The organism is Corynebacterium sp. LK10 (assembly GCF_008042455.1).
Taxonomy (GTDB): Bacteria; Actinomycetota; Actinomycetes; order Mycobacteriales; family Mycobacteriaceae; genus Corynebacterium; species Corynebacterium jeikeium_D.
On record NZ_NOVT01000017.1, the window covers coordinates 170,981 to 401,666 of the forward strand.

At 59.0% G+C, this 230,686-nt stretch carries 196 protein-coding genes and 3 tRNA genes (2 of these 199 cut by a window edge); 140 read left to right on the forward strand and 59 right to left on the reverse strand.

All coding sequences use genetic code 11. The features are described 5' to 3' along the window. Window positions 1–891: the 3' portion of a type VII secretion protein EccB gene (eccB, locus tag CHU70_RS06260; RefSeq protein WP_016422085.1), read on the forward strand. 552 nt of this gene lie to the left of the window's left edge; 891 of the gene's 1,443 nt are visible here — the last part of the coding sequence; its start codon lies beyond the left edge, outside the window; its stop codon occupies window positions 889–891. On the opposite strand, the gene mycP is transcribed toward eccB, so the two are convergent. Together mycP and eccD are read right to left on the reverse strand one after the other, a co-directional pair. Continuing rightward, entirely contained in the window at window positions 850–2,088 is a 1,239-nt protein-coding gene (gene mycP / locus CHU70_RS06265; RefSeq protein ID WP_222865515.1) for a type VII secretion-associated serine protease mycosin, read from the reverse strand. The two genes, eccB and mycP, sit on opposite strands and share 42 nt — an antisense overlap. Window positions 2,089–2,102: 14 nt before the next feature. Then, window positions 2,103–3,518 carry a type VII secretion integral membrane protein EccD gene (eccD, locus tag CHU70_RS06270; RefSeq protein ID WP_231367175.1) on the reverse strand — a complete coding sequence of 472 codons (1,416 nt, stop codon included), beginning with the start codon at window positions 3,516–3,518 and terminating at the stop codon, window positions 2,103–2,105. 247 nt (window positions 3,519–3,765) lie between these two features. On the opposite strand from eccD, the gene eccCa reads away from it, so the two are divergent. The 18 genes from eccCa to CHU70_RS06360 all read left to right on the forward strand — a co-directional run bounded on the left by eccCa (window position 3,766) and on the right by CHU70_RS06360 (window position 24,798). Continuing rightward, a complete protein-coding gene (gene eccCa / locus CHU70_RS06275) occupies window positions 3,766–7,539 on the forward strand; it encodes a type VII secretion protein EccCa (RefSeq protein WP_147739786.1) in 3,774 nt (1,257 codons plus the stop codon). Continuing rightward, window positions 7,539–8,927 (forward strand): type VII secretion-associated protein, encoded by a 1,389-nt coding sequence (locus tag CHU70_RS06280; RefSeq protein WP_016422089.1) that lies wholly within the window; start codon window positions 7,539–7,541, stop codon window positions 8,925–8,927. The genes eccCa and CHU70_RS06280 overlap by 1 nt, the downstream gene beginning before the upstream one ends. Window positions 8,928–9,129: 202 nt before the next feature. After that, window positions 9,130–9,456 carry a WXG100 family type VII secretion target gene (locus tag CHU70_RS06285; protein WP_005510029.1) on the forward strand — a complete coding sequence of 109 codons (327 nt, stop codon included), beginning with the start codon at window positions 9,130–9,132 and terminating at the stop codon, window positions 9,454–9,456. A 73-nt stretch (window positions 9,457–9,529) separates the two neighbouring features. Then, window positions 9,530–9,817: a WXG100 family type VII secretion target gene (locus CHU70_RS06290; protein ID WP_016422090.1), complete on the forward strand. Its 288-nt coding sequence runs from the start codon at window positions 9,530–9,532 to the stop codon at window positions 9,815–9,817. Between the two features lie 317 nt (window positions 9,818–10,134). Beyond that, window positions 10,135–10,578, forward strand: a complete 444-nt coding sequence (gene rplM, locus CHU70_RS06295; RefSeq protein ID WP_005509852.1) for a 50S ribosomal protein L13 — start codon at window positions 10,135–10,137, stop codon at window positions 10,576–10,578. Next, window positions 10,575–11,135 (forward strand): 30S ribosomal protein S9, encoded by a 561-nt coding sequence (gene rpsI / locus CHU70_RS06300; protein WP_016422091.1) that lies wholly within the window; start codon window positions 10,575–10,577, stop codon window positions 11,133–11,135. Before rplM ends, rpsI begins: the two co-directional genes overlap by 4 nt. A gap of 220 nt (window positions 11,136–11,355) precedes the next feature. Continuing rightward, entirely contained in the window at window positions 11,356–13,278 is a 1,923-nt protein-coding gene (locus tag CHU70_RS06305) for an acyltransferase family protein (RefSeq protein WP_016422092.1), read from the forward strand. A 43-nt stretch (window positions 13,279–13,321) separates the two neighbouring features. Further along, entirely contained in the window at window positions 13,322–15,010 is a 1,689-nt protein-coding gene (locus CHU70_RS06310; protein WP_042389147.1) for a VanW family protein, read from the forward strand. A gap of 102 nt (window positions 15,011–15,112) precedes the next feature. Beyond that, complete coding sequence (glmM, locus tag CHU70_RS06315) at window positions 15,113–16,456, forward strand: phosphoglucosamine mutase (protein ID WP_016422094.1); 1,344 nt, start codon at window positions 15,113–15,115, stop codon at window positions 16,454–16,456. A 16-nt stretch (window positions 16,457–16,472) separates the two neighbouring features. Continuing rightward, window positions 16,473–17,129: an isopentenyl-diphosphate Delta-isomerase gene (idi, locus tag CHU70_RS06320; RefSeq protein ID WP_016422095.1), complete on the forward strand. Its 657-nt coding sequence runs from the start codon at window positions 16,473–16,475 to the stop codon at window positions 17,127–17,129. Window positions 17,130–17,133: 4 nt separating this feature from the next. Continuing rightward, complete coding sequence (gene mvk, locus CHU70_RS06325) at window positions 17,134–18,159, forward strand: mevalonate kinase (protein WP_101687816.1); 1,026 nt, start codon at window positions 17,134–17,136, stop codon at window positions 18,157–18,159. Further along, complete coding sequence (mvaD, locus tag CHU70_RS06330) at window positions 18,156–19,133, forward strand: diphosphomevalonate decarboxylase (RefSeq protein WP_016422097.1); 978 nt, start codon at window positions 18,156–18,158, stop codon at window positions 19,131–19,133. Before mvk ends, mvaD begins: the two co-directional genes overlap by 4 nt. Before the next feature lie 12 nt (window positions 19,134–19,145). Further along, window positions 19,146–20,231, forward strand: coding sequence for a phosphomevalonate kinase (locus CHU70_RS06335; protein ID WP_147719170.1), 1,086 nt, complete (start codon window positions 19,146–19,148; stop codon window positions 20,229–20,231). 93 nt (window positions 20,232–20,324) lie between these two features. Then, window positions 20,325–21,380, forward strand: coding sequence for a hydroxymethylglutaryl-CoA reductase (locus CHU70_RS06340; protein ID WP_070429832.1), 1,056 nt, complete (start codon window positions 20,325–20,327; stop codon window positions 21,378–21,380). A 198-nt stretch (window positions 21,381–21,578) separates the two neighbouring features. Continuing rightward, window positions 21,579–22,769 (forward strand): hydroxymethylglutaryl-CoA synthase, encoded by a 1,191-nt coding sequence (locus tag CHU70_RS06345; protein ID WP_016422100.1) that lies wholly within the window; start codon window positions 21,579–21,581, stop codon window positions 22,767–22,769. Window positions 22,770–22,868: 99 nt separating this feature from the next. Further along, window positions 22,869–23,204, forward strand: coding sequence for a hypothetical protein (locus CHU70_RS06350; protein WP_016422101.1), 336 nt, complete (start codon window positions 22,869–22,871; stop codon window positions 23,202–23,204). Beyond that, entirely contained in the window at window positions 23,204–24,517 is a 1,314-nt protein-coding gene (locus tag CHU70_RS06355) for a hypothetical protein (protein WP_147739787.1), read from the forward strand. Before CHU70_RS06350 ends, CHU70_RS06355 begins: the two co-directional genes overlap by 1 nt. Continuing rightward, window positions 24,517–24,798 carry a hypothetical protein gene (locus tag CHU70_RS06360; RefSeq protein WP_070549712.1) on the forward strand — a complete coding sequence of 94 codons (282 nt, stop codon included), beginning with the start codon at window positions 24,517–24,519 and terminating at the stop codon, window positions 24,796–24,798. The genes CHU70_RS06355 and CHU70_RS06360 overlap by 1 nt, the downstream gene beginning before the upstream one ends. A 15-nt stretch (window positions 24,799–24,813) precedes the next feature. On the opposite strand, the gene CHU70_RS06365 is transcribed toward CHU70_RS06360, so the two are convergent. Then, complete coding sequence (locus tag CHU70_RS06365) at window positions 24,814–25,665, reverse strand: dienelactone hydrolase family protein (protein ID WP_049169967.1); 852 nt, start codon at window positions 25,663–25,665, stop codon at window positions 24,814–24,816. A gap of 111 nt (window positions 25,666–25,776) precedes the next feature. Here CHU70_RS06365 and glmS point away from each other — a divergent pair, with 111 nt between their 5' ends. After that, the gene (gene glmS, locus CHU70_RS06370; RefSeq protein WP_049169965.1) at window positions 25,777–27,651 is read left to right on the forward strand and encodes a glutamine--fructose-6-phosphate transaminase (isomerizing); all 1,875 of its coding nucleotides are present in this window, start codon (window positions 25,777–25,779) and stop codon (window positions 27,649–27,651) included. On the opposite strand, the gene CHU70_RS06375 is transcribed toward glmS, so the two are convergent. Together CHU70_RS06375 and CHU70_RS06380 are read right to left on the reverse strand one after the other, a co-directional pair. Then, complete coding sequence (locus CHU70_RS06375; RefSeq protein ID WP_049169963.1) at window positions 27,634–28,986, reverse strand: HNH endonuclease signature motif containing protein; 1,353 nt, start codon at window positions 28,984–28,986, stop codon at window positions 27,634–27,636. The genes glmS and CHU70_RS06375 overlap by 18 nt on opposite strands. Window positions 28,987–29,204: 218 nt before the next feature. Next, window positions 29,205–30,266, reverse strand: coding sequence for a triacylglycerol lipase (locus CHU70_RS06380; protein WP_070545669.1), 1,062 nt, complete (start codon window positions 30,264–30,266; stop codon window positions 29,205–29,207). A gap of 24 nt (window positions 30,267–30,290) precedes the next feature. Between CHU70_RS06380 and CHU70_RS06385 the strand changes: the two genes are divergently transcribed. The 10 genes from CHU70_RS06385 to groL all read left to right on the forward strand — a co-directional run bounded on the left by CHU70_RS06385 (window position 30,291) and on the right by groL (window position 40,950). Further along, entirely contained in the window at window positions 30,291–31,961 is a 1,671-nt protein-coding gene (locus CHU70_RS06385; RefSeq protein ID WP_147719167.1) for a bifunctional ADP-dependent NAD(P)H-hydrate dehydratase/NAD(P)H-hydrate epimerase, read from the forward strand. Further along, a complete protein-coding gene (locus CHU70_RS06390; RefSeq protein ID WP_016422109.1) occupies window positions 31,958–33,571 on the forward strand; it encodes a bifunctional alanine racemase/tRNA (adenosine(37)-N6)-threonylcarbamoyltransferase complex ATPase subunit type 1 TsaE in 1,614 nt (537 codons plus the stop codon). Before CHU70_RS06385 ends, CHU70_RS06390 begins: the two co-directional genes overlap by 4 nt. 30 nt (window positions 33,572–33,601) lie before the next feature. Next, the gene (gene tsaB / locus CHU70_RS06395) at window positions 33,602–34,252 is read left to right on the forward strand and encodes a tRNA (adenosine(37)-N6)-threonylcarbamoyltransferase complex dimerization subunit type 1 TsaB (RefSeq protein WP_016422110.1); all 651 of its coding nucleotides are present in this window, start codon (window positions 33,602–33,604) and stop codon (window positions 34,250–34,252) included. Next, on the forward strand, window positions 34,249–34,728 hold the full coding sequence (gene rimI, locus CHU70_RS06400; RefSeq protein ID WP_016422111.1) for a ribosomal protein S18-alanine N-acetyltransferase: 480 nt from the start codon (window positions 34,249–34,251) through the stop codon (window positions 34,726–34,728). The genes tsaB and rimI overlap by 4 nt, the downstream gene beginning before the upstream one ends. Window positions 34,729–34,766: 38 nt before the next feature. Next, entirely contained in the window at window positions 34,767–36,503 is a 1,737-nt protein-coding gene (locus CHU70_RS06405) for a pyruvate dehydrogenase (protein ID WP_016422112.1), read from the forward strand. 55 nt (window positions 36,504–36,558) lie between these two features. Beyond that, window positions 36,559–36,987 carry a hypothetical protein gene (locus CHU70_RS06410; RefSeq protein WP_042388422.1) on the forward strand — a complete coding sequence of 143 codons (429 nt, stop codon included), beginning with the start codon at window positions 36,559–36,561 and terminating at the stop codon, window positions 36,985–36,987. A 58-nt stretch (window positions 36,988–37,045) separates the two neighbouring features. Then, on the forward strand, window positions 37,046–38,125 hold the full coding sequence (gene tsaD / locus CHU70_RS06415; protein ID WP_049170057.1) for a tRNA (adenosine(37)-N6)-threonylcarbamoyltransferase complex transferase subunit TsaD: 1,080 nt from the start codon (window positions 37,046–37,048) through the stop codon (window positions 38,123–38,125). Between the two features lie 103 nt (window positions 38,126–38,228). Continuing rightward, complete coding sequence (locus CHU70_RS06420) at window positions 38,229–38,870, forward strand: hypothetical protein (protein WP_049169953.1); 642 nt, start codon at window positions 38,229–38,231, stop codon at window positions 38,868–38,870. 156 nt (window positions 38,871–39,026) lie between these two features. Further along, entirely contained in the window at window positions 39,027–39,326 is a 300-nt protein-coding gene (gene groES / locus CHU70_RS06425; RefSeq protein WP_005510054.1) for a co-chaperone GroES, read from the forward strand. A gap of 19 nt (window positions 39,327–39,345) precedes the next feature. Beyond that, the gene (gene groL / locus CHU70_RS06430) at window positions 39,346–40,950 is read left to right on the forward strand and encodes a chaperonin GroEL (RefSeq protein ID WP_016422116.1); all 1,605 of its coding nucleotides are present in this window, start codon (window positions 39,346–39,348) and stop codon (window positions 40,948–40,950) included. 119 nt (window positions 40,951–41,069) lie between these two features. Here the strand turns inward: groL and CHU70_RS06435 are convergent, their stop codons facing one another. Next, entirely contained in the window at window positions 41,070–41,393 is a 324-nt protein-coding gene (locus CHU70_RS06435; RefSeq protein ID WP_016422117.1) for a WhiB family transcriptional regulator, read from the reverse strand. Between the two features lie 137 nt (window positions 41,394–41,530). Next, the gene (locus tag CHU70_RS06440) at window positions 41,531–41,899 is read right to left on the reverse strand and encodes a DUF5319 domain-containing protein (protein WP_038629374.1); all 369 of its coding nucleotides are present in this window, start codon (window positions 41,897–41,899) and stop codon (window positions 41,531–41,533) included. A gap of 263 nt (window positions 41,900–42,162) precedes the next feature. On the opposite strand from CHU70_RS06440, the gene guaB reads away from it, so the two are divergent. From guaB to guaA, 4 genes are all read left to right on the forward strand, one after another. After that, on the forward strand, window positions 42,163–43,692 hold the full coding sequence (gene guaB, locus CHU70_RS06445) for an IMP dehydrogenase (RefSeq protein ID WP_016422119.1): 1,530 nt from the start codon (window positions 42,163–42,165) through the stop codon (window positions 43,690–43,692). Window positions 43,693–43,742: 50 nt separating this feature from the next. Then, window positions 43,743–44,891 carry a GuaB3 family IMP dehydrogenase-related protein gene (locus CHU70_RS06450; protein ID WP_048731529.1) on the forward strand — a complete coding sequence of 383 codons (1,149 nt, stop codon included), beginning with the start codon at window positions 43,743–43,745 and terminating at the stop codon, window positions 44,889–44,891. Between the two features lie 119 nt (window positions 44,892–45,010). Continuing rightward, window positions 45,011–46,759, forward strand: coding sequence for an FAD-dependent oxidoreductase (locus CHU70_RS06455; RefSeq protein WP_070767598.1), 1,749 nt, complete (start codon window positions 45,011–45,013; stop codon window positions 46,757–46,759). 13 nt (window positions 46,760–46,772) lie between these two features. Beyond that, on the forward strand, window positions 46,773–48,347 hold the full coding sequence (guaA, locus tag CHU70_RS06460; RefSeq protein ID WP_070642892.1) for a glutamine-hydrolyzing GMP synthase: 1,575 nt from the start codon (window positions 46,773–46,775) through the stop codon (window positions 48,345–48,347). A 4-nt stretch (window positions 48,348–48,351) separates the two neighbouring features. Here the strand turns inward: guaA and CHU70_RS06465 are convergent, their stop codons facing one another. Next, the gene (locus tag CHU70_RS06465) at window positions 48,352–49,113 is read right to left on the reverse strand and encodes a hypothetical protein (RefSeq protein WP_016422123.1); all 762 of its coding nucleotides are present in this window, start codon (window positions 49,111–49,113) and stop codon (window positions 48,352–48,354) included. Window positions 49,114–49,178: 65 nt separating this feature from the next. Between CHU70_RS06465 and CHU70_RS06470 the strand changes: the two genes are divergently transcribed. From CHU70_RS06470 to CHU70_RS06480, 3 genes are all read left to right on the forward strand, one after another. After that, on the forward strand, window positions 49,179–49,484 hold the full coding sequence (locus CHU70_RS06470; protein WP_070549744.1) for an antibiotic biosynthesis monooxygenase: 306 nt from the start codon (window positions 49,179–49,181) through the stop codon (window positions 49,482–49,484). A 182-nt stretch (window positions 49,485–49,666) separates the two neighbouring features. Then, on the forward strand, window positions 49,667–50,362 hold the full coding sequence (locus CHU70_RS06475) for a hypothetical protein (RefSeq protein WP_147719214.1): 696 nt from the start codon (window positions 49,667–49,669) through the stop codon (window positions 50,360–50,362). Beyond that, window positions 50,362–52,026: a DNA polymerase Y family protein gene (locus CHU70_RS06480; protein ID WP_147719166.1), complete on the forward strand. Its 1,665-nt coding sequence runs from the start codon at window positions 50,362–50,364 to the stop codon at window positions 52,024–52,026. The genes CHU70_RS06475 and CHU70_RS06480 overlap by 1 nt, the downstream gene beginning before the upstream one ends. A gap of 23 nt (window positions 52,027–52,049) precedes the next feature. On the opposite strand, the gene CHU70_RS06485 is transcribed toward CHU70_RS06480, so the two are convergent. Further along, window positions 52,050–52,730: a hypothetical protein gene (locus tag CHU70_RS06485; protein WP_016422127.1), complete on the reverse strand. Its 681-nt coding sequence runs from the start codon at window positions 52,728–52,730 to the stop codon at window positions 52,050–52,052. A gap of 164 nt (window positions 52,731–52,894) precedes the next feature. Between CHU70_RS06485 and CHU70_RS06490 the strand changes: the two genes are divergently transcribed. Further along, on the forward strand, window positions 52,895–53,806 hold the full coding sequence (locus tag CHU70_RS06490) for a sucrase ferredoxin (protein WP_016422128.1): 912 nt from the start codon (window positions 52,895–52,897) through the stop codon (window positions 53,804–53,806). A gap of 24 nt (window positions 53,807–53,830) precedes the next feature. Here the strand turns inward: CHU70_RS06490 and CHU70_RS06495 are convergent, their stop codons facing one another. The 3 genes from CHU70_RS06495 to CHU70_RS06505 all read right to left on the reverse strand — a co-directional run bounded on the left by CHU70_RS06495 (window position 53,831) and on the right by CHU70_RS06505 (window position 56,509). After that, entirely contained in the window at window positions 53,831–54,463 is a 633-nt protein-coding gene (locus tag CHU70_RS06495) for a methionine ABC transporter permease (RefSeq protein ID WP_224433327.1), read from the reverse strand. 65 nt (window positions 54,464–54,528) lie between these two features. After that, window positions 54,529–55,578: a methionine ABC transporter ATP-binding protein gene (locus CHU70_RS06500; RefSeq protein WP_049169931.1), complete on the reverse strand. Its 1,050-nt coding sequence runs from the start codon at window positions 55,576–55,578 to the stop codon at window positions 54,529–54,531. A gap of 64 nt (window positions 55,579–55,642) precedes the next feature. Continuing rightward, complete coding sequence (locus CHU70_RS06505; protein ID WP_070855853.1) at window positions 55,643–56,509, reverse strand: MetQ/NlpA family ABC transporter substrate-binding protein; 867 nt, start codon at window positions 56,507–56,509, stop codon at window positions 55,643–55,645. A gap of 247 nt (window positions 56,510–56,756) precedes the next feature. Between CHU70_RS06505 and CHU70_RS06510 the strand changes: the two genes are divergently transcribed. From CHU70_RS06510 to CHU70_RS06530, 5 genes are all read left to right on the forward strand, one after another. Next, complete coding sequence (locus CHU70_RS06510; RefSeq protein ID WP_049170054.1) at window positions 56,757–59,996, forward strand: error-prone DNA polymerase; 3,240 nt, start codon at window positions 56,757–56,759, stop codon at window positions 59,994–59,996. An 18-nt stretch (window positions 59,997–60,014) separates the two neighbouring features. Next, window positions 60,015–61,979, forward strand: coding sequence for a S9 family peptidase (locus CHU70_RS06515; RefSeq protein ID WP_147719165.1), 1,965 nt, complete (start codon window positions 60,015–60,017; stop codon window positions 61,977–61,979). A gap of 31 nt (window positions 61,980–62,010) precedes the next feature. Then, window positions 62,011–62,550 carry a tRNA (cytidine(34)-2'-O)-methyltransferase gene (locus CHU70_RS06520; RefSeq protein ID WP_147719164.1) on the forward strand — a complete coding sequence of 180 codons (540 nt, stop codon included), beginning with the start codon at window positions 62,011–62,013 and terminating at the stop codon, window positions 62,548–62,550. Between the two features lie 68 nt (window positions 62,551–62,618). After that, window positions 62,619–63,476, forward strand: a complete 858-nt coding sequence (locus CHU70_RS06525) for a bifunctional methylenetetrahydrofolate dehydrogenase/methenyltetrahydrofolate cyclohydrolase (RefSeq protein ID WP_070549723.1) — start codon at window positions 62,619–62,621, stop codon at window positions 63,474–63,476. Window positions 63,477–63,496: 20 nt separating this feature from the next. Next, window positions 63,497–63,865, forward strand: a complete 369-nt coding sequence (locus tag CHU70_RS06530; RefSeq protein WP_005510063.1) for a DUF3017 domain-containing protein — start codon at window positions 63,497–63,499, stop codon at window positions 63,863–63,865. A 6-nt stretch (window positions 63,866–63,871) separates the two neighbouring features. Here the strand turns inward: CHU70_RS06530 and CHU70_RS06535 are convergent, their stop codons facing one another. The 4 genes from CHU70_RS06535 to CHU70_RS06550 form a co-directional block, all read right to left on the reverse strand. Next, on the reverse strand, window positions 63,872–65,008 hold the full coding sequence (locus tag CHU70_RS06535) for a homoserine O-acetyltransferase (protein WP_070549724.1): 1,137 nt from the start codon (window positions 65,006–65,008) through the stop codon (window positions 63,872–63,874). Window positions 65,009–65,053: 45 nt separating this feature from the next. After that, window positions 65,054–66,376 (reverse strand): O-acetylhomoserine/O-acetylserine sulfhydrylase, encoded by a 1,323-nt coding sequence (locus tag CHU70_RS06540; protein ID WP_049193268.1) that lies wholly within the window; start codon window positions 66,374–66,376, stop codon window positions 65,054–65,056. A 651-nt stretch (window positions 66,377–67,027) separates the two neighbouring features. Beyond that, entirely contained in the window at window positions 67,028–69,250 is a 2,223-nt protein-coding gene (locus tag CHU70_RS06545) for an NADP-dependent isocitrate dehydrogenase (protein ID WP_049190323.1), read from the reverse strand. A 265-nt stretch (window positions 69,251–69,515) separates the two neighbouring features. Continuing rightward, a complete protein-coding gene (locus CHU70_RS06550; protein ID WP_070429822.1) occupies window positions 69,516–70,505 on the reverse strand; it encodes a molecular chaperone DnaJ in 990 nt (329 codons plus the stop codon). 396 nt (window positions 70,506–70,901) lie between these two features. Here CHU70_RS06550 and CHU70_RS06555 point away from each other — a divergent pair, with 396 nt between their 5' ends. Both CHU70_RS06555 and CHU70_RS06560 read left to right on the forward strand, forming a co-directional pair. Beyond that, entirely contained in the window at window positions 70,902–72,212 is a 1,311-nt protein-coding gene (locus CHU70_RS06555; RefSeq protein WP_016422141.1) for an MFS transporter, read from the forward strand. 43 nt (window positions 72,213–72,255) lie between these two features. After that, window positions 72,256–73,212, forward strand: a complete 957-nt coding sequence (locus CHU70_RS06560; RefSeq protein ID WP_016422142.1) for an exodeoxyribonuclease III — start codon at window positions 72,256–72,258, stop codon at window positions 73,210–73,212. Between the two features lie 28 nt (window positions 73,213–73,240). On the opposite strand, the gene CHU70_RS06565 is transcribed toward CHU70_RS06560, so the two are convergent. Beyond that, complete coding sequence (locus CHU70_RS06565; protein ID WP_147719163.1) at window positions 73,241–75,928, reverse strand: DUF6541 family protein; 2,688 nt, start codon at window positions 75,926–75,928, stop codon at window positions 73,241–73,243. Between the two features lie 190 nt (window positions 75,929–76,118). On the opposite strand from CHU70_RS06565, the gene CHU70_RS06570 reads away from it, so the two are divergent. From CHU70_RS06570 to CHU70_RS06580, 3 genes are all read left to right on the forward strand, one after another. Continuing rightward, complete coding sequence (locus CHU70_RS06570) at window positions 76,119–76,550, forward strand: hypothetical protein (protein WP_016422144.1); 432 nt, start codon at window positions 76,119–76,121, stop codon at window positions 76,548–76,550. A 96-nt stretch (window positions 76,551–76,646) separates the two neighbouring features. Next, complete coding sequence (trpS, locus tag CHU70_RS06575; RefSeq protein WP_049171954.1) at window positions 76,647–77,702, forward strand: tryptophan--tRNA ligase; 1,056 nt, start codon at window positions 76,647–76,649, stop codon at window positions 77,700–77,702. A gap of 62 nt (window positions 77,703–77,764) precedes the next feature. Beyond that, window positions 77,765–78,790 (forward strand): YhjD/YihY/BrkB family envelope integrity protein, encoded by a 1,026-nt coding sequence (locus tag CHU70_RS06580; protein ID WP_016422146.1) that lies wholly within the window; start codon window positions 77,765–77,767, stop codon window positions 78,788–78,790. Here the strand turns inward: CHU70_RS06580 and CHU70_RS06585 are convergent, their stop codons facing one another. After that, window positions 78,791–80,041, reverse strand: a complete 1,251-nt coding sequence (locus tag CHU70_RS06585; RefSeq protein ID WP_187269744.1) for a D-alanyl-D-alanine carboxypeptidase family protein — start codon at window positions 80,039–80,041, stop codon at window positions 78,791–78,793. A gap of 156 nt (window positions 80,042–80,197) precedes the next feature. Here CHU70_RS06585 and CHU70_RS06590 point away from each other — a divergent pair, with 156 nt between their 5' ends. Next, window positions 80,198–81,427, forward strand: a complete 1,230-nt coding sequence (locus tag CHU70_RS06590) for an adenosine deaminase (RefSeq protein ID WP_016422148.1) — start codon at window positions 80,198–80,200, stop codon at window positions 81,425–81,427. A 29-nt stretch (window positions 81,428–81,456) separates the two neighbouring features. On the opposite strand, the gene CHU70_RS06595 is transcribed toward CHU70_RS06590, so the two are convergent. From CHU70_RS06595 to CHU70_RS06605, 3 genes are all read right to left on the reverse strand, one after another. Further along, the gene (locus tag CHU70_RS06595) at window positions 81,457–82,698 is read right to left on the reverse strand and encodes a hypothetical protein (protein WP_016422149.1); all 1,242 of its coding nucleotides are present in this window, start codon (window positions 82,696–82,698) and stop codon (window positions 81,457–81,459) included. Between the two features lie 132 nt (window positions 82,699–82,830). Beyond that, window positions 82,831–83,745: a C40 family peptidase gene (locus CHU70_RS06600; RefSeq protein WP_224783752.1), complete on the reverse strand. Its 915-nt coding sequence runs from the start codon at window positions 83,743–83,745 to the stop codon at window positions 82,831–82,833. Between the two features lie 128 nt (window positions 83,746–83,873). Beyond that, window positions 83,874–84,194: a hypothetical protein gene (locus tag CHU70_RS06605; RefSeq protein ID WP_016422151.1), complete on the reverse strand. Its 321-nt coding sequence runs from the start codon at window positions 84,192–84,194 to the stop codon at window positions 83,874–83,876. A gap of 345 nt (window positions 84,195–84,539) precedes the next feature. Here CHU70_RS06605 and upp point away from each other — a divergent pair, with 345 nt between their 5' ends. Beyond that, window positions 84,540–85,175: a uracil phosphoribosyltransferase gene (gene upp, locus CHU70_RS06610; protein ID WP_049171962.1), complete on the forward strand. Its 636-nt coding sequence runs from the start codon at window positions 84,540–84,542 to the stop codon at window positions 85,173–85,175. Window positions 85,176–85,184: 9 nt separating this feature from the next. Here the strand turns inward: upp and CHU70_RS06615 are convergent, their stop codons facing one another. Next, window positions 85,185–85,868: a hypothetical protein gene (locus tag CHU70_RS06615; RefSeq protein WP_141744775.1), complete on the reverse strand. Its 684-nt coding sequence runs from the start codon at window positions 85,866–85,868 to the stop codon at window positions 85,185–85,187. Window positions 85,869–86,064: 196 nt separating this feature from the next. Here CHU70_RS06615 and CHU70_RS06620 point away from each other — a divergent pair, with 196 nt between their 5' ends. Both CHU70_RS06620 and CHU70_RS06625 read left to right on the forward strand, forming a co-directional pair. Further along, the gene (locus CHU70_RS06620) at window positions 86,065–87,291 is read left to right on the forward strand and encodes a M20 family metallopeptidase (protein WP_049171968.1); all 1,227 of its coding nucleotides are present in this window, start codon (window positions 86,065–86,067) and stop codon (window positions 87,289–87,291) included. Window positions 87,292–87,366: 75 nt separating this feature from the next. Then, on the forward strand, window positions 87,367–88,776 hold the full coding sequence (locus CHU70_RS06625; RefSeq protein ID WP_016422155.1) for an NAD(P)H-quinone dehydrogenase: 1,410 nt from the start codon (window positions 87,367–87,369) through the stop codon (window positions 88,774–88,776). Window positions 88,777–88,872: 96 nt separating this feature from the next. Here CHU70_RS06625 and CHU70_RS06630 read toward each other — a convergent pair whose 3' ends face one another. The 5 genes from CHU70_RS06630 to pgi form a co-directional block, all read right to left on the reverse strand. Continuing rightward, complete coding sequence (locus CHU70_RS06630; RefSeq protein WP_147739788.1) at window positions 88,873–89,151, reverse strand: mycoredoxin; 279 nt, start codon at window positions 89,149–89,151, stop codon at window positions 88,873–88,875. 70 nt (window positions 89,152–89,221) lie between these two features. Then, entirely contained in the window at window positions 89,222–89,752 is a 531-nt protein-coding gene (locus tag CHU70_RS06635) for a dihydrofolate reductase (RefSeq protein ID WP_049190304.1), read from the reverse strand. 23 nt (window positions 89,753–89,775) lie between these two features. Beyond that, window positions 89,776–90,612, reverse strand: coding sequence for a thymidylate synthase (locus tag CHU70_RS06640; RefSeq protein ID WP_049190301.1), 837 nt, complete (start codon window positions 90,610–90,612; stop codon window positions 89,776–89,778). A gap of 16 nt (window positions 90,613–90,628) precedes the next feature. Beyond that, window positions 90,629–91,384: a 3'(2'),5'-bisphosphate nucleotidase CysQ gene (locus CHU70_RS06645; RefSeq protein ID WP_049190299.1), complete on the reverse strand. Its 756-nt coding sequence runs from the start codon at window positions 91,382–91,384 to the stop codon at window positions 90,629–90,631. A 168-nt stretch (window positions 91,385–91,552) separates the two neighbouring features. Continuing rightward, a complete protein-coding gene (gene pgi, locus CHU70_RS06650; protein ID WP_147719161.1) occupies window positions 91,553–93,190 on the reverse strand; it encodes a glucose-6-phosphate isomerase in 1,638 nt (545 codons plus the stop codon). A 203-nt stretch (window positions 93,191–93,393) separates the two neighbouring features. Between pgi and CHU70_RS06655 the strand changes: the two genes are divergently transcribed. Continuing rightward, window positions 93,394–94,875 (forward strand): NAD-dependent succinate-semialdehyde dehydrogenase, encoded by a 1,482-nt coding sequence (locus tag CHU70_RS06655; RefSeq protein ID WP_076771674.1) that lies wholly within the window; start codon window positions 93,394–93,396, stop codon window positions 94,873–94,875. A 22-nt stretch (window positions 94,876–94,897) separates the two neighbouring features. Here CHU70_RS06655 and CHU70_RS06660 read toward each other — a convergent pair whose 3' ends face one another. After that, window positions 94,898–95,272, reverse strand: coding sequence for a chorismate mutase (locus CHU70_RS06660; RefSeq protein ID WP_049171980.1), 375 nt, complete (start codon window positions 95,270–95,272; stop codon window positions 94,898–94,900). Between the two features lie 65 nt (window positions 95,273–95,337). On the opposite strand from CHU70_RS06660, the gene CHU70_RS06665 reads away from it, so the two are divergent. Beyond that, window positions 95,338–98,037 carry a UvrD-helicase domain-containing protein gene (locus CHU70_RS06665; RefSeq protein ID WP_147719160.1) on the forward strand — a complete coding sequence of 900 codons (2,700 nt, stop codon included), beginning with the start codon at window positions 95,338–95,340 and terminating at the stop codon, window positions 98,035–98,037. A 67-nt stretch (window positions 98,038–98,104) separates the two neighbouring features. On the opposite strand, the gene CHU70_RS06670 is transcribed toward CHU70_RS06665, so the two are convergent. Both CHU70_RS06670 and CHU70_RS06675 read right to left on the reverse strand, forming a co-directional pair. Next, on the reverse strand, window positions 98,105–98,596 hold the full coding sequence (locus CHU70_RS06670; RefSeq protein ID WP_038627827.1) for a hotdog fold domain-containing protein: 492 nt from the start codon (window positions 98,594–98,596) through the stop codon (window positions 98,105–98,107). A gap of 152 nt (window positions 98,597–98,748) precedes the next feature. Beyond that, window positions 98,749–99,456 carry a M23 family metallopeptidase gene (locus CHU70_RS06675; RefSeq protein WP_016422164.1) on the reverse strand — a complete coding sequence of 236 codons (708 nt, stop codon included), beginning with the start codon at window positions 99,454–99,456 and terminating at the stop codon, window positions 98,749–98,751. A 536-nt stretch (window positions 99,457–99,992) separates the two neighbouring features. Between CHU70_RS06675 and CHU70_RS06680 the strand changes: the two genes are divergently transcribed. The 14 genes from CHU70_RS06680 (at window position 99,993) to CHU70_RS06745 (ending at window position 117,117) form a co-directional block, all read left to right on the forward strand. Continuing rightward, entirely contained in the window at window positions 99,993–101,822 is a 1,830-nt protein-coding gene (locus CHU70_RS06680) for a DUF6350 family protein (RefSeq protein WP_016422165.1), read from the forward strand. 57 nt (window positions 101,823–101,879) lie between these two features. After that, on the forward strand, window positions 101,880–102,533 hold the full coding sequence (purN, locus tag CHU70_RS06685; RefSeq protein WP_016422166.1) for a phosphoribosylglycinamide formyltransferase: 654 nt from the start codon (window positions 101,880–101,882) through the stop codon (window positions 102,531–102,533). Then, complete coding sequence (purH, locus tag CHU70_RS06690) at window positions 102,530–104,077, forward strand: bifunctional phosphoribosylaminoimidazolecarboxamide formyltransferase/IMP cyclohydrolase (RefSeq protein WP_016422167.1); 1,548 nt, start codon at window positions 102,530–102,532, stop codon at window positions 104,075–104,077. Before purN ends, purH begins: the two co-directional genes overlap by 4 nt. Before the next feature lie 199 nt (window positions 104,078–104,276). Next, the gene (locus CHU70_RS06695; protein ID WP_016422168.1) at window positions 104,277–104,870 is read left to right on the forward strand and encodes a TetR/AcrR family transcriptional regulator; all 594 of its coding nucleotides are present in this window, start codon (window positions 104,277–104,279) and stop codon (window positions 104,868–104,870) included. Window positions 104,871–105,177: 307 nt separating this feature from the next. Continuing rightward, window positions 105,178–106,758: a carboxyl transferase domain-containing protein gene (locus CHU70_RS06700; RefSeq protein ID WP_049172754.1), complete on the forward strand. Its 1,581-nt coding sequence runs from the start codon at window positions 105,178–105,180 to the stop codon at window positions 106,756–106,758. Between the two features lie 54 nt (window positions 106,759–106,812). Continuing rightward, the gene (locus CHU70_RS06705; protein ID WP_049172756.1) at window positions 106,813–108,906 is read left to right on the forward strand and encodes an acetyl/propionyl/methylcrotonyl-CoA carboxylase subunit alpha; all 2,094 of its coding nucleotides are present in this window, start codon (window positions 106,813–106,815) and stop codon (window positions 108,904–108,906) included. 62 nt (window positions 108,907–108,968) lie between these two features. Further along, complete coding sequence (locus CHU70_RS06710) at window positions 108,969–110,138, forward strand: acyl-CoA dehydrogenase family protein (protein ID WP_049193284.1); 1,170 nt, start codon at window positions 108,969–108,971, stop codon at window positions 110,136–110,138. A 2-nt stretch (window positions 110,139–110,140) separates the two neighbouring features. Next, entirely contained in the window at window positions 110,141–110,683 is a 543-nt protein-coding gene (locus CHU70_RS06715; protein ID WP_049172760.1) for a MaoC family dehydratase, read from the forward strand. Between the two features lie 7 nt (window positions 110,684–110,690). Then, the gene (locus CHU70_RS06720) at window positions 110,691–111,569 is read left to right on the forward strand and encodes a CoA ester lyase (RefSeq protein ID WP_049172762.1); all 879 of its coding nucleotides are present in this window, start codon (window positions 110,691–110,693) and stop codon (window positions 111,567–111,569) included. 103 nt (window positions 111,570–111,672) lie between these two features. Continuing rightward, window positions 111,673–113,427, forward strand: coding sequence for an AMP-binding protein (locus CHU70_RS06725; RefSeq protein ID WP_048731620.1), 1,755 nt, complete (start codon window positions 111,673–111,675; stop codon window positions 113,425–113,427). 4 nt (window positions 113,428–113,431) lie between these two features. Beyond that, window positions 113,432–114,184, forward strand: a complete 753-nt coding sequence (locus CHU70_RS06730) for a CoA transferase subunit A (RefSeq protein WP_049172764.1) — start codon at window positions 113,432–113,434, stop codon at window positions 114,182–114,184. Continuing rightward, a complete protein-coding gene (locus tag CHU70_RS06735; protein WP_005509864.1) occupies window positions 114,185–114,853 on the forward strand; it encodes a CoA transferase subunit B in 669 nt (222 codons plus the stop codon). Window positions 114,854–114,911: 58 nt separating this feature from the next. Next, window positions 114,912–116,120 (forward strand): acetyl-CoA C-acetyltransferase, encoded by a 1,209-nt coding sequence (locus tag CHU70_RS06740; RefSeq protein WP_038627863.1) that lies wholly within the window; start codon window positions 114,912–114,914, stop codon window positions 116,118–116,120. 133 nt (window positions 116,121–116,253) lie between these two features. Continuing rightward, window positions 116,254–117,117, forward strand: a complete 864-nt coding sequence (locus CHU70_RS06745; RefSeq protein WP_147719159.1) for a CoA ester lyase — start codon at window positions 116,254–116,256, stop codon at window positions 117,115–117,117. Here the strand turns inward: CHU70_RS06745 and hypD are convergent, their stop codons facing one another. Then, the gene (hypD, locus tag CHU70_RS06750) at window positions 117,118–118,269 is read right to left on the reverse strand and encodes a hydrogenase formation protein HypD (RefSeq protein ID WP_049172770.1); all 1,152 of its coding nucleotides are present in this window, start codon (window positions 118,267–118,269) and stop codon (window positions 117,118–117,120) included. A gap of 16 nt (window positions 118,270–118,285) precedes the next feature. Next, the gene (locus CHU70_RS06755; RefSeq protein WP_049172773.1) at window positions 118,286–118,555 is read right to left on the reverse strand and encodes a HypC/HybG/HupF family hydrogenase formation chaperone; all 270 of its coding nucleotides are present in this window, start codon (window positions 118,553–118,555) and stop codon (window positions 118,286–118,288) included. A gap of 123 nt (window positions 118,556–118,678) precedes the next feature. Here CHU70_RS06755 and hypE point away from each other — a divergent pair, with 123 nt between their 5' ends. Further along, entirely contained in the window at window positions 118,679–119,821 is a 1,143-nt protein-coding gene (gene hypE / locus CHU70_RS06760) for a hydrogenase expression/formation protein HypE (RefSeq protein ID WP_049172775.1), read from the forward strand. Here the strand turns inward: hypE and CHU70_RS06765 are convergent. After that, window positions 119,818–122,226 carry a carbamoyltransferase HypF gene (locus CHU70_RS06765; protein WP_147719158.1) on the reverse strand — a complete coding sequence of 803 codons (2,409 nt, stop codon included), beginning with the start codon at window positions 122,224–122,226 and terminating at the stop codon, window positions 119,818–119,820. The two genes, hypE and CHU70_RS06765, sit on opposite strands and share 4 nt — an antisense overlap. A gap of 76 nt (window positions 122,227–122,302) precedes the next feature. Here CHU70_RS06765 and CHU70_RS06770 point away from each other — a divergent pair, with 76 nt between their 5' ends. From CHU70_RS06770 to CHU70_RS06795, 6 genes are all read left to right on the forward strand, one after another. Beyond that, a complete protein-coding gene (locus tag CHU70_RS06770) occupies window positions 122,303–122,620 on the forward strand; it encodes a hydrogenase maturation nickel metallochaperone HypA (RefSeq protein ID WP_081636710.1) in 318 nt (105 codons plus the stop codon). Window positions 122,621–122,636: 16 nt separating this feature from the next. Beyond that, the gene (hypB, locus tag CHU70_RS06775; RefSeq protein ID WP_147719157.1) at window positions 122,637–123,455 is read left to right on the forward strand and encodes a hydrogenase nickel incorporation protein HypB; all 819 of its coding nucleotides are present in this window, start codon (window positions 122,637–122,639) and stop codon (window positions 123,453–123,455) included. Between the two features lie 334 nt (window positions 123,456–123,789). Next, a complete protein-coding gene (locus tag CHU70_RS06780; protein WP_016422185.1) occupies window positions 123,790–125,028 on the forward strand; it encodes a hydrogenase small subunit in 1,239 nt (412 codons plus the stop codon). A gap of 13 nt (window positions 125,029–125,041) precedes the next feature. Then, window positions 125,042–126,790, forward strand: coding sequence for a nickel-dependent hydrogenase large subunit (locus CHU70_RS06785; protein WP_016422186.1), 1,749 nt, complete (start codon window positions 125,042–125,044; stop codon window positions 126,788–126,790). Next, window positions 126,787–128,055 (forward strand): Ni/Fe-hydrogenase, b-type cytochrome subunit, encoded by a 1,269-nt coding sequence (gene cybH, locus CHU70_RS06790; RefSeq protein WP_016422187.1) that lies wholly within the window; start codon window positions 126,787–126,789, stop codon window positions 128,053–128,055. The genes CHU70_RS06785 and cybH overlap by 4 nt, the downstream gene beginning before the upstream one ends. A 61-nt stretch (window positions 128,056–128,116) precedes the next feature. Next, window positions 128,117–128,701 (forward strand): hydrogenase maturation protease, encoded by a 585-nt coding sequence (locus CHU70_RS06795; RefSeq protein WP_049191165.1) that lies wholly within the window; start codon window positions 128,117–128,119, stop codon window positions 128,699–128,701. Here CHU70_RS06795 and CHU70_RS06800 read toward each other — a convergent pair. Beyond that, window positions 128,698–129,057: a hydrogenase maturation nickel metallochaperone HypA gene (locus tag CHU70_RS06800; RefSeq protein WP_172954599.1), complete on the reverse strand. Its 360-nt coding sequence runs from the start codon at window positions 129,055–129,057 to the stop codon at window positions 128,698–128,700. The two genes, CHU70_RS06795 and CHU70_RS06800, sit on opposite strands and share 4 nt — an antisense overlap. A 40-nt stretch (window positions 129,058–129,097) precedes the next feature. Between CHU70_RS06800 and CHU70_RS06805 the strand changes: the two genes are divergently transcribed. Together CHU70_RS06805 and CHU70_RS06810 are read left to right on the forward strand one after the other, a co-directional pair. Beyond that, window positions 129,098–130,435, forward strand: coding sequence for a nickel-dependent hydrogenase large subunit (locus CHU70_RS06805; RefSeq protein WP_147719156.1), 1,338 nt, complete (start codon window positions 129,098–129,100; stop codon window positions 130,433–130,435). Window positions 130,436–130,456: 21 nt separating this feature from the next. Beyond that, entirely contained in the window at window positions 130,457–130,717 is a 261-nt protein-coding gene (locus tag CHU70_RS06810) for a HypC/HybG/HupF family hydrogenase formation chaperone (RefSeq protein WP_016422191.1), read from the forward strand. Here the strand turns inward: CHU70_RS06810 and CHU70_RS06815 are convergent. Next, window positions 130,714–132,348 carry an LCP family protein gene (locus CHU70_RS06815; protein WP_370449627.1) on the reverse strand — a complete coding sequence of 545 codons (1,635 nt, stop codon included), beginning with the start codon at window positions 132,346–132,348 and terminating at the stop codon, window positions 130,714–130,716. The two genes, CHU70_RS06810 and CHU70_RS06815, sit on opposite strands and share 4 nt — an antisense overlap. A 135-nt stretch (window positions 132,349–132,483) precedes the next feature. On the opposite strand from CHU70_RS06815, the gene rfbD reads away from it, so the two are divergent. From rfbD to CHU70_RS06835, 4 genes are all read left to right on the forward strand, one after another. Further along, window positions 132,484–133,458, forward strand: coding sequence for a dTDP-4-dehydrorhamnose reductase (gene rfbD, locus CHU70_RS06820; protein ID WP_070545744.1), 975 nt, complete (start codon window positions 132,484–132,486; stop codon window positions 133,456–133,458). A gap of 11 nt (window positions 133,459–133,469) precedes the next feature. Further along, on the forward strand, window positions 133,470–134,393 hold the full coding sequence (locus CHU70_RS06825; RefSeq protein WP_048731652.1) for a glycosyltransferase family 2 protein: 924 nt from the start codon (window positions 133,470–133,472) through the stop codon (window positions 134,391–134,393). A gap of 41 nt (window positions 134,394–134,434) precedes the next feature. Beyond that, window positions 134,435–135,592, forward strand: a complete 1,158-nt coding sequence (locus tag CHU70_RS06830) for a sugar phosphate nucleotidyltransferase (RefSeq protein ID WP_048731655.1) — start codon at window positions 134,435–134,437, stop codon at window positions 135,590–135,592. Between the two features lie 320 nt (window positions 135,593–135,912). Then, on the forward strand, window positions 135,913–136,281 hold the full coding sequence (locus tag CHU70_RS06835) for a WhiB family transcriptional regulator (protein ID WP_005510060.1): 369 nt from the start codon (window positions 135,913–135,915) through the stop codon (window positions 136,279–136,281). A 370-nt stretch (window positions 136,282–136,651) separates the two neighbouring features. Here the strand turns inward: CHU70_RS06835 and CHU70_RS06840 are convergent, their stop codons facing one another. Continuing rightward, a complete protein-coding gene (locus tag CHU70_RS06840) occupies window positions 136,652–137,134 on the reverse strand; it encodes a metallopeptidase family protein (protein ID WP_147719155.1) in 483 nt (160 codons plus the stop codon). Window positions 137,135–137,306: 172 nt separating this feature from the next. On the opposite strand from CHU70_RS06840, the gene CHU70_RS06845 reads away from it, so the two are divergent. The 4 genes from CHU70_RS06845 (at window position 137,307) to manA (ending at window position 141,554) form a co-directional block, all read left to right on the forward strand. After that, a complete protein-coding gene (locus tag CHU70_RS06845) occupies window positions 137,307–137,714 on the forward strand; it encodes a DUF3499 domain-containing protein (protein ID WP_005509890.1) in 408 nt (135 codons plus the stop codon). 116 nt (window positions 137,715–137,830) lie between these two features. Beyond that, on the forward strand, window positions 137,831–139,210 hold the full coding sequence (locus tag CHU70_RS06850; RefSeq protein ID WP_080985611.1) for a phosphomannomutase/phosphoglucomutase: 1,380 nt from the start codon (window positions 137,831–137,833) through the stop codon (window positions 139,208–139,210). 38 nt (window positions 139,211–139,248) lie between these two features. Beyond that, window positions 139,249–140,265, forward strand: coding sequence for a hypothetical protein (locus CHU70_RS06855; protein WP_049193299.1), 1,017 nt, complete (start codon window positions 139,249–139,251; stop codon window positions 140,263–140,265). A gap of 86 nt (window positions 140,266–140,351) precedes the next feature. Then, window positions 140,352–141,554, forward strand: coding sequence for a mannose-6-phosphate isomerase, class I (manA, locus tag CHU70_RS06860; RefSeq protein WP_048731660.1), 1,203 nt, complete (start codon window positions 140,352–140,354; stop codon window positions 141,552–141,554). On the opposite strand, the gene CHU70_RS06865 is transcribed toward manA, so the two are convergent. Beyond that, window positions 141,551–142,309 carry a hypothetical protein gene (locus CHU70_RS06865; protein ID WP_069359452.1) on the reverse strand — a complete coding sequence of 253 codons (759 nt, stop codon included), beginning with the start codon at window positions 142,307–142,309 and terminating at the stop codon, window positions 141,551–141,553. The two genes, manA and CHU70_RS06865, sit on opposite strands and share 4 nt — an antisense overlap. A 350-nt stretch (window positions 142,310–142,659) precedes the next feature. Between CHU70_RS06865 and CHU70_RS06870 the strand changes: the two genes are divergently transcribed. From CHU70_RS06870 to secA, 9 genes are all read left to right on the forward strand, one after another. Next, the gene (locus tag CHU70_RS06870; protein WP_038627901.1) at window positions 142,660–143,034 is read left to right on the forward strand and encodes a DUF4259 domain-containing protein; all 375 of its coding nucleotides are present in this window, start codon (window positions 142,660–142,662) and stop codon (window positions 143,032–143,034) included. A 67-nt stretch (window positions 143,035–143,101) separates the two neighbouring features. Further along, complete coding sequence (gene ahcY, locus CHU70_RS06875; protein WP_069359453.1) at window positions 143,102–144,556, forward strand: adenosylhomocysteinase; 1,455 nt, start codon at window positions 143,102–143,104, stop codon at window positions 144,554–144,556. 45 nt (window positions 144,557–144,601) lie between these two features. Then, window positions 144,602–145,231, forward strand: a complete 630-nt coding sequence (locus CHU70_RS06880; protein ID WP_069359479.1) for a dTMP kinase — start codon at window positions 144,602–144,604, stop codon at window positions 145,229–145,231. A 54-nt stretch (window positions 145,232–145,285) separates the two neighbouring features. Continuing rightward, window positions 145,286–145,960, forward strand: coding sequence for an MtrAB system response regulator MtrA (gene mtrA, locus CHU70_RS06885; RefSeq protein ID WP_048731669.1), 675 nt, complete (start codon window positions 145,286–145,288; stop codon window positions 145,958–145,960). A 78-nt stretch (window positions 145,961–146,038) separates the two neighbouring features. Then, window positions 146,039–147,712: an MtrAB system histidine kinase MtrB gene (gene mtrB / locus CHU70_RS06890; RefSeq protein WP_070429795.1), complete on the forward strand. Its 1,674-nt coding sequence runs from the start codon at window positions 146,039–146,041 to the stop codon at window positions 147,710–147,712. Beyond that, on the forward strand, window positions 147,713–149,554 hold the full coding sequence (locus CHU70_RS06895) for an LpqB family beta-propeller domain-containing protein (RefSeq protein WP_049193303.1): 1,842 nt from the start codon (window positions 147,713–147,715) through the stop codon (window positions 149,552–149,554). A gap of 493 nt (window positions 149,555–150,047) precedes the next feature. Further along, window positions 150,048–150,305, forward strand: coding sequence for a hypothetical protein (locus CHU70_RS06900; protein WP_141737802.1), 258 nt, complete (start codon window positions 150,048–150,050; stop codon window positions 150,303–150,305). Between the two features lie 161 nt (window positions 150,306–150,466). After that, entirely contained in the window at window positions 150,467–151,126 is a 660-nt protein-coding gene (hpf, locus tag CHU70_RS06905) for a ribosome hibernation-promoting factor, HPF/YfiA family (RefSeq protein ID WP_016422210.1), read from the forward strand. 161 nt (window positions 151,127–151,287) lie between these two features. After that, complete coding sequence (secA, locus tag CHU70_RS06910) at window positions 151,288–153,990, forward strand: preprotein translocase subunit SecA (RefSeq protein ID WP_070545755.1); 2,703 nt, start codon at window positions 151,288–151,290, stop codon at window positions 153,988–153,990. 3 nt (window positions 153,991–153,993) lie between these two features. Here secA and CHU70_RS06915 read toward each other — a convergent pair whose 3' ends face one another. Beyond that, a complete protein-coding gene (locus CHU70_RS06915) occupies window positions 153,994–154,617 on the reverse strand; it encodes a hypothetical protein (protein ID WP_049172812.1) in 624 nt (207 codons plus the stop codon). A 287-nt stretch (window positions 154,618–154,904) separates the two neighbouring features. On the opposite strand from CHU70_RS06915, the gene CHU70_RS06920 reads away from it, so the two are divergent. From CHU70_RS06920 to CHU70_RS06935, 4 genes are all read left to right on the forward strand, one after another. Beyond that, entirely contained in the window at window positions 154,905–155,315 is a 411-nt protein-coding gene (locus CHU70_RS06920; RefSeq protein WP_038627918.1) for an HAD-IA family hydrolase, read from the forward strand. Continuing rightward, on the forward strand, window positions 155,315–155,806 hold the full coding sequence (locus tag CHU70_RS06925; protein WP_049172814.1) for a DUF6912 family protein: 492 nt from the start codon (window positions 155,315–155,317) through the stop codon (window positions 155,804–155,806). Before CHU70_RS06920 ends, CHU70_RS06925 begins: the two co-directional genes overlap by 1 nt. Before the next feature lie 329 nt (window positions 155,807–156,135). Beyond that, window positions 156,136–157,200, forward strand: coding sequence for a flavin reductase family protein (locus CHU70_RS06930; protein ID WP_049172816.1), 1,065 nt, complete (start codon window positions 156,136–156,138; stop codon window positions 157,198–157,200). Between the two features lie 69 nt (window positions 157,201–157,269). Next, window positions 157,270–158,610, forward strand: coding sequence for an acyl-CoA desaturase (locus tag CHU70_RS06935; protein WP_049172818.1), 1,341 nt, complete (start codon window positions 157,270–157,272; stop codon window positions 158,608–158,610). Here CHU70_RS06935 and CHU70_RS06940 read toward each other — a convergent pair. Genes CHU70_RS06940 through aroA form a run of 3 tightly spaced genes read right to left on the reverse strand, consistent with a single transcriptional unit; the run spans window position 158,607 to window position 162,506 of the window. After that, complete coding sequence (locus tag CHU70_RS06940) at window positions 158,607–159,992, reverse strand: chloride channel protein (protein WP_049172820.1); 1,386 nt, start codon at window positions 159,990–159,992, stop codon at window positions 158,607–158,609. The genes CHU70_RS06935 and CHU70_RS06940 overlap by 4 nt on opposite strands. Beyond that, on the reverse strand, window positions 159,979–161,025 hold the full coding sequence (rsgA, locus tag CHU70_RS06945) for a ribosome small subunit-dependent GTPase A (RefSeq protein WP_049172822.1): 1,047 nt from the start codon (window positions 161,023–161,025) through the stop codon (window positions 159,979–159,981). The genes CHU70_RS06940 and rsgA overlap by 14 nt, the downstream gene beginning before the upstream one ends. Before the next feature lie 2 nt (window positions 161,026–161,027). After that, on the reverse strand, window positions 161,028–162,506 hold the full coding sequence (gene aroA / locus CHU70_RS06950) for a 3-phosphoshikimate 1-carboxyvinyltransferase (protein ID WP_080971514.1): 1,479 nt from the start codon (window positions 162,504–162,506) through the stop codon (window positions 161,028–161,030). Between the two features lie 70 nt (window positions 162,507–162,576). Between aroA and CHU70_RS06955 the strand changes: the two genes are divergently transcribed. Further along, the gene (locus CHU70_RS06955; protein WP_049193311.1) at window positions 162,577–163,272 is read left to right on the forward strand and encodes an SOS response-associated peptidase; all 696 of its coding nucleotides are present in this window, start codon (window positions 162,577–162,579) and stop codon (window positions 163,270–163,272) included. Between the two features lie 39 nt (window positions 163,273–163,311). Here CHU70_RS06955 and ybaK read toward each other — a convergent pair whose 3' ends face one another. Beyond that, a complete protein-coding gene (gene ybaK, locus CHU70_RS06960) occupies window positions 163,312–163,824 on the reverse strand; it encodes a Cys-tRNA(Pro) deacylase (RefSeq protein ID WP_070604410.1) in 513 nt (170 codons plus the stop codon). 98 nt (window positions 163,825–163,922) lie between these two features. Here ybaK and CHU70_RS06965 point away from each other — a divergent pair, with 98 nt between their 5' ends. Both CHU70_RS06965 and rsrA read left to right on the forward strand, forming a co-directional pair. Next, window positions 163,923–164,552 (forward strand): sigma-70 family RNA polymerase sigma factor, encoded by a 630-nt coding sequence (locus CHU70_RS06965; RefSeq protein WP_016422221.1) that lies wholly within the window; start codon window positions 163,923–163,925, stop codon window positions 164,550–164,552. A gap of 20 nt (window positions 164,553–164,572) precedes the next feature. Next, entirely contained in the window at window positions 164,573–164,857 is a 285-nt protein-coding gene (gene rsrA / locus CHU70_RS11500) for a mycothiol system anti-sigma-R factor (RefSeq protein WP_038629430.1), read from the forward strand. 152 nt (window positions 164,858–165,009) lie between these two features. Here rsrA and CHU70_RS06975 read toward each other — a convergent pair. From CHU70_RS06975 to CHU70_RS06985, 4 genes are all read right to left on the reverse strand, one after another. Continuing rightward, window positions 165,010–165,082, reverse strand: a tRNA-Ala gene (locus CHU70_RS06975). Between the two features lie 364 nt (window positions 165,083–165,446). Further along, window positions 165,447–165,521 carry a 50S ribosomal protein bL37 gene (locus CHU70_RS11505; RefSeq protein ID WP_014300525.1) on the reverse strand — a complete coding sequence of 25 codons (75 nt, stop codon included), beginning with the start codon at window positions 165,519–165,521 and terminating at the stop codon, window positions 165,447–165,449. A 76-nt stretch (window positions 165,522–165,597) separates the two neighbouring features. Then, window positions 165,598–165,867 (reverse strand): WhiB family transcriptional regulator, encoded by a 270-nt coding sequence (locus tag CHU70_RS06980; protein ID WP_016422223.1) that lies wholly within the window; start codon window positions 165,865–165,867, stop codon window positions 165,598–165,600. 484 nt (window positions 165,868–166,351) lie between these two features. Beyond that, on the reverse strand, window positions 166,352–167,464 hold the full coding sequence (locus CHU70_RS06985; RefSeq protein WP_371416046.1) for a diacylglycerol kinase family protein: 1,113 nt from the start codon (window positions 167,462–167,464) through the stop codon (window positions 166,352–166,354). A 94-nt stretch (window positions 167,465–167,558) separates the two neighbouring features. Here CHU70_RS06985 and CHU70_RS06990 point away from each other — a divergent pair, with 94 nt between their 5' ends. Next, window positions 167,559–168,017, forward strand: a complete 459-nt coding sequence (locus CHU70_RS06990) for a hypothetical protein (protein WP_224783785.1) — start codon at window positions 167,559–167,561, stop codon at window positions 168,015–168,017. On the opposite strand, the gene CHU70_RS06995 is transcribed toward CHU70_RS06990, so the two are convergent. Further along, on the reverse strand, window positions 168,014–169,525 hold the full coding sequence (locus CHU70_RS06995; RefSeq protein WP_242451369.1) for a PQQ-binding-like beta-propeller repeat protein: 1,512 nt from the start codon (window positions 169,523–169,525) through the stop codon (window positions 168,014–168,016). The genes CHU70_RS06990 and CHU70_RS06995 overlap by 4 nt on opposite strands. Continuing rightward, on the reverse strand, window positions 169,416–170,780 hold the full coding sequence (locus CHU70_RS07000; RefSeq protein ID WP_147719151.1) for a DEAD/DEAH box helicase: 1,365 nt from the start codon (window positions 170,778–170,780) through the stop codon (window positions 169,416–169,418). Before CHU70_RS07000 ends, CHU70_RS06995 begins: the two co-directional genes overlap by 110 nt. A 94-nt stretch (window positions 170,781–170,874) precedes the next feature. On the opposite strand from CHU70_RS07000, the gene CHU70_RS07005 reads away from it, so the two are divergent. The 7 genes from CHU70_RS07005 (at window position 170,875) to CHU70_RS07035 (ending at window position 183,191) form a co-directional block, all read left to right on the forward strand. Continuing rightward, window positions 170,875–171,099 carry a DUF3107 domain-containing protein gene (locus CHU70_RS07005; RefSeq protein ID WP_042388469.1) on the forward strand — a complete coding sequence of 75 codons (225 nt, stop codon included), beginning with the start codon at window positions 170,875–170,877 and terminating at the stop codon, window positions 171,097–171,099. Next, on the forward strand, window positions 171,099–172,007 hold the full coding sequence (locus CHU70_RS07010; protein ID WP_070604401.1) for a DUF3152 domain-containing protein: 909 nt from the start codon (window positions 171,099–171,101) through the stop codon (window positions 172,005–172,007). Before CHU70_RS07005 ends, CHU70_RS07010 begins: the two co-directional genes overlap by 1 nt. A 9-nt stretch (window positions 172,008–172,016) precedes the next feature. Next, window positions 172,017–172,868, forward strand: coding sequence for a TIGR02569 family protein (locus CHU70_RS07015; protein ID WP_147719150.1), 852 nt, complete (start codon window positions 172,017–172,019; stop codon window positions 172,866–172,868). Between the two features lie 103 nt (window positions 172,869–172,971). After that, the gene (locus CHU70_RS07020) at window positions 172,972–176,322 is read left to right on the forward strand and encodes an ATP-dependent DNA helicase (RefSeq protein WP_242451364.1); all 3,351 of its coding nucleotides are present in this window, start codon (window positions 172,972–172,974) and stop codon (window positions 176,320–176,322) included. 2 nt (window positions 176,323–176,324) lie between these two features. Next, window positions 176,325–179,819 carry an ATP-dependent DNA helicase gene (locus CHU70_RS07025; protein WP_147719148.1) on the forward strand — a complete coding sequence of 1,165 codons (3,495 nt, stop codon included), beginning with the start codon at window positions 176,325–176,327 and terminating at the stop codon, window positions 179,817–179,819. Window positions 179,820–179,934: 115 nt separating this feature from the next. Beyond that, window positions 179,935–181,002, forward strand: coding sequence for a TrkA family potassium uptake protein (locus tag CHU70_RS07030; RefSeq protein ID WP_070652855.1), 1,068 nt, complete (start codon window positions 179,935–179,937; stop codon window positions 181,000–181,002). A 119-nt stretch (window positions 181,003–181,121) separates the two neighbouring features. Beyond that, a complete protein-coding gene (locus CHU70_RS07035) occupies window positions 181,122–183,191 on the forward strand; it encodes an ATP-dependent DNA helicase UvrD2 (protein ID WP_070652880.1) in 2,070 nt (689 codons plus the stop codon). 26 nt (window positions 183,192–183,217) lie between these two features. Here CHU70_RS07035 and CHU70_RS07040 read toward each other — a convergent pair whose 3' ends face one another. Then, window positions 183,218–184,153 carry a TOMM precursor leader peptide-binding protein gene (locus CHU70_RS07040; protein WP_242451365.1) on the reverse strand — a complete coding sequence of 312 codons (936 nt, stop codon included), beginning with the start codon at window positions 184,151–184,153 and terminating at the stop codon, window positions 183,218–183,220. Window positions 184,154–184,221: 68 nt separating this feature from the next. Here CHU70_RS07040 and CHU70_RS07045 point away from each other — a divergent pair, with 68 nt between their 5' ends. Then, window positions 184,222–184,752 (forward strand): YgjP-like metallopeptidase domain-containing protein, encoded by a 531-nt coding sequence (locus CHU70_RS07045; RefSeq protein WP_016422236.1) that lies wholly within the window; start codon window positions 184,222–184,224, stop codon window positions 184,750–184,752. Between the two features lie 4 nt (window positions 184,753–184,756). Here CHU70_RS07045 and CHU70_RS07050 read toward each other — a convergent pair whose 3' ends face one another. Next, a complete protein-coding gene (locus tag CHU70_RS07050) occupies window positions 184,757–186,259 on the reverse strand; it encodes a zinc-dependent metalloprotease (RefSeq protein ID WP_147719147.1) in 1,503 nt (500 codons plus the stop codon). Window positions 186,260–186,398: 139 nt separating this feature from the next. On the opposite strand from CHU70_RS07050, the gene CHU70_RS07055 reads away from it, so the two are divergent. Next, window positions 186,399–187,472, forward strand: coding sequence for a PDZ domain-containing protein (locus CHU70_RS07055; RefSeq protein ID WP_049172847.1), 1,074 nt, complete (start codon window positions 186,399–186,401; stop codon window positions 187,470–187,472). 38 nt (window positions 187,473–187,510) lie between these two features. Here the strand turns inward: CHU70_RS07055 and CHU70_RS07060 are convergent, their stop codons facing one another. From CHU70_RS07060 to CHU70_RS07070, 3 genes are all read right to left on the reverse strand, one after another. Further along, entirely contained in the window at window positions 187,511–188,938 is a 1,428-nt protein-coding gene (locus CHU70_RS07060; RefSeq protein ID WP_147739790.1) for a sodium:alanine symporter family protein, read from the reverse strand. A 69-nt stretch (window positions 188,939–189,007) separates the two neighbouring features. Continuing rightward, entirely contained in the window at window positions 189,008–189,433 is a 426-nt protein-coding gene (locus CHU70_RS07065) for a CrcB family protein (protein WP_049193353.1), read from the reverse strand. Then, entirely contained in the window at window positions 189,430–189,849 is a 420-nt protein-coding gene (locus CHU70_RS07070) for a CrcB family protein (RefSeq protein ID WP_242451366.1), read from the reverse strand. Before CHU70_RS07070 ends, CHU70_RS07065 begins: the two co-directional genes overlap by 4 nt. 282 nt (window positions 189,850–190,131) lie before the next feature. Between CHU70_RS07070 and pgm the strand changes: the two genes are divergently transcribed. The 6 genes from pgm to CHU70_RS07100 all read left to right on the forward strand — a co-directional run bounded on the left by pgm (window position 190,132) and on the right by CHU70_RS07100 (window position 194,754). Beyond that, window positions 190,132–191,787, forward strand: a complete 1,656-nt coding sequence (pgm, locus tag CHU70_RS07075; RefSeq protein WP_101739134.1) for a phosphoglucomutase (alpha-D-glucose-1,6-bisphosphate-dependent) — start codon at window positions 190,132–190,134, stop codon at window positions 191,785–191,787. A gap of 54 nt (window positions 191,788–191,841) precedes the next feature. Further along, window positions 191,842–192,282, forward strand: coding sequence for a MauE/DoxX family redox-associated membrane protein (locus tag CHU70_RS07080; protein WP_070866421.1), 441 nt, complete (start codon window positions 191,842–191,844; stop codon window positions 192,280–192,282). A 144-nt stretch (window positions 192,283–192,426) separates the two neighbouring features. Then, window positions 192,427–193,158: a thioredoxin domain-containing protein gene (locus CHU70_RS07085; RefSeq protein WP_016422244.1), complete on the forward strand. Its 732-nt coding sequence runs from the start codon at window positions 192,427–192,429 to the stop codon at window positions 193,156–193,158. A 175-nt stretch (window positions 193,159–193,333) separates the two neighbouring features. Beyond that, window positions 193,334–193,409, forward strand: a tRNA-Ala gene (locus CHU70_RS07090). Between the two features lie 135 nt (window positions 193,410–193,544). Then, window positions 193,545–193,979: a pyridoxamine 5'-phosphate oxidase family protein gene (locus CHU70_RS07095; protein ID WP_016422245.1), complete on the forward strand. Its 435-nt coding sequence runs from the start codon at window positions 193,545–193,547 to the stop codon at window positions 193,977–193,979. 247 nt (window positions 193,980–194,226) lie between these two features. Next, window positions 194,227–194,754, forward strand: coding sequence for a TetR/AcrR family transcriptional regulator (locus tag CHU70_RS07100; protein WP_049172854.1), 528 nt, complete (start codon window positions 194,227–194,229; stop codon window positions 194,752–194,754). 51 nt (window positions 194,755–194,805) lie between these two features. Here CHU70_RS07100 and nadE read toward each other — a convergent pair whose 3' ends face one another. Beyond that, window positions 194,806–195,657 carry an ammonia-dependent NAD(+) synthetase gene (gene nadE, locus CHU70_RS07105; protein ID WP_147719146.1) on the reverse strand — a complete coding sequence of 284 codons (852 nt, stop codon included), beginning with the start codon at window positions 195,655–195,657 and terminating at the stop codon, window positions 194,806–194,808. 38 nt (window positions 195,658–195,695) lie between these two features. On the opposite strand from nadE, the gene CHU70_RS07110 reads away from it, so the two are divergent. From CHU70_RS07110 to CHU70_RS07160, 11 genes are all read left to right on the forward strand, one after another. Next, on the forward strand, window positions 195,696–197,177 hold the full coding sequence (locus tag CHU70_RS07110; RefSeq protein WP_016422248.1) for a sugar porter family MFS transporter: 1,482 nt from the start codon (window positions 195,696–195,698) through the stop codon (window positions 197,175–197,177). Between the two features lie 251 nt (window positions 197,178–197,428). Next, window positions 197,429–197,551 carry a type B 50S ribosomal protein L36 gene (ykgO, locus tag CHU70_RS07115; protein WP_005511141.1) on the forward strand — a complete coding sequence of 41 codons (123 nt, stop codon included), beginning with the start codon at window positions 197,429–197,431 and terminating at the stop codon, window positions 197,549–197,551. A gap of 753 nt (window positions 197,552–198,304) precedes the next feature. Beyond that, on the forward strand, window positions 198,305–198,529 hold the full coding sequence (gene nrdH, locus CHU70_RS07120) for a glutaredoxin-like protein NrdH (protein ID WP_005511161.1): 225 nt from the start codon (window positions 198,305–198,307) through the stop codon (window positions 198,527–198,529). Window positions 198,530–198,614: 85 nt separating this feature from the next. Next, on the forward strand, window positions 198,615–199,037 hold the full coding sequence (gene nrdI, locus CHU70_RS07125; protein ID WP_016422249.1) for a class Ib ribonucleoside-diphosphate reductase assembly flavoprotein NrdI: 423 nt from the start codon (window positions 198,615–198,617) through the stop codon (window positions 199,035–199,037). A 173-nt stretch (window positions 199,038–199,210) separates the two neighbouring features. Then, window positions 199,211–201,355, forward strand: a complete 2,145-nt coding sequence (nrdE, locus tag CHU70_RS07130; RefSeq protein WP_172620253.1) for a class 1b ribonucleoside-diphosphate reductase subunit alpha — start codon at window positions 199,211–199,213, stop codon at window positions 201,353–201,355. 235 nt (window positions 201,356–201,590) lie between these two features. After that, window positions 201,591–202,316, forward strand: a complete 726-nt coding sequence (gene deoD, locus CHU70_RS07135; protein ID WP_016422251.1) for a purine-nucleoside phosphorylase — start codon at window positions 201,591–201,593, stop codon at window positions 202,314–202,316. A 50-nt stretch (window positions 202,317–202,366) separates the two neighbouring features. Then, window positions 202,367–203,812 carry an MFS transporter gene (locus tag CHU70_RS07140; protein ID WP_016422252.1) on the forward strand — a complete coding sequence of 482 codons (1,446 nt, stop codon included), beginning with the start codon at window positions 202,367–202,369 and terminating at the stop codon, window positions 203,810–203,812. A 338-nt stretch (window positions 203,813–204,150) separates the two neighbouring features. Next, entirely contained in the window at window positions 204,151–205,167 is a 1,017-nt protein-coding gene (gene nrdF, locus CHU70_RS07145) for a class 1b ribonucleoside-diphosphate reductase subunit beta (protein ID WP_016422253.1), read from the forward strand. A gap of 330 nt (window positions 205,168–205,497) precedes the next feature. Next, a complete protein-coding gene (ctaD, locus tag CHU70_RS07150; RefSeq protein ID WP_005511131.1) occupies window positions 205,498–207,198 on the forward strand; it encodes a cytochrome c oxidase subunit I in 1,701 nt (566 codons plus the stop codon). Between the two features lie 278 nt (window positions 207,199–207,476). Beyond that, the gene (gene serB / locus CHU70_RS07155; RefSeq protein ID WP_048732992.1) at window positions 207,477–208,769 is read left to right on the forward strand and encodes a phosphoserine phosphatase SerB; all 1,293 of its coding nucleotides are present in this window, start codon (window positions 207,477–207,479) and stop codon (window positions 208,767–208,769) included. Then, window positions 208,769–209,572 (forward strand): aminoacyl-tRNA hydrolase, encoded by an 804-nt coding sequence (locus tag CHU70_RS07160; protein ID WP_147719145.1) that lies wholly within the window; start codon window positions 208,769–208,771, stop codon window positions 209,570–209,572. Before serB ends, CHU70_RS07160 begins: the two co-directional genes overlap by 1 nt. On the opposite strand, the gene CHU70_RS07165 is transcribed toward CHU70_RS07160, so the two are convergent. The 3 genes from CHU70_RS07165 to CHU70_RS07175 all read right to left on the reverse strand — a co-directional run bounded on the left by CHU70_RS07165 (window position 209,563) and on the right by CHU70_RS07175 (window position 214,756). Beyond that, the gene (locus CHU70_RS07165) at window positions 209,563–211,146 is read right to left on the reverse strand and encodes an AMP-binding protein (RefSeq protein ID WP_069359083.1); all 1,584 of its coding nucleotides are present in this window, start codon (window positions 211,144–211,146) and stop codon (window positions 209,563–209,565) included. The two genes, CHU70_RS07160 and CHU70_RS07165, sit on opposite strands and share 10 nt — an antisense overlap. Before the next feature lie 182 nt (window positions 211,147–211,328). Further along, window positions 211,329–213,317: an ATP-dependent DNA helicase gene (locus CHU70_RS07170; protein ID WP_172954634.1), complete on the reverse strand. Its 1,989-nt coding sequence runs from the start codon at window positions 213,315–213,317 to the stop codon at window positions 211,329–211,331. A 128-nt stretch (window positions 213,318–213,445) separates the two neighbouring features. Next, window positions 213,446–214,756, reverse strand: a complete 1,311-nt coding sequence (locus tag CHU70_RS07175; protein ID WP_016422259.1) for a nicotinate phosphoribosyltransferase — start codon at window positions 214,754–214,756, stop codon at window positions 213,446–213,448. Window positions 214,757–214,837: 81 nt separating this feature from the next. Here CHU70_RS07175 and clpS point away from each other — a divergent pair, with 81 nt between their 5' ends. The 8 genes from clpS (at window position 214,838) to CHU70_RS07215 (ending at window position 220,952) form a co-directional block, all read left to right on the forward strand. Beyond that, window positions 214,838–215,131 carry an ATP-dependent Clp protease adapter ClpS gene (gene clpS, locus CHU70_RS07180; protein ID WP_005511165.1) on the forward strand — a complete coding sequence of 98 codons (294 nt, stop codon included), beginning with the start codon at window positions 214,838–214,840 and terminating at the stop codon, window positions 215,129–215,131. 30 nt (window positions 215,132–215,161) lie between these two features. Next, entirely contained in the window at window positions 215,162–215,713 is a 552-nt protein-coding gene (locus CHU70_RS07185) for a DUF2017 domain-containing protein (RefSeq protein ID WP_070546264.1), read from the forward strand. 85 nt (window positions 215,714–215,798) lie between these two features. After that, the gene (locus CHU70_RS07190; protein WP_069359085.1) at window positions 215,799–216,902 is read left to right on the forward strand and encodes a P1 family peptidase; all 1,104 of its coding nucleotides are present in this window, start codon (window positions 215,799–215,801) and stop codon (window positions 216,900–216,902) included. Window positions 216,903–216,918: 16 nt separating this feature from the next. Further along, the gene (locus CHU70_RS07195; RefSeq protein WP_016422263.1) at window positions 216,919–217,593 is read left to right on the forward strand and encodes a rhomboid family intramembrane serine protease; all 675 of its coding nucleotides are present in this window, start codon (window positions 216,919–216,921) and stop codon (window positions 217,591–217,593) included. A 108-nt stretch (window positions 217,594–217,701) separates the two neighbouring features. Continuing rightward, window positions 217,702–218,568, forward strand: a complete 867-nt coding sequence (gene murI, locus CHU70_RS07200) for a glutamate racemase (RefSeq protein WP_370547983.1) — start codon at window positions 217,702–217,704, stop codon at window positions 218,566–218,568. A gap of 73 nt (window positions 218,569–218,641) precedes the next feature. Next, window positions 218,642–219,424, forward strand: a complete 783-nt coding sequence (locus CHU70_RS07205; protein ID WP_042388494.1) for an MBL fold metallo-hydrolase — start codon at window positions 218,642–218,644, stop codon at window positions 219,422–219,424. A gap of 68 nt (window positions 219,425–219,492) precedes the next feature. Next, window positions 219,493–220,254 (forward strand): ribonuclease PH, encoded by a 762-nt coding sequence (rph, locus tag CHU70_RS07210; protein WP_049193334.1) that lies wholly within the window; start codon window positions 219,493–219,495, stop codon window positions 220,252–220,254. Then, complete coding sequence (locus CHU70_RS07215; protein ID WP_016422267.1) at window positions 220,251–220,952, forward strand: non-canonical purine NTP pyrophosphatase; 702 nt, start codon at window positions 220,251–220,253, stop codon at window positions 220,950–220,952. Before rph ends, CHU70_RS07215 begins: the two co-directional genes overlap by 4 nt. Before the next feature lie 22 nt (window positions 220,953–220,974). Here CHU70_RS07215 and CHU70_RS07220 read toward each other — a convergent pair whose 3' ends face one another. Together CHU70_RS07220 and CHU70_RS07225 are read right to left on the reverse strand one after the other, a co-directional pair. Then, window positions 220,975–221,328, reverse strand: a complete 354-nt coding sequence (locus tag CHU70_RS07220) for a DUF3817 domain-containing protein (RefSeq protein ID WP_005511118.1) — start codon at window positions 221,326–221,328, stop codon at window positions 220,975–220,977. 33 nt (window positions 221,329–221,361) lie between these two features. Next, on the reverse strand, window positions 221,362–221,757 hold the full coding sequence (locus CHU70_RS07225; protein WP_016422268.1) for a hypothetical protein: 396 nt from the start codon (window positions 221,755–221,757) through the stop codon (window positions 221,362–221,364). A 202-nt stretch (window positions 221,758–221,959) separates the two neighbouring features. On the opposite strand from CHU70_RS07225, the gene CHU70_RS07230 reads away from it, so the two are divergent. From CHU70_RS07230 to CHU70_RS07245, 4 genes are all read left to right on the forward strand, one after another. Then, window positions 221,960–222,041, forward strand: a tRNA-Leu gene (locus CHU70_RS07230). Between the two features lie 156 nt (window positions 222,042–222,197). Next, a complete protein-coding gene (locus CHU70_RS07235; protein ID WP_126107924.1) occupies window positions 222,198–222,617 on the forward strand; it encodes a hypothetical protein in 420 nt (139 codons plus the stop codon). Between the two features lie 182 nt (window positions 222,618–222,799). After that, window positions 222,800–222,997 carry a hypothetical protein gene (locus CHU70_RS07240; RefSeq protein WP_016422270.1) on the forward strand — a complete coding sequence of 66 codons (198 nt, stop codon included), beginning with the start codon at window positions 222,800–222,802 and terminating at the stop codon, window positions 222,995–222,997. Between the two features lie 352 nt (window positions 222,998–223,349). Then, window positions 223,350–230,686, forward strand: the 5' portion of a protein-coding gene (locus CHU70_RS07245; RefSeq protein WP_222865519.1) for a type I polyketide synthase. 1,801 nt of this gene lie beyond the right edge of the window; 7,337 of the gene's 9,138 nt are visible here — the first part of the coding sequence; it begins with the start codon at window positions 223,350–223,352; the stop codon falls past the right edge of the window.

A 230,686-nucleotide genomic window follows, 5' to 3' on the forward strand; every position in this document is an offset into this window, starting at 1 on the left:
CTTGAAGAAGTCCGTGCGGAACCGCAGCAGCTTACCCGAACCCACTCGGACAGTGCCGTCGTTGCCGATGGCCAAAACCTCTGGCTGATTACGCAGGGCTACCGCTCGCGGCTGGATGTCAACCACCCGGAGCACGCCGCTGTTTCTCGAGCGCTGGGGTTGGAACGCGCCGCAGTCCGGCCTGTCAGCCCTGCGTTGCTCAGAACGATTCCGGAGGTTCCGATTCTGGCCGCGCCAGCAATCCCGAACCGCGGCGCACCCACGCACTTCGCCGCTCCATTCGACACAGTCGGCAATGTGGTTGAGGTCGGGCAGCGGCGCGTTATCGTGCTTGACGACGGTGCCGCGATTCTCTCCCCGGTGCTAGGAGAGCTATTAGCTGCGCATAGCCCAGTTCTGCAGGCCAGTGAGGGGCAGCTGGCGGCAGTTCCCGTTGCGAATGCGCCAGCAGTCCCGGGGCTACCTGAAAAGCCGCTGACGTTTGCCGATGCTGATGGCTGGTTGTGTGCCGGCCGGATAGCAGGACGGCCGCAAGCTCTCGTGCAGTGGTCGCAGCATGCTCCGGAGGGGCGGCACGTGGATTACCCGCATGCCGACGGTTCGGGTGCGGCCGTCGACGGTTTCGTGGATGGTCGCAGCCGTGAGCGCAGCTCGATTGCAGTAAGCGTAAATGGGGCCGTACACGTCATTTCTCCAGAGGGGATGCGCTTTGCTGTGCACGATCGCACGACGTTGGCCGCCCTCGGGTTTAATGCATCAACCAATGCCGATAGCGGTGGCACGCGACCAGTGGACTGGGAAGTGCTGGCCGCGCTGCGTGGAGGCCCTGAGCTGAGTAAGCAGGCGGCGCTAGGGCCGCTGTCTGGGACGCGAGAGCAGCCAGGCACCTAGGCCCAGCGCGCATATCAGGAGCAAACCAGTCGCCCGGAGCGGTGCATTGCGCTCCTGCGAAGAAAGCAGATTCGGCGGAGCCGGTGCGGTAGCGGGATTGGCGTCGTGCTGCGCGGCGGTGTCCACAGTGGTCCAAATCAGAGCGTCATACGGTGCAATGATGCCGCGACCAAGGCCGAGGTCGGAACTAATTGGGCTCGCGGAATTAAGGATGATGTCGCGAACCTGTGCTGGGGAAAGCTCTGGGTTTCGTGCCAGCAGCAGGGCAGCCGTTCCCGACACGGCTGGCGTGGCAAAACTGGTGCCGTCGATTTGCTGAGCTCGGGTGTTATCCCCGGACCCGAACACGTGGCGGTCTATGAGGCCGGTAGGGGTGCGCGGATCGGGACCGAGTACGGGACCGCCGGGAGCGGAGACATTGACCCATTGTCCCGTGATTGCATACTCCGCGGGTTGTGCTTGGCCAGCATCGTCGAACTGTACTGCTGATACTGCGATTACCTCCGGCAGGACTGCGGGCCACGCTACGGATCCGGCCTGACAACTATCGCCCTTATTTCCTGCCGCTGCGACCACTACTGCGCCTGAGATTTCCGCACGTGCGACGCTTTCGGCAACATCTGTTGCACCTTGGGGCATTACACCTGCCGGGGCACACGATGTGAGCGAGATATTGATAACCCTCGCGCCCTCCGCGACGGCCCTGTCGATAGCTTGTGCCAGCGACTCCAAATTGCCTTCGCCATCGGCCGTTTGTCTTATCGACAACACGTGCGCGTCGGGCGCCAGTCCCGCGAAACCATCGGCACCGGGCCGGCCTGCAATAATGCCGGCTACTAGAGTTCCGTGACCGTCGCAGTCTACGAACCCACTGTCGCCGTCGACAAAATCGCCACCGTCGAGAACCTCGCCCAGGCGCTCATTGGGTGAGACCCCGGTATCGATCACCGCCACCGTAATCCCCGCACCCGTCGTCAGTTGCCATGCTTGGCGAAACCGAAGAGTTTTTTCGATCACTGTCGGTTCACGCAGTGCGCTTTCCGACGACAGCATCGTGGCCACGCAGTCCTGGCTGTTCTGGGCAGCCGCTATTGGGGCGATGCCCGACGGTGCTACTGCGGTGGCCGCCGTCAACGTGGAGATAAGCACTGTGGAAAGGGCGGTCGTGGCGGTGAGACGGGTTTTTATGGCATTCATGAAAAGTGGGTTTTTCACTGGAAGAACCCACTTACGAACTCAGGGAATTCGGCAATGATGGCCGCAATGGGCAGAAGGACGGCGATGCTGCAGGCCTCGGTTAGCTCAGCTATGCGGCGCGTTGTAGGTGAGATGCGTGACGCTGGAAATGCGGCTAAGGCGGTGGCTGCAAGCATTGGGACGACAAGGCCAGCGGAAACTGGCCAATTGCCTTCGAACCACTGTTGAAAGGCGACAGCCACAATGACGGCAAGACCAGCTAAAGCAGTGCAGGTGGAAGCTACTTTCCGGGCTTGGCCACGGGAGTGAATTGCACAAAAGACTATGACAGCAGCAGCCATGCCCAGAGGCCACCACCTGTTCGCATAGGCTCCGGAGAAAAGAACCACCAGGGTGAAGATGCTGAGACTTCCGGTGCCACTGCAGAGGATGCCGTCGAGAATCCAACCCGCTCGCTTAGGTGCGGTGTGGGATATTTCGGGAGTTTCGCTGTCATCGAAGCTCTCTCCGGCGGCAGGGACTTTGGGTACGCGAATACCGGCAGCCTTGATAGCCAGGGAAGGTGCCAGCAGTATCAGGATGACTGCACTAGCAGCGGTGAGTGCTCCTGATTGAACCGAGTTCTGGAAAAGTGCGACAGCCGCAGCGTAAATACCGAAGGTAACTGCAGCGCTGAGACCCGCGGCGCCCAGGGTAACAGTGATGCGGTTGTCGCCGTCGTCGGTATTGGAAATGAGAAAAACCAAACCGGTGACGGCAAGCGCGACGCTAATCGCAGCAGTCGGCGGCCAGTCGGTGAGTATGCGGTGTAGGTCGAGGCCGACGAAGCAGAGCCCCGAAGCGGTGCCCAGAATGAGCACTTGCAGCTCCAGGGACATGACAATCGCCGGTTTTGCGCTACGCAACAGAGCCAGGCGCAGTCCACCGGCTACTGCCAGCAGCGCGATGAAGCTGATTGCCGCGGCCAGTGTGGAATCGGTACTGCTCAAGCTCAGTGAGGCAGCTGCAATTGAAGCTGTGGCCACGAGGGCGGCGGTACAGCCAACAACCAAATCAGCCGTACCGATACCGTCGGTATAGGTGGTGTCGGTAATAGCATCGGCGGCATCGAAGAGCCGAGGTTTGGGCACGGGCCCTGGGTCGTTGATAACAACCAGGCGTTCGCCTGGCGCAATACCGGCATCGTTCAGGGTGTCGTCGGCAAGCAGTATCGTGCCAGCGGCGGTCCGTAGCTGCCACTGTGCCAGCGGGAAGTCCGCAATGTCGATATCGAAAATTTGCAGGATATCCGGTACGAGTGCGGCGATTGCGACGTTGGTCGGTAACGCAAGGTCTGCGTGTGCTCGGTTGGTGTCTTCGGGCATGTGTGCGGCATCAATGCGCACGCGAATGAGTTCCCCCAGCATGTATTTCCCCCATGAATTCTGCATGCTTTAGTCCCTCTAGAGTGGCGTACAACTCGTTAGAGCGCTACTCGGGGTAGTAACTGCGCGTGCCCCCGCTATCAGTTTCGGCCATGCGCTGCGAGAATCCGGAGTGTGTTTTAAGCTATGTGCACACCGATTGGTCGGGGGATTGGCCGTCGAGTGAACACAAGGGGCGACACATAGCGGGGGGATTTTTGTGACTAGTGCACGGGCGGGGATTTCGGCTACCCGAAAAGCGGGGCCACAGCCTATGACGGGCACAATCGCGCCGGATGCGCCACCGGAAGCGCCGGAGCCACAGCCGGTGCCGCTGATGCGTGCACTCATGCCGTTGATCATGGTCGTGGCGGTGGTTGGCATGGTGGTGTTGATGTTTGTCTCTGGGATGGGACGTAACCCGATGTCGTTTATGTTTCCGCTGATGATGGTGTTTTCCACTGTGGGCATGATGGTGTCGGGCGGGGCGGGAAATAAGGACATGGCACCGGCGCGAAAGGACTATCAGAGGCATTTGTCCAGTATTCGCCGGGCGGTGGCGAAAGCAGCGAGGATGCAGCGTGAATCGGCGCAGTTTATCCACCCTCGGCCTGGAACTCTGTGGCAGCTGGGGGCGATGGGGCGGGCGTGCGAACGCCGAAAGGGGGACCCGGATTTCTTGCAGCTGCGCATCGGGGTGGCAACGCAGCAGCCCGCAACGCCTGTGACACCGCCGGCAATTCCGGCGCCCGAGAAACTGGATCCGGTTTCCGCCGTAGCACTGCGGGAAGTTATTCGATCGGCTCGTCAGGTTGAGGGAGTGCCCTTTGCCATAGATGTGTCGGCCTTTGAGATCATCGCCCTCACTGGAGATACCGCGGCGCAGGGGCTGGCTCGAGCGATGGTCGCCCAAGCCGCTGCCTTGCATCATCCGGAGGATTGCCTGATTGCAGTTGTGGGAGATGGGTGGGAATGGCTGAAATGGACACCACACCACGGACACCCCGCAGTTACTGATGCCTGTGGCTCAGCGCGGTTGCGGGCAGCGACGTGTGCGCAGCTGACGGAGCTGCTCACGGCTATCGACACACTGCCAGCTGCAGTGCTGATTGTGCTGGCGGATTCGAGCGGACAGCTCGATGTCACTGAACTGACACCGATTTTTGACGCGGCGGGGTCGGAGACCTCGGTAGTTCTGCTGACCGTCGTGGAGGCGCAGTCAACGTTGTGGGAGGCCGCGGTTAACCATGGCATCGCGCTGGTCGTTTCCACTACTGCTGTGCATGCGGAAACCGCGTCCGGAAGGGAGGAGATTGGTGTACCTGATCAGCTGAGTCCAGCAGAAGCGGAAGTTCTTGGGCGGAGCTTGGCGCGTTTTGAAGTGCCAACAAGCGCAGATGATTCTGTTAAGACCTCGGAAGATCCGGTTATGGAGGAGCTCGGGTTGTATCCGCCTCCGACAACTCTGCGCTACCGACCGCGCTCTGGCAGTGCTCGTCTGCGTATTCCCGTTGGGGCTGATGACGGCGGCGCGCCGGTCTATCTGGATTTTAAGGAGAGCGCCGAGGGCGGCATGGGCCCACACGGTCTGTGCGTTGGTGCCACAGGATCGGGTAAGTCGGAATTCCTCCGAACGACCGTGGTAGGGCTCGCAGCCACGCACAGTCCGGATCAGTTGAACTTTGTGCTGGTGGACTTCAAAGGAGGGGCGACGTTTCTGGGACTGGATCAATTGCCTCATGTCTCGGCGGTGATTACCAACTTGGAGCAGGAGCTTATCCTGGTCAACCGCATGGAAGACGCACTGCGCGGTGAGATGACGCGGCGCCAAGAGCAGTTACGTGCTGCGGGGAATTTCGCCGGTGTCAGTGACTATGAACAGGCCCGGCGCTCTGGGCAGATAGATGCGCCACCTATGCCCGCGTTGCTGATTGTGGTGGATGAGTTTTCGGAGCTGCTCTCCGCACGCCCGGAGTTTGCCGAGCTCTTCGTTGCGATTGGTCGGTTGGGGCGCAGTCTGCACATGCATTTGCTGCTGGCCAGTCAGCGTCTGGAGGAAGGCCGCTTGCGCGGGCTGGAAAGCCATCTTTCCTATCGCATCGGGCTGAAGACCTTTTCCGTCGCGGAGTCCCGCAGCGTGTTGGGAGTTCCGGACGCCTATCATCTGCCGGCCATCCCGGGCATTGGGTATATCAAATCTGCTGCCGCCGAGCCGGTGCGTTTTCGGTCGGCGTATGTTTCCGGCCCGGTGGTCCGTCCGCAGCCTGTTGACGGTGCGGCGGCTGGGGCAGAGCAGGGGCTGCAGGGCCAGGTCGCCGCTGTCGCTGAATTTACCGCTGAAAATTGGACGCGGGAAGCTCTCGGTGCGTCGTCAAGCGATGGTGGAATGGTGGATCCGCCTGTGCAGACATCGGAGCAGACGGTGCTCGGTGCCGTGGTGGCAGCGGTCTCGCACGTACCGACACGTGCGCATCGCGTGTGGCTGCCACCATTACCGGAGGCCATCGAGCTCCAGCCCGACGAGCAGCTGCCGCGACAGCGGTTGACCGGTGTGATTGGGCTGGTGGACAAGCCGCTGTTTCAGCGCCAAGACCCACTGCGGATTGACCTGCGCACAACCGGCGGGCACGTGGCAATCGTCGGAGCTCCGCGGTCAGGAAAGACCACTGCTGCACGCACAGCGGTCCTCGCGCTTGCCGACGGCATCAGCGCCCGTGACCTGCATTTTTATATCGTTGATTGTGGTGCGGGCGGCTTGAGCGACCTGGCGGAGTTGCCGCATGTCGCGTCGGTTGCACACCGCGGAGACGAGGAGCTTATTCGCCGTACGCTTGGTTTTTTGCGTCGTGAGGTAAGTCGTCGGGAACAGCTCTTTCGCACTAATGGATGGCTCTCGTCGGAAGCAGCACGGGCGGCAGGGCAGCCAGATTCGGTGTTGGTCATTGACGGCTGGGGTGCGTTCAAAACGGAGTTTCCGGCGCTGAGTGACGATGTGCAGGCGCTGGTTGCAGATGGATTGGCGGTGGGAATTCATGTCCTGCTGACAGCCCATCGGTGGACGGACATGAGACCTGCCGTTCGCGACCTGATTGGTACTCGGATTGAGCTGCGTCAGGCGGAGTCGATGGATTCAATGATTGATCGTAAGGCAGCGGAGCTGGTGCCGGAGAGCCCAGGACGTGGGGTCGCGCCGGGCGGCTTTGCGATGTTGGTAGCTCTCACCGGTGCTGCGGACACCAAGCGGATTGTAGAGACGGTGCCACACGGTGAGCAGGCGCCCAAGCTCCAGTTGTTGCCGCGGCGGATTGATATTGCGCGTTTGCCGCGACCAGCGGCCGCGACGAGAGGTGCGATTGCAGTGGGTCTCGAAGAAGCCGGTCTGGGCGCGGTGATATTCCACCCCGAAAAGGATCGCCACCTACTGATATTCGGTTCGGCGGGCAGTGGCAGAACCGCCGCGCTGAGGGGCATCGTTCACCAGCTGCGGTACTCGCAGTTGGACTCGAAATTCGTCGTGATTGACTACCGCCGTGGGCTCATGGAGGCCGTGCCCCAAGAGCGGCTGGCCGGCTATGCAGGCTCGGCTGCGGTGGCGACGCCCATGCTGGCAGAGCCGGCAGAGGTACTGAAGGCTCGTCTCCCGCAACCGGATATCACCCCAGCGCAGTTGAAGGCCCGAAATTGGTGGAGTGGTCCAACCATCAATGTCATCGTGGATGACTATGACCTCGTGGCTGGCTCACGGGGTAACCCCTTGCAGCCGCTGGCAGAAGTCATCGCTCACGCCGCCGACATTGGGCTCAATATCTTTTTCGCCCGTCGAATCAGCGGGGCGTTGCGTTCCCTCCACGACCCGGTCATGGGGGCGGTTAAGGATCAGGGCGCCAGCGTCTTTGTCATGGATGGCACACGCGACGACGGCCCCATCCTCGGCGTAAAGCCCTGCGAACAGCCTCCGGGTCGTGGCTATTGGGTGGCGCACGGCCAGAGTCCGCAGGTTGTGCAGTTGGGTTTGTTGGATACTGCTGGTGACCAGGAGGACAGTTGATGATTCGGGTCGATTCTCCTGACACCACTCAGACCCCGACGCTGCGCCACGGTACCTGGCATCTGTGGGGACTCGCGGCACCTGCAGACACCACAGAACTGGCGGTGCATGGCCCTAGACCGCTTCTCGAGAGCATGCAAACAGTCATTGTGCCCAGCTATTGGGGTGCTGTGCGACAGTGCCGGCTGGCCTCCGCGCTATTGGCTGCCGAACTCAATCCGTACATTCTGACGCTTGCCGACGCCGTTGTGGAACTCGATGAGGCAACTGTGTCTCATAGCGTGTTGGTGGAAGTAGAGGAAACGCGTGTCTGTGTCACTCGTCTGAGCGGTGGGCACATTGCCAGTCGGATGACACATTTGGTCGGAGCGAACGACAGCGCACCGCTGGTGGAAACAGTTATTGCGCTGGCTTATCAGCTGACCATGTATCCGGATGTACCCCAGGGGATACCTGATGATGTGGAAGTTAGCGGTGGGCGCGGTATTACCGAGTATCCGCCCCGCTGGCAGGAGGATATTGAGTTCATCGTCGGCGAAGTTCCACCTGGGCTAGCGAACCCGCGGCGAGCTCTACTAGTCGATCGTCTGCGCGACCGTGGGTTTTTGGTCTTCGACTGTCCAGCCTCGCGGCTCGGGGAGTGCGTAAATCCGGCCTGGTTGAAAAGCATCGGCGACGCTGAAGCCGGTGAAGTGGAGCAATTGGAGGATCTCGCGGGGAGGCGTCCTGCAGCCAGGGTAGAAGCCAGCGCAGTGTCGAATCAAAGCACGGTTGTGTCAGTAGCTGCCGTTGGTTTGTTGACGGTGGTAGTGCTGATTGTTGGGATTGCTGCATGGCTCATTAGTGGCGGCATAGGCAGGGAGAACGAGGGGAGGCAGAAGCAGCGTGAGACATCGCACGCACAGGCTCCTCCTGTAACTACGCCGCCTGTAACTACGCCTCCACCCACATCGAAACCGGTTCCCGATTCTGCTCCAGTAGTCACGCTGGCCAATGCAGGCGTGGAAGCTCGGTTTCCCGGCGGGTGGGAGCTTGATTCGGCAAGTCCGTTCGACCGTCTGATTGCGGTGGATGGCGGAGATATGCGCGTATTGGTGCTCGCTAATCCGCTTTCGCAGGACATGGCGCTTGAACATCTAGCAGCAGCTTTGAGTAGCTCCGTTGCCGGGGATGAGACAAAGTCCGCGCCGGAACGCAGGCAAGTACTGGGCACCGATGTCGTAGTCGTAGAGGAGCGGCTGCCGTCAGGTAATTCGATAGTGCTCTGGCATCACAAAGTGATGGACGGAACTCAAGTCAGTGTGGGGTGCCAGTTCAGAGGAAGGACTATTACGCCGGTACGGCCCGTATGCGACCAGGCAGTAGTAAGCGCTCGGCCGGTGCCGTAATACGCGAGGGGCGTAGAGAAAGTGACTGGGGGATGGGCGGGGGTAGGCAGGGGTAAAGGTTGGAAAACCAAAATGGAACCGAATCGGGGTTTTTCGCGCCAAACAATATGACGGGTTTTTAACGCGGGAAGCTGGCTGGCTCGCGCGGGGAGGTAAAAATGCCGTCGTTAATCAGTCACTCAACACGAATAAGGGGGAAACAGTGGCAAACCTATTTGCAGCCGAATCAGATCAAATGACCACTACCGCGGGGGACGTCGATGGCGTCAACTCGGAAGTACAGGGCGAGCTGGGGCGCATTCGAGGCGTCGTGGACGGTCTGGCGGGGGAATGGAAGGGCCAGGCTAAAGACAGCTTCGATGATCTGATGCTTCGTTGGGATGACGCAGCTATGCGTCTATCCAATGCGCTGACGGATATCGCGGATAACATCCGCGCAAATTCCAGCAGCTTCGATGCGGGCGAGGACGAGGGGGCGTCGTCGTTCAAGCAGGTGGCAGCAGCGGGTGCGTCGTTGCTGAACCTCTAAACGTTTTATCGAATCGCACAACCACAACACTGAATCACACAACACACATCACCTTTTGGGGAAAGGGTTCTTAATGCAACCAATTAGGTACAGTTTTGGCGGCATCGACGGTGCTGCCGATGACATTCGGTCCACTTCTGGCACCATCAACGGGCTGCTCGGAGATTTGAAGAAGCGCATCGCGCCGATGGTCTCTACGTGGGAGGGTGACTCTTCGGATTCTTACCAGGAGGCTCAGCGTGAATGGGACACAGCAGCGGAGGAGCTCAATATGATTCTCACGACTATCGCGGATACGGTCAGCGCAGGTAGCCAGCGAATGGCGGATATTAACCGCCGCGCGGCAGCTAGCTGGGGATAGCTTGGTTCCTGATTGAGGCACTTTTGATTGAGCTATGTAACCGGGGGAGGGGAGGACATTGCTCAATTGAGATCTTCAGTTAGGTATCTGCCTTTGAAGTATTCTTGCTAGCAGCACTCCAGGGGGGAAAGGCCAGTCTCAGCAGTTTGCGGCTGAGACTGGCTTTGGCATTTTTTGCTCTAGTGCCATCTCAAGGTAGAGTAGGCAAACTGTGTGCGCACACGTGAATGTTGCCTCGGGTCTCCACCGGCCGCCGGGGAATAACAACAGTGTGCACAGTGGCTGGCAAATCTACACGGACCCTAAAAGGAGTCATGTTGTCTACTTTCCATCCGAAGGACGGTGACATCGAGCGCAAGTGGTACGTCATCGACGCTACCGACGTTGTTCTCGGCCGTCTGGCTACTCACGCCGCAGACTTGCTGCGCGGTAAGGGCAAGGCTTACTTCGCCCCTAACGTCGACTGCGGTGACCACGTCATCATCATCAACGCCGATAAGGTGCACGTCTCCTCGAACAAGCGGGAACGTGAGATGCGCTACCGCCACTCGGGCTTCCCGGGCGGCCTGAAGTCGATGACCCTGGGTCGTTCCCTCGAGGTTCACCCGGAGCGTGTTATCGCTGAGGCTATTGAGGGCATGATGCCGCACAACAAGCTTTCGCGTGCGTCCATCAAGAAGCTGCACGTCTTCGCCGGTTCCGAGCACCCGTTCGCCGGTCAGAAGCCTGAAAACTACGAGATCAAGGCGGTGGCACAGTGACCAACCCACAGGACGTCAATGAGAACCAGAACGTAGAGGCCACCGAGGCTTCCTACGATGATGTTCAGGCTGCCGCTGCTGCTGCCACTGAAGAGTTCACCTCTTCCATCGGCGACGCAGTTGCTACCGAGACCGAGGCTGAGGCTGCTCCGGCTGCACCGCTGACCCTGGATCGTCCGATTCAGACTGTCGGTCGTCGTAAGCGCGCTGTCGCCCGCGTCGTTCTGACCGCTGGTTCCGGCAAGATTGTCTGCAACGGCCGCGAGCTCGAGGATTACTTCCCGAACAAGCTGCACCAGCAGGAGATCAAGGATCCGCTGGTCCTGGTCGAGCGCGAGAGCCAGTTCGACATCAAGGCCAACATCAACGGTGGTGGCCCGTCCGGTCAGGCCGGTGCTCTGCGCCTGGCTATTGCTCGTGCCCTGAACGAGTTCAACCCGGAGGAGCGCAGCGTTCTCAAGAAGGCTGGCTTCCTCACCCGCGACGCTCGTGCTGTCGAGCGCAAGAAGGCTGGTCTGCACAAGGCCCGTCGCGCACCGCAGTACTCCAAGCGTTAAGCTTTACTGCTTCGAAAAGCACCTCAGTTTGCGTATTACACGCAAGCCGAGGTGCTTTTTTGGGTTAAAGTCCGCCGTGACCAGGCATGGCTGCATTTTTGAGACAAGCCCCGTACGTTAGACTTTTATCCGTTAAAAATTGCCACGAGAATCGTTTATCGCGGTGCGATTGCAGTGCGATGAAAGTGCGATTGCAGTGCGATGGGAAGAAGGAAATCGTATGGCGGTGAGCACCACAGCCACCAAGACCTCCGACGCGAAGAGCTCCTCTAGCTCGTCGTCGGTGGCGAAGCATCCCTTCCGCATTCGACGCGTACCAGGCATTGATGGGCTGCGCGGTCTGGCCGTTGCCACAGTGGTGATCTACCACTACTTCGATAATGTGCTGCCCGGTGGCTACATCGGTGTGGATATCTTCTTCGTGCTCTCCGGATTTCTTATCACCTCGCTTCTGGTGCGCGAACGCGCGGTCACTGGGCGCATCGATCTAAAAGATTTCTGGCTCCGTCGACTGCGCCGCATCGCTCCGGCTGCGATGTTCGTGTTGTTTATTTCCATCGCCGTCGCAGGTCTGGTCGGCGGGGATCCCGCTGTTGGCTTGTCGACGCAGTTTCTCGGCACGGTCTTTTTCGTCAATAACTGGACGCAGATTGCGGGCTCTCAGTCCTATTTCGCGGATTCCGGAGTGCAGCTGTTAGCGCACTACTGGTCACTGTCGGTGGAGGAGCAGTTCTACTTGCTCTGGCCATTGATCTTTGTGGCTCTTCTCGCCTTGAAGCTGGCATCTCGCAAGCTGGCAGCAGTGGCGGGCATTGGGGCGGTTGCTTCTTTCGTGTGGATGGTCTCGCTCTACGATCCGAAGGTCGACCCCACGAGGGTCTACTACGGTACCGATACTCACGCCTTTGGTCTCCTGTTTGGCGCGGCCCTCGCATTGTGGTTGACATCGACGTCGTCACGCGCAGAGGCGGACTCCTGGCCACGCACGGAACCCCTCCTGCGGGACTTCTTTGGCAGTTCCGCCCAGGCTTTCGTAGTGGCCTCGCTGCCGCTGATCTTCCTTTCGTTGGTTCTGCTGATGATGTCGGATACCGCGTCGGCGACTTACCGCGGTGGGTTGGTGTTCGCCTCGTTGCTGTCGGCGGCGATTCTCTATCTTGTCGTTCGCGGTGTCTCACCCGTGCGTCAGATTTTTGAGTTCAAGCCACTGTGCTGGCTGGGAAAGATTTCCTTCTCGCTGTACCTGTGGCACTGGCCGGTCATCGTGCTCATCCGCGAACTGCTGGAGCGCAATGAGGCCATGCAGTATGAGAACCTCGCTGCCTTCGCAGGCATCGCGCTATCGCTGCTTTTGGCGAACTGGTCGTACAAGAATGTGGAATCGCCAATTCGCCGGATGGGTTACCGCCGTTGGATGTTGCAGTTTTCGGGCACGCAGTTTGCCGGTTCCTGGAAGCCGCGCGTTGCAGCAGGGCTGGCGCTGGTCGTCGTGGTTGGTGCAGTTGTGGGAATGGCTACGGCGCCGAAGATGACGCGTTTGGAGGCACAGCTACAGGAGGCAGCTGAGCGCCGTGCACAGGCACAAAAGGCGGAGGAAGCCGAGTTGGCCAAGCGTGTTATGCCGCGTGGTGACCAGATCACTGCTATCGGCGACTCTGTGATGCTCGCCTCGGCGTCGGCGTTGGAAGAGAAGCTGCCCGGTATCTATATCGATGCGGCTGTTTCCCGTGGTTATCCGGCCGCCCCGGAGATCATCGCGAGTATGAAGGCGGCGGGTACGCTCGATCCATTCGTCGTGCTGGGCCTTGGTATCAATCAGTCGGCTGCGGCATCGGACGAACACCTGTTGGATGAGATCCTCGATTCGCTGGGTGAAGACCGCATCATTGTCCTAATCAACCCGTACGGTGATCGTGTGTGGATGCCGCAGTCGGAGAGGGAAGTCCTCGACGCGGCAAAGAAGCGCGACAATGTCTATGTGGCTGACTGGTGCCATGGTGTGCGTGATGATTTGTCCAAGCTGCGCGCGGACCTTATCCACCCGACCCCCGATGGCGCCGAGGTCTATGCCAATGCCGTGGTCGATGCTTTCCAGCAGTATGCGAAGAACAAGAAACGCATTCCGGACACCTGCGGAATCTAATAAAAATCTAGTTAGTAGTGTTTCCACGGTAAAGTAAGTGGCTGTGGCCAAACAAAAGTCTTCCTCCAGTCACCGTGGATTAAAGATTTTCCTCGGCATCGTCCTCGGTATCTTCGCGCTCTTCGGTGTGTTTTACGCTGTCGATTACGTGCTGAACAAGGACCATGTCCCGCGCGGGTCTACCGTTGCGGGGATTGACATCAGCACGCTGAGCGCGAATCACGCTGAGGCGAAGCTCGAAGAGCAGCTCGGTGATCTTTCCACTCACCCAGTGGCGTTGCGTGCCGGCGAACGCACGGCGGAGGTTCTGCCCGAGGAGGCGGGGCTGAGCATCGACTGGGAGAAGACGGTCGCGCAGGCGGGCAAGCAGACGGCAAACCCAGTTACCTGGGTGCGCAGTTTCTTTACTACCCGTGAGCTGGATTTGGTCAGCGATATCGATAACTCTAAGTTCGAGCCGCAGGTCGACCGTCTCGTCGGCGAACTGACTATTGCTCCCGTCGATGGTGAGGTCAAGCTTGTCGACGGCCGCGTGGAAACAACTCCACCGGTCATCGGCCAAGATGTCGACCGCAATGCGGTCAGCGGGGATTTGGCCGCCAAGTGGTTGTCGCCGGAGGGCATCGATGTAGAGACCACCGCGCACGACCCGGCTATCGGTGAGGAGCAGGTCCGTGAGGCAGCTGAGGGAGAGGCCGCCGATGCGGTGTCGGGCCCCATTGTTGCCAAGGGCCGTGATGGCAAAGATGGTGTAATTCCGCCGGAGCGCATGGCTGAAATCATCAGCTTTGTGCCGCGCGACGGCGGATTGGCCGCTGATATCAATGTCGACCGCGCACGCGAGATCCTCGAGGAGGGGCTGGCTGCTTCCGAGGTTGATAAGCGCAATGCGTCGATACGCTTTAGCGGTGGTGCGCGTGAAGTGGTCCCCTCGGTTGATGGCGTGGCCGTGAAGTGGGATGAAACTATGAAGGACTTCGCCGAGCGTGTGACTTCGACGGATAAGCGCGAGTTCGATGCGGTCTACGAGGACAAGCCCGCCACCTACACCACCGAACAAGCGGAAAGTGCCACCTTCGATGATGTCATTGGTGAGTTCACCACCGGTGGCTTCAGCTCGGCATCGGGAACAAACATTGCCCTGGTGTCGCAGATGGTCAACGGCGCATTCGTGGCGCCGGGCGATACATTCAGTCTGAACGGCTACACGGGTCCGCGCGGTACTGCGCAGGGTTTTGTCGAGTCGGGCATCATCCTCAACGGCCATGCGGACAAGGCTGTCGGTGGTGGCATTAGCCAGTTCGCCACCACTTTGTACAATGCTTCGTACTTTGCGGGCATGGAGGATGTCGCGCACACCCCGCACAGTTACTACATTTCGCGTTACCCGGCCGGCCGTGAGGCGACGGTGTACGAGGGTGCAATCGACCTAGCGTTTAAGAACAGTTCCGACACTCCGATTCTTATCGAGGCCGTTACTACTGGTTCCGACGTCACTGTGCGCATCAAGGGTGTGAAGAAGGTCAACGTCGAGTCCATCAATGGTGGCCGTTGGGCATACACGCAACCACAGCGTATGCAGGTCAGTGGCAGCTCTTGCCAGCCGTCGTCGGGTGCGCAGGGCTTCACCACTTCTGATACACGCGTTATTCGGGACCTCTCGGGCGCGGAAATCTCGCGTGAAACTCAGACTACGGTTTATGACCCGCAGCCAATTGTGTCCTGTGGCTAGTCTGGATTCGCCTGCGCGACCGGCTAAAGTAATACAGCATTGACAATGCAATAGTCCGCGATACCAAAACTCATAAAACCCCCAAGGAGTGGTCTAGCAACAATGGCACGTCTTTTCGGAACTGATGGCGTCCGCGGTTTGGCGAATAAGACTCTGACCGCACCGCTGGCCATGCGGCTGGGCGCTGCTGCGGCCACTGTGCTGACTAGCGGCACGAATCCGTCGGGGCGTCGTCCCCTGGCCATTGTTGGCCGCGATCCGCGTGTCTCCGGTGAGATGCTTGCCGCAGCGCTGTCTGCCGGCATGGCCTCCCAGGGCGTCGACGTTTTGCGTGTCGGCGTGCTGCCCACTCCGGCTGTCGCTTTCCTCACCGACGACTACGGTGCCGACATGGGTGTGATGATTTCGGCTTCTCACAACCCCATGCCGGACAACGGCATCAAGTTCTTCGCCGCGGGCGGCACCAAGCTTGACGACGCGGTGGAGAAGGAAATCGAACACGCTCTCCACAACCTGCCGGAGACCGGCCCCACGGGCACCGGAGTGGGTCGTGTCATCGAGGAGGCCCCAGACGGGCTCGACCGCTACCTGTTCCACCTCTCCCGTGCGGTCAGCACCAAGCTCGACGGCATTCGTGTCGTGGTGGATTGTGCAAATGGTGCTGCTTCGCAGGCCGCCCCCATGGCGTACGCGGCCGCCGGTGCCGACGTCGTCGCTATTCATGACAAGCCGAACTCCTACAACATCAACGACAACTGCGGTTCCACCCACATTGAGGTTTTGCGCGCGGCAGTGCTGGAGCACGGTGCGGATCTGGGTCTGGCTCACGATGGCGATGCCGACCGCTGCCTGGCTGTGGACTCGCAGGGCAACATCGTCGATGGTGACCAAATCATGGCCATCCTGGCCGTCGCCATGAAGGAAGAGGGGCTACTGCACCACAACACGCTGGTGGCCACTGTGATGAGTAACCTCGGCCTCAAGCTGGCGATGGAGGAAAACGATATCGCCCTGCGTACCACCAAGGTCGGCGACCGCTACGTGCTGGCAGATTTGAACGCCGGCGGTTACTCGCTCGGCGGTGAGCAGTCGGGGCATGTGGTCATTCCGGATCACGCCACCACTGGTGACGGCACCCTTACCGGTCTGTATCTCATGGCGCGGATGGCGCGCACCGGTAAGTCTCTGGCTGAGCTGGCCTCCGTAATGAAGGTACTGCCGCAGACCCTTATCAACGTGCCGGTGTCCAACAAGGCCGCAATTCTGGAGTCTGATGAGGTCAAGGCCGCCATCGATGCAGCCGAGGAGAAGCTGGGTTCCACCGGTCGCGTGCTGTTGCGCCCGTCCGGCACCGAGGAGCTCTTCCGCGTCATGGTGGAGGCCGCCGATGCGGAATCGGCCCGCAAGATTGCCGGGGAGTTAGCTGCGGTTGTGGCCGCAGTCTAGAGTCAGGAGTGTGGAAATGAATGACGCGCCAGAGGACATTAAAGCCCGCTTTGCCCCGGGTGAAGCCGACATCCAGGTAGAGGTGGTCGATCGTGACGGTCGGGTTCTCGGTACCGTCGGCAAGCTTGAAGCACACGTTCCGCCGGGAATTTTGCACCGTGCTTTTTCTCTTTTCCTCTTCGATGAGCAGGGACGCATGCTGCTGCAGCGCCGTGCGGAGTCGAAGTATCACTCACCACTGTTACTGACGAATGCGACCTGCTCGCACCCACTGCCGGGGGAGCCGGTGGCCGATGCCGTTGAGCGTCGTGCGAAGGAAGAGCTCGGTGCGGATGTCTCCCAGTTGGAGGAAATCGGCATTGTTATCTACCAGGTCATCGATGATCGTTCGGGATTGGCAGAGCACGAGTACAACCACGTGTACGCCGGCATCGTCGATCCGAAGTCGGTGGATATCAACCCCGATGAGGTCGATGAAGTGGTGTACGTGACCCCGCAGGAGCTCGCAGAACGTCGTGCGAACGAACCGATGACGGAGTGGTTTAACCACGTCTGGGGTGTCGGGGCGGAGAAGTTCTCCAAGTACGGTTTCGACATTGCGGGTGTGCCGGGTATCCATGGCCCAGCGGAGGCGCAGGCTGCCGCACAGTCGGTTTCGGAAAAGGATGTGTAGCTTCGTGACCAGCGTAGAAAACGCCAGCGTCGACGACTTCGGCCTCGACAAGTCCGAGGAATTGGAGACCGGGGAGTTCTATGCCCTGGCCAATGAACAGGGTGCCGCATTCGGTGAAGGCCATGCCAAGTCGATTTTGTTGGGCGAGCACTCTGTCGTCTACGGCAAGCCGGCTATCGCACTGCCGGTGACGTCGCTGCGCACGATGGCGTGGATTGACCGCGTGGAGGATTCTCCCGTCCTGTTTTCCATGGACGGCGAGGTCATCGACATCGACGAGCTGCCGGAGCGCTTTGCCTCCATCGCCGCTGCACTCCGCGCTGGCCTGCGCACCTTCGGTATTCCCGAACGCGACCTGCTGGTTCGTCTCCGCTCGGGTATCCCGCCCGCCGCAGGGCTGGGTGGTTCTGCCGCAGTGGCACATGCGCTTATCGACGCAGTGCGTGACCTCGCCGATGGCACTCTGACCGAGCGTCAGCGCTTTGACCTGGTGCAGGAAGCTGAGCGTCTGGCGCACGGTAACCCCTCTGGCCTGGATGCCACGGTTGCCCGTGCATCGCGTCCGGTCTACTTCAAGCAGGGTGAGTTCCATCCGCTGAAGGTGGCCAAGAAGATGTGGCTGGTGCTGGGGGATACCGGTGTGCGTGGTTCGACGTCGCTGGCCGTTGCCCGCGTGCGTGGTTTCGTCGATTCCCACCGAGTCCATGGCCAAGAGTTGCTGGACCACTTGGGGCAGCTGGCCGACGGCGCGGTGCACAACCTGGCCAAGGGTGATTTTGCCCGTCTGGGACATCGCATGGACTCGGCGCAGGAAGCGCTAGAAGAACTAGGTGTTGGGCATGAGTCCATCACCGATCTCGTCACTGCCGCCCGACTGGCAGGTGCCCACGGGGCAAAGCTCACTGGTGCCGGTTGCGGTGGCTGTGTGATGGCGCTGGCAGAGTCCGCCGATCACGCGGAACTGATTAGCCATGCCATGATGGGCGCCAATGCCGTTGCTACTTGGACTGTGGAGGTAAATCCCTCGTGACCACGACCGCTACCGCCGTCGCTCATCCCAACATCGCCCTGATTAAATACTGGGGCAAGCGCGATGAGGCCGTGCAGCTACCGGCCACAGGTTCGCTGTCCCTTACTCTGGGCATCGCTCCGACGACGACCACGGTGTCGCTTATCGACGATCCCAGCGTCACCGCCGACTCGGGCACTCTGAACGGCCAGGAGATGGTGGGCAAGGACCTCTCCCGTGTCCAGAAGTTTTTGGATTTGGTCCGCGAGCGTGCGGGCAGCACTAGCTTCGCAGAGGTGACCAGCACCAACGAGATTCCGACGGGTGCGGGTCTGGCTTCGTCCGCGTCGGGTTTTGGCGCGCTCGCGCTGGCCGCGGCGAAGGCCTACGGCCTGGACTACACCCCGGAACAGCTCTCGGCTCTGGCCCGTCGCGGTTCGGGCTCGGCCTGTCGCTCTATTTTCGGCGGCCTCGTCGAGTGGCTGCCCGGCGATGACGATGCTTCCAGCCACGCAGTGGCTCTGCCAGATTCCGGCCTGGACCTCTCCCTGGTCGTGGCGGTTTTGGCCCCAGGCCGCAAGAAGATTGACAGCCGTGCCGCGATGCGTCGCACGGTTGAGACATCACCGTTCTTCCCGGCCTGGGTGGAGCAGGTGCCCCGCGATATCGAGGATATGAAGGCCGCCATCGCCGCTGCGGACTTCACTGCGGTCGGTGAGCTCGCTGAGGCCAACGCCATGCGCATGCACGCCACCATGCTGGGGGCTCTGCCTCCGGTGCGTTACTGGAATCCGGATTCAGTGGCGGCTCTCGATCTCGTCGCTACGCTGCGTGACGAGGGCACCGAGTGTTACGCCACCATGGATGCCGGGCCGAACGTGAAGGTGCTGTGCCGCAGCGGCGATGCCGAGAACATCGCGGATCGTTTCCGCGCAGAGTTCGAGGATATTGACGTGCTGGTTTCCGGTTCCGGCCCTGGCGCTTACCTGGTGTAGCTGGGGGAGTAGTTGAGCAACGCTAAAGGCGGACCTATCGAAGGCGAGTCCATCGGCCGTGGCTGCGGCAAGCTGTACCTCACTGGTGAGTATGCGGTGATGGATGTCGAGGGGCTGGCTGTCATCGCAGGAGTCAACCGCTATGTGACGGTTCGGTGCCACGGTGCCGAACCATCGCAGCCGGTCTCTCGCGTGTACTCCAGCTATTACGGCCCGCAGGGGCGTGCCATTGATATCGATGCACCAGATGACATCGCGACCCATACGATTTCCCTGGTCTATCGCATTGCTGCGGGCGAGCTGGAAAATATCCCAGAGAGTCCCATCAATATCGTCATTGAATCAGACCTCGATGACGCCGACAGTGGTGCGAAGTATGGCCTGGGATCCTCCGGGGCTGTCGCTGTGGCTGTAACTCGTGCGCTGGGGACGCACCTAGGTCTGGAGCTGGATTCACTGGACGTGTACAAGATTGCGATGGTGGCCACGCTTCTGGCTGGTGCAGCTGGTTCCGGCGGCGATATCGCGTGCTCCGCGCACGGCGGGGTGGTGCTCTATCGCCGGCCGAATCCGACGGCGCTCGCAGAGCTCGTGGCGGCTGATCCTGTCGCTGCCGTGGCGGCACCGTGGCCGAATCTTCGCATTGACGCCCGCACCGACCTCGGTGGGCTACAACTGTTGGTCGGCTGGACGGGCAGTCCGGTGAAGACGGACTCGCAGTTGAAGAAGGCCGGTGGCGCAGACCGTGATTTTGTGCGCGGGGTCTCGTCGATAAGCGAAAGACTCTGGCAGGCGCTTGCCGACGGCGACCACACCGCGGCGTTTGCCTGCCTGCGTGAGAATCGGATGCTGCTGCAGGACTATGAGCGTGAGCGTGCTGTGTGCATCGAGACGGAGAAACTGAAAGCGCTCGCCGACATCGCCGATGGCGCGGGGGCCGCGGGCAAGAGCAGCGGCTCCGGTGGTGGTGACTGCGGAATCGCGCTGGTGGGAGTCTCAAATGGTGTCGATGCCGAGGAGACTGCCGCGGACATCACCGCGCGCTGGCAAGCCGCTGGCATCCAGCCGTTGCCGCTGAAGCTGGCCGCTCAACTTTGACCACAGTTTTTTGACCGTAGAATTTAAGACAGCTGAAATTTACAGAAGCTGGGAACCGAAGCTGCATGCAGCTAGAAAGGGTCGCTTAGGACAATGGCTGAAAAGAGCTCGCACGACCTGGAATATGCACACGTACCACTGAGCTGGATTGGTCCGGTGCGCATTAGTGGCAACGTCATGAATGACGAGGTGAAGATTCCGCTGGCGACTTACGAGACCCCGCTGTGGCCGTCTTGTGGTCGCGGTGCGAAGGTCTCCCGCATGATCGAAGGTGGCATTACCTGCACTTTCGTCGGTGAGAAGATGACCCGATCGGTGATTTTCACTCTCGACTCGGCAGCGGATGCCGTCATTGCGCGCGACAACATTCTGTCTCGTTATGACGAGCTGAAGAAGGTCGTGGAGTCCTCCTCGCGTTTTGCCAAGCTGGTAGATATTCACTTCCAGATCGCATCGCGTCTTCTCTTTGTCCGCTTTGACTTCTTCTCCGGTGATGCCTCGGGCCACAACATGGCCACGCTGGCGTCTGAGCGTTTGATGTCCTACCTGATGGAGCAGATGCCAGAGTTGGGCTATGGCTCCATCTCGGGCAACTACTGCACCGATAAGAAGACCTCCGCCGTCAATGGCATTCTGGGCCGCGGTAAGTACGTGATCGCCGAGGCCGTCATTCCGGAGCCGGTTGTCCGCGAGCGTCTGCGCACTACCGCCAAGCGCCTGGCTGAGCTCAACGAACGCAAGAACCTCGTCGGCTCCATCATGGCGGGCTCACTGCGCAGCGGTAATGCGCACTACGCCAATATGCTGCTGGGCTTTTACCTCGCTACCGGTCAGGACGCTGCGAATATCGTCGAAGGCTCGCAGGGGCTGACGCAGGTAGAGGCGCTTGACGACGGCTCCGTGCGCTTTAGCTGCACCCTGCCACATTTAATCGTCGGTTCCGTGGGCAACGGCAAGGGCTTGGGCTTCGTGGAGAAGAATCTCACAGCGCTGGGCTGCAAGGAGGACCGTGAGCCGGGCGAGAATGCCCGTCGTCTAGCAGCGTGCTGCGCGGCAATCGTCTGGTGTGGTGAGCTTTCCCTGCTCGCGGCACAGACGAATCCGGGTGAGCTGATGGAGGCGCACGTTTCTATCGAGCGTGCGAAGTAGCGGTTTGTGAATAGTCGTTTGCGACAATTCGCAAAACCTAAGACAAATCTCAGGTAAACGCGCTAGATTTCTGTAGTAGGCAATTAAAATTTTGTGGGCAAAATATCCCGTGGTCTGATGACTGCTCTGATGACATGGGGATGTTTCGTTGCCCGTTATTTCTTAAAAATCTGTAGAGGTAGTGAAGGCACGGTTTTGATGACAACAAGCAATGTGACCCCGATCGGTATTGATGACATCGCCTTTGCGACGGGTTCGTACTGCATTGACCTCGCCGATATTGCGCCCCGACTCGGAGCGGAACCGGCAAAGTACCACAAGGGCCTGGGGCAGGAACGCTCCAGCGTGGTTGCCTCTGATGAAGATCCGGTGACGATGGCCGCGACCGCGGTGAAGAAGATCGTCGACCGCCACGGTATCGACGGCGTGCGCACCATCATGTTCGCCACTGAGACCGGTATCGACCAGTCGAAGGCCGCTGCTGTCTATGTGCATGAGTTGGTCGGTCTTGACCCGCACGCGCGATCTGTCGAGCTGAAGCAGGCTTGCTACTCCGGTACCGCGGCGCTGCAGTTCGCGTGCGCTCTGGTGGCCCGCAATCCGGAGGAGAAGGTCATCGTTGTCGCCTCCGACATTGCCCGCTATGACCTGGACTCCGCTGCGGAGCCGACCCAGGGCGCAGGTGCTGTAGCCATGCTGGTGACCGCTAATCCGCGCATCCTGGCTATCGATGCCGCTTCGGGCGTCTTCACCCGCGAAGTTATGGACTTCTGGCGTCCGAACCACCGCAGCCAGGCGTTGGTGGAGGGCAAGCTCTCTATTAGTGCTTACATCGACGCTGTTCAGGGTGCTTACGAGGACTACCGTGCCCGCGGCGGTGTGGACTTCAGCGAGATTGACTACTTCAGCTACCACCAGCCGTTTACCAAGATGGCCTACAAGGCGCACCGGCAGCTTTCGGCCAATAACGGTGTGGAGCTCACCGCAGAGGACGAGGCCCGCCAGCTCGGCCCAACCACTGAGTACAACCGCATCATCGGTAACTCCTACACAGCATCGGCCTACTTCGGCCTGCTCTCGCTGCTGGACACCGAGAAGGACCTGGCTGGTAAGAAGGTCGCTGTTGTCTCCTATGGTTCCGGCTCGGTTGCTGAGTTCCTCACCGGCAATGTGGTCGAGGGCTACGAGTCCCAGCTGCGCGCCGAAGATAATGCTCGTGAACTGGATGAACGCGTAAAGCTCGATGATCCGACCTACTACCGCCACGCTCAGGTGACGCATGAAGATCCGGGTGAGTACTCCAACCTGGGAGACGACGCCCTGATTGGCACCGGCCCATTCAGCTTCACCGGTGTTGAGGGGTGTAAGCGCATCTACCGCGCTCGTTAGCCCCGGGGGCACCCGTGCTAGTACCTCAACGGAACCGAATCCCCTTTTTTCGCGCCTAACAGTAATAAGAACTGTTTTTCGCGGGGAAGGGGATTTTTCGTGTCCGCACGTTTTACTGGAGGCAGTGGCGGAGGCTTGCTGCACTTTTCGGAAGATGCAGTGACAGCGGCTGCCCGAGAGATCGAGCAGCGCGGCCGTGAAGGCCATGAGCGGTGGGGAAGCGCTCCCGATATTTCCGCGGCAGACTGTGGCCAGGGTTTTGCCGCCCAGGGGCGTCGTCTGCAGCAGGCGGCAGCGCGGCTGCGTGAGCACGGGCAATCGATGTACGCGGGACTTGGCAATCATGCTCCGGCAGTGCGGGAACAGTGGCGTGTCTTTGCAGGCTGTGACAGCGACGGGAGCGCCGACCTCGGTGGAATTGAGGTAGTGGACTGATGCCATGGGTTGCTCGAATTCTTCCGATATTGGTGCGTGTTATTGGCCGTGGAAGCCGTATTGGAGCCAAGCGCGGGGTTGGCGGCATCGGCAAGAATCTGCCCAAAGTCTTGGATAAGGTGCGACGCGCTGACGGCTGGAAGGGCAGCGCCCTATCCAAGTTCTCTAACTCCGTGGGGTTGATAGCCTCCGCGATAACTATTGCTATGGCTTTCGATTGGGGCGGTTTGAAAGGCGATGCCGCCGACGCCGCCAAGGAACGCTGTGATAAAGCCGCGCAGGACTGTGCGAATCAGGATGAGCAGTCCGCCAATGGCGCGCAGAGCGTCGGCGAGTGCGGCAAGAAAGTCGACGAGGTCCTGGAGGATTGCGAAAAGCAGGCCGAAGATATGGCTGAGCAAACCGACGGCATCCTCTCTCAGTGCGAAGCGCTTGTCGACGATCCGGAGGTCGGCGCCGAAGCCGCACAAGTGGCCCAGCAGGTGTGTAACAGTCTCGTCGACTCCACTGGTCAGCTCTACGATGCGCGTAATAGTTGCATCGAGCAGTGTCTTGAGCAGGCAGCGTGTGACACTGAGGCCGCGGTGGTCGCCACCCCGCCGCAGCCTCCTACTGTTCCTGCCAGTTCGGGTGCTACCTCGGCGGCCTGTGCAGAGGTGGCTGAGTCTGGGAGTGGCGAAGGAGCTACTGTAACCGGTGGCAACGGTGCTACCGCTGGTGGAATTGGGGTCGTTGCCAACGTTGATATTGGGATAGAGGCAGGCGTTGCTGCTGGAATATCCGTTGGAGGTGCCATTGGCGCTGCCGGGGCGGCCAGTATCGCTGGAATTGCGGGAGCTGTCGGGGTTGCAGGCAGTGTCGCGTCCTCACTGCTCAACTTAGACATGTGCACGGAGACGGAAGAGCCAGTGTGCGAACAGGCACCTGCGCCAGCACCAGCACCAGCACCAGCTCCTGCGCCGGAGGACTGTGTGCCGGAACCCGAACCAGAACCCAAGCCCGAACCTGAACCCAAGCCCGAACCTGAACCCGAGCCCGAACCTGAACCCGAGCCCGAACCTGAAAATGTTCCTGAACCGCCTCCTCCAGCTGAGAAACTAAAGCACTTGGGAATCGAGCTGCCACAGGAGCCGCAAGCAGAACAGCGAGCGGAACCGCAGCCAAAACCACAAGCAGAGCCGCAGCCAGCACCAGCCCAGGATTCGGCAGCATCAGTGCAGGAATCTGCTTCCGCTGTGCCCGAGCCCCCTGAGCAGCCCAACGCCCAGGAGCTTGTGGGCGCGGTCAATTCGCCAACGGCAGGTGAGTGGTAGTGGGGAGTAAGCATGCCGCGAAATATGACCGGATTGGGCAGGACTATTACGACGCTGCTGCAATGACCAGGCAGGAGTTCGATACGGCGATACAGAGGGCACAGAAAGAATTGCAGGGTTTGGAAGAGCGTCGTAAAGCACGCGAAATTAAGGAGAGGGAGGTGGCAGCGGGCGTCGAAAAGCAACAAAAAACCGCCCGACCGAAGGGAACCGTTACGCGGTTGTTCGGGCGGGCGGGGAAAGGGACGCCGACGGTGAAGTCGATTCGGGGCGTGTCCTGAAGCGTGGCCTAGTGACTACTTGCCGGGAATCAGCGAGTGCTCCGGGTTTTCCGGCAGCTCCTTGATGAGCCACTCCATATCGCGGTTAGTTGTGCCCTTGATAGTGGCGGTCGGGTCTGCGAAATCCGAGTACTTCTTGTCGTCACCGACCGTGGCCAGCAGGAAGCCTGTGAGTGCGGCGCGCGCGACCTCCTGGTACTTCACCTTGGAGGAAGAGAAGCCCGCTAGACGACGGAGAAGAGTTGTTTCCGAGAAGCTGCCCTGGTCAGCCTTGTCTACTTCGCGGTAAACGACATCGCCCTTCCACTGAACAGCCAGGCGAGCCGGGTTACCGCGATCGAGCCACTGATCCTCGCCAGGGGCCAGGACGAGGCCCGGGGCCGAGACATTAGTTGCAGCGGCGCTGGAGGAAGGCGCGGTAGTTGCGGGGAAGACGCAGCCAACGCCGGAGATGAGGTCGTGACCAGCAGCGGCGAGGACGGCTACACCCGCGCCCATGCCGTGGCCGGCAACGCCGAGTTTCTTCGGGTGGACGACGACCTTGCCCTCACCGAGGCGGACACCAGCGAGAATCTGGAGCGCTGTCTCCAAATCGTTGGCGAGACCACGGTGATCTGCCACGATGCCATTTTCGGTGTCCGGAGCAGCGACCGCGATGCCCCACGAAGCTAGGTGACGCAGCGTGGCGTGGTACTCCTCAATCGGTGTGCGCCAATCGTGTGCGAAGGCGATACCGGGGATGCCATTGCCCTCGGCAGGCGTGTAGACCTTTCCCGGCAGGCCAGTAAAAGCGAGATCACCGACCATGACGCGGTGCGGTCCACGCTTGGAAAGATTAGATGTCAGAGTCTTCAAGTTGTCAGCCACAGTGAATAGCTTAACTATAAGGTGCATACCTTTGCTGAAAAAGTGCCAGGATGAGCGAGAATGTCTATTTCGTTATGACGATTTTCCGCTTCGCGGGTTATTCTGTAGGGCATGTGTGGAATCGTTGGATATGCGGGCCATCAGCCCGCCCTGGATATTGCTGTCGATGCGCTACGACGCATGGAATACCGTGGCTATGACTCCGCGGGTGTTGCCATTGTCGACGATCAGGGGCATATCACTGTAGAGAAGAAGGCCGGTAAACTCGCCAACCTCGAGGCTGCCCTTGATGCGGATGGGCGCGACAAAATCACTGGAACCACCGGAATTGGGCACACCCGCTGGGCTACCCACGGTCGCCCAATTGATGAGAATGCCCACCCACACCAGTCCTATGACGGCAAGGTGGCTATCGTCCACAACGGCATTATCGAGAACTTTGCTCCGCTACGTCAGGAGCTGGAGGATGCCGGCATTGAGCTGAAGTCCGAAACCGACTCCGAGGTCGCCGCGCACATGCTCGCCCGTGCCCTGGACGGTTCCGACGGCGGATCTACCGCTGGTGATTTCGAGGCCTCTGCGCTGTCCGTGCTCAACCGCCTCGAGGGTGCTTTTACGCTGCTGTTTACTCATGCAGACCACCCGGACCGCATCATCGCTGCTCGTCGCTCCACTCCGCTGATTGTCGGTGTGGGCGAAAACGAAATGTTCCTCGGCTCCGATGTTGCGGCTTTCATCGCACACACCCGCGAGGCCGTGGAGCTGGGTCAGGACAACGTCGTCATCATCACCGCAGATGATTACCGCATCCTGGATTTCGCCGGCAACGAGCAGCAGGGTCGACCATTCACCATCGACTGGGATCTCGCCGCAGCCGAAAAGGGTGGCTATGACTCCTTCATGATGAAGGAAATCCACGAGCAGGCTGCCGCCGTCCGCGATACGTTGGCCGGTCACCTCGTTGACGGCCGCATCGTTCTCGACGAGTCCCGCCTGAGTGACCAAGATCTGCGTGACATCGAGAAGGTCTTCGTCGTCGCCTGTGGTACCGCATACCACTCCGGTTTGTTGGCCAAGTACGCCATTGAGCACTGGGTTCGTATCCCGGTCGAGATTGAGGTCGCGTCCGAGTTCCGCTACCGCGATCCGGTGCTGGACCGCCAGACGCTGGTGGTCGCTATTTCGCAGTCGGGCGAGACTGCTGACACCCTTGAGGCCGTGCGACACGCAAAGAGCCAGGGCGCCCGCGTGCTGGCTGTCTGTAACACCAACGGTGCACAGATTCCACGTGAGTCTGACGCCGTGCTCTATACGCACGCCGGCCCGGAGATTGGTGTTGCTGCAACCAAGTCGTTCCTGGCGCAGGTAGCCGCAAACTACCTGGTCGGTTTGGCTCTTGCCCAGGCACGCGGCACTAAGTACCCGGACGAGGTCACTCGCGAGTTTGAAGAGCTGGAGACCATCCCGGCACTGATTGACAAGGTCGTCGCTAAGGGCGATGAGTTCATCGACACGGCCAAGGAAATCGGTGCTATTCCGACGATGCTCTTCCTCGGCCGTCACGTTGGTTTCCCAGTCGCACTTGAGGGTGCGCTGAAGCTCAAGGAGCTTGCCTACATTCACGCAGAGGGGTTCCCGGCAGGCGAGCTCAAGCATGGCCCAATTGCACTCATCGAGGATGATCTTCCGGTCGTCGTCGTAGTGCCATCGCCGAAGGGGCGCGCCGTGCTGCACTCCAAGATTGTCTCCAACATCCAGGAGATTCGTGCCCGTGGTGCCAAGACCATCGTGATTGCCGAAGAAGGGGATCAGTCGGTGGTTCCTTTTGCGAACTACCTGATTGAAATCCCGGAGACGTCCACGCTGCTCCAGCCGCTGTTGTCTACGATTCCGATGCAGTTCCTGGCAGCTGAGATCGCTCGCCAGTGCGGTAACGAGGACATCGATAAGCCGCGCAACCTGGCTAAGTCAGTCACCGTCGAGTAGTTCGTCCTGCTTTCGTCGGTACTGCTCAATCTCCGCATCGAGTTCTTCATCCGTGAGGGACTCGATGCGTTTTGCTTCTTCCTCGGATAGGTCCCAGACCTCATCGGATACATGGCAAAATGACAACATCCAATCGAGGTTGCGTTTCTGAATCGTCTTCATCTTCCGTGTCACACGCTGATGAAAAGTTTGCTTGCCGACGTTCTTTAGCGGCCCAACCGGAACGCTAGTCGCGGTGTCCCCATTACGGGAAGTCCACACTTCTGTTCCGTCGGGGTATCTGTCGATATCCCAGCCCTCGTGCGTTTTTAGATTGTGGTGTCGGCGGCAGAGACAGTGCAGATTCTCAGTGTCAGTCGGCCCGCCCTGCTTGGGATTGTCGTGGTTGTACGGCTGAATATGGTCCAGGTCGCACTTGGCTGCCGGGACGTCGCAGCCGGGGAAGCGGCAGGTACCGTCACGCCCACGGACGCGAGCCACCTGGCTCTCGGTGGGGCGGTAACCATCCACCTTGCTGTCGGCGGAGATACGGATGTGAGTTGCGCGGGCAAGCCATTCTTCGGTGGCTACCTCGCTCAACCAGCCGACGCCATCAATCCATGCTGGCCCACCGCCGACCTCGCGGTAGACATTGATGACAATCTCGGCATTGGTCGATTTCTGTGCCAGCTGTAGTAGCGCTTCCGCCTGCGTGCACTGTTCACCACGATTGATTGCTGTGTTGCGAATCCCCTGAATCCTGGCCATGAGCTCGGTCGCGCGGTCGTTTTCAAGGATTGCTGTGACCTTTTTGTGCTTGCCATCGCCCGTGTCGGAGAGTGCGACCGCTTCGCCTTCTGGAACCCGTTGGGTGCCGTCGTTGCGGGCGCAGTCGTTGTACTCAGAAACCAAGTCGCCGATTAGACGAGACAGCGTGTAGACACCAACCATTGCTTGTCGAGGTCGCGTCGGAGTGAGCATTTCCAAAAGATGGGGCTCTACCGTGTCGAACTGATCTGGTGACAGCCCGGCAACGCCATTGGCGATGGCGCGGAGATGGGCTAACGAGAAACAGAAGGTGGATTCGATGAGAGCCCGGACTTTTGGTAGGCGTTCGAACATCAGCGCAATTTCGCACAGCGTAGAACACTTGCCGCGGCTAAGGCCGGTTCGAATGCTTATGCGGGCAAGATGGTGATTGACATCGACCTCCTCACCGGGAGCGCAGATATCGATCAGTTGAAGGTCTGCGGCGTTGATGGCACGGGCCGCGCTGCTAATCGGGTCGTCGGATTGCTGGTTGGCCCATGAGGGCTTTTGACCTGGTGCTGGAAGTTCTGTGGGCGGCGATGACATTGGTTATCCCCCTGATTACTACGTGTCCGCCGGAGAATTGAAGATTGAGTTCTGTGGTGGAGAGAAGCATGGAGAGGCTGTGTCAACCAGTCCCGCCAACCCCTGTGCACCGGACAAAGAACTTTCGCTTACAAATTTTCCCTACAACCCAAATCGTACACCTGTTTGAAAAACTGTCAATAGAATTCTGGAAATATGTTCTAAAATTCTGTGCTGAATTAGATCCGGCCCCTCCGTCCGAGCCTCCTCCGTCCGAGGCCCCTCGGCAGGGCGCCGTACAAAGGCAGGACTCGCTGTCGCGGATGATGCGGAACATCACCAGCTTCAGCGCCATCCAGTTCCTCCAAGAACTCGTGAATGCGTTCGAGCGTATTGGGGGAGTAGAGCAGTGCGAGGTGATCAGACCAGTCGCCACCGCCAGTGGCATTGTTGACGTTCGTAATGTGGTGACCCTCTTGTTCGGGCAAAAAGGCGCCGGTCCACGGGCGAACCACGGTGTCAAAAGGGGTGCCGATATTCAGGTAGTGCGGACCACGTCGGGTAATGCCACGCGCTGCGCGGTTCAGAGTCGCAATGTAGTCAGAGTCCAGCAGCTGTTGAATGCAGGCACGGCCGACAAGGCGGTCGACGAGTTTGTGCATCGGTAGGCCGCATCGCTCAAGGGCACTGAGCCTTCGGCGCATGCCCCACGCAGTAGTGCCTCGGTGGTTTCCCGCAAGAGAGATGACTGCCCGCACGGGGCTGTTGTCGGAGGCGTACTGCTCGGCTGCTTCTTCGTTGAGGCCACGGTTCAGAGCTTCGTCGTAAAGCGAATCGATGCTCGCGTTGGCGTAGCTGCGGCAGTGTAGACCGCCCTGGGAATGACCGATGAGGTCGATGCGGGGTAGGGAGAGGTGGGCACGGAAGCGGTCGAGAAGGTCGGTGACTTCAGCGAGCGCATCGCTCAAATCGGTGGTGGCTTTGACGCTACGGAGACGGCTGACCAGCGCGGCGGGGTCGGAGCCGTAATCGAGTGAGAATACGGGGCGATTCCGGGCGAGGAACGGCCCCAACATGGCGAAGGAGTTGAACGAGTTCATCCAGGTGCCGTGAACCAGGACAATTGGTGTGCGACCGTTGTATCTGTCCAGGTCAGGAGTGACTTTGCCGTCGAGGATTTCGCGAACGTCCTGCACGCCGTGGGGGATCCATTCGGGATGACGCAACGAGCGCAGGTATGCCTGCGGAAAGGCGCGCAGTAGAGGGCCGAAAACTCGCGTGCTCGGGGAGTAGTCATCCATAGGGGCTAATCGTAGGCTGGGTTTATGACGTACTGCTACACAGCTGCCGAAATTCGCGCCGCGGAACAGCCCTATCTGGACGCACAAACGCGTGACGACGAACTCATGCGCCACGCAGCCGCCGCTGTGTCGGAGGTGGCGGAGCGGATGCTCTCAGAGGCATCTCCGGAGCCTGGTCGCGGTCGCGTGCTGCTGTTGGTCGGATCGGGAGGCAATGGTGGCGATGCACTCTATGCTGGCCGAAACTTGTCCTCGGATGGGCATGGCGTGGATGCGGTTTTGCTGGGCTCGAAGCCGCATGAACAGGCGCTGAAAGCTTTTGAACTCGCAGGTGGGCGGGTGCTGCCGTTGGGGTGTGACCGGGAGACGGATTTATCGAAGATTCTGTGGTCGATTAGTGAAGACTACGCATTGATCATCGACGGCATCGTGGGGCTCGGAGGTCACGGCGCGCTGCGTGAAGAGGCCGCGTGGTTGGTGCGCGAAGCGCGGTTGGGCAAAGTTCCCATTCTCGCGGTTGATGTGCCGAGCGGCGTAGAAGCCGATACTGGGCGTACTTTTGACCCGCCTGCCCAGACCATCAATCCAGACCCTGATTTGGAGGAGGGACAGAACCCGTACTTGCCATCTCACGTCGAGGCCACGACAACGGTGACTTTCGGCGGTCTGCGCTACGCGCACTCGCTGTCCGAATCCTGTGGCACCGTCGAATTACACGAAATTGCGCTCGATGCCTTCTCCCTCGAACTTCCAGGACTGGGGCAGACGCTCTATGAAAACGGTACCTACAATGCCGTCCACCACCAGACTCCGACCGTGGAGTTCTACGAAGCCCTAGGCGGGAGCTTTCCGGCACCACTTGGCGCGATGACCCCGCTCGAACCCGGTGCTGCAGACCACAAGTACTCCACTGGAGTTACAGGAATCGCCGCCGGTAGCGAGGCGTATCCCGGCGCAGGTCAGCTGTGCGTCACCGCTGCCGTGCATGCGACCAGTCCCGCGGTCATCTATGTCGGCGACGCGGCCGCACGTAACCGCATCACCGCAGCCTTGCCGACGGTCATTACGCAGCAGGACTCGGTGGATCGCAAAGAGGTACGCGTCGATGCCTGGGTCGTCGGTCCCGGTCGGGGCACTGATGAGAAAGCCGCCGAGGAACTGCGAGACATTCTGGCCACTGACAAACCAGTGGTCATCGACGCTGACGCACTGACACTGCTGTCGAAGCATGAGGACATCCGACAGCTCGTTCGTGAGCGCGGCCAGGAGCGCAACCTGCGCACTGTTCTCACGCCGCACGCCGGTGAATTCGAGCGCCTGACCGGGCACGAGGTCACTAACCCCATCGCAGATGCGCGTGAACTTGCCGAGCAGTTCTCCTCCGAAGTGTTGCTCAAGGGACGCCGCACTGTGATGGTCAATCCGACAACGCAGCGCACAGTCGTGATTGACGCGGGTAGCTCCTGGGCAGCCACGCCGGGCTCTGGCGATGTACTGTCCGGGCTCCTCGGCGCCTGGGTAGCGCGTGGCGAAGCCCTCTATCTACCAGCAATTATTCATGCGCGCGCCGCATTTTTGGCCGCGCAGACAGAGTTCGGACCAGCACCCTGCAGCGCCCAGGACATCGCCGAATCCATCCGAGATGCCACCGCATGGTTCACCAACGAAGGCAGCAGTGGCAAAATACGGCTATGACTTCCTCGGCACCAGCCATCCTGACCCATACCGTTAATCTCGACGCGATCACCCACAATGTGAAGACCGTCAAGGCCATCGCAGGGGTGTCGGAATTCATGGCCGTCGTCAAGGCGGACGGCTACTCGCAGGGTGCGCTGCAGACCGCGCGTGCCGCGCTGGCCGGCGGGGCAACGCAGCTCGGTGTCGCAACAATCGACGAGGCGCTCTCCCTCCGCGAGGAACTCCGCGCCACGCTTGACGACGGCCACGCCATCCCCATCCTTGCCTGGATCTGGGACGCAGCGGCCACCTCGTTGGTGCAGCGAGCTGTGGCTGCAGATATTGACCTCGGTCTGCCGTCGATGGTTCATGCGCTGGCCGTGGCCAATGCCGGGCGGGCGCTGTCGGTGACACCACGTGTGACGGTGATGGTCGATACGGGCTTGGGGCGCTCGGGATTCTCTATGGCCAATGGGGACTTTGAGCATGCGGTCGCTCAGCTGGTTGAGCTGCACAAGACCGGTGCTCTGAACGTCACCGGTGCTTTCACGCACTTTGCGTGCGCGGATGAGCCGGGCCACGAGAGCGTCGATAAGCAGGCACAGAATTTCTGTGCTGCGATTGCGGCACTGCGTGAGGCGGGGCTGGACGAGCTGATTAACCATGCGGCGAATTCGCCGGCATCGTTGTCACGTCCTGACCTGGCCTTCGATATGGTGCGTCCAGGGCTGGCGATTTATGGTGGCGAGCCAATTGTGGGGATCACCCATGGATTGCGTCCGGCGATGAGGTGGGAAGCGTCGGTCATATTGGTCAAGAAGCTGCCGGCGGGGCAGTCGGTGTCCTACGGACAGACGTGGACAGCTGACCGCGATACCACCATCGGCATCGTGCCCTGTGGCTACGCCGACGGTATGATGCGCTCGGCCTCCGGGCATTTCGAGGTCAGCATCAATGGCACGCGCTATCCGCAGGTAGGGCGCGTGTGTATGGATCAATTCGTCGTCGACCTGGGGCCCGACACCGAAGTCGAGGCCGGCGACACTGCGGTTATCGTCGGTGATCCCACACTGGGGGAGCCCGGTCTCGATGACCTCGCGGAGGCATCCGGCACCATTAACTACGAAATCCTCACCGCACCGAAGGGGCGTAGCGAGCGAAAGTGGGTGCGCAGCCGGCTCGCGCCAACCGCAGAGGACATGCGTGACCTCGGCGAGGAGATTGGCCGGGAGTTGGCAGCTGGGGATCTGGTGATTCTCGATGGCCCACTCGGCGCGGGCAAAACGACCCTCACGCAGGGCATCGCCCGTGGCATGAACGTGCGCGGTCGCGTGACGTCGCCGACGTTCACAATCGCCCGCGAGCACCGTCCGCTTGCAACCGACGGCGTCACCCTCATCCACGTCGACGCCTATCGACTCTTTGGCGAAGAGGGCCCCGGCTCCGATGGCGAGGCCTTCGATGCGCTGGACTCGCTCGATTTGGATACCGACCTCGAGGACAGCGTCGTGGTCGCCGAGTGGGGAATGGGGCTCGCCGAGGTGCTCTCCGAGCGCTATCTACAGGTGAGTATCGATCGTTCGCGTGACGACGATGCCCGCGTCGTCACCTGGAAGTGGAGCAAGTAGCTCCAAGTCGGTTCAAGTAGGTTACTGAGTATGAACATTTTGGCCGTTGACACATCGACTCCACAGGTCACCGCGGGAATTGTCCGCGATGGTGAAACCGTGGCCGAAAAGCTGCACCTGGATGCCCGTGCGCACAACGAGGTGCTGGTGCCGCTGATTCAGCAGTGCCTCACTGACAGTGGGGTGGCGGCAACCGAGCTAGATGCCGTGGTTGTCGGCTGTGGGCCGGGGCCGTTTACGGGCTTGCGCGTTGGTATGGCCACCGCAGCCTCCTTCGCCGACGCTCTGGGAATTCCCTGCTACGGCATCTGCAGCCTGGATGCGCTCGCGGGTGGCGTTGGCGATGAACTGGTCGTCACCGATGCCCGCCGCCGCGAGGTGTACTTCGCCGCCTACCGCGATGGCCAGCGAGTTTTCGGCCCGGGAGTGGCCAAGCCAGCCGACGTCATGGAGCTGCTCAAGGAAGAACTTGCAGCAGAAGCCGCCGACTTCGCGCCGAGCCAGGCCCGCGGCAGCCTCAGCCACATCGAGCAAATTACCGGGCTTGAGGTTGCTGCCGAACAAGTCTTTCCCACTCCGACAGCCATGGTTGAAGCGGTCGACTTTGACTCCGCGCCGGGCCCACTGGTGCCGCTGTACTTGCGCCGTCCGGATGCCGTTGTCCCGAAGGCTATGAGATGAGCGTCGTCAAGCTAGTGCGTCTCGGGCCTCCTGCGGCCAAGGCGTGTGCGGCGATTGAGGCGGAGCTATTTGCCGGCGACGATCCCTGGTCGGAATCGGCCTTTATGGCCGAGCTGGCCGCGCCGAACAATTTCTACGTCGGGCTGATTGCAGATGTAGACGAGGACGAAGAACTGTGCGGCTATGCGGGGATTACCAAGCTGGGGCCTGCGGGTGCCGCCGAGTACGAGATTCACACCATCGGGGTGGGGAAGAAGTGGCAGCGCCGGGGCTTTGGGACGCAGCTGATGGACGCGCTGATGGCAGCTGTGGCGGAGGATTCGGGCCCGGTGTTTTTGGAAGTTCGCACAGATAACGAACCCGCAATCGCCATGTATCGGCGCTATGGCTTCGAAAATATGGGGCTGCGAAAGAACTATTATCCGGGCTCTGGGGCGGATGCGTACACGATGTGTCGGCCTGAGTTGGCCAGCTAGATGTTGACGTATTGACTAATCTGCGTTAAACCAGGCACATGGCTAAAACCTTTGCAAAACAGCTCGTAGAAACCCTAGAGAAGCAGGGTGTCAAGCGAATCTTCGGACTCGTTGGAGATAGTTTGAACCCCATTGTCGACGCTGTGCGCGAGTCCTCCATTGAGTGGGTGCACGTTCGCAACGAAGAGGCTGCCGCCTTCGCCGCCGGCGCGGAGTCCCTGGTCACCGGCGAATTAGCAGTGTGTGCGGCCTCCTGTGGCCCGGGTAATACCCACCTCATTCAGGGCCTGTATGACTCCCACCGCAACGGCGCAAAGGTGCTGGCGCTGGCATCGCACATTCCTTCCCGCCAGATTGGCTCGAACTTCTTCCAGGAGACCCATCCGGAGTTCATCTTCAACGAGTGCTCCGGTTACTGCGAGATGGTCAACTCCGCTGAGCAGGGTGGCGTCGTTTTGCATCACGCTATCCAGTCGACCATGACTGGCCACGGTGTTTCCGTGCTGGTTCTGCCGGGCGACATTACAACGCATGAAGTGGAAAATGATGAGTTCGTCACCTCCACTATCAGCAGCGGTCGCCCAGTCGTATTCCCTGACGCCGGCCAGGCCGCCGCGCTTGCCGACGCAATCAACGAGGCTAAAACCGTCACGCTTTTCTGTGGCGCAGGTGTGAAGGACGCCCGCGAACAGGTGCTCAAGCTTGCGGAGAAGATTAAGTCGCCGGTGGGACATGCGCTGGGTGGCAAGATGTACATCCAGTACGACAACCCCTATGACGTCGGCATGTCCGGCCTGCTGGGCTACGGCGCCTGCCACGATGCCTCCAACGATGCTGATCTGTTGATTCTGCTCGGTACTGACTTCCCGTACAACGACTTCCTGCCGACCAAGAACGTCGCCCAGGTCGATATCGATGGTCGTGCCATCGGTCGTCGTACCACGGTGAAGTACCCAGTCGTCGGCGATGTGGCTGCCACGATTGAAACCATCCTGCCGCACCTGGATGAAAAGACTGACCGTTCCTTCCTGGACAAGCAGCTGCGGAACCACGAGCGCCTGCTCAGCCACGTCATCGAGGCATACACCCACGACGTTGAGAACATGCGACCGATTCACCCGGAGTATGTGGCCGACCTGATTGATAAGTACGCCGATGACGATGCCGTCTTCACCGTGGATACCGGCATGGGCAATGTCTGGGCTGCACGCTACGTCACGCCGAATGGCAAGCGAGAGCAGATTGGTTCTTTCCGTCACGGCACTATGGCCAATGCACTGTCGCAGGCCATTGGTGTGCAGGCTGCTGACCGGGACCGTCAGGTCATTACCTTCAACGGTGACGGTGGCCTGTCAATGCTGCTCGGTGAGCTCATCACCGTGAAGCAGGAGCAGCTGCCCATCAAGATGTTTGTGTTCAACAACTCCTCGCTCGGCATGGTCAAGCTGGAAATGCTGGTTCAGGGGCTGCCGGAGCACGAGACCGACCACGACGCAGTGGACTACGCCGGAGTCGCAGAGTCGTTGGGTATCAAGGCCATCCGAATTGAAGATCCGGCCGATGCGCCTCGCCTGATTCAAGAGGCGCTGGCATACGACGGTCCGGTGCTGGTGGATATGATCACCGACCCGAATGCCCTGTCCATCCCGGCAAACATCACCTGGGACATGCTGATGGGATTCTCCAAGGCCGCTACTCGCACCGTCTTCGGCGGCGGCGTTGGTCAGATGATCAACATGGCACGGTCGAACCTCCGCAACATCCCGCGGCCATAGTGGGGGTAGCGCTCTCGAGATGCGGGAGCGGGTGCGGTGCGGTACCTCTGTTTCCATGATTAAAGGTTTTCTGGTGAACCCTGACCTGACGCATCGCATCGTCGAATTTGAGTTGGAGGCCGCTGCTACATTCCTCGGCGGAGTTTCCTCCGACCGTGTTTCGGTGGCGTTTCAGGAAGACGGCGCCGATTACGCCGCTCTCTACAACCCGACGGCCAAGGCTGAGGGCGCTGAACCGAATCCGGTCGCGTCCCTCGGCCGCAATGAGGCTGCTACGGGCAACTCGGCTTTCTTTACCGACCCCACCACCGCAATTTGCGGAACGGTCGTATTTGTCGACGCCGAGGGCAAGGATATCGGCGACGAGGAAATCGAGCGTATTAAGCACGGTATGCGCGCCGTGCGTCACTACCGCGATGACTACCCAGAGGAATACGCTCTCTGGCGTGCCGCTGTGCGGAACCTCGGTCGCCTCGAAATTTAAACTCGGTCGCTGGTAAGTGACCCGGTGGTGCGCTAGTACCATGACTGCTATGACCGAGTTGACCCTGCTGGCAATCGAGAGTTCCTGCGATGAGACTGGCGCTGCAGTGATGCGTGTGCGCTACGACGACACCGACACCAGCGCCCCCGCCATTCCCGAGGTGGAAGTGCTTGCCGACGTCGTCGCATCCTCCATGGAACAGCACGCCCGCTTCGGTGGTGTGGTCCCGGAGATTGCTTCCCGCGCTCATTTGGAAGCCCTGCAGCCAGTAGTCTCCGAGGCGCGCGCGCAAGCAGCTGCCAAGCTCGGTATCGATACTTTTATCCCAGATGCCGTCGCCGCTACCGTGGGACCCGGTCTCGCCGGTGCGCTGCTGGTCGGTTCGGCAGGCGCGAAGGCTTATGCCGCCGCCTGGGGTGTGCCTTTCTACGGCATTAATCACCTTGGTGGCCACGTTGCTGTCGGAGCTCTCGACGGCGCGGATCTATCCAACGCAGTGGCGCTCTTGGTTTCCGGCGGGCACACGCAGCTGCTGCGCGTGCAGGGGGTTGGTCGTCCGATGGAGGAGCTCGGATCGACGCTTGACGACGCAGCCGGAGAGGCATACGACAAGGTTTCGAGGTTGCTTGGGTTGGGTTACCCGGGCGGCCCGATTATCGATAAGTTGGCTAAGCAGGGAAATCGCAAGGCCATCGCGTTTCCTCGCGCCATGATGCGCCAGCAGGATGCGCGCCATGACTTCTCCTTCTCCGGCTTGAAAACCGCCGTGGCCCGCTATGTCGAAGCGGCAGAGAAGGAAGGTCGTGAATACTCCGTAGAGGACGTCTGTGCTTCCTTCCAGGAGGCGGTCTGCGATGTATTGACCAAGAAGGCCGTTCGCGCAGCTCAGGATGTGGGGGCCACTACGCTGCTGCTCGGTGGTGGTGTGGCTGCGAACTCGAGGTTGCGTGAACTCGCAGCGGCGCGAGCTACCTCGGCAGGAATTACGCTGCACGTGCCACCGATTAAGCTGTGCACCGACAACGGTGTCATGATTGGCGCAGCTGCCGCCTACCTCATTGCCGCGGGGGTCAAGCCCTCTGGCTACGCCTGCCCGACCGACCCCTCCATGCCTGTGGAAGATCCTGTAATGCAATAAGCAGTGATTGCCCCTCGGATCCATGTTAAATTTCGTTAACTGACTTTGACTTGTTTCTCTGCCATGGATCGCAGGACAATTACAGGAAAGCGCTTGCCCAAAAATGAGTAAAGACTACAGCGAGTGGGAACTTCAGCCATCCGATAATTCGCATAATCAGACTGAGCTGTTTGCGCCGCAGGGTGAACTGCAAACAACGCAAGCACCGCAAGTTGAACATCAGCGCGGTCGTGCTCGGGGAGTGCTATGGGCAGTCATCGCGCTGCTGCTTGTGGTGATTGTCGCTGTAGCGGCGGTGCTTTACCTAGTTGTGAGTGGTCGAGGTGAGCAATGGTTTGGTGCAGGTGCCAAGGATGAAGTAACGCCGAAGCTCACTGTTACTGCGACTGCGACGGAGACCGTGAAGGTGAAGTCGCCGGAGAAAGCCAAGAAGGAAACTACGAGTACGGCTACGCCCGATTATCCGATTAGTGGGGATTGCGAGGCATCGGCGTTCCCGACTACGGAGGAAAACTTTACGATTGTCGCCTGTGACGGATGGTGGGCGCTGGGTGGGCGCGCAAACAGTGGTGGACTGGCGGTCTACCAATGGGACGAAGGTGCCTGGCAAAGGAGGGAGCCAGACAGTCGTTACACAACCGGTTCTGGTGGCCCGTGCTTTAGCGATGAGTACATCAAGGAACACGGAATGACGGTTACTGTGTTCGGTCGTATGGCGTGTAACCCCGACAAGCTGACCAATTAGCATTAGCGCTCACTATTGTTGAGTGTTAGCACTTGCAGGGGTAGAGTGCTAACGAAGGTTGTTTGACACACAGTTGTTCACCCGCGACGACGGCTGTGCACGGCAGACCAACCGGCACAAGAACATCACATCACCGCATGTATGGAGGAATTCATCGTGGCGAACGTCAACATCAAGCCGCTGGAGGACCGCGTCCTCGTCCAGATCAACGAAGCAGAGACCACCACGGCTTCTGGCCTGGTTATCCCGGACTCCGCTAAGGAGAAGCCGCAGGAAGCTACCGTTATCGCAGTTGGTCCGGGTCGTTGGGCCGATGACGATGACCGCATTCCTATGGACGTCAAGGAGGGTGACATCGTCATCTTCTCCAAGTACGGCGGCACTGAGCTGAAGTACCAGGGCGAAGAGTACCTGCTGCTGTCGCAGCGCGACATCCTGGCTGTTATCGAGAACTAAAGGGAGGACGTACCCACACATGGCGAAGCTTATTGCTTTTAACGAAGAGGCTCGCGAAGGCCTCAAGCGCGGTGTGGACACGCTTGCCGACGCAGTCAAGGTCACGCTTGGCCCGAAGGGTCGCAACGTTGTCCTGGACAAGGCCTTCGGCGGTCCGCTGGTCACCAATGATGGTGTGACCATCGCCCGCGACATCGACGTTGAGGATCCGTTTGAGAACCTCGGCGCGCAGTTGGTTAAGTCCGTTGCGGTCAAGACCAATGACGTTGCCGGTGACGGTACTACTACCGCAACGCTGCTGGCACAGGCGCTGGTCCACGAGGGTCTGCGCAACGTTGCAGCCGGCGCAAACCCGATTTCGCTGAACCGTGGTATTCACGCTGCATCCGACAAGGCGGTTGAGCTGCTGAAGCAGCGCGCCACCTCGGTCAGCAGCTCTGCTGCCATCGCACAGGTGGCAACCGTTTCCTCGCGCGACACTGAAATTGGTGACCTGGTTGCAGGTGCCATGGACAAGGTTGGCAAGGACGGCGTCGTCTCTGTGGAGGAGTCGCAGTCGATTGCCACCGAGCTGTCCGTGACCGAGGGCGTGTCTTTCAACAAGGGCTTCCTCTCGCCGTACTTCATTACCGACGTCGAGGCTCAGCAGGCAATTCTTGACGGTGCACAGGTGCTGCTGGTCCGTGAGAAGATTTCCTCCCTGCCGGAGTTCCTGCCGATTCTGGAGAAGATTGCCGAGTCCGGCAAGCCGACTCTGATTATGGCTGAGGATATCGAGGGCGAGGCGCTGTCCGCACTGGTCATCAACGCTATGCGCAAGACCTTGAAGGTTGCCGCAGTGAAGGCACCGTACTTCGGTGACCGTCGTAAGGCGTTCATGGATGATCTGGCAGTTGTCACCGGTGCAACCGTCGTTACGGCTGACACTGGCATGCAGCTGAAGGACGTAGGACTTGAGGTGCTGGGTAACGCACGCCGTATCACCATTACCAAGGACGAGACCGTTCTGGTTGACGGTGCCGGCACCGCTGAGGCTGTGGAAGAGCGTCGTAACCAGATCCGTGCCGAGATTGAGCGCACTGACTCTGACTGGGATCGCGAGAAGCTGGAAGAGCGTCTGGCGAAGCTCTCTGGCGGCGTGGCTGTCATTAAGGTCGGCGCTGCTACCGAGACCGAGGTCAACGAGCGCAAGCTGCGTGTCGAGGATGCCATTAACGCTGCTCGTGCGGCAGCTCAGGAAGGCGTCATCGCCGGCGGCGGTTCCGTACTGGTGCAGATCTCCCGTGAACTCGAGGCATTCGCTGACGAGTTCGAGGGCGACGAGGCAGTCGGTGTCCGTGCAGTTGCCAAGGCTCTGACCCGTCCGGCTTTCTGGATTGCTGAGAATGCTGGTAAGGACGGTGCTGTCGTTGTCTACCACATTGGTGAGCTGGAGAACGGCAACGGCTACAACGCTGCTACTGACACTTACGAGAACCTGATTGAGTCCGGCGTCATCGACCCGGTCAAGGTCACTCACTCCGCAGTCGTCAACGCAACCTCCGTGGCGCGTATGCTGCTGACCACCGAGGCTTCCGTTGTGGATAAGCCGGAGGAAGAGCCGCAGCACGATCACGCTCACTAATTGTCAGTGAGCTAGTGCCCGGGCCTTTGGCACGTAAAATGCTCCCCACCTTTCAATCTGAGGGTGGGGAGCATTTTGGTTTTTATGTGAACCGGCTGGAGTCCGAGAGAGGGGAGGGACTACATGGCAGTAACTAGAACGCGTTCAAGTTCGCGTTCACGTGCGGCCGGCTTAGCTCGAAGGATTTCATTTCGTTCAGATTCGCTGAGACCGCCCCAGACACCGTATGGCTCACCAACCTTGAGTGCGTGACTACGGCACTGCATAAGAACAGGGCAAGAACGGCAGATAGCCTTCGCACGGGCTTCACGCAGGCTGCGTGCGCGTCCGCGCTCGCCTTCCGGGTGGAAGAAGGTCGCGGAGTCCTGCCCGCGGCAAGAGCCGTGCAGCTGCCAATCCCACAAATCCGCATTGGGCCCGGGCAAGTGGTCGATGTACGTCATCGGAATTGATGTCTCCTTCATTGAGCTTTCTTGAAGCAGTGAGCTCAAGTGTGGAGGCCAACAATGAACGGTTGGTAAACCTAAGGAGGCCAGCCGGGATACTACGCAAACAATTCCGTCAAACTCTTACCAAATTTTTAGAAACGGCCAGGTCGTCGAGAACGCAAACCGTCGACAAAGCCTGCGCAGTAGTCCCATGGGGCGTAACGGGAGGGGTCTGGATCGAATTGTGGCTCGTGAACCGGGGATGCCTGGCCAGACAGGAGCATCAGGTAGTGGTTTTCCAAAACCTCCCAGTTATAAAAGTGCTCGTCACCGCAGTCCTCACACAACATGCAGACGCCCAGTAATCCCTCTGGGCTCAAAGCGGTGCGGAATAGGCGAACTGCGGCCAGATCTTCAAGAACCTCTCGACGTTCCTGGTCTGTCAGTGGAGCAAACGGCTCATCCGGCTCGAGAAAGCTTGCCGGGTCATTGGGATCTCCTTCGAACGGATCCCGCGGCATGGATGAGAAAAAGTTGTGGTTCACAACCACTACCGTAACAGCTCTGTACGGCAATCCTGTCGATTGGCGATGCACTTAGTTGGGGTTTAGTTCACCTTGGAATAACCCTCAGCTAGCTTTCGGCTAACCCTTGTCGGGCACCTGTCGCTCCGCCTAATTGTCGCGTTTCATCACTGAAGGACTACCCTGTATATAACGTTTGGCAACCACGAAGCGATAGCGCCCCTGGCCGGATGTCGGCAAGGGTGGAGCAGGAGGAGTCCATGACCAACCCCACGGGAATTAGCCTCGGCGGAGACAATCCCAACAAGATTCCACTAGTCGGCCTTACATTCGATGACGTCCTGCTGCTGCCGGATGCTTCGGACGTTATCCCCTCCGGCGTTGATACTTCGACGCAGCTCACTCGTGAGCTGCGTCTGAACATTCCGGTTGTGTCCGCTGCTATGGACACCGTCACCGAGGCCCGCATGGCTGTTGCCATGGCCCGCCAGGGCGGTATGGGTATCCTGCACCGCAACCTGTCTATCGAGGAGCAGGCTCAGCAGGTCGAGATTGTGAAGCGCTCTGAGGCTGGCATGGTGTCCGACCCGGTGACCTGTTCCCCGGATGACACCATCGCCGAAGTAGATGCCAAGTGCGCTCGTTACCGCATCTCGGGCCTGCCGGTCGTCGACAAGGACGGCAAGCTGGTCGGTATCTGCACCAACCGCGACATGCGTTTTGAGGCAGACCTGAACCGCAAGGTTTCCGAAATCATGACCCCGATGCCGCTGGTCGTGGCTGAGCAGGGTGTGTCTGGCGATGCGGCGCTGAACCTGCTGCGCGCTCACAAGGTGGAGAAGCTGCCGATCGTCGATGGCGAAGGCCGCCTGACTGGTCTGATTACCGTCAAGGACTTCGTCAAGAAGGATCAGTACCCGAATGCTTCCAAGGATGGTTCCGGCCGTCTGCTGGTCGGTGCTGGCATCGGTACCGGCGAGGACTCCTGGAAGCGCGCGCACGCATTGGCTGACGCAGGCGTAGACGTGCTCGTTGTTGATACCGCTCACGCCCACAACTCAGGTGTACTTGAGATGGTCTCCCGCGTTAAGAAGGAATTCGGCGAGAACATCCAGATTATCGGCGGCAACCTGGCTACCCGTGGCGCTGCACAGGCCATGATTGACGCGGGTGCAGATGCCATCAAGGTCGGTATCGGCCCAGGCTCGATTTGCACCACTCGCGTTGTCGCAGGTGTGGGCGCCCCGCAGATCACCGCCATCATGGAAGCCTCTGTCGCAGCTAAGAAGGCTGGCGTTCCGATTATCGCCGATGGCGGTATGCAGTTCTCCGGCGACATCGCCAAGGCTCTGGCAGCCGGTGCATCCTCCGTCATGCTCGGTTCGATGCTGGCCGGTACCGCTGAGGCTCCGGGTGAGGTCACCTTCGTCAACGGCAAGCAGTACAAGATGTACCGTGGCATGGGCTCGCTGGGTGCTATGCAGGGCCGCGGCCTGACCGGTGAGAAGCGCTCCTACTCCAAGGACCGCTACTTCCAGGCTGATGTCAAGAGCGAAGAGAAGCTGGTTCCGGAAGGCATTGAGGGTCGTGTTCCGTTCCGCGGCAGTATCGACTCCATCGTTCACCAGCTGGTCGGTGGTCTGCGTGCAGCTATGGGCTACACCGGTTCCGCTACCGTCGAGCAGCTGCACGACGCACAGTTCGTCCAGATCACCGCTGCAGGCCTGCGCGAGTCGCACCCGCACGATATCCAGATGACTGTCGAAGCGCCGAACTACTACCAGCGCTAAACTGGCTTAGTCGAGTTAAATTCCACGGAAAGGGCATGTGAGGAAAGCTCATGCGCGACATCGTTGAAATCGGTATTGGCCGCGAGGCACGCCGGACCTACGAGTTGGACGATATTGCACTCGTTCCCACTCGGCGTACCCGGTCGTCCAAGGACGTCGATACCTCCTGGCGAATTGACGCCTACGATTTCGAACTCCCGATGATGATGCATCCGACAGATGCCATCGCCAGCCCGGAATCCGTCGCTGAGTTTGCTCGCCTGGGCGGTTTGGCGGTTCTCAACGCCGAGGGTATCTGGGCCCGTCACGCCGATGCGCAGGACAAGATCGCCGAGCTGGTGGAGTTGGCAAAGAATGCCGCCACCAAGCGTGAATCCGAGGCAGCGAACCGCAAGCTGCAGGAACTGCACTCTGCTCCAATTGATACTGACCTGTTGGTTGAGCGCATCAAGGAGATTCGCGCAACCGGCGCGATTACTGCAGTTCGTGTCTCCCCGCAGCATGCCCGTGAGCTGGCTCCGCTGGCTATCAAGGCCGGCATCGACTTGTTGGTTATCCAGGGCACGCTGATTTCCGCAGAGCATGTCACGGCTCAGGGTGAACCGCTAAACCTCAAGGACTTCATCGGCAGCCTGGACGTTCCAGTTATCGCCGGTGGCGTTGTCGACTACCAGACTGCGCTGCATCTGATGCGTTCAGGCGCAGCTGGTGTGATTGTCGGTACGGGCTTTACGACGTCCCCGGATGCGCTCGGTATCGATGTGCCAATGGCTACCGCTATTGCGGATGCTGCAGCTGCCCGTAAGGACTACCTCGATGAGACCGAGGGGCGCTACGTCCACATCATTGCCGATGGCGGCATTGATACCGTCGGTGACATTGCCAAGGCAATCGCCTGCGGTGCGGATGCTGTGGCACTGTCCAGTGTGCTGGCAACCGTCCACGAAGCTCCGGGGCAGGGCTACGCCTGGCCGTCTGTTGCGGCACACCCGAAGTACCCGCGCGGTGCGGTGTGGCCGGTCGTCGACGATGAGAAGGAATTGGTCAGCCTGGAAGAGGCTCTGTTTGGCCCGTCCGCTTCGCCGTTCGGTGACCGCAATCTCGCCGGTGGCCTGCGTCGCGCGATGGCCAAGTGCGGCTTTACCAACCTGAAGTCCTTCCACCGCGTTGAGCTGTCGGTACGTCCAAAGGGTTTTTAATCAAAGTAATCGGATAGTTTTTTCGCAAAACTACCTTACTGAAAAGCCACCTCCGCTTAGGGTTAGGAACATGAGTTCCGCGCATTAGCGTTACGCCCTTAGAGAAGGTGGCTTTTCCCATGAGTAAACAACGCGATTTCGATGTTGTAATCGTCGGTTCCGGTTTCGGTGGTTCTGTTTCTGCTTTGCGGTTGACTGAAAAGGGCTACCGAGTGGCAGTTCTCGAAGCTGGTCGACGGTTCGAAGATAAAGACTTTGCCAAGACCAGCTGGCGGCTTCACAAGTACCTGTGGGCTCCTAAGCTGGGGCTCTTTGGTGTCCAGCGTGTGCACATGTTGAAAGATGTCATGATTCTCGCTGGTGCTGGAGTCGGCGGTGGTTCTCTTAACTACGCAAACACTCTGTATAAGCCGGGCACCGAGTACTTCCAGCACCGTCAGTGGGGGCACATTACCGACTGGGAGTCAGAACTCACTCCGCACTATGACAATGCATCTCGCATGCTCGGGGTGGTCACCAACCCATCCGACACGCCTGCCGACGTCGTCATGCGTGAGGTAGCCGAAGATATGGGTGTGGGCCATACTTTCCGCTCGACTCCGGTGGGTGTGTTCTTTGGCGCCAAGACAGGTGGACAGGGTGCGCCAGGGCAAACAGTTTCCGATCCTTACTTCGGGGGGATTGGCCCGGACCGTACTGCTTGTACGGAATGTGGTGAGTGCATGACTGGTTGCCGTCACGATGCCAAGAACACCCTGGTTAAAAACTACCTCTACTTGGCGGAGAAGTTCGGTGCGCAGGTCTTTGACCGCACTACCGTTACCGGCCTGCATCCTCAGGCTGATGGCTCCTGGGTTATTGACACTGAGCGCACTGGCCGTTGGGTAGCTAAGGGCAAGCAGCAGTTTAGCGCTAAGCGCGTCATTCTCGCCGCCGGTGCCTGGGGCACCCAGAATTTGCTGCATCGCCAGCAGGCCGATGGGCACTTGCCGCTGCTACCGAAATCTTTGGGCAAGCTGACCCGCACCAACTCCGAGGCTATTTTGGGCGCGATGGGTACGAAGGTGGACCCGGAAAATGACTTCTCTAACGGTGTAGCCATCACTTCATCATTCTTCCCAGACGAGGACACCCATATCGAGCCAGTGCGCTACGGTAAGGGCTCTAATGCCATCGCAATGCTGCAGATGATTATGACCGAAGGAGGTCGTCGGACTCCGCGATGGTTGCAGGCTGTGGGGACCGTCGTAAAGCATCCTAACTACCTGACGCAGCTCGTGAATCTGCGTAAGTGGTCGCAGCGCACCGTGATTTCTCTGGTGATGCAGAATCGCGACAACTCGATTACGACGTACCTGCAAAAGATCGGGCCGGTGCGTTTCCTGATGAGTAAGCAGGGCGAGGGGGAGCCGAATCCGACGTGGATTCCGTCGGGTAACGAAGCTACGCAACGTGCGGCGGACAAGCTCAGTGCACGTGGTCGGAATGGTCGTGTGCTGGCTGGGGGCACTATCGGTGAGTTGGCAAACATTCCTTTGACAGCTCACTTCATTGGCGGCGCAACGATTTCGGATTCACCCGAAAACGGCGTTGTTGATCCGTACTTGCGTGTGTGGGGTTACCCGACGCTCTCGATTCACGACGGTTCGGCGATGGCAGCCAACCCGGGAGTGAACCCGTCACTGTCGATTTCCGCGAATGCGGAGCGTGCAACGTCGCTGTGGCCGAATAAGGGTGAGGAAGATCAGCGTCCGGCGCAGGGTGAGTCCTACGTGCGCCTGGATCCGATTGCTCCGGTGAACCCGGCTGTGCCGGAAGATGCTCCGGCTGCACTGAACCTGGGTATGCCTGCAGTCCGTAAGTCTTGATAAGCTTTAGGGCGTGTCTGAACAGGTGACTAAGCCCGTCCTCGTCGTGGACTTCGGTGCGCAGTATGCGCAGCTCATCGCGCGACGTGTGCGCGAGGCAAAAATTTATTCCGAAGTGGTCTCGCATGATGCGACGACCGAAGAAATTAAGGCCAAGAACCCGGCTGCGCTGGTGCTGTCCGGCGGCCCGTCCAGTGCCTACGCCGAAGGTGCCCCGAAGCTCAACCCAGAGTGGCTTGAGCTGGGCATTCCGGTGTTTGGTATTTGCTACGGCTTCCAGGCGATGACTGAGGTGCTCGGCGGCACGATTGCTGCTACCGGTGACCGTGAGTACGGCCGCACGCAGCTGAACGTCGTCGACGGTGGCGGTGTCGCTCACACTGGTGTGCCGGAGACACACGAGGTGTGGATGAGCCACGGTGACGCGGTGTCTAAGGCGCCGGAGGGCTTCACCGTTACGGCGTCCACCAAGGGTGCTCCGGTAGCGGCTTTCGAGTGCTTGGAAAAGCGCATGGCCGGTGTGCAGTACCACCCGGAGGTCAACCACTCGCCGTATGGTCAGCAGGTTCTGGAGAAGTTCCTGTATGAGATTGCTGGCCTGGAGCCGGACTGGACTGCCGCTAACATCGCGGAAGAGCTGATTGAGCAGGTCCGTAATCAGGTCGGTGAGACCGGTCGCGCAATTTGCGGTCTGTCTGGCGGCGTTGACTCCGCAGTTGCCGCCGCACTTGTGCAACGCGCTATTGGTGACCGTCTGACCTGTGTCTTCGTCGACCATGGGCTGCTGCGCCAGGGTGAGCGCGAGCAGGTTGAGAAGGATTTCGTTGCCGCAACTGGTGCGAAGCTGATTACCGTCGACGATTCCAAGGTCTTCCTGGATGCTCTGGCTGGTATCACCGATCCGGAGACCAAGCGTAAGACCATCGGCCGTGAGTTCATCCGCTCCTTCGAGCGCGCTGTCGCACAGGCGCTGGAGGGCGCTCCGGAGGGCGAGACCGTGGACTTCCTGGTCCAGGGCACCCTGTACCCGGATGTGGTTGAGTCCGGTGGCGGTTCTGGTACCGCCAACATTAAGAGCCACCACAACGTCGGCGGTCTGCCGGATGACGTTGAGTTCACCCTCGTTGAGCCACTGCGCCTGCTGTTTAAGGACGAGGTCCGTGCGGTCGGTCGCGAACTGGGGCTGCCGGAAGAAATCGTCGCTCGCCAGCCGTTCCCGGGTCCGGGTCTTGGTATCCGCATCATCGGCGCTGTCGATAAGGAGCGTCTGGATACCCTCCGCCGCGCCGACGCCATTGCACGCGAGGAAATGACGGCCGCAGGTATGGACGAGGTTGTCTGGCAGTGCCCGGTCGTCCTGCTTGCCGACGTCCGCTCGGTTGGTGTCCAGGGTGATGGTCGTACTTATGGCCACCCAATCGTGCTGCGCCCGGTTTCCTCTGAGGATGCGATGACCGCTGACTGGACTCGTGTTCCCTACGATACGCTGGAGAAAATCTCGACTCGTATCACCAACGAGGTGCCTGAGGTCAACCGCGTGGTCCTGGATGTGACTTCCAAGCCACCGGGAACCATTGAGTGGGAGTAAGCCACTAGTTGGCAAGGGCCGTGTCTGTGAGTTGTGCAAACTCGCGGGCACGGCCCTTTTCCGTCAGGGCCGAATTGTTCTTGGCGATGGTGATGCGCTTATCGGCGGCTAGGGTGTGGAGAGCTGCGCTCACGGTATCGTCGTCAAGCATGGCGAAATAGGGGAGCTGGTCGGTGAAGAAGACGTAGCCGTCGCGTAGACGTGCGATGAAGAGGACTGTGAGGATGCGGGCCTCTGGTGAGTCGGCGGGGTAGGGGCAGCGCTGGGCGAAATTGTCAGGAAGATGCGCGGCGAGAGGGAGGAATCCGAATTGCCGCGGCAGGATTGCGCAGGTAGCGGTGATGGCGGACAGAACTAGGGTCATTATGCAGGCGACCGGTGTAGAGGAAATTCGTTCGGCGACGGCGGCAATGATCCATGCTCCGGGGAAGATGAGCAGCACGCTTATACTGCTATTCCACGAGATGTCGTTTGGTGACTCACGCATCGGCTCTGCGAAGTAGGAGGGCCGAGTTTCTTTGGTGGGTGTTTTTGCCTGGCGCACGAAAAGTGTGGTGCCGATGAGTACCAGTAAAAGCGCTATCATGATCCACCAGCCAATGGAGCCGATGATGTGGGCTTTAAGCAATGCGAGCAGTGCGATCACTGCGGTGGTGACGCCAATTGCCGTCCCCAGGCGCACGGGACTATTGATAAATTTTGTCGTGCGTTCGGCCCCGTCTTGGTAAGAGCCTGAAGAGTGTTGGTGCCGGCTGGAATCTGTCATACTTCTTAATTTTAGTAGCGATGGAACTATAGATTGTTGAGAGTTGTGTGGCTAGTGTTATGACCATGAGCATTGTAAAAATTAACGCTATTACCGTTCCTGAGGGTTCGGGAGAAGAGCTCGAACGTCGCTTTTCCGCAAACTCTTCAAAGATGAGCGATGTGCCGGGCTTCATTGGTTTCCAGCTGCTGCGTCCAACTGCAGGAGAGAGCCGCTACTTTGTCTTTACCGAGTGGGAGAGCGAGGAGGCCTACCAGGGGTGGCGTGAGGGCCGTGCCTTCAAGGCTTCGCATGAGGGCGAAAAGCGCAAGCCGGTGTCGTCGTCGGCTGATTTGCTCGAATTCGATGTAGTTCTCGATGTGAAGGCCTAAGTAGTACGAAATGTAGTACTCGGCTGAGGTTAGAGCGTCGCGCGGTGGTGTGCGGCGCTTTTCTTCGCACATTAATATCGAACGTACGTGCTATTTAGGGTAGTGTTTAATCCGCTTGTTGGGAAAGAATATTCGAGCAGTGTTCGTGGTGGGCAGGGCAGTGAGATGAGGTGGAACAAGAAGTGACAACGGCGGTCAATATTGCTGCGGGGCAGTCTAGGGAACAGACTATTGCGGCATTGCGGCAGGCGATGGCAGCCCAGTCTGGTGGGACTGCAACTGGTGCAACCTTTGGGCTCGGTGAGGCTCTGCCGGTGCCGGAGGCGTTGGAAAATACGTTGGCGGGAGCAGTGCGAAAAGGGGCTGTCAGTGTCATTGAACAGCCCGGTGCGGTATTGGCAGGCCTAATCGCGGAAGTTACGAAGACAGGTCATGTTGCGCTAGTTGGACTCGCTGAACAGGGGTTGCTCTCCGTAGTGGAGTTGGGCGGGAAGCTATCGAACATTGTCTGTGTACCAGATCCTGGAATGCAGCCACTTGAAGTAATTGGGCTGTTGGCGGACGGTGTTGACTTGGTGGTGGCTTCGTTGGCGCGCACTCCGCCGCCGTCGAAGGCACGTCCGCTGCAGGCACGACTGCGCACGAGTGGTTGTGCTCTGGTTTTTGTCGGGCAGCAGTGGCCGGGCGCTGAGTCGGAAATTTCCAGCTCTGTTGCTGGTGTTTCCGGGCTTGGTACTGGTTATGGCCGGATTCGAGCAGTGGATTACCAAGTCAGTGTGTCGGGGACGCGGTTTCCGCGGAGGCAGTGCCGTTGGCGGGTGGGGGAACAGGTGGAACAGAACAATGTGGTCGCCTTTCCCGCACAGAGGAGGTTCTAGTGGTAGCGGCGCAATCGAACCGTGTGGTGGCGCTCTGGCTTCCTGATTGGCCAGTGCAGGCAGCGCATCTAGCATCTGTGACGTCACAGGCTAATCCGCTCAGTCCAGTTGCGATCGTGGGTGATAGCGGAGTAGCTGTTTGTTCTCCGAGTGCGCGCCGTGCAGGGGTACGGCGCGGGCAAAGTCGTCGGCATGCGGAAGCGTTGTGCCCGGAGCTGGAGGTTGTCGAGGAAAGTGCGGTGCGCGACGCTGCGGAATTCGAATCCGTGCTGCAACGGTTGGAGGCGGTGGCAGCTGGGGTTGAAGCTCTACGGCCAGGCTTGGCGGTTGTGGCAGCGCGAGGGGTAATGCGTTATTACGGCGGACAGGATGTGGCCTTGGAAAAGCTGCTTGATGCCGCTGCGGTACCGGGCGTGGACTGCAACTTGGGGCTCGCGGACGATATTGTGACAGCTATTTTGGCAGCGCGCAGGGGAGTGCTGGTAGCTCCCGGGGAGGATGAAGGCAAAAGATTTCGGCAGGGAATCTCTCTGGTGGAGCTTAGGGCGGAAAGTGCACTGGAGATGCCGGCAGAGCTTGCGAAGTCGTGGCAGGAACTCGGTCTGCGCACATTGGGAGATGTCGCTGCGTTGCCGAAGCGGGATATAGCCAACAGGTTTGGGGCGCAGGGGGCTAGATGGCATGATTTGGCCTGTCGTGGGGAAGTGCGGTTGGTAGCGCCGCGATCTTTGCCACCAGGATTGGCTGCGAGCTACCAGTCTTGGGAGAGTCCACTCCGGAGAGTGGACGAGGCCTCATTCGTGGCGCGTTTTCTAGCTGGGCAACTGCATGAACAGCTTTTTAACCATGGGTATTCGTGTTACCGCTTAGCGGTGGTGGCGCAGTTTAGTGACGGCTCAGAGGTGCGCAGAGTATGGCGCTGCACTGAGCCACTGGCAGAACAGACTACGGCTGACAGAGTTCGGTGGCAGCTCGATGGCTGGCTGAATAACAGGAATCGGCAGCAGCCACGAGGGAACAGCGACACTGGTGCTGGAGTTGTTGGCTGCGCTGAGGAAAATGACGGAGATGATAGCCGCGGAATCGTAGAGCTGCAGTTAGAGCCACTGGATGTGGTCGCCGCCGGGACTGTAAAGCAGGATTTGTGGCACGGTAGTGATGATGCGCGAGCTAAAGCGCGCCGGGCTGCCGAGCGTGTGCAGGGGTTACTGGGGCCAGAGGCAGTACAGCAACCAGTCATGCAAGGCGGGCGTGGCCCAGGCGAAAGAGTGGGATTTGTCGCTTTCGGAGAAAACCCCAAAAACACAAAAACCGCGGAAATTAATCAGCCATGGCCGGGAGCTGTTCTTGCCCCCAATCCGGCAATTATTCCTGCGACTGCGAATGCAGAGGTGGAAGTGCTCGACGCCGATGGGCACACCGTGGGCGTAACTGGGCGAGCGACCATGACGGCGGAACCGTCCCTGGTGCGACATGGAGTAACAACATATCGCGTGTCATCGTGGGCTGGGCCCTGGCCGATTGATGAGCGCTGGTGGGTACCCGATGAGGCTCGCCGAGCGGCAAGAATACAAATCCGTGCGATGGCGAATGACGGTACCATCGCCGCCTGGTTGCTCATAGGGCATGCCGGCGCATGGAGAATCGAGGGGGCTTACGCGTAGAGGCGTAGCTCGGGGCAACCCGATTACTTCGATTGGAAGTCAATAACCAGGCGGTTCGGATTGCTCAACGAGAAAACCTTGAATGGGGTCTTATCGCCCTTGAGCCCGACGACATACTGAGTCTGTCCCTCGAAGGTTCCGCCGCCAACGACTTCCTTAATGACGGACGTCGATGTCGGCTTGACCGGGTCAGAGGGGAAGTCCTCCATCTGGAAATCAAAGGGGTAACCCATGCCCCGCAAGTCGATTACCAGCTTGGCTGTGCCGTCGACCGAAATCGGTTTGCCGGAGCCCTGTTGGGTCGGCACATCCTCGTAACGGACGAAATATCCCGGAGTGCCCTCGCCCATGAGTTCAAAGACAATGCGGTCGTAACCGTCGTGGGAACCGACACGGACATCTTCAATACCCAAGTAAGCGCCATCGGAAGGGGCAGCTTCTGAGGAGGAACTATTGAAATCGCCCTCCGGAGCAGCATCGTCATCCATGGTGGTTTGCGCCGCCGCAGATGAGCTAGTGGAGCTGCTAGAGCTGCTTGACAAATCGGAGGTGCCAGCGGTTGAGTCAGTCTTCATAGACACTGCAGCAGCCGAGTCTGAGGATGAGTCAGAGGAGCAAGCGCCGAGAGCCAGGCCCAATGCGAGGCACAGGGATGCCGCGATACGGGTACGGGTGCGCGAAACATCCAGCGATTTCGTATTCATACGTCTGACGGTATGTGCGCAGTTACGGAATTTCAACAAGCTGAACTACAAAAGTCGAGGTCAGAAGTATTTGTTGTCAAAGTGTTGCACAATAGTAATAAAACAGGGGTGAACGCTGCGACCTAAGACCCAATCGCAGGGGGCACTCAATTACGCTTAGGCGTATGAGCCAGGCCAAATTTGATACCACCTGTTCCGCTCGGATGACTGAGCCGCTTCCCGGTACTGCGAAGACCGGAAAGCTCTTTATTGCGTTGGAGCACCAACTCGGTTGGTCGCACGATATTTTTGACGGCGGGGTATGGGGAGCAGAGATCACCGGTCAGGTAGAGGCCTGGTTGTCTGAACGCGGCGGCGCGTTGCAGCTGATTCGAAAGCCAGGCCGAATCGGCCAGCAGCCGTGTGATGGCGTTAACGTCTATATCGCGCATTGTGAATCAGTGGATGGCTCTGAGGTTTTTCTCGAACATCGCATGGTTGCCGATGTTGAAGACCTGATGACTCTGGATATCCGCCTTGGCCAGCCCACCGAGGGGGCCACTCGTCTGGACCATCCACTGTTTCTCATCTGTACGCACGGTAAGCGCGATCGTTGCTGTGCGATTAAAGGTCGCCCGCTCGCTGCTGCGATGCACAATCTCTACCCAGAGGTTGTTTGGGAAACCTCGCACTCTAAGGGGCACCGCTTTGCGCCGGCCAGCGTGCTGTTGCCATGGAATTACAGCTTTGGACGTCTGAGTGCGATGGATGCCAAGGGGGTCATCGAAGACGCTCAGCAGGGCATCGTGCATGCAGAGGGCTGCCGCGGCCGTGGTATCTACACCCCGCAGGGGCAGGCGGCCGAGTTGGCTGTGCGTCGTCAAGCAGATGCGTGGGGCGTAGACGATGTCGCACGCGTTGACGTCGACGGCACGACTGCAGTCGTCGCGCTTTACGACGGCCCCAGCGACCGCGACAAGGTCGTGGAATATGAAGTGGCCCTGGAGAAAATCACCACGGAAGGCGTTGTGTCTTCCTGCGGTGATGCTCCAGGGCCAAAGAAGGGCTGGGCTGCGGTCGAGGTAACCCGCCGCTAGCTAGTGGCTAGCTAATGTGCGCGGCTACCTGCGCATAATCTTCTTGGAGAGCCAGTTGCCGAAGATCTGCGCCAACTGGACGATGAAGATGATGACCAGGGTTGTCACCAGGGTGACGTTCCAGTCGAATGCCTGGTAACCGTAGGTGATTGCGAAGTTGCCCAGTCCGCCACCGCCGATGTAGCCGGCCATAGCTGACATGTCGACCACGGCGATGAAGGCGAAGGTGTAGCCCAGTACCAGCGGGCCCAGTGCCTCCGGCACGACGACCGTCCGGATGATGCGCCACGGACTTGCGCCCATCGCACGGGCGGCCTCAATCACGCCGGGGTCGATGGACATCAAGTTTTGCTCCACCAGGCGCGCGATGGCGAAGGTGGCGGCAATCGACATGACGAACACTGCGGCTTCGGTGCCGATCGTGGTGCCGACCACGTTCTTTGTCAGTGGGCCGATGGCCGTAACCAGGATGATGAACGGGATTGGGCGGACAAAGTTAATCAGGACATTGAGGACCTGGTAGACAAACTTGTTGCGCAGTACGCCACCATCGCGGGTGGTGTAGAGCAGCACGCCGATTGCCAGACCTGCGACACCGCCAATCAGCATGGCGACACAGACCATGTAGAGCGTCTGGCCGAATGCCTCGCCCAGCATCGGGCCGAGGCTATCCCAGTTGGTGTCCTTGCCACTCACCGATGGCAGAGAGTTTAAGAGACCGATCATGATGCAAGCTCCTCTACCTGTGTCAGTTCGGAAATAGCAGCAATGGCGGCATCGAAATCAGAGGAATCCGAGGCGGAATTGCCTGTCAGCGGAGTCAATCGCAAAGTAAGGCGGCCGTAGGACTTCGCCTGCACATTGGCGACCGCGCCGTGTGCCACCGAGGCGGCGACACCGTGGGCACTAGTGGCCTGTGCTAGGGCACCGAGGTCAACACCGTCATTGATAGTGATGGTGACCAGGCGAGCTGCTGCGCTCTCGGCAGACTGATTCACCGAATCGCGTTCACGGCCAATTGGAACATCGCGCAGTGCGGTGGTGGCGAAGCGGCGGCCAACCTCAGTCTTGGGGTTGGCAAAAACCTCGTGGACCGTACCGGTTTCGACGATGTGACCATTTTCCATGATGGCCATGCGGTCAGCGATACCGCGTACAACCGACATATCATGGGTGATCAGCACGATAGTGACACCCATTTCGCGATTGATGCGACGCAGCAGATCCAGGACGCCGGAAGTAGTTTCCGGGTCGAGTGCCGAGGTGGCTTCGTCGGCAAGCAAGAGCGTCGGTTCGGTGGCGAGCGCACGGGCGATGCCGACACGCTGCTTCTGCCCACCCGAGAGCTGCTCGGGGAAGGACTCCGCCTTGTCGCCGAGACCGACGAACTCCAGCAGCTCCTGGGCGCGAGCGCGGCGCTTGGCCTTCGGCATGCCGGCCAGTTCCAGCGGGTATTCAACGTTGCGAATCGCGTTGCGCGAATGGAAGAGGTTGAAGTGCTGGAAAATCATGCCGATATTGCGGCGCAAGCCCCGTAGCTGGCGCTCGGAGATGCCGACGATGTCGGTGTCATCTAGCAAAACCTGCCCGGAGGTTGGCTTTTCCAGGCCGTTAATCATACGGATGAGCGTTGATTTACCGGCGCCGGAATAACCGATGACGCCGAGGATTTCGCCGGGTTCAACGGTTAGGTTGATGTCGGCGAGCGCGGTGACGTCGCCGAATTGCTTGTTCAGCTCGCGGAATTCGAGCTTCGTTCCCCTGTTGGTCACGAATGAATCAGTGCCCCTTGGTCTGTGTTCCCTGGTGTTGGGCGGTACTTAAGTGGCAGTGGCGTTAGTTCTGCTCGCGCTGCTGCTCTTCGACGCGGTCCAAAATGTCCTGCAGCTCCTTAGCCGAACGGTCAACCGGAACCGAGGTGCCCTTGGAGTCCTCTGCGACTGCGTCCTGGACCTCCTTGGAGTGCCAGATCTTGGAGAGCTCCGCGTACTTCGGGTCGTCAGCATTTTCAGCCTTGGTGACAAAGACGTTGATGTACGGCTCTGCCTCCGTGGAGTTCGGGTCATCCTGGAAGATGGCGGTATTCGGGTCGATGCCGGCGCGGTCCAGGAAGGAGTTATTAATAATGGCAGGCTTGCCCTCGCCGTAAGCGGCCGGGGTCTGAGCGGCATCCACTGGCAGGACCGTGACTGTGGAAGCTTCCTTATCGATGTCGGCCGGGGACGGAGTCAGCAGGTCATCCTGCTTCAGCTTTAGCAGGCCAGCCTGAGCCAGCACGTTAATAGCGCGCCCCTGGTTGGAAGGGTCGTTCGGGATAACGACCTCGGTGCCCTTCTTCAGCTCATCAACCGACTTGTGGTCCTTCCAGAACAGAGCCAGCGGGACAATCTCGCTCGAACCAATCGGAGTCAGGTCCGACTTAGCGCCGACGTTGTACTCAGCCAGGAACTTGATGTGCTGGAAGAGGTTGACGTCGAGCTGGCCCTCATCGAGTGCGCGGTTCGGGGTCTGGTAGTCGGAGAAGTTCTGAACATCCAGGTCAATGCCCTGTTCAGAAGCCTTCTGCTCGAAAACGGTCCAGGCCTTCTTGCTGGCATCCGTGGTGCCGATGCGAATGGCATCATCCGAGCTGCCGCAGGCAGTAAGGCCGGTTGCGGCGAATGCGACAGTGAGTACACCGGCGGAAAAACGCTTGAGGTTCATCGAGGGGTCTCCTTATTTAATGGGATTTGTTAGCTGAAGTTTTAAGGCAGAACTAGACCAAGCTGTCTTTAATTCTGGGGTTAAGGCTAGCACTTGCCCAGGTAGTGCTGAAAATTCAACTTCAGCCTAAACAGTCGAGCGTGGCTGAGATGTGACTTACGGATGCGTCCCGGGGGTGACGTTTAATGCAGATGCCAGTCGAAAGTACGTTTGAATGCAGTCCGCGGTGTGGGTTAATGTTCGTGGCATGGAAAACATCTCGGACGGACAGTCGGAGCAGTCCGGTCGGCCACTGAGCTGGTCGCGGATTGAGCGTATTCTATCGGGTAAATTTTCAGGAAAACTACAGCCTAATGGTAGCTTCAACGGCTGGCGGGGACAGCTGTCAGATTCCATCGTTGGGGCTTTTGAAGCTCCGGAAAGCGGCGCTGGTGGCAGAGGTGGCATGTCATTTACGCCTGCGGATATTAAGGCGGAATTGCACTGTCGTTCGAGTTATTCGTTCCTGCATGGCGCATCGGATCCGGAAGAATTGGTGTCCGAGGCTGTGCGTTTGGGGTTAAACGTGTTGGGGCTGACAGATCGCGATGGTTTCTATGGAATCGCTCGTTTTGCCGAGGCTGCAGCGGAGGCTGGTATTGCCACAATCATCGGCGCGGAGCTGGGGCTTCCGCAGCGGCCCCTCACGGTGCTGGGGCGGGGGCCCGAGGGCTATCGGCGCCTGAGCCACGCGCTGTGTGATGCGCATATGTCGGCAGGGGAGAAGTCCGTCGTCCGCTATCCTCCACTGCCAAAGTTGGGGGAGGCTGCAGGTGGTTTCTGGCAGGTGCTTGCCGACGTTAACTGGCTCGGCGACCTGGAAGAACTTATTGCGGCCTTCGGTGCGGAGAATGTGGCACTCGAACACCGCGTGAGCCCCACCGCGCAGGCGGCCGATGACGCGGAAGCTATTTCAGCCGCAGCTGTGAAGTATGGCCTGCGGGAGGTGGTTTCCTCTGCTGCGACGTCAGCTTCGCCTGCGACAAGCCGGTTGGCTGGGGCTAAACAGGCTCTTGCTGTGAGAGAGGACTTAGGCGGGTTCGAGTCACGACTGGAGCCGGCAGGCGGAGCTTGGTTGCGTTCGTGGGAGGAGCTAGCGGCGGCAACACGGTATCTGGGGGTGCAGGTGCTGCGGTCAACACAGGACATTGCAGGTGAGTGTGCTTTTACGCTTGACCTCATTGCGCCTGAGTTGCCTCGCTGGGAAGTGCCAGAGGGCCACGATGAGGACTCCTGGCTGCGGGAAATTGCCCGTGCGGGGGCACGGCGGCGGTATGGTCCGGTCGATGGAGCTGGGGACGGCTCCGTGCAAGCGCGGGCGTGGGCGCAGTTAGAACATGAGCTGACTGTGATTCGAGAGTTGGGCTTTCCGGGCTACTTCCTCATCGTGCACGACATCTGTGAGTTCTGTCGCCGGGCGGGAATTCTGGCGCAGGGGCGCGGTTCGGCCGCTAACTCGGTGGTGTGTTTTGCGCTGGGGATCACCAATGTTGACCCCATTAGTGCCGGGCTGTTGTTCGAGAGGTTTTTGTCGCCAGAACGGGATGGTCCGCCGGATATTGATGTAGACATCGAGTCTGGTCGTAGGGAAGAGGTTATCCAATACGTCTATGAAAAGTATGGTCGTGACAATGCCGCGCAGGTAGCCAATGTCATTACCTACCGGCGGCGCGGCGCATTGCGCGATGCGGCGCGGGTGTTGGGATACTCGCCGGGCGTTATCGATGCGTGGGTCAGAGACCGGGAAGCGTGTCCGCCGGAGCCGGTGCGAAAACTGGCGGAGCAGCTTCGTGGGCAGCCTCGTCATTTAGGCATTCACTCTGGCGGAATGGTGATTTGTGATCGGCCGATTGCGGATGTCGTGCCAGTGGAATGGGCACGCATGGAGGGGCGCTCAGTAGTGCAGTGGGATAAGGATGACTGTGCGGCAGCGGGACTGGTGAAGTTCGACCTGCTTGGCCTCGGAATGCTGGAGGCCATCCACCATTGCATTGACTTGGTCTATGAACAGCATGGGCGCCGAGTGAACCTGTGGGAAATAGATGTCGCTGAACCGGAGGTTTACGAGATGTTGGCACGCGCGGACGCGGTGGGCGTGTTTCAGGTGGAATCGCGCGCGCAGCTGGCCACCCTGCCCCGACTGAAGCCGAGGGAGTTCTTTGATCTGGTGGTGGAGGTGGCACTCATTCGCCCAGGCCCCATTCAAGGCGGTAGCGTGCACCCCTACATTCGCCGCCGAAATGGACTCGAACCGGTGACCTATGAGCATCCGGTGTTGGAGAAGTCTCTCGGGAAGACACTGGGCATTCCGCTATTTCAAGAGCAGCTGATGCAAATGGCCGTCGATGCGGCGGATTTCAGCGGGGCGGAAGCGGACTCGCTGCGCCGCGCTATGGGGTCGAAGCGCTCAGTGGCCAAAATGGAAGCGCTCCATGCCCGTTTTCTGGCTGGGCTGGAGCGCACCAGTGGCATTGATGCGGATATTGGGGAACAACTGTGGAACAAGATAGTGGCCTTTGCCGCCTACGGTTTCCCTGAATCACACGCGCAGTCGTTTGCCTCCTTGGTGTATTTCTCGGCCTGGTTTAAGTACCACTATCCGGCGGAGTTCTGTGTAGCGTTGCTCCGTGCTCAGCCCATGGGGTTTTACTCTCCGCAGTCGTTGATTGCCGATGCCCGCCGGCACGGTATCGGCTGCGATGGTCCGGATATCGCAGTTTCAGGCGTGGAAGCCAGCGTCATCGATGGTCGTATTCGTTTGGGGATCGGTGCCATTGCCGGTGTGGGCAATGACGTGGCGGAACGTATCGTCGCAGCGCGGCCATTTGTCAACGCAGCAGATGTCGCCCGCAGAGCTCGGCTGGGTGTTGGGCACATGGAAGCACTGGCGCGCGCAGGAGCACTTGGGTCGCTGGGGATTGACCGTCGTCAAGCACTGTGGGCGGCGGGCGTGGCGGCGACGGAAAGTGAGGGCATGCTGCCGGGGCTCACGCTTGCCGACGCACCGGCGTTGCCCGGCATGACGGAGTTTGAGCTGGCAGCTGCCGATTTGATGGCAACGGGAGTGACCCCGGGGCAGTACCCGGTGGCCGCGTTGCGGGCAGACCTGCAGGAACGTGGAGTGGTGCCTGCGGCAGAACTGAAAGCAGTGCCCGACGGAACACGAGTAGAAGTGGCGGGAGTCGTGACACATAGGCAACGTCCAGGGACAGCTGGCGGAGTGACATTTTTGGGAATGGAGGACGAAACTGGGCTGGTGAATGTGCTGTGTACACCGGGGCTGTGGAATCGTTTTCGGCCGGTAGCGGTGAATTCGCGGGCGATGGTGGTGCGCGGTATCGCGCAGACAGCCTCTGGTGCGGTGACAATCGTGGCCGATCGTCTGGTGGATATGTCCGAGGCTCTGGGGCAGCCGGTGGTGGCAGGTCGAAGTAGAGATTTTCGCTGACTACTAGAATGGATTGTCATGCGCCAGACCTATGAATCCTCGTTAGCACCGGATGGGAGTGCAATCGCCTTTATTGTCCGCGATAGCGGCTACCCGCGTGCGGTACAGCAGGAGATTACTCCGGAGGGGCTAGGGGCGGAGCGCCCCGTGAAACTGCCGGTGGAAGGCCCGGTTACCAGGGTGCTGCACTCCCCGGATGGAAAGTGGATCGCCTGCGAGGTCTCTCCGTACGGTACGGAGCGACTGCAGACCTGGCTGGTATCCACCGATCCGGAGGTCGACGGTGCCCGCCCCCTGCGTATGGATGCGGATATGCGCGCCACACTGGTGGAATGGGATAACGATCTCCTAGCGATGAACGCGGTCGATGCCCAGGGTATTAACTATGCGCGTTTGGTCAACCCGACGGACTCAAAGTATGAGGTCATTGATAAACGCACTGACAGCCAGCTGGTAGCGGCTGAAGGTGGGTTTGGCCTCGTGCGGGTGGGACCGCGAGGCCACCGGGAGTTACTACTAGTCGGGCCGGGGCAGCAGTGGCAGCCGCTGTTGCCATCCGATCCTGGCTCTACCACGGATGTCGGTGTCTTATTGGCGCATCCGGGGCAGGAGAAGCTGACCGCATTCGTGCTCTCAGATCATGGCGCGGAACAGCGTCGCATCCTGCGCCTGGGTATTACTCCCGACAGCGGTATCAGCACCACGGAGCCGCGTACAGCGGAATCGACCGCAGCGGAGATTTTGGATATGAAGATTGGCATCGAAGTTGATGTCGAGGAGTTCATTGGCAATCCGGATCAAGACGTCGAAGAATTCGTCATTAGTGAGGATTCCTCCACCGCGGCTGTGCTGTGGAATAGCGGTGGGGTCAGCACGCTCGAGGTGCTAACCCTTGGCCTTCACCCGCAGACTGACGACATGCGGGTGATGGTGCGCCGCAATGTGGAATTGCCGGGCATGGTTGCGCGCGAGCTGTCAATCTCCGGGGACGGTGAGCTGATCTCCCTGACAGTAGAAGGGCCAGGCCTTGCGCCAACGGTGGAGATTCTGCGCAATATCGGTGGTGTCATTGAGCCATTGGATATGGAACGCACCGAACGGATTTTGGCTCTGGAAGAGAAGAACCTGGAGACCATGCCGGCCCCAGAACTGGTCTACTTTGTCTCCCGCGATGGGCTGGAACTCTCTGGCTGGCTCTACCTTCCAGAGTCGGTGCGCAATAGTTCTAATGACGTTTCCGGAAACGCACTACCGCCGGCTTTCATCCACATCCACGGCGGCCCAGAACTGCAGGCAAAACCCATTCACCACGATGTTCTAGCCAGCATTGTGGAGGCGGGATTCGTGGTGTTCACACCTAATGTGCGCGGTTCCTCGGGGTCCGGTAGGTCATTCGAGCACGCGGGCGACCGCTATGGACGCTTTGCCGCTATTGCGGATATCGCAGCGGCGCGTGCCTTCCTCGTTGATGCCGGGTTGGCGGACCCAGAACGCATTGCCCTGGGTGGGCGATCCTACGGTGGCTTCATGTCGCTGTTGGCCTCGGCGTGGTACCCGGATCAGTTTGCTGCCATCGTGGATGCCTGCGGAATGACAAGTTTTGAAACCTACTACCAATCCACAGAACCCTGGTTGGCGCAGGCCGCGTTCCCTCGATACGGCTACCCGTACCAGGATGCTGAGCTTCTGCGCGATATCTCGCCGCTGCACCGTGCGGAGGAAATGAAGGTTCCAACGCTCTTTATCCACGGCGAGTGGGATACCAACGTGCCTCCGCGAGAGTCCGGTCAGATGCGCAACGCCATGGACGCCTATGGTGTGCCCACTGATTTTCTGGTGGTTGAGGGAGAGGGCCATAAGTTCTCGAAGCCGAGGAGCCGAGCGCTCATCGGTGAGACCATCATCGCGTTTTTCGCCGAGCACGGCGTGTGTGATGCGGCACCCAGCGCGTCAACGGCAGTAGAAACTAACAACGATCAGTAATAGAAGCAGCGGAAAAGAACTGACAGAAGAAATGAATAGCGCCACGACCGAGCCGACGAACGCCGAGCCAACCAACTCCACAGACTGGATTAAGAGCCACACCTGCCACGTGCTTTTTGACCGGCCTGTCATCCCGCCGAACACCGGAAACGCTATCCGCATGTGTGCGGGCTCTGGAGCTATGTTGCATCTGGCCAAGCCACTGGGGTTCAACTTCGATGACAAGAATCTGCGTCGCGCCGGGCTGGATTACCATGACCTGGCCGATGTGCGTATTCTCGATTCCATCGATCAAGCGTTGGAGACCTTTGCCAGCCAAGGGTGCCGCATCTTTGCCTTTACCGCACACGCTGACACTTGGCACACAGACATTGAGTACACGAACACCGATGTACTGCTCTTTGGCCCGGAGCCAACCGGGTTGGAACAGTCAGTGCTCGATGATTCGCGAATTACGCAATTAATCCGAATTCCCATGTTGCCCGCTCGTCGCAGCATGAATCTTTCCAACGCCGCTGCAGTGGCTGCTTATGAAGTCTGGCGTCAGCAGGGCTTTATGGGCGGTAAATAGGGTCAAAGGCGAGGGCGGTTACAGGGCGTTTCTGGGCATTATTCGCTCCTGTGCCTAAGATAAATGCCATGGCAGCGACAAAGCTTGATGGCAAACTCTACCGAGACGAAATCTTCGAAAACCTGGAAAAGCGCGTTGAGCGTTTGAAGGAAGCCGGCTACACCCCGGGGCTGGCCACCGTGTTGGTTGGTGATGATCCAGGCAGCCACTCTTACGTCAAGATGAAGCATCGCGACTGTGAGCAGATTGGTATCGCCTCTATCCGCCGTGATCTCCCAGCTGACACCACGCAGGAAGAACTCGAGGCAGTAATCACCGAGCTGAACGAAAGTCCGGAGTGCACAGGCTACATTGTTCAGTTGCCACTGCCGAAGCACCTGGATGAAAACCGTATTCTGGGCCTCATCGATCCGGAGAAGGACGCCGATGGCCTCCACCCGGTAAACCTGGGCAAGCTGGTCCTCAACGAGCCAGCACCGCTGCCGTGTACCCCAAACGGCTGTATCCACCTGCTGCGACGCTTCGGCGTCGAGCTCAATGGAGCCAAGGTTGTTGTTATCGGCCGCGGTGTCACCGTCGGTCGCCCGATCGGACTGATGCTCACTCGCCGCAGCGAGAACTCCACCGTGACGCTGTGTCACACCGGCACCAAGGACTTGGCCGCTGAAACCCGTCAGGCTGATGTCATCATCGCAGCCGCTGGTGTCGCCCATATGATTACTGCAGACATGGTCAAGCCTGGCGCTGCTGTACTCGACGTGGGAGTTTCGCGTGTCGACGGCAAGCTGGCCGGTGACGTTGCTGATGACGTCTGGGACATTGCCGGTTACGTATCCCCGAACCCAGGTGGTGTCGGCCCACTGACTCGCGCTTTCCTCGTACGCAATGTCGTCGAGCGCGCTGAAAAGCTCGCTGGCCTGGCCTAGTCAGCCAGGAGGAAGAAGTCATGTCGAAAAGGGAAATTGCGCAGCGTGCCCGGCGGGAAGATCTGCCGGATCCAATGCTGAACCCGCATAGTCCGAAGACCCCGCCGCCGGGGGCATCGTGGCCAATGTGGGTGCAGTATACGATTTACGGCGCGCTCTTTTTCGGCATGTCCGCCTTCGTTGTGTTCCTGGGGCTGGAGCGGTGGCGACGCGCCACATTCATGCTGGGAAGCACAATGATGCTGCTCGGCGTGGCTAGGCAGTACCTGCCGGACAGCATTTTAGGTGTGTTCTCCGTACGATCCCGGGCCTTTGACTTATGGTTTTGCTCCATAATCGGGATGGGAATCGTATTCCTCGCAGTCAGCGTGGATGCGCTGGGAAGCTAGCTGACATTAACTGACATCGCGAGCGAGGAAACTACGCACAATCGAATCCACTCGCTCGAACTCCGTCAAGAATCCGTCGTGACCCACGGCGGATTCAATCTTTTCCAGCCCCAAGCAGTTGCCCAGATTGCGGGCGAGGTGCTCCTGCTGGTGGAAAGGGTAGAGAATGTCCGTGTCCACACCGGCAACCATGGTCGGCACGGTTGACGAGTGCAGCGCCTCGTTGAGGCCACCGCGACCACGGCCGATATTGTGCCGATTCAAGGTATCGGTGAGCACGACATACGAGCCGGCATCGAAACGCTGAGCCAGCTTCTTCGCCTGATGATCCAAGTAGCTTTCTACCTGGAAGCGATCTTCCGTGCGCATCGCGCCCAGCGGATCCTCACCGGGCTGCGCTGCCGCGCCAAAGCGGTCATCCATCTCCAGCTCGCCACGGTACGTCAAATGCGCGACCCTGCGTGCAAAACCCAGACCTCGGGCCGGAGTCACACCGCGGTCGTAGTAGTCGCCGCCATGCCAATCGGGATCGGACTCAATGAATTGAATCTGCGCAGACTGAATACCAATCTGCCAAGCAGACGCACGTGCGCCGACACACATCACCAATGCCTTGCCGACGAAATCCGGGTGCATCAGTGACCACTCAAGCGCTCGGGCCCCACCCAAGGAGCCGCCAATGACAGCTTGGAGGCGGGAAATTCCCAGTTCTTGCAGCGCCAGGTGCTCCACCGTCACCGTGTCGCGCACGGAGATTGCGGGGAAGCGAGAGCCCCAGGGCTTGCCGTCGTCCGGATGTGGACTGGAAGGGCCGGTTGTACCGCGACAGCCACCGATGACGTTGGTGCAGATAATGCAGTACTCGTCGGTATCCAGGGCGCGGGCAGAGCCAATCATCCCGTTCCACCAACCCGCAGTCGGGTGGTACTCATCCGAGGGGCCGGAAGCGTGGGCGTCGCCGGTTAGAGCGTGCTCGAGGAGGATGACATTCGAGCAGTCGTCGTTAAGCCGGCCCCAGCGTTCGAACTCGACAGTGACGTCGGGGATGACCGCGCCAGCCTCGGTTGTGACATCGCCGATAAAGACACGCCCCGGTTCGCCCTCGGGTGCGAGGGCGGCCGGGGTAGATGGGGAAAAGCTCATGCCTTATAGACTACTTAGTCCGTTCTGTGTCTGTGTACAAACGGTCTACGCGAGTGCTGCGAAGCCGCCCTCGAGATCGGCGATGATGTCATCGATGTTCTCGATACCGACAGAGAGGCGAACGGTGGCCTGGGAAATGCCGGCGCGGATCAGACCCTCCTCATCGGACTGGGAGTGAGTGGTGGTGGCCGGGTGGACAACCAGCGAGCGGACATCACCGATGTTGGCGACGTTGGAGTGCAGCTTCAGAGCGTCAATGAACTTCCACGCCTTGGCGGTGTCGGCATCCTTCAGGTCGAAGGAGAGCACGCCGCTGGCGCCGGAAAGGTCCAGCTTGTTCAGGGTCTCGTACCACGGGGAGCTCGGCAGTCCAGCGTAGTTGACCTTGGCGACCAGCGGGTGGTTCTCGAGGAACTCAGCGACAGCCTTGGCGTTCTCATTGTGGCGCTCGATGCGCAGAGCCAGGGTGTCGAGGCCCTGAGCCAGAACCCAAGCGTTGAACGGAGCCGGGGCAGCGCCGGTGTCGCGGAGAATGCCAGCGCGAGCACGCAGTGCGAAGGCCGGGGCGCCCAGGTCGGCGAACTTCAGGCCGTGGTAAGCCTCGTCGGCCTCGGTGAAGTTCGGGAAGATGGAACGGCCGTTGCGGGTCTGAGTCCAGTCGAACTTGCCGCCGTCGACGATGACACCGCCAAGGGAGGAGCCGTTACCAGTCAGGAACTTGGTGGTGGAGGAAACCACGACGTCAGCACCGTGCTCGAGCGGGCGCAGCAGGGCCGGGGTCGGAACCGTGTTGTCGACAATCAGCGGAACGTTGTTGCGGTGTGCAACCTCGGCGATGGCCGGGATATCGAGGACGTCGATCTGAGGGTTGGCGATGGACTCACCGTAGAAACCGACGGTGTTGTCCTGAACTGCTGCCTGCCAGGACTCCGGGTCATCCGGGTTCTCGACGAAAGTGCAGTCGATGCCAAGGCGCGGCAGGGTGACCTTGAACAGGGTCTCAGTACCGCCGTAGAGGCGTGGCGAAACGACGAAGTGGTCGCCTGCACGAGCCAGGGTGAGGACAGCAGCGGTCTCAGCTGCCTGGCCGGAGGAGAACAGTACGGCAGCGACGCCGCCTTCGAGGCTGGCGATGCGCTGCTCGACGGCATCCACAGTCGGGTTGGTCAGGCGGGAGTAAATCGGGCCTGCATCCGAGAGGTTGAAGCGGTTGGCAGCGTGCTCAGCGGAATCGAAGACGTAGGAGGAGGTGTTGTAAATCGGCAGGTTGCGCGCGGAGGTCTGTGCGTCCGGAGCGAAGCCGGCGTGAATAGCGCGAGTGGACAGGCCCCAGTTGGCGGCGTTGCTGTTGTCGTACTTGGTGGTCATTTCAGATACTTCCTTGCGGTTTTTTGAGGTCGTTCAAAACGTTGCTTACAAACAATAGTGAACCAAGCTGTCTATTGCAAAGTTTTGGAAAAACCCAAGGTAAGAGGGTGTGTGTATCTGTGTCGAGAGTGCTATAGCCCGCTTAGTACGGATTGGTTTGATTAGTTCTGGGGCGTGGTCGGTTGTGGGGGGTGGAGGCTGCTGTATATGGGGGCGTGGGTGGCGCGTGGTGGGTGGTGGGTGGTGCGTGGCGAGTGGTGTTCGACGGGTGGCGGTTTGCCGAAGGAGTTAGTGCCTACCTTTATGACAGTTTGAAGGCAATTTTTTGGACAAAAGTGTCATAAAGGTAGTCAGTAACTCATGGGGTGAGGCACTGCGGTGCCGGGGCATCGGGCGCTGCGGTGCCGAGTGTCGAGGTGAGCCAAACAGGGGACTGAGTATGGGCGAAGGGTACCGTAAAGCGCCGAAAAGCACTGGGTACTGTCAAGACCGTTACGGAAGTCAGGGCATAGAAAAAGCCCCTCGCGCCATGTGCATCAAATGCAACATGAGCGAGGGGCTATCGCCCGAAACCGGCGGTCAGCCTAGGTCGGCCTAGACCAGCCTGGGCCAACCAGGTCAGCCAGACCAGCCAGGAGCAAGCAGCTAGTCCTACTTCTTCAGACCGTCGATGATCTCGTTGAACTCAGCGGACGGACGCATAACTGCGGAGGTCTTCTCATCGTCCGGCAGGAAGTAGCCACCCAGATCAGCTGGGGAACCCTGAGCATCAATCAGGGTCTTGGCGATGGACTCTTCCTTCTCCGTGAGAGCCTTAGCGACCGGTGCGAAAACTTCCTTCAGCTCGGAGTTCTCGTCCTGCTTGGCCAGCTCCTGTGCCCAGTAGAGAGCCAGGTAGAAGTGGGAGCCGCGGTTGTCGATTTCGCCAGCCTTGCGGGACGGCGACTTGCCCTCGTCGAGCAGGGTAGCGGTTGCCTTGTCCAGGGCCTCAGCCAGGACGCGTGGACGTGGGTCGTCGTCATGCTCAGCGGCGTAGCGCAGGGACTCGGCCAGTGCCAGGAACTCACCCAGGGAGTCCCAGCGCAGGTGGTTTTCTTCCTGAACCTGCTGGACGTGCTTCGGTGCGGAACCGCCTGCGCCGGTCTCGAACAGGCCGCCCCCGGCCATCAGCGGCACGACCGACAGCATCTTGGCGGAGGTGCCCAGCTCCATGATCGGGAACAGGTCGGTGAGGTAGTCACGCAGAACGTTACCGGTTACGGAAATGGTGTTCTCGCCGCGGCGGATGCGCTCGAGGGAGAACTTGGTAGCGGACACCGGATCCATGATGCGGATATCCAGACCCTCGGTGTCGTGGTCTGCCAGGTACTCGTTGACCTTGCTGATCAGGTTGTTGTCGTGCGCACGCTGCGGGTCCAGCCAGAACACTGCAGGGTCGCCAGTGATACGAGCGCGGTTGACGGCCAGCTTCACCCAGTCGCGGATTGGGGCGTCCTTGGTCTGGCAGGAGCGCCAGATGTCACCCTCGGCGACGTGGTGCTCAATCAGAACCTCGCCAGCGGAGTTGATGACCTGCAGGACACCGTCAACCGGAATCTGGAAAGTCTTGTCGTGGGAGCCGTACTCCTCAGCCTTCTGAGCCATCAGGCCGACGTTCGGGACAGAGCCCATGGTGGCCGGGTCGAAAGCGCCATTGGCGCGGCAGTCCTCGATAACAGCCTGGTAGACGCCTGCGTAGGAAGAGTCCGGGATGACTGCGAGGGTGTCGCGCTCCTCACCGTCCGGGCCCCAGCCCTTGCCGCCGTTGCGGATCAGGGCCGGCATGGAAGCGTCAACGATGACGTCAGACGGAACGTGGAGGTTGGTGATGCCCTTATCGGAGTTGACCATGTAAAGGGCCGGACCTTCCTTCAGGTCCTTCTCGATAGCGGACTTGACGGCCGCCGCAGTAGCGTCGTCAAGCTTGTGTAGACCATCGAGCATGGCGCCCAGGCCGTTGTCCGGAGTCAGGTTGGCGGCAGCCAGCTTGGACTCGAACTTCGGGAAAACAGATGGCAGGAAGGCCTTGACAACCTCGCCGAAGATCAGCGGGTCGGAGACCTTCATCATGGTGGCCTTCAGGTGCACGGAGAACAGGATGTTCTCGCGCTGTGCGCGGCGAATCTGAGCGCGCAGGAAGTTGTCCAGGATGTGGACGTTCATGCCCGTGCCGTCAATAATCTCGCCCTTGAGGACCGGCATGTCCTTCTTCAGGGTGATGATCTGGCCGTCGTTAGCCTCGAGCTGGTAAGTCAGCTTGTCGTCGGCCGGCATGACAACCGACTTCTCATTGTGGCGGAAGTCGTTGGAGGCCATGGTGGCGACGTTGGTCTTGGAGTCTGCGGACCAAGCGCCCATGCGGTGCGGGTGCTTGCGGGCGTAGTTCTTCACCGGCTCCGGAGCGCGGCGGTCGGAGTTGCCCTCACGCAGTACCGGGTTAACGGCAGAGCCCTTGACCTTGTCGAACTTGGCGCGGTCGGCGGTCTCTTCCTCGCCTTCCGGCTGCGACTTGTACTTCGGAATGTCATAGCCCTTTTCCTGCAGCTCTGCGACAGCGCGCTTAATCTGCGGGACGGATGCAGAGATATTCGGCAGCTTGATGATGTTGGCGTCCGGCTCCTTGACCAGCTTGCCCAGGGCTGCCAGCGCATCCTCTACCTTCTGTTCGTCCGAAAGACGCTCCGGGAACTGAGCCAGAATGCGGCCTGCGAGGGAGATGTCGCGGGTTTCAACATTGACACCAGCCTGGCTTGCAAATGCCTCCACGATTGGCTTCAGCGAGTAGCTCGCCAGCAGGGGGGCTTCGTCAGTACGGGTCCAAATAATTGTCGCCATAATTCATGTCTCCTATCTGTTTTGTTCCACGATAACCCAGTTTTGAATCTTGGGTTGTGTCGGGGCATAGCGCAAAAACAGTGATAGTGATATGAATAACGCAATTATGTGAGGCAAGTCACGAAATGTGCAATTATTTGTCGCTTATTCGCCGCTTTTCATTCCATTTTTCGCTTTACGACGGCCCCCGCGCTCAAACCCTTCAAATACGAAAAACCGCGCTGGGGTGTCGTGCACGCCGGCGCGGTTGTTCAGGGCAGCCTATTTAGTTCTGTGTATTGTTCGGAGGATTGTTCTGGCCGAACTGGTAGCCCTGAGTGTTCTGAGACTGGGGGTACTGCGGAGCATAGCCCTGCCCCGGCGCCGACTGGGTAGTCCTGACCAGTTTCTGGCCGCGGAACCATGCGCGCATGTCCTTGAGGAACATAAGAACACAAGCCGCGATCAGCATGGCACCTGCGAGGAAGAGGACTACATCCACCCAGGAGCTCAAGAACAGGAGGGGGATGATGGTCATAGCCAACGCCAGTGGTGCCACGGTGACGCAGAAAAAGATTGGTGCCGTCGAGTCTTCACCGCGGAGGATGGAGTGAATCCAGTATGCGGTCAAGGTGACAAGCATCATTCCCATCAGTAGGAGGACTGGAACAAGAACGAGGGCGGCTGCAGCGCCCATAATGTAGCCGATGTCATCCCAAGAATCACCCAACGATGACTCTAGGCTGCCGAGATCGTTGGCGCCCTGGATGCCGAGCGTGATTGCGTACAGAACTGCGATGATGCCAATCAGAGTTGAAAAACTGACCAAGCCGGTAGTGATTCGGGGGATGAGTGGCATGCGCTGCCACATGTTCTGCAGTGTGGCGTTTGCAGGCAGCGGTGGTACATCCGTGGTCACCGTGGTGGTTACTGTCGCAGGACTGGTTTGAGTTGGGGCGGACCACTGTGCTTGCTGGGTTTGCGTCTGGAACGAGGATTCCTGCGCAGTGGGTACCGGGCGATTTGCCAGCCCGCGCAGCGTCGCAATGGTGATGGTGGCGTTCTCATCGGCCAGCAAAGCGTCGTATTCGCGACGACGTCCCTCATCGCCAAGCACTTGCAGCGCAGTGAGCTTCTCCTGGAACTCGCCGGAGTACTCCGAGACTCCAGCATCTCGCAGTTCGGAGAGTTGATTAGAAAGATTTGCATGGAGCTCTTCGGTGCTGGCTGCGCTATCCAGCTTCAGAGACTCATAGAGGTTGTAGCGGTCGCCCATAGTGAATCAAGATCCTATCGGTATTGCAGTTCGAAATATCTTTTAAAACAATTTACCCGGTAGCTAGTACGGCAGCATCGAAGACCCGGAGCGCTCGATGGTAGGAAGTCCGTCACGCTCGAAGGGAATTCGTAGTCCTCGGCAAACAATGCCGATTACAAAATGCATTGGGAAGAACTTGAGTGAGCGACTTCCACTAATGGCCGCAGATGTTATTCCGCGCACAAATACCCGGGGAACAGGCGGATTAAATAGCGAAATTTTTGTGTTGCGGAGTAGAGTCTCATTTTTCCCTTGCGGCTCCCCTCACGGTTTTGCGAGCCCGTCTTGGGTCGAAAGTCGAGGGGAACTGAGAGTCCACCAACTGGCGTAAGAAGAGAAAAGGAGACGGTCGCAATGACGTCGTCAAGCGAAGTAACAACCCACAACGACGACCACAAACCGCGTGCGCGTCGTGCGGGAGCGTTTAGCTCGCATCGCCGTCCTGTTCCGGTGCAGGACGACATCTCTGATCTACGCCGAATCTTGGTGATTGTGGCTCTGTCGGTCGGTGCATTCGGCATCGGCGTTACCGAGTTTGTGGCCATGGGCCTGCTGCCTTACATCGCTGATGCCTTCGGACGTGATGAGGATGCCGCAGGGCGCATGATTTCGATGTACGCACTCGGTGTTGTCGTGGGCGCACCCCTAATTACCGTGCTGACCGGCTCGATTCCGCGCAGGCGCATGCTCCTGCTGCTGATGGCGGCATTTACCATCGGCAATGGTGCCACGGTTTGGGCAGGCACACTGGGCTCTTTCGAAGCAGTCATGGTCTCGCGCTTCATTGCCGGTCTGCCGCACGGCGCGTATTTCTCGGTGGCGGCGCTGGTGGCGGCCTCCCTGGCTAAGCCGGGACAGCGCGGCAAGATGGTGGCTCTGTCGGGCGTGGGGTTGTCGGTGGCGACTGTGATTGGTGTGCCGGCCGCGCAGGTGCTGGGACAGATTTACGGTTGGCGCAGCGCCTTCGCGTTTGTCGCGGTCATCGGGCTGATTGCATTTGTTTCGCTGTGGTTCGCCGTGCCGCATATGAACCGCATGCCGAAGACACGTCCGATGGATGAGCTCTCGGCTCTGGTGACACCGCAGGTGCTGCTGACCGTCGCGATTGGCACCGTTGGTTTCGGCGGCATGTTCGCGGTTTACACCTACATCACCTGGACTATGACTCGCGAAGCGGGCATGAGCGAAAACCACATCTGGATTGTGCTGATGGCCTACGGCATCGGCATGGTTGTCGGTACTTACATCGGTGGCTGGCTCTCCGACCGCATCGGGGAGTGGGGCATCATGGTTGCGCTGGTGCTGATGGTAATCATGCTCAGCGTCTTCTACTTCACCTCACAGAATGCTGTGCTGGGCACGATCAACTTCCTCCTTATCGGTCTGCTGGGATCGGTATTGGTGCCTAATCTGCAGACCCGTCTGATGGATGTCGCCGGTCGCGCACAGACGCTGGCGGCAGCTCTCAACCAGGCCGCATTGAACATGGCCAACGCATTCGGAGCGGCGCTCGGTGGTTGGGTCATTGCGTCCGGTTATGGCTACCGCGCACCGGCTTTGGGCGGCGCGACGTTGGCGATGTTGGCTATCTTCATCGCTCTGCCGACCATTGTTCTTTACCGCCGCTCACAGGCGAAGAAGGCCGAGCGCATCGAACTGCGCTAGGGGTCTTCAAGGCGTAGTGCACGCATAGGTAACGTATGAGGGCATGAGCCTTACAATCGCGACAATCAATGTCAACGGCATCCGCGCCGCCGTCAAGGAGCGCAGCGAAACCAATCTGGGATTGCTGGAGTGGCTGAAGCACACCAGTTCCGATGTCGTTTTGCTGCAGGAAGTCCGCGCCACCGACGACCAGGCACGCAAGGCCCTCGCGCCCGCTTTCGATGCCGGATGGCATTGGGTCGGTGCTGAAAACCTGGGTGCCAAGGGGCGCGCCGGCGTGGGCATTCTCTCGCGCTTTCCGCTTAACGACGTCCAGGTGGGCATCGGCTCCGAGGAGTTCGAAGAATCCGGTCGGTTTATCAGTGGTGTTGCCCCGGCAGCGGACACCGGCCTGGATGTGGATGTCCAGATTGCCAGCCTCTACCTGCCCTCTGGTGCCGCCCTGAGCGAGAAGCAGGATGAGAAGTACCGCTTCCTCGATGCCTTCTCCGACTACCTGGCCGAACTGGGTGCCAAGGGGCGCGACGGTCACCACGCAGTCATCGGCGGCGACTGGAACATCTGCCACCGCGAACAGGATTTGAAGAACTGGAAGACCAACCGCCGCAAGAGCGGTTTCCTACCGCAGGAGCGTGCCTGGATGGACTCGGTCTTCGGCTGCTGGCCCGATGAGGTTCCCCAGGATTCGCAGGTACAGGCCAGCGACAAGGAGCTGGAATCCGGTGCCTTCTCCGATGGTTCTGTGTGGGAGGCCCCGAAGCTCAATGCAGATCCGGTGTGGTTTGATGTCACTCGCCGTCTGCACCCAGAGGCCGACGGTCCCTGGTCCTGGTGGACCTACCGCGGTAAGGCGTTCGATACCGATGCCGGCTGGCGGATCGACTACCAGGCGGTAACCGAACCAATGCTCAAGCGTGCTGTCAGCTCGGTAGTGGATAAGCCTGCCGCCTACGACCTTCGCTGGACGGACCACGCGCCGGTGATCGTGGAGTACGCCTAAACCCGGCATACGCCTAACCCCGAGCGGACTAGTGTGCTCCGAGGTCAGCGAACTCTGGGATCAACTCCGGCTCGGGAGCGGTTACGAGATGCCGGTTCTGCCGCAACATGGAGGCGATGCCGTCAACGATGGCGTCGGCCCATTTGTCCTGCATAGCGGGGTCGGCCAAATCGCGGGTGAGTTTTTCAGCGCCCACCGCTCCCAGCGATAGCGCAATTGTCGGCGCATGCGGCCGCGAACTCTGGTTCACCGCCACTGCCGGCGCCAGGCCGGTGCGAAACTCGGTTGGCACCCCGTTTGTGCTGTAACTGCTGTGCGGATTGAAACCTCGGTAAACCATTCCGTCGCGCACACCCGCCGCCAACTGCCAATCGGCAGGAGCATCGTCCTCAGGTTCGAGAGACTTCACCACAGCGGATACCGAAAAGCCACGATCGCCGATGTTATCCCCAGAAAGAGTCTGGCCCTCTGATGAGCGACCGACGATTACGGTGGCTGCGCTCGCCGTGTCGTCGGCAAGCGAATGTGCGCCAACGATTGCGCCGCGCTGACGGAGCTTGTCGCTGGCGCGTTGCACGATGCTGTCGATGTGAGCGGAAGTATCCCCACTCAAACGCAGCGCGCGAGGCAGGTCGGCGTTGATAGCCTCGATGGCCTCGCGGCGAGAGTCGACGGTGATGTGCGCGCCGGCGAGCGGATCGACAGCCTCGTCAGGGGAGGGGACGATCGGCTGGCGCGGAGGCATCCACAGCGGATTGGGGCGCGCCGGGCGGTGTGGGGAACTGTTGACAACAGCGTGCAACTCTTCAGGTGAAAACATCTTGTTGACCGCGAAAATCATCACCGAACTGTCGTGATACACAGGCGTGAGCCCCGGCGCGTGCCATGCCCAGGAACGCATCGACAGCGCCTCCGTGCCATCCGTGTTCACACCCGGCGGGGAACTAATGATGTAGTGCACTCCCAATTTCTTCGCCATGGCATCGAACTCTGGATGTGAGCCCAGCAGGTCAACGTTTATCGGCAGCTTGTTGCTCGCCTCGGCAGTTTTGTCGGAGAAGGAGAAATGGCGGAACAGGGTCGGCAGTCCGGCGATGGCATACATCCACGCAGAACCGTCACGACGGTCATTGAGAATATGCCCCTCAAACGCATGCGGCTGTGCGGACAGCCAATCAATAGCTTCCATGTCCGCAGCGGTCACAAACGTGCTTCCGAAACTCTGGCGAATTGCCTCGCGCTGAGCAGGCCCACTCGCCCAGGTCGCAGGCACAATCGCCAGTGCCGCTACGAGCCCCATCGCCAGCGCAGGATTCCACGACTTGGTCGGCTGATCTCGCTTTGCGACGATCCACTGCGCCGCAGCCACAATCCCGACAACGGCAGCCGCGACTGCGTAGCCGACCAGCACTGCGCGCAGAATTCCCATAACCGCCTGCATGCGGTACGGCATGTCGTAGAAGAAAGTGCCAATAAACTTCAGATAGGTGCCGAACGGCTCAGACCAACGGGACTGCGCACTATCGGACACCACAAAGAGCAGCCCGAAAACCAGTGCCGGCCACGGAGCCCATGGGCTGTCTGGCAGGCGAGAGACAAGCGCCACCACCAGGCCGATGAGCACAAGAACCAGAACAGTCCGGGAAAAGATGGGCTCGTCAGCATAGCGGGAAAACCCAATCAGAGTTCGCCACAGTGATTCGGAGCGGGAAATCTCAATTTGGCCGGTAAAGCCCGCAACGGATTCGCCTTGCCCACTCGCGGACAAAGCCGCCGGGAGAGTCATCACCAGGGCGAGCGCTCCGATAATTAGCGTGCGAACTAGGCCACTGACACTCGGTTGGGTAATCAACCACAAGCCAACAAAGAGCACGGCAGCAATTGCGCCGGCCGGGTGGGTGATAAACGTGCCGACCAGGGCAAGCGCAGCGGGGACAATATAGCCCCGCATGGTCAAAGCCGCAGCAATCGGCAAAGCGGCCACCGCGAGCAGATACGGCATGGAGGATGTGCGCCAAAGAGCCACCCAAATCTCCGGAAGCATCAGCGTCGCGACGGCAGCTGCGGGACCGGCATAGGCCGCCCACTTAGGACCAACTGCGGTGCGGGCTAGCACCGCAGTTGCTGCGGGAAGAAGCAGCGCCGGGGCCAAGAACGCAAACACGTTGGAATCGAGGAAGACCGAGCCGGGCAGCAGCCCCGCCATGGCATGCCAGCCGGTGGGGTAGAACATTTCGGCCCCGGTCTCCTGATTCATCAGGTCACCGGCCGCGGTGGGCGAGGCTATTGCATGTTCGTCAATGAACCGGAGGAAGTTGGTATGCCAGAGCATGTCCCAGGCTTCGCGGATAGCGCCGGGGCCGCCAGGGACGTCGTTAAGCACGAGCATGGCGCGCATCGAGCCGACTACCGTAACTCCGACGACAATCATCGCGGTGACAACGCCGGAATCGAAGCCGTCTTCGGGCGTTGCTCGGGGGACGAATCTGCGCACCAGATAGCCAATAGCACAGAACCATGCCCACATGCCGGCCACGAAGAGCCAGGTGTAATCCAGCCCGAGCGCGTGAGACAACCATGCGGAAAAACCGGTCACACCCAGCATTAATGGGCCGGCAGATGCCAACGCGAGCGTGGGACGTAGCCCACTGGCCCAACCGAGAACTGCGCCTGGGACCAGCAGGATGAAGACGGCAACCGCAATGGCAGCGAGCATGGGACTCCTGACGGATAAGAGAATTGAATTAGTCCAATAATACCTGTGGGTTAGTTCGGCACTTGGGACGCGAGCGCCTAAGATTTGAAGAAGGACTGATGGGACTTCAGCCGCTGTAAAACCCAAGCGCGAATCTGCGCGGGACTTGAAGCGAGCTCGGTGCGGACCAGGAAAGGAGAGGACATCCCCAGTGAAAAACGGCGAGAGCGATAACAAGCGGCACCAGATGGCCGATTTGGAAGCCATCGCACGGAGTCTGCAGAACGACCCTGGCACTGCTGTCAATGTCCCAGTGGTCGTGACTTCCGGTGTCATTGTTGCGTTTATCGTGCTGTCTTTTGCCTACGCGTGGCCACTGTGGATTTCCCTCGGACTCATTGTTCTGCTGGGAGCCGTGATGGTCGTGTCCTACACCCGTAGGCCACCCGTAGCCCCGCTCGAGTTGACCCAGGGGGAGCGTGAGCGTGTTCGCCGTGTTCTCTCTGAACACGGCATTCGCCCAGCGATCACGTTGGTGCGCGCACTGTACCCCGAGGAATCGCCAGCTGCTGCGGCGCGCACCGTCAAATTGCTATCCGATCGAATGCTTGTGGAGCAGGGGGACGAGGGGCGTCGGGGCTAGCTTTTGGCAGTCGGTTTCCTGCAAAAGCCCGTGGTGTTGTCGAAACGGGTACGTCGTCGACTCTCAACTGCGGGCCTCGCGCTAGACTTATTGGCTATGAGTGAAAGCAAGGGTCCTGAGGCAACTAATCCTGCACCGAGTGCTCGTAAGCAGCGCGTTCTGTCCGGCATTCAGCCGACCGCAGATTCCTACCACCTGGGCAACTACCTGGGTGCATTGAAGAACTGGATTAATCTGCAGGATGACTTCGACGCTTACTACTTCATTCCAGACCTGCACGCCATCACTGTCGAGCAGAATCCGAAGGAGCTGCGTCAGCGCACTATCGCAGGTGCCGCACAGCTGATTGCACTCGGTATTGATCCGGAGAAGTCGGTGCTCTTCGTGCAGTCGCATGTGCCCGAGCACGCGGAGCTCGGATGGGTGTTGACCTGCTTGACTGGCTTTGGTGAAGCCAGCCGTATGACGCAGTTCAAGGACAAGTCCTCTCGTCAGGGCGCGGAACATACCTCCGCTGGTTTGTTCGCGTACCCCATGTTGATGGCTGCCGACATCTTGCTCTACCGCCCACAGCTGGTGCCGGTGGGGGAGGATCAGCGCCAGCACCTCGAACTGACGCGTAACCTGGCGCAGCGCTTCAACTCCCGCTACAAGAAGACCTTCGTGGTGCCGGATCCACACATCATGGAAGGCTCCGCGAAAATTTACGACTTGCAGGATCCGACCTCGAAGATGAGCAAGTCGGGTGCAAATCCGAAGGGCATTATTAACCTCTTGGACGACCCGAAGGTCTCCGCCAAGCGCATTCGCTCGGCCGTTACCGACAATGACGGAGAGATCCGCTTCGACCGTGAGAACAAGCCGGGCGTTTCCAACCTGCTGGTCATTCAGTCGGCGTTGACCGACAAGCCTGTCGACGAGCTCGTTGCCGGCTACGAAGGCGCTGGCTACGGCCAGCTGAAGGCTGATACCGCAGATGCGCTGGAGGCATTCACCACGCCACTGCGTGCACGCTATGAGGAGCTCATGGCCGATCGTGGTGAGTTGGAACGGATCCTGGCCGAAGGCGCTGACCGTGCCCGTGAAGTTGCCGCCAAGACACTTGCAGATGTGTACGAGCGAGTCGGGTTCCTGAAGGCCGCCAACCGTTAATTCAGCTGTAGACTCTGCGCTTCAGTCTCCGTACCGAAAGCTGGCACGTTAAGGTAGGGGACATGGCAACCTCTACTCAAAAAGATCCGAAGAGAACGGACCGCTATGGCATCGAGCGTGTACACGCCGATGAACCGAGCGCAATCGACCGCCTCCGCGAAAAGTGGGCGTGGTTCGATCACGTTATGCGGATGCAGGAGCGCTACTCCGAGCAGGGCGGTAACTTTTTTGCCGCCGCTGTCACGTACTTCTCCGTGCTGTCGATTTTCCCCCTAATCATGACGGCATTTGCCATCCTCGCGCTTGTGCTGCGTGGCAATGAGCAGCTGCTTGAGCAAATCCAGTCCGCTATCACCGACTCCATCGATGGGTCGATGGGCGACACCATCAACGCAATTATCGAAGGCGCGATCGATCAGGCAGGTGGCGTCTTCACCGTCGGTTTCATTGCCACCCTGTGGTCGGGTCTTGGTTGGATGGGCAACCTCTCCAACGCAGTGACACAGCTGTGGAAGCGCCCGCTGGGCGCTAGCAACTTCGTGGTGGGAAAGGTTCGCGACCTGCTGCGTCTGCTGGGCATGCTGGTTATGATCCTGCTGACCTTCGCTGTCACCGCAGCCGGCTCTTCCGGACTGACCCAGTCCCTGCTGGACAAGATTGGTCTGGCTCATGTCCCGGGAATCACAATTATTGCGGGATTGATTGCCATCGCCATTGGTCTCGTTGCCAACTGGCTGCTGTTCTTCTGGATGCTCGCTTTCCTGCCGCGCGGGGGCGCCCCGTTCCGCTCTGCGGCAAAGGGTGCGATTATCGGTGCGATTGGCCTTGAGGTTGTCAAGCAGCTCGGTAGCGTTTTCTTCTCCAACGCCCTGTCGAACCCGGCCGGTGCAGTTTTCGGTCCGGTCATCGGTTTGATGGTCGTTTTCTACCTCATCTGGCGCATCACTATGTACGCCACCGCCTGGACGGCGACGACCGAAGAAGCGCTTGCCGACGAGGAGCTGGATGCACCTGCTCCTGCTGTCATTAACGTCCGTGCGGAAGCGGCCAACCCGTCCGGATTGAACCGCCTGCTCGGTTCGAAATAATTAGCCGCGATCGCGTCTGCCGAAGCGGTAGGTGACCATCGCAATCAATGCGATGACACCTACGATGGCAGCGCTGACAGTAATTTTTAGCCCGGTTCCTGTTGACTCGTTGTCCAGGATATCGGGCAATTTTTCTACCAACTTATCCTCAGTCGCTTCCGCTTCGAGGACACCGACAGAGCTGTCCTGCGGTGCCGCGAAGCCGGCGTCGAGTAGCGATGCCGCCTGCTCCCAGGGGCGCGGTGAATCCTCCACAGTGACGTCGAGAACGATGACGCCGAGACGACGGCCATCGCGCTCAGCCACCCCAGCGAAGGTGTGACGGGCATCGTCGGTAAAACCAGTCTTGCCTCCAAGGGCGCCGGGGTAGTCCTGGGCAATCAGCTGATTGTCGTTGGCGATTTCGAAGTCATCGACCTCGAGAGCCTTGTCTCCGGGGATGGTGGCCAGGCGGGTGGCCGAGAGCTTGCGATAGGTCTCATTGTTGAATGCGTGCTGGAAGAACAGTGACATGTCGTATGCCGACGTCATCTGTCCCGGAGCATCGAGACCAGTCGGGTTGACCACTCGCGTATCCGTCGCCCCCAACTTCTTTGCCAGGGCATTGACCTTCTCTGTGGTCTTATCCATGCCACCAAGTTCGCGAGCCAAGGCGTGGCCGGTGTCGTTGCCGGAGTTAAGCAACAGACCAGTCAGGAGCGTTTCTACCGAGTAGTTCACGTCCTCGACGATGCCGACACGAGAGCCCTCCATGTTCGCGTCCTCGAAGGTCGCCTTGACTGGGGTGTCGAGCTTCAAATTCTCGATTGCCTCCATCGCCAGCAGCACCTTAATAATTGATGCCGGACGGTAGCGGCCGTGCGGGTCCTTCGCCGCAAGGACATCGCCGGATTTCAAATCGAACACCGTCCATGCAGAGGCGGAGAGGTCCTTCGGAACGTCAAACCCCTCACCGCTGACAATGCCGCAGGCGGACATCTTGCTACCTCCAGCCGGCTTTTGAGGAACCGGAAGTGGAGCGGGAGATGTTTCGCCGGGAGCCGGAACCTCAGAGGAATCCACTGGTGCTGGTGGAAAGGTCTTGTAGGGGCAGCCCTCCGTGTCACGGATATCAGGTGTGGGACCGACAATCGGGGCGTCGTCGGTAAGCGAGGTGCTCTGCGCCATGGCTGCGGGGGCGGTGCTCGGCAGAAGCAGAGCGCTGGTAGCTAGCAGCGTAACGGCAGATGAGAAGCGGCGAGAGGGAAACATGATGAGATAAGGGTAGTAAAACGTCACCCGAAATGACGTATTCGTCGTGTGTGGATGGGGGAAAACGGGGGAGCGGAAGCCTTTGTACAAAGCAGAATTACGATTCACCGGCAGTGAAGTAGAAGCGGAGGGCACAGTACCGATAGTCTGGCCATTATGACTAATTCTTTGCACAGTGATGCTCAGTCTCTGGACACACAGTCTTCGGCATCGAATCTCGATGAGATGCGCAAGGTTGTCGCCAGCCTGCCCAAGGTACTGCTTCACGATCACCTCGATGGCGGCCTGCGCCCGCAGACCGTTATCGACCTGGCCGCGGACTGCGGTTACACCGATCAGTTGCCCACCACCGACGTGGATGAACTGGAGAAGTGGTTCATTGATACCGGCAACTCTGGCTCGTTGCCGAGCTACCTGACCGCCTTCGCGCACACCTGCGCCGTCATGCAGACCGCTGAGTCGCTGACGCGCGTGGCGCGTGAGGCCGTCGAGGATCTGGCCGCCGACAACGTCGTCTACGCTGAGCTGCGCCTGGCTCCGGAAAACCATTTGGAAAAGGGCCTGGATATGCAGGCTGTCATCGACGCGCTGGTCGAAGGCCTGGCGCAGGGTGAAGCCCATGCCGCCGCTGAGGGAAAGCACATCACCGCACGTCTGCTGGTCTGTGCGATGCGCCAGAATGACAATTCCAAGGAAGTCGCACAGCTGGTCATCGACAACTACGGGAAGAACTCCGACGGGTACGTTGTCGGTTTTGACATCGCTGGACCGGAAAACGGCTTCCCACCGGCTAACCATGCCGAAGCATTCACCATGCTGCGGGAAAACCTCATTCCGGTCACCATTCACGCAGGTGAAGACGCCGGTGTGGATTCGTTGCAGGACGCTGTCGTGCAAGGTGCTCGCCGCCTGGGTCACGGCGTGCGCATCTACGAGGACTTCGGTGCTTCCCTCGAGGGCATCGAATGCCAGGAGGTTGCCTCCGCTATTCGTGACCGCCAGATTCCGCTGGAAATCTGCCCGACCTCCAACGTTCAGACTGGTGTCTGTGACAGCGTTGCGGATCACCCGTTCTCGCTTCTCGACGATATGAGTTTCGCCTGCACGGTCAACACGGATAACCGTCTGATTGGTGCGACTTCCATGACCCGGGAGTGCATGGAGTTGGTGGAGAACTTCGGTTACGGCTACAGCGAGCTGTTCGAACTGACCTCGAATGCGCTAAACAATGCATTCGTGGATCTGCCGACCCGCGAGCACATCATGGACACCATTATTTACCCCGCTTACCTGCAGCTTATCGACAACAGCGACGAGGACATCGAAACTGATGTCAACGGTGCGGGTTTCGGTGCCGAAGATGAGCTGAACCTGACGCTGGACTAGCCAGCGCCGGCCAGCTTTGCTGGGAGGAGCTAGATCTTGGTCGTGAACCGAGCGGCCAAGTCCTTCTCCAGCTGCCTCCAGCCCTCGGCCTCATCGTCGTAAGGCGGAACTGGCTCGGACATTTCTCCGGTGTCCAGCAGGAAGTTCAGCAGCCACTGCAGCTGCTGGTTGCCCGCCAGTACCTCGTTCACGGCATCATCTCCAGCCCAGTCAGCGGCGTCTGCGAGTAGCTCGTACGCGCGGGCGAGCTGGGCGGTGTCCACGGCGTTCGGGCCCTTTTCAATGTCCTCGGCCAGACCGGTAAACGAGTACTCATTGTCCTCGTGCACTACGGCCTCCAGTTCACCTGCGTTGGCCGCGGTGATGATTTCATCCCACGTCGTCAGCGCCGACATGTCGTGATGCTTGTGCTCCAGCAGCCAACGCACCATCGTGCGGGGCTGTGAGAACGTGTGAATCTCACCGGCGCTGCCCAGGAATAGCGGGCGACGTCCCATGTAACAACGCAAGGTGTAGAGCGTGCGGCCAGCGATGGAGATCTTGATCGGGTCGATGCCAGCGTTGGCCCACACCGTCTGATCGTACGGATCGCCGGCGGTCTCCTCTGCGGACTTCTTTTCCTCTTCGCGCTTCTTCTCCGCCGCTTCACGACGCTCACGCTCCGCGGCCTCCGCCTCCTTTAATGCGGCTGCAGCAGCGGTTTCAGACTCTTCATCGATGCTCGGAGTATTTGCGCCGATGGCGTCGATAGCGTCAATGCAATTGTCCCAGTTGGTCAAGATGACATTACCGATAGCCGACCACTGAGCGGCGCCACTGCCCTGGAAGTGATCAGCACCATTTTGCGTGGCAGCCAGGACAGAGTGAGAGGCGAACATCTGGTTGATCGGAGTGAGATCCGCGATCGCACCAATCGAGCGAGTGATGGCAAGAATGCGATCAGCGCGCGAAACATGGTCGTAGTCGGCCCGGCCGGCCAGAATCTCTGGCAGCCCAATCAGGTCATAGCGGTGGCGTGGCGCCGCGATGGCAGCTCCCGGTAGCTGCTGGTTGAAGTTGCGCCAGCTGGGGTGCTGCGTGAAGTCGTGAGGAGCATCCGACTGTAGGAAAGCCAGGAGCTTTGCCGCCGATGAGAACAAATAGATGTCATCACCGCGGCCGAGCAGAGCCTGCCACTCGGAGCCACCCTCACGCCAGCTTGGAGCCCACAACGTGTAAAAGGTGCCCGAGGTCAGCTCGAGTTCGATAGGAACGATGCCTTTCCTGGCCATAGTTTTCGTCGCAGCCCTTCTGCTTGTCGGTGATTATTAAAACTCAAAAATTGTCATACCTGCAGCGCCCCCACGGGTGGCAAGTTTGCGTATTCCTATCTTAGAAGTTTTACGACGCAGATACCCACCGCACTATCCGGTCGGACGGTAGAACCCCTTAAACGGCATGCCGATGTTGGTCGTACGCACGGGGTTTACCTGCACCGGATCGCCCGCTTCGACCATCTTTCCGTCACCGATAACCATGGCGACATGGCCGTCCCACACTGCAAGATCGCCAGGTAGCAGTTCATCCTGGCTCACCTGTCTGCCGACGGCCTGTGCTTCTGCCGTGCGGGGAATATCAACACCAGCTTGCCCGTAGGCCCAGTGCGTTAAGCCTGAACAATCGAGCGCCTGCCCCGGAGTATTTCCGCCCCAACCATAGGGCGTTCCGACGGCACTGAGTGCAGCCTTCACCGCAGCTTGGGCCTCTGGTGTGGGCGCGCCAGCTCCAGCATCCGCAGGTACCGGCGCGCTGCCCGAATCGGACGACGCCTCCGAACCATCTGCAGCGTCGGTAGCGCTAGCCGAACCTGGGGTGTTCGTAGACGTAGAAGCGAGGGCGGCTTGAGTGATACCTGGGGCCTCCAACTGTGCCGAGTGAGGTGGGGTAGGGGTGTCCACCGCGGTACTCGCTTGCTGTATCAGCGACTGCACCAGAGGTCGCAGTTCTTGCTCGAGTTTCATGAGCCGCGCAATGGCCTGGGAGATCGCGGAACTGGCCGCTGAGGCTAGGCTGGCGCCGGTCGCGGCGAGACCAGCGGGCCCCGCAGCCGTCGCAGTCAACGAGCCCATGGCGGAAGTGACAAAATCCATGGCAATCCGGGCCAAATCAGTGGCCGCTGACATTACTGCGGCCAGCCCCTTGGCAATGTCACTGTCAATGGTTCCGGCGCGAGTTTCCAAGTCGGCTGCCGCATTTGCAGCCCGTTTGAGACTTGTTCCCGCGGCCCCTGCTCCGGAACCAGCACCATCGCCCCAGTTGCGGTCAACGGAATCTGCCACTGAGCGCCAGGCGGTACTCGCGGCGGGTATTGCGGCCCCAGCAAGTCCTGCCAGTGCGGGTGCGATGGCAGGACTTAGCTGTTGTGCAATCGCGGTGGGGACCTCCGTAAGTAGATTGGTGGGAAGCATCACGCACCGCCCATTCCGCGAGTTGCAACGGCTCCCATTTTCGGTGAGATGGACTGCAGCGCATATGCGCCGGCATCTTCAGCAGTGGACACCGCAGAGACAAGAGCGTTCAGTGCACGAGCAGCGCTGGTGCCGTACTCATTCAGCTCAGCTACATGCTCGTGTTGGTGCTGTAGAGCAGTGGCTGCAGCGTGACAGAAGGGCCCAGCAAACGGGACGTCGCCAAGCGAGAGCAGTGCGCTGATGCCCAAGTCAGCGCCGCTGACCTGCTGCGACAACGCGTCAAGGCGCGTGGCATCGGCAGAAATCAGCTCTGGCACCAGCGTAAAGACTGAGTCATTCCCGCTAGTGGTCGGAGAGAGAAAAGATTGGCTGTGGGAACTGTGTGGTGATGGACGGGACAATGTTGACGGCCTCTCTAGGAAATTCGCGTGTGGTTCAACACTCAGTGCTGTGGCTGAACGGCTAGCGGGGTTCGGACGGCGGCTGAGCGGCAAGTGGTTTGGTAGTAAGCGGGCTTACGCAAATGGGGCGCAGTAAAAAGCCCTCGTATTGTTAGGCGCGAAAAAGGCCGATTCGGTTCCATCTTTTTTGGGAACGCGTTTTCAGAAACTTGCGATGCCGGCACCAGAGCGGCAAAAGCAAAGCAATGTATTTTGGAAGGCATGGAGATTACCGTTGTCAACCATCCCTTGGCACAGTCACGTTTGACCATTCTGCGCGACGCGCGCACTGATAACGCGGGCTTCCGTGCGGCACTCGCCGATCTGGGCGCAATGCTGATTTACGAGGCAAGCCGGGAGCTGCCCGTCGATAACTTCGATGTTCAGACCCCAATCACTACCGCGCCGGGTTACCGTCTGCAGGATCCGCCGATTATTGTTCCCGTCATTCGTGCGGGGCTTGGCATGATCGATCCGTCGCTGTCGATGATTCCGGATGCGCAGGTGGGCTTTATTGGCTTGGCTCGTAATGAGGAAACTCATGAGCCGGTGCCGTACCTCGAGGCGCTGCCGGAGGATCTGTCCGGGCGCACTGTCTTCCTGGTCGACCCGATGCTGGCAACCGGCGGTTCACTGCTGCATGCCCTGAAGCTGTTGGCGGATCGCGGAGCGGACAACATCACGGCCGTGTGCATCATTTCTGCACAGCAGGGTGTCGACGCCTTGAAGGAATCCGGTTTCCCGGTGCGTCTTGTCACCACTGTGGTGGACCCGGATCTCAACGAGGATGCCTACATCGTGCCGGGGTTGGGAGATGCGGGCGACCGCCTCTACGGTCCCCGCAACATTGATCTTTAAATTGATCTCTTAGGCAGTTCCCCAGGCTTCTGCCGCGTACTTCTTGACGACCTCGTTGTCCTTGGTCACAAGAACTCCGTCGGGGGACATCTGGTACTTGTACGAGCCGTTTTGTGCAACAACGCGGTCGCCCTCATCGACGATGATGTCCATCGATCCGGAACCCTGTGGTGTATCCGAGCGGTAGTACTTCTCGCCGGAGCGCGTCTCACAAGCAGCAGCCTTAATTCCCTGTTCAGCGGCGATAACAGCAAAGGCGCGGTCACCGTTGTCGCAGCGTGCGGAGCTGCCCACGAAGCCCAGGCCGTCTAGGTCGGAGCGGCCAGTGCCGAAGTCCTGCCCCTCCGGAGCTGATGTCGGCTCTGAGCTCGTCGTCGTGGATGGCGAAGACGTGGTGCTCGGCGTCGACGACGAGGACGATGTCGAAGTGCTCGGCGTGCTTGACGACGTCTCGGAGGACTTCGACGTAGTTGTGGTCGTGGTGGTCGTCTTGCTCGTAGAAGTCGAACTCGTCGAGGACGGCGGTGTCGAACTGGGCGACGTCGGCTGCGAGGAGGAGGGGACCTCCGGACGCTGGGGCTCATCACTATTGTTCAGCGACAGGCCGATGGCGATGCCGATGACGACCACGAGTGCGGTGGCCACGATGATGATGGGGATGCTGAGAGACTTAGGTGTGCCATTGCCGGACATGCCTATTATCATCGCAGACTTCCTCAAAATGTGAAACATCTGATAATTGAAGAGGTCAAAGTTAAAGAAGTGACTCCTGGTCATGCGTACGTCTGGCGCCGACATTCAAGCGCTTGCCGGCCACTGCTGTCGCTGGCGCAGTCGTCGGTAGGCCTCTTGTTACGGTCTGTCGGTGGAGCGCTTACACTGGAGAGTTGTGATTGAGGAGTTTATTAAGCACTGGTGGGCCGAGCACGCGAACGAGATTCTCGAGTGGCGGCGGCATCTTCATGCGCACCCAGAGCTATCTCACATGGAGCACGCCACCACGGCTTTTGTGGAGGAGAAGCTGCGTGCTGCAGGGCTGAAACCAGTGCTGTTTCCCAACACCGGCCTGATGGTCGACATTGGTGAAGACGAACTCGCCGGTAGCGAAGCCGGAGGTGAACTCCCGGGACGTCTCGCTTTCCGCGGCGATATAGACGCGCTTCCAATTACAGAGACCACGGGGCTGGAGTTTGCCAGCACCAACGATGGCGTCATGCACGCCTGCGGGCATGATTTTCACACCACGATTACGCTCGCGACGGCTCTGGCTATGGCTGAGTACCACGAGAAGCACACGTTGCCGACGCCGCTGCGTTTCATTTTCCAACCCGCCGAGGAGGTCATGGTTGGCGGTGCACCCGAGGTTATCGCTGCCGGTGCGCTCAATGGCGTTGAGCGTATTTTTGCCGTCCACTGTGAGCCGAAGCTGCGCGTCGGTCACGTCGGCGTTCGAACAGGTGCCATCACCTCTGCGGCCGACACGTTGGAGATTCAGGTGCATGGCCCGGGCGGGCATACTTCCCGTCCGCAGATGACAGCCGATGTTGTCTATGCGCTGGGCAAATTGATTGTCGATTTGCCCGGCTTGCTGTCACGACGCGTCGACCCACGCACTGGCACCGTGCTCACGTTCGGCTCCGTTCACTCCGGGTATGCACACAACGCGATTCCGTCGGAAGGCAGCGTCAGCGGCACCCTGCGCACCGCGGACATCAAGACCTGGCGCGACATCGATCCACTGGTTCGCGAACTCATTGAACAAGTCCTCGCCCCGACCGGCGCAGAGTGCACCATCAATTACGAGCGTGGCGTGCCGCCTGTGCTTAACGACGAATACTGCACCGCCCTGATTGCGGAAGCAGTGCGACGAGTGGACGAGAATGCTGTCATTCAGGCCCCACAGTCGTCCGGTGGCGAGGACTTCGGTTGGTATCTCGAGCACGTCCCGGGCGCGATGGCCCGCTTGGGCTGCTGGTCCGGCCGCGGCGACAAGCACGATTTGCACCGAGATGACCTAATCGTGGACGAGCGTTGCCTGGGCGTTGGTGTGAAACTCTTCGCTGGCATTGTTGCTCGCTATGAGGACGGCGCGCAGTCAACCATGACTGTCCGTTAGACTATGGGGGCAAAGCGGGGAAAATGCCTCCCGCGGTAGTTACATTGTGATATCCACGGCAACTTTGGAGGATTTGTGGCACAGAGGATCGTAATCATTGGCGGCGGCCCAGCCGGCTACGAAGCAGCGCTGGTTGGCGCCAAGTACGGTGCTGAAGTCACTGTGGTTGAGGATGCCGGGATGGGCGGTTCTTCCGTCCTGTGGGATTGCGTTCCCTCTAAGGCCTTCATCGCGGCGACGGGCGTTCGTACCGATATGCGTCGTGCGGACGAGATGGGTCTGCGTCCGGACTTTTCCCAGCGCAAAATCGACTTCACTGCGGTCAACGAGCGCGTTAAGCGCCTGGCTCAGCAGCAGTCCGACGATGTTCGCGCGCAGATGGAGCGTGAGGGCATCAAGATGCTGCAGGGCCGCGGTCGCCTCGATGACCACGACCCGGGCCGTGTAACTCACTACGTCACCGTCGACTTGCTCGAGGGCGGCGAGGTCACTCTTGAAGCCGACCTGGTGCTGGTCAGCACCGGTGCGTCCCCGCGCATTCTGCCGGGTGCGATTCCTGATGGTGACCGTATTCTGACCTGGCGTCAGGTCTACGAACTGGAGGAGCTGCCGGAGCACCTCATTGTGGTCGGTTCCGGTGTGACTGGTGCTGAGTTCGTATCCTCGTTCACCGAGCTGGGTGTGAAGGTCACCATGGTCGCCTCGCGTGATCGTATCCTGCCGCACGAGGATGCCGACGCTGCAGATGCCCTAGAGGAAGTCCTACTGGAGCGCGGTGTGGACGTTGTTAAGAACGCCCGCTGTGATCTTGTCGAACGCACGGAGGACGGCGGCGTTCGCGTCGTCACTTCCGACGGCCGTGAGGTCTTCGGTTCCCACGCGTTGATGACCGTCGGTTCGATTCCGAACACCGCGGATATGGGCCTGGAAGCAAGTGGCGTAAAACTGACTCCTTCTGGCCATATTCACGTCGACCGTGTTTCCCGTACCAACGTGCCGGGTATCTACGCTGCCGGTGACTGCACCGACTTGTTCCCGCTGGCTTCCGTTGCAGCTATGCAGGGCCGTATTGCGATGTACCACGCCCTCGGTGAAGGCGTATCTCCGATTCGCCTGCGCACCGTTTCGTCGGCAGTGTTCACCCGCCCAGAGATTGCGACTGTCGGTGTTTCCCAGGCTCAGATTGAGTCCGGTGAGGTCTCCGCTCGCGTTGAGGTTTTCCCACTGGCAGGTAACCCGCGTGCGAAGATGCGCTCGCTGCGCCACGGTTTTGTCAAGCTGTTCTGCCGTAAGAACTCCGGCATGATTATCGGTGGTGTGGTGGTCGCTCCGACTGCCTCGGAGCTGATTCTGCCAATTGCGGTGTGTGTTTCCAACCAGCTCACCGTCGATGACCTGGCAAGCTCCTTCTCCGTCTACCCGTCACTGTCTGGCTCGATTACTGAGGCTGCTCGTCAGCTGATGGCACACGACGATCTGGACTAATGCTGGTATCGCGACTGGCAGCATGACCGGTCGCGCGTGAACGTAAAAAGCCGAACCCGAAAGTGGGGTTCGGCTTTTTGCTTACTTAGCTTTTAACTACTTGTTGGAGAGTTCAGCGTACTTAGCGGTGACTTCCTCAACCGGCGGATTCGTGGCGTGCTCGCCATCGGAGTACAGCACGGTCGGAACAACGCGGTTGCCGTCGTTGACGGACTCAACCCACTTCGAAAGGTCGTCGTGCTTTTCGACATCCCAAGCCTCAAACGGAGTGCCGTTTTCTTTCAGGCCAGCAATGAGGTTCTGGCAGAAAGGGCACCAGGACGCAGCGTAAATGGTCACGTGTTCGGTGGTCTGTGGAGTCTTCACATCAGTCATGCTTCGTTCAACGCGCGGACCAAGGCCGATATTCCATCGGTATGCCGCGGATAACGAATTGCCAAAGAATCTAATCCTCTAGCCGCCGCCACGTGCAGAAGCGGTAGCGTAGGCCGGTCGTTGACGTCTGCCACGGACCATCCTCGACGCGAACCCAGTCGTAGAGGTCGGGAGCCATGACCGGTACCGGGACGCTGACATCAGTATCAATGTCGGTGACCACGCATTCGTCGGCAAGCGAAAGTGCGTCACGATAGACGCGCCCGCCTCCGATTACCCACGCTGCAGGTTCGTCGGCGACGGCTGCGAGCGCGGCTTCGAGGCTGGTTGCGGACTCGGCGCCGGGGAAATCGGACACGGAGCGTGAAAGGACGATGTTTCGACGACCGGGGAGTGGTCGGAACTTGGGATTCAGCGAGTCCCACGTGCGACGCCCCATGATGACCGGTGCGCCCATCGTCGTTGTTTTGAAATGCTGAAGATCTTCAGGCAGATGCCAGGGCATAGTCGCACCGTCGCCGATAATGCCGGCTCGAGACTGCGCCCAGATCATCCCTACAAACGGGGGTCTTGCGCTGGTGGAAGCGGTGGACTCGTTCATGTCGACACTCACCTTTCGCTGACTTAGACAGCCACCTGACCGCGAATCAGAGGATGCGGGTCGTAGCCGATGACCTCAATGTCCTCGTAAGCGTAGTCGAAAATGCTGTCGGCCTTCCGAAGCTTCAGCGTGGGGTAGGGGCGCGGCTCACGGGAGACCTGCAGTTCGCACTGTTCAATGTGGTTGTCGTAGATGTGGCAATCACCACCGGTCCAGATGAACTCACCAACATCCAAGCCCGCCTGCTGCGCCATCATGTGCGTCAACAGTGCATAGGAAGCAATGTTAAACGGCACGCCCAGGAACATGTCCGCGCTGCGCTGGTAGAGCTGGCAGCTGAGCTTGCCATCTGCGACGTAGAACTGGAACAGCAGATGGCACGGCGGCAGCGCCATATTGGAAATCTCGGAGACATTCCAGGCGCTGACGATGTTGCGGCGGCTATCCGGGTTGGACTTCAGAGTCTCCAGCGCTTGTGCGATCTGATCGATGTGGTGCCCATCTGGAGTGGGCCAAGAGCGCCACTGCACGCCATAGACCGGACCGAGGTCGCCGTTGTCGTCTGCCCACTCGTCCCAAATAGTCACCCCATGATCCTGGAGCCACCGGACGTTTGAATCGCCGCGGAGGAACCACAACAGCTCGTACACGATGGACTTCAGGTGCACCTTCTTAGTGGTGATCAGTGGGAAGCCCTCGCTCAGATCAAAGCGCAGCTGGCGGCCGAACACTGAGCGAGTGCCCGTGCCAGTGCGGTCTGATTTAGCTGCTCCGTCAGCGAGAATTTCGCGCAGCAAATCCTCGTACGGAGTCTTAATGCCCTGATGAGCCTGTGTCGTGATGTCAGTGGAGTCGGTCATAGCCGCCCTAGCTTACCTACTTCTGCTCTTGATCCTTGAATTCCTTCACCAGTGCCAGAATCTCCTCCGACAGGTCCGGTCGGCAGAACAGCATATCCGGCAGGAAAGTATCGACATTATTGTAGGTCGGCGCGGAGCCGTCTAGGCGGCTGACAAAAAGCCCTGCGGACTTAGCGACACCAACCGGCGCTGCCGAGTCCCACTCGTACTGACCACCGTCGTGGATGTAGGCGTCGTAGTCACCGAGCAGCACGTGCATTGCCTTCGCACCAGCGGAGCCCATCTCCACCAGCTCCATGCCTAGCTTGTCAGCGACGTACTTCGCCACAGCCGGTGGGCGAGTACGCGATACGACAATCTTGCCCGCACGCGGCCCCTGCACAGCCTTGGCCTCACCCGTGTGGAAAACCTGGCCGTGATCCGGCAGACCAACAGCAGCGTGGGTCGGCTGACCGTCCTCTACTAGAGCGACATGAACTGCCCAGTCCTGGCGCCCCGAAGCGAACTCACGCGTGCCATCGAGTGGGTCAATAATCCACACCCGCTTTGAGTCCAGGCGCTCACGGTTATCCGCGGCTTCCTCCGACAGCAGTCCGTCGTCCGGACGGTGCTGCTCTAGTACGCGGGCAATCCACTCCTGTGCCAGTGCGTCGCCGGCATCTCCCAGAATGCGGCCACGCAGCAGGCCTACGTTGCGGACACCCTTGAGAATTTCACTGGCGCCCACGGCAAGTCGATAGGCAAGAACATCATCTTCAATGTAGGCAGACATGACTTAGATACTATTCGCTTTTTCCCGACCCCGCTTTACGACGGGATGCCGCGCCCCATCCTCACCGCAACCGAATGGTCATATAAATAACAAAAGTCCGCCCGCAGCGAGAATCAGTTCAAGCCGAAGGCGGACTCTTAGCTATCTAGGCCAATTGGCCAGAAGACGTTAGCGCTTGTCGCGGTACCACGTCAGCAGCGCATCGGTAGAAGCGTCGCCAGAATCAGGCGCCACTTCACCGGTAACTGCAGGCAACAGGTCACCAGCCTGCTGCTTGCCCAGCTCGACGCCCCACTGGTCGAAGGAGTTCAGGCCCCAGACAATGCCCTCGACAAAAGTAATGTGCTCGTAAAGTGCAATCAGCGCACCGACAGCGTCCGGGGTCAGTTCCTCAGCCATGATGGTCGTAGTCGGACGGTTACCCGGCATGACCTTGTGCTCCACGAGCTCCTCTGCAATGCCCTCTGCGCGAATTTCTTCTGCGGTCTTACCGAAGGCCAGCACCTTGGTCTGTGCGAAGAAGTTACTCATCAGCAGGTCGTGCATGGAACCTTCGCCAGATGCCGTCGGCAGATCCTGGCGTGGGCGGGCAAAGCCGATGAAGTCAGCCGGAACCAGGCGAGTTCCCTGGTGAAGAAGCTGGAAGAAAGCGTGCTGGCCGTTCGTTCCCGGCTCACCCCAGAAGATTTCTCCGGTGTTGTAGTCCACCCTCTTGCCGTCGGTACGCACGGACTTACCGTTCGATTCCATGGTGAGCTGCTGAAGGTACGCCGGGAAGCGAGAGAGATCCTCGGAGTAGGGCAGTACGGCATGCGACTGGGCGTCGAGGAAGTTTGAGTACCAGACATTCAGCATGCCCATCAGTACCGGCACGTTCTGCTCCAGCGGAGCGTTGAGGAAGTGCTCATCCATTGCTCGGAAGCCCTGCAGGAAGCGCATGAAGTCCATCGGGCCAACGACTGCCATGATGGACAGGCCGATGGCGGAGTCGACGGAGTAGCGGCCGCCGACCCAGTCCCAGAAGCCAAACATGTTCTCAGTGTCGATGCCGAATTCGGCGACCTTTTCGGCATTCGTGGAAACGGCAACGAAGTGCTTGGCGACGGCTTCTTCGCTACCCAGTTGCTGGATAAGCCAGCGGCGAGCTGCGTGAGCGTTGGAGAGCGTCTCCTGCGTGGTGAAGGTCTTGGAAGCGACAATAAACAGCGTGGACTCCGGATCGACCTCATCCAGAACCGCCTGCAGGTCAGATGGGTCAACATTAGAGACAAAGCGGGCATCAATGCCGGCAGTGGCGTAGGTGCGCAGCGCCTTGGTCACCATTGCCGGGCCCAAGTCGGAGCCACCGATGCCGATGTTCACCACAGTCTTAATAGTGTGACCCGTGTATCCCAGCCAGTCTCCACTGCGGAGGCTGCGAGCGAAATCGCGCATGCGGCCGAGCACCTCATGCACGTCGGCAGCGACATCCTGGTCGCCGACGGTCAGATTTTCCTCTGCTGGCAGGCGCAGCGCTGTGTGCAGCACGGAGCGGTTTTCAGTGGTGTTGATCTTGTCACCGCGGAACATCTTCTCGCGTGCTTCTTCGATTCCAGCTGCACGAGCGAGCTCAACCAGCTCGGCAAAACCGTCGAGGCACATCAAGTTCTTGGAGAGGTCAACGTGGAGAGTGCCCGCATCGAAAGTCAGCTTCTCAGCGCGGCCTTCTTCAGTTGCGAAGAGCTCACGCAGCGAGGTGCCGCGGACGTTGTCCACGCGCTTAGCCAGCTGAGCCCACTGCTCGGTTCCAGTGATATCTACAGTCATTCCTGCTCCCAGGTAATTTTTGACGAAATGCACTTTATACATCCCCAGACTAGTTGCGTTTTGGCGCTCTCGCCGGGCGGCTGGATTCGACCAGGCGTGACCACAATCTGCCAGCAACTCGAGTCCGCAGTGCTCATGCGTCGCCCCATCCGCCACCTACGAGCCCCTAGCCCGCTTCAGCAAAGGCACCTACCCTGGAAAATATGACTGATTTCACTCCCGATTACGACAACATCCTCAAAGACGTCCCCACGGGTCTTCTCCTCGGCGGTGAGTTCCGTCCTGCGTCGAATGGCGAGACCTTCGACGTAATTAATCCCGCCACAGATAATCCGCTGGTCAAGGTCGCTTCTGCCACTGAAGAGGACGCGAAGCGGGCGCTTGACGACGCCGTCGCCGCCCAGAAGGAGTGGAAGGCAACCCCGCCCCGCAAGCGCAGCGAGATTCTTTACCGCGCATTTGAACTCATCCGTCGGGATGCAGATAAGTTGGCCCAGCTGCAGTCCCTGGAGATGGGCCGTGCGCTGCCGGATTCCAAGGCCGAGGTCGGCTACGGTGGCGAGTTTTTCCGTTGGTTCGCTGAGGAGGCTGTGCGTATCTCCGGCGATTACCGAATTTCTCCGAGCGGAACCTCGCGCGTCGCGGTGATTAAGCAGCCGGTCGGCCCGGTTTTGGCTATTACGCCGTGGAATTTCCCGCTGGCTATGGGGGCCCGCAAGATCGCCCCGGCACTCGCCGCCGGCTGCCCGGTCATTATTAAGCCCGCGTCCAAAACTCCGCTGACCATGCTCTACCTGGGCAAACTGCTTATCGAGGCCGGTGTCCCCGCAGGCGTGATCTCCGTGCTGCCAACAGGACACTCAGCCAACGTTTCGGCCCTGCTTTCCGATGACCGCCTGCGCAAGTTCACCTTCACCGGTTCCACCGAAGTTGGCCAGATGCTCGCTGCGAAGGCCGCGGAGACCTCGATGAAAGTCTCCCTTGAACTCGGCGGAAATGCTCCGTTTGTCATTCTCTCTGATGGCGATGTCGAAAAGGCTGTGCAGGCAGTCAGTGACGCCAAGCTCCGCAATGGCGGCCAGGTGTGCATCGCCCCGAATCGCTTTATTGTTCATGAAGCCAAGAAGGATGCGTTCGTCGAGGGCGTCGTCAAGCGTTTTGCGGAATTGAAGTTGGGCGAGGGCACCGACCCTGCGACGGACCTTGGGCCACTCGCGCTGCGCGATCAGCAGGAAAAGGTTCGTGATCTGGTTGATGATGCGATCAAGCGCGGTGCGAAGGTCGAGTGCGGCGGCAAGATTCCAGATCTCGGCGGCGCGCTTTCCGACGGCTACTTCTTCGAGCCCACAGTTCTGACAGATGTGCCCGAGGATGCGGATATTGTCTGCGAAGAGATTTTCGGTCCAGTGGTTGCGGTGACGACCTTCACGGACGACGACCGTGCGATTGAGCAGGCAAATGACACGATCTTTGGTCTGGCGGCGTATGTGTTCAGTGAAAATCTGACCAAGGCGCTTAGTGCGGCAGAGGCGTTGGAGTCCGGCATGGTTGCGGTCAATAAGGGATCGCTGTCGGACCCGTCGGCGCCGTTCGGTGGTGTCAAGCAGTCCGGCCTTGGACGCGAGGGTGGCTTCACCGGTATCGATGAGTTCCTAGAGGAAAAGCTGATTTCCCTGGAAGGCTAGACGGGCGAGTAGCTGGCGAGGGTTAGCCCAGGCGACCGCGTCCCATGCGCAGCAGCGCCGACGCGATTGCCGGGCCCTCTGGGCCAAGTGCGTCGCGGAACTCGTTGATGATCTGCACCTCTCGGCCGTGCACGAGACGTGTGCCGCCAGATCCCAGGCGGGTTTTGCCGACGGCCTTACTGATTGCGGTGCGGCGTTGAATGGCATCGATAATCAGCCCGTCAAGGCGGTTGATTTCCTTGCGGTACTGTTCGATCTCCGCGGAGCTCAACGGGTCATCGGTGCCGGTGGGGGTGCGGACTTCAAAAGGGGATACTGCCGCAGCTTGCTGGCTGTGCTCAGCGCCGTCGGTGTTATCGGTGTGTGCGGCGCGAGTGTCCGCAGGGTTTTCGCTCATAGTTCTTATTGTGCCAAAGGATTCGAACAGTCCAATCCGGGGGCTCGGCTACTGTAGTAGCCATCATGGGAAATGAAACTGGAATGCTGTTCGGGTCCTTCAATGCTGACGATGGACGTAGTGGCGATAGCCATGCTGGTTCGAACCACGGTGAGTCGGGCGGTGCTACGCCTGGCCGCGGTGGTTTCGGCCACTTCGCCGGCGCTGGTAGCAATAGCGCGCCGAGTGGCGCTGCCAGCTTTGGCGGCGGTTTTGGCGGCGGCTTCGAGCCCAGTTTTGATTCAGAGTCGCTGCTAGAGGGGCTTAATCCGCAGCAGCGCCAAGCAGTGGAGCACATTGGTTCACCACTGTTGATTGTGGCTGGAGCTGGTTCGGGAAAGACGTCTGTGCTGACGCGCAGGATTGCATACCTAATCGGTGCGCGTGGAGTGCTGCCAAGCCAAATTTTGGCTATTACCTTTACCAATAAGGCCGCTGCCGAGATGCGCGAGCGTGTGGCCGGTCTGGTCGGTGACCAGGCGCAGCGTATGTGGGTGTCCACGTTCCACTCCATGTGTGTGCGCATACTGCGCATGCAGCATGCGCTAGTACCGGGGCTTAATTCCAATTTCTCTATTTATGATTCGGACGACTCCCGGCGTTTGCTGTCCATTATCGCTAAGGACATGGACCTAGATGCCAAGAAGTTCACCGGCCGCGTGCTCTCGTCGCGTATCTCCAATCTCAAGAATGAGTTGATTGACCCGGAGAAGGCCCTCGCGGACGCGTCGACGACGCGCAATCCTTTTGATGACGTCGTTGCACGGGTTTACCTGGAGTACCAGACCAGGCTACGGGCGGCTAATGCCGTGGACTTTGACGATCTAATCGGTGAGGTCGTTCGGATTTTCACCAATCACCCGCAGGTTGCAGAGTATTACCGTCGCCGCTTCCGGCATGTGTTGGTGGACGAATACCAGGACACCAACCATGCGCAGTATGTTTTGGTCTCGACGCTCGTCGGCAAGCCCGGTGGAGATGTGCCTCCGAGTGAGCTGTGTGTGGTGGGCGATTCGGACCAGTCCATTTATGCCTTCCGTGGTGCGACTATTCGCAATATTGAGGAGTTTGAGAAGGACTATCCGGAGGCCACGTCGATTCTGCTGGAGCAAAACTATCGCTCGACGCAGACGATTCTGTCGGCGGCCAATGCGTTGATTGCGCGCAATGAGAACCGCCGGGAGAAGAAGCTGTGGACCGATCTCGGTGAGGGCGGCAAGATCAAGGGCTACGTGGCGGACAATGAGCACGATGAGGCTCGGTTTATCGCTAACGAGATTGAGCAATTGGTCGACTACGGGCCGTACTCGTATTCAGATGTGGCGATTTTCTACCGCACCAATAATTCCTCCCGTGCGCTAGAGGATGTCTTCATTCGTATGGGCGTTCCGTACACGGTGGTTGGTGGCACCAGGTTCTATGAGCGTAAGGAAGTACGCGATATTGTCGCCTACCTGCGCGTTATTGAGAACTTCGACGATGATGTTTCGCTGCGTCGCATTATCAATACGCCGCGCCGCGGAATCGGTGACCGTGCGGTGGCTCATGTGTCGCTCTATGCCGAGGACGAGAGGTGCTCGTTCGGCACGGCGCTACGTGCCGTAGCGGAGGGTAAGGTTCCGGCGGTGGCGGCGCGGAGTCGAAACGCGATGGCGGCGTTCGTCGAGATGATTGATGGCTTGGCGGCGGATATGGCATCCGGTGAACTGGCCGATATCGGTGATTTGGTCAACGCGATTATTGATCGCAGTGGGTACAAGTCGGAGCTCGAGCGCTCCAATGATCCGCAAGATGCCACGCGCCTGGACAACCTCAATGAGCTCGTCAGCGTTGCGCGGGAGTTCTCTGCAGAGGCGCGGATGATGTCGTCGGTGGATATTAGCGCTGATGTAAATGAAGGCTCTGGCGCTGCAGCTGATGCTGAAAGCGGTGCTGATACTAGTGGCGAGTCCGAGGTGGAATCTGGAATCGCGAATGACCTCGCGCGTGATTTCGCGGCCGACTTCGACAACGATGGGGAAGCGGAACCGGGAAGTCTGCAGGCATTCCTCGAGCGAGTTTCTCTGGTGGCCGATGCGGATCAGATTCCGGATGATGACACCGGTGTAGTGACGTTGATGACGCTACATACGGCTAAGGGCCTGGAGTTTCCGGTGGTATTTCTCATTGGCTGGGAAGACGGACTGTTCCCGCACCTGCGCGCCCTGGGCGATCCGAAGGAGCTGGCTGAAGAGCGACGTCTGGCCTATGTGGGTATTACCCGAGCTCGCAAGCAGCTGTATCTCACGCACGCTGTGACTCGGTCCTCGTGGGGTTCGCCGCAGAATAATCCGCCTTCACGTTTCCTGGGGGAAGTCCCAAGCGACCTGATCGATTGGCTGCGCGAGGCTCCGGCTCGCAGCTGGGGCGCCGGTTCTGGTGGTTTTGGTTCTGGTGGCTACGGCGCGGGCAGCGCGTTTGGTCGTGGCCATGGTGCCTCGTCGGGCTTCGGTTCCAGCTCGGGCTTCGGCTCTGGTGGATCCTCTAACTCTGGTGCGTCATCCCGAAAGAAGAATCAGGTCTTGCACCTAGAGCCCGGTGACAAGGTTGTTCACGACAAGTACGGCTTAGGCACTGTGCTTGAGGTCCAAGGGGCCGCGCCCCGGGCAACTGCGATGATTGACTTTGGATCCGCAGGTAAGGTCCGCATGATGCTTATCGGCGGCGTGCCCATGGAGAAGTTGTAAAAGAACAACCACCGCCCGACTGGCCGTCCCTACCCGCGGCCGTGCACGTGCCACTATCGCGTGGAGGCTACTTAGGCTTCTTCGCTGTCACCCAGCAGTTGATGGTGGCATCTTGTACTTCGGTGCCGTTGGCATCGGTCAGCACGATGTGGACGGGAAAATCTACCCCACCAGTCTCCGGTGTGATGGTGGAGAAGTCCGGCAACTCAGCCTTGGCCACAGCCGTCAGGCCACCAACGGAGATGCGCTTGTAGTTCGTCGTCATGCCCTTTGGAACCCAGCGATGCGTTGTCGGTACGCTGGCCTCACAGAGCATGCCCATCGCGAATTCAGCGAGGTTACACGCAGCAATCGCATGCACGGACTTAATGTGATTACGCACGCCCCACCAAGCGGGCATGCGCGCTACCGCCAGTCCAGGCTGCATCGTCTCTAGCTTGGGACAGATTGTGCGGAAATATGGCGCCGTCAATGCGGCGGTTAAGGAAAATAGACGCTTGCCGACGACTGGAGTCGCAGCCAACTTCTTCCACATGCGGAATGTTTGAGTCTCTGCCATGTGTCAAGAGTAAAGCCCCAGTACCGGCGGCGATGCCGGTTTCTGAAAAATTTAATCAGGGGAGGCTTGCAGCCGCGGTCAAACAGGGGCCGGTGCACAGGTAGGGCCTTCGCAGAGCGGCCAGGCTTGCTCGTACCTGTGCCGATACCTGATTAGTTCAGGTTCAGACCACGCTGGATGAACCAGGTCACCGGGTCGACCGGAGTGGTGCCATCCGGGTGGATCTCGAAGTGGAGGTGCGTACCGGTGGAGAAGCCGCGGTTGCCCATACCGGCGATGACCTGACCAGCTCGGACAGCTTCTCCGACAGCAACGTAGATGGACTCGATGTGGCCGTAGACGGAAACAGAGCCGTCGTCATGGCGAACGCGAATCCACTGGCCGTAGCCCTGAGCCGGGCCTGCATCGATAACAGTGCCGTCCATGACGGACATGATTGGGGTGTTGGTGACGTTAGCCAGGTCGACACCGTAGTGGAAGGTTCCCCAGCGTGAGCCGAACGGTGAGGTCAGCAGCCCCACGGTCGGGATGGAGAGTTTCGGAGCGCGGGCAGCCTGGTCGCGAGCAACGCGCTCCTGGTTGTACTGCAACGCCGTAGCGAGGTGGTCGCTGAGGTTAGTGCTCGGATTGAAGGAGCTGGAGGCCAGCACCATCGGAGCGTTGTTCTTCGGCTGAGCAGCGCGGGTCTGAGTCGAAGCTGAGTTCTCCGGAGCCTTATTCTCGGTCTCAGCTGCGTGGGCGACCGCGTTGGAGGAAGCGATCGTCGATGCGGACAGTGCGACCAGTGCTGCGCGAGAAGTTGCGGAAACCTCTACCTTGCGGTGCTTTCCGCCTCCGCGACGAGCATTGAAAAACGTCACTTCAATCTCCCTGCCAACGAAACTCTTTGTAACCCAACTGTTATCTAACTTCTGCGATAATAACGGTTCGATATAGGGCAAGCAACTTGTTTTAGAGAACTTGTTCGCTGATTCGTCAGTTTCAGTTCAATAGGGCCGTGCTGTGGCCGTGGGGCTGTTGTCTTGTATCACGGATCCGGTGAAGCGCAACCGGTGTGTTGCCAGGGGATTTATGGCGGATGCCCCTTAATCGAGGGGCTGGGTAGGGGGATCGGCAAGTAGTTTCCGGGTGAACTAAGGGTGTGGTCGCGGGGGTGGCAAAAAGTAACCCATCGGCGTTGACAAATGGAAACCAAAGGTGAAGCCACTTTGGGGGGGGGGGAGGGGGCAAAAGGAGATCGGACTCAACGGATACCGTCCGTCCTGGGATCCGTACCTTCAAATTAGACTCTGCAATGCCTAAACAAAGAGGCGTTGTATGTATGGCACTATATGGCCATGGCTGTGACGCACCCTTGCGTGGCACCCTATCTATATAGGTGGGCAATCAGCTGTCAATGATTAGACGCGGGAAGGACGATGTCACTGTGAAAGGCGCGGATTCGCGGAGAGGTTCCTCCGGTAGCGATCGAAATCGGCGAAGCCGCACCGGTGCCGGTGGCAGCGGCGGGGGTTCCCGTAGCGTCCGCAGCGAGCGCACTGCCCGCGCATGGCAGAATACGCAGGCCGGTCAGACTGGCGGTGCGCGCAGCGTCGGTGCCGACAGCAATCGAGCCGCCACGACGAAGATGAAAGCGGGGGGCTCCGGAACGTCGTCACGCAAGGGGCGTCCCTCGGGGTTCCGTCGTTTCATTAACTCGCCTCGTACACGCCGGTTTGGGCTGTCTGTTGCCGGTTCTTACGGCGTCGTATTGCTGTTCATCATCTCGGTAGCTCTGATTGGCGTCATCGTCAGTGGCGCTGGAATGTCTCCGCTTCCAGCGAGTATCGCGTCGATGTGGATGATCTTTAACCTCGCGCCGTTCCGTTTTAACGGCACGACGCTGGGGCTCACACCAGCACTGCCCGCGGTGCTGATGGTGTTGTTCATCGCCTGGCGTGTACGCCGCGAAGTCGCTGACCGCATCAGCATCAAGGATGTCCGCGCGTTGGTCGGCGCGTATCTGGGCACGCCCATTGTTCTCACCATCATCGCGTGGCTCATGCTTTACGACGCGTCGAAGGTGTTTCCCCGCGTTCAGACCCCTAGTTTCGGCCTTGCGATTGCAGCCGCGCTGCTTGTAAATCTCGTGGCCTTGGTGCTGGGAATGGGGCAGCGGTTGCTGCGTGCACTACTGCTGCGCCGGAAGCTGCCGGAGTGGTTGCTCGGGTCGGCCCGTCTGGCGGGCAGCTACGTGGCATGGCTGTGGCTGGCCGGTGTTGTGGTGACACTCGTTTCGCTGATTTGGCATCGAGAGTTGCTGGCAGAGACATTTGCAATCACGGATACCGTCGGTGAAAGTGTTGCGGTCAGCGGCCTCTCGCTGCTGTACCTGCCAAATGTGGCCTTCGGTGCTGTCGGTGTGCTGGTGGGCGGAAAATCGACGTTTGGGCCAGCGGAGGCTGGGCTGTTCGCAGTGCACCCGGCTCAGCTGCCACCGCTGCCGATTTTGGCTGCCATGCCTCAGTCGCTGGTGCACTGGGCTTTCGGAGTGCTGATTGTGCTACCGCCAGCCGTTGCGGCTTGGCGCGTCGTGGCATTCCTGAAGAAATCTGCACCGAAGCAGCCCTACCTGGTCGTCGTTCTCGCTGCCGTGTGGTCGATCATCTTCCTCATGGGGCTGGCTTGGCTGCTCGGCGGTGAGGTTGGCATCTTTGGGTGGGCCGGTGCCTCCTGGTGGCTGACTGGACTGCTCGGCTCGATGTGGCTGGTTGTTCCGGGGGCCATCGTGGTTGTTGCGATGACCGGTGTGCCGTCACTTGGTAGGGACAAGGGAGTCTCGGAAGTGGCCGCCGAGAAGTTCCCGCCGAAGCCTGCGGGAGATGGAAACGGTCATGCTGAGGCTGAGGATGCCGGCGACGCCGATAAGTCCGACAATGACGGGAGCGGTTCGGAGGAGTCGGAGGAGATTGTCGACGGGGAAGTCGTAGCGACCTCCGAAGATGAAGCGACCTCCGAAGACGAAGCCGAGTCCGACACAGAGGAGGAATCAGAGTCCGGTGCTGAGTCTGAAGACACTTCAGAAGACGCTGAGGAATCGGACGACTCTGAAGAGGATTCAGAAAGCGCCGCAGGCGGAGAAGCATCGGGCGAAGTAGATGCGACCGACGAGGACGAATCCGATGAGGACACCGAAGACTCGGAGGAAGGCGGCGACGGGGAACCGTCGTCAAGCCAAAAGAGCTAAGCCAACTTAGGGGGAGCGGAATTTGGGGTCTCTGCCGGGCTGGGTAAGCTAAACGCCGTGACTGAAGCACAGCCCGTCGCAGAAATTTCGCACAATAATTCCTCCAGCAAGCAGCTCCGCATCGTAGTCCTGGCCTCTGGCCTGGGCTCCCTTTTGCAGTCGATGCTGGAACTGCTGGACGCTGAAAAGGTTCAGATTGTCGCGGTTGGTTCGGACAAGGATTGTCCGGCGCTGGAGAGGGCTCAAAACCTCAATATCCCAACTTTTCGGGTGCCTTTCGATGCTGAGGCAAAGAAGGACCGAGAAGGTTGGGATATTCGTGTTTTAGAGGCCGTGAACAGTTTTTCGCCGGATATCGTTGTCTCGGCGGGTTTCATGCGCATTCTGGGGCCATCATTTGTGGAGGCCTACAGCAATCGCATCATTAATACGCACCCAGCGCTGCTGCCGTCCTTCCCAGGGGCGCGTGCGGTACCGGATGCACTTGACTACGGGGTGAAGGTCACCGGCACGACCGTGCATATCGTTGATAATGGAGTGGACACCGGGCCGATTCTGGCGCAACAGCCAGTGGCCGTCGAGGACGACGACACGGTGGAGACCCTGCACGAACGAATCAAGGTTGTCGAACGCCGACTCCTGGTTGATGTATTGCACTCGATTGCCGATCACGGAATTGAGCGTGACGGACGAAAGGCTTATCTGAAATGACCAACGACAACACGCAGCGTAAACCGATCAAGCGCGCTCTGATTAGCGTCTACGACAAGACTGGGCTCGAGGAGCTGGCTCGCGACCTGCACGAGGCTGGCGTGGAAATCGTTTCCACCGGTTCCACGGCTGGCAAGATTGCTGCAGCTGGCGTGCCTGTGACCCCGGTTGAGGATCTCACTGGTTTCCCGGAGTGCCTCGAGGGCCGCGTGAAGACGCTGCACCCGCGTGTTCACGCCGGCATTCTGGCTGATACCCGCAAGGAAGACCACCTGGCTCAGCTGAAGGAGCTCGGTGTGGAGGCTTTCCAGCTCGTTGTCGTTAACCTGTACCCGTTCCGGGAGACCGTTGCCTCGGGCGCTTCCTACGACGAATGCGTGGAGCAGATCGACATTGGAGGCCCGTCGATGGTTCGCGCTGCGGCGAAGAACCACCCGTCGGTTGCCATCGTCGTCGACCCGGCTCGTTACGGCGATGTCGCTACCGCCGTGAAGGAAGGCGGCTTCACCCTCGAGCAGCGCCGTGAGTTCGCTCGCGACGCATTCCTGCACACCGCTGATTACGACGCAGCTGTGTCCAACTGGTTTGTTGAGCAGCTCGGTGGCGCTGAGGGATCCACTCCGACTCCGCTGCGCTACGGCGAGAACTCTCACCAGTCGGCAACTCTGACCCGCATTGGTACCAAGGGGCTGGCAAACGCCAAGCAGCTGAACGGCAAGGAGATGTCGTACAACAACTACCAGGATGCCGACGCCGCATGGCGTGCCGCCTGGGATCACGAGCGCCCGTGTGTGGCAATCATCAAGCACGCTAACCCGTGCGGCATCGCAGTCTCGGATGAGTCCATCGCCGCAGCTCACCGCGCAGCTCACGCATGTGACCCGATGTCCGCATTCGGCGGTGTCATTGCCGTCAACCGCGAGGTCTCCGTTGAGATGGCCGAACAGGTCAAGGACATCTTCACCGAGGTCATCGTCGCTCCGTCCTACGAAGACGGTGCCGTTGAGGTGCTGAAGGCCAAGAAGAATCTGCGTATTCTCGTCGCCGAGTACGAAGCACCGACCACCGAGAACAAGTTTATCTCGGGTGGTCTGCTCACCCAGGATCCGGATACTTACCAGGCAGAGGGTGATAAGCCGGAGAACTGGGAGCTGGCCACCGGCGAGGCATTGAATGCTGAAGAGCTGGCTGAGCTCGAGTTTGCATGGCGCTCCGTCCGCGCTGTGAAGTCCAACGCCATCCTGCTGTCCAAGAACAACGCCACCGTCGGCGTCGGCATGGGCCAGGTCAACCGCGTGGACTCCGCAAAGCTCGCCGTTGAGCGCGCAAATACGCTTGCCGACGGAGAAAACCGTACTCAGGGGGCCTACGCTGCGTCCGATGCCTTCTTCCCGTTCGCTGACGGTCTGCAGGTCCTGATTGATGCCGGTGTGAAGGCAGTTGTCCAGCCAGGTGGTTCCATCCGTGACGAAGAGGTCATAGCTGCTGCCAAGGAAGCTGGCGTCACCATGTACATGACAGGTACTCGTCACTTCTTCCACTAATTCCTTACTGGATTAGGGGCTAACCGCCGCGGTGCTAACTGTCACCTCGGCGGTTTTTCTCTACCCGGACGTGTGGGGACCTGTGGGCGAGGATGTGTGTCTGTTGTCGAGCCGTGGTCTATGTGAACACTCGCTGAGGGCTGGCGCTGGTGAGAATTATGCAGACGAAATGGCTTCAATGCGTTTAACATAAGGGCTTATGTCACGTAGAACCGAAGCGCGACGGCGTCGAGAAGCAGAGATTCTCTCCGCTGCTGCTGCGATCCTGGCCGACCGGGGGTTTCATCAGACTCGGTTGGAGGATGTTGGCTCCGCTGTCGGCATTTCTGGCCCAGCTCTTTACCGTTACTTCAGCGGCAAGGAAGAGCTGTTGGCGCAGATCCTCATCGATATTTCTATCCGACTTGTCGATGGTGCGCGAGCAGTTCTCGATCGAGCAAAGAGCAATGATTGGGAGCCAGAGGAGACTCTTCGGGGCCTCCTTGCGCATCACGTGCATTTTGCAGTCACGGAGCCCGATCGCATTCGTGTCCAAGAGCGCGAAGGGGGAAATCTGGCGCCAGAGCAGAGCGCAAAAGTGCGTTCCTTGCAGCGTCTTTACATGGTCTTATGGGTGGACGCTCTGCGTGAACTACAGCCCGAACTCACCTCCGACGAGGCGCAGCTTAAAGTCCAGCTCACCGCTGGGTTGATTAACTCTTCCAGGCATGTGCTCAAATGGGCGGGCCCCGAGGCGACAAGGGAAAATGCCTTTGAGATGGCCCTCGCTGCGCTGGGCATTAACAACCAATAATCCGTATTCATTCTTCTGCCGTCTGGCCTCACTGTGCTCAGCAGTGTGAGGTCAGGCGGCTTTGTTGTGCGGTGCAGGGCGCTCACATTCAGTTGAATTCACCCCCGAAACAGATTTCTAGGGGAAACATAAATCTCTATTGGAAACATGTTGCGACCTCGGGGAGAGGTGTGTATTTCAAGCTGCATAAAAGACTTCCGGGGGTGAAAGTGTGGTCTAAGAAACAAAATTTGTTGTGAGGTGACTGGGGTCACATTAATCTTTTCGTCAAGAAAGTTAATAGTCATTAACGGAAAGTATTTCGCCCATGACTCACGCTCCAGCATTGACCAACCGACAGCGCCACGAAGAGCTCGTCGCAGAGCTCAAAGAGCTGCTTAGCACAACAGCACGCGGTGGTTCCGAACGTGCCCGTGCTCGCCATATTTCCCGCGGTAAGCTGCTGCCACGTCAGCGCATCAACCAACTGCTTGACCCCGGCAGCCCTTTCCTTGAGGTCGCACCGCTAGCGGCCCACGAAATGTATGGCGGCAAGGTTCCGGCTGCTGGCGTCATCGCCGGCATTGGCATCATCGAAGGTCGTCGCTGCCTGGTTGTAGCCAATGACGCAACCGTTTCCGGCGGAACGTACTACCCGTTGACTGTCAAGAAGCACCTGCGCGCACAGGAGATTGCCAGCCTTAACCACTTGCCGTGCATTTACCTGGTCGACTCCGGCGGGGCCATGCTTCTCAACCAGGATGAAGTTTTCCCTGATCGCGATCATTTCGGTCGCATTTTCTACAACCAGGCCAACCTTTCCGCTCGCGGGATTCCGCAGATTGCCGCCGTGATGGGATCCTGTACCGCCGGTGGCGCCTATGTGCCGGCGATGAGCGATGAAGCGGTCATTGTGAAAAACCAGGGCACCATCTTCCTGGCAGGCCCGCCACTGGTTAAGGCTGCAACTGGTGAAGATGTCACACCAGAGGAACTCGGTGGCGGCGAACTGCACTCCAAGACCTCCGGCGTTACTGACCACCTCGCGGTTAACGATGCCGACGCACTGCGTCGTGTCCGCGATATCGTCGCAACGCTCCCCAAGGACCCGGAAGTTCCGTGGGACACAGAATCCACCGTCTCGCCGACTCGCAACCAGACCGATCTTTACGATGTCGTCCCCGTCGATGCCAAAGTGCCTTACGACGTTCACGAGGTTATTGAAATTATTGTGGATGGAGGTCAATACCAGGAGTTTAAGGCCGAATTTGGTACGACCCTGGTCACTGCTTTCGCCCGCATCCACGGCCACCGCGTCGGCATTATCGCCAACAACGGCATTCTCTTCGCGGAATCTGCGCAGAAGGGCGCGCACTTCATCGAGCTGTGTGATCAGCGCGGCATCCCACTGGTATTCCTGCAGAACACCACGGGCTTCATGGTTGGTCGCGAATACGAGGCCGGCGGTATCGCAAAGCACGGCGCCAAGATGGTCAACGCCGTGGCTACCACCCGCGTGCCCAAGTTCACCGTAGTCATCGGTGGTGCCTTCGGCGCCGGCAACTACTCCATGTGCGGTCGCGCATATTCGCCGCGCTTCCTCTGGATGTGGCCGAATGCTCGCATTTCCGTCATGGGCGGTCCACAGGCGGCGATGACGCTGTCGACGGTTCGTCGCAACCAGATTGAACGCTCAGGTGAGAGCTGGTCGCAGGAAGAGCAGGAGGAGTTTGAAGCTCCGATCCGCGAGCAGTTTGAGCGCCAGTCGCACTGCTATTACTCATCGGCTCGCCTGTGGGATGACGGTGTCATCGATCCCGCAGATACCCGCCGAATTCTTGGCATGGCCCTCGATGTGGCAAGTGGCGCGCCCCTGGATGAACAGGGCTTCGGCGTCTTCCGCATGTAGTAACCAGCTAAAAACTCTCGACACCGCATTTTCTGGAAAGGAAACACAGGGCACATGACAGCGCACAACACGCAGCCCCACGCAGCTGGCGGCAGCCTGAGTACCGTATTGGTCGCAAACCGCGGGGAGATTGCCTGCCGCATTATTCGAACCCTTCGTGACAACGGAATTCGCTCCGTCGCGGTCTACTCGGATGCCGATGCCGACGCCCCTCACGTCCGCATGGCGGATATGGCCATCCACATTGGCCCATCTCCGGCACGTGAGTCCTACCTGGTTATCGACAAGATTATCGATGCCGCTCGCCGCTGCGACGCAGACGGAATCCACCCCGGTTACGGCTTTCTGTCTGAAAACGCAGACTTCGCGACCGCCTGTGAGGAAGCAGGTATTGAATTCATTGGCCCACCGGCCAGTGCCATCAACACCATGGGTGACAAAATCTCCGCCCGCGCTGCCGTCGAAGCCCGCGATGTTCCCACCGTGCCGGGTCTGTCTCGCCCCGGGCTTAGCGACGAGGACCTCATTGAGGCAGCCCCATCGATTGGCTTTCCGGTACTGATTAAGCCGTCGGCAGGCGGTGGCGGCAAGGGGATGCACCGCGTGGAAAACGCTGCTGACCTGCCGGCTGCGCTCGCGACGGCCCGTCGTGAAGCGGCGGGTGCCTTCGGCGATGACTCCCTGTTCATCGAGCACTTCGTCGACACCCCGCGGCATATCGAGGTGCAGATTCTCGCAGATAAACACGGCAATGTAATCCACTTGGGCGAGCGTGAGTGCTCGCTGCAGCGACGCCATCAGAAGGTCATCGAGGAAGCACCGAGCCCTCTGCTGGATGAGGAAACGCGCAGCGCAATTGGTGAAGCGGCCTGTGACGCGGCCCGCTCGGTCGGCTACGTCGGCGCGGGCACGGTGGAGTTCATTGTGCCGGCGAAGGACCCGTCGTCGTTCTTCTTCATGGAGATGAATACGCGCCTGCAGGTTGAGCACCCCGTGACTGAGCAGGTCACCGGCCTGGATCTGGTGGCGCTGCAGGTTGACATTGCCTCGGGACGCCCACTGCCGGTTGCTCAGGAAGATGTAACTCTCACCGGTCACTCGATTGAAGCTCGCGTGTATGCCGAAGACCCGGCGGCGGGATTCCTGCCCACCGGTGGCACGGTCACACGTGTCGTCGAGCCGAGCGGGGCGGGAATCCGGGTGGATTCCGGCATTGTCGACGGTTCCGAGGTCTCATCTCTCTATGACCCGATGTTGATGAAGATCATCTCCCATGGGGAAAACCGTGAGCAGGCGCTCGAGCGGTTGGACCGAGCGCTCGGAGACACCGTTGTCGCAGGTGTCGGAGTCAATATCGACTTTTGTCGCTACCTGCTGAACGTCCCCGAGGTTCGCGCCGGCGATCTTGATACCGGTCTGCTCGACCGCGTGGCGGAAGGCTTCGCCACCTCCGAAACACCGGACGATGTCTACCTCGCCGCTGCGATGGACTGGCTGACTTCCCGCTTTGAACAAGCCACCGACTCACCGTGGCTGACCCCGGATGGCTGGCGTGCCAGTGCGCCTGCCGCGCAGCGCATTCGCTTTGGGGCAGGGGAGGACTCGCGTCTGATCTCGATTGTGGGCACCCCGGCGAGTGCTGACGTCGTTGTCGGTGACGTAGTCGCAGGTCTGTCGGCCGAAGCGGAGAACGAAGATATCGACGTTCCAGAACCGCGAAATTACAAAGTTTCGGTCTTTCGCGACGGGGAACATCTGCGCATCGTCCGCGACGGAGTCGCACAGCACTTCCTGGTCGAGACCATCGACAATGCGGGGTCGGCGAACCACGAAGAGTACGTCGTCGCCGGTGCCCACGGCACCTGGGTATTGCCCCGCACCGAGGTAGTCACCACCGGTGCCGAAGCCGATGCAGGCGGCTCTGGCGTCATCCAAGCTCCGATGCCCGGCGCGATTATCGCGTTGGCGGTGGAGGAGGGAGCCCGCGTCGAAGCTGGTGAGGCTCTGTTGGTCATGGAGGCCATGAAGATGGAGCACACTCTCACTGCCGAAATTGCAGGTGAGGTTAGCTTCACCGTCGCGCCGGGCGATCAGGTCGCCGGTGACCAGCAGCTGGCCGTCATCACCGTGGCCGAAGCCGAAGAATAAAAGCCCACACAAAACGCACCAATCAGGTCCTACACCTACAAAATCTTTAAGGAGCACTCATCATGTCCGAAAGCACCAAGATTGCAACCGCCATCCTCGACGACGAATACGTGGAACTGCAGAAAGTAGTTCGCGAATTTGCCAACGAAGTTGTCGATCCGGTTTCCGCCGAGCACGACCGCAACCACACCTTCCCGTACGAGATTGTCTCGCAGATGGGAGAAATGGGCCTGTTCGGTCTGCCATTCCCTGAGGAAGTCGGTGGAATGGGCGGCGACTACCTGTCCTTCGGTATCGCTCTGGAGGAGCTGGCTAAGGTCGATCAGTCGGTCGCTATCACCCTGGAAGCGGGCGTTGGCCTAGGTGCCATGCCGATCTTCCACTTCGGCAATGACAAGCAGAAGGAGACCTACCTGCCCGAGCTGACTGCTGGTAAGAAGCTCGCCGGTTTTGGTCTCACCGAGCCGGATGCAGGTTCCGACGCCGGTGCCACCCGCACCAACGCCCGTGAAGACGGCGATGATTTCGTCATCAACGGTGCCAAGCAGTTCATCACCAACTCCGGCACGGATATTACTTCGCTGGTTACTGTCACCGCAGTCACCGGCCAGAAGGACGATGGAAAGAAGGAGATTTCTACCATCATCGTCCCGAGTGGCACGGAGGGCTTTGTCGCGGAACCGGCTTACGACAAGGTCGGTTGGAATGCCTCCGACACCCACCCACTGACCTTCACCGATGTCCGCGTCCCCCAGGAGAACCTGCTGGGCACCCGTGGACGCGGCTTCGCTAACTTCCTGTCCATCTTGGCGGAGGGCCGAGTCGCGATTGCAGCGCTTGCCACCGGTGCCGCCCAGGGCTGTGTCGATGAGTCGGTCCGTCACGCCAAGGAACGTCAGTCCATGGGCCGTGCAATTGGCGAGTATCAGGCTGTTTCCTTCAAGATCGCACGAATGGAAGCGCGTGCGCATGCCGCACGCATGGCGTGGTACGACGCAGCCGCAAAGATGGCCGCGGGCGCAGATTTCCGTCGTGAAGCGTACATCGCCAAGATGATCGCCTCCGAGGCAGCGATGGACAACGCGCGCGACGCGACACAGATTTTCGGTGGCTACGGATTCATGAACGAGTACCGCGTGGCACGTCACTACCGCGACTCCAAGATTCTGGAGATTGGCGAGGGCACCACCGAAGTTCAGCTCATGCTGATCGCACGTGGATTGGGGCTGTAAAAATGGCTGACAACAACGCAACCGAAGTCACCCACGACGTCGTCCAGCGCGGACTGTGGTTCGAAGAGTACGAGGTCGGCGCGCGCTACCTGCACCGTCCGGGGCGAACCGTCACTGAAACCGATGACGTCCTCTTCACGACGCTGACCATGAACACCCAGCCACTGCATCTGGATGCGCACTGGTCGAGCCAGCAGCCGGGATTCGGCGGCGAGCGTCTGGTCAACTCCATGTGGACGCTGTCGACGGTTGTCGGGCTGTCCGTCGGGCAGCTGACGCTCGGCACCATCGTCGCCAACCTCGGCTTCACCGAAGTGGCGTTTCCCGCACCGATGTTCCACGGCGACACCCTGTATGCAGAGACCGTCTGCCGTAACAAGCGTCGGTCCAAGTCTCGCCCCAACCAGGGCATTGTCGAGCTCGAGCACATCGGTCGCAATCAGGACGGCACGATCGTCTGCCGCGCCGTCCGGTCCACGCTCGTCCAATGCGCACCGACTTCGCTTGACGACGGCTCCGAGAACGCAGCTTCAGCGGGGAAGTGAGTGGCTCATGTCTACGCATAAATCCTGGCAGCCGCTGGGCCCTGCAATTCTGTTTGCGCCGGCAGACAGGCCGGAACGATTCGCTAAAGCTGCTGACCGTGCCGACATGGTGATTCTGGACCTGGAGGACGGCTGTCGCGCAGAAAACCGTGAGGCTGCCCGCGAGGATATCGCCTCCTGTGACCTCGACCCGGCCCGCACGATTGTGCGTGTCAATCCACCGGAGGTTGAGGACTACGCAGCGGATATTGACATGCTGCGTGGCACCGCTTTCCGCCAGGTGATGCTGCCCAAGGCTTCCTCGGCTCAGCAAGTGGATGAGTTGGTAGCGGCACTGGGGGAGAAGACCCAGGTCATTGCCCTTATTGAAACTCCGCTTGGGGTCATGCGCGCCGAAGAGCTGGCGCAGGCCGATGGTGTCGTTGCACTGTTCTGGGGCGCAGAGGACCTGGTGGCGGGATTGGCGGGAACGTCATCACGCTTTAGCGAAGCAGAGGCTGCACTCGCGCCGGGCCGTATCCATGCGGGTAGCTACCGCAGTGTGGCGGTACATACCCGCAGCCACGTTCACCTGGCTGCAGCGGCGCACGGTAAGGCCAGTCTGGATTCCATCTACGTCAATATCTCCGACGCAAATGGGCTAGCTGCGGAGGCCGCAGATGCCGCTGCGTTGGGATTTGCCGCCACCGTCTGTATCCACCCCGGTCAGGTCCCGACAATCCGCAAGGCTTACCGCCCCAGCGACGAGGAGATTGATTGGGCGCGTCGGCTCTTGGCGGAAGCGGAAAAGAACACCGGTGCCTTCAGCTTTGACGGCCAGATGGTGGATGCGCCGCTCTTCCGTCAAGCAGAAGCCATTGCTCGGCGAGCTGCTGTAACCGGTTAGTCCCACGGCCGGTAACGACCACTGATTTATCCCCCTAAAGAACACATTTTCCTCTCACACACTCCGCACTCTGCGGAGTCACTTAAACCAAGGAGATCTCCCCATGACCGCGACATTGAAGAACCACGCAGAACAGCGCACTGCTGATCCTTCGAAGCTGCCGGAGGGCTTCACCACTGTGCCGGCACCATACGGCAAGGATGTTGTCGATGCCGATGGCAACAAGATGAGCCACGTGTTCGGCGCCGGTGTCGAGCAAGGCGCCGCTCCACTTCGCGATGAGACCCTCGGTGAGAACCTGCGTGCGATTGTGGAGAAATTTCCTTCCCGCGACGCCGTCGTTGACGTCTACGCGGATGTCTCCTTTACCTTTGAGCGTTTCTATAACCGGGTTCTGCGCCTGGCCAGCGCTTTCATCCGGGAGGGCTACCGTCCAGGAGACCGCATCGGCATTTGGTCCACCAACCGCTGGGAGTGGACCGTGGTGCAGTACGCCTGCCACCACATCGGCCTGGTGCTGGTCAACATCAACCCGGCTTACCGCCAGCACGAACTGAACTACGTGCTGGAAAAGGCAGGTGTGCGTATGGTGTTTGCCGCTCGCCGCTACAAGGACTCCGATTACCGAACCATGCTGATTGAGGCCTCCAAGCAGCGCGGTGTGCGCTTGGACAAGGTCATTTACTTCGGTTCGTCCGAATGGTACGAGCACATGCACAGCGAAATCGACGACCTGAGCGAGTACACCTCCCAGCTGAAGCCGGATGATCCAATCAACATCCAGTTCACCTCGGGCACGACAGGCTTTCCCAAGGGCGCTACGCTAACGCACCGCAACCTGCTGAACAATGGATACTTCATCGGTGAGCTGTTGGGCTACACCGAGACCGACCGCATCTGTGTGCCGGTGCCGTTCTTCCACACCTTCGGCATGGTGATTGGCACCTTCGCCGCCTTCACCCACGGTGCCGCTATTGTCATCCCGGCCCCGTCGTTTAAGGCGCGTGAAACACTCAAGGCTGTGCACTCGGCCAAGGCCACCAGCCTCTACGGCGTGCCGACGATGTTCATCAATGAGCTTGAAGAAGCTCATGATCAGGAGGAATACGGATCCCCCTACGACCTGTCGCTCCTGCGCACAGGAGTGATGGCAGGTACCTCGTGCCCGTCGAAGACCATGCGTGATGTGATGGATAAACTCAATATGCGCGAGATTGCCATCTGTTACGGCATGACGGAGACCTCGCCGGTGTCCTTCCAGACCCGCGCAGATTCTCCTCTGGAAAAGCGCGTCAACACCGTCGGCCAGATTATGCCGCACTTGGAAGCCCGCATCATTTGTGAAGAAACGGGTGAGACGCTGCCGCGAGGCGAACAGGGCGAGGTTGTCGTTCGCGGTTACTCCGTTATGAAGGAGTACTGGGAGCACCCGGAAAAGACCGCCGAGGCCATCGACGCCGACGGTTGGATGCACACCGGCGACTTGGGTGTGCTTGACGACGAGGGCTACCTGTCCATCACCGGACGTATTAAGGACATGCTCATCCGTGGCGGTGAGAACATCTACCCGCGCGAAATTGAAGAGTTCCTGTTCACCCACCCGGCTGTCGTCGATGCGCAGGTCATCGGTGTGCCGGATGACAAGTACGGCGAAGAGATTATGGCATGGGTAATTCTGCACGACGATGTGGAAGACTTCACCGCTGACGATGTGGCGGCCTTTGCCCACGGCAAGCTGTCGCGTCACAAGATTCCGCGCTACGTCCACGTCGTCGAGGAGTTCCCGATGACCGCGTCGGGCAAGGTCCGCAAGGTCGAGATGCGTGAGATGGCTCCGCGAATCCTGGGCTGGGTGTAGAAGAATGTCAAAAACAACTGATCAGACCGGCCGTGAGCTTGTCGCAGGCCTTGTCACTGATGGAATGACCCTGGCAGTTGGCGGCTTTGGCCTGTGTGGTGTGCCATATACCCTCATCGAAGGCGTGCGCGACTCCGGGGCAAAAGACCTCACCATCGTGTCCAACAACATGGGCATTGACGGTACTGGGCTCGGCATTCTGTTGGAGAACAAACAGGTGGCAAAGGTAGTGGCCTCCTACGTCGGCGAGAACAAGGAGTTTGCCCGCCAGTACCTCGAAGGAGAAATCGAGGTGGAGTTCACCCCTCAGGGAACTCTGGCTGAGCGGCTTCGCGCAGGGGGCGCAGGTATTCCGGCGTTCTACACCGCAACCGGCGTCGGCACGCTCGTTGCAGAGGGCAAGCCCCACGCCGACTTCGACGGGCAGACCTACGTGCAGGAGCGTGGCATCGTTGCCGACATTGGCCTGGTGCACGCCTACCACGGCGATATCGACGGCAACCTTGTCTATCGCCGGACCGCGCAGAACTTCAACCCACTGTGTGCAGCATCCGGCAGGGTGACCGTTGCGGAGGTGGAGCACTTGCTTGGCCGCGGTGAGATCGACCCGGATCTGGTGATGACTCCGGGTGTGCATATCCAGCACATCGTCCGCGGTGACGGCCGCGAGAAGCTCATTGAAAAGCGCACAACTCGGCAACGCAATACCGATTCCAGCCACGATGCCGGTGACGCGGCAGCAGGGGAGGAGATTTAAATGGCACCTGCGAAGACAATTATGGACAAGGGCTGGAGCCGTGACGAGATGGCACAGCAGGCCGCCGAAGAGCTGCGCGATGGCGACTATGTGAATCTGGGTATCGGCATTCCGACACTGGTGGCAAACCATATTCCCGAAGGTGTGCGTGTTCTGCTGCAGAGTGAAAACGGAATTTTGGGAATGGGCGCCTTCCCATATGAAGGTGAAGAGGACGCCGACCTTATCAATGCGGGTAAGCAGACCGTGACATTGGTGCCGGGCGCGGCAATCTTCGACTCCGCCACCAGCTTCGGCATGATTCGCGGCGGTGCTGTGAAAATGGCCGTGTTGGGCGCAATGGAGGTTAGCCAGTGCGGTGACCTGGCCAACTGGATGATTCCGGGAAAGATGGTAAAGGGCATGGGCGGCGCGATGGACTTAGTCGCTGGTACCCCTCGAGTGGTGGTTTTGACCGATCACGTTTCCAAAGATGGCAAACCAAAATTGGTAAAAGCCTGCGAACTGCCCCTCACAGGTGCAAAAGTAGTGAAAAGGATTATTAGCAACCTGGGAAGCTTCGATGTCGCTGATGATCACCTGGTGCTACGCAGGCTGGCACCTGGAGTGACGCTAGCCGATATCGAGGCCAACACCGAAGCCGCATACGTGGTTGACCTCGAGAATTAAATACGCAGCAATCATGGTCAGTCCACACTCATCAGTTTTGACTTAGGAGAATCCATCCATGAGTAACCTTCCAGCTCCCAGCCCGAATGATGTCGTTATCCTCGCTGGTGCCCGCACCCCGCAGGGCAAGCTGCTCGGTCAGCTGGCACCGCTTACTTCCGTCGAACTTGGCGCTCATGCTGTCAAGCACGCTGTCCAGCGTTCCGGTGTTGCCCCGGAAGAGGTTCAGCACGTCGTTCTGGGCCAGGTGATTCTCGCAGGTGCTGGCCAGAACCCGGCTCGACAGGTCGCCATTAAGGCGGGTCTGCCATGGAATACGACTGCTGAGATCGTTAACAAGGTCTGCCTCTCGGGCCTAAACGCTGTCATTCACGCCGCTCGCTTGATTCGTCTCGGTGATGCAGACGTCGTTGTTGCAGGTGGTCAGGAGTCCATGACGCACGCTCCGCACGTTGCACGCGGTGTTCGTCAGGGCAAGTCCTTCGGTGCGCTGAAGCTGGAGGACACCTTGGAGCGCGACGGTCTGGTCGACTCCTTCGATGGTGTGTCCATGGGTACGCTTACCGACGGTCCGAACAGCGACCTCGGCATTAGCCGCGAGCAGCAGGACGAGGTTGCGGCCGCTTCTCACCAGCGTGCGGCTAAGGCGCAGGAAGACGGTATTTTCGCGCAGGAAATCGCTCCAATCGAGATTCCGCAGCGCAAGGGTGACCCGGTAGTTGTCGACACCGACCAGGGCATTCGCCCGGAGACCACGGTGGAGACCCTGGCTAAGCTGCGCCCGGTCTTCCTGAAGGAAAACGGCACCATCACTGCCGGTAACTCCTCGCCGATTTCCGACGGTGCCGCAGCAGTTGTGCTGGCATCGCGTGCTTACGCAGAAAAGCACGGACTGGACTACCTCGCAGTTGTGGGCAAGGCTGGCCAGACCGCAGGTCCGGATAACTCCCTGCACGCTCAGCCTGCGGACTCTTTGAAGGAGGCCCTGCGTCGCGCTGAGTGGGACGCGCAGGAGCTCGACTTCATCGAGATCAACGAGGCATTTGGTGCGGTGGCCGTCAAGTCCCTGCGTGAGCTGGACTACCCGCTGGAGAAGACCAACATCCACGGTGGCGCGATTGCCCTCGGCCATCCGATTGGCTGCTCTGGTGCCCGCCTGACTCTGACCGCTGCGATGGAGCTGAACCGTCGCGGTTCGGGTCGCGCTGGTGTGTCCCTGTGCGGTGGCGGCGGTCAGGGCGATGCGCTGCTGCTGTACCGCGACTAATCGCGAAAGGCTGAAAAACTCAGCAAGCCCGCGTTGTGGTTTCCACTCTATGGATGCCACAACGCGGGTTTTGTTGTCTCCTGGGGGAGCCCCTGCGCGAAGGTGATTCGAGTTTTCAATTAGGTTAGGAGCTATGACAGGCTTTAGCTCCCTCGATGGTGAACAGACCTTCCCTTGGCTTCCCTCTGGCCCGGCGCTACTCTTCGCCCCGGCTGACCGTCCGGAACGTTTCCAGAAAGCTGCTGAACGATCGGACATGGTCATCATTGACCTGGAAGACGGCGCTGCCGTTGACAATCACGAGCAGGCACGTGCGAACATCATCAACAATCCGCTCGACCCGGAGACGACTATTCTTCGGATCACCGGTCCCGGGACTCCGACCTTCGCGGAGGATGTCGCCTTTGCCCGTGCATGTGATTACGACATCGTCATGGTGCCCAAGATTCGAGACTCCATCCCCGCAGAGCTCGAGGGGTTGAAGATCATCGCGATGATTGAAACCCCGCAGGCCATGATTAATATCCAGCAGATTGCCACGCACCCGGACGTTGTGGGTCTGTTCTGGGGTGCCGAAGACCTGACCGCCGAACTCGGCGGGGTGTCCTCGCGGCAGAGTGTGGATGAAAACCCACGTCGCCACTACCGAGACCCGCAGCGTCTGGCGCGAGCACTTGTTCAGGTCCATGCAGCTGCAGCGGGCATTGCCGCCATTGATGCCATTCACGCTGATTTCCGGGATGAGCGTGGCCAGTATCTCGAGACACTCGACGCAGTGGGGTGCGGATTCCTGGCTACTGCCTGTATTCACCCGGCGATGGTGCCACCGGTGCGTAAGGCATACAAGCCGTCGGACGCAACGCTGGCCCGCGCCCGGGAGATTGTCAAGCACGCTGGAACGCATACCGGCGCCTTCCAGCTCGATGGTGAAATGATTGACGCGCCCGTCGTAAAGCAAGCCGTGGCAGCGCTCGCGCGAGCGGGAATTACGGAGTAACTAGCGGCGAGATTTCGCCAGGTTCTCGGTGACCTTCCGATCGATGCGGCCGAAGTTGTAGTACGCCGCACAAGCGCCTTCGGGGGAGACCATGCAGGTGCCGATGGGGGTCGCCGGGGTGCAGGCAGTGCCGAAGACCGCGCACTGCCAGGGCTTGATGTGGCCGGTGAGCACAGAACCGCATTCGCAGGTCACGGGATCTGGGATACGGCGCCCCGGCACCTGGAAACGACGCTCGGCGTCGAATGCCGCGTATTCCTCAGAGATGCCGAGGCCGGAGTTTTCAATCCAGCCGAGGCCACGCCACTCGAAGGTGTCGCGGAGAGAAAAGACGCGGTCCATAAGTTTCTGCGCGGTGGTGTTGCCGGAGGAGCGAACGACGCGCGCGTACTGGTTGTCCACCCGCGACTTACCGGCAGCAACGTCGCCGCTGACGAATTGATCCAGCAGCATGACGACGGCCTGGAGCACATCCAATGGCTCAAAACCGGTGACCGCCACTGGCAGATTAAACTCGCGCGGCAGGAACTCAAAGGCGTCCGTGCCGGTGGTTGTAGCCACGTGACCTGGGCCGATGAAACCATCGACCTTGGTTTCGCCGCCGTTGACGATGGCGCGCAGTGGCGGCTCGATGAGTACGTGGTTGGAAAATACGGAGAAGTTTTCCACCCCCTGCCGGCGCGCGGCCTCAACGGTCACGGCAGTCGACGGGGCGGTTGTCTCAAACCCGACGGCGAAGAAAACGACCTGCTTATCGGGGTTATCGGTGGCAATCTTCAGCGCGTCGAGAGGCGAGTAGACAAAGCGCACATTGGCGCCGCGCGCACGTGCCTGCATCAGCGACGTTTCGGACCCCGGAACACGCATCATGTCGCCGAAGGTCGTGAAAATGACGTCTTCTTGCTGTGCCAGCCAAATGGCATCGTCGACGCGGCCCATGGGGATGACGCAGACGGGGCAGCCGGGCCCGTGGATCAGCTCGATGTTCTCGGGTAGGAGGTTTTCCAAGCCGTAACGGTAAATGGTGTGCGTGTGCCCGCCACAGACTTCCATCAGCGCGATGGGCTTTTCCAGCTTGGTGGCCTCGCGTTCAATGCGTGCGAGCAGCTTCTTCGCAGCGGCGGGGTCGCGGAATTCGTCAACGTATTTCATGGTGCCGTCCAGCCCCTCAGTTGATCTGTGACGATGAGAAGGATTCCAGCTCATCCTCGTAAGTGTCGCCGCCTAGCTGTTTGATTTGCTGGAGCGAAAGTCTGGCTTCTTCCTCGTCGATCTTGCTCATGGCGAAACCGACATGTACGAGAACCCAGTCACCGGCGGTGAGGTTCTCGTCAACAAGTAAATCGGTGGAAATCATGCGTGCGACGCCACCAATTTCCACTGTTGCACGGGCAGCATCGTGGACTTCTGTGATGACGGCAGGGACACCAAGACACATACGCTTCTCCTCGTTTGCAATACTTATCGAGACTACCATCAGAGGCAGCGAACCTCGTTTTCGAAGGACGAGTGACGCAAGCAGTTTTGTCCGCCACCAGCTGTGAAGTTAGGGATAGTGAGCATGCAGCCGAAGAATCGTCTGAACACCAACGAAGCCAAGGTAAACACCAATATTGGTCGCGTTCGGGCACGTCCGTTCAGGCTTCTCGACGATTACGTCACCTTGCAACACGGCTCCGGTGGAAAGGCCTCCGCAGCTCTGGTTGAACAGGTCTTTTTCGACGCCTATGGCAATGAAATTTTAGGGCAGGGTGGCGACTCCGGGCTGTTCGCTGCCGAAGCCGTCGTCGAGGCTGCGGCAGCTTCTGCACATGGTGGGGCGCGGTTGGCAATGTCCACCGACTCCTATGTGGTCAATCCCATCGAGTTCCCGGGCGGCGACATCGGGGATTTGGCCGTCAACGGCACGATTAACGATCTGGCGGTAGCTGGAGCCAGGCCCCTGGCGCTGACCGCATCGTTCATTCTGGAAGAGGGGCTGGAGATTGCGACTCTGCGCCGCATTGTGGCGAGTATGCGCGTCGCTGCCGATGCCGCAGGGGTGAGCATCGTCGCCGGCGACACCAAGGTTGTGCCGAAGGGCGCAGGTGACCAGGTCTACATCACCACGGCCGGGATGGGCGTGGTCCGCGGCGACTACGCCGGTGCCGCTACGAAAGGATCTGTCTACGCAAACATCGAGGCCGGAGACCGCATCCTCGTCTCCGGTCCAATCGCCGATCACGGCATGGCCGTCATGCTCGCCCGCGGCGACTTGGCTCTGGCCGCGCCTATCGAGTCCGATACCCGTGCCGTCAACGGCCTGGTCGAGGCACTACTTGAAGCTGCCCCCGGCACTCGCTGGATGCGCGATGCCACTCGTGGCGGCCTCGGCACGGTCGCCAACGAGCTCGCCCGTGGCACCGGTCTTGGTGTCGTACTTGACGACGATTCCATTGCGGTCCGTGAAATGACCCGTGGCGCCTGTGACATGCTCGGCATAGATCCGCTCTACGTCGCCAATGAAGGCACCTTCGTCGCCGTTGTCCCCGCCGGGCAATCCGAGGCAGCGCTCAGTGCGCTCCACGCAGCCGGGGCTTCCGAGGCTTGTGATATCGGCTCCATCGAGGACGAGCCCGCCGCTTCCGTGGTACTGGTCACCGGATTCGGTGGCACCCGCATGGTGGACATGTTGGTCGGCGACCCGCTGCCGCGCATCTGCTAGACATCCATGCCCGTTGCCGCCAGCAGGCGGCCGGCCACCGCCTGACCAAGACTCAATCCGCCATCGCCCGGCGGCACAATTTGATGCTGCAACAGAGTAATGCCCTCAGCTGCAACTTCGCGCCGCAGCAGCTCCATCAACAGCGCATTATTCGCGCAACCCCCGCTGACGCCGACAACATCGGTGCCGGCTTCCTCCGCAGCCTGCACCAATCGCTTGCCGACGACACCCGCGACCCCACCGTGAAACACAAATGCGGCCTGCTCAGCGTCAGGCGAAGCTACCGCTTCCCGAATGACGTCCTGGAAGGGCACTGGCTTGGTCTCTGAACTGACCGCTCCAAGCGCTTCCGCATGTGACCTCACGTAGCGAGTCGCCGCTGCCTCCAACTCCATGGCCGCTTGCGCCTCGTAGCTGATGGCTCCGCCACCGCGCCAGCGAGGAAGCAGCAGTGCTGCGGCGGCATCGAATATGCGGCCGAGAGATGAAGTTTGCACTGTGCCAACTCCCGTCGCCAACTGGCTTTTAACCAGGGCTACTTCGCGCTCGTTGGAGAGGTTGCGCACAAGGTGGTCGTCGTTAAGCTCCCATGCGTGAGTGAGACCGAGGGCGAGCCGCCACGGGTGTGTGACGGCGCGATCTCCGCCGACCAACGGGAAAGTGGGGCAGTGCCAGGTGCGTTCCCAGTTTGCGGAACTGCGACTGAGCGTGAGGATCTCGCCGCCCCAGATGGTGCCATCAGTGCCGTAGCCGGTGCCGTCGAGGGTGGCGACGACGGCGCGACCCGCATTGGGGGAGAGGAGACGGTGCTCCGCGAGTAGGGAGAGCGCGTGTGCGAAGTGGTGCTGAACTGCGAGGAGTTCGATGTCGTGCTCGGCGGCGAAGCGTTCGGCGAAGGCGGTAGTGGCGTAGCCCGGATGAAGATCGCAGACGACAAGATCCGGGGTCGCATCGCGCATGGAAAGGAGCTGGTCAACTGCTCTCTGGTAGGCCTTCTGGCTGGCCCACGAACCCATGTCGCCAATGTGCGCGGAGACGTGAGCGAGGTCCCCATGCGCGATAGCGAAAGTGTTCTTCAGCTCTCCGCCGGTCGCGAAAATGGTGGGTTGGGACGTGTTCCGGGCGCTGGTGCCAGGGCCAGTGTCAGTGCCAGGGCCAGGGCCAGTGTGGCTACGAGAATCGGTGGGCGTGATTGAAACGGGGACGGGAGCGAAGCCGCGGGACCGGCGTGATGGGGCGGTGCCGATGAAAACCGAATCTTCAACGGGTACGTGGATTTCGCGGTCGTGGAGGATGAAAGCGTCGGCGATGTGACCGAGTTTCTTCAGCGCATCGACATTGTCGGTACACACGGGCTCGCCACTGAGGTTGCCGCTGGTGACCACGAGCGGGCGATCGCAAAGCAGCAGGTGAATGCCTGAGTACGGAAGCATAATCCCGAAGCTGTCGAGGCCCGGTGCGATGAGATTGGAAAGCGGCCCCGACCGCTGCTTCGGTGCAATCACAATCGGTGCCTCAGGGGAGTCGAGGAAACGCTTCTCCTGCTCAGTTAACTCAACCAGTTGGGCAGCAGTGTCAACAGTGGGGGCCATTACCGCCAACGGTTTGTCGGGTCGACGTTTGCGCATCCGTAGTTTCTCGCAGGCAGCGTCATTGGTGGCATCGCAGACCAGGTGAAAACCACCAATACCTTTGACGGCGAGCAGGGCGCCGTCGTCAAGCAGTGCGTGTGCGCGACGAAAGAGCGCGAGAACCTCCTCGCGGGAGGTGGCGGTGGTGGTGCCGCCTGCATCGTGCCAGCTCAGACGCGGGCCACAGTCGAAGCAGCTGATTGGCTGAGCGTGATAGCGGCGGTCGGTGGGGTCGGTGTACTCGCGCTCGCACGGGGTGCACATCGGAAAGGCCGCCATAGTGGTGCGCGGGCGGTCGTAGGGCAGTTCAGTGATGATGGACAGGCGCGGTCCGCAGTTGGTGCAGGAGATGAAAGGGTAGAGGTAGCGCGGGTTGGTAGGGTCGAAAAACTCACGGCGGCAGTCCGGGCACAGTGCAGTGTCGGGCGGAAGCAGTGCGCGGCCGGAGTAGCTGTGGCGAGAGGGCACGATGGTGAACTCGCGCTCATGGCCCAGTGCCGCGATGTGCTCGGCGGAGTGATTGATGATGCGGGCAAGCGCCGGCAGTTCGGTGAAAAGCTGGCTGCGGAAGGCAGCGAGGGCGTCCGACGTGCCTTCTACCTCGATGAATACGCCCTGCTCATCGTTGCCACAGAAGCCGACGAGACCCGCGCGCCGGGCGATGGTGGCGACAAAAGGGCGGAATCCGACCCCCTGGACGATACCTTCGATACGCCAGCGAATGCGTTGAATGCTCGTACCCATCCCCGCCCCGGTCGCGCCTGCCTTTTCCATGCATTCAACTTTACGTAAGCGGCTCGGGTCCGTTCGCACTGCTAGTTTGGAGATTGTGCACGAAGTAGCGTTGAGCATGCAGTTAGCGAAGGTTGTCACGAGAGCAGCCGAAGGTCGAACTGTACGCACTGTGCACCTGCGGATAGGCGCTCTACGGCAGGTTGTGCCAGAAACCCTTTCATACGCGTGGGATTTCGTCAGTCGCGATACCGGTTTGGGGGACGCGAAATTGGATATTGACTGGGTACCTGCGGTTGTCGAATGCGCGCACGGGCATCGCGAACAGGTGGGGCCACTCGACGGCCTGCTGTGCCCCACGTGTGGAAAGCCGGGACGCGTAATCTCGGGGGAAGAGTTCACAATCGTCGACATCGACGTCGACACGCACAAGTAGGAAAGACGGTTTTATCATGGGACGTTTCCACCGGCATGACGGCGATGACGCACACCACCATCACCACCATCATCATGACCACGACCATGACCACCATCACGGCCATGACCACGTTCATCTCGCCGATCCCGATGACACTAGCCACGGCGACCACTCGGGTTATGAAACCGGCGTGGAACGCGTGACCATCCTCGAGGACATCTTCAGCGAGAACGACCACCGCGCGGAGCATAATCGCGAGCTGCTTGCTGAGCATGGCGTGGAATCCATCAACCTGATGAGCTCCCCGGGTTCAGGCAAGACTGCGCTGTTGGAGAAGACACTGGCGGCTGCGCAGGGAAAGCTGCGCGTCGGCATTATCGAGGGCGATATTGAGACGGCTCTCGATGCCGACCGCCTGGAGGGTTACGGGGCACAGATTTCGCTGCTGAACACGGGCAACGGATTCGGTGGTGAATGCCACTTGGACGCCCCGATGGTCTCCCGCGCGCTCGAGGGGCTGGATCTGTCCACGCTTGACCTGGTCATGATTGAAAATGTGGGAAACCTTGTCTGTCCGGCTGAGTTTGAGGTCGGTGAGACTCGCAAGGCAATGGTCTACTCCATCACCGAGGGGGAGGATAAGCCGGTCAAGTACCCGGTGATGTTCCGCTCTGTACAGGTGGTGGTTATCAACAAGATGGACCTTGCCCCGTACCTTGACTTCGACATGGAGCTCTTCCGCGCCAACCTGGAAAAGGTCAATCCAGGCGTGAAGGTGATTGAGGTCTCCGCTAAGACCGGGGAGGGCATCGACGAATGGCTCCGTTGGGTCAACCCTGCGCTGGTTGATTAAGCGCGCGCCGGGGGCCGTCGTGAAGCAATGGGGGGCGTCACGGCATGCTTGACGACGGCCCCGTTACCCCCCCCTCGCTTCGCTCCACCTTAGTGGGGGATAGGTGATATCCCGCTGTAATCTGCGGCGGTTTTTCACGTTCACTACCTGTACCTGGAGCTATATTTACGCAACATTTATCTTGCATATTATTTTGTTATAACCGCAGCGCAGCACCATTATTCAGGTTGTTCTTAGGTCGCTATACTTGGCCATGTATAGGCAATGGGCCTTGGTAGTTGTAAAACCTCGAAACCAATATTCCTAATAACTAAGCAGAAGGCGCAGCGAAAAAATGATTAGTGGCGCGAATTGGCAGGAAGGGACCCTCGGCGAAAACCTCGCTAGAGCTGGTGTCTCACGGCGCAGTTTCATGAAGTTTTGTGGCACTATGGCGGCAATTTTTGCCGCCGGAACTCCGAATGTCGGTGAGGCTGCGGCGCAGTCACTGACTCCCTCGGCGGAGGAAATCGCAGATAAGCTCTCGGCTGTAAAGAAGCCGAAGGTGGCTTGGCTGCAGTTGCAGGAATGTACCGGATGTATGGAATCCGTATTGCGTTCCGGAGGCACCACTGCTGAAGATGTGGTGCTGAACCTGGTTTCGATGGACTACAACGAGCTGCTCATGGCACCGTCCGGGCATGCGGCTGAAAAGGCTTTGGACGACATGAATGCCGAGGATCACATTCTGGTGGTCAATGGCTCGATTCCGACCGGCGAGAACGGTGCGTACTGCACCATTGGCGGTAAGTCGGCAGAACAGGTGCTGCTCGAGGCTGCTGAGAAGGCCACGGCAATCCTGGCCGTTGGTGCCTGCGCAGTCTGGGGTTCTGTCCAGGCTGCTAAGCCGAATCCGACCGGTGCCAAGGGTGTCGATGAGATTATCAAGGACAAGCCGGTGATTAACGTCTCTGGTTGTCCGCCGATTGGTGAGGTGATTACGGCCACCCTGACGTACGTACTCACTTATGGCAAGACACCGGAGGTCGACGCTGAGGGGCGGCCAAAGTTTGCCTATGACCAGCGTATTCACGACTCCTGCCCGCGTCGCGCGCATTACGATGCCGGTCAGTTCGTGAAAACCTTCGACGACGAAGGCGCACGAAACGGCTGGTGCCTTTACGAGGTCGGCTGTAAGGGGCCATCCACGTTTAGCCCATGCCCAATCGTGCAGTGGAACCTTAAGTCCGGTTGGCCAATTGGTGCTGGTCACCCATGTATTGGCTGTACTGAGAAGGACTTCTTCGACCAGTTCACTCCGTTCTACGACAAGCTGCCGGGAATCCCGGGTATTGGAGTGGAGTCCAGCGTGAACACGGTCGGCGTTGGACTGCTGGCTGCCACTGCCGCAGGTGCCGCGGTCCATGGCGGACTCACACTGGTGAAGGAACTGAAGATAAGGCGCTCCAACGGCGAAGAAAAGGTGTTGGCTGCGTTTGGTGGTGTGGAAGGCCGGAAGCCACCGATGGTCGACCTTCCTTCAAACGCACCAGGCACGCAGAGCGAGACAGCATCCGATTCGAAGGACAACTAAGGGGGCATAGGACATGGCTACGGAAAAAGTTGTAATCGACCCGATTACCCGAATCGAGGGACACCTTCGCATTGAGCTGGAACGCGAGGGAGACCAGATCAAAACCGCGTGGAGTGAGACTACTCAGTTCCGCGGTATCGAAACCATTGTGAAAAACCGCGATCCTCGCGATGTCTGGGCATTCGTTGGTCGTATCTGTGGTGTGTGCACGGGTACTCACTCAGTGGCGTCCATTGCCGCTGTCGAAGATGCCATTGGCTCGACACCGCCCCCGCAGGCACGTCGTATTCGCGACCTGGTGATTGGCTCGCAGGAGATTCACGACCACGTCGTGCACTTCTACCATCTTCACGGTCTGGACTGGATTGATGTCACGAAGGCTCTCGAGGCAGATCCGAAGAAGACCGTTGAGTTCGCGCAGTCGATCGGCTCGACGTGGAAGGGCAACAACGAAGAAACCTTCGCCCGGGTCAAGGAGACCGTGCAGGGCATTGTGGACTCCGGCCAGCTGTCCATCTTCACCGGCGGCTACTGGGGACATGAGGACTACCGCTTGCCACCTGAGGCCAACCTGATGGCAGTGTCGCACTACCTCGACGCCTTGGCTTTCCAGCGCTCTATCATCCGCATTAACACCGTCTTCGGCGGTAAGAACCCACACCCGAACTTCCTGGTCGGAGGCATGGCGTGCTCCATCGACCCGGAACGCTCTGAGACGGTCAACCAAGTCGGCATTGATCAGATCAAGTCCTGGATCGACGAGATCGTGGAGTTCGTCAATGACTGCTTCTACCCAGATGCAGTCGCCATCATGAGCGTTTACAAGGACTACTTCGACATCGGTCGCTCCTCCGACAGCTTCCTGGCGGTAGGCATGGCCGGCGCCACTTACTCCGGCGACCCGGCTAAGTCCCGTGTCCAGACCGTGCATCCAGACATCAAGCCCGGTGTCATTCTCGACGGTGACTACACCAAGCTCCACCCATTCCAGCCGGAAAAGATCGAGGAATTCATCAACTCCGCCTGGTATACGCAGGAAGCCGGCGATGATGTCGGCCTCAAGCCGTATGACGGCGAAACAACTGTGAACTACACCGGCCCGAAGCCGCCGTACGAGTGGTTGTCGGACAATGAAAAGTACACCTGGTCGAAGGCGCCGCGTTACGACGGTCGCGCTGTTCAAGTTGGCCCGGTTGCTCGTGTGCTGTTGGCATACCTGCAGAAGGAGCCGGAGACAATGCGCCTGGTCGACGAGGTCATGGATAAGCTCGACCTGCGCATTGAGCAGATGAACTCCACTGCGGGACGCACCTACGCACGTGCTGTGGAGTCTGTGACCACCGCCAATTACTTGGCAGATCACATTTTCCCGGAGTTCGTTGAGGCCCTGAAGAACGGCGACATCGATGTCTTCGACAACAGCCGTTGGGAGCCGACCACGTGGCCGGAAAAGTGCCAGGGCGTGGGCTTCCTCGAGGTCGCTCGTGGCATGCTCAGCCACTGGGTCAAAATTGAAAATGGCAAGGTGACCAACTACCAAGCCGTGGTTCCCACCACGTGGCTGGCCGGTGGCCGTGACCCGAAGGGGCAGCTTGGCCCATACGAGCACGCGCTGGCTGGCGATGGCACACATCCGCTGGTTGATCCCGAGCAGCCGCTTGAACCACTTCGCACGATTCATTCCTTCGATCCATGTATGGCCTGCGCAGTCCACATTTTGGATCCGGCTGGTCAGGAAATGTTTAAGGTGACGACGGCATGACACCCCCAGTGAGTGAAAATCCGGAACTGCGACTAAAAGATTCCAAGGGCAACCCCCTGGTTATTGCGGTTATTGACGCACACACCAGCCACTGGTTGTCGCCATCCGAGGTCATTCAGGCCGCAGCAATTGTCCCGGACGACTCCCGCGATCCTGTCGACCTTGCGCTAAAGGTCAGCTTGCGTCGTCGTCGTGACGATCTTTTCCACCTCGACGGCACGCCACTGATGAAACTGACCCCGGATTCCTACGACCCGGCGACGCCTGACCGCCGTTACTCCATTGCCAAGGTGCACGGCCTCAACATTGCGGATCAAACGGTCGATGTCGCCATCATGCGCGGTGAATTGAATGCGGTCGTTGAGGCATCCACGATGTCCCGTGAGGAAGGCGTTCTACTTCGTCGTAACGCGAACATGCATCATGGTCGCGGGCACCGCAGCATGGGCGTCGCGCTTGCGCCCATTGACAAAGACGGAAATATCATCGGAGAGTTCATCTTCGAAGGATTCGTGGCAATGGGGCTGCGGAAACTCGACGAGGCCATTGCGGAGAACAAGAAGGGCTCCGGTTCGTGGGTCGAGGTTCACCTGTGGGGATGGGCGCTGCGCGTTCAACATTGGTTGAACCTGGCGCTGATGTTGGTGATGACCTTTACTGGCTGGTACATCATGCAGCCCTATTTGACTGAGCGCACCTATGACGGCTCGGCCGCGGGATTCGCGATGGGATATGTCCGTTTCGCGCACTTCTTAGCCGGATTCCTATGGATCGCGGTGGGGCTATGGCGTGTCATTCTGCTGTTTGTTACCCACGACCGACAAACACGATGGCGTGCGCTATGGCCGATTTATAACAAGCAGGATGTTAAAGACCTCTGGCACACGATGCAGTACTACCTCTTCCTGCGCAAGGAAGGGCCGTTCTACTTCGCACACAATCCGCTGCAGCAGCTGGCGTACACCGGCATTTACGCGATGTGTTTCATCCAGATGCTCACAGGTTTGTCGCTATACGCGATGATGGACCAGTCCAACTGGTTCTTCCAGCTGTTGGCTATGCCCACGCACTGGATTGGCATCGGCTACTTCCGCCTGATTCACACAATCATCATGTACCTGATTTGGCTCTTCGCCATCATTCACGTCTACCTGGTTATCCGCTCTGATGCGGTACACAACCACGGTGGTCTGTCCTCGATGATTGGTGGCTCTGTCTGGCTACCGCGCGGCACGCAACCGGTTGACTCTCCACGCATTGGATAGGAGATCATTGGGTAACGATAAGGTGTCCGACGCAGTCACCGGTGCTGATGCTGGCACTCCGTTGGTGACGGTTCTTGGCATCGGCAACCCCGTCATGGGCGACGACGGCATTGGTCTCGAGCTGCTGAGGCGCCTTGCCCCAGAACTGGAATCTGCAGGCATGGGGCAGACAACGCAGGCCGGGGATTCTGCGCATCTGGTCTGGTCGCCCTCCAACCTCGATGATCCTGCGAACCTCGCCGGGCGAGGGGACGAATGGACGGGTGCGGTTGCCTACATCGATGGTGGCACCTGCGGTATGGAGTTGCTGCCCATCGTGCAGGAGGCCAAGAACCTATTGTTGCTCGACGCTCTCGCTGGTCCGGGGGATCCCGGTACCGTCGTCAAGCTCGTCGGTGACCAGATCCCTAGACTATTGGCGGCAAAGCTGTCCGCGCATCAGGTCGGCTTGCTGGATTTGCTCACCGCGGCGCGACTGCTGGGGCAGGAGCCTGAGCGCGTCGGTGTGGTGGGAGTGGTCTACGAGTCTGCCGACATGGTGGTGGGGCTCAGCAACACGGCACTTGGCGGCATTGAGGAGGCGACTGAGGTTGCGCGCGAGCTCATCGACAGCTGGCTTGCCGACGAGCGCGACAGTGACGTCTAACCCTCGCCCTCAGCGCTGACCTCAATACTGGAGATTTCAAACTCGCGGCCGTGCCGCAAATCCGCAGTTGGGGTGCCGCAGACAGGGCAGGTTAGAGCATAGAATTCATCAATTTCATGCTCAGCCTCGCAGGTGGGGCAGTAGACCGTCGAGACAATGAGCTCGGCATCTAACTCGGCGCCCTCACACTGCGTCGCGGCACTGGCCACAGGCCATGCGGCGATGAGGGAATCGTAGACGACCCCGGAGCGGTCGCCCACACGCATTGACACCTTTGTCACGGTACGTCCCGGGCAGACCTCGGCAATCTTTTCCACCACGCTGGTCAACAATCCAAGCTCATGCACAGATACCATTATGGCGAAGCACTCAGCGCGAAGGAGGCGCAGGCGGACCATGTCATCCAAATCCGTTCCGGTTACCCAGCACATCCAGCTCGATGAGCTTGTTGACCCATTCGAGGCACGACTGGATGTCTATCGCGATGACAACGGCGCCATCACACAGGTGTCCTTCGACCTTTCAGGGCTGCCGCGTATCGACGGGATGCTCGTGGGCAAGCAGGCATTAGATGTGCCAGATATCACCAAGCGGCTGTGTGGCCTGTGCCCGGTTGTGCATCATCTTGCAGGTGTACGGGCGGTGGAGGACCTCTACGGGATTTCCGATATTCCCCGCACCGCACAGTTGATTCGAGAGCTGCTGGCGGCCGGGTCGACCTTGGATAATCTAGCGACCAAGTTTGTGGCCGCCGACCGCGAGGGGGCGCGGGCAATGAAGCGTGCGGGAAAAGCTCTGATGCGTGCAGCGGGGGCACCGTCGCACTTCCCGGATGTCGCCGTCCCCGGCGGTGTGCGCGCGGCAGTGGATAAGACGCTTGTTTCTGAGGCCGAAAGTGCTCTGGAGGCGCTGGCTGAGACGGCGGTAATCAAGGAAGTGGAGCTTCTTGCCGCCCCCGATGCTTCTGGTGCTTGGACGGATACTTTTGACGGTCTCGACGTCGCAGTCGTCGACGCTGACGGTGAACTTGCTCCGCTGGGAAATTACCTGGCAGTCGCGCGGCACGACACCGATACCGCAGCGCAGATTTTCCCGGCTGCTGATTGGCCTACACGTGTTCGGGAATCCCGTCCGGGCGATGCCGCTCCCAGGCCGGTGTTTGATGCCTCGAAGGAGCTGGGCAAGGATGGTTGTGAAGGTCAGCGGGCAGATTTTTACCGGGTGGGGCCGGTCTCCAGGCAGGTTGTCGTCGATAAGCGTGGAATCAGCCCACGCGACGCCCAACGCCAGCTTCTCGCCGACACCGTGGCCTGGGCGAAGCGGGTGCTTGCCGACGGGGAGCTGCTCGGCGACCATGTGTGCAATCCGAATGCTGCGACGGCGATTGAGAATGCTGACTTTGAAGGACATCGCAGTGGTGTCGGGATGATTGACGGGCCACGTGGGCTGTTAGTGCATCGTTATACGGCAGGAGCTGACGGCATCATTACGGATTGTCAGATTATGACACCGACTGCGCAGAATGAACCCTGGCTGACGCGTATGCTTACCGAGCAGCTGTGCGGTGGCGGGGAGACTGCGGGGGTCGAGAAGTCGATTTGGGCCGCTGATCCGTGCCTACCGTGTAGTTCGGCACCTGCGGGAGTGATGACATTCACGATGCAGGAACATGCCGGTGCACCTGCGGACAATATAACAACGGATAGCCCTGGTTCGGCGGACGCCCGACTGTAGTGGAGAGGACGAAGTAACACGATGTGTCTTGGAATCCCTGCCCGGGTTTTGGCAATCGCCGATGGTCCATTGCCGATGGCGACGGTGGATATGGCGGGGCAGAAGCGGCAATGCTCGGCAATGTACGTGCCTGAGCTGGTGGCAGGTGATTGGGTGTTCGTCCAGAACGGGTTCATCATGAACGTGCTGGACGAACAGGAGGCCAAGGAGGCCTTGGCCGCAATTGAGGAATATAACCTCATCGAACATGTCGCTGAGGTCTCCCCGAAGGGACGGGCCTAGTTCACGCAGGTCACGCCGGCGGCGTCGATAGCGGGGCGATCTTCCTGCGGAATTGCCCCGCCTTCCTGGCCGATGACATCGCCATTGGAACCATCTTCGACTTCAGGCGCGGGTTCGGCACCGTCGCCCGAATCAGCGGCCATTCCCTCTGATGTCAATCCCGGGCCTTCGTAGTCACCGGCAATTGTCACTGAGATGTGGTGCGGGTCGAGGTATGGATCGTGGACAATCGGTACGCCACCGAGTGCCTCAGAGATGGCCTGCGCTGCCGGATCCTCTGGGTCAGCCGCATTGATCTGGCTGGAGGCAACGCCGGCGAACTCAGCGTTGCCGACCTCGCCCTGGGTGTAGCCCTTTTCCGTTAAGAAACCTGAGACGCCGCTGGCCAAACCTTCAATGCCTGTGGCGTTGTAAACGCTGACCGTAGTTTCAGCCGCGTTGGGGTCAGCCTTCTTTTCGTCTTCTTCCTTCGCCGGAGCTTTTTCTTCCTTGGTGCCCAGCAGGGTCTCGAAGTACTTGTGAACCTGGCCCTTATCGATTGTGACCACCGACTCGCCATAGTCACCGACACCGTCAATCGAGGTCACCGGGATAGTTTCAAACTTCACGTTGCCACCACTGAGGCCCTGCATCTGGGTGGCAAATCCGGTGACATCCCAGTTGTCGTCGAGCACCACCGAACGCTGGACGGCGTTGCCCAGTTCAGACAGCTTCGCGGGATTAGACAGCGTGCCAGCGCCGAGCAGCTTATTGGTGAACGAGGCCATGAAGACCTGCTGGCGAGTAATTCGGTCGAGGTCACCGCGGGGCAGGCCGTGGCGCTGGCGGACGAATGAGAGCGCGTCGGCACCCTTCAACGTCTGTGAGCCCGCCGGGAAGTCCGCACCAGAGAACTCGTCGTAAACAGCCTCATTCAGACATACATCGACACCGCCGATGGCGTCGGTGAGCAGGACGAAGCCGAGCAGGCCAACTTCTGCGTAGTGGTCAACGGTGATACCGCTGAGGTCGCTAATGGTCTCAATCAGAGCTCTACGTCCGGCCTCGGTCGAGCGACGCTCAATGTCTTCCGGCGAGGCCCCGCTTCCTGCGAGTTCTTCTTCCACCATCTGCTTTGTATTGCCGTAGACACCATTGATCTTTGTGTTGCCTAGGCGATTGGTGTGGACATAGGTATCGCGCGGAATGGAAATTGCCGTCGCTGAAGAACCATCGGCAGGAACACGAATCACAATAATCGTGTCTGTATTCGTGGCTTCTTCGTCGCCGGCACGCAGAAGCTCAACTTCTTCCGGAGTCAGCGGGTTGCCCTGGGCATCGGTGCGGGAGTCGGAGCCGACGAGCAGAATATCGGTTGCACCGTCCTTCTCACTGCCCAGACCGAAGTCGCCACCCGAACCCAAGTTGTCGGTGGTCCTACCGAGTGTCCACCAGCCAACTGCGGAAATAACCAGGATAATGGCCGAGAGCAGCACAAGCGCATTGCGCAGCATCGGCGGCCAAGCTTGGGCGGTACTCTCTGCAGAGGACGGTGGCGCTTGAATATCGCGTGCGTGACGCGCGCGTGGCGTGTGGCTGCTCAAACCGGGGCTCCTCTTAAACCGTTTTCGAAAATATAATTTGTGCTGCATGTCTGCGTGGGCATTCCACACATCGTGGAGAGCAGTAAGCAGCTGCGGAAACTACATAAACCTTAACCGTCCAACCGTGTGCGGTTACACCTCAACACAGTGTCAATCGTATCTACGATAGTGATAAAGAAGAATATGTCCGAAATTTCAGTCTCGCATTTCGCCACTCCTGGACCAACCCACAGCAACTCGCGGCGTCCCATTGTCGCCATAACTGGCGCGGCGGGACAGCTGGGTACTGCGCTTCAGTGTGATTCTTTCGCCGCCGATGTTGAGGTGCTCGCTCTTACGCGGGCACAGTTGGATATCACTGATTCGGCTGCTGTGGAGGCAACGCCTCTGCTTGACGACGTCGACATCATCATTAACGCGGCAGCGGCGACCGATGTCGATGGCGCAGAATCCGATCCCGGTTCGGCGCACCTTATCAATGCACTTGGACCGAAGTACTTGGCGGCTCGGGCGAAAAAAGAAGGCGCGTATCTCATTCACATCTCCACCGACTATGTCTTCGGTGATGTAGCAATCGATGAGATGACGGGGCAGCGCCGAGCGCTGCGAGTTGATGATTTCACCGCGCCTCAGACTATGTATGGACGTACCAAGTTAGTGGGGGAGAATAATGTGCGTGATTCGGGTGCGCGTTTCGCTATTTTGCGCACGGCGTGGGTCTGGTCGGGGCCCACACAGCCGGAGGCCAAGGACTTCGTTTCCACGATGATGCGTCTGGCAGAGACGGCGACTGACGACAAAGGCAATCCGGCAATTATTAAGGTCGTTGACGATCAGCACGGAAACCCCACATTTGTCGGTGATCTCGCCGGAGCTGTCTGGGAGTTGTCCGAACGTGTGTTGTCCGAACCGAGCAGCGCACCGACCGGCACCTTCCATGTCACGGGCAGCGGTGAGGCGACATGGTTCGAGGTGGCTCGCGAAGTGTTTCGGCTCACCGGTCACGATCCGCAGCGTGTGGTGGCTTGTACCAGCAGTGAGTTCCCACGTCCGGCCCCACGTCCGGCCTGGTCCGTGTTGGATGGTTCGGCATGGAGTGAGGTAGGTCTACATGCGCTTCCGGAGTGGCAGGACACTTTGCGGGCAGTCCTGACCTAGGGTCTAGGTTTGTGATTGAAACCTCGAATTCCCCGCAACCCTCGCAGCTTCCGCTCGGTGTGGTCACCGTGACCTTTTCGCCCGGTGAGCACCTGAGCAAGCTGGTGGATTCGCTGGGCCCCGCCGCCAGTGCCTCCACGCGTCTGATTATGGCCGACAACGGCTCGACGGATGGTTCCGTGGAGAAGGAAGAAGCTCGGGCCAAGGAGACCGGAGCGGATGTTCAGCTTCTGCGCACCGGCGGCAACATTGGCTATGGCGCGGCCGCCAACCGTGGCATTGCGGAGCTGGGGCGGGCTCGCCGTGCTGGTGAAATCAATCCTGATTACGTCATGCTGGTCAACCCTGACGTGGTGTTTGCCCCTGGCGCAATCGATGTTCTGTTGGAATGCGCGCAGCGCAATCCCAAAGCTGGAGCGATTGGTCCGCTGATTCGCGAGGCGGATGGCAGCGTGTACCCGTCGGCACGCGCGGTTCCTAAACTTGTCAGTGGTATCGGACACGCGCTGCTTGCCGATATCTGGCCTACTAACCCTTTCTCACGTCACTACCGGGATGACACGGATATGGATCGTGAGCGATCGGCGGGATGGTTGTCGGGTGCATGCCTGCTGCTGCGGTGGGATGCGTTCGACCAGATTGATGGCTTTGATACCCGCTACTTCATGTACATGGAGGACGTGGATTTGGGTGACCGACTGGGCAAGGCCGGTTGGAGCAATATTTTCTGTCCCCGTGCAGAGATTCGTCACGCGCAGGGCCATTCTGCCAGTAAGCACCCAGAAATTACCGTAAGGGCCCATCACGAGTCGGCATACCGTTTTATGTCAGATCGCCTGCCGGGGCCGGCGCTGGCACCTGTGCGACTGGCATTGCGTTTGGGGCTGTTCCTGCGTGGCAAAGTCATAATCGCGGTCAAAAAGCGTAGGAATTAATTAACTGTTGGAACGATCCATCGAAGAAAGTTACCGATTTCATGACTACCGAAGTTCGTCCGAGTGCTGGGCATGGCTCCGCCTTCCAGCCGGGAGCGGATGCTGCACAGCAGGCGGGAGCCACGTTGGCTGAACAGACTGACGCTGTCATTCTGGTCGGCGGGCAAGGTACGCGTTTGCGTCCCCTTACCGTGAATACGCCGAAGCCGATGCTGCCCACGGCAGGGCATCCATTCCTGGAGCATCTGCTTGGCCGCATTCGTGCAGCAGGTATGAAGCACGTGGTATTGGGCACCTCCTACCGAGCTGAAGTATTTGAAGAACACTTCGGCGACGGTTCGGATTTGGGTCTCGAAATTGAATACGTCTTTGAGGCTGAGCCGCTGGGAACCGGTGGCGGTATCCGAAACGTCCTAGACAAGCTGCGCTATGACACCGCAATGATTTTCAATGGCGATGTCCTCGGCGGTACCGACTTGCGCGCGGTGTTGGGCACCCACGCGGAGAAGGATGCGGACGTCACGATGCACCTCGTCCGTGTGCCGGATCCACGCGCGTTCGGCTGTGTTCCGACCGATGAGGATGGGCGCGTCCTGGAGTTCCTGGAGAAGACCCAGGATCCGCCGACCGATCAGATTAATGCCGGTATCTACGTGTTCCGCCGCGAGATTATCGAGTCGATTCCGGCTGGTCGCCCCATTAGCGTTGAGCGTGAAATCTTCCCAGCGCTGCTTGACCGCGGTATGAACGTCTACGGTCACGTTGATTACGCCTACTGGCGTGACATGGGGACTCCGGGTGACTTCGTCCGCGGCTCCTCTGATTTGGTCCGCGGTATCGCGCCGTCACCACTTCTAGAGGGTAAGCACGGCGAAGCGCTTGTCGACGAATCTGCGTCGGTCGGTGGCGGTGCTCTTCTCTACGGTGGCTCTGTTGTCGGCCGTGGGGCGGAGATTGGTGCGGGAGCTCGGATTGATCAATCGGTGATCTTCGACGGCGCACGCATCGGTGCCGGTGCTGTAATCGAGCGCTCTGTGATTGCCGATGGTGCCGATATTGGCCCGCGAACGGTCATCAGTGATGCCATTATCGGCGAGGGTGCCGTCGTTGGTGCGCGCTGTGAATTGATCAACGGTATCCGTGTGTGGCCGGGCGTCCAGATCCCCGATCACGGAGTACGTTTTTCGACGGATGTCTAGTCTGCAGCCTTCGGCGTGTCAGACTTTTGTCGGCAATATCTGATTAGAGTTGCCGAAGTGTCGCCAAAGTTGCTGGTGAGAGGCATGTGGTGAATGTGATTGAGTTTGGGTGGCAGGTTTAGGGTTCGGGCACCATCCTTCAACCTGAACTTAATCCCCAACGCGGGGGGAGGGGCTTCAGGGGCAATGAAAAGTATTGGGGCAAATTCTCTATTCGGCTTGACCGATGGTGGGTTACACGTGTGTAATCACAAATGTGTGTTTCGCACACTAAGCCCAATTTAAAGACCCGCAGCAACAACCATCAGGAGGCCCTCGGCATGGAAAAGTCCAGCATGTTTGATGGCGGCTCTGCTGTGGATAGTGAGACGAATGCGGGTGACATCGCTGTGAATGATAGCTCCTCTGAAAACCAGCCTCGGCCGTTGACAGAGTGGGCAGATGACCTTTCGGGGTTGTTTGAAGCCGTCGATCAGGACTGGCAGGAGCAAGCTCTGTGTGCCCAGACCGATCCAGAAGCTTTCTTCCCTGAGAAGGGTGGATCCACTCGCGAAGCAAAGCGTATTTGTCGTGCTTGTGGTGTGCGAGATGAATGCCTGGAGTTTGCTCTCGAGCATGATGAGCGCTTCGGTATTTGGGGTGGCCTCTCTGAGCGTGAGCGCCGCCGTTTGAAGCGGCAGATTGGCTAGGATCGCGCGGCTAGTTTTTCGTGTGCACGCAATGCCACAGTTTCCCCTTGGGTAATACCCTGGGGGATTTTTCGGTGAACGAGTTTTTCCTGCTCTCTAGGGTTAATAGACGAAAATATGTCCGCTCAGCATGTCGCTGGGTGGGCCCTTTTGTCGCTTAGTTCTTAATGCGAGTTACTGACTGCGTTTATGACAAAAATCGCCCGAAAAATGGCCTGAAAGTGTCATAAACTTGCACAGTTTCACATTTGCAGCCCGTATTCACGCGTGCAGCCGGTAATTTATGGGGCCTGACCAGTTACTATCTTGAGAATCACACACTGTTTGTCTATTAACCCGGTCTCTAGGGAGCTCCTTAGAAGAAAGCTTTCTACAGGAAGTTCTCGTTGAAACTAGGGTCCACCTCAACCGGATCAATGCCCAGATATACCGCCACCAGGCGGATCAGTACATATTGCAGCATCTGGTCCAGTTCCACTCGACCCGAGACACGGCGCTCAATGGGGCGGCGGAACACTACTACGCAGGGGCGGGTGGGGTTGCCTACGCGGTCAATGCCAGCGGGGATAAGCCGTCCCAGCGGTATAGGTCCGTCAGCGACAATCTCTTCCGGGAAATACATGTCCGGGCGTAACTGCATGCGAGGAATCGTGTCGATGGCGATGTCCAGGTGTGACAGTTGTCGGGACCAGCGCTGATCCAATGGGGCGTAGGCGTCAATAACCGCCTGGTCAAAAGCTTCTGAACGGCTCTTCCAACGAGGTACTTCCGGCGGCAGCAGAGGTCCCCGAGGTCCGCGACCGCGTCGCAGTGAGCGTCGCAAAGAGCGCGGAGTATAAGCCGATGAATTCATATTTGTTGAGCATAATCGGTCGGCCTGTCAACGTGGGTGAGGTCAACTTTCGGCCATGTCGCGGGTTTGCTGGGTAAGGCTGGGGTGCCCCGGGGAGCGTCGGAAAGCGAAAAACGCCCGGAGTGGGAGAAAAACTATCGAAACTTAAAGTTAGGGTCTAGACTTTGATGCCGTGAGTGTTTTTAGACGTTGTTGCCGGCCCGGCTGTGGCAAACCTGCCGTAGCTACGTTGACGTATGCCTACGCGGAGTCGACGGCTGTGGTGGGGCCGCTCGCCGCCGCGTCCGAACCGCATAGCTGGGATCTCTGTGAGAAGCACGCGCGTTCCATCACCGCACCGCTGGGTTGGGAGCTCGTGCGTTACGACGTGCCGACGCCCGCCCAGGACGATGATGATTTGACCGCATTGGCGGAAGCCGTCCGTGAAGCTGGCCGCAACGCGACTGGCCTGGTGCTGCGGGATGAGGTCGACAACCGTCCTCAGACCTACAAGATTGATTCCAGCCGTCACCCGTCGACGCGGAAATCCGCGCGCGGTCACCTGCATGTAGTTCGCGATCCGGAGGATTCGGACGACTAACGGGTCGGGCGCCGTGCCCCAGCTCATGCCATCTTGCCGCGGCATTTCTTTGTGAGAGCCTCTCTGGGGCTAGTATCATTTTTCACAAAACTGATACTTACCCAGAGAGGTTTTTCGTGGGCACTTACAATCGTTCCGATTTGGATGCCGTCATCAAGGCCTATGACGTGCGCGGTGTTGTCGGTGAGGGCATCGACGCGGATCTTGTCGGAGCCATCGGCGCCGCCTTCGGACACATCATGCGTTCAGAGGGCGCAACACGTGCCGTAGTTGGCCACGATATGCGTGAGTCCTCACCGGAGTTGGCGGCTAGTTTCGCCGACGGCGCGGCTGCACAGGGGCTCAACGTCACCCTGCTCGGCCTGACCTCTACGGACGAGCTGTATTTCGCCTCCGGAGTAAAGGAATGCCCGGGCGCGATGTTCACTGCCAGCCACAACCCAGCTGAATACAACGGCATCAAGATGTGCCGTTCGCTCGCCCGCCCGATCGGGCAGGAGACAGGGCTTGCTCAGATTAAGGATCTGCTTGTCGACGGAATCCCGGAGTACACCGGCACTCCGGGCGAAATTGATCACGAGGATGTTCTGCAGGATTACGCGGCGTTCCTCCATGGGCTGGTCGACATCCGCTCTGGCCGTCGCCTGAAGATCGCAGTCGATGCCGGTAACGGTATGGGGGGACTGACAGTCCCGGCAGTGCTCGGGGAAGACATGGATGTTGCTGACCTCTACTTTGAGCTCGACGGCAACTTCCCGAATCACGAAGCCAACCCATTGGAGCCCGCCAACCTCGTTGACCTGCAGAAGTTCACGGTGGAGCAGGGCGCAGACATCGGTATTGCCTTCGATGGCGACGCTGACCGCTGCTTCGTCGTCGACGAGAAGGGCAACCCGGTCAGCCCATCGGCCATCTGTGCGTTGGTGGCCACCCGCTACCTGGAGCAGAACCCGGGCGCGGCTATCATCCATAACCTGATTACCTCACACGTCGTGCCGGAGATGATTGTGGAAAACGGCGGAACCCCGGTTCGTACCCGTGTTGGGCACTCCTTTATTAAGGCGCAAATGGCCGAGCACAGTGCTGTTTTTGGTGGCGAGCATTCGGCGCACTACTACTTCAAGGAATTCTTTAACGCTGACTCCGGCATGCTCGCCGCCATGCATGTCCTGGCCGCACTGGCAGAGCAGGATAAGCCACTGAGCGAATTCATGGCCGAGTACAACCGCTACGAGGCCTCCGGCGAGATTAATTCCCGCCTGGGCAGCGCAGAGGAGCAGCAGGCAAAGCAGAAGGAAATCGAGACTGCCTTTGCCGATCGCACCGAGTCCTCGGACTGGATGGATGGCCTGACCATTGAGCTGGCGGACTCCAAGGCGTGGTTCAACGTCCGGGCCTCCAATACGGAGCCGCTGCTGCGTCTGAACGTCGAGGCGCCGACGCGTGCTGAGGTCGATGCGCTTGTCGACGAAGTTCTCGGCATCATCCGCGGTTAATCAACCCCACACGCCCGTTTTCAGGCATGCTTGGGAGTATGACCTCGTCATTCGACTCCTCCCATAACCCGCGCCAAGAGGCCCTGTTCTACCGTATGGCCACTGCCGGCGCAGGTCTCAGAGCTGCTGCCTCCGCGACTCGCGGGGGAGCGTTTGCTCAACTTCCACTGCCGCGCAGCGCGGTCATCCTCGTGGGAAATCGTCGGGCGCAGCTCGCCGCCGAATCCGTGCGCGCGCTTGCCGACGACATCCGCTGCCCGGTCGTAATTGCGCGTCAGTTGCCCAGTTATGTCGGCGCCCTCGATTTGGTCATCGTCTGTGACGACAACCCCGGCAGCCCACTCGGTGCAGCTCTGGCTGAAGCTCATAGGCGAGGAGCAGCCACGGTCGTGGTGGATCCCGGTGAAGGGCCATTGCGTGCCGCAGGTAGCCCCGATACGGTTGTGGTTCCGCGCCCGGCGATGGCGGAGTCGGCGTCCTTTACCGCCTATGTCGGTGCCATCGCCAGCGCGCTCACCGAATGTGGCGCCACCGCTCTGGCTCCGGCTGGGATAGTCGAGGAAGTCGCCGATGCGGTGGACGCCGATATTGCCGCTTGTGCTCCGCAGCGAGATGAAACAGTTAACCCCGCGCGGCAGGTAGCGCAGTGGGTGGCAGGCCGCAGAATGCTTGCAGTGTCGACGACCTCGGCGCTGGCGCCGGTAGCGGAGCTGGCATCGTTACAGATGCTCGAGGCAGGCGTGGTCTCGGCAGCGTCGTCGATAAGCGAATTGTCTCTTAGCGTGGGCGCATTGCTCGCTGCAGAACCCCAGGCAAGCCGGGATATTTTCTATGACCCGTTCATTGATGGTGGGGATGAAGGGGCGACAGTGCTACCGTTGGGGGCGATTGTTTTAGCTGCGCCGAACAATGTGAGCCACTACCGGGACCACTACGGCGAAGCTGGATGGGCTCGTGTGGAGTGCCCTGCGCTCGATGCGGAGACTCATCATCCACTGGTTGAAGTATGTGTTACTGCAGCCAGAGTTGGTGCGATTGCGGCGTTTTCTGCGTAATCGCCGGGTGTCACCGAAGGCTTTTGGGGCTTCGGTGAGATTGGCGTGCTTGCGCCAGTAGTGACTATTAGAGGAGTGATACGGGCATGGAGCTGTTGGACCCCGTGCTGCAGTCGTACCCCTGGGGGTCTCGTACACATTTGGCGAGAATCACCGGTGCGGACGCTCCCACATCGAAGCCCTGGGCGGAACTGTGGTTTGGTGCGCATGCACTGGCATCGGCCACCGTAGCCGGCACGCCGCTGGATGAGCTCATTGCGCAGGATCCGGCGGCTGCGCTCGGATGCGCAATTGACACCGACAACGGCAGGCTGCCGTTCCTGTTGAAACTGCTCGCAGCCGATGAGCCGCTGTCGCTGCAGGCACACCCCACCTTGGCAGAAGCTCAGGAGGGATTTGCACGCGAAAATGCGGAGGGCATTCCGGCCACTGCACATTTCCGCAATTACCGGGACAATAACCACAAGCCAGAACTCATTGTCGCCCTGACTACCTTCGACGCGTTGGCCGGATTCCGCCCGGTGGAGCGCACGAAGGAGTTGCTCGCGGCGCTGGCGGTACCGGAGTTCGACCACTACATGGGACTGCTCGATGCCGCCGATGACGAGAGCGCTCTGCGGGCATTGTTTACAACGTGGTTGACGTTGCCCCAGGATGTCCTCGATGAGCTGGTCGAAGCCGTGGCTGCCAAGTGCGCGGATTACAGTGGCGAGGACGAGGAGTTCTCGCGAGTAGCCGAGACCACCTGCGAACTGGCTCGAAAGTATCCGGGGGACCCGGGAGTCCTGGGCTCGATGCTGCTTAATCGCCTTCGCTTACAGCCGGGCGAAGCCATCTACCTTGGTGCGGGACAGCTGCATGCTTACCTCAATGGCATGGGCGTGGAAATCATGGCCAACTCCGACAACGTGCTGCGCGGAGGCCTGACCTCTAAGCATGTCGATGTCGTAGAGCTACTGCGCGTGCTCTCTTTCCGCCCGCTGCCAGATCCGGTGCTGCAGTCGCGGCTGACCGATGATGGCTGGAATGACTATGACGCGCCGGTGCGCGAGTTCCGCCTTCGTTCGCGGGATCTGGAGCCGGGCGAACATGTTCTGCTCGACGAAGATTCCGCCACGGTTGTGTTGTCTACAGCGGGCACGGTTACGTTGCGTCACGACGACTCCGTGGTTGAGGTTCCCAGCGGCCATGCGGCCTGGGTTCCGGCTGTCGACGCAGCCGATATTGAGCTGACTGCGCGCCAAGACGGGGCAACCGTCTTTGTCGCGACCGTCCCGCGGGTGGGTTAGTCCTCGTCGTTATCGAAGAGATTTCCCAGGAATCCGGAGTCCTTCGGCTTTTCCGGGATTGGGGAAATCTTGCTATTGCTAGCCCCATTGCCGCCAGTGGTGTCCTTCTCCGTCGAAGGGGTCTGGTCCTTCGGAGGTGTCGGCTCCTTCGGGGATGTCGGCTCCTTCGAAGGAGTCTTCTGAGGAGTCTCGGACGGAGTTGTGGTTTGCGTACCCGACTGGGACTGCGCCTGCGATGAAGGCGGCTTCGGCTCAGCTGCTGCACCACCATCGCCTTCCGGAAGACTGTCGTTCGGCTTTTCCGAGTTATCTTCCGGTAGCAGTGGCACCGGCTTGCTGGGCGTCGGCGAAGAAACGTCGTCAGAGGTGGGCTCTGTGGTCTCCGTGGTCGTCGGAGGTGTCGATGTCGTCGACGTCGGAGTTGTCGCACTTGAGCTTGTGGAAGTCGGGGGGATGTACGCCTGCGGTGGCAGGTACGGATCCTCAACGATCTCGGTGCTCGATGACGTGGTCGGACGAGATACTAGACTGTCGTTCGTCTCAGTCAGCGAGGAATCTGAATTCGGTTCAGTGGTCTGCTGCAGCTCGGCATCACTAGGAACTGGAGGCAGTGGAGCAGAGGTCTCCATTTCCGACTGAGAGCCGGCGTTTTCCGGATTTGCACCCTTGGCGGCATTGCTATCGGAGCAGCCTACGAGCGAAGCGCTCAGGGGAAGGGCTGCAAGCAGAAGAGCTCCAAAAGCCTTCTTCACCATGGTAGGTACTCCTTTCGTGTCATGCGTGAGGTCGCCCTGTAACGAAAAAGATAACAGTTGCATTACGAGGTCTGGGAACTAACTTAACATGCCCGTTATCTTCTCTCTAGGGTGAAAATTGTGTTGAAGGGATTAAATATGTCTCTCGAACTGTAAAAGTGACGAAAAGTCGGGTAGAACTTCGGTAAGGCCACATGCGGTTCTCCGGCTAGCGGTACGTGCAGGCGACAGCTTTTAGGTCGGCGGCCAGATTACCGTGGGCTCGTCGAAAAGCGCTCTTTGGAAAGCGCTCGTCGATAGGCGAAAACTGGCTATTGGTTCGAAGCGCGAAAGGAGCGTGGCCACCTATCATGTCCATCTGGGATACCGAGATTTTTGGTAGCGATTCGGTCATTGAACTCTTCGATGAGGTTCAGGATCTCGACTCACAGGATCGTGTTGGTGCATTGATTGATGCTGGCCGCATTGGGGTGGATTCCGAAAATAGCGATGAGAAAGCATGCGCACTCGCGGCGGCTGTGATCATTGCAATTTGGAATGGTGCGCCATTTAGCGGCGGTGACATTGTGGAGGACTACAGCTTCATCCGGGAGGGAATCTCCGAGGCGCACGGCAGCGAGGAAGATGCGTTGGCTATCGCATCCGAGGTCTTCGATAGTCTTCTGGGGGAACTCAGTGAGTCTGACCAGGCGGCGCTGGAAAACTGCGTCGAAGCGGTAGAGTAACTCTCGCGTCCCCAGTAGTAATTCTTTAAGAAGAATCTCACGTCAAAGAATCTAGAGAAAGCGTTACATGTCCTCGAAGAACATTGATTTCAAGGTTGCAGACCTCTCCCTGGCTGAGGCCGGTCGTCACCAGATTCGTCTGGCTGAGCACGAGATGCCAGGTCTAATGGCGCTGCGCGAAGAGTACGCGGAGCAGCAGCCACTGGCCGGTGCCCGTATTTCCGGCTCCATTCACATGACGGTTCAAACCGCAGTGCTCATCGAGACGTTGACGGCGCTGGGCGCACAGGTCCGCTGGGCCTCGTGCAACATCTTCTCCACTCAGGATGAGGCCGCTGCGGCAGTCGTCGTTGGGCGAAACGGCACTCCGGAGGACCCGCAGGGTGTTCCGGTTTTCGCTTGGAAGGGCGAGACACTGGAAGAGTACTGGTGGTGCCTCGACCGCATCTTCGACTGGGGCGATGAAGATGCCAACATGATTCTGGACGACGGCGGCGACGCCACCATGGCTGTCATTAAGGGCATGGAATTCGAGGATGCTGGCCTGGTGCCGCCTGCAGAAGAGTCGGATTCGGATGAGTTTATTGCCTTCAAGGACATGCTTCGCGCCAGCCTGGAGAAGGATGCCGGCCGTTGGCACCGAATTGCAGAGTCGGTCAAGGGTGTCACAGAGGAGACCACCACTGGTGTCCACCGCCTCTACCACTTCGCAGAGCAGGGAGTGCTGCCATTCCCGGCCATGAACGTCAACGATGCGGTCACCAAGTCCAAGTTCGATAACAAGTACGGCACCCGTCACAGCCTTCTGGACGGCATCAACCGCGGTACCGACATGCTGGTTGGCGGCAAGAACGTACTGGTCTGTGGCTACGGTGACGTGGGTAAGGGATGCGCAGAGGCACTGGCTGGCCAGGGCGCTCGCGTTCAGGTCACCGAGGCCGACCCGATTAACGCATTGCAGGCATTGATGGACGGTTTCGACGTTGTCGCTACTGAGAGCGTCATCGCAGATGTCGACATTGTCATCACCGCCACAGGCAACAAGGACGTCATTACTTTCGAGCACATGCAGCAGATGAAGAACCACGCGCTGCTGGGCAACATCGGGCACTTCGACAACGAGATTGACATGCATAGCCTGCACCATCGCGATGATGTCCGTCGTGTGGAGATCAAGCCGCAGGTCACCGAGTACATCTTTCCGCATGCAGACGGCGAAGAGCGCTCTCTGATCGTGCTTTCCGAGGGGCGTTTGCTCAACCTGGGCAATGCCACCGGACATCCGTCCTTCGTAATGTCGAACTCCTTCGCCGACCAGACAATCGCGCAGATTGAGCTCTACTGCAACGGTGATAAGTACGACAACTCTGTCCATCGTCTGCCGAAGATTCTGGATGAGAAGGTCGCTCGCATTCACGTCGAGGCACTTGGCGGCGAGCTCACCCGGCTGTCCAAGGAACAGGCCGAATACATCGGCGTTGATGTCGAGGGCCCGTATAAGCCAGAGCACTACCGCTACTAGTTCTAAGCAAGGCTAGGCCGTAGCCATGTGTGCGAGGAGAAAAATTTGATTATCGCAGTCGAAGGAATCGACGGTGCTGGCAAGAACACGCTTGTCACAGCTGTTACCAATCAACTCCGAAGTCAAGGGCACTCCGTTTCATCGATGACCTTTCCGGCGTACCGGCAGACAATCTTCGCTGATTTCGCCGATCAAGCCTTGCACGGTCAGCTCGGCGACACTGCGGACTCCGCCTGGGCAATGGCACTCCTGTTCGCTCTGGACCGCAAAGAACGTCGTCAAGCGATTGTTGATGCAGCGCGCGAGAACGATGTTCTGATTATCGACCGCTACGTCGCGTCCAACGCGGCCTACTCCCTGGCTCGCACACAGGATTCGGCGATCGTTGAGTGGATTGAGAAGACCGAATTCGGAGATTTCCAGCTTCCGCTTCCCGACGTTCAGGTCTGTCTGGCCACGTCGGTGGGAGTGGCAGCCGACCGCGCACGCAATCGGGAAGCCGCTGATGTGCAGCGAACTAGGGATACCTACGAAAAGGACTCGGGTTTGCAGGAGCGCACGCTGGCGGCGTACCAGAAGTTCGCGGGGGGCTCGTGGCAGTCACCATGGTTGATGCTTACGGGGGATGATGGGGCGGACCGTCTTGTGGAATGGATCAGTGCACGCCTGCGCTAGCCACCTCAACCGGAAACTACAGAACTAGATAGCTTTACGTTTAGAATATGACGCATGAGCTCAAAAATCCTGGTTGTTGATGATGATCCGGCCATCGCCGAAATGCTCACGATGGTGATGGAGCGCGAGGGCTTCGACACAGTAGTAGTCGACGATGGCCTCGAAGCTGTCAAGGCAGCAGAGCGGGAGAATCCAGATTTGATTCTGCTGGATCTCATGTTGCCGGGCATGGGTGGTGTCGATGTCTGTCGCACTGTGCGAGAGACATCGGCGGTGCCGATCATCATGTTGACTGCGAAGACCGACACGGTCGATGTGGTCCTCGGCCTGGAATCCGGTGCGGATGACTATGTCACGAAGCCCTTTAAGCCGAAGGAGCTCGTGGCGCGTGTGCGCGCTCGGCTGCGTCGTCAAGAGGACAGCCCGAGTGAGACCCTCGAGGTCGGCGACCTGACTATCGACGTGCCCGGTCACGCCGTGTTCCGCGATGGCAAGGAGATTTCTCTGACCCCGTTGGAGTTTGACCTATTGCACACTCTTGCTTCCCGTCCGAAGCAGGTCTTTTCCCGTGATGAGTTGTTGGAAAAGGTCTGGGGATATCAGCACACCTCGGATACCCGACTCGTCAACGTTCACGTTCAGCGTCTGCGCTCGAAGATTGAATTGGATCCGGAAAACCCCCAGATTGTGCTGACCGTCCGCGGTGTCGGGTACAAGACGGGTGACTAATCAAGGTCAGTCAGCTTTAGTGGGAGCCGATTCTTGCGTCGATTAATAACGAAGCTTCGAGACTTCACCAACAGGGGAGTGACCTGGGCGGTTACGCTCTGGCGCACGTCTATCCAAGCGCGCATTCTGACCTCTGTGGTGGTACTGAGCGCGATGGTGATTGCGGTACTCGGTTTCGCGCTGGCGACTATTGTTACCCAGCGGCTTATCGACGCAAAGGTTACCGCTGCCGACGAGGAAATTGACCGTGCTCGCGCGGTGGTGGAGCAGGCGATTGAGAACTCTTCGTCCAACGAGCTGCAAGCTCTTCTCAACGTGGGGCGCGATGCCCTTGTGAACCGTGCAGCCGGTTCCGGTGCTGCGCCACTGACAAGTTATGAACCGCTGCTCGTGGCGCCGGTGCCACGAGGCACGGTGTTGGCTTCATCGCCGATTAAGGCCGATGTTCCAGAACGATTGCATGAAGTAGTCCGACAAGGGCAAATTGCGTATCAGGTACGCCAAGTCACTGATAACCGCGGCGATACGTACTCGGCGTTAATTATCGGTAGCCCTACTTCTACCTCGGTTGATGGGCTCGAGCTCTATCTGGTCACCTCTATGGCTGCAGAGGAATCGACTATTAAGTTGGTTCGTGGTCTCCTCGCCGGTGCGACAGTAGTCATCATGGCGCTTCTCGGCGGTATTACTTGGTTCTTCTCCAATCAGGTGACGACACCAGTGCGTTCCGCCGCCCAGATTGCCCAGCGCTTTGCCGACGGCCACTTGCGCGAACGCATGGTCGTGCAGGGTGAAGATGACATGGCGCGACTGGCCATGAGCTTTAACAAGATGGCCGAATCGCTGTCGACGCAGATTAGACAGCTGGAGGAATACGGCAGTCTGCAGCGACAGTTCACCTCCGATGTCTCGCATGAGTTGAGGACGCCTCTGACCACGGTGCGTATGGCCGCCGACCTTATTGCTGACGGCGCTGAGGACCTCGATCCGGCGACTCGCCGCGCAGCTGAGCTGATGAATGAGGAGCTTGAGCGTTTTGAGATGCTTCTCAATGACCTGCTTGAGATCTCACGCCACGATGCCGGCGTTGCTGATCTGTCCGCAGAAAAGGTCGATGTCCGTCGCTGCGTGGATGCTGCCTATCAGCAGGTAACGGTCGTGGCTAAGGAGACCGGTACACCCATCCGCTTCCACCTGCCCGATGAACCGGTAATGGCAACAGTCGACTCGCGTCGTATCGAGCGCGTGCTACGCAACCTTATGGCCAACGCTGTTGACCACAGTGAGGGCAATCCGGTGGATGTCACAGTGCGGGCGAGCAATTCCGCGGTCTCGTTTACGGTCGTTGACCACGGTGTGGGGCTAAAGCCGGAACAGCAAGAGCTGGTGTTTAACCGGTTCTGGCGCGCTGACCCCTCGCGTGTCCGACGCACCGGCGGGACCGGACTTGGCTTGGCGATCGCGCGTGAGGACGCACAATTGCATGGTGGGGAACTGGAGGCATTTGGCGTGCCGACGGTCGGTAGCTGTTTCCGCCTGACTGTGCCACTGGAGCCTGATGCGAGCTTCGGTGAGCATCCGCTCGGCCTGGAAGTTCCGCCGCTGCCCGATCAGATTCCGCATCAGCAGGAAATTGGTGCACGGGAGTTGGAATCGGATTCGATTGCACCGCAAGTCAAGAGCCAGGATCAGGGTAAGGGGCAGCCGACTAGCGATAGCGAATCCCGACAGGCACGAGAGGAGGATATTTAAATGACGGCGCAGCAACAGTCAAAGGCTCGTCGCGTCCTGCGTAAGACAGTGGCGCTTAGCTCAGTGATCATTTTGGGCACGGCCGCAGGATGTACCACCATTCCGAGAAACACCAGCCCCCAGGTGCTGCGTCCGTTTGAGCCGCCCCAAGTTCGTATTGAAGTTCCTCAGCCACGACCGAATGTCAATGCAGACATTGTCCTGCGCGACTTTTTCGCCGCGGCCGCGCATCCGGTTGATGATTTTCAAGCTATGCGTGCCTTCATGACCCCGGAACTTGCGGCCAGTTGGAAACCGCAGGATAGTGCCCGCATTCTCGACGGTGTCAACCTCATCGCCCAGAGGGATGAAGGAGGATCGCGACAGTCCTTCGTTGCCCGAGGTCGCAGCGTTGGTCAATTCGGTACTGATGGTGCGTATGAGCCCCAGTCCGGTGACTATGAGGAAACCGTGGAGATGAAGCTTGGTTCGGATGGGCAGTGGCGCATTTCCTCGCTGCCCGACGGTGTTGTCATGGAGCGTCAGGCATTCCTGGAAAACAATGTGCCTCGCAATATCTATTTCCTCGATCCGGCGGGTAATCATTTGGTCACAGATCGTCGTTGGCTCTATCGTGGCGTCACCGATGGCGCGACCAATCTGTTGACGAAGCTGAAGAACGGCCCATCAGCACCACTGCGGCCGGGCGTCACCACCGTGCTCAAGCCCAATGCCTCAATTGCGGTGGAAGCAGGACCTGTGTCCAACGCGGACGGTCGCAGGGTCGAAATCACCGGATTGGGTGATGTTTCCGAGGAACTGCGTGTCATGCTCGCGGCGCAGATTATCTGGACTCTCGACTCGGCAGATTTCCGTGGTCCGTGGATCCTCATGGCCGACGGCGAACCACTAGTTGCCAGCCACGACGAGCCGTGGACGAAGGACACCGACACAATCCAGCTCTACGACCCGAATCATCTACCGGCTGATAACGCACCGTTACGGACGGTCGACCGCAGCGGTATCTACGAGATCGCTGACGGCCACGCCACACCTGTGGGACGCGGCTGGACCGCCAGCGGCAGCACCGCGGTGTTCTCCGCGGCAGTGGGCACCAACCCCAACGGCAGCGAGCTCATTGCCGCCGTGTTCCGCTCGGCCGTGGATGGTCGTGCTGGGTCGTATGACCTCGGGGAGTCCACATTGATGCTCGGCGGAATACAAGATCAGCCGGTTCCTGTGCTGACTGGCGAGAGTCTCACCCGTCCGACATGGTCTCCAGACGCCGAGGCGGTCTGGACAGTGAAGGACGGTACAACCGTCGTACGCCTGGTTCGGCAGTCGACGTCATCTCGGATTCAGCAGGAGGAGGTTGATACCTCTGAGCTCAATCACCTTCTTGACGGCGGCGCAGGCACGGGGCGCCCGAGCGCCGGTATTTCTGAATTCCGCGTCGATTCTTCAGGCACGCAGGTAGCGATGATTATCGCTGGTGAAGTCTATATCGCCACCATCGAAAGGCATGACGATAAACCGTGGAAGTTGACGCACCCGCGTGCTCTGCCGCTCCCTGAAAACGTTTCCCCGGTGTCGCTGACGTGGTCGCCGAATCAAACGGTCACGGTGGGCGGTTACAGCGGGGACACCCCGATGTGGAGCGCCTTCCCGGACGGTGCGACCAGCTCTGTTCTGCCGAAGCTCAACCTGACACCGCCAATTCCTGTGGTTACCGCGACCTCGTCGAAGCGTTACGCATTAGATGCCACCGGTGTTATGGAGCTGATCTCCAGCGAGGGGCAGCAGCAGTTCTGGCGCCAGGTTCCGGGTGCGCGTGGTCGAATGGCTCCGGTGTCTGTGGAATAAGCGCAAATCGGGGAGGGGATTAATGGCGCAGGGGAGGTCATCGCAGGAATTTCTGCGCGTGCTTTACGACGTTACCCGCGATGCAATCGGCCTCGTGATACCGGAAACCTGTCCGGTGTGCGGCTGCTCCGGGACGCTGTGTCGCGATTGCAAGGACGATCTTCAGCAACCTCCAGTGCGGTTTTCACCGCGGGCTGCGTTACGCGCAGCAGCGTGGACCTGCGGTCCGTACTCGGGTGCGAGGAGACATCTCATTTTGTCGGCCAAAGAACGGGGCAGTGGTGAAGCCAGACGAATCATGGGGGCCGTGTTCGCCGCTGCGGTACGAAGGCTAGCCTCTGATGGCCATATAATGCCCCCGGAAATTACCCCCGTCATTTTGATTCCCGCGCCGACAAGATCGTCATCCCGTCGACAACGGGGTGGGGACCCGGTAACAATTGCCTGCGACTTTGCTTGCAGTCAGCTCCCCTCCAGTTCGGTATTGCCCCTGGTGCGCATTGGCGGGCGCACGCGGGATTCCGCGGAGCTGGGGGCTTCTCAACGCAGACGAAATCTTTCTGGCCACATTGTGCCGCTGACGCAATTCAAGCGCGGAATTAGCGACAAGCTGCGACAACGCTGTGCGCAGGCGACAGTAATTCTGGTTGATGATGTGGCCACTACTGGTGCCACTGCAGCGGAAACCGAGTTGGTGGCAGCGTCATTGGGGATTCGCATCGACATGGTGTTGGTGCTCGCCCGGGCGTAGACGCAGGGGTGTCGTCGGCAAGCGAAAAATAAACGAGGGGAACGTGGCATTGGTTACCCCCGGAACTGTATCCTGGGGGTGCAGAAAGACTCGTCACCGTAGACGCCGTGAGTAATCCCGCTCACGGAAGGGCGGTGGCCATACCGGGAGGTAGGTAGCAAGTGTCCACCCCTGCTGACAACAACGAGGTACTCAGCCCGAACGCTCAGGTGACCATCACCGGGCGCAATGTTGAGGTTCCAGAGCACTTCGCAGATCGTGTTAAGGCGAAGCTGGCGAAGATTGAGCGCCTCGACCCGACTTTGACCTTCTTCCACGTGGAGCTCCAGCACGAGCCGAATCCGCGCCGTGCAGACCGCTCTGACCGTATTCAGATCACCGCTACTGGCAAGGGTCACCTGGCTCGTGCGGAAGCCAAGGAAGATAGCTTCTACGCTGCACTGGAGTCTGCTCTGGGCAAGATGGAGCGCTCCCTGCGTAAGGTGAAGGCTCGCCGCAAGATTAGCCGTTCTGGCCACCGTGCACCGATGTCCGTCGGCGAGGCAACTGCTTCGCTGGTTGCAGAGGCTGAGGCAGCGGCTCCGGAAAAGGCTGATCCGTACGAGGATCTGGTCGAGGACGTGACCCCGGGTCAGGTTGTGCGTACCAAGCAGCACTCCGCAACTCCGATGACGGTGGAAGATGCTTTGTCTGAGATGGAGCTCGTCGGTCACGACTTCTACCTCTTCGTTAACGAGGCAACCTCTCGTCCGTCCGTGGTCTACCGTCGTCACGCATACGACTACGGTCTGATTGAGCTGGCAGACGAAGACGAGAAGTAAGTCTTCACCAAAAAGAGCACGCAATACCGCGCAGAGCTGTGTATTGGTAAGTAATTGCTCACATGAGCCCGTCTTCTCTTAGAAGGGAAGGCGGGTTCGTCGTATAATCAACCGTTGCACATTAAAGTTCGACGTGAATCGGCCGGAAAGGTCCCAATTTAGTGTTTTCGCTCAGCAAGTTGCTCCGCATTGGTGAAGGCCGCGCTGTCAAGAGGCTTGGCAATATTGCAGATCAGGTCATCGCCAAGGAAGACGAGTACGCAGCTCTTTCAGACGATGAACTCCGTGCCAAGACCGAGGAGTTTAAGAAGCAGCTGGCTGACGGTGCCGATGTAGACGATTTGCTTCTGGATGCTTTCGCCACGGCGCGCGAGGCATCCTGGCGCGTGCTGGGGCAGAAGCACTACCGCGTCCAGGTTATGGGCGGTGCGGCACTGCACTTCGGCAACGTTGCCGAGATGGGTACTGGTGAAGGTAAGACCCTGACCTGTGTGCTGCCCGCATACCTCAATGCGTTGGCAGGCAAGGGTGTTCATGTCGTTACGGTTAATGACTACCTGGCTAAGCGTGACGCGGAGTGGATGGGTCGAGTCCACCGCTTCCTGGGGCTTGAGACTTCCGTGATTCTCTCTGAGCTCAGTCCGGACCAGCGCCGCAAGGCCTATGCTGCCGACATCACCTACGGCACGAACAACGAGTTCGGCTTTGACTACCTGCGCGATAACATGGCGCATTCGCTCGACGATTTGGTGCAGCGTGGGCACCACTTTGCCATCGTCGATGAGGTTGACTCGATTCTGATTGACGAGGCCCGTACCCCGTTAATCATTTCCGGTCCGGCAGATGGCGATCCGCACTGGTACCTGGCGTTCTCCAAGATTGTGCCGCGTATGAAGCGCGACATTCACTACGAAGTCGATGAGCGTAAGCGCACCATCGGTATTCGTGAAGAGGGCGTTGAATTCGTTGAGGATCAGCTGGGTATTGCCAACCTGTATGCTCCGGAAAACTCCTCGCTGGTCAGCTACCTGAACAATGCCCTGAAGGCCAAGGAGCTGTTCACCCGCGACAAGGATTACATTATCCGCAATGGTGAGATCCTCATTGTCGATGAGTTCACCGGTCGCGTGCTGGCAGGCCGTCGCTATAACGAGGGCATGCACCAGGCAATTGAGGCCAAGGAAGGGGTGGAGATTAAAAACGAGAACCAGACGCTGGCAACCGTTACGCTCCAGAACTACTTCCGCCTCTACGACAAGCTGTCCGGTATGACCGGTACGGCTGAGACCGAAGCGGCTGAGCTGCACCAGATTTACAAGCTGAATGTCATGTCGATTCCGCCGAATCGCCCGAAGCAGCGTGAGGATCTGCCCGACCTGATTTACAAAACGCAGGAGGCAAAGTTTGCCGCTGTTGTCGAGGACATCCGCGAATGCCATGAAAAGGGCCAGCCAGTTCTCGTTGGTACGACGTCAGTTGAGAAATCCGAGTACCTTTCCAAGCTCCTGCAGCGCGAAGGTATTCCTCACTCTGTGCTGAACGCTAAGCACCACGAGAAGGAAGCTGAGATTGTCGCAGTGGCGGGTCGTCTCGGAGGCGTTACCGTGGCAACTAACATGGCCGGTCGTGGTACTGACATTGTGCTGGGCGGTAACCCGGACATCATCGCTGACCTGAATCTGCGCTCTCGTGGTCTGGACCCGGTGGAAACTCCGGAAGAGTACGAAGAGGCGTGGGACGCTGAGATTGAGCGTGTTCGTCAGCAGTCGAAGGAAGAAGCTGACAAGGTACGTGAGGCCGGTGGCCTCTACGTCCTGGGTACTGAGCGTCATGAGTCACGCCGCATTGACAACCAGTTGCGTGGTCGTACCGGTCGTCAGGGTGACCCGGGTGTTACCCGCTTCTACCTGTCCATGCGCGATGATCTCATGGTTCGCTTCAACGGTCAGCGCATGGAAGCGCTGATGAACACTCTGAATGTCCCGGATGACGTTCCTATCGACTCCAAGGTTGTCTCCAACTCCATTAAGAGCGTCCAGGCTCAGGTGGAAAGCCAGAACTTCGAAATCCGTAAGAATGTTCTGAAGTATGACGAGGTTATGAACCAGCAGCGTAAGGTCATCTACGCTGAGCGCCGTCGCATCCTCGAAGGTGAGGATTTGAAGACTCAGGTCCGTGACATGCAGGACGACGTAGTCGATGCGTATGTCAACGGTGCCACCGCTGACGGTTACGTGGAGGATTGGGACCTCGACGAGCTGTGGAATGCCCTTGAGCAGCTCTATAGCCCGACGTTTACCGCGCAAGAGCTCATTGATGGCTCTGACTTCGGTACCCCGGGTGACCTCTCGGCCGATGAGCTGTCCAAGGCTCTGCACGCGGACATCTCGGCCAGCTACGACCAGCTTGAGGATGCGGTCTCCGCAATTGGCGGCGACGACCAGATGCGCAACATCGAGCGCTTCACCATCCTGAACGTCATGGACCAGAAGTGGCGCGAGCACCTCTACGAGATGGACTACCTCAAGGAGGGCATTGGCTTGCGCGCCATGGCCCAGGCTGACCCGCTGGTGGAGTACCAGCGTGAGGGCTACGACATGTTCACCGCGATGATGGACGGCATCAAGGAAGAATCGGTTCGTCAGCTGTTCCTAATCCGTAAGCAGGTTATGCCCGCAGTGGAAAACACTGAGGGACAGGAGAATCAGGCTCCAGCTCTGCCGACGGAAGCTGCTGAGCAAAATCAGCAGATGACCTACTCCGGTCCCAGCGAGGACGGCAGTGCAGAGCAGCAGCGCGTGGATCAAGAGTCTGAGGGCAACCGAGCGCAGCGTCGGAAGGCGGCTCGCAAGCGCCGTCGCTAAGCACTAAAGCACCCGAAACGCGGTCATGGTCCATGGCCGCGTTTTTGCTGTTCCGCGGCGGAAAGTGCCCGTGAACGCGCGAACGCGCGGACCGACACGGCAACTACCCAGGAACTCGACCTTCTTGCCGTCCGCGGAAGCGCTGGCGTGAAAGGATTGCAACGCGACACCCTTGAGGCTGGTGTTCTTCGACAGCGTGAGTATCGCAGCGTGAATAATCGGGTCGATATTGATGCGACGTAGATCGTTGACTCGCCTGCGACCCGCGATGATGTCGAAGACGCGGCGAGTAATCGTGCCAAGCTCCTGTCTCAGATTCTGTTCACAGTGCTGGACGACGTGCGGTGTTTGCGGCGTCTTTTTTGCAGCAGGAGCGGCCGCGACGGGCGGTAATGCCGTCATGACAGCGGCTCCGGTGGCAGCCGAGCATCCGCTGTAGGTCGGTGCCACTTTTGCGGTTTGAGAGGCGGCGGCATTAGCTGACTGGCCGAGTTGAATTGTGTGGAGAAGCGAAAAGCCCGTTGCCGGTTCAATGGATTCCCTGCCACTGGAGCGGTGCTCAGCGGCGTGCGACAGCGCGTAAGGCATCGGTGTCTGAGATTTTGGTACGTGAGACGTTGGTGCCATGGATTAATCCCCCTAAAAACTCTCCATTGGCAAGTTCCCCCTTGCTGAAGACCATTGTCCTACAAGTGCTTTAAGTGTGCAGCTTGTGAAGGGGAATTCACGGCCGGCGTGGGGGGATTGTGGAGAAGGCGCAGTCGCGAAATGGGCTGAGTGTTTCGCTGTTAATGGTCCTATCGGTTTCCGTCAAGGCCGTTCTGGTCGTCTACAAATGGGCGTAACGAACAGCCAATTAACACGCTGAACTGGAAAAAAGGCAAACGTGCAGGTCATGCGATAAACTACAGGCCATGCGCGGAATGATTATCGATTACTGTGGTGTCCTTGACGGCACGGATGAAGACCAGGCACGTTGGCGTAATTTGCTGGTAGAGGCGCGTGCAAATGGTGTTGGCCTGGCAGTCCTGTCGAATGACCCAGGTGGCCCATCGGCGGATCCGATTCGCAAGCTCGAAGATGAGGGCCTGGTAGACGCAGTTGTGCTCTCTGGTGAAATTGGCCATGAGAAGCCTTCGGCAGAGGCTTTTAATGCAGCCGCTGCGGCTATTGAACTGCCGGCACGGGACTGCGTGTTGGTAGATGATTCGATTGAGAACATCCATGCGGCCGTCTCTAACGGCATGGTGGGAGTCTTCTATCAGCAGTTCGACCGCGCAGTGGTCGAGATTGCCGGTCTGCTGGGTCTCGAGGGCGAGTTCTAATGCGCGTCTATATCCCAGCGACTTTCTCCATGCTTGAGGCGCTTAAGGAGGATGAGCTCTTCCACGCCCGCGGTGGTTGGGGCTTTGCTGTCACTGAAGCGCTGCGCGATTTCTTTACTGAGGGCGATGATGAGGAACTGGCAGACGTAGCCTTTGATGAGGCTGCGCGTGCGTCGCTCCGTCTGCTCGATGCCGCAGAAGAGAAGTTCCCGCACCGTCGAGTGGTCATTTCCGTTGATGTGGAGGCGGAGCCGCAGTCGGATATGGGAGATGCTGTGGTTAAGGTCGGCGGCCCAATTTCGCTTGCCGACGTTGCAGCTCTCCACATTGATGTGGAAGAGGCGGAAAGCAAGGTTGAGGCTGCGATTGATGCCGTCGATAAGGCAGATCTCGGTGACGAGGATGCGGAGCTCACTGTCGGCGATGCGCTGGAGATCCCGCTGGCGTGGTACGACGTAGCTGAGCTCGGCATGGTGGTCGACTTCCTGTAGTAGCGCGTGCTCGGCGTTAAAGAAGGGGACTGGGTTTAGGAACCCAGCCCCTTTTTTGTATGGCACAAGTGTTTTCAGTGGGGGTATAAAAGACGGGATTGTTTTGTGTGGATAAGCTCCATGTCAAAGGGGGTGTTTCGCACGGGAGTGGGGGTAATGACAATTTCGCTATTTGTGTCAAAATCATTTGTTTCTCTTGACCAATAACTTACCGCTCCGTAGTCTACGTCTAAGTAACCTACGGACACGTAATAATGAATCGGGTGGGGCATGCCTACTGATGAACAGCGTTATTACTTGTTCGCCCGTGACAGTCAGGAGGGCCAAAAATGGGGCTTAAGACCAAAGTTTCCCGGGTATTCAAGCATTTATCCACGCCACTTTTGCCCGATGATTACACGCATTTGCTAAATCCGCTGTGGTCAAGTCGCGAGCTGCGCGGTCAGATTGAGGCCATCAATCCCACATCTCCTACTTCAGCAGAGTTGATAATCCGTCCGGGTTGGGGGATGCCAACAGACTTCAAGCCAGGCCAGTTCATCGGACTTGGCGTAGAGGTCAAGGGGAAATACCTGTGGCGTTCCTACTCGCTGACAAATGCGCCGCGGCCTCATGACGGGCTGCTGACTATCAACATCCGTGCGCTAAACGACGGCTATGTGTCCCAACACCTCGTCGCCAATGTCAAGCCGGGTACTGTCGTCCGCCTGGCTGCCCCGGCTGGGGATTTCCATCTTCCGGAGCCGCTCCCAGCCCGCATTGCGTTTGTTACCGCAGGCTCCGGCGTAACTCCGGTGATTTCCATGCTGCGTGATCTTTCAGCTCGCAATGCCTCAGTGGAAGTCGAGCACATTCACTCCTACCGCGGCGAGGCAGAAGCTGTGTTTGTCAATGAGCTTCGCGAGCTGGAACAGTGCAGCGCTACTAGCGCGTTGAAGTATCGCCTGCATGCCCGGAATACGGAGACGCAGCCGCGGATTGACGCTGCGGCGGTTACCGACATCATTGCTGACTTTGGAGCGCTGGCATCGTCGGCAAGCGCCTACGCCTGTGGTCCGGTTGAACTGCTGAAAAACCTTGAGCCGGAGTTTCCCGGGCTGCGGACGGAACGTTTCACCGTTGACCGCTCGGCGGCAGGGGAGGTCGGCGGCACGGTGAGTTTAGGCAGCCGAGGCGATATCGACGTAGACGGTGCAACCACCATCCTGGAGGCGGCCGAGAGCGTCGGGGTTGACCTGCCGTACGGCTGTCGGATGGGAATTTGTGCGACGTGCGTGCAGCAGCTCTCCGACGGCGCAGCGCGGGACATCCGCACCGGTGCGACGTTTGTGGCGGGGGAGCGGGTCCGAACGTGCGTCTGTGCGCCGGCGGGGCACGCGCGTATCGAACTGTAAGTTCGCCCCACATCTATCTCAACCTGTATTAACCAGGAGAAACTACCTAAAGGAGTTGGGACCCTTCCCATGGCAATTTCTGATATCGCATCGTATGCGCACTTGAGCGAAGAAGACGTCGCAGAGATTGGGCGTCGATTTGCGGAAATCGAAAAGCAACACCGCGATTCGCTGGGGCAGAAGGATGCTCGCTACATCCGCACGCTCATCCGCATTCAACGCACCCTTGAGGTGACTGGTCGAGGTCTGCTGATGGTACCGACAGCCGGCATGGCCCTGAACAAACTAGGGATGCTGCCGAAGTCGTGGAAGAACACCGCGCACTGGGGTTTCAAATGGGCGGGTGCCTCAGCGCTGGGGCTGGCAAAGATTTTGGAAAACCTCGAAATCGGCCACAACACCATGCACGGTCAGTGGGACTGGATGAATGACCCCGAGATTCACTCGGCCACCTGGGAGTGGGACAATTCCTGCCCATCCAGCGGGTGGAAGCACTCCCACAACTTTGTCCACCACAAGTACACCAACGTGCTCGGTATGGACAACGATGTAGGATATGGCATTCTCCGGGTGACTCGTGACCGCCGTTGGAAGCCATCGACGCTGCTGCAGCCGGTGACAAACGTGGTGTTGGCCAGCCTTTTCCAATGGGCAGTGGCCTTCTATGACGTCGAGCTCGGGCGCGTGTTCGCCGGCAAGAAATCCTGGGATGAGGCCCGACCGCAGCTCATGGAGGTGCTCAACAAGTCGGGGCGCCAGGTGCTCAAGGACTACGTTCTCTTCCCGGCGATGGCGGGTCCGCGTTACCGTGAGGTGGCCTTTGCGAACATGATGGCCAACCTCGCCCGTAATCTTTGGGCCTACGCGGTCATCTTCTGCGGACACTTTCCGGATGATGCCGAGACTTTCACCAAGGAGCAGTACAACACCGAGGACAAGAGTGAGTGGTATTTGCGCCAAATGCTGGGCTCGGCGAACTTCCACGGTGGGCTGGCGCTGTCGGTGCTCTCAGGAAATCTGAATTACCAGATTGAGCACCACCTGTTCCCGGACATGCCGTCCAACAGGCTCGCGCAGATTTCGAAGCAGGTTCAGCAGATCTGCCGGGAATACGACCTGCCATACAACACGGGGTCGTTCCCGAAGCAGTTCTTCCAGGTCCAGCGCACGCTGCTGAAGTTGTCGCTGCCGGATCGTTTCTTAGTCGCTGACCCGGACAACGCCCCAGAGGTACGTTCGGAGACGGCGTTCAAGAAGTATCCGCAGGTTGAAGCGGAGCTCCAGTCCAGTTCCCCGCAACGCAAGGGCTTAGCGACGGGCCTGCGAATGCTCCGCCGTCTTCGCCCAGGTGTCCGGGAAATTGTCCGGGCCTACACCGGTCGCTCGACGCACACTGCTGCGCGCGGTTAGCCCTCGGCCCGCTTGCGAACCGCAGCCGCGACTGCTGGTTCGCGGTTCCATGGCATTGATTGCTTGTGGGGGAGCCGTAGCCAGGCGCGAATCATGGTCACGGTCAGCGTCGCAGTTGCACCAGCGAGGAAGAGTGCTAAGTAAGCCGAGGAATTCTGGCCGGTGAACTCCACGGTCACGATCAGTGCGAAAAGTGGGGCTGCCATGGACGCCGACAGGAAGGCCGCCGCGCCGAGAATCGCAAAGTCGCTCAGCGGAACTGAGGGCATCAATGGCTGTACGAAGCAGCCGACGATGAAACCGCTGAGCGCGCCAAGGGCAAAGCCGGGAGTCAAGAGACCACCGACGGCACCAGAACGGAAAGTAACGAGAACCGCGATAGCTTTCGCAATCAGCAGGATGACTGCAAAACCCAGCAGCGGGCGGTCCATGAGAACTGTGGTCGCAGCGATACGGCCATTGCCCAATACTTCTGGAACCCACAGTGAAATCACACCAACCAGTGTGAATGCGAGGGGGATGGCCCAGGCAGAGTGCCAGCCAGTCGGTGCTGTGTCCGACATTCGAGAGCTGAGAATGCGAAATGCGTAGCCAATGGCACCGCAGATAACACCGATGAGCAGTGCTGCCCCGAGGTTGCCCCAGCCGTCTGAGAGATTAATTGGGCTGTAGAGCGGGCTACTGCCGACCACGATGCCCGACGTCACCGTGGCGATGGCTGAACACGCCAGCACCACCATCACCGCGGTAATGCTCAGTGAGCCCAGCAGAATCTCCAACGAGAAAACCGCTCCAGCCAACGGGATGTGATAAATCGCCCCCAGGCCGGCACCGGCTGCTGCTGCGACCAGAATACGGCGGTGTAGCGGATCGATGCGCAGTCGATGCGACATCTGCGAGGCCACCATTGCACCGAGCTCACGCGGGGCATTCTCGCGTCCCATGGATGCACCTGCAGCGACAGTCGCCATCTGCAAAAACACATTGACAAGAGTTGACCACACAGGCATGGGGCGGCCGTGCATGCCCGCTTCAACGCTTTCAACAGGCTTCGCCTTTGTGCGAAGAGCTGCCCAGATTGGTCCTGCAATCAGCCCCGCCAACACAATTCCGACAAAGCGCTGTAAACCAGTGGTGCCATCGGTTACGACCGCTACGTCACCCTCGTGCTGCCCGTAGACCGCGTACTCGATGCCGTGCATGATCAGCGCGAGCCCGGCAGCTCCGAGCCCCGTCGCAAGACCCACGATAAGCGTGTAGATGCACAGCCGAATCCAACTGCCGGGAGCGGGGTAGAGTCCGGAGCCCGCTTTGTCCGACTCAGCACCAGCCGCGGCTTCAGAGGGCGTCTCCACAGAATCGGTGTGGCTAGTCTCTTTCAATGTCCAGCTCCCAGTCCTCGTTGTCGCTGATGGCGCTCAACAGGCGACGCACGGCCATCGCTCGACGGTGCTGAACTCCCTCCAGCTTGTCGAGGGCGCACTCTGGATCCGCGGGCGGCCCCAAATGGGTGCAACCACGTGGGCATTCATCTGTCGCTGCCTGGATATCTGGAAACGCCGCCAGCAGCGTCTCCGGTGTCACATGAGCCAGACCAAAGGAACGAATGCCCGGGGTATCAATAATCCACGACGCCGCATCGTCATCGCTTTCCGACGGCAACATCAGCGCCACCGACTGCGTGGAGGTATGGCGGCCCTTACCCACACCACTAACTTCGCCGGTCTCACGGTTGGCTTCGGGAACAATCCGGTTGACGAGGGTCGATTTCCCCACGCCGGAATGCCCAACCAAAGCTGTCACTCGTCCTGGGGCATCGATGAGTTCTGACAGAGGAGCCAAGTCATCATTAATACCGCAGACAACGACATCCACTCCGAGTGCCGAGAACTCCCCGGCAAATTCCTCTGGGTCGGCCAGATCGGATTTAGTCAGACAGAGCACGGGGCGGACACCGCCGGCGTAGGCCGCGACCAGCGCGCGTTCGACAAAACCGGTGCGAGGTTCAGGATCGGCGACTGCGCACACAATGAGCAGCAGGCTGGCATTGGCCACGACGATGCGCTCATACGGGTCATTGTCATCGGCGGTGCGACGCAAAACCGTGCTGCGCTCTGCCAGCTTGACGATGCGGGCCAGTGTGCCCGCACGGCCGCTGACATCGCCTACGACACCGACACGGTCACCGACAACGATATTGGTGCGGCCGAGCTCGCGGGCACGCATGCATGTCACTGCAACATCAGGGTTGTTATCGAGGACTACACCCCAACGACCACGATCCTTGGTCACCACCATGCCCCAGTGGGCATCGGCGTGGCGGGGGCGATCCTTCGTCCGTGGTCGCGACCCTTTACCGGGGCGGATGCGTACATCGGACTCGTCCCATTGCCGTCCACGCCTGCGTGCCGCCACTGTTATTTCCCTGCCTCGGTTCCGTTGTCCACACCATCAATTCGAGCTTCGACTGACTTTTCCAACGAACTAGGGCTGGGGGAGGCCAGTCCGAGCATCTCCAGCCAGCGCAGATCGAATCCAGGCATGGTCTTAGCAGTGGTACCGATATTTTCGACTTCCACGCCCTCCGTGCGCAGGCCAACAATGGCACCAGCGGTGGCCATTCGATGGTCGGCGTAGCTGTGCCAGAGACCACCGTGGAGCGGAACGGGGTCGATCGCAATGCCGTCGTCAAGCTCGGTCGCGCGACCGCCGAGACGGTTGATTTCCGTGGTGAGCGCGGCGAGACGGTTGGTTTCGTGACCGCGCAGGTGTGCGATACCCGTCAGCTCGGTGCGGGTAGTGGCCAAGGCGGCGATGGCCGCGACGGTGGGGGTCAGCTCGCCAACCTCGGACATGTCCATCGTGATTCCGCGCAGCTCCGACGGCTTTGGGCCCACGACGGTGAGGCTGGTGTGGCCACCTTCGTGACGGTTGAACGTCACGGTAGCGCCCATAGCGGTGAGGATCTCGCGGATGCGGTCGCCCGGCTGCGTGGTGTGCTCTGGCCAGTCGGGCACGGTGACGCTGCCACCAGTGACAGCCGCAGCGGCCAGGAAGGCGGCGGCGTTGGACAGATCAGGCTCGACCTGCCAAATACGACCCATCATTTCGGTCGGGTGAATGGTGAACGTTGTGCGTGGTCCCTCAGGTGTGTCGGCCGTGGTCTCCTCGACCTGCACACCGGCCTCGCGAAGCATGTCCAGGGTCATGTCAATGTGCGGGCGGGAAGGAATCTCACCGGTCGGGCGAAGTACCAGGCCACGGCCGTAGCGCGGTGCTGACAGCAACAGACCAGAGACGAACTGGCTCGAAGCCGAAGCGTCAATTTCCACTTCGCCGCCGATGTCCGGCAGATCTTGCTCTTGAACCGAGTCACCGAGGCGGTTGCCCTGATTCGGACCCTGCGGATTGACCGTGAAGGGAAGCCCATTGCCCGCGATGTTCACACCGAGGCTGCGCAGGGCATCCAGCACGGCCGACATCGGGCGAGCCTTGGCTTCTACGTCGCCTTCGAAGAACACCGACCCCTGCGCAAGAGCTGCGATAGGTGGCACGAAGCGCATAACCGTACCTGCGAGACCACATTCCACGACACCACCGCGAAGCATGCGTGGAGTGACGCGGAGCGTGTGGTTCGGGGCACCCGAATATGTCGAGTCGGCACTGATGTCAGTTCCCAGAGCCTGCAGTGCGCGAATCATAAGATCGGTATCGCGAGAGCGCAGAGCACCATGGATAACCGATGGTGTCGAAGATATCGCCGCGATGACAAGGGCACGGTTCGTAATCGACTTCGAGCCGGCAATCTGCACCGTGGCACTAAAAGGCTGTCGACCGGCCTCGGCACCGTCGACACTTACAGTAGGGGCGGACCAATTCTGATTTTGGGAACACACACAACCAATTATGGAACACTTTCACTCCATACCTCGACTAGAGGGGGAGTCAACGGCACAATCAGTTGGTATGTGTGGTCGTTTCGTCAATTTCACAGTCGCCGAAGAACTGCTCAGCACCACGGCTGAGATTCCCGGTTTGGCGCCCGTGCGTGCCGACGGCCCGTTGCCCACCTCCCGCTACAACATCGGACCGACCATGCCAATAGTTGCTCTTGCCCGCGAGCACCCCGGCCGCACAGGAACCATTGCTGCCACCGTGCGCTGGGGTTTAATTCCGCAGTGGGCCCGCGAAGTGCCAACAACACCTTTCTTCAATGCTCGTGCGGAAACCTGGCAGTCCAAACCGACTTTCCGGGACAGCCTGCCCTGCGCAATCCCCATGAACGGTTGGTACGAGTGGAAGAATCGCCAGCCCTACTTCGTCAGCTTCAGCGATGACGCACCGCTTTTCACCGTCGCGGGGCTGTGGGCGCGCTGGGGCGATATCGTCTCCGCCACAATTCTCACCACCGACGCCGTGAGACAGCTCGCGGATCTTCATCATCGTATGCCGCGCGTGCTTGCCGACGACGAAGTCAGTGACTGGTTGGATCTCTCGGCCTGGGCAGCAGACGGAGATGTTGGCATGACCAGCGCAGAAGTGGTGGACAAGCTGACCATCCGACCGGTCAACCGCGCCGTCGGCAATGTTGCGAATGAAGGATCGCACCTGCTGAATGGGCCCGATGGAGCAGCACCCGGCCACAACGAGGAGCTGTTTTAAGGCCGTATCAGCGGGGAGGTTGCAGGAGTAGCCGCAGGGTTAGCGGGCGATGTCGGCGACCGTGGCGTCGCAAAGCGAAACCAGATCAGCGGGTGACAGTTCGATGTCCCACCCGCGGCGACCACCGGAGACGAACACGGTGTCGGCGAGAGTAGCGGTCTCATCAATGACGGTGGGGAGCTTGCGGCGACCGCCAAGCGGGGAGATGCCGCCGGGAACGTAGCCGGTGGCAAGTGACGCGTCATGGGGGTCGGCCATCGTGGCCTTGGAAGCCCCGACAGCCGCGGCGGCGGCCTTGAGGTTGAGCATTCCGGTGGCGGGGACGACGGCGATGGCCAGCCCAGTGAGTTTGCCGGATAGCTCGATAATGAGAGTTTTGAAGATGCGTTCGGGCTCGACACCGAGATGCTCTAGTAGCCAAGAGGCGGCCTCTTCGCCGAAGTTGTCGCTGCCGTGGGGGAATTGGTGAACGTGGAAGTCGATTCCGGCGTTCTGACAGACGGCGATTGCCGGGGTGGCGGCAGCGGATTTCTTGGCGGACTTCTTCGACATAGTTTCCCATCGTTGCACACCAGTGCAGCTAAGCGACGAAATGCCTGGTGACGGGGGTCTGGCCGACTCGTGGGTGCGGATGTTTTAGGATAGGTAGCATGTCAGGTGATCAGACAGGAACATCGGCCATCCGGACTGATGAGTCGGATGAGGAGCTTGCGCAGCGCTTTGAGCGTGACGCCATGCCGCTTTTGGATCAGCTCTATGGAGCGGCGCTGCGGATGACGCGCAACCCCGCCGATGCCGAAGACCTGGTGCAGGAGACCTATATCAAGGCTTTTCAGGGCTTCCGCTCCTACAAACCGGGCACGAATCTGAAAGCGTGGCTCTACCGCATTCTGACGAATGCGTACATCAACAACTACCGCAAGGCGCAGCGTCGTCCTGCCGAGTACGCCACCGATGACATCACGGATTCACAGATCGCGGAAACCGCGTCGCACACTTCGATAGGGCTGCGCTCTGCTGAGGTTGAAGCGCTGGAAAAGCTTCCTGACGAGGAAATTCGTGACGCTTTGATGAGCCTCAAAGAGGACTACCGGATGGTGGTCTACTACGCCGATGTCGAGGGATTGCCCTACAAGGAAATCGCCGAAATCATGGGCACACCCATCGGAACTGTGATGAGTCGGCTCCACCGTGGAAGAAAACAGCTCCGAGACGCGTTGCACAACGTAGCCGTGGAACGTGGATTCTTGAAAGAAGAGAAGGGAGATTCTCCGCGATGAGCCGAGAGTCGAGCCAAGATATGGAGCAGACGCCAGAGCGCGGGCACGCCTGTGAAGATGCTTTCTGTCAGGATGTCCACTCGCGCCTACACGCATTTTTGGATGGAGAGTGTGATTCGGAGGAACGCCGCTTTCTCGAGGAACACATTCACAAATGCCCTCAGTGCTTGGAAGAGTTCGGTTCCGAGCAAGCTATACGACGGCTGCTACGCCGGTGCTGCCAGCAACCTGCCCCTGAGGACCTCCGTCAGCGCATTACCACTCGGATTCGCGTGTCCTATACGCGGGTGGAGTACCGCAGGTAGCTGCTGGCGGCTAGGTTTTGGTGCGTCATCTTTTGGCGCGTATTCCTTTGATGCTTAATGCGATGTTGCGTAATACGGTAATGCGGTAATGCGTAATGGGAAAATCCCAGGTCACGGTGATGTGGCCTGGGATATTTTTGTGGAGCTATTTGTGGAGCTAAGGGGAATCGAACCCCTGACCTTCGCATTGCGAACGCGACGCTCTACCAACTGAGCTATAGCCCCATTGCTTTCGAGCAACCTAGCTGGAGCTGCTGTAAAAGCTCTGTTTTCAGACGTTACTCCGGTGGGGTTTGGGCTCCAAACTCGCTGGTAAGGTTCTGGCGGATGGTTAATCCGGAAAGCGAGGATGCGGTATCGACGAGGCATCGAAAAGGTGTTGAAAGTGACTAGGTTTATGACAAAAAATCGCGGGTGAATTCAATTCATGTGTCATAAACCTAGTCACTTTCAGACCTGCTACCCGTTGAGGTATCCGCTGGAGGCATAAAAAACTCCACCCCGTCCCTCGGTGCAATACCGAGTTGTGCTGGAGTGGAGTGAGATGTCTTAGCCGGTGATGGCTAAGACTGCTGCAACTAAGGGCAACTTAGCTGTTCGGACGCTTGCCGTGGTTAGCCTTGTTCTTACGGCGGTCCTTGCGCTTACGGCCACGCTTGCTCATAGCTGGGCTCTCTTTCTATCGGGTTAAACAGGTATCAACCGGTATAGATTACACGGTACGAGGGTAAGTCCTTTAATTAGACCGTGGTGCTGGTGCGAGTGCGACGGGTGCGGCCGCGGTTGCGACGGCGCTTCAGTGCGCGACGCTCATCCTCGCTCATGCCGCCCCAGACACCTGCATCCTGGCCGGTCTCAAGTGCCCAGGCCAGGCACTGAGCAGTAACGGGGCAACGGTTGCAAACGACCTTGGCCTTAGCAATCTGGGCGAGAGCCGGGCCGGAGTTACCGACCGGGAAGAACAGCTCCGGATCCTCTTCACGACAAACGGCCTTGTGACGCCAATCCATGACAAACTCCTAAAACATTACGAGCCCGGGTGAGGGCAGGGTTAAATTTCCTTGCGGGAAGGCAGCTCCGGAAATGGATTTCGTCAGACACGACAAATCGCCGTATCTCAACGAAGGTTGGGGTTCATTCCCGGTTGCCCAGGGGTATTAGGCATCTTGGGAGGGGCCACCTGTTCCATCGCCTATACGGCGTGAAAGGTAGTGGGGACTCACCAAAGAGTTTGCGCCTAAAAAGGCGAGACTTGCATGGTTACACAACCAGTGAACTGCGTGCCTGTCTCGCTGACGATTTACATGTTTTCACGACTGGGACGGTTCGTAAAGAGCAAAATGAATAAAAGTGCCAAACCTCACAGAAAAGTGAAGTTTTGGTTAAAACGCCAGGTCAAAACTAGCCCTTTGTGGGGGTAAAATTAGTTTTGGTAATTGCAGTAGTGAGGGTGTATGGCGCATTTTTGTTGGCTTGTCAGTAAACAGTTGCAGTTTAAGCCGGGTTTGCCTCGGTCTTTTGGCTAGTACTGAACAGTCGGCGTGTGCGATCCATGACCTTTTTGGTCACCACAACGAGCAAGCGCTCGTCCACGGGGCGGGTAGCGACTTTCTTGGTGAACTGGTCCTCGGTGTAATCGTCGGCACGCGCCACAAAATTGATAGCGCCTTGCTTAACACGGATGTTGAGGGACTCACACTGATTGATGTACTCGCCGTCCAACTGGAGACGAAGTGGGGCAGTAGCGGTGAGCTCGATGTGCTGGGCGTTGTCGACGCGTCGTTCGCGGGCTTCGACGTGGAAGGGGGAACGCAGTCGGGTGAAGAAACCGGCCAAATTGGCTGCGGCGACAAGTCCCGTCACTCCCCTCAGGGAAGTGAAGCCATAAAAGCCCAGGCCTCTGCGTAGGGACACAGTGGGGTTGGTGACGATGGGGAGGTCGCCGAGGAATGTCCAGGGATTGGAGTTGGACACCACGGCCATTGCGAGATCACGGCCAAACTCCGTGCCGTCGATAGTTGCGGTGATTTGTGGCGGGCTTTTGCGCAACTGATTCCATGCGGTGAAAATTGCCGGCAAATAGCGCACGGCTTTGGCGCGGGTACCGTTTTGTCGGAGCTGTTCCATGGTGGAAATGACTTCCGCATCGATGCCGATACCGGCATTGACCACGAAGCATCGCTCCGCTGCATGTCCAACGCTGATAGTGCTGCGGGTTCGGGAGCGCAGCAGACTTGCGATGTACCACGCGGCATCTACGGGGTCGCGGGGAATACCCAACGCACCTGCCAAAACGTTGGCGCTGCCGGTGGGAATTGTCGCGATGACAGGCAGGTCAGTGGCAGGCAGTGCGGAGAATGGGTTGGAGTTCATGAGCCCATTGACAATCTCGTTAATGGTTCCGTCGCCGCCGAGAGAAATAATGACGTCGTAATCGCGAACCGTTTTACCCGCCACCATTTCCGCAGCATGGCCAGGGTAGGCGGTAAACATGGATGTCAAGCGAATCCCCTCGACCGAGCGAAGCGCCCGCACAACGCCGGGCATACGTCGAGCAGTGTTACTGGTCGAATTTGGATTGGAGATTAGCAACGCACGCACAGGCACCAAGAATAGTGCATGAGCAGACTTGTGATGGGCGCATTAGCCGGTATGCCTCCAGGGTGTATTCATCGGTTCGCACCGGGCTAACATGTAGGGCGTGAGTAACCAGAAAAACAGCAGCAATGCGCCCAAATCGCGTACTACCGACCAGCTTGCGGCAGCCGACGGGCCGATCGCCGCACCTCAGGTTGTTATGGTCGGTGCGTGGATTGGTGTCGCCGAATGTGCCCTCGGTCTGGGCTACGGGATTTTCCTTCTCATTCGTGATTTGATGGGGTACCGCGACGAGGCCGCGGTCATTTCCGGTTGGGGTACCGCGCTGTGGTTCCTTCTCATTTTCGGCGCTGTTCTCGCTGGTGCGATTATGTTGCTGCGTGGCGCCCGATGGGGGCGCGGGCCGATTATTATGCTCAACCTCTGCTTGCTGGGCGTGGCCTATTACATGTTCCGCTCGAGCGCTTTTCTGCTTGCTCTACCGACGGCGGCAGCTTCAATTGCTGCGCTGGCCTGTATGTTTAGTCCGAAGGCGATTGATTGGGCTGCCCGCTCTTTCTAAGCTTCGATGGCGAACGCGTCGACTGACTCACCGCGCTGAACTAGTAGCGTGTCACCGACAACCGCAAGGCGCACGGGCACTTCCGGCTTGTCCGCATTATTTGCATGAGTGGACTTCGCAGCTGCAGGCAACGGGAGTGTGCCGATAATCTCGAGAGTCTTGGCATTCAATACCGCGACTCCGTCAGCGACTGGCATGAAAACATGCTCACCCCATGGAGCTGGGGTTCCTGTGGCCTCAGGAAACTCGAAATCCGGCGCCAGGGTGCTCGGGCGGAAGCCCAGTAAACCACGCGGCGACCACCACGTCATGTGATGGGGAAGATCCGTTGTAAAAGGCGCACGCGGGGCATCGCCGTTGGAGTTAGCTTCCGCCGGTGCTGGGCGCAGGGTAGTCTCATCCAGCGCCAATTCAGTCAGCATCGTGCCGTCCATACGAAAAACTCGGATGCGATTGTCTGACAGTACCGCCGCCGTGTCCTGGCCAATCGATACCAGTGACATATCTGCAGTTACCGGACCAAGGTCAATATCGCTCTTGACCTCCGGTTTCCGAGACTCCTCCGGATTTGCCGCCTGCATGACCAGGCGTCCGTGACCATCGCAGTTGTTTACGAGGGCCAGCAGCTCCACGCGCGTGAGCGCACTGATAATCGAACACTCCGGATGCGGCTGCATCTTCGGTTCTGGAGACGCTGGAATCTTGCCGTACTCGACTACTCGGACCAGGTCAGAGCGCCACAGCTCCAGGAATCCAGAGTCGTAGACACCCGCGTATGAGTTCGAGCGCACGGCGGCAGGGCTGTCAGCCGCAATCGATTTACGGGTCGCGACATACTGCCCCGAGTCGGGCTTGAGTGCAACGGTCTCACCGCAGCCAGCTGCCCCACGAAAAGTCGCGAAAACTTGGCCATCACTGCCCGAGAGCGCACAAAGCGGAATATCTCGTCGATAGTGCCAGCGCTCCGTGCCGTCGTTAAGCGAGATAGCACGCACGCCCCGGTCCTCAGCAACGATGAGGGAGTTGTCCATCACCAGTGGCGCCGGGGAGATGGTGTGCGTGCTTGTGCTTGCCGACGATTCGGTGGACCACACCGGCCGGAGAGTATGTGGCATTGCCTCCGGATCGTTCGCGGCCGGGGCTTGCGCTGTGCTGCTCGTCGGTGCCGTGGATTCAGTGCGATTGACTTTACGAGCCGGAGAAGCGACCCATGTCCAACCGACGACTAGCACTACGGCGATGATGAGAACTACTGATGCGATTCGATTGCGACGCAGTCGGGTCTCTGCAGTGGTGGACTCAGCGTTGGCTTGTGGTGACTGCAGCACGGTTGGAATGTCCTGTCGACGAGTGGTCGTGGAGTGGAGTGAGGTGGGGGGAGTCGGTACGCGCAGCGGCCTAGCTGCGACGATGAGAATTGGAGTGGCCGTCCCGCCTTGAGCTTCGTCCTTGGCCGCGATTGCGATGATGAGACTGTGAGCGGTTGTTGCGGGGGCCTCTTCCGCCACGCCCGCGAGGTGGCCGGGAACCCAATACCGGGCGGGCTGGCCCGACTTTCTCATCGATCCCCTCGGGGATGTCTAGAGCTTCGGCGAGCTCGGGGGAGGTGGAAAACCACGTCGGAATCTCGGCCATGTCCAGGTCGAGAGCATCAGAAATAGCCTTCCACTTTGTGGTCTCATCCCAGCCGACGAGCGTAACGGCGACACCGCTGTGTCCCGCGCGGCCGGTGCGGCCGATGCGGTGGACATAGGTCATTTCGTCATCGGGAACCTGGTGGTTGATGACGTGGGTGACATCGTCGATATCGATACCGCGAGCCGCGACATCGGTTGCGACCAGGACGTCGACGTCGCCATTGCGGAACGCAGTCAGCGAGCGCTCACGTGCAGGCTGGCCCATATCGCCGTGGACGGCAGTGACCAGGAAGCCGCGCTCGCCGAGCTGCTCAGCAACGGAGGCGGCGCCGCGCTTCGTACGAGCAAAAATGATGGTGCGACCACGACCGTTGGCTTGCAGGATGCGGGCGATGACCGAGACCTTATCCATCTGGTGCGATTGGAAAACAATCTGTTTAGTGGTCTCGTGGACTGTGGCCTCTTCCTCGCCTGATTCAGCACGGATGTGCACCGGGCGATTCATAAAGGTACGTGCGAGAGTCAGAATTGGGCCCGGCATTGTTGCCGAGAAGAGCATGGTCTGACGTTCATCTGGCACCGCAGCCAGAATCTTCTCGATGTCCGGCAGGAAGCCCAAGTCGAGCATTTCGTCGGCCTCGTCGAGAACCAAAATCTTTACGCCTGACAGCTCTAGATTATTGCGCTGGTAAAGATCGATGAGACGGCCGGGAGTACCGACGATGATGTCCACACCGCGGTCTAGCTGTTCAATCTGTTCCTCATAGGGGCGGCCACCGTAAATAGTGCACACACGCAGATTGGTTGAGTGCGCAGCGCGGGCCAAATCCTCGCCGACCTGCACACATAGCTCACGGGTGGGGACGATGATGATTGCGCGGGCAGTGCCATCCGGTTCTGGAATGCGGGCGTCATCAAAGACGCGGTCAATAAGGGGGACACCAAAACCAAGAGTTTTTCCCATGCCAGTACGGGCTTGGCCGATAATGTCCGTGCCGTCGAGCGCCAAGGGCAGCGTCAGTTCCTGGATTGCAAATGTGCGGGTGATTCCTTCGTCGGCGAGTGCGTCGCAGATTTCCGCGGCGACCCCCAATTCGACGAATGTCGGGGACTGGGACTCTGCCACGGCGACTCCTTTGCTGTTTGTAACCTCACGTGACACGACGGCTTAATCGGTCTCTCTAATCCTAGCCGCTTTGGGAATGGTTATGATGTCACCTATGGACATCACTATTGGATTTGCAGACAATACGCGTGAGCTGAACATTGAAAACGTCGCTGGTGGTGAGGAGGTCAAGGCTGCGATCTCCCAGAAGCTGGCTGCTGGCGAAGGTGTGATTGAGCTCAGCGACGGCGCTGGTCAGGAGTACCTGATTAATGCTGACAAGGTCGCCTACGTCCGTACCGGTAATAACGCAGACCGTAAGGTTGGCTTCTTCGCCTAATGACGCAAGAACCCTTTCTCGTACGCATTGCAAGGAGTTGGGGGTGGCGAGCCTATGCCATCCCTGTACTTGTGGTGCTCACAGTCATCATTCTCTTCGACATCTTCACTGCTGAAGATGATTCTTCAGGTTCCGGCACTGGCACTATCGCCTCGCAGAGTGGCAATGGTCGCCCTGGTCCGGTGCCCGGTGAGGGATACGGTGATGGTTACGAGGGAGGGCAGTTGCCACCCGGTCCGGCCTTTGCCACGGAACCCTCGGGAAATTTTAAAGATGTCACCGTGGCGCATCCCCGTGTTGGGGAGGGGCGCGACAATGCGGTCAGGTATTCCGTGGAAATTGAAGACAACATTGATGTTCCTTCGATTGGTGGCGAGCGCGCCTTTGCAGAGACGGTGAACTCGATTCTGGCCGATCCACGTGGCTGGACAGCTAATCCAGATTTTTCTTTCGAGGCAGTGCCTCGCGACCAGGATCCGACGATTGTCGTGCAGCTTTCCGCGACTGGAACCGCACATCAGCTGTGCGGCAACACCTTGGGAATGGAGACCTCCTGTTACCTGTCTGGGCAGCGGGAAGGTGAGCCTGGGCGCGTGGTCGTCAGTATCGCCCGGTGGGTTCGAGGTGCCCTGCCTTTTGAGGGGGACCTGGGATTGTATCGCCAATACCTTATTAATCACGAGGTTGGTCACGGACTTGGGTACGCGGTTCACGAGCCCTGTCCGAGGGACGGCGGTATCGCGCCAATCATGATGCAGCAGACCCTGAGCGTGTCGAACGATGAACTGCACAAAATCGACAGCAGCGAGGTCTATCAGGTCGATGGTAAGACGTGTTCTGTCAACGGCTGGCCGTACCCATTTGGGGCGGACGACGATACGGCCGCACCGACTCAGAAAGCAAGGTAGTAGCAGATTATGATCGCCACTCCTCCCGACCGTGTTTTAGAGGCCTTTGGTGCCGAGGGCGAGCCGCATCGTGCCGGGCGAGCTTGGGACAATGGCTGGGTCTACGACGATTCCATTGTCCTTTCGCCGGTACATAATTCGGCGCAGGCGCTGTGGTCTGCAAAGGTTCGCAGTGCGCTAGATGTCGATGGCGTCCGAGTGGCGAAATCCGTGCGTACCAGTGACGGCCGCTTGGTTATTGCTGGGTGGCAGGCTCGTCATTTCATCCCGGGGGGATTCGCGCCACGTGCCGATGAAACCATTGTGGCCGCTGGTCGCGTGGAAGAGTCGCTTGCCAGTATTGAACGGCCACAGTTCCTCCTTGATAAGGAGCCCGATTACTTCGTCATGTGTAATCGCGCAGCTTGGGACTCTGACCCAATCGGCATCCTCGAGCAGCTTCTCGACGCGGATAGCGTCCCCCGCGCCGATTGTGCCGAGGCTCTCACGATCTCCGGTGATCTTCTCCAGCTGCGGGCAGAGATGGTTGTGCCAACGGAGCTTCTGCAGGTCTGTCACGCAGACCTCGTCGGCACGCTGCTTTACGACGACACGGCCGCCCCGGTTCTCACCGATATCGTGCCAGCGTGGCATGTCCGTGGTTGGACAGCTGCCTTGGCGGCAGTGGATTGTCTGTCCATGATGGGGGCTGATGAGGAGCTACTGCGGCGCTTCGATCACCTGCCGGATTTCGGTCAGTTGCTCGTTCGTGCGATGTGTTATCGACTTTTTGTCCACGCTGTTAGTCCAGAATCGCAGCCGGGTGCGTATCGCGGTCTGTTCCGCGCGGCTTCGCTAGTTCGCGCGTTTGTGTCTAAGTAACGCCGGGCAGTATTTACAGGCGTTTTTTGGGCGGGGGTAGTTTTCTCCCTATTTCGAATGGGTGTTCGAGTGTTGGTCCGGGGGTTGTGCCACAATGGTGCACATGAACGTAGATGGAATGCCGAAGGTTCGGTTCGTCCAGGAGGAACCTCCTCGTCGTCGGCAGTGGTTGGGTACTGCGGTAGAGGCGCTCTTCCCTTCCCATAATCAGGCGCTCGTGGTAGAGAACAAGCTTGTAAACCAGCCTGTTGTGCGTGTTTTAGGAGGTCCAGGAACCGGTAAGAGTTCGCTGCTGGCAGATCTCGCGGTGGACTACATGCAGGCGGGCATTCCGGCGGACAGCATTTTGGTGGTGTCACAGTCAAAAGAGGCCGCCGCGGAATTGAGGCGGGATATTGACAGGCGTTTTGCCTCTGAACTGGGGGAAGGCGGTTCGGTCGGGGCAGGTCAAGGTGGCATGGTGCGTGCCGTGCATTCGCTTGCCTATGCAGTAGTACGTGATGCCGCCGTCAGTCGGGGAGAGCCTGAACCATCGTTGACCACTGGTGCACGCCAAGATGCTGTCGTGCGGCAACTTTTGGCCGGTCATGCGGAAGATGGTGGTGCGTATTGGCCAGAGCGGTTGCGCCCGGCTCTTCCGTTAGTCGGTTTTTCCCGTGCGGTTCGTGACTTTCTGCTGCGTGCAGCTGAGCGGGGGATTGATGCCCCGAGGCTTCAGCAGCTCGGCGTGGACTATGGCATTGAGTCGTGGTGTGCGGCTGGCAAGTTTATGGCGGAGTATCAGCAGACTATGCGGTTGGCGTGGGAGCCCAGCCTGAACGCTGCAGAGATTGTCTCTGCGGCATTGATGGAGCTGGATACAGACGCGCAAGCACTGGCTCGGTGGGGAAAGTCGGTGGTGCTGGTCGATGATGCTGAACACCTATCCCCGGAAGCTGCGCGTCTTGTGGATCGGTTTGTGTCGCAGGCGGCCGTAGCCGTCATTACTGGTGATGAAGATCAATCGGTATTCCATTTCCGCGGTGCTAATAATGACTATCTCCGGGGGACTGGTGAGGTCGAGTACAAGGCAATCCACTTGCAGCAGTCTTACCGCTGTAACGCTGATATCGCGGATTTAGTCAACGCAGTTTCTCAGCGCTTGCCTAAGGCTCCTGCATACCGTGGCATTGTTGGTTCAGTTGGAACACAAGAAGCTAGTGAATCCGACGTTGGAAACAACAGCGAGACCGTCGCAGCGGAAAACTCGTACGCAGCGAAAAGTGCAGTAAAAATAGCTATTCATCCCTCTGAACGTGCACAGCGAGCCACAGCCGCGGACTACTTCCGGCGCCTTCATATTGACGAGGGGGTGGCATGGAAGGATATGGCGGTCATTGTCCGGTCCGGCGCAGGGGAGTCCTCTCTGTTCCGTGCATTGTCGCGTGCGGGGGTGCCTGTGCAGATTGACCCAACGGACATCGTGCTAAGTCATCAGCGATTGGTGCGAGCGCTGATGGTGGCGTTGCGGGCAACTATGAACCAGCTCGATGACGTGGAGTGGGACGAGTTCCTCTCCGGCCCACTGGTCAACATGGATCCGATTGTCAAAGAGCGTCTGCTGCGCGGAATCCGAAAGGCCGACCTGTTCGGCGGGGCCGCGATGACTCAGCTCATCGGAATCTTGAAAGCAGATGGACTCACAACAGAGCAGCTGGAGCTTATTGAGTCTCTGTCGCAGCGTGAACGTCAGGCGCTGCAGGCGCCGCTGGATCTATTGAGCGCAGCGCGTGAAGCGTTGCGTGATGGTGTGGAAGCAACTTTGTGGGCAATTTGGCAGTCCACTGGTTTGGCAGACCATCTGGTGGCGACATCGTTGCGCGGCGGTACAGCTGGAGCATCGGCTGACCGCGACCTGGATGCTGTGATGGCACTGTTCGACTTTGCTGGTGACCGTGTGGAGCTGAATCCAAAGCTGACGGTTGACGGTTTTATCGCTTCTGTGGAAGAACAGGAGCTGCCCATCGGCGCACGTGACCGTAGCGGGGTAGAGCGCGACGCCGTGCGCATTCTCTCAGCGCATGCGGCTCTGGGCAGGCAGTGGAAGGCAGTAGCAGTTGTCGGAGTACAGGAAGGCCAGTGGCCCAGCCTCGGTGTGACTGGCTCGGTGATGAAGCAGAACGAGTTCATCGGTCTCGTCGACCACGGGATTGCACCGCGGGAGTACATCAATTCCATGGCGGATGCGCTAGCGGAGGAACGTCGTTTGCTGCACGTCGCGGTATCACGGGCTAGCGACAGGGTACTGCTGACCGCAGTCGATTCTCCTGATGATGTTGGAGTTCCCAGTCCGTTTGTTATCGAGCTCGTTGAAAAGCTCGGTAATTCGGCGACGGAGCTGGCGAAGCAGTCAGAAGCCTCTTCGGCTGCGAACGGAGTCGGGGCTACGGCTAATGAAGCAGACACCGGCAATCCGGATGTTGCAGAGGCAGAAGATTCCAAATGGGCCGGTGAAGGCCTGCCACGGGTGCTCTCTGTGGAGTCACTGCTGGCAGAACTGCGTGCAGCCGTTGTAGACGATGCGGAGACTGAGACGCGGCGTCGACAAGCTGCACGTCAACTCGCGCGATTGGCGCAGGTTGAGGTTGCTGGCGCACATCCAGACACCTGGTGGGGGCTCCGTGCACCGTCGACCTCGAAGCCGGTAAATGACAAGAAGCCGATGAGAATCAACCCTTCCAAGGTGGAAGCAGCCCTGAGTTGCCCGCTGAAGGCCATGCTGGATAAATTAGCACCGACATCGGCCATGTATTTAGGCTCTCTACTTCATCAGGCGGTAGAAGCCGTAGCCAAGGGAGTGACTGTGCCTGAGGCGCAGTCCGAAATCCGGCGTGTGTTTGGTGACCTGTCCGATGATCCGGAGTGGCGTAAGCGTACTGAGGAAGACACCTGGTTGACAGCGCTGGAGGATTGGCAGCGGTGGATTGAGACTAAGAAAGATATCGGGACCGAGGTTCCGGTAAAAGTCACCATCAACGATGACATCGTGATTGTCGGACGAATCGACCGATTGATTGAAGACGCTGATGGCGCAGTTCAAATCGTCGATATTAAAACCGGTAAGACAGCGCCCTCCGGTAAAGAAGTAGAAGGACACGCACAGCTAGCTACATATCAGCTGGCGTTGTCGAAGGGGAAGCTCGTTGAAAGCGGAGCTGGGCTTGCTGTGGACAACGGCGAAGGCATTGAACAATCAGGGGCGTACCTGGTATTTCCGCGAAAGTCACACAATAAGACCATTATCACTAGCCGAGAACAGTCAAAGCTCACGGAAGACAAGTTGGCTGACTGGGAGCGTCGTGTGGAGCAGGTAGCACGTGCGACGTCTGGCCCGCGTGCCTTGGCGCTCGCTGGTGAGCATTGCAAGTTCTGCACGCTTTCGAAGGCGTGCCCGGCAGCAGAAGGGAATCGGTAGTCATGTCGGAGGAACGAACCATCATTGATCCCGTCACCCTGTCGGAGATGATGGGCCAGGACTTTCCGCCCACACCGCAACAAGCGGCGGTAATCGGTGCACCGATGGAACCAATGCTTGTTGTCGCCGGTGCCGGTGCTGGTAAAACAGCGACAATGGCTGCCCGTGTCGTGTGGTTGGTCGCCAATGGCTTTATCCGCCCAGAAGAAGTTCTAGGTTTGACCTTCACCAGGAAGGCAGCGCGCGAGCTCGGCGTCCGTATCCGCCAACAGCTCAATGCGCTCGCTTCCTCTCCCGCATTTCGTGCACAGGCTTCACCAGAGGTATTAGCAAGCCTCGAGGTCATTGCCCCAACCACGCTTACTTACGATGCCTATGCCTCTGAAGTCGTGAGCAATTATGGTCTTTTGCTGCCGACGGAGCCGGGGGTCACCATTATGGATGGCGCGACGCAGTGGCAGTTGGCTTGGGAAACCGCTCGTAATGTGAAGGAAATTGATGTCGATATTGCACCATCGACGCTGGCCAGTCGCATTATTGAGCTGGGGGCGAACATCGACTCAAACCTTTCTTCACCGCAGGCGATTCGCGAGGAAACCGAAGCATTCATCAGCAATATTGAGCAGACCCCGCAGAAGGGTAAACGCGAGGGGCTAATTGGCGATCTACAGGGCATCGTCGATAAGCAGCGAGAGAGATTAGAGATTTTGCCGCTGGTAGAACAGGTTCGAGCTCGGTGCAATGAAGAAAATGTCGCCACCTTCGGTATGCAGATGGCTCGTGCGGCCCGACTAGCCACCGACTTCGCGGAAGTCGGAGAGGAGGAGCGGCGTCGCTTTAAGATCATCATGCTCGACGAGTACCAGGACACGTCGCACACACAGCGGCTGTTCCTGCGTGCGCTGTTCTCCGGTGGTTGTGTCACCGCTGTCGGTGATCCGATGCAGGCAATTTATGGCTGGCGAGGAGCAACTGCCGAAAACCTTGTGCAGTTTGTCAATGATTTTCCGCGGTCGGATGGGCAGCCAGCGGAGAAAAAGCAACTGACCATTTCCTGGCGAAATCCGCAGTCAGTGCTGCAGCTTGCTAACGCAGTCTCCGACCGTGCTTTCGCGGGGCAGGCTCGTACGGTAGAGGCACTGGATGCCGGTCCAAAAGCAGGTCAGGGCGAAGTGCAGCTTGCTTTCACCGCAACCGGTGAGGAAGAAGTTGCATACATCGCAGATTGCATGGAGGCGCAATTACGCGAATGTGAAGCAGCTGGCAACAAGCTCGATGCCGCCATCCTGGTTCGGACAAATGCTGAATCGGCTGTCTATTTAGATGCACTGTCCGAGCGGGGTGTGCCTGCAATCATTGTGGGACTCGCTGGATTGCTGCATTTGCCCGAGGTCATGGATATCACCTCGGTGATGAAGATATTGGTCGAGCCCAGTTCAGACCAGGATGCTCTGCGTCTGCTGCTCAGCCCACAGTTCAATTTGGGTGCCGCAGACGTGGAGGCACTTCGCACTCGTGTAGACCAGCTGGCAATGGCAGGCAAGGACGAGTTGGCTCGAAAGAAGGGCAACGTCGAAGAGACTTCAGACTCCTCACCGCTTTCCCAGCTCGCTCGCCAGTATGACAAGCTCGTGGAAGATGCCGAAGCAGCATCGTCCGCGGTGGGGCTGGGGCACGCCATCGCCGACCCGGATATTCGTTTTTACGACGGCACCCCGCTGGCGCGCGGCAGTGTGGAAAAAAATGGGCGGTTGGTCTGCAGCGAGTCACTGAACTACACAGATGAAGCAATGGCGCGCATCGCACAGTTGGGTGCAAGCCTACGAAAACTACGTCGGTTCTCGCTGAATAAGCCTCTGCCGGAACTGGTCGAGGACATCGCTACTGAGTTTGGAATTCGCGTAGAAGCAGCGGCTGGACAGTACGGTTCCGCTACCGCGATAACCAGGCCGACGACTGCGCATCTGGATAGGTTTGTCGATATCGCTGCGACGTATTCGCAAAATATCTCGGACGATGTGACAGGGTTTTTGAACTATCTGGAATTCGCTGTTGAACACGATGATGGTTTGGAACGGGCACCTATGAACATGCCGGAAAACTGCGTCCAAATCATGACTATGCACAAGTCAAAGGGCTTGGAGTGGGAAACGGTTGCTGTTCCGGGCATCACCACCAGCAAATTCGACAAAGTTGATTTGTCATCGTGGCTCACCAATTCAGTTCAACTTCCTCCTGGTGCAATTACCCAAGTGGATCCGTTAACGGCTAGTGCAGAAACAACAGAGGATGCAACACAGCTTGCAGCAGGCGATTGGGCTCCGGTCGCTGATTCTGTCGATAGCAATGCCCCCGAACTGGACATATCAGGCGCAGATAACCAGACCGACCTCAACAAGGTGATCAAAGCCTACAAGGAAGAGCTGCGAGAAGTGGAGAGGGAAGAAAAGCAGCGCCTCTTCTACGTTGCCATGACTCGCTCTGCAAAAAAGCTCATTGTTACTGCAAGCAGGCGGCCTAATCCGAGCTTGAAGAATCCCACTGACGTGTCGGCAGACTTCGGAGCCATCGCCACGCAATTCAGTGACTATGTGGTGTCGTGGACAGATGGGGAGGACCCTGAGGTAGAGGACACCGAAGTCGATTTGGACTGCGACACTGCGGTTGATGGGGTGGTCTGGCCCGTCGATACCCTGGGGGACCGCCGAGATAGTGTGCAGCGAGCAGCCGAAAATGTCATGCGCTACATGGGCGAACACCAGGATGAGCGCCCCATTGCAGGTGACCTGTCTGAGGTATGGGAAACGGAAACGACCATTCTCGTGGATGAAATCCTTCGGGCTAAGGCCGCGGAGATTCATCTACCAATGCCGACAAGCATGTCCACTAGCGAATACCAAGCCATGATTGCGGATCCGGTCGCGTTTGCTCGTCGGAAAGCACGCCCGGTGCCGTTTAAGCCAAACCGATTCGCACGCCGAGGTACGGCATTCCACGCTTGGTTGGAGAATCGCTTCGGTGCACACAGCCTGCTGGACGATGAGGATCTCTTCGGGGATCAACTGGATGACTTCCTCGGCACAGAACAAGTCGCGTCCGAACGCGAACTGGAGAAATTGAAGGCGAACTTCGAGGCATCTGAGTGGGCTGACCGCACGCCAGTGCATGTGGAAGTGCCGTTTGAAATTGCCATTGGGCAACGGCGGGTCGTCGGCCGAATCGACGCGGTGTTTAAGGACAACGGGAAGTGGAGCGTCATTGACTGGAAGACAGGCCAGATGCCGCGCGGAAAGGAAAGGGAAGTAGCGGCGCTACAGCTGGCGATTTACCGCTTGGCGTGGTCGGATAGGCTGCGTGAGATGGGAGTGGAAACGGCCCCCGAAGACATTGAAGCCGGATTCTTCTATGTTTCGGCAGGACGAACGCTAATACCAGATGAAGCGCTACTGCCAAGCAGGATAGAGTTGGACAGGAAAATGCGCGAGCTGATTGGATAATCATCTACGTATGTAACTGCCGCGTGGCCGTGGCCAGTTATCCAGGTGAAAGCTGCAGTTTGTATGCGCTATTTTTCACCGGGAGGAGTTTTCATGAAAGGCAGGCGAGGAGCGGTTGCGTAATCCAATTCGGAAATCTTCGGGATACGAAACCGGGCTCAATGATCTTCCCGGGCATGCACTGCTGGGAGTCATTGGTCTGCCTGAGTCCGCGCCGAAGAATCCTTGGCGGCTAATCATACGTCGTTTGAACTACGCCGTGTTTTTGCTGCTGGTTGCATCCGTCGTGGTCTACTACGACCACGACGGATACACGGAGCCTCTCACCTTCATCGATGCGGTGTATTACTCGGCTGTCAGCCTGTCGACGACGGGCTACGGTGACATCACGCCGGTGACTCAGAGGGCTCGATTACTCAATATTTTGATCATTACGCCACTGCGTGTGGCCTTCCTTGCTCTCTTGGTCGGTACTACTCTGACCGTTTTGACCCAAGAGTCTCGGAAAACCCTGCAAATTCAGCGCTGGAGGAGACAGTTGCGCAACCACACCGTCGTTATCGGATACGGCACCAAGGGTCGTTCTGCCATTGCAGCTCTTCTCGCGGACGGCGTAGATCCGGCAGAAATCGTTGTCATTGATACGGACAAGGAAGCACTCGACCACGCTTCGAATCAAGGCTTGGCGACGGTGCATGGGTCGGCTACTAAATCTGATGTGCTGAAGTTAGCTGGTATTCAGCGTGCCCGCTCTATAGTCGTTGCACCGAACAAAGATGACACAGCGGTGCTGGTCACGTTGTCTGTCCGCGAGTTGGCACCGGGTGCCTCAATTGTGGCTTCAGTGCGTGAATCAGAAAACCGCCACTTGTTGACGCAGTCAGGTGCGGACCAAGTGGTCATTTCTTCTGAAACCGCCGGCCGAATGCTGGGGCTGGCCACAGTGACTCCTTCGGTGGTGGAGATGATGGAAGACCTCCTGAGCCCGGATGAAGGATTCTCTGTTGCAGAGAGGCTCGTCACCGAAGAGGAAATCGGTGCCAGCCCACGGCACCTCGCGGATATTGCACTCGGTGTGGTGCGCTCGGGTGAGCTGTACCGAATTGATTCACCGGAGTGTGAATCGGTGGAGCCAGGCGACCGGCTGCTGTACGTCCGCCGTGTCTACAGCAATGACGAATAGCACTCGACAAGTTTGAAAATGGGGTCTAACAACTTTTGACTTACTCAGAGGCGGATGTGAACGAGCCGGAATATCTAGCTGGGCTGGATCCAGATCAGCGCGAGGCAGCCACGGCTCCGATGGGGCCGGTGTGCATTCTTGCCGGAGCCGGTACAGGTAAGACCCGAACAATTACTCATCGCATCAAGTACCTCATTGACCAGGGGTTTGTGCAGCCGCAAAAGGTATTAGCGGTGACATTTACCTCGCGTGCCGCAGGGGAGATGCGCGACCGCCTGGCAAAGATGGGAACGCCTGGAGTCCAGGCGCGCACTTTCCACTCGGCATCACTTCGCCAGCTGCGCTACTTCTGGCCCCAAGTCGCCGGTGATATGCCCTGGCAGCTGTTGGATGACAAGAAATTCCGTGTTGTCGCCCAAGCAGTACGTCGAGTGGGCTTGGACACCTCTAAGGAAACAATCCGAGATGTCATGGGCGAGATTGAGTGGGCTAAGGCCACTCTGGCCGGTGCGGATCAGTACCAAGCCGCGCTGCGGGAGCATGGGCGCACGGCGCCTCTGTCTGCGGAGAAAATTGTCGATTGCTATCGCGCTTACGAGGACATAAAAACCACCCCGGACGGGCTATTGCTCGACTTCGACGACCTACTCATTCACACCGCCGGTGCGATGGAGAATTCCCGTGCAGTGGCGGAGGAATTCCGCAACCAGTATCGGTGCTTCGTCGTCGATGAGTACCAGGATGTCACCCCGTTACAGCAGCGAGTTCTCAACGCCTGGCTGGGAGACCGTGACAACCTGACAGTTGTCGGGGACGCCAACCAGACGATTTACTCTTTCACAGGCGCGACTCCGCAATACCTGATGAACTTCTCTCGGGACTACCCGGAAGCCACAGTGGTCCGCCTGCAGCGGGACTACCGATCGACCCCACAGGTCGTCGAGCTGGCTAACAATGTCATCGGCCGTGCGCAGGGCCGTATCGCCGGCTCGCGGCTGAAGCTGATTGGGCAGCGTGAAGACGGCCCGGAGCCGACTTTCAATCAGTACGACGATGAGCCGATGGAAGCTCGCGCGACCGCGCGCAGCATCAAGCGACTTATCGACGCGGGTACGCCGGCATCGGAGATTGCCGTTTTGTACCGGATTAACGCACAGTCCGCAGTTTTTGAGCAGGCTTTGTCCGAGGTAGGAGTCGCCTACCAGGTTCGTGGCGGGGACGGTTTCTACCAGCGTCCCGAGATCCGCGATGCCATCGCAGCACTTGTGCGAGTTTCCCGTTCCTCACGGACTGTTCCGACATTGCAGGGCACGAATCTGTTGGATTTGGTCAAGCAGGTTTTCGCGGGTCTTGGCATGACTGACCAAGAGCCGGAAGGCACTGGTGCCAGGGAACGTTGGCAGTCACTGCGCGCCCTATTCGACCTGTGTAAGGACATCGTTCATGCCAACACCGAGGTCAATATCCAGGCGCTCCTCGGCCAATTGCACACTCGGCAGCAGGCCAAGCATCCGCCGACGCTGGATGGCGTGACGTTGGCTAGCCTGCATGCAGCCAAGGGGCTGGAGTGGGATGCGGTGTTCCTTGTTGGGCTTACCGACGGTTCGCTGCCTATCCAACATTCGCTGAATAAATTCGACCGATCTCCTGCACAGGGAGCGGAAGCCATCGAGGAAGAGCGCCGTCTGTTCTATGTCGGCATTACTCGAGCCCGTGAACATCTGGAGCTATCTTGGTCATTGTCGAGGACAGAAGGAGGCCGCAGGTCACGTCGCCGCACACGATTCCTCGATGAACTCGACATTGATGTCTCTGACTACTCGGCGGAGGCACAGCGAAGCTCAAGGGGCTCTAGTTCCCGTGGTAAGCGTCAGCAGTCCAAACAGTGCAAGGGCTGCACTAAGCCATTGCACACCGATGCGGAGCGGATCTCAGGGCGCTGTGAAGAGTGCCCGGTCAGTGCGGATCCTGCGCTACTGGAAGCATTGCGTGCATGGCGCCTGGAAATGTCGAGAGAAATGACTGTCCCCGCATTCGTGATCTTCTCCGATGCGACCCTTCTGGCCATCGGTGAGCAGCAACCGACTACGCCGGAGGAACTTCTGCAGATTCCCGGAATTGGAGAAGCGAAGCTCAATCATTTCGGCGAAGGCATCTTGGGAATCGTCAATTCTTTTGTGAATTCCTAGTCAGATTCTGCTCAAGGCACTTCGAATTACATGAACTGCATCTGCGAGTTGCCATGACCACACACTGGGCACTGCGGGTGGGGAGCAACCGTAGTGCGGGTGATATCGAGGCTTTCCAGATCTATGCGCACCTCTGTCGCACATAGATCTGAGAGGTCCGGTCGCCGCAGCTGTCCAACCAACAGCGGCACCGCTGTGTTCAGCCATTCCGGTGCGGTTACGGGCGTAAAAGTGCGAAGCTGCAGCGCAATCAGTGCCCGGACGGGGTCGCGGTCTCGTCGATAAGCTTCGAAACACATCGAGCAGGGCCCTTGACCTGGCTGAACAAGCGGCCCAAGAATCAGTGCTCCATCGCGGAAATGTGTGTGCAGATGCTCAATTCCACGATGAAACAGAGCGCGAACCAAGGGCATGCTCGGTACTTCCATGCCCGTGACCACCGCGAGCCCGATGTCTTCCGGCGTGGATTGAGATATTTTCAGCGTCGCATTGCGGGTAGGCGACATTGCCGTCGTCCAACTACCACAACCCGTGCGACGAAGCTCTTTTAAAAGTCCAGTGCGCAAACTGTCCCGACCGATTAGCGTAATTCTCCGTCGTGTCGGTGGTTTTTGAACCAGTGCTGCTCGGTGAAGGTCGGAGATAAGTGCTGTAATGAACTGTGGTGACAGTTTGTCGTGGCTGTCAGCAAAGGCCTCGCTTAAGGTGCTACCTCTATGAGCTGCAAGAAGTGCCGAGAAGACAGGCCCCGGCGGGGTGCCGTCGGAAAGCGGCAGAATCATGCTGCGCTCCGGTTCCACGCCGAACTGAATCCGCGCGCCTGGGCGCATGATAATCGGTATCTCCGGCCGCAGCGCGTAGTCCGTCGTAGGCGCGGCAAGCGTTTGTGCTGCGGGTGCGTCCGAACCTATTTCGTCAGCCGTACCATCCCGCCCCCGAGACGTATCCCTGTATTCCCCCATAAAAATATCTTTTACCCCGGGGCCAGCTTTTACGCAATCGCAGGGCAGAGCATATACGCTTAAAAAGCATGAGCACCAAGCGACCTGAGTACGGCCCGGATGTTGAGGTTCGGCGCTCGAAGCGCCGCCGCCGTACTGTGTCAGCCCGTGCGGAGGGAAACCGAATCATTGTCATGGTTCCGGACGACCTCAGCGCCGCTGCGGAAAAACAGCAGGTCAATGAAATTGTGGCGCGAGTGCGGAAGAAAGTTGGCAGCAACCTGGATAATTCCGAGCTGGAGCGCCGCGCGCGGCTGCTCTCGCGTACGGTGCTGGAAGATCGCCCGCGGTTTGAGTCAATCAAATGGGTCAAGAACATGTCGCGCAGGTGGGCATCGGTCACCGGCGGCGTCGATAGTCCGGGGCGTATTCGCATTTCGCACAGGCTTGCCGACGTCCCGGGGTACGTCCTCGACGATGTCATTGTGCACGAACTGGTGCACACTTTCGTCGACGGGGGTCATACCGAAGAGTTCTGGTATTGGGCGGCAAAAGCCCCGTACCACGAACGGGCACGGGGCTATTTAGAGGCGTATCAGCGCTGGGGAACCCAGAGCTAACTAGCTACTTATCGTCATCGGTGTCGCCAGAATTGTCCTCGTCGGTGTCACTGTCCTTGCCCTCAGCCGCGCGTTTTTCGGCTTCTTTGCGCAGCTGCTCTTCAAGCTCTGCGATCGGGTCGAAGTCATCGTTGTCCGAGCCACCAAGAACCGAGTCAATAAAGGCCGCGGGTTCATCCAAATCTTCTGCTACGGGCAGGAAGTCCGGGTGATCCCAGACCTTGTCACGTCGCTCGATGCCCACAGCGGTGGTCAGGCGGTGCCACAAGTTGGTTGCCTCACGCACCTTGGGGGAGCCGAGGTCAATGCCGGTGGCCTTCTCCAGCGCCTGCTCAGCACCTTCGGTGGCGCGGCGACGACGCCAGGCTTCATCCAATTGTGCGGCACCCGGTAGACGCTCACCGAGGGCATCGGTGACAACCATGTCCACCCACCCCTCGACCAGTGCTAGCAGCGTCTGGAAACGAGTACGAGCATTCTCGTTACGAGAACGAATCTTCGGGCTCAGATCCATATTTTGCAGCTGACTCATAGCCTCCTGCATACGCTGCGGATCCTGCATGTTCTCAATATCCAGACCGCGGGCGGCCTCTTCAATCGCGGAGTAGTCGATGACGATGCCAGCGGCGTACTCCTCGACAGAGGAAATCATGCGTTCAGCCAGCCATGGCACGCGGTCGTAAAGACGTTGGTGTGCAGCTTCGCGGGCAGTGGCGTAGATAAACAGATCGCGCGCTGGAACCTCGAGTTCCTCTGCGAGAGCAACTAGATGTGTTGGCAGCAGTACCGCCGCACCAGTGGTGTGTAGCGGCAGCCCGAGGTCAGAACCAGTCAGGCTCGTCTGTGCCAATTCAGCCAGCGCATTCCCTAGCTGAGTACCGAAACTCATCGAGTTCATCTGGCGCATGATGCCCAGCATCGGGCCCATCATCTCGCGAGCTTCCTCTGGAACGCCCTCGAGGGAGGCATCACTCATGCGGCTGGCGACGGGATCGACAAGGCGAGTCCATGTCGACTTGGTGTTCTCCAACCACTGCAGGCTATTCCACGCTTCTACGCGGTTGACACCAGCGGGAAGGGAGGTGACGTCATCTAGCCACAGTTCGGCCAGGCGCAAGGAATCAGTCAGCGCCTCGCGGGCCGAGTCCTTCACCGGAGCTGGGTTACCAAGACGGGTCCGCGCAACGCGCTCGGCCGCGTCGTAGTTGACAGGGCCAGAGTTAGACTCCTGGAATCGCTGCCCCATGCCGGAGAACATCTCGCCGAACTGGTTGAGAATATCGCCCAAGTTCGGCTGTTCTCCTTTGCCAGAGGAGCCGCTGCCGGGCTGCCCGGGGCCGCCGAAACCGAAGCCACCGGCGCCGCCCATGCCACCGAAGGGAAACCCGAAGAAACCGAAAGGACCGCCCTGGCCGCCCTGACCGCCCTGGCCGGAGTCATTGTTGCCAGCGTCGTCACGATCGTCATCATTGTCGTTCGGACCAAAGCCAAATCCGTTAGAACTCATGCTCCCACCGTACCGGGCAATGACCCGCGTGAGTACTTAAAAGCACCACTTTATTGGCAACTTCGCGCCCAGCGAACAGACACGGACAAGATTCATCAGGTGTCCAGTAGGCAGATAGCGAGAATGTAGGGTGTTATTTGTGAATCGTCGTACCCAAACTCTTGTTGCGGGCGCTGTGCCCATCGCCGCGTTGGCAACTGTGCTTTCGCTGCCAACGCTGACAGTGCCCTATGCCGCGCAGGGGCCTGGCCCGGTCTTCGACGTCCTCAGCGATGTCGAGGGAAAGAGCATTATCTCAGTCAGCGGCAGTGCTGCGGACTCCGAACGCTCTAAGGGCACGCTGGATATGACAACCGTCGCAGTCAGGCATAACCTGACATTGCCGCAGGTCATTGGCCTGTGGTTCGATCGTGACAACGATATCGTCCCCATTGAGGCGGTATTCCCTCCGGGCCAGAGCCAGGACGAGGTGGAAGAGGAGAACAAGGCTGCATTCACCGAGTCGGAGGCCAACGCCACCTCCGCTGCGCTAGCCCATCTCGGGTTGCCGATGGAAGTCACCGTCGCCTACACAGTGCCGGATAGTCCTGTCGATGGGCGACTGCATGAAGACGATGTGATTCTCGCCGTGGATGGGGTGGCCGTAAGCAAGCCTGAGCAAGTCAAGGCGATCATTGCCGGACGCAACCCGGGCGATACTGTCACGTTGAGGGTCAAGTCTGCGACCGTCGACAAGCAGAAGACTGCTAAGGGCGAGGACTCTGACCCCGAGAAAGCCGTCGATATTTCTGTGACACTGGCGGAAAACCCGCATCAGAAGAATGCCGCGCTGCTCGGCGTTGGGATGGGGGCGCAATCCGCGGACGACACCAAGGTTGAGTACCAGCTCAGCGGCATTGGAGGTCCGTCGGCGGGTCTCATGATGACGCTCGGAGTGATTGACAAGCTGAGTCCAGGCGATCTGACCGAGGGGCAGGACCTCGCTGGCACCGGCACTATTGACGCTGCCGGCAACGTGGGCGAAATCGGTGGCATTACACACAAAATCTCGGCCGCCCGAGATGAGGGCGCCGAGATGTTCTTCGTGCCGGAAGGCAATTGCGCAGAAGCGGTGACTGCCGACCGAGGCGATATGAAATTGGTAAAGGTCTCTGTGCTTGACGACGCGCTTGCGGCAATCGAAAAGCCGGAGACCGCGCAGACCTGCTCGTAGTTTTTGCCGTAGTCCCTACGAGCAGCTGCTAGTTTCAGCTAGTTCTTGCTGAAGGCCTCGAAGTTTTGCTGAGACTGCCATTTATCAATCTCTGCAGCCGTTGCGCGCAACTGCGGGTCAAATTTGAGGTAGGCCTTTGTCTCGCGCGCAATGAGCCCGGACAGGACAATCAGACCGATGAGGTTCGGTAGCGCCATCAGACCGTTGAGAGCCGAGGCGACGGACCAGACGGTTTCCAGATGAGTAACAGCGCCGACGAAGACTACGCAGGTGAAGACCGCACGGTAGAGACCGGTGCCGCGGCGACCGACCAGGGACTCGAAGGCGCGCTCACCGTAGTAGGACCAGCCCAGCATGGTGGAGAATGCGAAGAAGACAACCGACAGCGTGACGATTGTGCCACCCCAGTGGCCAGGCAGACCGCGGGAGAATGCCTCAGCAGTCAGAGCGCCAGTGTCGACGTTGCCATCCTGCCAAACACCGGTGCTGATGATAACCAGGCCGGTGAAGGACACGACGATGATGGTGTCAATGAAGGTCTGAGTCATGGAGACCAGACCCTGACGAACCGGGTGAGTGGTCGATGCGGCGGCAGCGGCGATAGCACCGGAACCCAGGCCCGACTCGTTGGAGAACAGGCCGCGGGCAACACCCATCTGCAGGGCGAGAATGAGCGTGGAGCCTGCGAACCCACCAACGGCCGCGGTGCCGGTGAAAGCATCGGTGAAGATGAGCTTGAAGGTCTCGGGCAGCGCCGAGACATTGGCGACGAGCACCCACACGGCCGCACCGATGTAGAGCACAATCATCATCGGCACAAAGCCGGCGGTGATGCGGCCAATCGACTTAATGCCACCCATCAGCGCCGCACCTACCAGGATGAACATGATCATGCCGGAGAGCGTCGGATCGATGTCGAAGCTGTTTTCCAGGTTCGAGGCCACGGCATTGCCCTGGGTCAGGTTGCCGATACCAAACGCTGCCAGCGCAGCAAAGACGGCGAAGAGAATACCCAGCGTCTTACCAAAACCATTCGGGATGGCCTTGCGCAGGTAGTACTGCGGGCCACCGGACTGTTCGCCAGCTGCATCGACCTGACGGTACTTCACACCCAGGAATGCCTCGGAGTACTTCGATGCCATACCTAGCAGGCCGGTCACCCACATCCAGAACAGCGCACCGGGTCCGCCCAGGCCGATCGCGGTAGCGACACCGACAATGTTGCCGACACCGACTGTTGCCGCGAGAGCCGTCGCAAGCGCCTGGCAGTTGGTGATATCTCCCTCGGCGTCTTCATCGTTACGGTCGATGAGTCCGAGGCGCAGTGCCGGGCCGAGTTTGACCAGGTGAATTGCACCCAGGCGAATGGTCAAAATGATTCCGGTGCCAATCAGCGCGGGGATCAGGAGATACGGACTCCAAATAAAACTATCCGCCGCTGAGGCAAAATCGCTGAAGCTTTCCATGCTGTGGAACTTTACTGGTAGAAAGCCTTAATCCGATCATTAAATTCTCAGAAAATGATTATTGTGCTACTAATTCGTCACAAGTGGGGGTAAACATATTCCGGCGAAAGCAAAAACTATTCCGCCAATCAGTGTGAGAGCAAGGTACCCACATGCCCTCCAAAAGTGTTGGTTCTTAAGGCGTACGATCTCTCCGGCGAGTGTGGACCACGTCGACAGGCCGCCGGCGAAGCCAATCATTACCGTCGCATAGGCCAGGGCAGGCGTCATGCCATTGCTTATCGACGTTCCCCGCGACCACACCACAGCAGCGACACCGGCGACGAAGCAGGCAATCATATTCGCGGTCCACGTTCCGGGCAGTTTGGAATCAGCCCACTTCACCGCAAGTTCGGCCAGCGCATAGCGCAGCGCTCCACCTACTGCCGCGCCAACTGCGATAGCGAGGATGGCAGAGAGTGCCGAGGAAAAAGAGCCGAGGAGATCGCCGGTCATTCCGCGACCTCCCATGTGCACTTGGTGCCCAACCAGTAGGCGAGAGGGCAGCACAGCAGGTGAATAAGTCCAACGCTCACAATCAGCACGACTGACGTGTCCGCCTGCGCCAACAAGAGAATGATAAATGCGGAGAAAGTGGTGAAACCGCCACAAAAGCCAGTACCGCAGAAAGCGGAAAGCCGAGGATTAGCAAACGCGATACTGCTGACCAGGCCGAAGAGAAAGCAGCCCAACAAGTTGATGACAGTGGTCGAAACTGCGCTAGTTCCCGAGCTCGCAATCGCATCGATTGCCGCGCCGAGCAGAAAGCGACTTACCGCGCCAATAGCGGCACCGCCGGCGACAACCAGGGCCATGAGAACCTGCGCCCGTCCTGCTGATGGCAGTTTCGCAGCGACAGATTCCTCATTCACGGTGAAAACGCTAGCACAGTGGCGAAAGGGGAGGTAGGCGCCGACAATTCGGAATCTTTCACCAGGAGGTGTTCCCGTCGGCACGCGACAATCTACCTACTGCACCCTATTGCAGGGGCGAGTTTGCCTTACCGAGTGGTTCTTGCCATGCGCGCTGACCCTAAAACGGGGACACTGGGGAAGAGGAAGCGCATTTAAGTCCGGTTTCCCCATTCCGGCCGGCTCGTCGGCGGTGAAATCGGTGGTTGCGCAGTTCGCCGATTCAGCAGGAGGATACCCACAATGGCTTATGAGCGCGCCGGGCAATTGGCCCAGCCATCCGACCTTATCGATGTCGCGGAACTGGTCACTGCTTACTACACAAAGCACCCGGATCCGAATAACCCCGACCAGAAGGTCGTCTTCGGTACTTCCGGTCACCGCGGTTCCTCCCTCGACGGCGCTTTCAACGAAGACCACATTCATGCCACCACTCAGGCCATCGTGGATTACCGCAAGGGCCAGGGCATTGAAGGCCCGCTCTACGTCGGTCGCGATACCCACGGCCTGTCCGAGCCGGCAATGATTTCCGCCCTCGAGGTGCTCACGGCCAACGGCATCACCGTGATGGTTGACGCTCAGGATCGCTACACGCCGACTCCGGCCGTCAGCCACGCGATTCTGACGTACAACCGCGACGTGGAGGGAGGTCCGACGGGGAGTAGCTCCGCGCGTGCCGACGGCATCGTGATTACCCCTTCCCACAATCCGCCACGGGATGGTGGTTTTAAGTACAACCCGCCGACTGGTGGTCCGGCGGACGCGGATGCGACGGACTGGATTGCAGCTCGTGCCAATGAATACTTGGCTAAGGGCCTGGATGGGGTTGAGCGCCAGCTGGTGGATAAGGCCGGAGACCTCGTCGTAAAGCACGACTACCTCAACGCATACGTGTCGGACCTGCCGAATGTTGTCAACCTCGACGCCATCCGTGATGCCGGCGTGCGTATCGGCGCCGACCCAATGGGTGGTGCGTCGGTGGATTACTGGGGCGCAATTGGCGATGCGCATAACCTAAACCTGACTGTGGTCAATCCGCTGGTTGATGCGACCTGGCGTTTTATGACGCTGGATACAGACGGCAAGATTCGTATGGACTGCTCCTCGCCGAATGCGATGGCGTCCTTGATTGGTAACCGCGATAAGTTCGACATCTCCACCGGCAATGACGCGGACTCCGATCGCCACGGAATTGTGACACCGGACGCGGGTCTGATGAACCCGAACCACTACCTGGCCGTTGCCATTGACTACCTCTTCGCGCACCGTCCGGGCTGGTCGCAGGAGACTGCGGTCGGTAAGACGCTGGTGTCTTCGTCGATGATTGACCGCGTCGTTGCCAATTTGGGCCGCAAGCTCGTGGAAGTTCCAGTCGGCTTCAAGTGGTTCGTCCCGGGTCTGCTCGGCGGCACCATCGGCTTCGGTGGTGAAGAATCCGCTGGTGCATCGTTCCTGCGTCACGACGGCACTGTGTGGTCTACCGATAAGGACGGCATCATCCTGGACCTCCTGGCCAGCGAGATCAAGGCTGTGACCGAGAAGACTCCATCGCAGCTCTACGCAGAACTCGCCGATAAGTACGGTGCCCCGGCTTACGCCCGCACTGATGCGGACGCAACCCGTGAGCAGAAGGCAATCCTGAAGAAGCTCTCGCCGGAGCAGGTCAAGGCCGACACCCTGGCAGGGGAGACTATCACGGCCAAACTGACTGAAGCACCGGGCAACGGCGCTGCGATTGGTGGCCTCAAGGTGGTTACGGAGAACGCTTGGTTCGCGGCGCGTCCGTCGGGCACTGAAGATAAGTACAAGATCTACGCGGAGTCCTTCAAGGGCGCAAATCATCTGGCACAGGTTCAGGCTGAGGCGCAGGACGTGGTCTCGGCAGTTCTGAACGGGTAATCGGTAACCGTTGGGCTAGCTGTAAACAGTTAGCCTGTACTAACATTTCTATGTATGAAGAATTTCGTAGGCGTGGTGGCACGATTCGGCCTGGCTGCAGTTTGGTTGTACTCGGGTCTTATCAAACTGCTGAACCCGCTGGAATCGCGTCAGGCAGTTCAAGCTTATGAGCTGCTGCCGAGCGATTTGGTGCCGATGGTAGCGGTTGGGCTGCCCGCTTTCGAAGTTATCCTCGGACTCCTGCTGGTATTGGGGCTTTTCCTGCGCCCGGTAGCGGTGTTGTCTGGCGCGCTCTTGCTGGTGTTTATCGGCGGCATTATATCGGCGTGGGCGCGCGGCCTGCAGATTGACTGCGGTTGCTTTGGTGGCGGTGGCTACGACGAGAACGCTGGCCCCGCTACGTATCTGACGGAAATCGCCCGAGATATAGGTTTTCTGGCCTTGGCTGTATTTGTGTACGTGTGGCCGTGGAAGAAGTTTGCCATTTACGCCTAGTCCGCTGGCTAGAGGGGAAGCCTAGGGGATAGGCCAGGGGAATGGGGCAAGGTGATGGGGCCTAGCGATGCGGCCTAGCAACCATTTCTGTTTTCTCAGGCGCAATTGTGTCATTGGCAAGAAAACACCGCTATCGTAAGCGGTGTGAGTCAGAAGATTAAGAATCCAAATGAAAAGGGCAGTGGCTTCGTCGTCGGCCTGATTGCTCTTCTTGCTGTCGTTGCAGTTGTTATTGGTGGCGTTATCTACATCGGCCGGTCGCAGCCGATTGAGGGACTGCCAGATGAGGACGTCGACTTCTCCGTCGCACTCGACGGCGATGTCATCCGACTGAGCAAGGACGGCGCCGAAGGGGCTAAAACAGCCACGATTTTTGAGGACTTCTCGTGCCACTACTGTGCTCAGATGAGCGAAGAGGGTCACGATGATGAGCTCAAGGCGCTAAACGACGGCAAGCTTGTCGCTGAATACCGCACGCTGAACTTCCTGGATGGTCAGGAGAAGGAGCAGCGTGACGGTCACTCCACTCGCGTCTTCGCGGTTGCCCGCAAGATTGCTGAGACCGGTGATGCTCGCGCATATTGGAACTTCCGCACAATGATGATGGCTGACCAGCAGAACTCTGTCACGTGGAGCGATGATGAGTTGGCTGACCGTCTGGAGCAGCTCGGTGTTGCTGACGAAATTGTCAGCGAAGTCCGTTCCGGCATCGACACCACCGAGGCTAAGGCAAGCGCAAATGCCAACTTCGATGACCTTGAGAAGCGCTTGGGCAAGGTTTCCTCACCGCACGTCTTTGTCGATGGCAAGGATATTCTGGAGAACATTTCCGGTGATGGCGGACTGGGGCAGTGGGTCAAGGTGGCCCTGCGCTAGGTTCCGTGCACGCTCACACGATTCATCTTCAGTTCATGTTCGGCAGATCTGCTCTAGGGCACTCGGCGAATACGTAAAAGAGTGTTCTACATGCGGATTTGGTGATACATGACAGTGCCATGTAGCCTTTGAGGAGTCCACAGCGGAGGGTGAAAGCCACTTCGATGTTGATTCTGGGGCTATGGCGCAGCTGGTAGCGCACCACACTGGCAGTGTGGGGGTCACGGGTTCGAGTCCCGTTAGCTCCACCAGTAGAAAAACCCTCGGTCGTTATGACCGGGGGTTTTCTTGTATCTGCCCTGGGGTAGTGTGCTCGCCGTTTACCTCAATGATTGGTAATCCGTATGGCTGTAGCAACTTTGTCTGAACGGTGGAATACTGGGGGTATGGCACACAACGACTCCGTTATTCAGAAACTGTCCACCGAAGAATCCCTTGAGCTGCTGGCTACGCAGACTTTTGGGCGCCTGGTTGTTCGTCGTAAAGACGATATGGATCTTTTCCCGCTGAACTACGTTGTTCATGAGGGGAGCATTTACTTCCGCACTGCCGAGGGGTCGAAGCTCTTTACTGTTTCTCTGAACCACGATGTTCTTTTTGAGGCCGACTTTGTTGACAAGGATGCTCAGAAGGCCTGGTCGGTCATCGTAAAGGGTGACGCAGAGGTTCTCACCTCCCGCGCGGATATTAACGCTGCAGATGAGCTGCCGCTGAAGCCCTGGCTGCCGACGTTAAAGTACAACTACGTGCGCATTACCCCGAACGATGTTTCGGGTCGCCATTTCCACCTCGGGGAGGAGCCGAATCGCTACGAAGTGTAGCGGTGGCATACGGCACTTTTGCTTTACGACGGTGGGGGCTCCGTCGTGAAGCAGAGATAGCAGCGTGCAAAGGCAGCTTTTAGTGACTGAGCACCGCCGTTAGCTGTTTTTTAAAAATTGTTGGGTTAAATTACCCAAAAGCGCCCTAAGTGAGATTCAACCCGTTACAGTCGCAAATGTGACGTGCACCATAGAATCGACCGATGGGGTGCCAGCGCAGCCCGATGTGCGCAGGCAGTCTCCACGTATGCAGAAGATCGTAGATGAAGCGCGCGCGATGCTGCGCGAATCGGGCTGGAGTGCTATCAGCATGCGCCGCCTAGCGGCGCGGCTCGATGTGAAGGCGCCATCGCTGTACAAGCACATCAGCGGTAAAGAAGAGCTCCTTCAGCTGTTGCTGACCGAGAGCCTCGAGAATCTGGGCAAGCGTATTCATGCTGCCATTGATGAGGAATGCACTTCGGCGTCTCTGCTGCAGGCGTACCGCCAGGCAGTTCTCGACGATCCGCATGGTTACCGGCTGATGAGTCGCACTAATTTCGTGAATGTCGTCTCGCCTTCGTCGTTGGATGCCTGGATTCGCGATGCATTCATTAAGGTTGCCGGCGATGAGCCTAAGGGATTGGCCATGTGGGCGTTCGCCCACGGTTTGGTGACCGCCGAGCTCGTCCAGGATGGTTCACCTGCGCTGGAACCCAGCGCCGAAGCCGGTGCGGCAGACAGCTTGGCCGCAGTTGGGGCTATTTGGGACGCTGGCGCGGAGGCCTTCTCTTAAGGGGTTTGCTGCTCTGTCCGGGACGCTAGATCGGTGGCCCGGGGCAGTAGCCTAGCGCCACCAGGAATCGGCCGGTCCGGGCGGGACGGCTCGCTTGTGCCGGGAAATGGAGTAGAGGTGCTCGATTCGCGCGGCATCCTCATCTGAGACAGCCTTGCCTTCGAGGTAGTCGTCGATGGCGGTATAGGTCACCCCGAGCGCAACTTCGTCGGGAAGCGCAGGGCGGTCTTCTTCCAGGTCGGCCGTCGGCACCTTCTCCCACGTACTGGCTGGTGCGCCGAGGTGACGGAGTAAGGCCGCGCCCTGGCGCTTGCTCAGCCCCTGCAGCGGGACGAGGTCGCAGGCGCCGTCGCCGTGCTTGGTGTAGAAGCCGGTGACCGCCTCCGCGGCGTGATCTGTGCCGATGGCCAAAGCGCCGTCAACACCCGCCACTGCGTACTGGGCAATCATTCGCATGCGGGCCTTAATATTTCCCTTGTTGAAATCGCTGATAGCGCTGCCGGCCAGGGCATCGGTGACCTGGGTGGTTATCGCGGCGGTGGCCGGTGCGATATCGATAGTTAGCCTTTGGTCAGGCTGAATGAATTGCAGTGCCACCTGTGCGTCGTCCTCATCGGCCTGGACGCCGTGGGGGAGGCGAATGGCAATGAAAGTGGCATCCTCACCGCCGTCGCGAAGCTTTTCGACGGCCAACTGCGCTAGACGCCCGGCCAGCGTGGAGTCTTGGCCGCCAGAAATTCCGAGCACGAATCCCTTGGCGTGCGCGGTGCGGAAATAATCGCAGAGAAAATCGACTCGGCGGCTGATTTCCTCGGCGGCATTGATGGTGGGCTGGACGTGGAGGTCGTTAATAATCTCCGACTGGAGGGGATGCGGGAAATCCTGTGTGCCTACTGGGGTCATGAGCCTCACTCTACCGCTAGTTCCGGACGGGAAAAGGGATGATTTTCCTGCCAGAAGAGTGCCAAAACTCTCATCTTTATCGAGTAAGTGCTGTTCGGATAGGGGGTCTTTGCCTGGACGGTGGCAAGATTTCCAGCGTGAGTACAACCGAACAGAATAAGACTGGACCGAACCGGGAAACCACCACATCTCGGTCGATAGCCGTGGCTATCATCGCCGCTCTGGGCGGCCTCCTCTTTGGTTACGACACCGGTGTCATCTCGGGCGCGCTGCTGTATATCCAGCGCTCTTTTGAGCTGACTCCAGGACAGGAGTCCACTGTCACCGCCATGCTCTTGGTCGGTGCGGCTATCGGTGCGTTCCTGGGCGGTCGCGTAGCGGACTCCCTGGGGCGCCGTGGCACCATCCTGCTCGGAGCGGTCGGCTTCATCATCGGCAGTATCTGGTGCGCTTTCGCTGCTAGTGCGTTTTCGCTGGGTGCTGCGCGTACTTTGCTCGGCGTCTGTATCGGTGGTGTTTCCATCGTCGTACCGATGTACATCTCCGAAATGGCACCACCGCATGTGCGTGGACGCCTGGTCAGCCTGAACTCGCTGATGATCGTGATTGGTCAGCTGGTGGCGTTCCTCACCAACTCCGCCCTAGCCTCCTCCGGTAACTGGCGACTCATGCTTGGATTCGGCGCTGTCCCCGGCATCGTGCTGCTCATCGGCATGCTGGTTCTGCCGGACACACCGGCCTACCTCGTCCGTCGAGGACAGGAGGGCAAGGCGCTGGCCGTGCTGCGTCAGATGCAGGGAGATGAGGCGACCTTGGCTGAGGTTGCCGTTGGTGAGGCGTCGTCAAGCGCCGATCAGCGTGCAGCAGAGCGTCTGGCTGTGAAAACCCCGTGGGTGCGACGCACCGTCATCATTGCGATGCTGATTGGCGTGACGCAGCAGGTCACGGGTGCGAACGCGATTATGTATTTCGCGCCGACGATGATGAACAAGGTTGGCTTGTCGACGGAAAGCTCTGTCTACACCTCCATCATCATCGGTATCGCCTCGGTGATCTCGTGTGCAATCGGTATGAGCATTATTGACCGCGTTGGTCGCCGGCGAATGCTGATTATCGGTTTGGTGGGCTGTGCAAGCTCGCTGCTCGTGCTGGCGCCCGTCTATGGCCTGTCGAGTAACTCTTCGACGGGTGCCATGATGTCGCTTCTGCTGATGACTGTATTTATCGTATTTCAGCAGGCGGCTGTGTCGGTGGCGACCTGGCTCCTGATTTCCGAGATTGTCCCGACAGAAGCCCGTGGCCTGGGTATGGGGCTGGCAGGGCTCGCGCTCTGGGTTGCGAACTGGTTTGTGGCGCAGGCATTTCTCCCGATGGTGGATGCTGTCGGTGGTGCGTGGTCATTCTTCTTCTTTGCCATCACGGGTGCGATTGCGCTGGTATTCACCATCAAGGCGGTGCCGGAGACTTCTGGCAAGACACTTGCCGAGGTCCGCGAGTACATGATTGCCGCTGCCAAATAGAGAAGCGGAGGCAGTTGCAACGTGGGGAGTTGCAATCTTGGGGTTGACCGTCAAAGGACATGTTTCCCCCGGATTTTTGGAGTTATTCCGCTTATTAGGTAGTATGGCAACTCGTGTCGTAACGCATACTCTTTGATATTTCTTCGGATTATCAGGAAGGGTGCGTTGCCAGGCAGTCACTGGGGTGATTGTCCGGGGAGAGTGCAGTGTGCACATTCCCGTTTCGGAGCCGAGTAGAAAGGAGCGCCCGAATGAAGGTCCGCAAGTCCCTTCGGTCGCTGAAGAACAAGCCGGGCGCTCAGGTCGTGCGCCGTCGTGGCAAGGTCTACGTGATCAACAAGAAGGAGCCGCGCTTCAAGGCCCGCCAGGGCTAAGCCTTATTTAGGCTAGCGCGAAGCAAATAGCTTCCTCATTTATTGCCAAAACCGCAATCTGAAGTCGCAGTTTTACTGTGGCTAAAGGTTGCGGTTTTTGGTTTTTAGGGAGGGGAGGTTCAGGCGGTTACTGCGTTTATGGCTGGCGGCGGTGGGGCGATGGAAGTTACTGACTACGTTTATGACAGAAATGGCTCGAAAAATGGCTTGAAAGTGTCATAAACTTACACAGTTTCACATGTGCAGCCCGTGTTCACATGTGCAGCCCGTGGTTTTTTGAGATCGCTGCTGAGTCCGAAGTTGGGCAGGGGAGGGACAGGGAAGGGGAGGGGCGGTGCGGCGCCTGGTATTGGTGTGATTGGCCTCGAGCCGTCTTGCAGTAATTGGTTTAACCAAAATGCGCCGATAGTTGTTTTTCTACGATTTTCTAGAATTTTTAGCGTGAAATTACAAGGTTGTGGTGCGTCTGTGTACAACATCTTGTGCGCCAGAGATCTCCGAACAGGGAATACCATGGTTGTGAGTACTACATCTAGTATGACTAGAGTTTTCTAGGCACCAAGTGTAGTGTTTTCGATGTCGAGCCAAGGATAGCTAAAAGGATCTGTCGGCCACCCGTACTCGGTTTCTCATGGACCTCCGGGAGCTTTCAGTCATTCAATCAATCCGCTGATTCCTCGGCCGCTTCCGTTGTTTGTACGAAGTCGATCCGATTCATTGGTCTTACTCAAAGCCAGAAAGTTTGTGAGAGTCATGGTTACCGTTTACAGCAAGCCTGCATGTGTCCAGTGCCGCGCTACCACTCGCGCCCTCGATAAGGCTGGAATTGCCTACGATATCGTCGACATCACCATGGATGATGAGGCTCGAGATTACGTCATGGCTCTCGGTCATCTCCAGGCGCCGGTCGTTGACACTGGCACTGAGACCTGGTCGGGTTTCCGCCCGGACCGCATCAAGGCTCTCCAGGCAGCTTAAGAATCACACACCTCCCCGCAGATTTCGTTGACCACCCGGGAAACGAAGATTGCGGGGGTTTTGCGATGTAAAGGGTGAAGCTCTCATGCTGGTGGTGTATTTCTCCTCGGCGACGGGGAATACACACAAGTTTGTTGAAAAGCTAGATATCAAAAATGCCCGCATTCCCATCCGTCGTAATGAGCCGGAGCTTATCGTCGATGAGCCCTACGTCCTCATTTGCCCGACTTATGGTGGCGGCGCTTCCATCAGCGGCGGTAACTCAAGGCCAGTTCCTCCGCAGGTCATCAAATTTCTTAATAATGAGCACAACCGCTCTTTCATCCGAGGTGTGATTGCTGCCGGCAATCTCAACTTCGGTGAGGACTTCTGTAAAGCAGGGGATGTCATCTCCTACAAGTGCAAGGTTCCATATTTATATCGCTTCGAGCTGATGGGAACCGACCATGATGTGCAGCGAGTCAGAGAAGGGCTAGAGGAGTTCTTCCACGGTAGAGCCAGCGCTTAAGTTGGCTAGCCTCAGTGTCGAGGGAAGGGGCACTGAGACAACCGAATGGGTGCGCTCGCGGAAGCCGTCGTAAAGCGGTGCGCGAGGAAAATAGCTAGATTGGATTGCTCTGGGCAGTGATTGAACAGACCCTGCGCAGGCAAATGAATATTAAAGGAGTCAACGTGTCGGAAATGGGCAAGCAGGTCGCGGAGCCGGTGGGCGAGGACAAGCTGGATTACCACGCGCTCAATGCGCTGCTGAATCTGTACGGTGAAGACGGCAAGATTCAGTTCGATAAGGACCGCATGGCTGCGCGACAGTTCTTCTTGCAGCATGTCAATCAGAACACTGTGTTCTTCCATAACTTGCGGGAGAAGCTCGATTACCTGGTAGAGAACCATTACTACGAGGCTGAGGTTCTGGAGAAGTACGAATTTGAGGACGTCAAGGCACTGTTCAAGCAGGCCTACGCCCACAAGTTCCGTTTTCAGACTTTCCTGGGTGCTTACAAGTACTACACCTCGTACACGCTGAAGACTTTCGACGGCAAGCGTTACTTGGAGCGCTACGAAGACCGTGTGTGCATGGTTGCTCTTACGCTTGCCGACGGCGACTTGGGGCTCGCGCAGCACCTGGTTGATGAGATCATCGCCGGACGCTTCCAGCCCGCTACTCCTACATTCCTCAACTCCGGTAAGGCCCAGCGCGGCGAGCCGGTGAGCTGCTTCCTGCTGCGTATCGAGGACAACATGGAGTCCATTGGCCGCGCCATCAACTCCTCGCTGCAGCTGTCCAAGCGCGGCGGTGGTGTTGCGCTGCTGCTGAGCAATCTGCGTGAACAGGGCGCTCCGATTAAGCACATCGAGAATCAGTCTTCCGGTGTCATCCCGGTTATGAAGCTGCTGGAGGACTCTTTCTCCTACGCTAACCAGCTGGGTGCTCGCCAGGGTGCAGGCGCTGTCTACCTGCACGCGCACCACCCGGACATCATGCGCTTCCTGGATACCAAGCGTGAGAACGCGGACGAGAAGATTCGCATCAAGTCGCTGTCGCTCGGCGTTGTCATTCCGGACATCACGTTCGAGCTGGCCAAGCGTAACGACGACATGTACCTCTTCAGCCCGTACGATGTCGAGCGTGTCTACGGTAAGCCGTTCGCGGACATTAGCATCACCGAGAATTACGCGGATATGGTCGAGGACCCGCGTATTCGTAAGCAGAAGATCAACGCGCGTCAGTTCTTCCAGACCATCGCTGAGATTCAGTTTGAGTCCGGCTACCCGTACATCATGTTCGAGGACACGGTTAACCGCGCGAACCCGATTGAGGGCCGCATTAACATGTCGAACCTCTGCTCGGAGATTCTGCAGGTCAACACCCCGTCGACCTACAATGCGGACCTGTCCTACGAGCACGTGGGTGAGGACATTTCCTGTAACCTCGGTTCGCTGAATATTGCGATGACCATGGACTCGCCGGACTTTGGTCGCACTGTCGAGACTGCCATCCGTGGCCTGACTGCGGTCAGTGAGCAGACTTCTATTGACTCGGTGCCATCGATTCGCAAGGGTAACGACGGATCCCATGCGATCGGCCTGGGGCAGATGAACCTGCACGGCTACCTTGGCCGCGAGAAGATTATGTACGGCTCGGAAGAGGGGCTGGACTTCACCAACGCCTACTTTGCAGCAGTGCTCTACGCAGTCCTGCGCGCATCCAACAAGATTGCTCGCGAGCGCGGTCAGAAGTTCGTCAACTTTGAGAACTCCGACTACGCCAGCGGCAAGTACTTCGATAACTTCGATCCGGCAGAGTTCCAGCCGAAGACTCAGCACGTCAAGGAGATCTTCGAGAACTCCACCGCGCACATTCCGGACGCTGAGGACTGGGCGCAACTGAAGGCCGACGTCATGGAGTACGGCCTGTTCAACCGCAACCTGCAGGCAGTGCCGCCGACCGGTTCGATTTCCTACATCAACAACTCGACCTCGTCGATTCACCCGATTGCATCTCAGATTGAGATCCGCAAGGAGGGCAAGATCGGTCGCGTATACTACCCGGCTCCGCACTTGGACAATGACAACCGTGAGTACTTCCAGGACGCCTACGAAATCGGCTACGAGAAGATCATTGACACTTACGCGGTCGCTACCAAGTATGTTGACCAGGGACTGTCGCTGACCTTGTTCTTCAAGGACACGGTGAGCACTCGTGACCTCAACCGTGCGCAGATTTACGCATGGCGCAAGGGTATTAAGACTCTGTACTACATCCGCCTGCGTCAGGTTGCGCTGGAGGGTACTGAGGTCGAGGGTTGCGTATCCTGCATGCTTTAAGCAAGCGTGCTTGAGGGCTAGGCATCTAGTGCTTCAGTTGTAGCGCATTGAAGGCGCGAGAATTTCCCCGAGTTTTGCCGGGAGATTCTCGCGCCTTTTTCGTCACTCCACCCAATTGGGAACAAATGTAAATATCACTATTGACGGTTGTAATCCAGGTAATTAACCTGGGCAGTGGTACACCAATGTTCGCATAATTTTCACCCACGGCTAGTGGGGGAAGGGGCTGGAAGCCATGTCCGATACCACTGGTAAGAGCACTCCACACATCAACCCAAAGGGTGCGCCGATTGCAGAAACCATTTTGTTGCCAGGTGACCCGCTGCGTGCCAAGTTCATTGCGGAGACCTATTTGGACGATGTCGTTCAGTTCAACAAAGTTCGCAACATGTTGGGCTTTACCGGCACCTACCAGGGGCAGGAAGTGTCCGTCATGGGATCCGGTATGGGCATTCCGTCTATCTCGCTGTACTCCTGGGAACTTATCCATGTTTTCGGCTGCAAGAAGCTGATTCGCGTCGGTTCCTGCGGCGCGTTGCAGCCGGAGCTGGACCTGTATGACGTGGTTATCGGCCAGACGGCATCGACGGACTCCAATTTTCTATCGCAGTACAACTTGCCGGGAACGTTCGCCCCGTCCGCATCTTTCCGTCTGATTGAAGATGTTCGCGATCGTGCCCGCGAGCAGGGCATCACTACACACGTCGGCAACATCTTGTCCAGCGATATTTTCTACAACTTCCAGGATGATGTGAACGACCGTTGGGCACGCATGGGTGTGCTGGCGGTGGAGATGGAATCTGCTGGCCTTTATGCCACCGCCGCCGAGGCCGGTGTGGAGGCCATGGGAATCTTCACTGTGTCGGACAACATCGTCACCGGTGGAAAGACCACTCCGGAAGAACGTGAGAAGGCCTTCACGACGATGATGGAGCTGGCATTGCCGCTGGCTCGACTCTAGTGTCCTGGTCCGCAATCAATTGGCTTGAAGTGTGAAATAGGTACAGTGCGATGAGCAATCCCGCCAGCAATACCAGCTTGAACGTGAATCCCCGTGAAAGCGCAGCGTCCAAGGCTGCCGCGCCAAACCCTAAGGCCGCAGTCCCGGTCTTGCTGTTTTCCTTTGTATTCTGTTTGGTCTTGGACAATGGCTTTAAGTTCATGACCAAGCCGATTGCGGAATCTCTGGACCTCAGTGTCTCCACGGCCAGTCTGCAGGCGACACTCGCCGGTATCTTGATTGGCATTGGAGCGGTGGTGTACGCCGCATTGGCGGACAGCATCAGTATCCGCAAATTGATGATTGTCGGTATCGGCTTCGTCGCCGTGGGCTCTCTACTGGGTTATTTCTTCCAGGGAGTATGGCCAATCGTGCTTACTGCCCGCATTATTCAAACTGCCGGCCTGGCGGCGGCTGAGACACTCTACGTCATCTATGTCACCAAGTACCTAAGCCCAGAAGATCAGAAAACCTACCTCGGCTTTTCCACCGCGGCCTTCCAAGCCGCGCTGCTGATTGGAACGTTGACCTCGGGAATCGTGGCTACCTACATTTCCTGGCCGGCTATGTTCCTGATTTCGCTCATTCTGATAGTTGCCATTCCGTTCCTGATCAAGACAGTTCCGGAGGAGCAGCAGCAGAAGAGTCACCTGGATATCTTTGGCCTGTTCCTCATCGCGGTCATCGCCACTGCGGTGATGCTGTTCATGCAGCAGTTCCAATGGTGGTGGCTGGTTGCCGCTGCGCTGGGCGTCGCGCTCTTTGTCTGGCACATCCGGACACATGACAACGCCGTGGTCAGCCCGTCGTTCTTTACCAATGCTCGCTACGTTTGCGCGCTGATTGTTGTGCTCGTGGTTTACATGGTCCAGTTGGGGTATTCGGCCATTCTGTTGCCGTATATGGTCGACGAGCTCTATGGCATCAACCTCGACGGTGCTGCCTATATCCTCGCGCCGGGCTACCTCTGCGCTGTCATCGTCGGTGTAATGTCTGGCAAGGTTGCCAAGTTCCTGCCCTCGAAGCAGGCCATTGTCGCGGCTATCAGCATCATCATCGTGGCGTTGCTCATCCCCGCAGTGCTGCCGGGGGCCGGTGTTGCCACGGTTATCGTCTCCATGATTCTGTTCCCATCAGGGTTCGCGCTCATGTATGCGCCGTTGGTCGCGACCGCACTGCAGAACATTCCTGCCGCCAAGTCCGGTGTTGCAATCGGTTTCTACAATCTGACGATCAACATTGCCGTACCGGTTGGCATCGCGTTAACGGCCATGCTTGTTGATTCTCGACCGGCCTTCTTCAGTACCCTCTCCATCGCGCAGTCTGAAGCAGAAGGGGTCTCCGCTACCATCGCTTGGTTGCTCGCGCTCATGGCTGTCGTAGGTTTGCTGGTGTACGTCATCTCCGACCGCATCATCAACGACACGGCGGAAAACCGAGAGAAGGTTCACGCCTAGGTTCGCGCAACATCTTGCGCTTGGTGCTTGACGACGGACATTGCGTCGTCAAGCACCTTGTTCTTTGTGTGACGTGGGGTTAGGGGAGGGGGCACCGGGAACAAGACTCGGCAAGTGGGGCGATTTCTTCTAGGCCGCGTGCTTAATAATGCGGGTGTGGGTAAGCTGCTAAGGGTAGTGGCTCCTTTCATCGGGAGCCTGACGTTTTGTAGTGGGACAAGGCTGGAATAGCCACCGCTGCAGTCGCTGTTTGAACTCGTAAAGAGTGAAGGACGTTCCTTATATATAAGGTGTGTTCGAAAAACGGCAATATCAATGAAAAAGGGAGAGGTTTCCACGTGAGTTTCGATGATTGCCCACCCTCGACTCCGGCCCACCGTGAGAAGAATCCAGAGTCGCGTGCATGCCCAGTTGCGGCTATTGACTGGAACACGATTCCTGATGATAAGGATCTCGAGGTTTGGGATCGTCTGACCGGTAACTTCTGGTTGCCGGAAAAGGTGCCGCTGTCGAATGACATCAAGAGCTGGAATACGCTCAACGCACTGGAGCAGCGCACCACGATGCGCGTGTTCACTGGTCTGACCATGCTGGACACCATCCAGGGCACGGTAGGTGCAGTATCACTCATTCCAGATGCGCTGACTCCGCACGAGGAAGCTGTGTACACCAATATCGCCTTCATGGAATCGGTGCACGCAAAGAGCTACTCGTCGATTTTCCAGACGCTGGCGTCGACTCCTGAGATTCAGGATGCGTTCCGTTGGGGCGAGGAGAATGAGTACCTGCAGAAGAAGGCCAAGATTATCCTCGACTACTACGAGGGCGATAATCCGCAGAAGAAGAAGGTTGCTTCCACTTTGCTGGAGTCCTTCCTGTTCTACTCGGGCTTCTACCTGCCGATGTACTGGTCCAGCCACGCCAAGCTGACCAACACCGCGGACATTATTCGCCTAATCATTCGTGATGAGGCAGTTCACGGTTACTACATCGGTTACAAGTACCAGCGCAACCTGGAGCGTCTGACCCAGGCCGAACGTGACGAGCTGAAGGATTACACCTTCGACCTCATGTTTGATCTCTACGACAACGAGATTCAGTACACCGAAGAGATGTACGACGAACTCGGTTGGACCGAGGATGTCAAGCGTTTCTTGCGTTACAACGGCAACAAGGCTCTGAACAACTTGGGCTATGAGGGTATGTTCCCGGCCGACGAGACTCGCGTTTCGCCGTCGATCCTGTCGGCCCTGTCGCCGAATGCTGACGAAAACCACGACTTCTTCTCGGGTTCCGGCTCTTCCTACGTCATGGGTAAGGCTGAAGTAACCGAGGATGAGGACTGGGACTTCTAAAAGCACAGGTGTAGGGAACATTCCGCATCGAGCCTCACTCTGGTGACAGCACACACACGGGGGTAGTAGTCCTAGCCTCGACGGTTCCTGCTAAATAGGCGTTAGCCCAGGTTAAGACAATTCTCAGGAAACTAATAGTGTGCTTAGCTGAGTGGGGAAGTGAGCCGGAAAATCCCTTAGCCTTAACTTTTTCCAAGGTTCAGACTAGAATCTGGCACATAGCGGTAGGTGGGTTCGCCGTCGCGTACTCGCCTGCACTATTCTCACAAGGACAAAACTTAAAATCCCTGTAGTGAGTTACAGGAAATCTTCGCGTAGTAAGGAGGAAGAATGACTGCAGTAGCGCCTCGTCCAGATCATGGCGTTGTAGCGCCGGAACGGCCGCAGCCGTTCGGACATGAGCGTAAGGGCAGCTGGGCGTGGGAAATGCTGACCACGACCGACCACAAGAAGCTGGGCATCATGTACATCATTATGTCCTTCTCGTTCTTCTTTGTCGGCGGTCTGATGGCTCTGCTTATCCGTGCTGAGCTCTTCGCCCCAGGACTTCAGTTCCTTTCTAACGAGCAGTTCAACCAGATGTTCACCATGCACGGCACGGTGATGCTGCTTCTGTTCGGTACCCCGATTGTTTGGGGTTTTGCTAACTACATTCTGCCACTTCAGATTGGTGCTCCGGACGTGGCTTTCCCGCGTCTGAACGCTTTCGGCTTCTGGCTGACCACCATTGGTGGCATTCTGATGCTGTCGGGCTTCCTGACCCCGGGTGGTGCTGCTGACTTCGGTTGGACCATGTACTCCCCGCTGTCTGACCCGATTCACTCTCCGGGTGTCGGTTCTGACCTGTGGATTGTCGGTGTCGGTGTTGGTGGTGTCGGTACCATCGCTTCCGCCATTAACATGACCACCACTGTCCTGTGCCTCCGTGCACCAGGCATGACCATGTTCCGTATGCCAATCTTCACCTGGAACATCCTGGTTACCTCGATCCTGGCTCTGCTGATCTTCCCGATTCTGACTGCAGCTGCTCTTGGTGTTTTGTACGACCGTAAGCTGGGCGGTCACATTTACGACCCGGCAAACGGTGGCGCAATGCTGTGGCAGCACCTGTTCTGGTTCTTCGGTCACCCAGAGGTCTACGTCCTGCTGTTGCCGTTCGTGGGCATCATCACCGAGGTCGTTCCGGTCTTTTCCCGTAAGCCGCTGTTCGGCTACGCAGGTATGGTCTTCGCAACCCTGTCTATTGCAGGTCTGTCCATGGCTGTGTGGGCACACCACATGTTCGTGACCGGTGGCGTTCTGCTTCCGTTCTTCTCGTTCATGACCTTCCTGATTTCGGTCCCGACCGGTGTTAAGTTCATCAACTGGATGGGCACCATGTGGCGTGGCCACATGACCTTCGAGGCTCCGATGACTTTCGCTCTCGGCTTCATCGTGACCTTCCTGTTCGGTGGTTTGACCGGTATTATGCTGGCTTCCCCACCGCTGGACTTCCACGTCTCTGATACTTACTTCGTCGTGGCGCACTTCCACTACACCCTGTTCGGTACCCTGGTCTTCGCTTCCTACTCGGGCGTTTACTTCTGGTTCCCGAAGATGACTGGTCGTATGCTCGACGAGAAGCTGGCAAAGGTTCACTTCTGGCTGACCTTCATCGGCTTCAACCTGACCTTCCTGGTCCAGCACTGGCTGGGTAACGAGGGTATGCCGCGTCGTTACGCCGACTACCTCGAGACTGACGGTTTCACCACCCTGAACATGATCTCCACCGTTGGTGCGTTCATCCTGGGTCTGTCTGTTATCCCGTTTGTCTGGAACGTCTTCAAGTCCTGGCGCTACGGTGAGGTCGTCACTGTTGATGACCCGTGGGGTTACGGTAACTCCCTCGAGTGGGCTACTTCTTGCCCGCCGCCGCGCCACAACTTCACCTCGATGCCGCGCATCCGCTCGGAGCGCCCGGCGTTCGAGCTGCACTACCCGCACATGGTTGAGCGTCAGCGCGCAGAGGCCCACGTTGGTCGTCAGCTCTAAGAGCTAGTGGCTACATGGCTGATGCAACTCTGAGTTAATAACTACGCGAAGCTAAGGCCCCATCACGGTTCTCCGTGATGGGGCCTTAGTCTTGTCTTTGAGAGTCTTTCCTAGGGAAGAGGCAGTAAGAGAGCGCAGTAAGAGCAGGGGGGCGCAGGGAGCGCCAGAAGGGCAAGAGAGCAAGGCGATGGCTAGCGCCTGTCGCTGGCCACCCACTGAAGTGCGGAATCCCACTATGCGATGAGCGCTCTGCCGGGGCTTCATGCGATACTGGATTGGTGAATGAACAGGTAATTACCTCTCCCAGTCAGTCTGTAGATACCGATGCTCTATCGGTTTCGTTGGCACCGGGACTAGCTCCGGTGCTTATTACCGCTGTTGGCCGAGACCGCCCGGGTGTCTCCGCAGCTTTCTTCCGCGTGCTCGCGGCCCACGGAGTTCAAATTTTGGATGTGGAACAGTCGGTGTTCCGCTCTAATCTGAGCCTCGGTGCGCTTGTTGGTGTCACAGAAGAAAAGGTCGGTGTTCTCCGTGAGGGACTCATTGAAACACTGAAGCCTCACGGCATGACTGTCAGTTTCCAGCTGGATGCGCCGATTGAGCGCAGCGATGGCTCCACCCACGCACTTGTCGTGTTGGGCAATCCGGTCAACGCTGAGGATATTTCCCGTATCGGCCGCACTCTTGCTGATTACGGTGCAAACATCGATTCCATTCGCGGTATTGCTGACTACCCAGTCACTGGCCTGGAATTGCTGGTCTCTATTCCGGACCCGAAGCCGGGTGCGGGCATTCCGCTGCGTAAGGCACTGGCCGAGCTTGCACAGGACCAGGACATTGACATCGCAATTGAACGCGCTGGTTTGCAGCGCCGCTCCAAGCGCTTGATTTGTTTCGATGTGGACTCGACCTTGATTACCGGTGAGGTCATTGAGATGCTGGCCGCCCATGCTGGTCGCGAGGCGGAGGTTGCAGCGGTTACAGAGCGCGCTATGCGCGGTGAGCTGGACTTCGCCGAGTCACTGCATGAGCGAGTTAAGGCTCTGGCTGGCCTGCCGGTCAGCGTCCTAGAGGAAGTCACTAACTCCATCGAGCTGACTCCAGGCGCCCGCACCACGATCCGCACGCTGAAGCGCCTCGGTTACAAGTGTGGTGCTGTCTCCGGTGGCTTTATCCAGATCTTGGAGCCGCTGGCAAAGGATCTCGGTCTGGACTTTTACAAGGCGAATACCCTCGAGGTCGAGGACGGAAAGCTGACTGGACGCGTGGTCGGCGATGTCGTCGATAGGCAGGAGAAGGCCCGCAGCCTCAAGACGTTCGCCGCAGAGTCGGGATTTCAGATGCATCAGACCGTTGCGGTCGGCGATGGGGCCAATGACATCGATATGTTGTCGGTCGCAGGCCTTGGTATTGCTTTCAATGCCAAGCCGGCGCTAAAGGAAATCGCTGACACGTCCGTCAACGTTCCATTCATGGACTCGATTCTGTTCATGCTGGGCATTTCCCGCGATGAAATCGACGATGCCGACCGCGAAGATGGCACCTTCCGCCGCGTGCCGTTGGAGCAGTAGTGCAACGCGAGGATCACAAGAATCCAGCTGTCACGGACGCATCATCGGTACCGGAGTGGTTCCGTATCGCCCATAACCTCCTGCCGCAACCCGATAGGGAAGACCACGGCGAGGATGTGCCGTGGGCAATGGCTATTGTGCTTGAGGTTCCGAAGAAGGAACGCCCCTCGCGCACTGCGCTGCTCCGCGCTGCCGCGATGGCTGTTGTTGCTTGTTGCCTGGACGAACGCGCAGGCGATGACACTTCTGCCTATCAACAAGGTCTGGCGTCTTGGTACGGTGCGCGCATCCGCAAGCTCACACGTCGCGCTCGCAATATCGGCTGGCAACGCGCTCAGCTTGCACCGGGTGTCACCGTGGACGTCGACGGCGCGCAAGCTCGCGCACTAGTGCCAACTCCTGTCGACGAAACCTACCCGGAGATTGCCAAACTACAAATTTCCGGCACCGATTTGCCTTACGACGACCCGGAGAACACATCTCCCGGCGCCCCGGGCGACCATGAGAGCGCTGACACCTTTGCTCCGCCAGTGATTTGGGTGGACAAAAACCTGAATATGTCCGTAGGAAAGGTGGCCGCGCAAGTTGGACACGGCTCAATGCTCTATGCGGCCAGTCTGTCGGTCGAGGACGCTTGGGCGTGGGCGCAAAGTGGTTATGCGTTAGATGTGAAAGAAGTACCGCGGGAGCAGTGGCCAGCGCCAGAGCTCTGCGCGGTTGAGGTTCAGGATGCCGGGTTTACCGAGATTGCTCCCGGTTCAGTCACCGTGGCGGTGACCCCTGGGGCAGTAACTCACGACTGAGCGCGTGCTGCCTCCATGGCCTTGAGATCCTTGCGCAGAATCTTGCCCGTCGCCGACTTCGGGATTTCATCCATGAACTCGACTGCTCGCACCTTCTTGTACGGTGCGACGCGGTCGGCGACGTAGTCCATAATCTCGTCTTCAGTCACCTGCTCGCCCGCCTTGATGACGACGTAAGCCTTAGGAATCTCCTCGCCGTCGGAGCGAACGACACCACTGCAGGCGGCATCGGCAATATCCGGGTGGCTGAGCAGCACGGACTCGAGCTCGGCCGGCGGAACCTGGTAGCCCTTGTACTTAATCAGTTCCTTGAAGCGGTCGACGATGTACACATTCCCGTGTTCGTCGAGTTCCGCAACGTCGCCGGTACGCAGCCAACCGTCGACAAGCGTCTCTGCCGTCGCCTTCGGGTTGTTGAGGTAGCCCTTCATCACCTGTGGACCATGAATCCATAGCTCACCTGCCTCCGAGCGCCCCTCGGCGGGAACCGGGATTTCCTCAAAGCTGTCGGAGTCGAGGTTGACAATCTTGTACTGAGTGTTGGGGACTGCGCGACCGATCGAGTCCAGCGGACTATCGTGGCCGATGCGGATGTGGGCTGCTGGCGAGGACTCGGTCATGCCGAAGCCCTGTGCGACCACGCAGTCAAGGCGCTTTTCCACCTGTTCCGCGAGGTCAAGTTGGAGAGAAGCGGCACCCGAGAAGATTGTCTCCAGGCTGGACAAGTCAAAGGAATCGACAGCTGGGTGCTTGGCCAGGCCCACAGCTACAGGTGGTGCGATGAACGCGAACTTCACCTTGTGCTCGGCGATGATGGACAGGAAATCGACGAGGTCGAACTTGCCCATGGTGTACTGCGTCGTGCGGCGCCACAGGCACAGATTCAGCAGCGCAGTCAGGCCGTAGATGTGGAAAAACGGCAGGATAGTGACAGCCGGGGTGTCCTCGGTCAGCGCGTTGACTGTAGCTCCACCCGCCTGAGCGACGTTGGCCACCAAGTTGCGGTGAGTGAGCTGGACGCCCTTCGGTACACCGGTGGTTCCCGAGGAAAACGGAATCACGGCAACGTCATCGGGTGATACGTCGACGTCCGGGGCGCCGTGCCCCTCGGCAAGCAGCTCGCCCATGCCGTGGAGGCCCGTCAGGCCGATAATCATCTCTTCCGGCAGACCAGCAGCCTCAGCGCCGTGGGCGCCAGCCCAACCGATTGAGGAGGTCGTTAGCATCATCTTCGCGTCAGACATCCGGAGTTGGTTTTCAATGTCCTCCGCAGTTGCCAGCGATGCGACCGTCGTGCAGACAGCCCCCGCGCGTAGGACACCGTGAAGAGCGACCGCGAAGGTTGTCGAGTTGGGGCAGTGGAGAGCCACAACGTCGCCCTTCTTAATCCCACGTGCTGCCAGCGCACCCGCAAACTTCTCAATGCTGGCCTTCAGATCACCGAAGGTGACCTCGGAGCCTGAGTCAACGATTGCAAGCTTGTCCTGGTGACGTGGCTCAATTTCTCCGAAGAGGAACTCAAAGAGTGAGGTCTCCGGGATGTCGATGTCGGGGAGGTTGCTGGAAAGGGGCATGCAGGAAATCGCCTTTCTAATCTCGTGCACGGCTGCCAAGTGTCCTGCTTCATTAGCTCGGGCACTGTAGCAGTGCTGTGTTTCACATCACAATAATGTATTGGATAGAAAAGCGTGGGATTTTTTCCAGAAACTATGCCTAATCCAGCGTCACCTCGTGAGCCCAGACAGCCCCCTCTGAATCAGCTTTGGGTCAGCCGCTGCAACGCTCCAGCCGCAATATCCAGGTTGGTCGTCCGCCAGAAGTCAGGCATCGACGCGGCAATCCAGGAACCATAGCGTGCAGTAGCCAACCGTGAATCCAGTACCGCAACAACCCCGCGGTCATCGACTTGGCGTAGCAGACGACCAGAACCCTGCGCCATCAGCAGCGCTGCATGTGTCGCTGAGACCTCCATAAAACCGTTTCGGCCAGCGGCATTAGCCGCATCGGAGCGCGCGGACAAAAGCGGGTCGTCGGGGCGGGGGAACGGGATGCGATCGATGATGACACACGATAGCGATGGGCCAGGAACATCGACGCCTTGCCACAGCGTCAGCGTGCCAAACAAGCATGTCTGCGGATTAGCTGCGAAGCGATCAACCAGAGCACCGATAGAGTCATCGCCTTGGCACAGCACGTCGTAAGGCAGGCGCTTGCGCATTTCCTCCGCCGCTGCCTCGGCGCCTCGGCGAGAAGAAAACAGCCCGAGCGTTCGCCCACCAGCGGCGCGGATGAGGCGCTCCATGATCGCGAACTGCTCCGGTGTGGCGCCGTCGCGTCCAGGTCGTGGCAGGTCGCGTGCGACGTAGAGGATGCCAGATTTCTGCGGGTCAAAGGGCGTGCCGACGTCCAAGCCATCCCACCCACCGGAGGGAAGCCCCCAAGCGGCGGCCATGGCATCGAACTTGCCGCCAAGAGCAAGTGTTGCTGAGGTCAAAACGACGGTGGATTCGCCGAAGAGGCGTTCGCGAAGCAGTGCTGCGATGGACAGGGGAGCGACATAAACTGTCTTGTTCTCGCCAAGCCATACGACATCGTCGCTACTGAACTCTAGAATTCGCACGACTGTGTCGTGCATATTCTCCACGGCAGCGCGGACGGTCTGGCGCTCAGTGTTGTCAGAGTCAGAACTCGAACCACCGGAGCCCGACCCGCCAGAGCTGCCTGAACTAGAGGTGCCCAGCGTGGTCTGTAGTTGCCACAGGCTATCGCGGAGCGAAGCTAGCGCCGCTCCAAGCTCACCGGGAATTTCTTCGAGTGCGCCGCTGTAGGCGTCGGCAAGCAATGCGACGGTCTCGCCGAGTAGATCCGTGGCATCGGTGACATCATCCACCTGCTCTGCGGCTCCGAATTTGCGGGCGCGCCGGGCCATCATGGTGATACCGGCAGGGGAGAGCTCGTCGGTGGCAACAGAGGTGATTCGACCGTCGAGCTCGTGAGCCTCGTCAATGACAACGCAGTCGTGCTGCGGCAAAATCATGGCGTCGGAGAGCGCATCGATGGCCAACAGTGCGTGATTGGTGACAACGATGTCAACGTTGGAGGCCTCGCGGCGGGCTTGTTCGGCGAAACACTCCTCGCCGAAAGGGCAGGAAATGGCACCGACGCATTCGCGAGCCGTGACGGAGACCTGCCGCCAGGCTTCGTTGGAAACGCCCTTGTCCAGGCTGTCGCGGTCGCCGGTGTCGGTGTCATTGGCCCACTCGCGTAGCCGCATGACCTCGGCAGCGGTTCGGCTGAGCTGCGCTTCGCTGAGGAGGGCAGTGGGGCCAACGGCGTCACCTGAGCTGGCCTGCTCGGATTCATCACCGTCCATGACGGGATCTTTGATGACATTTCCGACCTTGGACTTGCACAGGTAGTTCGAGCGGCCCTTGAGGATTGCGAAGGTTGGCGTGCGGGACAAGTGTGGCTCTAGCGAACTGACTAGCCGCGGCAAGTCGCGTTCGACCAGCTGGCGTTGCAGCGCAATGGTCGCCGTGGAAACGATTACAGACTCGTCGGACTCCATTGCTTGCACAATGGCAGGCACCAGGTAGGCCAGCGACTTACCCGTACCGGTGCCTGCCTGTACCGCTAGGTGCCGCTCGCGCGCAAAGGCGGAGGCCACCGACCGGGACATTTTGACCTGATTCGGTCGAGTCGTTCCGCCGAGTCCCTTCACTGCCGCATCGAGAAGAGCTTCGATGCTATCCGCGTTATGGACGCTGGCTCTCGGTGAAGCTAGCTCGTCAACATCGTCAAAGTCCTCAAAGTCGTCCGATAGCTCAGCAAAATCTGCGTGCCCGATACTGTCCGACACAGTTCCCCCGCCGCCTAAACGCCGTGAAAACGGACGGACAGTACCGGCTCGTCACGGGAAAGTGCAAGTCCCTCCCACGGGAGGCTGACCAGCGCTTTAACCAAGTGATCGCGGGACTCCTCCAAGGTCGGTAGACCATCGACGACCTCGCCATCGCGCATCATCGGAATGGTCAGATCGCGGTAGTGCAGGTTGCCCACATCCGGGATTTCTGAGCCGAGCGGGAAAGCGATTTCCTCCACGGCGGTACCGGAACGACGGCAGGTACGAATAGCCGCCTTCACGCCACCGTGGCTTCGCTTGTCCAACGAGCGCTTGGCGACGGGCACCCCATCAACTTCGACCATCTTGTAGACCAGGCCCGCAGTCGGTGCGCCGGAGCCAGTGACTACAGAGGTGCCCACGCCGTAGACATCGACCGGCTCTGCCCTCAGCGCCGCAATGGCGAACTCGTCGAGGTCAGAGGACACTACGATGTTGGTGTTGTGCGCCCCCAGCGAGTCGAGCTGCTGACGCACCTGGCGAGCGAGAACTCCGAGGTCGCCGGAGTCAATACGTACACCGCCGAGTTCCGGACCCGCGACCTCAATAGCCGTATTGACGCCCTCGGTGATGTCGTAGGTATCCACCAACAAAGTGGTGTCGGTTCCCAGTGTGTCAATCTGAGCCTTGAAGGCCGCAGCCTCGTTCGTCGTGCCATCTGGGTTGGTGTGCAACAGAGTCCACGCGTGCGCAGCGGTACCGGAAGCTGGGATGTTGTACCGTGCCGCTGCCTCCAAGTTGGAGGTGGCGCTAAAACCTGCCAGGTAGGCGGCACGGGCAGCAGTCACAGCTGCTTCTTCATGAGTGCGACGCGAACCCATTTCAATAATCGGGCGCCCACCGGCAGCCGTGACCATTCGGGTTGCTGCCGAGGCGATGGCGGAGTCCGCATTGAGAATGGAGAGAATAACAGTCTCCAAAATGACGCACTCGGCGAAGGTGCCTCGCACCGTCAAAATGGGCGAGGCGGGGAAGTAGAGCTCTCCCTCGCGGTAGCCGTCGACTTGGCCACTGAAGGAATAGTTACGCAGGTAATCCAGCGTCCTGTCATCGAGGAAGTCCAGCGAAGCCAGCTGTTCCTCGGTGAAGCGGAAGTTGCGGATAGCATCCAACACACGCGCTGTACCAGCGACAACGCCATAGCGACGCTCATTCGGCAGGCGACGGCCAAACACCTCGAAGGCGACCTGGCGCTCGCCGGATCCGTCGGCAAGCGATGCCTGCAGCATCGTCAGCTCGTACTTATCGGTGAGAAGGGCGGTGGAGGAATGCTTATCAATCACGGTCAATAGTCTAGTCGGCTGAAGCGGGCCGGGGCAGTCGGTTCCGGCGAGCGCGCGCCACTCCGTACTATCCTGGTGCCTATGAGCATGCCAGCAGCAACACCGATGCCCACTATGGATGCCGATGTCGTGACGGAATCGAACCGACCCTGGCAGTGCATTGTGTGGGATGACCAGGTTAATTCGATGAGTTATGTCACCTACGTGTTTCAGATGCTCTTCGGCATGGACCGAAAGAAGGCGCACGCGCTAATGATGACGGTTCACACGGAGGGCAAGGCAATCGTGTCTTCCGGTGAGCGTGACAAGGTGGAGGCCGATGTGAAGAAGCTCCACAAGGCAGGCTTGTGGGCAACAATGGAGCAGGCTGACTAAGCCGATATTCGACAGCGGGAGAGAATTTACATGCGTCCTTGGAAGCGCAAGCGATCCCTTCTCGGCGGTGGCGTCAAGTACGTCACGGCTTTTGAAGGCACGGAGCGGGATTTGCTGCTGAATCTGGCTGCTACTGTGGCGGACTCGCTGATGGAGCGAGCCCGGTCGGCGCCGAAGGATGAGCTCGCGGAAATGACGGGAATGCCTGTCGGACACTCCGAGGCCCCATCCGATCCGAAGCTTGCGCGACTGTTGCCGGACTTCACCAAGCCGGGTGAGGAGAGCGTGGAGGGGGAAAACGCTTTCATGCGCCAGCTGCATGAATCGGAGATTGTAGAGAGCAAGCTCCATTCCCTGCGTGCGATTATCGATGCCCTGGAGCCCGCCGAGTCGGGGCAGGTATCCATTTCGGAAAGTGATGCCCATGCCTGGGTAGCGGGTATCAATGACTTACGTATTTACCTGCATGTTTCCATGGAGAACCTCAATGGCTCCATCGAACAGATTGAGCAGACCGACGCGATGTACCAGTGGCTGTCCTACAACCAAGAGTCACTGTTGGACCAGCTCATGGGTGAGTAGCGAATCCGAGCAAAACCCCGAAAAGATGCAGTAATCAACTGAGGTTAGCTGCCATGAACTGTGGTGAAAGGTGCCGTGGTCGACAATGAATTCTGAGATCTTCGCAATCAGCCCCACCGACATTCGACACCAAGCCAGCAGTGCTGCGCTGGGCACGAGCATCGACATCGGCGCAGGCTGTCTCGACTCCATCGACGGCATCTCCATCGGCCATGCTGCTGAGGGGGATACCGGAGTCACCGTCATCGCCGCTCCAGGCGGCGCTGTCGGCGCTGTCGATGTCCGCGGCGGCGGTCCGGGCACCCGCGAGACCGACCTGCTCGCACCGGAGAATACCGTCGAACGCGTCCACGCTGTCGTTTTGGCTGGCGGCTCCGCGTACGGCCTCGCAGCTGCCGACGGAGCTATGCGCGAACTGCGCGACCGCGGCATTGGCTTTGAGGTCACCCCAACTCGTCCGGATATCCTCGTGCCCATCGTTCCCGGTGCTGTCATCTTCGACTTGCTGTTGGGGGAGCCGACGCTGCCCACCGCTGCACTCGGGCGCGAGGCGTTGTCTCACGCGCTTGACGACGTCCCGGAGGACACTCCCTCCGGGACAGTAGGTGCCGGTGTCGGCGCTATGGCCGGGGCAATCAAGGGTGGTTTTGGACAAGCCCGTGTGACCTCCGCCGATGGTAAGTACTTTGTGGCTGCCGCAATGGTTGTCAACTCCTTTGGTGCGGTCATTGACCCGGAGGGACACCTTTACGGAATGCCCGCGGCTGCCGGTGCCAGCAAGGAGGCATTGGCGCAGCTGGACCAGGTTTTCGTCGGTAGGACCAAGATTCTCGCCGATGCGGCTGGACACGGGGAATCGTCGGCAAGCACGCGAAACACAACGATTGGCACGTTGATAACCAATGCGCCGGTGACAACTGCGCAGTTGAAGCGGTTGGCGATGTGCGGTCATGACGGGTTGGCGCGAGCGATTCGGCCGGCTCATGCGCCGATGGACGGTGACACGCTGTTTGCCCTCAGCTCGGCCGAGGCGGCGGATAGCGGAAACGCTGAACCCGTGGGCTCGGATGTGGTGGCCCTGTTGGCTGCGATGGCGGCCGATGCGGTGCAGATGGCTATTGTCGATGCTGTGATGAGTGCAACGGGACGCGCGGAAGTAGCCGCGCTGTCAGAGATGCTGGACAAGTAGTGAAGGAAGTTCGCCAATGAATCCGCAATGGAGCTCGGGACAACAGCAGAATTACCAGAACTATGCGCAGTACCCGATGGGCGGTCCCGTGCAGACGCGGCGGAATAATCAGATTGTTCCACAGGATCGCGACGGCGGGCTCGGGGCGGCCATCAGTACGGCTATTGGGTACCTGGCACTTATCTGGACGGTCTTTCTTGTCAACGAATTCATCTTTGGTGGGGCGCTGAACAACTTCGGTGTGCGCCCACGCGAAACCTCGACGCTGTGGGGAATTTTGACCGCACCGCTGCTGCACGCAGATTACGGGCACATTGTGGCGAACTCTCTGCCCGGGGCGTTGTTCGCCGGTTTGATTGCAATGTCGTCGAAGCGGCTATTTTGGCAGGTCACACTCTTGATTACGGTCGTTGGCGGCGGTCTGACCTGGCTGGTCGGCGGTGTAAATACCGTCCACATCGGTGCGTCCGGCCTGATTTACGGCTGGCTGGCGTTTTTGGTCGTACGCGGTTTCGTGAATCGTCGGGTGATGCAGATTATTTTGGGCGTGATTCTGGCATCGATGTATTCGGGTCTTATCTGGGGAGTGCTGCCAACACAGATGGCTGTTAGTTGGCAGATGCACCTCTTCGGTGGGCTTGCGGGCATCTGGGCTGCGGTGATGTTTAAGCGCGGTCGTGCACGTGGCTAAGAGTGCACGTCGCTAAGAGCCCGAGGTACGTGGCATCAGCTCCTGACGAAATCGGCCTAGAATAGGAGCTTCGGTGTTTGACCAACGATATGAGGAGTCCAGATAGCGGTGGGAGCAGGAGCAGAAACTCAGGCAGTCAATCAGCTGACAGCGCAGGATAGCGGCTTCCCCGACCGAACAGCGCCGATTGGCATCTTTGACTCCGGCGTCGGTGGGCTGACAGTGGCACGTGCCATCATGGATCAGCTGCCGCACGAGTCGATTATGTACATCGGCGATACTGCCAACGGCCCTTACGGGCCGCTGCGCATCGCCGAGGTTCGTCAGCACGCTGAAGCGATTGCCGATGAACTGGTTGCACGCGGCTGCAAGATGATTGTCATTGCCTGCAACACGGCTTCGGCCGCATTTTTGCGTGATGCCCGCGAGCGCTACCCAGTCCCAGTAGTCGAGGTCATTCTGCCCGCTGTGCGCCGTGCGGTCTCGACCACCAGGAACGGAAAAGTCGGCGTAATCGGTACCGCCGCCACAATTCGCTCCCGTGCCTACCAAGATCTCTTTGATGCAGTGCCCGGCGTGGATGTCTCCGCGGTCGACTGCCCGCGATTCGTGGACTTTGTCGAGCGAGGAATTACCTCCGGTCGCCAGATTCTGGGACTTGCAGAGGGCTACCTCGCGCCATTGCAGGCCGATGGTGTGGACACCCTCGTGCTGGGCTGCACCCACTATCCGCTGCTGTCTGGTGTGATTCAGCTGGCTATGGGGGAGGACGTCGCCCTAGTGTCGTCGGCGGAGGAGACGTCGAAGGATGTTCTGCGCATCCTCACAAAGACCGACATGCTCGCTGACCCGGAGAGTAATCCGAACCCTGTGCGCACATTCGAATCCACTGGAGATCCGCAAGTTTTTGCATCCCTGGCAAAGCGCTTCCTTGGGCCGGGTATTAGCCAGGTCCCTATGCATTCCCAAATGTGACCTTTCTTATTAAATCCAGACACTCCATTGGTTTTTTGCTCGTTTTTGATCAATTACATGGCAAGCTTGAAGTATGCGATTGAAGGTTCTGGGATGTACAGGCAGCATGGGTGGCCCATCGGCGCCAGCATCTGGCTACCTCATTGAGCTGGATAACGGTCGAACCTTTGTCATTGATTTGGGTCCCGGTGTCCTCGCCGAATTGCAGAAGATCTCTGATCCTGCAGCTTGTGATTTGTTACTAACTCATGTGCACCCAGACCACACTGCAGACATTCCAGGGCTGCTCGTCTGGCGTCGCTTCCACCCGACAGCCCCGGCGAGTTCCCGGAATCTCCTGGTTGGCCCCGGAGACATTCACGATCGGATAGGCACCATGTGCAAAGCACTGGGAAGTGAAGAAGATGCCAACCTGGAAGACACTTTTGATCAGGTTGTGAGTAACCCCGGTGAGCCACTGTTAGTCGGTGGGGGCGAAGCGGACGGAGGCGCCGTCGTCACGCCGTATAACATGGTCCACCCGGTGCCAGCTGTTGGATATCGCATTGAAGCAGATGGTCTGACCATTGCGTACACCGGAGATACTGCGTGGACCGATGAATTGGTGGAGCTGGCGCGGGATGCGGATATCTTCATCTGCGAAGCCACATGGTGCAGCAACGAAGAGGGCACCCCACCGGACATGCACCTGACAGGCTTTGAGGCCGGAAAGGCAGCGACGCTGGCGGGGGTTAAGAAGCTGGTGCTGACTCACATTCCGCCATACGCCGACGGTGAAGAAGCACTACGTGCTGCGAAGAGCACCTTTGCCGGTGACGTTGAATTGGCCTACCTGGGCATGGAGCTAGGCGGCTAGTCACAGCGACTATCGGGTTTCCGTACAGCTGTCGCACCGCTTCCGCGCCGGGCGGTAGGGTAGTTGGCATGACTACAGCTAATTCCGATTTTCGCCGTGCCGATGGACGCGCGGTTGATGAAATGCGCAAGGTGACCATCACTCGCGGCTTCACCGACAATCCGGCCGGTTCTGTGCTGGTTACTTTCGGTAATACGCGTGTAATGTGCACCGCTTCCGTCGAACAGTCGGTGCCACGATTCAAGCGTGACTCCGGCGAGGGCTGGTTGACCGCTGAGTACTCCATGCTGCCGGCCTCTACCCACGAGCGCATGCCCCGCGAGTCAATGCGCGGCAAGGTCAAGGGTCGCACTCACGAGATTTCCCGTCTGATCGGTCGCTCCTTGCGAGCTGCTATCGACTTGAAGGAACTCGGTGAGAACACCATCAACATCGACTGTGATGTTCTGCAGGCGGATGGTGGTACCCGAACCGCTTCCATCACCGGTGCGTACGTCGCGCTGGCTGATGCCCTGACCTACCTGCATGCAGCGGGTGCAGTTCCGGGCACCCCGCTGAAGGCACCAGTCGCAGCTGTTTCGGTTGGCATTATTGATGGCCGTGTCTGCCTGGATCTGCCTTACGAGGAGGACTCTCGCGCTGAGGTCGACCTCAACGTGGTGATGACCGCAGAGGGCAAGTTCGTCGAAATCCAGGGCACTGGCGAGGAAGGCACCTTTGACCGAGGTCAGCTGAATGACATGCTCGACTCGGCGGAAAAGGGTCTGCGTGAGCTCGTTGCCCTGCAGCAGGAAGTTCTGCGTGCGCCGTACCCGGGTGAGCTGCCGTGAAGCTCCTCGTCGCTACCCGAAATTCTAAAAAACTAGTCGAGCTCGACCGCATCCTGCGTGCGGCGGGTATTGATTCGGTGGAACTTCTTTCGCTTAGCGACGTCCCGGAGTACCCAGAGCGCCCCGAAACCGGTCGCACTTTTGCGGACAACGCCTACATCAAGGCTTTCGATGGTGCGACACACACCGGCTACGCGTGCTTGGCAGACGATTCGGGGCTCAGCGTCGATGAGCTAAACGGCATGCCGGGTGTGCTCTCGGCGCGCTGGTCCGGCACTCACGGCGACGATGTCGCTAACTACGAGCTGCTGCTCGCCCAGATGGGGGACTGCCCAGATGAGCGTCGTACGGCGTCCTTCCGTACCGCCTGCGCGTTGGTCGTCCCCGGTGTCAAGGAGGTGCCGTCCGCGCTTGCCGACGGCGGTTTCCCAGCCGTCCTCGATGAAGCCGGTAATCTGCTGCTGGTTGTAGAGGGCCGCTGGCCTGGCGCCATTCTGCGCGAGCCTGTTGGGGACAATGGGTTCGGCTACGATCCGGTGTTCGCGCCCGCAGTTGGGGAGGGCAACGAAGCTGAGGGGGCCTTGTCTGCGGCACAAATGAGCGCCGAAGACAAGGACGCTTTTAGCCACAGGGGGCGTGCACTGCGTGCCTTGACTCCGGCGCTGAAAATTCTGGCTGAGGTTGAGGCTAAGGGGTAGCCCTCGGGCTGCCGAGAGCCCGCTACTTCAGCTGGAAAGCGGTCTCGACTTCCTCACGACGCTTCTTCTCGACGAAGAAGGAGAGGAACGGGACCACGCCACCGAGCGCGGTGATAATCCACTTTGCTGGTTCCCAGCGGGCCTTGGTACCCAGGTTTACGGTGGCAATGAGGAATGCCATGTAGCCGAAGCCGTGAATCTGGGCGGTGTAGAAGAACCACCGCGGCGCGTCGGCGGAGTTGTCGAGGATGAGGTACTTGTAAATCATCTCGGCACACAGCAAGAGCAGCATCACACCCGTGAAGTAGGCGGTGACGGAGAAGTACGTCAGTGCCTTCCTTACGCGCTCTTGACGATCTGGATTGATGTTGGTCACTAAAAGTCCTTTTCTCGAATAAGCAGTTATCGCCTAGGCGTTGGTGCCAGAATCCGTCGATTGTGTCTCATCCACACGCTGCACCTTTCGCGAGCCATCTGGGTTGGTCGGCAGGAATTCGTCTGGAATTTCCGTCATGACATCGTCTTTAGCCTCAAATGCGGCCTCGCTATTGCCGCTCAGGCGTTCGCGTTCGTACTCCATGTATTTGCGGTAGGCCCAAATAAAGAACAGGCCGAAAGCTGGCCACTGCAGTGCGTAGCCCAGGTTTTGGAATGAGCTGGTTGTGTTCCACCTGCTGAGCTGCCAGTAGGCGAGTGCAAGAGTGGCGCCGACTGCAAGAGCCAAGAAGATTAGTTGCACCACGCGGGTACGAGTGGGAATCTTCGCTGGCTTGTCAGTGGTATTGGAATGCTGTGAAGTGGACACATAACCACCATAGCTAGTCCGTGACCTGCCAAGCTAGCGCGCTCGCTGGATAGGCAGGGGATGGGACATTAGGAAATCTGCGGCAAACCCGTTAAAGTGTGTACAGTCCAAATGAGCTGTGAAAGTTCGTTGTGCCTGTAGGTGGCTAATAGGTAGTCCATGCTTACGGGGACTGTACGTAACTGTCACGGATTCGCGACGGGCGCCTGTGGCGGAATTGGCAGACGCGCTGGATTTAGGTTCCAGTGCCTTAGGGCGTGGGAGTTCAAGTCTCCCCAGGCGCACACATAAATACCCCGTGACTATGCAGGTCACGGGGTGTTTTCGTTCTCCAGCCCGCCAGATTTTTCGCCCTCATTACGCTGCGTGCCCAAAATCTGCCCCATTTCCCGCCCGAAGCTATTCCAAGGTCGCTAATCTCCCGTGCACGGTGTAGAACCATGACTATGAAAATTGTTGTCTGCGTCGTTTATCCCCGCTATCCGGATAACACTGAACCTCTCGGCGGGTTCGTCGAGTCCGAGGAGACCGCCCGCAAGATAGACGACTGGTGGCGTGCACAACCTGGCGACATGATTGGTACCTGGGAAGATTTCGAGGTCGAGGTCGAAAGCCGCGACCAACTCCTCTATGGAGTATTCACCGGCACCCCCACTCTCGAAATCACCGATAGCAACTTCTGGGACCCTATCTGTTACGGGGTGTACACCGACCGGGAAGAAGCCGAGCGGGCAACCAAACCAAAGTCAATGTGGGAAGCGAACAACAGTCCCCAGAAGTACGTCCTCCCCTTCCGTCTGGGCTGGAAATATGACAGATACTTCCCTGACGGAAAGCCCTGGCCACCAGACCAGCTGTAGACCTGCGACAGTTTTCGCATCGATAAGGGGAACGCAAGACGGGGCAGCCGCACAGCGCGCGTGAGTACCATTCTGGGAAACCTCTGTCCGCTCATTCCACTGCGTAGGGCAATCGAATCTGTCGATACAATGACGCTGATCGAATCGTATCTTGAATCGTAAGGTGGAAGCAGGGAGGCAACATGAGCATCTCGATGCATCTGGATGAGTACATGGCGCGTCGTGGCATAGTTCCCGACGACACTGTGGTCAACGATGATCCCTGCGCAATCTTCGACGGCAAGGTCGAGCGCGATGGTAAGTCGCAGCAGGACCTTGAAGAGTCAGAGCGGCGCTTAGAAGAAGCGGAGTCCACAATTCTGGATATGCTAGGCGATTAATCGAGGAAAGATTGAGCGTTCTCGGCGCCCATTGACACGCATTCCGGGTGTGATGTTCATCACCGATTGGGCATAAATTGGCTCAGTCTTCCGGGCTTCATTTTCCACTGCCGGTGCTGACAGAGTGGTGAAGTGCAAGCAATTTCTCGACAGGGGAACACTGTTTTCTACCTGCGAAGTTCTTTCATTTTAGAAGCGTTGTACTCGCTGATTTCGCAGCCGTGTTCGGCCTCTCGTTTTGGGGTTGCAAATTATCTTCGCGTTGATGGCATCACAAAACCGCACGAGAAAAACATGATGGATTCCTCATGATTTATGGCATAGTGTCCTGGCAAGGATTTGGAAACAAAAGATGTTTTCATTTCGTACTCCACAAGACAAGGACCTCAGCCACGTGAAATACGAAAAACTCGCCACTTTGCAGACCAATGTCGTAACTGCTCCAGACCTGGGTACTTTTGCAGTCACTTTCGCCGGTCAATCGCAACCATGGCTGGACACTCTCTCCAGCGTCATGGCCAGTGGCAACTCAAAGAAACTACGGGAAGTTTTCACTCGCGCTGAGGAACTGCTCGCACCGCTTGACGACGATCTCATCGGCCAGCTTCCCGCAGGTTTCGACCCCTTCGGCTGGGCAATCTCACTCGTTACAGACGAGCCATTTACCGGAGATACAACCAACCCTGCGGTCAGCGTCCCGGGCATCGTCTTGGCACAGTTGGGCATTGTCGAGTTGCTGGAAAAGCAGGGAATTAATATCACCGAAGCGGTAGCGGTAACCGGTCATTCGCAAGGTGTTCTTGCCGCTGAGATTGTCGCTCGCCCAGAGAAGGCAGCAGAGCTTCTGGCGCTAGCTCGCCTCATCGGTGTGGCGTGTGCGCGCGGAAGCCGAGTAGCCGGATTTGGGCGCGCGCCGATGATGAGTATCTCTGGCCTGACGGTCGAGGAGTTGGAGCCTTTCCTCCCCCAGGGCTGTGTCATCGGTCTGAAGAATACGCAGACTACCAGCGTAGTTATCGGCAAGCAGGATGAACTAGACCAGCTGGCAGAGCAGCTCACAACGCAGCAGCCGAAGGGTCGGAAAGTCGAATGTACAGTTCTGCCAGTTAGTGGCGCATTCCATCACCCAGCGCTGGTACCTGCTGTGGCATGGGTAGTGGAGCGAGCTGAGCGCATTGGGCTAGATGCGGAAACGGCGGACCGGCTTGCGCGTGCAATCTTGGTTGACCCCAGTGACTGGAGCGCCGAGGTACGGGGGCTCATCGACCAAGGAGCAACCACCATTTTGGATTTGGGGCCGAACACAGGCGTCGTCAAGCTGACAGAACGTAACGCTGAAGGCTATGGCGTGGCGGTGATTCCTGCGGCGACAGCTGCGGGTAGGGGCGTCCTGTCTGAGAGCGACATTGAGCATCCGACATCGTGGCTGGAGTTTGCGCCGCGTCTGGTCACTGGAGACAAGCCCCGTGTCGAGACGAAGTTCACCAAGTTGACCGGGCGCTCGCCAATTCTGCTCGGCGGTATGACCCCGACAACCGTTGACCCTGAGATCGTGGCGGCTGCTGCGAATGCGGGGTTCTGGGCGGAGCTGGCCGGTGGCGGCCAAGTCACGCCGGAAATCTTCGAGGCTAATGTGGCGCGACTCTCCGATCTGCTCGAGGAGGGGCGCAGTGCACAGTTCAACACCATGTTTTTGGATCCGTACCTGTGGGGTTTGCACATTGGAAGCCGCCGTTTGCTCCCGCGCGCAGTGGCAGCGGGGCGACCGATTGATGGAGTCACCATCTCCGCGGGAATCCCCGAGGTGGACGAGGCAGTTGAGCTAGTAAAGCAGCTGCGTGAGGGCGGGATTCCGCATATCTCCTTCAAACCGGGCACAATCGCACAAATCGAGTCGGTGCTCGAAATTGCAGACACCTTGGCGCAGCAGGGCACACCGTATCCAATCATCATGCAGGTTGAAGGTGGGCGTGCCGGCGGCCACCATTCCTGGGAAGACCTCGATGACCTGCTAATTAACACCTACGCAAAGATCCGCAAGCGAGATGTGGTGCTTGCTGTTGGCGGCGGTATCGGCAAGCCAGAACAGGCCCGTGATTATCTGATGGGCACGTGGTCGACACGGTACGGATTGGCGCCGATGCCGGTCGATGCTGTCATCATCGGCACAGCTGCGATGGCAGCCAAGGAGTCGACCGCCTCTGAGTCCGTGAAACAGATGCTGGTCGACACCGTCGGCACTGACAACTGGATCCCCGCTGGTAGCGCCATGGATGGCATGGCGTCGGGACGCAGCCAGTTGGGCGCTGATATCCACGAAATTGATAACGCCGCAGCACGCGCAGGCAGATTGCTTGACGAAGTCGCAGGTGACCTCACTAAGGTCACTGAACGACGCGCAGAGATCATCGAGGCAATTAACGCCACCGCGAAGCCGTACTTCGGGGATGTCAGCACCATGACGTATGCCGAGGTGCTGAATCGCTATCTCGAATTGTGTGCGCCCGAAGGGACGTTCCTCGATCCAACGTGGTCGACGCGCTTTGTCGCACTCGTCGATCGCGTAGAGGCACGATTGAATGCAGTCGACGCGGGCACGTTTGACGCGCTTGCCGACGGCGACAGCTTGCGCACTCAGCCGCAGAACGAAATCTCGCGACTGTCCGGCCTGCTGGATCTGGATACCCAGCTCCACCCAGCAGATGTCACCTTCTTTATCTCTGAGCTCTGCCGCACACCTGGCAAACCTGTGCCATTCGTTCCGGTTATCGATGATGAGGTTCGTCGCTGGTGGCGATCGGACTCCCTATGGCAGGCGCATGACTCTCGCTACGATGCGGATCAAGTCTGCATCATCCCAGGGCCGCAGGCTGTTTCGGGCATTACCCGCGCGAATGAGCCAGTAGCGGAAATTCTGGGTCGGTTTGAAAAAGCTACTGCACAGGCATTGATGGATACCGGCTACCTGCCGGAGGCACCTGTTGACGCCCTCAGCCGGATGCTCGCAGCACCTGTGATTTGGTGGGCTGGTCGACAGCAGCCGAATCCGGCGCTGGCACTTGGCGCGGAACATGAGTGGGTATGTGTATCTGACGCAAGTGATGTCTCTCGTTCACAACGCCTGGAGCACCCAGGTACTGGTGCCATTTTGGAGACCATTGGAGTTGATGGCAGCAATGATGAGGGCGGGGAGGAGCTCGTCTGGGCACAGCTGACCGTTCCGCTGCCCGATGCTGCGGGGGAGAATACGCAACTGCGAATTCGCCTGTGCCAGAGTGCAGCGGTGGGCGCAGTGCCCGTCGTCAAGCATGAGGATGCGGCAGCCGCGATGCGGGAGCTGACGCGAATCGCGGCTGGCGGTGAGCTTGCAAACATCGTCGATGGGGTCGCGGAGTGGGAATCCGAGTGGGATCCGATGGCGATGGCTGACTACGATGCGGTCACTATTGCAGCTGCCGGCGATGAGTCGCAGGCGACGGTGCCGGACGCGTTGGTCGGGCATGCTTGGCCAGCGATTTTTGCGGCAGTCGCGCAGGCGCGTACTGAGACCGGCATTGATGTTGTTGAGGGCATGCTCGCGCTTGTTCACCTTGAGCATCACATTCGTATGATTGGGGCTCTGCCGCAGGAAACCACAACGTTGCGGATTAGCGCGCGTGTCGATGAGGTCGTTGATACGGACTTAGGGCGACTAGTTGTGGTGCGCGCGGAGGTTCGTGATGGCGATACGCTGCTCGCCACCTTGAGCGAACGGTTTGCCATTCGTGGCCGAAACGGCGGCGAGACAGCACGGACCAATACTGTGCCATTTCCAACGGTCACGGACACGCCACGGAGTTTCCGCGGTGCGTTGACCGTGGAAGCGCCTAAGGCGATGGAGCCATTTAGCTGTGTCACAGGCGATCGCAATCCTATCCACGTCGATTCCCGCGCGGCAGCGCTAGCTGGTCTACCAGGGGTTATTGTCCATGGAATGTGGCTGTCTGCAATGGCCGAGCATGCGGCTGTTGCCACGTCGGATGCCGGCATTGGCAATCGGGTGATTGAGTTCACGGCTACTATGCTGAGTCCGGTTCTACCTGGTCAGGAAGTGAAATTCTCTGTCGAACGCCGTGGTTTTGATGACCGTCCAGGCGCCGGTGAAGTCCGTGAAGTCACGGCCACAGTAGAGGGCGAGCTGGTACTGACTGCCACTGCTGTAATTGCCGCACCGACGACTGCATATGTCTTCCCTGGCCAGGGAATTCAATCACAGGGGATGGGGCTGTCTGCCCGGACTCGCAGCGTAGCGGCCCGCCGCGTGTGGGACCAGGCGGATGCGATGACCCGAGAGAAGCTTGGCTTTTCCGTACTGGCTATTGTTCGGGACAACCCGGTAGAGGTGGTTGTGGATGGTGTGCGCTATTTCCACCCAGAAGGTGTCCTGAATCTGACTCAGTTCACCCAGGTTGCGATGGCGACGTTGGGGCTGGCGCAGGTTGCGGAGCTCCGTGAAGCAGGGCTGCTGGATGAAACAGCTCACTTTGCGGGACACTCTGTCGGTGAGTACAACGCGCTGGCGGCTTTCGCTGGTGCGCTTGACGCAGATGCCGCGTTGGAGGTTGTCTACCGCCGCGGTTTGACCATGCATGAACTGGTCGAACGTGATGAGCAGGGGAGGTCCAACTATGGTTTGTGCGCCCTGCGTCCGGACAAGATCGGCGTACGCGAGGACGAGGTCACTGAGTTTGTTAATCGGTTGTCGCAGGAAACCGGTGAGTTCCTCGAAGTCGTAAATCTCAACCTGGCAGGCAAGCAGTACGCCGTCGCCGGCACCGTCGCGGGTCTTGCGGCACTGGCTGAACAGTGCGAGCGCCGCAGCTCGGACGGCAAGGGATACGTGCGTATCCCAGGTATTGATGTGCCATTCCACTCCAGTGTCCTACGCGACGGTGTGGATTCCTTCCGTAAACACTTGGAGCGGCTGCTGCCAGCGGAAATCACTCCAGAGCGCCTGGTGGGACGCTATATCCCGAATCTCACCGCGACCTCTTTTGAGCTGACTGAGAAGTTCGTCCGCCAGATGGCTGCAGTCGTCGACTCAGACATTTTGGAACAAATCCTTGCCGACTTTGATACTGCCGCTGAAAACCCGGCGCGCCTGGCCCGCATGTTGCTGGTCGAGTTACTGGCCTGGCAATTCTGCTCACCGGTGAGGTGGATCGAAACGCAGGATCTGCTGCTTGAGGATCTCGGCGTCAGCCGCATTATTGAAGTTGGTGTAGGTACAGCGCCCACACTGGCAAACCTGGCTGCCCGCACCTGCCAGTTGCCCCGTCACCGAAGCCGTGACATTCGAGTACTCAATCTCGAACGTGATGCTGATGCAGTGTTTATGCGCGACCAAATTCAGCCGGAAAAGACTGAGCTCGAGTCGGAGGTGACACCGGAGCAGGACACGGCGCAGGCTCTATCTGGAGCAGCGGGAGAAACAGGAGCAGCAGGAGCAGCGGAGCCGGCAGTATCTGTCGACCAACTCGCGGCGACCGAACAGGCAACCACGATCACGAGTGCTGCCACTCCGGCTGCCGAAGTTGCTGATATCGCAGTCAGCCCGGCAGAAGCGTTGGAAGTTCTTATTTGCCAATGGACGAAGGTACGTCCCGACCAGCTCGGTGCCGCCGACTCCATTGAGACTCTGGTCGATGGAGTCTCATCTCGACGCAATCAACTGCTGCTCGATCTCGGAGTCGAATTCGACCTCGGTTCAATCGAAGGGGCCGCAGATGCGGAACTGGCTGATCTAAAGGACAAGATTGATAGCTTGGCCAGTGGATATTCCGCATTCGGCCCGATTCTCTCCGAAGCCATTGCCGACGGTATTCGCCGGATTACCGGTCCTGCCGGTGCAGGCGCGAATTACATCGATGACTATGTGGCCGATGAATGGCAGCTCGGCAAGGGGTGGGCAACCGCAGTTAGCGCCGAGATCATGCTCGGTACTCGCGAGGGCGCATCCCTGCGCGGTGGTGATCTTGCGCATCTGGCGCCGGCCGCCCCAACCAGTACTGCTGAACTCAACCAGCTGATCGATGAAGCAATCCTCGCGGTCGCCTCGCAACGAGGTGTATCTGTCGCTAAGCCGTCGGCAAGCGACAGTAGTGCTGGGATGGTCGACTCGGCTGCACTCACTGAGTTTGCAGATAAACTGACTGGTCAACGAGGAATTCTTGCCACCGCTGCACGCACGATTCTGGAGCAACTCGGCCACGAAATTACCGGTGCCATTGACTTCGATGCCGAAGACGCCGACAGCAACCTGGTAAATCTCGTCACTGCTGAACTCGGTGCGGACTGGCCGAAGCTGGTCACCCCGACGTTTACGCCCACCAAGGCAGTGCTTCTCGACGACCGCTGGGCCACCTCCCGCGATGACCTAGCACGCCTCTGGGCAGCCACTGATGAAGACGTGGCTGACACCGCGCCGGGCAGTATCCACGAAACCGCAGTCGAGCAGGCACAGTGGTGGGCTGCCAAGGCAGACGAGGCAGGGCGGGCACAGTTGGCGAGTATCTACCGACAGCTGTCGGATGAGGCCATCACGAATGTGGATGAACTGCCGATGAATGCCGACATCGCTGTTGTTACCGGTGCATCGCCAAATTCGATTGGCTCCGCCGTAACTGCACAGTTGTTGTCTCAGGGCGCAACCGTTGTTGTCACTACCTCACGCCTGGGACATGAGCGCCTGAGCTTCTACAAGCAGCTCTACCGTATGCATGCGCAGGGCGAGGCGAAGCTGTGGGTGGTACCGGCGAACCTGTCCAGCTTCCAGGACCTGGATTCCCTTATCGACTGGATCGGAACCGAGCAGACTACGACGATTGGTGCGGAAGTGGTTGTGACCAAGCCCGCGCTGTCACCGACGCTGCTATTCCCGTTCGCGGCGCCTACGGTCTCAGGTTCGCTTGCCGACGCCGGTCCTGCGTCCGAGACCCAAATGCGTCTGCTTCTGTGGTCGGTGGAACGACTCATCGCAGGGATATCAGCACTTGGCGGGGACAATAATCTGGACCATCGTTTGCATGTGGTGCTGCCGGGTTCACCGAACCGTGGTCGCTTCGGCGGTGATGGTGCCTATGGTGAAGCCAAGGCCGCACTCGATGCAGTGGTGGCGCGCTGGAATGTGGAGGACGCTTGGCGCACCCGCGCCACTCTGGCTCATGCACAGATTGGTTGGGTTCGAGGCACCAACCTGATGGGTGGAAACGATCCGCTGGTTGCTGCAGTGGAAACAAAGGGAGTTCGCACCTTCTCCACCGAAGAAATGGCAGCTGAACTCATTGAGCTCGCGAGCTCGGAGGCTCGGAAGAAGGCACAAACCCGCCCGATTCAGGCCGATCTCACCGGCGGATTGGGTGACGTCGACCTCAACATTGCGCAATTGGCGCAGGAGGCTGCGCAGGCGGCTGGCCCAACAGCTCAAAGCTCCGAGGTCGCTAGCGGGGCGCGTTCGCAGGAGCCGTCGTCAAGCCGTGTTCTGAGCGGTCTGCCAAGCCCACGCCGACCAATTGCGCAGGCAACACCGACCTTTGGTGACATCGCAGCGGCTCCGGAGGACATGGTGGTCATTGTGGGCGCCGGTGAGCTTGGGCCGTACGGTTCTTCCCGGACGCGCTTTGAGGCTGAAGTCGATGATATTTCTGCAGC

Bases quoted from the DNA above. Each gene is read 5' to 3' on its own strand.
- mycP (WP_222865515.1), bottom strand. From the start codon at position 2,088: ATGAATGCCATAAAAACCCGTCTCACCGCCACGACCGCCCTTTCCACA.
- eccD (WP_231367175.1), bottom strand. From the start codon at position 3,518: ATGCAGAATTCATGGGGGAAATACATGCTGGGGGAACTCATTCGCGTG.
- eccCa (WP_147739786.1), top strand. From the start codon at position 3,766: ATGACGGGCACAATCGCGCCGGATGCGCCACCGGAAGCGCCGGAGCCA.
- CHU70_RS06280 (WP_016422089.1), top strand. From the start codon at position 7,539: ATGATTCGGGTCGATTCTCCTGACACCACTCAGACCCCGACGCTGCGC.
- CHU70_RS06290 (WP_016422090.1), top strand. From the start codon at position 9,530: ATGCAACCAATTAGGTACAGTTTTGGCGGCATCGACGGTGCTGCCGAT.
- CHU70_RS06305 (WP_016422092.1), top strand. From the start codon at position 11,356: ATGGCGGTGAGCACCACAGCCACCAAGACCTCCGACGCGAAGAGCTCC.
- glmM (WP_016422094.1), top strand. From the start codon at position 15,113: ATGGCACGTCTTTTCGGAACTGATGGCGTCCGCGGTTTGGCGAATAAG.
- idi (WP_016422095.1), top strand. From the start codon at position 16,473: ATGAATGACGCGCCAGAGGACATTAAAGCCCGCTTTGCCCCGGGTGAA.
- CHU70_RS06340 (WP_070429832.1), top strand. From the start codon at position 20,325: ATGGCTGAAAAGAGCTCGCACGACCTGGAATATGCACACGTACCACTG.
- CHU70_RS06345 (WP_016422100.1), top strand. From the start codon at position 21,579: ATGACAACAAGCAATGTGACCCCGATCGGTATTGATGACATCGCCTTT.
- CHU70_RS06355 (WP_147739787.1), top strand. From the start codon at position 23,204: ATGCCATGGGTTGCTCGAATTCTTCCGATATTGGTGCGTGTTATTGGC.
- glmS (WP_049169965.1), top strand. From the start codon at position 25,777: ATGTGTGGAATCGTTGGATATGCGGGCCATCAGCCCGCCCTGGATATT.
- CHU70_RS06375 (WP_049169963.1), bottom strand. From the start codon at position 28,986: ATGTCATCGCCGCCCACAGAACTTCCAGCACCAGGTCAAAAGCCCTCA.
- CHU70_RS06380 (WP_070545669.1), bottom strand. From the start codon at position 30,266: ATGGATGACTACTCCCCGAGCACGCGAGTTTTCGGCCCTCTACTGCGC.
- CHU70_RS06385 (WP_147719167.1), top strand. From the start codon at position 30,291: ATGACGTACTGCTACACAGCTGCCGAAATTCGCGCCGCGGAACAGCCC.
- CHU70_RS06390 (WP_016422109.1), top strand. From the start codon at position 31,958: ATGACTTCCTCGGCACCAGCCATCCTGACCCATACCGTTAATCTCGAC.
- tsaB (WP_016422110.1), top strand. From the start codon at position 33,602: ATGAACATTTTGGCCGTTGACACATCGACTCCACAGGTCACCGCGGGA.
- rimI (WP_016422111.1), top strand. From the start codon at position 34,249: ATGAGCGTCGTCAAGCTAGTGCGTCTCGGGCCTCCTGCGGCCAAGGCG.
- CHU70_RS06405 (WP_016422112.1), top strand. From the start codon at position 34,767: ATGGCTAAAACCTTTGCAAAACAGCTCGTAGAAACCCTAGAGAAGCAG.
- CHU70_RS06410 (WP_042388422.1), top strand. From the start codon at position 36,559: ATGATTAAAGGTTTTCTGGTGAACCCTGACCTGACGCATCGCATCGTC.
- CHU70_RS06420 (WP_049169953.1), top strand. From the start codon at position 38,229: ATGAGTAAAGACTACAGCGAGTGGGAACTTCAGCCATCCGATAATTCG.
- groL (WP_016422116.1), top strand. From the start codon at position 39,346: ATGGCGAAGCTTATTGCTTTTAACGAAGAGGCTCGCGAAGGCCTCAAG.
- CHU70_RS06435 (WP_016422117.1), bottom strand. From the start codon at position 41,393: ATGACGTACATCGACCACTTGCCCGGGCCCAATGCGGATTTGTGGGAT.
- CHU70_RS06440 (WP_038629374.1), bottom strand. From the start codon at position 41,899: ATGCCGCGGGATCCGTTCGAAGGAGATCCCAATGACCCGGCAAGCTTT.
- guaB (WP_016422119.1), top strand. From the start codon at position 42,163: ATGACCAACCCCACGGGAATTAGCCTCGGCGGAGACAATCCCAACAAG.
- CHU70_RS06450 (WP_048731529.1), top strand. From the start codon at position 43,743: ATGCGCGACATCGTTGAAATCGGTATTGGCCGCGAGGCACGCCGGACC.
- CHU70_RS06455 (WP_070767598.1), top strand. From the start codon at position 45,011: ATGAGTAAACAACGCGATTTCGATGTTGTAATCGTCGGTTCCGGTTTC.
- CHU70_RS06465 (WP_016422123.1), bottom strand. From the start codon at position 49,113: ATGACAGATTCCAGCCGGCACCAACACTCTTCAGGCTCTTACCAAGAC.
- CHU70_RS06470 (WP_070549744.1), top strand. From the start codon at position 49,179: ATGAGCATTGTAAAAATTAACGCTATTACCGTTCCTGAGGGTTCGGGA.
- CHU70_RS06485 (WP_016422127.1), bottom strand. From the start codon at position 52,730: ATGAATACGAAATCGCTGGATGTTTCGCGCACCCGTACCCGTATCGCG.
- CHU70_RS06490 (WP_016422128.1), top strand. From the start codon at position 52,895: ATGAGCCAGGCCAAATTTGATACCACCTGTTCCGCTCGGATGACTGAG.
- CHU70_RS06495 (WP_224433327.1), bottom strand. From the start codon at position 54,463: ATGCTGGGCGAGGCATTCGGCCAGACGCTCTACATGGTCTGTGTCGCC.
- CHU70_RS06505 (WP_070855853.1), bottom strand. From the start codon at position 56,509: ATGAACCTCAAGCGTTTTTCCGCCGGTGTACTCACTGTCGCATTCGCC.
- CHU70_RS06510 (WP_049170054.1), top strand. From the start codon at position 56,757: ATGGAAAACATCTCGGACGGACAGTCGGAGCAGTCCGGTCGGCCACTG.
- CHU70_RS06515 (WP_147719165.1), top strand. From the start codon at position 60,015: ATGCGCCAGACCTATGAATCCTCGTTAGCACCGGATGGGAGTGCAATC.
- CHU70_RS06520 (WP_147719164.1), top strand. From the start codon at position 62,011: ATGAATAGCGCCACGACCGAGCCGACGAACGCCGAGCCAACCAACTCC.
- CHU70_RS06525 (WP_070549723.1), top strand. From the start codon at position 62,619: ATGGCAGCGACAAAGCTTGATGGCAAACTCTACCGAGACGAAATCTTC.
- CHU70_RS06530 (WP_005510063.1), top strand. From the start codon at position 63,497: ATGTCGAAAAGGGAAATTGCGCAGCGTGCCCGGCGGGAAGATCTGCCG.
- CHU70_RS06535 (WP_070549724.1), bottom strand. From the start codon at position 65,008: ATGAGCTTTTCCCCATCTACCCCGGCCGCCCTCGCACCCGAGGGCGAA.
- CHU70_RS06540 (WP_049193268.1), bottom strand. From the start codon at position 66,376: ATGACCACCAAGTACGACAACAGCAACGCCGCCAACTGGGGCCTGTCC.
- CHU70_RS06545 (WP_049190323.1), bottom strand. From the start codon at position 69,250: ATGGCGACAATTATTTGGACCCGTACTGACGAAGCCCCCCTGCTGGCG.
- CHU70_RS06550 (WP_070429822.1), bottom strand. From the start codon at position 70,505: ATGGGCGACCGCTACAACCTCTATGAGTCTCTGAAGCTGGATAGCGCA.
- CHU70_RS06555 (WP_016422141.1), top strand. From the start codon at position 70,902: ATGACGTCGTCAAGCGAAGTAACAACCCACAACGACGACCACAAACCG.
- CHU70_RS06560 (WP_016422142.1), top strand. From the start codon at position 72,256: ATGAGCCTTACAATCGCGACAATCAATGTCAACGGCATCCGCGCCGCC.
- CHU70_RS06565 (WP_147719163.1), bottom strand. From the start codon at position 75,928: ATGCTCGCTGCCATTGCGGTTGCCGTCTTCATCCTGCTGGTCCCAGGC.
- trpS (WP_049171954.1), top strand. From the start codon at position 76,647: ATGAGTGAAAGCAAGGGTCCTGAGGCAACTAATCCTGCACCGAGTGCT.
- CHU70_RS06580 (WP_016422146.1), top strand. From the start codon at position 77,765: ATGGCAACCTCTACTCAAAAAGATCCGAAGAGAACGGACCGCTATGGC.
- CHU70_RS06585 (WP_187269744.1), bottom strand. From the start codon at position 80,041: ATGTTTCCCTCTCGCCGCTTCTCATCTGCCGTTACGCTGCTAGCTACC.
- CHU70_RS06590 (WP_016422148.1), top strand. From the start codon at position 80,198: ATGACTAATTCTTTGCACAGTGATGCTCAGTCTCTGGACACACAGTCT.
- CHU70_RS06595 (WP_016422149.1), bottom strand. From the start codon at position 82,698: ATGGCCAGGAAAGGCATCGTTCCTATCGAACTCGAGCTGACCTCGGGC.
- upp (WP_049171962.1), top strand. From the start codon at position 84,540: ATGGAGATTACCGTTGTCAACCATCCCTTGGCACAGTCACGTTTGACC.
- CHU70_RS06615 (WP_141744775.1), bottom strand. From the start codon at position 85,868: ATGTCCGGCAATGGCACACCTAAGTCTCTCAGCATCCCCATCATCATC.
- CHU70_RS06630 (WP_147739788.1), bottom strand. From the start codon at position 89,151: ATGACTGATGTGAAGACTCCACAGACCACCGAACACGTGACCATTTAC.
- CHU70_RS06635 (WP_049190304.1), bottom strand. From the start codon at position 89,752: ATGAACGAGTCCACCGCTTCCACCAGCGCAAGACCCCCGTTTGTAGGG.
- CHU70_RS06640 (WP_049190301.1), bottom strand. From the start codon at position 90,612: ATGACCGACTCCACTGACATCACGACACAGGCTCATCAGGGCATTAAG.
- CHU70_RS06645 (WP_049190299.1), bottom strand. From the start codon at position 91,384: ATGTCTGCCTACATTGAAGATGATGTTCTTGCCTATCGACTTGCCGTG.
- pgi (WP_147719161.1), bottom strand. From the start codon at position 93,190: ATGACTGTAGATATCACTGGAACCGAGCAGTGGGCTCAGCTGGCTAAG.
- CHU70_RS06655 (WP_076771674.1), top strand. From the start codon at position 93,394: ATGACTGATTTCACTCCCGATTACGACAACATCCTCAAAGACGTCCCC.
- CHU70_RS06660 (WP_049171980.1), bottom strand. From the start codon at position 95,272: ATGAGCGAAAACCCTGCGGACACTCGCGCCGCACACACCGATAACACC.
- CHU70_RS06665 (WP_147719160.1), top strand. From the start codon at position 95,338: ATGGGAAATGAAACTGGAATGCTGTTCGGGTCCTTCAATGCTGACGAT.
- CHU70_RS06670 (WP_038627827.1), bottom strand. From the start codon at position 98,596: ATGGCAGAGACTCAAACATTCCGCATGTGGAAGAAGTTGGCTGCGACT.
- CHU70_RS06680 (WP_016422165.1), top strand. From the start codon at position 99,993: ATGATTAGACGCGGGAAGGACGATGTCACTGTGAAAGGCGCGGATTCG.
- purH (WP_016422167.1), top strand. From the start codon at position 102,530: ATGACCAACGACAACACGCAGCGTAAACCGATCAAGCGCGCTCTGATT.
- CHU70_RS06695 (WP_016422168.1), top strand. From the start codon at position 104,277: ATGTCACGTAGAACCGAAGCGCGACGGCGTCGAGAAGCAGAGATTCTC.
- CHU70_RS06700 (WP_049172754.1), top strand. From the start codon at position 105,178: ATGACTCACGCTCCAGCATTGACCAACCGACAGCGCCACGAAGAGCTC.
- CHU70_RS06705 (WP_049172756.1), top strand. From the start codon at position 106,813: ATGACAGCGCACAACACGCAGCCCCACGCAGCTGGCGGCAGCCTGAGT.
- CHU70_RS06710 (WP_049193284.1), top strand. From the start codon at position 108,969: ATGTCCGAAAGCACCAAGATTGCAACCGCCATCCTCGACGACGAATAC.
- CHU70_RS06715 (WP_049172760.1), top strand. From the start codon at position 110,141: ATGGCTGACAACAACGCAACCGAAGTCACCCACGACGTCGTCCAGCGC.
- CHU70_RS06720 (WP_049172762.1), top strand. From the start codon at position 110,691: ATGTCTACGCATAAATCCTGGCAGCCGCTGGGCCCTGCAATTCTGTTT.
- CHU70_RS06725 (WP_048731620.1), top strand. From the start codon at position 111,673: ATGACCGCGACATTGAAGAACCACGCAGAACAGCGCACTGCTGATCCT.
- CHU70_RS06730 (WP_049172764.1), top strand. From the start codon at position 113,432: ATGTCAAAAACAACTGATCAGACCGGCCGTGAGCTTGTCGCAGGCCTT.
- CHU70_RS06735 (WP_005509864.1), top strand. From the start codon at position 114,185: ATGGCACCTGCGAAGACAATTATGGACAAGGGCTGGAGCCGTGACGAG.
- CHU70_RS06740 (WP_038627863.1), top strand. From the start codon at position 114,912: ATGAGTAACCTTCCAGCTCCCAGCCCGAATGATGTCGTTATCCTCGCT.
- CHU70_RS06745 (WP_147719159.1), top strand. From the start codon at position 116,254: ATGACAGGCTTTAGCTCCCTCGATGGTGAACAGACCTTCCCTTGGCTT.
- hypD (WP_049172770.1), bottom strand. From the start codon at position 118,269: ATGAAATACGTTGACGAATTCCGCGACCCCGCCGCTGCGAAGAAGCTG.
- CHU70_RS06755 (WP_049172773.1), bottom strand. From the start codon at position 118,555: ATGTGTCTTGGTGTCCCTGCCGTCATCACAGAAGTCCACGATGCTGCC.
- hypE (WP_049172775.1), top strand. From the start codon at position 118,679: ATGCAGCCGAAGAATCGTCTGAACACCAACGAAGCCAAGGTAAACACC.
- CHU70_RS06765 (WP_147719158.1), bottom strand. From the start codon at position 122,226: ATGGAAAAGGCAGGCGCGACCGGGGCGGGGATGGGTACGAGCATTCAA.
- CHU70_RS06770 (WP_081636710.1), top strand. From the start codon at position 122,303: ATGCAGTTAGCGAAGGTTGTCACGAGAGCAGCCGAAGGTCGAACTGTA.
- hypB (WP_147719157.1), top strand. From the start codon at position 122,637: ATGGGACGTTTCCACCGGCATGACGGCGATGACGCACACCACCATCAC.
- CHU70_RS06780 (WP_016422185.1), top strand. From the start codon at position 123,790: ATGATTAGTGGCGCGAATTGGCAGGAAGGGACCCTCGGCGAAAACCTC.
- CHU70_RS06785 (WP_016422186.1), top strand. From the start codon at position 125,042: ATGGCTACGGAAAAAGTTGTAATCGACCCGATTACCCGAATCGAGGGA.
- cybH (WP_016422187.1), top strand. From the start codon at position 126,787: ATGACACCCCCAGTGAGTGAAAATCCGGAACTGCGACTAAAAGATTCC.
- CHU70_RS06800 (WP_172954599.1), bottom strand. From the start codon at position 129,057: ATGGTATCTGTGCATGAGCTTGGATTGTTGACCAGCGTGGTGGAAAAG.
- CHU70_RS06805 (WP_147719156.1), top strand. From the start codon at position 129,098: ATGTCATCCAAATCCGTTCCGGTTACCCAGCACATCCAGCTCGATGAG.
- CHU70_RS06810 (WP_016422191.1), top strand. From the start codon at position 130,457: ATGTGTCTTGGAATCCCTGCCCGGGTTTTGGCAATCGCCGATGGTCCA.
- CHU70_RS06815 (WP_370449627.1), bottom strand. From the start codon at position 132,348: ATGCAGCACAAATTATATTTTCGAAAACGGTTTAAGAGGAGCCCCGGT.
- rfbD (WP_070545744.1), top strand. From the start codon at position 132,484: ATGTCCGAAATTTCAGTCTCGCATTTCGCCACTCCTGGACCAACCCAC.
- CHU70_RS06830 (WP_048731655.1), top strand. From the start codon at position 134,435: ATGACTACCGAAGTTCGTCCGAGTGCTGGGCATGGCTCCGCCTTCCAG.
- CHU70_RS06835 (WP_005510060.1), top strand. From the start codon at position 135,913: ATGGAAAAGTCCAGCATGTTTGATGGCGGCTCTGCTGTGGATAGTGAG.
- CHU70_RS06840 (WP_147719155.1), bottom strand. From the start codon at position 137,134: ATGAATTCATCGGCTTATACTCCGCGCTCTTTGCGACGCTCACTGCGA.
- CHU70_RS06855 (WP_049193299.1), top strand. From the start codon at position 139,249: ATGACCTCGTCATTCGACTCCTCCCATAACCCGCGCCAAGAGGCCCTG.
- manA (WP_048731660.1), top strand. From the start codon at position 140,352: ATGGAGCTGTTGGACCCCGTGCTGCAGTCGTACCCCTGGGGGTCTCGT.
- CHU70_RS06865 (WP_069359452.1), bottom strand. From the start codon at position 142,309: ATGGTGAAGAAGGCTTTTGGAGCTCTTCTGCTTGCAGCCCTTCCCCTG.
- CHU70_RS06870 (WP_038627901.1), top strand. From the start codon at position 142,660: ATGTCCATCTGGGATACCGAGATTTTTGGTAGCGATTCGGTCATTGAA.
- ahcY (WP_069359453.1), top strand. From the start codon at position 143,102: ATGTCCTCGAAGAACATTGATTTCAAGGTTGCAGACCTCTCCCTGGCT.
- mtrA (WP_048731669.1), top strand. From the start codon at position 145,286: ATGAGCTCAAAAATCCTGGTTGTTGATGATGATCCGGCCATCGCCGAA.
- CHU70_RS06895 (WP_049193303.1), top strand. From the start codon at position 147,713: ATGACGGCGCAGCAACAGTCAAAGGCTCGTCGCGTCCTGCGTAAGACA.
- CHU70_RS06915 (WP_049172812.1), bottom strand. From the start codon at position 154,617: ATGGCACCAACGTCTCACGTACCAAAATCTCAGACACCGATGCCTTAC.
- CHU70_RS06920 (WP_038627918.1), top strand. From the start codon at position 154,905: ATGCGCGGAATGATTATCGATTACTGTGGTGTCCTTGACGGCACGGAT.
- CHU70_RS06925 (WP_049172814.1), top strand. From the start codon at position 155,315: ATGCGCGTCTATATCCCAGCGACTTTCTCCATGCTTGAGGCGCTTAAG.
- CHU70_RS06930 (WP_049172816.1), top strand. From the start codon at position 156,136: ATGGGGCTTAAGACCAAAGTTTCCCGGGTATTCAAGCATTTATCCACG.
- CHU70_RS06935 (WP_049172818.1), top strand. From the start codon at position 157,270: ATGGCAATTTCTGATATCGCATCGTATGCGCACTTGAGCGAAGAAGAC.
- CHU70_RS06955 (WP_049193311.1), top strand. From the start codon at position 162,577: ATGTGTGGTCGTTTCGTCAATTTCACAGTCGCCGAAGAACTGCTCAGC.
- ybaK (WP_070604410.1), bottom strand. From the start codon at position 163,824: ATGTCGAAGAAGTCCGCCAAGAAATCCGCTGCCGCCACCCCGGCAATC.
- CHU70_RS06965 (WP_016422221.1), top strand. From the start codon at position 163,923: ATGTCAGGTGATCAGACAGGAACATCGGCCATCCGGACTGATGAGTCG.
- rsrA (WP_038629430.1), top strand. From the start codon at position 164,573: ATGGAGCAGACGCCAGAGCGCGGGCACGCCTGTGAAGATGCTTTCTGT.
- CHU70_RS06980 (WP_016422223.1), bottom strand. From the start codon at position 165,867: ATGGATTGGCGTCACAAGGCCGTTTGTCGTGAAGAGGATCCGGAGCTG.
- CHU70_RS07005 (WP_042388469.1), top strand. From the start codon at position 170,875: ATGGACATCACTATTGGATTTGCAGACAATACGCGTGAGCTGAACATT.
- CHU70_RS07010 (WP_070604401.1), top strand. From the start codon at position 171,099: ATGACGCAAGAACCCTTTCTCGTACGCATTGCAAGGAGTTGGGGGTGG.
- CHU70_RS07015 (WP_147719150.1), top strand. From the start codon at position 172,017: ATGATCGCCACTCCTCCCGACCGTGTTTTAGAGGCCTTTGGTGCCGAG.
- CHU70_RS07020 (WP_242451364.1), top strand. From the start codon at position 172,972: ATGAACGTAGATGGAATGCCGAAGGTTCGGTTCGTCCAGGAGGAACCT.
- CHU70_RS07025 (WP_147719148.1), top strand. From the start codon at position 176,325: ATGTCGGAGGAACGAACCATCATTGATCCCGTCACCCTGTCGGAGATG.
- CHU70_RS07035 (WP_070652880.1), top strand. From the start codon at position 181,122: ATGGGGCCGGTGTGCATTCTTGCCGGAGCCGGTACAGGTAAGACCCGA.
- CHU70_RS07040 (WP_242451365.1), bottom strand. From the start codon at position 184,153: ATGGGGGAATACAGGGATACGTCTCGGGGGCGGGATGGTACGGCTGAC.
- CHU70_RS07045 (WP_016422236.1), top strand. From the start codon at position 184,222: ATGAGCACCAAGCGACCTGAGTACGGCCCGGATGTTGAGGTTCGGCGC.
- CHU70_RS07050 (WP_147719147.1), bottom strand. From the start codon at position 186,259: ATGAGTTCTAACGGATTTGGCTTTGGTCCGAACGACAATGATGACGAT.
- CHU70_RS07060 (WP_147739790.1), bottom strand. From the start codon at position 188,938: ATGGAAAGCTTCAGCGATTTTGCCTCAGCGGCGGATAGTTTTATTTGG.
- CHU70_RS07065 (WP_049193353.1), bottom strand. From the start codon at position 189,433: ATGACCGGCGATCTCCTCGGCTCTTTTTCCTCGGCACTCTCTGCCATC.
- pgm (WP_101739134.1), top strand. From the start codon at position 190,132: ATGGCTTATGAGCGCGCCGGGCAATTGGCCCAGCCATCCGACCTTATC.
- CHU70_RS07080 (WP_070866421.1), top strand. From the start codon at position 191,842: ATGAAGAATTTCGTAGGCGTGGTGGCACGATTCGGCCTGGCTGCAGTT.
- CHU70_RS07095 (WP_016422245.1), top strand. From the start codon at position 193,545: ATGGCACACAACGACTCCGTTATTCAGAAACTGTCCACCGAAGAATCC.
- CHU70_RS07100 (WP_049172854.1), top strand. From the start codon at position 194,227: ATGCAGAAGATCGTAGATGAAGCGCGCGCGATGCTGCGCGAATCGGGC.
- nadE (WP_147719146.1), bottom strand. From the start codon at position 195,657: ATGACCCCAGTAGGCACACAGGATTTCCCGCATCCCCTCCAGTCGGAG.
- CHU70_RS07110 (WP_016422248.1), top strand. From the start codon at position 195,696: ATGATTTTCCTGCCAGAAGAGTGCCAAAACTCTCATCTTTATCGAGTA.
- ykgO (WP_005511141.1), top strand. From the start codon at position 197,429: ATGAAGGTCCGCAAGTCCCTTCGGTCGCTGAAGAACAAGCCGGGCGCT.
- nrdH (WP_005511161.1), top strand. From the start codon at position 198,305: ATGGTTACCGTTTACAGCAAGCCTGCATGTGTCCAGTGCCGCGCTACC.
- nrdI (WP_016422249.1), top strand. From the start codon at position 198,615: ATGCTGGTGGTGTATTTCTCCTCGGCGACGGGGAATACACACAAGTTT.
- nrdE (WP_172620253.1), top strand. From the start codon at position 199,211: ATGGGCAAGCAGGTCGCGGAGCCGGTGGGCGAGGACAAGCTGGATTAC.
- deoD (WP_016422251.1), top strand. From the start codon at position 201,591: ATGTCCGATACCACTGGTAAGAGCACTCCACACATCAACCCAAAGGGT.
- CHU70_RS07140 (WP_016422252.1), top strand. From the start codon at position 202,367: ATGAGCAATCCCGCCAGCAATACCAGCTTGAACGTGAATCCCCGTGAA.
- ctaD (WP_005511131.1), top strand. From the start codon at position 205,498: ATGACTGCAGTAGCGCCTCGTCCAGATCATGGCGTTGTAGCGCCGGAA.
- CHU70_RS07165 (WP_069359083.1), bottom strand. From the start codon at position 211,146: ATGCCCCTTTCCAGCAACCTCCCCGACATCGACATCCCGGAGACCTCA.
- clpS (WP_005511165.1), top strand. From the start codon at position 214,838: ATGAGCATGCCAGCAGCAACACCGATGCCCACTATGGATGCCGATGTC.
- CHU70_RS07185 (WP_070546264.1), top strand. From the start codon at position 215,162: ATGCGTCCTTGGAAGCGCAAGCGATCCCTTCTCGGCGGTGGCGTCAAG.
- CHU70_RS07190 (WP_069359085.1), top strand. From the start codon at position 215,799: ATGAATTCTGAGATCTTCGCAATCAGCCCCACCGACATTCGACACCAA.
- CHU70_RS07195 (WP_016422263.1), top strand. From the start codon at position 216,919: ATGAATCCGCAATGGAGCTCGGGACAACAGCAGAATTACCAGAACTAT.
- CHU70_RS07205 (WP_042388494.1), top strand. From the start codon at position 218,642: ATGCGATTGAAGGTTCTGGGATGTACAGGCAGCATGGGTGGCCCATCG.
- rph (WP_049193334.1), top strand. From the start codon at position 219,493: ATGACTACAGCTAATTCCGATTTTCGCCGTGCCGATGGACGCGCGGTT.
- CHU70_RS07235 (WP_126107924.1), top strand. From the start codon at position 222,198: ATGACTATGAAAATTGTTGTCTGCGTCGTTTATCCCCGCTATCCGGAT.
- CHU70_RS07240 (WP_016422270.1), top strand. From the start codon at position 222,800: ATGAGCATCTCGATGCATCTGGATGAGTACATGGCGCGTCGTGGCATA.